The 226,133-nt window shown below is 70.0% G+C and carries 202 protein-coding genes, 4 tRNA genes and 5 pseudogenes (1 of these 211 running past the window's edge); 76 read left to right on the top strand and 135 right to left on the bottom strand.

What is annotated here, in order from left to right; translation table 11 throughout:
- Together DRV85_RS01000 and DRV85_RS00995 are read right to left on the bottom strand one after the other, a co-directional pair.
- A protein-coding gene (locus DRV85_RS01000) for a monovalent cation/H+ antiporter subunit A (RefSeq protein ID WP_113287563.1) crosses the window boundary here: on the bottom strand, positions 1-1,921 show its 5' portion. The gene continues 944 nt to the left of window position 1, outside the view; only the first 1,921 of its 2,865 coding nucleotides appear in the window; its start codon is at positions 1,919-1,921; the stop codon falls past the left edge of the window.
- 211 nt (positions 1,922-2,132) lie between these two features.
- Positions 2,133-5,573 (bottom strand): indolepyruvate ferredoxin oxidoreductase family protein, encoded by a 3,441-nt coding sequence (locus DRV85_RS00995; RefSeq protein ID WP_113287562.1) that lies wholly within the window; start codon positions 5,571-5,573, stop codon positions 2,133-2,135.
- 221 nt (positions 5,574-5,794) lie between these two features.
- Here DRV85_RS00995 and DRV85_RS00990 point away from each other — a divergent pair, with 221 nt between their 5' ends.
- The 3 genes from DRV85_RS00990 (at position 5,795) to DRV85_RS00980 (ending at position 8,077) form a co-directional block, all read left to right on the top strand.
- The gene (locus tag DRV85_RS00990) at positions 5,795-6,547 is read left to right on the top strand and encodes a GntR family transcriptional regulator (RefSeq protein ID WP_158540090.1); all 753 of its coding nucleotides are present in this window, start codon (positions 5,795-5,797) and stop codon (positions 6,545-6,547) included.
- Positions 6,544-7,326 carry an ABC transporter substrate-binding protein gene (locus tag DRV85_RS00985; RefSeq protein ID WP_113287560.1) on the top strand — a complete coding sequence of 261 codons (783 nt, stop codon included), beginning with the start codon at positions 6,544-6,546 and terminating at the stop codon, positions 7,324-7,326. Before DRV85_RS00990 ends, DRV85_RS00985 begins: the two co-directional genes overlap by 4 nt.
- A gap of 85 nt (positions 7,327-7,411) precedes the next feature.
- On the top strand, positions 7,412-8,077 hold the full coding sequence (locus DRV85_RS00980; protein WP_113287559.1) for an amino acid ABC transporter permease: 666 nt from the start codon (positions 7,412-7,414) through the stop codon (positions 8,075-8,077).
- 91 nt (positions 8,078-8,168) lie between these two features.
- On the opposite strand, the gene DRV85_RS00975 is transcribed toward DRV85_RS00980, so the two are convergent.
- The 11 genes from DRV85_RS00975 to DRV85_RS00925 all read right to left on the bottom strand — a co-directional run bounded on the left by DRV85_RS00975 (position 8,169) and on the right by DRV85_RS00925 (position 20,344).
- Positions 8,169-9,296, bottom strand: coding sequence for an aminotransferase class V-fold PLP-dependent enzyme (locus DRV85_RS00975; RefSeq protein WP_199525736.1), 1,128 nt, complete (start codon positions 9,294-9,296; stop codon positions 8,169-8,171).
- Positions 9,293-10,375 (bottom strand): cupin domain-containing protein, encoded by a 1,083-nt coding sequence (locus tag DRV85_RS00970; RefSeq protein WP_113287558.1) that lies wholly within the window; start codon positions 10,373-10,375, stop codon positions 9,293-9,295. The genes DRV85_RS00975 and DRV85_RS00970 overlap by 4 nt, the downstream gene beginning before the upstream one ends.
- A 183-nt stretch (positions 10,376-10,558) precedes the next feature.
- Positions 10,559-11,872, bottom strand: coding sequence for a TRAP transporter large permease (locus DRV85_RS00965; RefSeq protein WP_113287557.1), 1,314 nt, complete (start codon positions 11,870-11,872; stop codon positions 10,559-10,561).
- 3 nt (positions 11,873-11,875) lie between these two features.
- Positions 11,876-12,373, bottom strand: a complete 498-nt coding sequence (locus DRV85_RS00960) for a TRAP transporter small permease (RefSeq protein WP_113287556.1) — start codon at positions 12,371-12,373, stop codon at positions 11,876-11,878.
- A 48-nt stretch (positions 12,374-12,421) separates the two neighbouring features.
- Entirely contained in the window at positions 12,422-13,375 is a 954-nt protein-coding gene (dctP, locus tag DRV85_RS00955) for a TRAP transporter substrate-binding protein DctP (RefSeq protein WP_113287555.1), read from the bottom strand.
- A 135-nt stretch (positions 13,376-13,510) separates the two neighbouring features.
- Positions 13,511-14,344, bottom strand: coding sequence for an ATP-binding cassette domain-containing protein (locus tag DRV85_RS00950; RefSeq protein ID WP_233495361.1), 834 nt, complete (start codon positions 14,342-14,344; stop codon positions 13,511-13,513).
- Positions 14,341-15,225, bottom strand: coding sequence for an ABC transporter ATP-binding protein (locus tag DRV85_RS00945; RefSeq protein ID WP_113287553.1), 885 nt, complete (start codon positions 15,223-15,225; stop codon positions 14,341-14,343). Before DRV85_RS00945 ends, DRV85_RS00950 begins: the two co-directional genes overlap by 4 nt.
- Positions 15,222-16,058, bottom strand: a complete 837-nt coding sequence (locus DRV85_RS00940; protein ID WP_113287552.1) for an ABC transporter permease — start codon at positions 16,056-16,058, stop codon at positions 15,222-15,224. The genes DRV85_RS00945 and DRV85_RS00940 overlap by 4 nt, the downstream gene beginning before the upstream one ends.
- Positions 16,051-17,022 carry an ABC transporter permease gene (locus tag DRV85_RS00935; RefSeq protein ID WP_199525758.1) on the bottom strand — a complete coding sequence of 324 codons (972 nt, stop codon included), beginning with the start codon at positions 17,020-17,022 and terminating at the stop codon, positions 16,051-16,053. Before DRV85_RS00935 ends, DRV85_RS00940 begins: the two co-directional genes overlap by 8 nt.
- A gap of 82 nt (positions 17,023-17,104) precedes the next feature.
- On the bottom strand, positions 17,105-18,634 hold the full coding sequence (locus DRV85_RS00930) for an ABC transporter substrate-binding protein (protein ID WP_113287550.1): 1,530 nt from the start codon (positions 18,632-18,634) through the stop codon (positions 17,105-17,107).
- A gap of 144 nt (positions 18,635-18,778) precedes the next feature.
- Positions 18,779-20,344, bottom strand: a complete 1,566-nt coding sequence (locus tag DRV85_RS00925; protein ID WP_113287761.1) for a phytoene desaturase family protein — start codon at positions 20,342-20,344, stop codon at positions 18,779-18,781.
- Positions 20,345-20,471: 127 nt separating this feature from the next.
- Between DRV85_RS00925 and DRV85_RS00920 the strand changes: the two genes are divergently transcribed.
- The 5 genes from DRV85_RS00920 (at position 20,472) to DRV85_RS00900 (ending at position 27,191) form a co-directional block, all read left to right on the top strand.
- Positions 20,472-21,263 carry a cyclase family protein gene (locus tag DRV85_RS00920; RefSeq protein ID WP_113287549.1) on the top strand — a complete coding sequence of 264 codons (792 nt, stop codon included), beginning with the start codon at positions 20,472-20,474 and terminating at the stop codon, positions 21,261-21,263.
- 3 nt (positions 21,264-21,266) lie between these two features.
- Positions 21,267-22,835: a phytoene desaturase family protein gene (locus DRV85_RS00915; protein ID WP_113287548.1), complete on the top strand. Its 1,569-nt coding sequence runs from the start codon at positions 21,267-21,269 to the stop codon at positions 22,833-22,835.
- Positions 22,835-23,323, top strand: coding sequence for a MarR family winged helix-turn-helix transcriptional regulator (locus tag DRV85_RS00910; RefSeq protein WP_233495360.1), 489 nt, complete (start codon positions 22,835-22,837; stop codon positions 23,321-23,323). The genes DRV85_RS00915 and DRV85_RS00910 overlap by 1 nt, the downstream gene beginning before the upstream one ends.
- A 137-nt stretch (positions 23,324-23,460) precedes the next feature.
- Positions 23,461-25,614, top strand: coding sequence for a thiamine pyrophosphate-dependent enzyme (locus tag DRV85_RS00905; protein ID WP_113287547.1), 2,154 nt, complete (start codon positions 23,461-23,463; stop codon positions 25,612-25,614).
- On the top strand, positions 25,611-27,191 hold the full coding sequence (locus DRV85_RS00900; RefSeq protein ID WP_113287546.1) for an indolepyruvate oxidoreductase subunit beta family protein: 1,581 nt from the start codon (positions 25,611-25,613) through the stop codon (positions 27,189-27,191). Before DRV85_RS00905 ends, DRV85_RS00900 begins: the two co-directional genes overlap by 4 nt.
- A 90-nt stretch (positions 27,192-27,281) precedes the next feature.
- Here DRV85_RS00900 and gtdA read toward each other — a convergent pair whose 3' ends face one another.
- Together gtdA and DRV85_RS19675 are read right to left on the bottom strand one after the other, a co-directional pair.
- Positions 27,282-28,322, bottom strand: a complete 1,041-nt coding sequence (gene gtdA, locus DRV85_RS00895; protein ID WP_113287545.1) for a gentisate 1,2-dioxygenase — start codon at positions 28,320-28,322, stop codon at positions 27,282-27,284.
- Positions 28,322-31,015 carry a benzoate-CoA ligase family protein gene (locus DRV85_RS19675; protein WP_233495359.1) on the bottom strand — a complete coding sequence of 898 codons (2,694 nt, stop codon included), beginning with the start codon at positions 31,013-31,015 and terminating at the stop codon, positions 28,322-28,324. The genes gtdA and DRV85_RS19675 overlap by 1 nt, the downstream gene beginning before the upstream one ends.
- Positions 31,016-31,089: 74 nt before the next feature.
- Between DRV85_RS19675 and DRV85_RS00885 the strand changes: the two genes are divergently transcribed.
- From DRV85_RS00885 to DRV85_RS00850, 8 genes are all read left to right on the top strand, one after another.
- Positions 31,090-31,506, top strand: coding sequence for an acyl-CoA thioesterase (locus DRV85_RS00885; RefSeq protein ID WP_113287543.1), 417 nt, complete (start codon positions 31,090-31,092; stop codon positions 31,504-31,506).
- A complete protein-coding gene (locus DRV85_RS00880) occupies positions 31,506-32,294 on the top strand; it encodes an IclR family transcriptional regulator (RefSeq protein WP_113287542.1) in 789 nt (262 codons plus the stop codon). Before DRV85_RS00885 ends, DRV85_RS00880 begins: the two co-directional genes overlap by 1 nt.
- 103 nt (positions 32,295-32,397) lie before the next feature.
- The gene (locus DRV85_RS00875) at positions 32,398-32,922 is read left to right on the top strand and encodes an SRPBCC family protein (RefSeq protein WP_113287541.1); all 525 of its coding nucleotides are present in this window, start codon (positions 32,398-32,400) and stop codon (positions 32,920-32,922) included.
- Between the two features lie 41 nt (positions 32,923-32,963).
- A complete protein-coding gene (locus DRV85_RS00870) occupies positions 32,964-33,449 on the top strand; it encodes a (2Fe-2S)-binding protein (RefSeq protein ID WP_113287540.1) in 486 nt (161 codons plus the stop codon).
- Positions 33,450-33,557: 108 nt separating this feature from the next.
- Complete coding sequence (locus tag DRV85_RS00865; RefSeq protein ID WP_113287539.1) at positions 33,558-35,921, top strand: xanthine dehydrogenase family protein molybdopterin-binding subunit; 2,364 nt, start codon at positions 33,558-33,560, stop codon at positions 35,919-35,921.
- A gap of 102 nt (positions 35,922-36,023) precedes the next feature.
- Positions 36,024-36,812, top strand: coding sequence for an FAD binding domain-containing protein (locus tag DRV85_RS00860; protein WP_113287538.1), 789 nt, complete (start codon positions 36,024-36,026; stop codon positions 36,810-36,812).
- A gap of 77 nt (positions 36,813-36,889) precedes the next feature.
- Positions 36,890-37,441, top strand: coding sequence for a hypothetical protein (locus DRV85_RS00855; RefSeq protein WP_113287537.1), 552 nt, complete (start codon positions 36,890-36,892; stop codon positions 37,439-37,441).
- Between the two features lie 69 nt (positions 37,442-37,510).
- Positions 37,511-37,969, top strand: a complete 459-nt coding sequence (locus DRV85_RS00850) for an Lrp/AsnC family transcriptional regulator (protein ID WP_113287536.1) — start codon at positions 37,511-37,513, stop codon at positions 37,967-37,969.
- Positions 37,970-38,042: 73 nt separating this feature from the next.
- Here DRV85_RS00850 and DRV85_RS00845 read toward each other — a convergent pair whose 3' ends face one another.
- Positions 38,043-38,981, bottom strand: a complete 939-nt coding sequence (locus DRV85_RS00845; protein WP_113287535.1) for a glucokinase — start codon at positions 38,979-38,981, stop codon at positions 38,043-38,045.
- A 157-nt stretch (positions 38,982-39,138) separates the two neighbouring features.
- Here DRV85_RS00845 and uvrA point away from each other — a divergent pair, with 157 nt between their 5' ends.
- The gene (gene uvrA, locus DRV85_RS00840; protein ID WP_113287534.1) at positions 39,139-42,003 is read left to right on the top strand and encodes an excinuclease ABC subunit UvrA; all 2,865 of its coding nucleotides are present in this window, start codon (positions 39,139-39,141) and stop codon (positions 42,001-42,003) included.
- A 106-nt stretch (positions 42,004-42,109) separates the two neighbouring features.
- Here the strand turns inward: uvrA and DRV85_RS00835 are convergent, their stop codons facing one another.
- Positions 42,110-42,322: a YgaP family membrane protein gene (locus DRV85_RS00835; RefSeq protein WP_113287533.1), complete on the bottom strand. Its 213-nt coding sequence runs from the start codon at positions 42,320-42,322 to the stop codon at positions 42,110-42,112.
- A 79-nt stretch (positions 42,323-42,401) separates the two neighbouring features.
- On the opposite strand from DRV85_RS00835, the gene DRV85_RS00830 reads away from it, so the two are divergent.
- Positions 42,402-43,313, top strand: coding sequence for a patatin-like phospholipase family protein (locus DRV85_RS00830; RefSeq protein ID WP_113287532.1), 912 nt, complete (start codon positions 42,402-42,404; stop codon positions 43,311-43,313).
- A 21-nt stretch (positions 43,314-43,334) separates the two neighbouring features.
- Here the strand turns inward: DRV85_RS00830 and DRV85_RS00825 are convergent, their stop codons facing one another.
- The 9 genes from DRV85_RS00825 to DRV85_RS00785 all read right to left on the bottom strand — a co-directional run bounded on the left by DRV85_RS00825 (position 43,335) and on the right by DRV85_RS00785 (position 53,858).
- Positions 43,335-44,528: a thiolase family protein gene (locus DRV85_RS00825; RefSeq protein WP_113287531.1), complete on the bottom strand. Its 1,194-nt coding sequence runs from the start codon at positions 44,526-44,528 to the stop codon at positions 43,335-43,337.
- A gap of 284 nt (positions 44,529-44,812) precedes the next feature.
- Complete coding sequence (locus DRV85_RS00820) at positions 44,813-45,811, bottom strand: helix-turn-helix transcriptional regulator (RefSeq protein ID WP_113287530.1); 999 nt, start codon at positions 45,809-45,811, stop codon at positions 44,813-44,815.
- A 64-nt stretch (positions 45,812-45,875) separates the two neighbouring features.
- A complete protein-coding gene (locus tag DRV85_RS00815; RefSeq protein ID WP_113287529.1) occupies positions 45,876-48,488 on the bottom strand; it encodes an AAA family ATPase in 2,613 nt (870 codons plus the stop codon).
- A complete protein-coding gene (locus DRV85_RS00810) occupies positions 48,485-49,618 on the bottom strand; it encodes a metallophosphoesterase family protein (protein WP_113287528.1) in 1,134 nt (377 codons plus the stop codon). Before DRV85_RS00810 ends, DRV85_RS00815 begins: the two co-directional genes overlap by 4 nt.
- A gap of 178 nt (positions 49,619-49,796) precedes the next feature.
- Complete coding sequence (gene eutB / locus DRV85_RS00805; RefSeq protein ID WP_113287527.1) at positions 49,797-50,804, bottom strand: hydroxyectoine utilization dehydratase EutB; 1,008 nt, start codon at positions 50,802-50,804, stop codon at positions 49,797-49,799.
- Positions 50,801-51,613 (bottom strand): ectoine/hydroxyectoine ABC transporter ATP-binding protein EhuA, encoded by an 813-nt coding sequence (gene ehuA / locus DRV85_RS00800; protein WP_113287526.1) that lies wholly within the window; start codon positions 51,611-51,613, stop codon positions 50,801-50,803. The genes eutB and ehuA overlap by 4 nt, the downstream gene beginning before the upstream one ends.
- Complete coding sequence (ehuD, locus tag DRV85_RS00795) at positions 51,613-52,281, bottom strand: ectoine/hydroxyectoine ABC transporter permease subunit EhuD (protein WP_113287525.1); 669 nt, start codon at positions 52,279-52,281, stop codon at positions 51,613-51,615. Before ehuD ends, ehuA begins: the two co-directional genes overlap by 1 nt.
- 1 nt (position 52,282) lies before the next feature.
- The gene (gene ehuC / locus DRV85_RS00790) at positions 52,283-52,948 is read right to left on the bottom strand and encodes an ectoine/hydroxyectoine ABC transporter permease subunit EhuC (protein ID WP_113287524.1); all 666 of its coding nucleotides are present in this window, start codon (positions 52,946-52,948) and stop codon (positions 52,283-52,285) included.
- Positions 52,949-53,009: 61 nt separating this feature from the next.
- Entirely contained in the window at positions 53,010-53,858 is an 849-nt protein-coding gene (locus DRV85_RS00785) for a transporter substrate-binding domain-containing protein (protein WP_113287523.1), read from the bottom strand.
- A gap of 120 nt (positions 53,859-53,978) precedes the next feature.
- Here DRV85_RS00785 and DRV85_RS00780 point away from each other — a divergent pair, with 120 nt between their 5' ends.
- Positions 53,979-54,626 (top strand): GntR family transcriptional regulator, encoded by a 648-nt coding sequence (locus DRV85_RS00780; protein WP_113287522.1) that lies wholly within the window; start codon positions 53,979-53,981, stop codon positions 54,624-54,626.
- 45 nt (positions 54,627-54,671) lie between these two features.
- Here DRV85_RS00780 and DRV85_RS00775 read toward each other — a convergent pair whose 3' ends face one another.
- The 4 genes from DRV85_RS00775 to DRV85_RS00760 all read right to left on the bottom strand — a co-directional run bounded on the left by DRV85_RS00775 (position 54,672) and on the right by DRV85_RS00760 (position 58,009).
- On the bottom strand, positions 54,672-55,145 hold the full coding sequence (locus DRV85_RS00775; RefSeq protein WP_199525734.1) for a DUF427 domain-containing protein: 474 nt from the start codon (positions 55,143-55,145) through the stop codon (positions 54,672-54,674).
- A gap of 94 nt (positions 55,146-55,239) precedes the next feature.
- Positions 55,240-55,485 carry a phosphopantetheine-binding protein gene (locus DRV85_RS00770; protein WP_113287520.1) on the bottom strand — a complete coding sequence of 82 codons (246 nt, stop codon included), beginning with the start codon at positions 55,483-55,485 and terminating at the stop codon, positions 55,240-55,242.
- On the bottom strand, positions 55,482-57,245 hold the full coding sequence (gene acsA, locus DRV85_RS00765; RefSeq protein WP_113287519.1) for an acetate--CoA ligase: 1,764 nt from the start codon (positions 57,243-57,245) through the stop codon (positions 55,482-55,484). Before acsA ends, DRV85_RS00770 begins: the two co-directional genes overlap by 4 nt.
- Positions 57,246-57,319: 74 nt before the next feature.
- Positions 57,320-58,009, bottom strand: coding sequence for a Crp/Fnr family transcriptional regulator (locus DRV85_RS00760; RefSeq protein WP_158540089.1), 690 nt, complete (start codon positions 58,007-58,009; stop codon positions 57,320-57,322).
- A gap of 296 nt (positions 58,010-58,305) precedes the next feature.
- On the opposite strand from DRV85_RS00760, the gene DRV85_RS00755 reads away from it, so the two are divergent.
- The 10 genes from DRV85_RS00755 (at position 58,306) to DRV85_RS00710 (ending at position 65,848) form a co-directional block, all read left to right on the top strand.
- Entirely contained in the window at positions 58,306-58,770 is a 465-nt protein-coding gene (locus DRV85_RS00755) for a host attachment protein (RefSeq protein ID WP_158540088.1), read from the top strand.
- Positions 58,704-59,492: a Crp/Fnr family transcriptional regulator gene (locus tag DRV85_RS00750; protein WP_113287516.1), complete on the top strand. Its 789-nt coding sequence runs from the start codon at positions 58,704-58,706 to the stop codon at positions 59,490-59,492. Before DRV85_RS00755 ends, DRV85_RS00750 begins: the two co-directional genes overlap by 67 nt.
- A gap of 124 nt (positions 59,493-59,616) precedes the next feature.
- A complete protein-coding gene (locus tag DRV85_RS00745; protein ID WP_113287515.1) occupies positions 59,617-60,828 on the top strand; it encodes a thiamine pyrophosphate-dependent dehydrogenase E1 component subunit alpha in 1,212 nt (403 codons plus the stop codon).
- Between the two features lie 30 nt (positions 60,829-60,858).
- The gene (locus DRV85_RS00740) at positions 60,859-61,827 is read left to right on the top strand and encodes an alpha-ketoacid dehydrogenase subunit beta (protein WP_113287514.1); all 969 of its coding nucleotides are present in this window, start codon (positions 60,859-60,861) and stop codon (positions 61,825-61,827) included.
- Positions 61,814-62,116, top strand: coding sequence for a type II toxin-antitoxin system MqsA family antitoxin (locus DRV85_RS00735; RefSeq protein WP_199525732.1), 303 nt, complete (start codon positions 61,814-61,816; stop codon positions 62,114-62,116). The genes DRV85_RS00740 and DRV85_RS00735 overlap by 14 nt, the downstream gene beginning before the upstream one ends.
- A complete protein-coding gene (locus tag DRV85_RS00730; RefSeq protein ID WP_113287512.1) occupies positions 62,109-62,657 on the top strand; it encodes a hypothetical protein in 549 nt (182 codons plus the stop codon). The genes DRV85_RS00735 and DRV85_RS00730 overlap by 8 nt, the downstream gene beginning before the upstream one ends.
- Before the next feature lie 17 nt (positions 62,658-62,674).
- A complete protein-coding gene (locus DRV85_RS00725; RefSeq protein WP_147238798.1) occupies positions 62,675-63,199 on the top strand; it encodes a hypothetical protein in 525 nt (174 codons plus the stop codon).
- Positions 63,200-63,217: 18 nt separating this feature from the next.
- On the top strand, positions 63,218-64,648 hold the full coding sequence (locus DRV85_RS00720) for an MBOAT family O-acyltransferase (RefSeq protein WP_113287510.1): 1,431 nt from the start codon (positions 63,218-63,220) through the stop codon (positions 64,646-64,648).
- 9 nt (positions 64,649-64,657) lie between these two features.
- On the top strand, positions 64,658-65,629 hold the full coding sequence (locus DRV85_RS00715) for a hypothetical protein (protein ID WP_113287509.1): 972 nt from the start codon (positions 64,658-64,660) through the stop codon (positions 65,627-65,629).
- Positions 65,630-65,773: 144 nt separating this feature from the next.
- A tRNA-Gln gene (locus DRV85_RS00710) sits at positions 65,774-65,848 on the top strand.
- Between the two features lie 44 nt (positions 65,849-65,892).
- On the opposite strand, the gene DRV85_RS00705 is transcribed toward DRV85_RS00710, so the two are convergent.
- The 10 genes from DRV85_RS00705 to hisD all read right to left on the bottom strand — a co-directional run bounded on the left by DRV85_RS00705 (position 65,893) and on the right by hisD (position 72,289).
- Entirely contained in the window at positions 65,893-66,069 is a 177-nt protein-coding gene (locus tag DRV85_RS00705) for a DNA gyrase inhibitor YacG (RefSeq protein WP_113287508.1), read from the bottom strand.
- Positions 66,070-66,130: 61 nt separating this feature from the next.
- A complete protein-coding gene (locus DRV85_RS00700; RefSeq protein WP_113287507.1) occupies positions 66,131-67,141 on the bottom strand; it encodes a ribonuclease E/G in 1,011 nt (336 codons plus the stop codon).
- Positions 67,138-67,716, bottom strand: coding sequence for a Maf family protein (locus tag DRV85_RS00695; RefSeq protein ID WP_113287506.1), 579 nt, complete (start codon positions 67,714-67,716; stop codon positions 67,138-67,140). The genes DRV85_RS00700 and DRV85_RS00695 overlap by 4 nt, the downstream gene beginning before the upstream one ends.
- 3 nt (positions 67,717-67,719) lie before the next feature.
- Positions 67,720-67,938, bottom strand: coding sequence for a translation initiation factor IF-1 (infA, locus tag DRV85_RS00690; RefSeq protein ID WP_023849011.1), 219 nt, complete (start codon positions 67,936-67,938; stop codon positions 67,720-67,722).
- Between the two features lie 81 nt (positions 67,939-68,019).
- Positions 68,020-68,910 (bottom strand): carbon-nitrogen hydrolase family protein, encoded by an 891-nt coding sequence (locus DRV85_RS00685; RefSeq protein WP_113287505.1) that lies wholly within the window; start codon positions 68,908-68,910, stop codon positions 68,020-68,022.
- Between the two features lie 78 nt (positions 68,911-68,988).
- Positions 68,989-69,570, bottom strand: a complete 582-nt coding sequence (locus DRV85_RS00680; protein ID WP_113287504.1) for a GNAT family N-acetyltransferase — start codon at positions 69,568-69,570, stop codon at positions 68,989-68,991.
- Positions 69,570-69,962, bottom strand: coding sequence for a ketosteroid isomerase-related protein (locus DRV85_RS00675; RefSeq protein WP_113287503.1), 393 nt, complete (start codon positions 69,960-69,962; stop codon positions 69,570-69,572). The genes DRV85_RS00680 and DRV85_RS00675 overlap by 1 nt, the downstream gene beginning before the upstream one ends.
- Entirely contained in the window at positions 69,959-70,426 is a 468-nt protein-coding gene (locus tag DRV85_RS00670) for an arsenate-mycothiol transferase ArsC (RefSeq protein WP_199525730.1), read from the bottom strand. Before DRV85_RS00670 ends, DRV85_RS00675 begins: the two co-directional genes overlap by 4 nt.
- A gap of 4 nt (positions 70,427-70,430) precedes the next feature.
- The gene (locus DRV85_RS00665; protein WP_113287502.1) at positions 70,431-70,910 is read right to left on the bottom strand and encodes a UPF0262 family protein; all 480 of its coding nucleotides are present in this window, start codon (positions 70,908-70,910) and stop codon (positions 70,431-70,433) included.
- A gap of 77 nt (positions 70,911-70,987) precedes the next feature.
- Positions 70,988-72,289 carry a histidinol dehydrogenase gene (hisD, locus tag DRV85_RS00660; RefSeq protein ID WP_113287501.1) on the bottom strand — a complete coding sequence of 434 codons (1,302 nt, stop codon included), beginning with the start codon at positions 72,287-72,289 and terminating at the stop codon, positions 70,988-70,990.
- Positions 72,290-72,451: 162 nt separating this feature from the next.
- Here hisD and DRV85_RS00655 point away from each other — a divergent pair, with 162 nt between their 5' ends.
- Positions 72,452-72,850, top strand: coding sequence for a c-type cytochrome (locus DRV85_RS00655; RefSeq protein ID WP_113287758.1), 399 nt, complete (start codon positions 72,452-72,454; stop codon positions 72,848-72,850).
- A gap of 78 nt (positions 72,851-72,928) precedes the next feature.
- On the opposite strand, the gene DRV85_RS00650 is transcribed toward DRV85_RS00655, so the two are convergent.
- The 3 genes from DRV85_RS00650 to DRV85_RS00640 are packed head-to-tail and all read right to left on the bottom strand — an operon-like array spanning position 72,929 to position 74,877.
- Positions 72,929-73,408: a DUF2948 family protein gene (locus DRV85_RS00650; protein ID WP_113287500.1), complete on the bottom strand. Its 480-nt coding sequence runs from the start codon at positions 73,406-73,408 to the stop codon at positions 72,929-72,931.
- Positions 73,408-74,676: a UDP-N-acetylglucosamine 1-carboxyvinyltransferase gene (murA, locus tag DRV85_RS00645; protein WP_113287499.1), complete on the bottom strand. Its 1,269-nt coding sequence runs from the start codon at positions 74,674-74,676 to the stop codon at positions 73,408-73,410. Before murA ends, DRV85_RS00650 begins: the two co-directional genes overlap by 1 nt.
- Before the next feature lie 18 nt (positions 74,677-74,694).
- Positions 74,695-74,877 carry a hypothetical protein gene (locus DRV85_RS00640; protein WP_113287498.1) on the bottom strand — a complete coding sequence of 61 codons (183 nt, stop codon included), beginning with the start codon at positions 74,875-74,877 and terminating at the stop codon, positions 74,695-74,697.
- A 114-nt stretch (positions 74,878-74,991) separates the two neighbouring features.
- Between DRV85_RS00640 and DRV85_RS00635 the strand changes: the two genes are divergently transcribed.
- Positions 74,992-75,066 (top strand) — tRNA-Thr (locus DRV85_RS00635).
- Positions 75,067-75,081: 15 nt separating this feature from the next.
- Here the strand turns inward: DRV85_RS00635 and DRV85_RS00630 are convergent.
- From DRV85_RS00630 to DRV85_RS00580, 11 genes are all read right to left on the bottom strand, one after another.
- Complete coding sequence (locus tag DRV85_RS00630) at positions 75,082-75,327, bottom strand: DUF4031 domain-containing protein (protein WP_113287497.1); 246 nt, start codon at positions 75,325-75,327, stop codon at positions 75,082-75,084.
- A gap of 123 nt (positions 75,328-75,450) precedes the next feature.
- Entirely contained in the window at positions 75,451-75,630 is a 180-nt protein-coding gene (locus DRV85_RS00625) for a hypothetical protein (protein WP_113287496.1), read from the bottom strand.
- A gap of 344 nt (positions 75,631-75,974) precedes the next feature.
- Positions 75,975-76,736, bottom strand: coding sequence for an SDR family NAD(P)-dependent oxidoreductase (locus tag DRV85_RS00620; protein ID WP_113287495.1), 762 nt, complete (start codon positions 76,734-76,736; stop codon positions 75,975-75,977).
- 4 nt (positions 76,737-76,740) lie between these two features.
- Positions 76,741-77,631, bottom strand: coding sequence for a 2-oxo acid dehydrogenase subunit E2 (locus tag DRV85_RS00615; protein ID WP_113287494.1), 891 nt, complete (start codon positions 77,629-77,631; stop codon positions 76,741-76,743).
- 1 nt (position 77,632) lies between these two features.
- Positions 77,633-79,090 carry an NAD-dependent succinate-semialdehyde dehydrogenase gene (locus DRV85_RS00610; protein WP_113287493.1) on the bottom strand — a complete coding sequence of 486 codons (1,458 nt, stop codon included), beginning with the start codon at positions 79,088-79,090 and terminating at the stop codon, positions 77,633-77,635.
- A 14-nt stretch (positions 79,091-79,104) separates the two neighbouring features.
- Positions 79,105-80,469, bottom strand: coding sequence for a biotin/lipoyl-containing protein (locus DRV85_RS00605; protein ID WP_113287492.1), 1,365 nt, complete (start codon positions 80,467-80,469; stop codon positions 79,105-79,107).
- Positions 80,459-81,457 (bottom strand): alpha-ketoacid dehydrogenase subunit beta, encoded by a 999-nt coding sequence (locus tag DRV85_RS00600; RefSeq protein ID WP_113287491.1) that lies wholly within the window; start codon positions 81,455-81,457, stop codon positions 80,459-80,461. Before DRV85_RS00600 ends, DRV85_RS00605 begins: the two co-directional genes overlap by 11 nt.
- Positions 81,454-82,470 carry a thiamine pyrophosphate-dependent dehydrogenase E1 component subunit alpha gene (locus tag DRV85_RS00595; RefSeq protein ID WP_113287490.1) on the bottom strand — a complete coding sequence of 339 codons (1,017 nt, stop codon included), beginning with the start codon at positions 82,468-82,470 and terminating at the stop codon, positions 81,454-81,456. The genes DRV85_RS00600 and DRV85_RS00595 overlap by 4 nt, the downstream gene beginning before the upstream one ends.
- A 114-nt stretch (positions 82,471-82,584) precedes the next feature.
- The gene (locus tag DRV85_RS00590) at positions 82,585-83,883 is read right to left on the bottom strand and encodes a M24 family metallopeptidase (protein WP_113287489.1); all 1,299 of its coding nucleotides are present in this window, start codon (positions 83,881-83,883) and stop codon (positions 82,585-82,587) included.
- 145 nt (positions 83,884-84,028) lie between these two features.
- Entirely contained in the window at positions 84,029-84,835 is an 807-nt protein-coding gene (locus tag DRV85_RS00585; RefSeq protein WP_113287488.1) for an SDR family NAD(P)-dependent oxidoreductase, read from the bottom strand.
- Positions 84,836-84,862: 27 nt separating this feature from the next.
- On the bottom strand, positions 84,863-86,593 hold the full coding sequence (locus DRV85_RS00580) for an ABC transporter substrate-binding protein (RefSeq protein WP_233495358.1): 1,731 nt from the start codon (positions 86,591-86,593) through the stop codon (positions 84,863-84,865).
- 299 nt (positions 86,594-86,892) lie between these two features.
- Here DRV85_RS00580 and DRV85_RS00575 point away from each other — a divergent pair, with 299 nt between their 5' ends.
- The 6 genes from DRV85_RS00575 to DRV85_RS00550 all read left to right on the top strand — a co-directional run bounded on the left by DRV85_RS00575 (position 86,893) and on the right by DRV85_RS00550 (position 93,942).
- Entirely contained in the window at positions 86,893-87,849 is a 957-nt protein-coding gene (locus tag DRV85_RS00575; protein WP_113287486.1) for a sugar ABC transporter substrate-binding protein, read from the top strand.
- Positions 87,850-87,931: 82 nt separating this feature from the next.
- The gene (locus tag DRV85_RS00570) at positions 87,932-88,744 is read left to right on the top strand and encodes an SDR family NAD(P)-dependent oxidoreductase (RefSeq protein WP_113287485.1); all 813 of its coding nucleotides are present in this window, start codon (positions 87,932-87,934) and stop codon (positions 88,742-88,744) included.
- Positions 88,745-88,801: 57 nt separating this feature from the next.
- Positions 88,802-89,800 (top strand): ABC transporter permease, encoded by a 999-nt coding sequence (locus tag DRV85_RS00565; protein ID WP_113287757.1) that lies wholly within the window; start codon positions 88,802-88,804, stop codon positions 89,798-89,800.
- Positions 89,801-89,811: 11 nt separating this feature from the next.
- Positions 89,812-90,813 (top strand): ABC transporter permease, encoded by a 1,002-nt coding sequence (locus tag DRV85_RS00560; protein WP_113287484.1) that lies wholly within the window; start codon positions 89,812-89,814, stop codon positions 90,811-90,813.
- Positions 90,810-92,324 carry a sugar ABC transporter ATP-binding protein gene (locus DRV85_RS00555; RefSeq protein ID WP_113287483.1) on the top strand — a complete coding sequence of 505 codons (1,515 nt, stop codon included), beginning with the start codon at positions 90,810-90,812 and terminating at the stop codon, positions 92,322-92,324. Before DRV85_RS00560 ends, DRV85_RS00555 begins: the two co-directional genes overlap by 4 nt.
- Before the next feature lie 358 nt (positions 92,325-92,682).
- Entirely contained in the window at positions 92,683-93,942 is a 1,260-nt protein-coding gene (locus DRV85_RS00550) for a DEAD/DEAH box helicase (protein ID WP_113287482.1), read from the top strand.
- A 334-nt stretch (positions 93,943-94,276) separates the two neighbouring features.
- Here DRV85_RS00550 and DRV85_RS00545 read toward each other — a convergent pair whose 3' ends face one another.
- Positions 94,277-95,782: a ferredoxin reductase family protein gene (locus tag DRV85_RS00545; protein WP_113287481.1), complete on the bottom strand. Its 1,506-nt coding sequence runs from the start codon at positions 95,780-95,782 to the stop codon at positions 94,277-94,279.
- 114 nt (positions 95,783-95,896) lie between these two features.
- Between DRV85_RS00545 and DRV85_RS00540 the strand changes: the two genes are divergently transcribed.
- From DRV85_RS00540 to DRV85_RS00525, 4 genes are all read left to right on the top strand, one after another.
- Entirely contained in the window at positions 95,897-96,982 is a 1,086-nt protein-coding gene (locus tag DRV85_RS00540; protein WP_199525727.1) for a cytochrome c3 family protein, read from the top strand.
- Between the two features lie 174 nt (positions 96,983-97,156).
- A complete protein-coding gene (locus DRV85_RS00535) occupies positions 97,157-97,603 on the top strand; it encodes a VOC family protein (protein ID WP_113287480.1) in 447 nt (148 codons plus the stop codon).
- Positions 97,604-97,706: 103 nt separating this feature from the next.
- Positions 97,707-98,837 carry an efflux RND transporter periplasmic adaptor subunit gene (locus DRV85_RS00530; RefSeq protein ID WP_233495357.1) on the top strand — a complete coding sequence of 377 codons (1,131 nt, stop codon included), beginning with the start codon at positions 97,707-97,709 and terminating at the stop codon, positions 98,835-98,837.
- Positions 98,838-98,850: 13 nt separating this feature from the next.
- On the top strand, positions 98,851-101,949 hold the full coding sequence (locus DRV85_RS00525; protein WP_113287478.1) for an efflux RND transporter permease subunit: 3,099 nt from the start codon (positions 98,851-98,853) through the stop codon (positions 101,947-101,949).
- A 60-nt stretch (positions 101,950-102,009) separates the two neighbouring features.
- On the opposite strand, the gene metK is transcribed toward DRV85_RS00525, so the two are convergent.
- The 5 genes from metK to DRV85_RS00505 all read right to left on the bottom strand — a co-directional run bounded on the left by metK (position 102,010) and on the right by DRV85_RS00505 (position 110,102).
- Positions 102,010-103,191, bottom strand: a complete 1,182-nt coding sequence (gene metK / locus DRV85_RS00520) for a methionine adenosyltransferase (RefSeq protein WP_113287477.1) — start codon at positions 103,189-103,191, stop codon at positions 102,010-102,012.
- 43 nt (positions 103,192-103,234) lie between these two features.
- Entirely contained in the window at positions 103,235-105,886 is a 2,652-nt protein-coding gene (gene metH / locus DRV85_RS00515) for a methionine synthase (RefSeq protein ID WP_199525725.1), read from the bottom strand.
- Positions 105,883-106,935 carry a homocysteine S-methyltransferase family protein gene (locus tag DRV85_RS19765; protein ID WP_199525723.1) on the bottom strand — a complete coding sequence of 351 codons (1,053 nt, stop codon included), beginning with the start codon at positions 106,933-106,935 and terminating at the stop codon, positions 105,883-105,885. The genes metH and DRV85_RS19765 overlap by 4 nt, the downstream gene beginning before the upstream one ends.
- 142 nt (positions 106,936-107,077) lie before the next feature.
- Entirely contained in the window at positions 107,078-108,769 is a 1,692-nt protein-coding gene (locus DRV85_RS00510; protein WP_113287476.1) for a glycine/sarcosine N-methyltransferase, read from the bottom strand.
- A gap of 469 nt (positions 108,770-109,238) precedes the next feature.
- Entirely contained in the window at positions 109,239-110,102 is an 864-nt protein-coding gene (locus DRV85_RS00505) for a universal stress protein (RefSeq protein WP_113287755.1), read from the bottom strand.
- Positions 110,103-110,218: 116 nt separating this feature from the next.
- Here DRV85_RS00505 and DRV85_RS00500 point away from each other — a divergent pair, with 116 nt between their 5' ends.
- Genes DRV85_RS00500 through DRV85_RS00490 form a run of 3 tightly spaced genes read left to right on the top strand, consistent with a single transcriptional unit; the run spans position 110,219 to position 114,934 of the window.
- Positions 110,219-110,452, top strand: coding sequence for a helix-turn-helix domain-containing protein (locus DRV85_RS00500; RefSeq protein ID WP_113287475.1), 234 nt, complete (start codon positions 110,219-110,221; stop codon positions 110,450-110,452).
- A complete protein-coding gene (locus DRV85_RS00495) occupies positions 110,449-112,179 on the top strand; it encodes a cation:proton antiporter (RefSeq protein WP_113287474.1) in 1,731 nt (576 codons plus the stop codon). The genes DRV85_RS00500 and DRV85_RS00495 overlap by 4 nt, the downstream gene beginning before the upstream one ends.
- A 40-nt stretch (positions 112,180-112,219) precedes the next feature.
- Entirely contained in the window at positions 112,220-114,934 is a 2,715-nt protein-coding gene (locus tag DRV85_RS00490; protein WP_113287473.1) for a cation-transporting P-type ATPase, read from the top strand.
- A gap of 84 nt (positions 114,935-115,018) precedes the next feature.
- Here DRV85_RS00490 and DRV85_RS00485 read toward each other — a convergent pair whose 3' ends face one another.
- Positions 115,019-116,989, bottom strand: a complete 1,971-nt coding sequence (locus DRV85_RS00485) for an acetoacetate--CoA ligase (RefSeq protein ID WP_113287472.1) — start codon at positions 116,987-116,989, stop codon at positions 115,019-115,021.
- An 80-nt stretch (positions 116,990-117,069) separates the two neighbouring features.
- Positions 117,070-117,825 (bottom strand): hypothetical protein, encoded by a 756-nt coding sequence (locus DRV85_RS00480; RefSeq protein ID WP_113287471.1) that lies wholly within the window; start codon positions 117,823-117,825, stop codon positions 117,070-117,072.
- Between the two features lie 217 nt (positions 117,826-118,042).
- Here DRV85_RS00480 and DRV85_RS00475 point away from each other — a divergent pair, with 217 nt between their 5' ends.
- The 3 genes from DRV85_RS00475 to proS all read left to right on the top strand — a co-directional run bounded on the left by DRV85_RS00475 (position 118,043) and on the right by proS (position 121,764).
- Entirely contained in the window at positions 118,043-119,383 is a 1,341-nt protein-coding gene (locus DRV85_RS00475; RefSeq protein WP_113287470.1) for a glycine cleavage T C-terminal barrel domain-containing protein, read from the top strand.
- A gap of 6 nt (positions 119,384-119,389) precedes the next feature.
- Complete coding sequence (locus tag DRV85_RS00470; protein ID WP_113287469.1) at positions 119,390-120,310, top strand: methylenetetrahydrofolate reductase; 921 nt, start codon at positions 119,390-119,392, stop codon at positions 120,308-120,310.
- Positions 120,311-120,429: 119 nt separating this feature from the next.
- Positions 120,430-121,764, top strand: coding sequence for a proline--tRNA ligase (proS, locus tag DRV85_RS00465; protein ID WP_113287468.1), 1,335 nt, complete (start codon positions 120,430-120,432; stop codon positions 121,762-121,764).
- Between the two features lie 151 nt (positions 121,765-121,915).
- On the opposite strand, the gene DRV85_RS00460 is transcribed toward proS, so the two are convergent.
- Complete coding sequence (locus DRV85_RS00460) at positions 121,916-124,945, bottom strand: hypothetical protein (RefSeq protein WP_113287467.1); 3,030 nt, start codon at positions 124,943-124,945, stop codon at positions 121,916-121,918.
- Between the two features lie 170 nt (positions 124,946-125,115).
- On the opposite strand from DRV85_RS00460, the gene DRV85_RS00455 reads away from it, so the two are divergent.
- A complete protein-coding gene (locus DRV85_RS00455; RefSeq protein ID WP_113287466.1) occupies positions 125,116-125,826 on the top strand; it encodes an SIMPL domain-containing protein in 711 nt (236 codons plus the stop codon).
- Between the two features lie 189 nt (positions 125,827-126,015).
- Here the strand turns inward: DRV85_RS00455 and DRV85_RS00450 are convergent, their stop codons facing one another.
- The 5 genes from DRV85_RS00450 to DRV85_RS00435 all read right to left on the bottom strand — a co-directional run bounded on the left by DRV85_RS00450 (position 126,016) and on the right by DRV85_RS00435 (position 130,321).
- Positions 126,016-127,308 (bottom strand): O-acetylhomoserine aminocarboxypropyltransferase/cysteine synthase family protein, encoded by a 1,293-nt coding sequence (locus tag DRV85_RS00450; protein ID WP_113287465.1) that lies wholly within the window; start codon positions 127,306-127,308, stop codon positions 126,016-126,018.
- Between the two features lie 449 nt (positions 127,309-127,757).
- Positions 127,758-127,928, bottom strand: coding sequence for a hypothetical protein (locus DRV85_RS19325; protein WP_199525718.1), 171 nt, complete (start codon positions 127,926-127,928; stop codon positions 127,758-127,760).
- A gap of 139 nt (positions 127,929-128,067) precedes the next feature.
- A tRNA-Val gene (locus DRV85_RS00445) sits at positions 128,068-128,143 on the bottom strand.
- Between the two features lie 233 nt (positions 128,144-128,376).
- The gene (locus DRV85_RS00440; RefSeq protein ID WP_113287464.1) at positions 128,377-129,864 is read right to left on the bottom strand and encodes a flavin-containing monooxygenase; all 1,488 of its coding nucleotides are present in this window, start codon (positions 129,862-129,864) and stop codon (positions 128,377-128,379) included.
- A 16-nt stretch (positions 129,865-129,880) separates the two neighbouring features.
- A complete protein-coding gene (locus DRV85_RS00435) occupies positions 129,881-130,321 on the bottom strand; it encodes a cupin domain-containing protein (RefSeq protein ID WP_113287463.1) in 441 nt (146 codons plus the stop codon).
- Between the two features lie 147 nt (positions 130,322-130,468).
- On the opposite strand from DRV85_RS00435, the gene DRV85_RS00430 reads away from it, so the two are divergent.
- The 4 genes from DRV85_RS00430 to DRV85_RS19670 all read left to right on the top strand — a co-directional run bounded on the left by DRV85_RS00430 (position 130,469) and on the right by DRV85_RS19670 (position 133,351).
- Positions 130,469-131,461 (top strand): AraC family transcriptional regulator, encoded by a 993-nt coding sequence (locus tag DRV85_RS00430; protein WP_113287462.1) that lies wholly within the window; start codon positions 130,469-130,471, stop codon positions 131,459-131,461.
- Between the two features lie 66 nt (positions 131,462-131,527).
- On the top strand, positions 131,528-132,361 hold the full coding sequence (locus DRV85_RS00425) for a bifunctional allantoicase/(S)-ureidoglycine aminohydrolase (RefSeq protein WP_113287461.1): 834 nt from the start codon (positions 131,528-131,530) through the stop codon (positions 132,359-132,361).
- A 185-nt stretch (positions 132,362-132,546) separates the two neighbouring features.
- The gene (locus DRV85_RS00420) at positions 132,547-133,008 is read left to right on the top strand and encodes an integrase arm-type DNA-binding domain-containing protein (protein ID WP_113287460.1); all 462 of its coding nucleotides are present in this window, start codon (positions 132,547-132,549) and stop codon (positions 133,006-133,008) included.
- A 211-nt stretch (positions 133,009-133,219) separates the two neighbouring features.
- The gene (locus DRV85_RS19670) at positions 133,220-133,351 is read left to right on the top strand and encodes a hypothetical protein (RefSeq protein ID WP_275401705.1); all 132 of its coding nucleotides are present in this window, start codon (positions 133,220-133,222) and stop codon (positions 133,349-133,351) included.
- A 391-nt stretch (positions 133,352-133,742) separates the two neighbouring features.
- Here DRV85_RS19670 and DRV85_RS00415 read toward each other — a convergent pair whose 3' ends face one another.
- Entirely contained in the window at positions 133,743-134,279 is a 537-nt protein-coding gene (locus DRV85_RS00415) for a hypothetical protein (protein ID WP_113287459.1), read from the bottom strand.
- Between the two features lie 7 nt (positions 134,280-134,286).
- Positions 134,287-135,084: an SDR family NAD(P)-dependent oxidoreductase gene (locus tag DRV85_RS00410; RefSeq protein WP_147238797.1), complete on the bottom strand. Its 798-nt coding sequence runs from the start codon at positions 135,082-135,084 to the stop codon at positions 134,287-134,289.
- Positions 135,085-135,677: 593 nt separating this feature from the next.
- On the opposite strand from DRV85_RS00410, the gene DRV85_RS00405 reads away from it, so the two are divergent.
- Positions 135,678-136,121 (top strand): helix-turn-helix domain-containing protein, encoded by a 444-nt coding sequence (locus DRV85_RS00405; protein WP_113287457.1) that lies wholly within the window; start codon positions 135,678-135,680, stop codon positions 136,119-136,121.
- A gap of 28 nt (positions 136,122-136,149) precedes the next feature.
- Here the strand turns inward: DRV85_RS00405 and DRV85_RS00400 are convergent, their stop codons facing one another.
- The 3 genes from DRV85_RS00400 to DRV85_RS00390 form a co-directional block, all read right to left on the bottom strand.
- Entirely contained in the window at positions 136,150-136,707 is a 558-nt protein-coding gene (locus tag DRV85_RS00400; protein ID WP_113287456.1) for a helix-turn-helix domain-containing protein, read from the bottom strand.
- A gap of 168 nt (positions 136,708-136,875) precedes the next feature.
- The gene (locus DRV85_RS00395) at positions 136,876-137,931 is read right to left on the bottom strand and encodes an SDR family NAD(P)-dependent oxidoreductase (RefSeq protein ID WP_113287455.1); all 1,056 of its coding nucleotides are present in this window, start codon (positions 137,929-137,931) and stop codon (positions 136,876-136,878) included.
- A gap of 23 nt (positions 137,932-137,954) precedes the next feature.
- On the bottom strand, positions 137,955-139,688 hold the full coding sequence (locus tag DRV85_RS00390; RefSeq protein WP_113287454.1) for an alginate export family protein: 1,734 nt from the start codon (positions 139,686-139,688) through the stop codon (positions 137,955-137,957).
- 306 nt (positions 139,689-139,994) lie between these two features.
- Between DRV85_RS00390 and DRV85_RS19760 the strand changes: the two are divergent.
- The 3 genes and pseudogenes from DRV85_RS19760 to DRV85_RS00375 form a co-directional block, all read left to right on the top strand.
- Positions 139,995-140,162 (top strand): annotated as a pseudogene (locus tag DRV85_RS19760) (DUF2252 family protein); the annotation flags it as partial.
- A 317-nt stretch (positions 140,163-140,479) separates the two neighbouring features.
- Positions 140,480-140,791, top strand: a complete 312-nt coding sequence (locus DRV85_RS19120) for an ElaB/YgaM/YqjD family protein (RefSeq protein WP_158540086.1) — start codon at positions 140,480-140,482, stop codon at positions 140,789-140,791.
- A gap of 7 nt (positions 140,792-140,798) precedes the next feature.
- Positions 140,799-141,209: a phage holin family protein gene (locus tag DRV85_RS00375; protein ID WP_113287451.1), complete on the top strand. Its 411-nt coding sequence runs from the start codon at positions 140,799-140,801 to the stop codon at positions 141,207-141,209.
- Positions 141,210-141,219: 10 nt separating this feature from the next.
- Here the strand turns inward: DRV85_RS00375 and DRV85_RS19665 are convergent.
- Positions 141,220-142,136, bottom strand: a pseudogene (locus DRV85_RS19665) (HAD-IC family P-type ATPase).
- Between the two features lie 50 nt (positions 142,137-142,186).
- Here DRV85_RS19665 and DRV85_RS19725 point away from each other — a divergent pair.
- Positions 142,187-142,351 carry a hypothetical protein gene (locus DRV85_RS19725; protein WP_338066943.1) on the top strand — a complete coding sequence of 55 codons (165 nt, stop codon included), beginning with the start codon at positions 142,187-142,189 and terminating at the stop codon, positions 142,349-142,351.
- Here DRV85_RS19725 and DRV85_RS19810 read toward each other — a convergent pair.
- Positions 142,351-142,908: pseudogene (locus DRV85_RS19810) on the bottom strand (cation-translocating P-type ATPase); the annotation flags it as partial. The gene DRV85_RS19725 and the pseudogene DRV85_RS19810 overlap by 1 nt on opposite strands.
- On the opposite strand from DRV85_RS19810, the gene DRV85_RS19655 reads away from it, so the two are divergent.
- Positions 142,871-143,029, top strand: coding sequence for a hypothetical protein (locus DRV85_RS19655; protein WP_275401704.1), 159 nt, complete (start codon positions 142,871-142,873; stop codon positions 143,027-143,029). The pseudogene DRV85_RS19810 and the gene DRV85_RS19655 overlap by 38 nt on opposite strands.
- On the opposite strand, the gene DRV85_RS19650 is transcribed toward DRV85_RS19655, so the two are convergent.
- Both DRV85_RS19650 and DRV85_RS19645 read right to left on the bottom strand, forming a co-directional pair.
- Positions 143,026-143,373, bottom strand: a complete 348-nt coding sequence (locus DRV85_RS19650; protein WP_275401703.1) for a P-type ATPase actuator domain-containing protein — start codon at positions 143,371-143,373, stop codon at positions 143,026-143,028. The genes DRV85_RS19655 and DRV85_RS19650 overlap by 4 nt on opposite strands.
- 68 nt (positions 143,374-143,441) lie before the next feature.
- Positions 143,442-143,969 (bottom strand): annotated as a pseudogene (locus DRV85_RS19645) (cation-transporting P-type ATPase); the annotation flags it as partial.
- A 180-nt stretch (positions 143,970-144,149) separates the two neighbouring features.
- Between DRV85_RS19645 and DRV85_RS00365 the strand changes: the two are divergent.
- On the top strand, positions 144,150-145,271 hold the full coding sequence (locus DRV85_RS00365) for an AI-2E family transporter (RefSeq protein WP_158540085.1): 1,122 nt from the start codon (positions 144,150-144,152) through the stop codon (positions 145,269-145,271).
- Positions 145,272-145,385: 114 nt separating this feature from the next.
- On the opposite strand, the gene DRV85_RS00360 is transcribed toward DRV85_RS00365, so the two are convergent.
- On the bottom strand, positions 145,386-145,874 hold the full coding sequence (locus DRV85_RS00360) for a hypothetical protein (protein WP_147238796.1): 489 nt from the start codon (positions 145,872-145,874) through the stop codon (positions 145,386-145,388).
- The gene (locus DRV85_RS00355; protein ID WP_233495356.1) at positions 145,871-147,268 is read right to left on the bottom strand and encodes a mechanosensitive ion channel family protein; all 1,398 of its coding nucleotides are present in this window, start codon (positions 147,266-147,268) and stop codon (positions 145,871-145,873) included. The genes DRV85_RS00360 and DRV85_RS00355 overlap by 4 nt, the downstream gene beginning before the upstream one ends.
- A 293-nt stretch (positions 147,269-147,561) precedes the next feature.
- Here DRV85_RS00355 and DRV85_RS00350 point away from each other — a divergent pair, with 293 nt between their 5' ends.
- Entirely contained in the window at positions 147,562-149,235 is a 1,674-nt protein-coding gene (locus DRV85_RS00350) for an alpha/beta hydrolase (protein WP_113287448.1), read from the top strand.
- Between the two features lie 69 nt (positions 149,236-149,304).
- Here DRV85_RS00350 and DRV85_RS19315 read toward each other — a convergent pair whose 3' ends face one another.
- Positions 149,305-149,490, bottom strand: coding sequence for a hypothetical protein (locus DRV85_RS19315; RefSeq protein WP_199525769.1), 186 nt, complete (start codon positions 149,488-149,490; stop codon positions 149,305-149,307).
- Between the two features lie 16 nt (positions 149,491-149,506).
- Between DRV85_RS19315 and DRV85_RS00345 the strand changes: the two are divergent.
- Positions 149,507-149,971: pseudogene (locus DRV85_RS00345) on the top strand (transposase); the annotation flags it as partial.
- Between the two features lie 190 nt (positions 149,972-150,161).
- Here DRV85_RS00345 and DRV85_RS00340 read toward each other — a convergent pair.
- The 3 genes from DRV85_RS00340 to argH are packed head-to-tail and all read right to left on the bottom strand — an operon-like array spanning position 150,162 to position 152,009.
- On the bottom strand, positions 150,162-150,470 hold the full coding sequence (locus DRV85_RS00340; RefSeq protein WP_113287753.1) for a DUF2834 domain-containing protein: 309 nt from the start codon (positions 150,468-150,470) through the stop codon (positions 150,162-150,164).
- A gap of 10 nt (positions 150,471-150,480) precedes the next feature.
- Positions 150,481-150,621: an argininosuccinate lyase gene (locus DRV85_RS00335; protein WP_113287447.1), complete on the bottom strand. Its 141-nt coding sequence runs from the start codon at positions 150,619-150,621 to the stop codon at positions 150,481-150,483.
- A complete protein-coding gene (gene argH / locus DRV85_RS00330; protein ID WP_113287446.1) occupies positions 150,618-152,009 on the bottom strand; it encodes an argininosuccinate lyase in 1,392 nt (463 codons plus the stop codon). The genes DRV85_RS00335 and argH overlap by 4 nt, the downstream gene beginning before the upstream one ends.
- Before the next feature lie 21 nt (positions 152,010-152,030).
- Between argH and DRV85_RS00325 the strand changes: the two genes are divergently transcribed.
- Together DRV85_RS00325 and DRV85_RS18950 are read left to right on the top strand one after the other, a co-directional pair.
- On the top strand, positions 152,031-152,594 hold the full coding sequence (locus DRV85_RS00325; RefSeq protein ID WP_113287445.1) for a TlpA family protein disulfide reductase: 564 nt from the start codon (positions 152,031-152,033) through the stop codon (positions 152,592-152,594).
- A 101-nt stretch (positions 152,595-152,695) separates the two neighbouring features.
- The gene (locus DRV85_RS18950; protein ID WP_147238795.1) at positions 152,696-153,094 is read left to right on the top strand and encodes a hypothetical protein; all 399 of its coding nucleotides are present in this window, start codon (positions 152,696-152,698) and stop codon (positions 153,092-153,094) included.
- Here DRV85_RS18950 and DRV85_RS00320 read toward each other — a convergent pair.
- Positions 153,081-154,136, bottom strand: coding sequence for a cytochrome-c peroxidase (locus DRV85_RS00320; RefSeq protein ID WP_113287444.1), 1,056 nt, complete (start codon positions 154,134-154,136; stop codon positions 153,081-153,083). The two genes, DRV85_RS18950 and DRV85_RS00320, sit on opposite strands and share 14 nt — an antisense overlap.
- Positions 154,137-154,335: 199 nt before the next feature.
- Here DRV85_RS00320 and DRV85_RS00315 point away from each other — a divergent pair, with 199 nt between their 5' ends.
- From DRV85_RS00315 to DRV85_RS00305, 3 genes are all read left to right on the top strand, one after another.
- Positions 154,336-154,728 (top strand): hypothetical protein, encoded by a 393-nt coding sequence (locus DRV85_RS00315; protein ID WP_113287443.1) that lies wholly within the window; start codon positions 154,336-154,338, stop codon positions 154,726-154,728.
- On the top strand, positions 154,725-155,663 hold the full coding sequence (locus DRV85_RS00310) for a sterol desaturase family protein (RefSeq protein ID WP_113287442.1): 939 nt from the start codon (positions 154,725-154,727) through the stop codon (positions 155,661-155,663). The genes DRV85_RS00315 and DRV85_RS00310 overlap by 4 nt, the downstream gene beginning before the upstream one ends.
- A 178-nt stretch (positions 155,664-155,841) precedes the next feature.
- Positions 155,842-157,092, top strand: coding sequence for a Coenzyme F420 hydrogenase/dehydrogenase, beta subunit C-terminal domain (locus tag DRV85_RS00305; protein WP_113287441.1), 1,251 nt, complete (start codon positions 155,842-155,844; stop codon positions 157,090-157,092).
- A gap of 73 nt (positions 157,093-157,165) precedes the next feature.
- Here the strand turns inward: DRV85_RS00305 and recN are convergent, their stop codons facing one another.
- From recN to ftsW, 13 genes are all read right to left on the bottom strand, one after another.
- A complete protein-coding gene (gene recN, locus DRV85_RS00300) occupies positions 157,166-158,818 on the bottom strand; it encodes a DNA repair protein RecN (protein ID WP_113287440.1) in 1,653 nt (550 codons plus the stop codon).
- Positions 158,819-158,844: 26 nt separating this feature from the next.
- Positions 158,845-159,690 (bottom strand): outer membrane protein assembly factor BamD, encoded by an 846-nt coding sequence (locus DRV85_RS00295; RefSeq protein WP_113287439.1) that lies wholly within the window; start codon positions 159,688-159,690, stop codon positions 158,845-158,847.
- Between the two features lie 139 nt (positions 159,691-159,829).
- Positions 159,830-160,750 carry a UDP-3-O-acyl-N-acetylglucosamine deacetylase gene (gene lpxC / locus DRV85_RS00290; RefSeq protein WP_113287438.1) on the bottom strand — a complete coding sequence of 307 codons (921 nt, stop codon included), beginning with the start codon at positions 160,748-160,750 and terminating at the stop codon, positions 159,830-159,832.
- A gap of 222 nt (positions 160,751-160,972) precedes the next feature.
- Positions 160,973-162,589, bottom strand: a complete 1,617-nt coding sequence (gene ftsZ, locus DRV85_RS00285; RefSeq protein WP_113287437.1) for a cell division protein FtsZ — start codon at positions 162,587-162,589, stop codon at positions 160,973-160,975.
- A 176-nt stretch (positions 162,590-162,765) separates the two neighbouring features.
- The gene (gene ftsA / locus DRV85_RS00280; RefSeq protein WP_113287436.1) at positions 162,766-164,100 is read right to left on the bottom strand and encodes a cell division protein FtsA; all 1,335 of its coding nucleotides are present in this window, start codon (positions 164,098-164,100) and stop codon (positions 162,766-162,768) included.
- 6 nt (positions 164,101-164,106) lie between these two features.
- Positions 164,107-164,994 carry a cell division protein FtsQ/DivIB gene (locus DRV85_RS00275; protein ID WP_113287435.1) on the bottom strand — a complete coding sequence of 296 codons (888 nt, stop codon included), beginning with the start codon at positions 164,992-164,994 and terminating at the stop codon, positions 164,107-164,109.
- Positions 164,982-165,917, bottom strand: coding sequence for a D-alanine--D-alanine ligase (locus tag DRV85_RS00270; protein ID WP_113287434.1), 936 nt, complete (start codon positions 165,915-165,917; stop codon positions 164,982-164,984). Before DRV85_RS00270 ends, DRV85_RS00275 begins: the two co-directional genes overlap by 13 nt.
- 113 nt (positions 165,918-166,030) lie before the next feature.
- Positions 166,031-166,987 carry a UDP-N-acetylmuramate dehydrogenase gene (gene murB, locus DRV85_RS00265; RefSeq protein WP_113287433.1) on the bottom strand — a complete coding sequence of 319 codons (957 nt, stop codon included), beginning with the start codon at positions 166,985-166,987 and terminating at the stop codon, positions 166,031-166,033.
- Entirely contained in the window at positions 166,974-167,228 is a 255-nt protein-coding gene (locus tag DRV85_RS00260; protein WP_113287432.1) for a DUF2484 family protein, read from the bottom strand. The genes murB and DRV85_RS00260 overlap by 14 nt, the downstream gene beginning before the upstream one ends.
- Positions 167,225-168,415, bottom strand: coding sequence for an APC family permease (locus tag DRV85_RS00255; protein ID WP_113287431.1), 1,191 nt, complete (start codon positions 168,413-168,415; stop codon positions 167,225-167,227). The genes DRV85_RS00260 and DRV85_RS00255 overlap by 4 nt, the downstream gene beginning before the upstream one ends.
- Before the next feature lie 13 nt (positions 168,416-168,428).
- Positions 168,429-169,835, bottom strand: a complete 1,407-nt coding sequence (gene murC / locus DRV85_RS00250) for a UDP-N-acetylmuramate--L-alanine ligase (protein ID WP_113287430.1) — start codon at positions 169,833-169,835, stop codon at positions 168,429-168,431.
- The gene (murG, locus tag DRV85_RS00245; RefSeq protein ID WP_233495355.1) at positions 169,832-170,947 is read right to left on the bottom strand and encodes an undecaprenyldiphospho-muramoylpentapeptide beta-N-acetylglucosaminyltransferase; all 1,116 of its coding nucleotides are present in this window, start codon (positions 170,945-170,947) and stop codon (positions 169,832-169,834) included. The genes murC and murG overlap by 4 nt, the downstream gene beginning before the upstream one ends.
- Complete coding sequence (gene ftsW / locus DRV85_RS00240; RefSeq protein ID WP_113287429.1) at positions 170,944-172,110, bottom strand: putative lipid II flippase FtsW; 1,167 nt, start codon at positions 172,108-172,110, stop codon at positions 170,944-170,946. The genes murG and ftsW overlap by 4 nt, the downstream gene beginning before the upstream one ends.
- A 217-nt stretch (positions 172,111-172,327) precedes the next feature.
- On the opposite strand from ftsW, the gene DRV85_RS00235 reads away from it, so the two are divergent.
- Complete coding sequence (locus DRV85_RS00235; RefSeq protein WP_113287428.1) at positions 172,328-173,020, top strand: hypothetical protein; 693 nt, start codon at positions 172,328-172,330, stop codon at positions 173,018-173,020.
- Here DRV85_RS00235 and murD read toward each other — a convergent pair.
- The 14 genes from murD to efp form a co-directional block, all read right to left on the bottom strand.
- Positions 173,011-174,417: a UDP-N-acetylmuramoyl-L-alanine--D-glutamate ligase gene (gene murD / locus DRV85_RS00230; protein WP_113287427.1), complete on the bottom strand. Its 1,407-nt coding sequence runs from the start codon at positions 174,415-174,417 to the stop codon at positions 173,011-173,013. The two genes, DRV85_RS00235 and murD, sit on opposite strands and share 10 nt — an antisense overlap.
- A gap of 145 nt (positions 174,418-174,562) precedes the next feature.
- Entirely contained in the window at positions 174,563-175,645 is a 1,083-nt protein-coding gene (gene mraY, locus DRV85_RS00225) for a phospho-N-acetylmuramoyl-pentapeptide-transferase (protein WP_113287426.1), read from the bottom strand.
- On the bottom strand, positions 175,646-177,094 hold the full coding sequence (locus DRV85_RS00220) for a UDP-N-acetylmuramoyl-tripeptide--D-alanyl-D-alanine ligase (protein ID WP_113287425.1): 1,449 nt from the start codon (positions 177,092-177,094) through the stop codon (positions 175,646-175,648).
- Positions 177,091-178,572 carry a UDP-N-acetylmuramoyl-L-alanyl-D-glutamate--2,6-diaminopimelate ligase gene (locus tag DRV85_RS00215; protein WP_113287424.1) on the bottom strand — a complete coding sequence of 494 codons (1,482 nt, stop codon included), beginning with the start codon at positions 178,570-178,572 and terminating at the stop codon, positions 177,091-177,093. Before DRV85_RS00215 ends, DRV85_RS00220 begins: the two co-directional genes overlap by 4 nt.
- 80 nt (positions 178,573-178,652) lie before the next feature.
- The gene (locus tag DRV85_RS00210; protein WP_113287423.1) at positions 178,653-180,437 is read right to left on the bottom strand and encodes a peptidoglycan D,D-transpeptidase FtsI family protein; all 1,785 of its coding nucleotides are present in this window, start codon (positions 180,435-180,437) and stop codon (positions 178,653-178,655) included.
- Complete coding sequence (ftsL, locus tag DRV85_RS00205) at positions 180,434-180,784, bottom strand: cell division protein FtsL (protein ID WP_113287422.1); 351 nt, start codon at positions 180,782-180,784, stop codon at positions 180,434-180,436. Before ftsL ends, DRV85_RS00210 begins: the two co-directional genes overlap by 4 nt.
- A 4-nt stretch (positions 180,785-180,788) precedes the next feature.
- Positions 180,789-181,760, bottom strand: coding sequence for a 16S rRNA (cytosine(1402)-N(4))-methyltransferase RsmH (gene rsmH, locus DRV85_RS00200; protein ID WP_113287421.1), 972 nt, complete (start codon positions 181,758-181,760; stop codon positions 180,789-180,791).
- Between the two features lie 3 nt (positions 181,761-181,763).
- Entirely contained in the window at positions 181,764-182,270 is a 507-nt protein-coding gene (locus tag DRV85_RS00195) for a division/cell wall cluster transcriptional repressor MraZ (protein WP_199525715.1), read from the bottom strand.
- Between the two features lie 1,198 nt (positions 182,271-183,468).
- On the bottom strand, positions 183,469-185,790 hold the full coding sequence (locus DRV85_RS00190; RefSeq protein ID WP_113287419.1) for an ATP-dependent helicase: 2,322 nt from the start codon (positions 185,788-185,790) through the stop codon (positions 183,469-183,471).
- Between the two features lie 64 nt (positions 185,791-185,854).
- The gene (locus DRV85_RS00185; protein ID WP_113287418.1) at positions 185,855-187,627 is read right to left on the bottom strand and encodes an SLC13 family permease; all 1,773 of its coding nucleotides are present in this window, start codon (positions 187,625-187,627) and stop codon (positions 185,855-185,857) included.
- Between the two features lie 24 nt (positions 187,628-187,651).
- Positions 187,652-188,587 carry a DMT family transporter gene (locus DRV85_RS00180; protein ID WP_113287417.1) on the bottom strand — a complete coding sequence of 312 codons (936 nt, stop codon included), beginning with the start codon at positions 188,585-188,587 and terminating at the stop codon, positions 187,652-187,654.
- A complete protein-coding gene (locus DRV85_RS00175) occupies positions 188,584-189,396 on the bottom strand; it encodes a TIGR00282 family metallophosphoesterase (protein WP_113287416.1) in 813 nt (270 codons plus the stop codon). Before DRV85_RS00175 ends, DRV85_RS00180 begins: the two co-directional genes overlap by 4 nt.
- Positions 189,397-189,472: 76 nt before the next feature.
- Complete coding sequence (locus tag DRV85_RS00170; RefSeq protein ID WP_113287415.1) at positions 189,473-190,246, bottom strand: DeoR/GlpR family DNA-binding transcription regulator; 774 nt, start codon at positions 190,244-190,246, stop codon at positions 189,473-189,475.
- Positions 190,247-190,270: 24 nt separating this feature from the next.
- Positions 190,271-190,834 (bottom strand): elongation factor P, encoded by a 564-nt coding sequence (efp, locus tag DRV85_RS00165; RefSeq protein ID WP_113287414.1) that lies wholly within the window; start codon positions 190,832-190,834, stop codon positions 190,271-190,273.
- A 212-nt stretch (positions 190,835-191,046) separates the two neighbouring features.
- Here efp and DRV85_RS00160 point away from each other — a divergent pair, with 212 nt between their 5' ends.
- Positions 191,047-191,379: a DUF6280 family protein gene (locus DRV85_RS00160; RefSeq protein WP_113287413.1), complete on the top strand. Its 333-nt coding sequence runs from the start codon at positions 191,047-191,049 to the stop codon at positions 191,377-191,379.
- 93 nt (positions 191,380-191,472) lie between these two features.
- On the opposite strand, the gene DRV85_RS00155 is transcribed toward DRV85_RS00160, so the two are convergent.
- The 3 genes from DRV85_RS00155 to DRV85_RS00145 all read right to left on the bottom strand — a co-directional run bounded on the left by DRV85_RS00155 (position 191,473) and on the right by DRV85_RS00145 (position 194,803).
- A complete protein-coding gene (locus DRV85_RS00155) occupies positions 191,473-192,558 on the bottom strand; it encodes a hypothetical protein (protein ID WP_113287412.1) in 1,086 nt (361 codons plus the stop codon).
- 89 nt (positions 192,559-192,647) lie between these two features.
- Positions 192,648-194,078 carry a TolC family outer membrane protein gene (locus DRV85_RS00150; RefSeq protein WP_233495354.1) on the bottom strand — a complete coding sequence of 477 codons (1,431 nt, stop codon included), beginning with the start codon at positions 194,076-194,078 and terminating at the stop codon, positions 192,648-192,650.
- Positions 194,079-194,149: 71 nt separating this feature from the next.
- A complete protein-coding gene (locus DRV85_RS00145; protein WP_113287411.1) occupies positions 194,150-194,803 on the bottom strand; it encodes a protein-L-isoaspartate O-methyltransferase family protein in 654 nt (217 codons plus the stop codon).
- Positions 194,804-194,943: 140 nt separating this feature from the next.
- On the opposite strand from DRV85_RS00145, the gene DRV85_RS00140 reads away from it, so the two are divergent.
- Positions 194,944-195,017 (top strand) — tRNA-Cys (locus DRV85_RS00140).
- A 160-nt stretch (positions 195,018-195,177) separates the two neighbouring features.
- Here DRV85_RS00140 and DRV85_RS00135 read toward each other — a convergent pair.
- Positions 195,178-196,674 carry a caspase family protein gene (locus tag DRV85_RS00135; protein ID WP_113287410.1) on the bottom strand — a complete coding sequence of 499 codons (1,497 nt, stop codon included), beginning with the start codon at positions 196,672-196,674 and terminating at the stop codon, positions 195,178-195,180.
- 102 nt (positions 196,675-196,776) lie between these two features.
- Entirely contained in the window at positions 196,777-197,664 is an 888-nt protein-coding gene (locus tag DRV85_RS00130; protein ID WP_113287409.1) for a M15 family metallopeptidase, read from the bottom strand.
- Positions 197,665-197,804: 140 nt separating this feature from the next.
- Between DRV85_RS00130 and DRV85_RS00125 the strand changes: the two genes are divergently transcribed.
- Positions 197,805-198,362, top strand: a complete 558-nt coding sequence (locus DRV85_RS00125; RefSeq protein ID WP_233495353.1) for an OmpA family protein — start codon at positions 197,805-197,807, stop codon at positions 198,360-198,362.
- 34 nt (positions 198,363-198,396) lie between these two features.
- Positions 198,397-200,592, top strand: coding sequence for a serine/threonine-protein kinase (locus DRV85_RS00120; RefSeq protein ID WP_113287407.1), 2,196 nt, complete (start codon positions 198,397-198,399; stop codon positions 200,590-200,592).
- A 12-nt stretch (positions 200,593-200,604) separates the two neighbouring features.
- Here the strand turns inward: DRV85_RS00120 and DRV85_RS00115 are convergent, their stop codons facing one another.
- From DRV85_RS00115 to tssA, 19 genes are all read right to left on the bottom strand, one after another.
- Positions 200,605-201,318: a PP2C family protein-serine/threonine phosphatase gene (locus DRV85_RS00115; protein ID WP_113287406.1), complete on the bottom strand. Its 714-nt coding sequence runs from the start codon at positions 201,316-201,318 to the stop codon at positions 200,605-200,607.
- Positions 201,315-201,998 carry a type VI secretion system-associated protein TagF gene (gene tagF / locus DRV85_RS00110; RefSeq protein WP_113287405.1) on the bottom strand — a complete coding sequence of 228 codons (684 nt, stop codon included), beginning with the start codon at positions 201,996-201,998 and terminating at the stop codon, positions 201,315-201,317. Before tagF ends, DRV85_RS00115 begins: the two co-directional genes overlap by 4 nt.
- 3 nt (positions 201,999-202,001) lie before the next feature.
- On the bottom strand, positions 202,002-205,595 hold the full coding sequence (tssM, locus tag DRV85_RS00105) for a type VI secretion system membrane subunit TssM (RefSeq protein WP_338066941.1): 3,594 nt from the start codon (positions 205,593-205,595) through the stop codon (positions 202,002-202,004).
- On the bottom strand, positions 205,595-207,025 hold the full coding sequence (gene icmH / locus DRV85_RS00100) for a type IVB secretion system protein IcmH/DotU (protein ID WP_113287403.1): 1,431 nt from the start codon (positions 207,023-207,025) through the stop codon (positions 205,595-205,597). Before icmH ends, tssM begins: the two co-directional genes overlap by 1 nt.
- A gap of 18 nt (positions 207,026-207,043) precedes the next feature.
- Entirely contained in the window at positions 207,044-208,384 is a 1,341-nt protein-coding gene (gene tssK / locus DRV85_RS00095; RefSeq protein ID WP_113287402.1) for a type VI secretion system baseplate subunit TssK, read from the bottom strand.
- A gap of 33 nt (positions 208,385-208,417) precedes the next feature.
- The gene (tagH, locus tag DRV85_RS00090; RefSeq protein WP_113287401.1) at positions 208,418-209,827 is read right to left on the bottom strand and encodes a type VI secretion system-associated FHA domain protein TagH; all 1,410 of its coding nucleotides are present in this window, start codon (positions 209,825-209,827) and stop codon (positions 208,418-208,420) included.
- Between the two features lie 6 nt (positions 209,828-209,833).
- Positions 209,834-210,139 carry a PAAR domain-containing protein gene (locus DRV85_RS00085; RefSeq protein WP_113287400.1) on the bottom strand — a complete coding sequence of 102 codons (306 nt, stop codon included), beginning with the start codon at positions 210,137-210,139 and terminating at the stop codon, positions 209,834-209,836.
- On the bottom strand, positions 210,136-210,273 hold the full coding sequence (locus DRV85_RS19115) for a hypothetical protein (RefSeq protein WP_158540084.1): 138 nt from the start codon (positions 210,271-210,273) through the stop codon (positions 210,136-210,138). The genes DRV85_RS00085 and DRV85_RS19115 overlap by 4 nt, the downstream gene beginning before the upstream one ends.
- Complete coding sequence (locus tag DRV85_RS00080; RefSeq protein WP_113287399.1) at positions 210,270-210,899, bottom strand: DUF6931 family protein; 630 nt, start codon at positions 210,897-210,899, stop codon at positions 210,270-210,272. The genes DRV85_RS19115 and DRV85_RS00080 overlap by 4 nt, the downstream gene beginning before the upstream one ends.
- 11 nt (positions 210,900-210,910) lie before the next feature.
- A complete protein-coding gene (locus tag DRV85_RS00075) occupies positions 210,911-213,037 on the bottom strand; it encodes a type VI secretion system Vgr family protein (RefSeq protein WP_113287398.1) in 2,127 nt (708 codons plus the stop codon).
- A 77-nt stretch (positions 213,038-213,114) separates the two neighbouring features.
- On the bottom strand, positions 213,115-215,826 hold the full coding sequence (gene tssH / locus DRV85_RS00070; RefSeq protein ID WP_113287397.1) for a type VI secretion system ATPase TssH: 2,712 nt from the start codon (positions 215,824-215,826) through the stop codon (positions 213,115-213,117).
- Positions 215,827-215,859: 33 nt separating this feature from the next.
- Complete coding sequence (tssG, locus tag DRV85_RS00065; protein ID WP_113287396.1) at positions 215,860-216,897, bottom strand: type VI secretion system baseplate subunit TssG; 1,038 nt, start codon at positions 216,895-216,897, stop codon at positions 215,860-215,862.
- Positions 216,861-218,741, bottom strand: coding sequence for a type VI secretion system baseplate subunit TssF (tssF, locus tag DRV85_RS00060; RefSeq protein WP_113287395.1), 1,881 nt, complete (start codon positions 218,739-218,741; stop codon positions 216,861-216,863). Before tssF ends, tssG begins: the two co-directional genes overlap by 37 nt.
- 6 nt (positions 218,742-218,747) lie before the next feature.
- Positions 218,748-219,245 (bottom strand): type VI secretion system baseplate subunit TssE, encoded by a 498-nt coding sequence (gene tssE / locus DRV85_RS00055; RefSeq protein ID WP_113287750.1) that lies wholly within the window; start codon positions 219,243-219,245, stop codon positions 218,748-218,750.
- Positions 219,238-220,077: a type VI secretion system accessory protein TagJ gene (locus DRV85_RS00050; RefSeq protein ID WP_113287394.1), complete on the bottom strand. Its 840-nt coding sequence runs from the start codon at positions 220,075-220,077 to the stop codon at positions 219,238-219,240. The genes tssE and DRV85_RS00050 overlap by 8 nt, the downstream gene beginning before the upstream one ends.
- 79 nt (positions 220,078-220,156) lie before the next feature.
- Complete coding sequence (locus DRV85_RS00045; protein ID WP_113287393.1) at positions 220,157-220,639, bottom strand: Hcp family type VI secretion system effector; 483 nt, start codon at positions 220,637-220,639, stop codon at positions 220,157-220,159.
- 85 nt (positions 220,640-220,724) lie between these two features.
- Entirely contained in the window at positions 220,725-222,221 is a 1,497-nt protein-coding gene (tssC, locus tag DRV85_RS00040; RefSeq protein WP_113287392.1) for a type VI secretion system contractile sheath large subunit, read from the bottom strand.
- A gap of 3 nt (positions 222,222-222,224) precedes the next feature.
- Entirely contained in the window at positions 222,225-222,740 is a 516-nt protein-coding gene (gene tssB / locus DRV85_RS00035) for a type VI secretion system contractile sheath small subunit (RefSeq protein ID WP_113287391.1), read from the bottom strand.
- A 59-nt stretch (positions 222,741-222,799) separates the two neighbouring features.
- Positions 222,800-223,816: a type VI secretion system protein TssA gene (gene tssA, locus DRV85_RS00030; RefSeq protein ID WP_113287390.1), complete on the bottom strand. Its 1,017-nt coding sequence runs from the start codon at positions 223,814-223,816 to the stop codon at positions 222,800-222,802.
- A 172-nt stretch (positions 223,817-223,988) separates the two neighbouring features.
- Between tssA and DRV85_RS00025 the strand changes: the two genes are divergently transcribed.
- From DRV85_RS00025 to DRV85_RS00005, 5 genes are all read left to right on the top strand, one after another.
- Positions 223,989-224,426, top strand: a complete 438-nt coding sequence (locus DRV85_RS00025; RefSeq protein WP_338066939.1) for a hypothetical protein — start codon at positions 223,989-223,991, stop codon at positions 224,424-224,426.
- Positions 224,427-224,429: 3 nt separating this feature from the next.
- Positions 224,430-225,050 carry a MotA/TolQ/ExbB proton channel family protein gene (locus DRV85_RS00020; RefSeq protein WP_113287388.1) on the top strand — a complete coding sequence of 207 codons (621 nt, stop codon included), beginning with the start codon at positions 224,430-224,432 and terminating at the stop codon, positions 225,048-225,050.
- A 22-nt stretch (positions 225,051-225,072) separates the two neighbouring features.
- Positions 225,073-225,492, top strand: coding sequence for an ExbD/TolR family protein (locus tag DRV85_RS00015; protein ID WP_113287387.1), 420 nt, complete (start codon positions 225,073-225,075; stop codon positions 225,490-225,492).
- A 5-nt stretch (positions 225,493-225,497) separates the two neighbouring features.
- Positions 225,498-225,896, top strand: coding sequence for an ExbD/TolR family protein (locus DRV85_RS00010; RefSeq protein ID WP_113287749.1), 399 nt, complete (start codon positions 225,498-225,500; stop codon positions 225,894-225,896).
- Positions 225,893-226,133 (top strand): hypothetical protein (locus DRV85_RS00005; RefSeq protein WP_199525714.1); only part of this gene is annotated, 241 nt, incomplete at its 3' end. The genes DRV85_RS00010 and DRV85_RS00005, both read left to right, overlap by 4 nt.

Below are 226,133 nucleotides of genomic sequence, written 5' to 3'. Positions count from 1 at the left end.
CCACCGTCAGCCCCACGACGCCGATCAGGACCAGCGCCAGCAGCCGGTTGCGATGGAAGGCGACGAGGCAGAGCGTCGCGCCCACAAGCAGCACGGTGGCGATCAGCGGGACGATGGCGATCGGCAGGGTCGCGCGGCTGGGCGCGCCGATCTCGCCGGTGCTCCAGGCGATCGCGCCGGCGAGGGTCACGGTCACCACGAAGATCGCCGAGAAGCGCGTGAGCGAGCCGTCGTGCAGCCCGTCGGTCAGCCCGCGCGCCGCGCGCGTCGCAGCACCGACGATCGCGTCGAAGATCGCCTTGGCCGCCGGCGGCCCGGCGCGCAGCCAGCCCGCCTCGAGCGCGCGGTGGCTGGCCAGCAGCAGCGCGCCGCCGAGGATCGCCGCGATGGACATGAAGAGCGCGGCGTTCACGCCGTGCCAGAGTTTGAGGTGCGTGTCCTGCGGCGCGCCCGTGACCGCGCCCGCGACGACGTTGACGAAGGGCTCCACAACGAAGGGCGCCACGCCGATGCCCACCACGATCGCGGCCAGAAGCGCGGGCCCCGCCCACATGCCGAAGCCGGGATCGTGCGGCCTGGCCGGGTAGTCGTCGCGCACGGGCCCCATGAAGACGTGCCAGATGTAGCGGAAGGAATAGGCCACTGAGAAGAGCGCGCCGAAGGTGGCCAGCGCCGGCACCAGCCAGGGATTGCCCGCCCAGGCGGCATAGGTCGTCTCCTTCAGCATCATCTCCTTGGAGATGAAGCCGTTGAGCGGCGGTATGCCGGCCATGCTGAGCGCCGTGATCGTGGCGATCACGAAGGTGACGGGCATCAGGTGGCGGAGGCCGCCCAGCCGCTTGATGTCGCGGGTATGCGCCTCGTGGTCGACGATGCCGGCGGTCATGAAGAGCGCGGCCTTGAAACTCGCGTGGTTGATGATGTGGAAGACCGCCACCAGCGCCGCCGCCTCGGTCCCGAAGCCCAGCAGCATGGTGATCAGGCCGAGGTGGCTGACGGTGGAGAAGGCCAGCAGCCCCTTCAGGTCGTCCTTGAAGAGCGCGATGACCGCCGCGATCACCATGGTGATCAGCCCGGTCGTGGCCACGATGTAGAACCACTCGGGCGTGCCCGAGAGCACCGGCCAGAGCCGCGCCATCAGGAAGAGCCCCGCCTTCACCATGGTGGCCGAATGCAGATAGGCCGAGACCGGCGTGGGCGCGGCCATCGCGTGCGGCAGCCAGAAGTGGAACGGGAACTGCGCCGACTTGGTGAAGCAGCCCAGCAGGATGAGCAGCAGCGCCGGCAGATACCAGTCGGAGGCCTGGATCGCGTCCTTGTGCTGCAGGATCACGGAGATGTCGTAGCTGCCCGCGATCTCGCCCAGGATCAGCATGCCCCCGATCATGGCGAGCCCGCCCATGCCGGTGACGGCGAGCGCCATGCGCGCGCCCTGCCGGCCCTCGGGCAGGTGGTTCCAGTAGCCGATGAGCAGGAAGGAACTGAGCGAGGTCAGCTCCCAGAAGATCAGCAGAAGCAGGATGTTGTCCGAGAGCACGATCCCCACCATCGCGCCCTGGAAGAGCAGCAGATAGGTGAAGAACTGCCCCATGGGATCGTTCTTCGACAGGTAGAAGCGGGCGTAGAGGATGATCAGCAGCCCGATGCCGAGGATCAGCCCGGCAAAGAGCAGCCCCAGCCCGTCGAGGAAGAAGTTGGCGTCGAGCCCCAGCCCCGGCAGCCAGTCGAGCCGCCAGTGATAGACCTCGCCCGCCATCACGCCGGGCGCGTGCAGCAGCAGCATCAGCAGCGCGAGCGCCGTCGGGAACAGCGTGAACCAGGTGCAGGTGTCGCGGCCCGCGCGGATCACGATGCCGGGCAGCAGCGCGCCCAGAAACGGCAGCGCGACGATGAGCGGCAGCATATCGCTCGTGGCTTCCATGCCCGGTCTCTCGCCCCCTGTCTCTCCCCGTGGCCGCCCGCCGCTCTGCCTCATGCGGCGGGGGTTCGTCCAGCTATAGGTCGGACCTGCGCGACATGCAAAACATGCCGCACCGGGCGCGAGGCCGGGATGCGGGGCAGGACCGTTGCGCGCCTAAGAAAAGGCCCGCGGCCGCGCCGTCAAGGGTTTGTCGGACGCTAACGCTCGGAAATCACGCCGCGGCCGGCTGCCGCGGCTGTGCGGCGTCCAGAAGCCGGGCGATTTCAGCTTTCACGCGCTGCGCGGCCTCTTCCTTGACCGGGCCGTAGCCGCGGATCTCCATCGGCGCCTCGAGGATGCGCGCCCAGCGGTCGGCGGTCTCGGGCGTGGCCTCGGCCGCCGCGCGGTCCATCAGTCCCTCGTACCAGCCGATCAGCGCGCGCTCCATCCTGCGCTCCGCGGTGTAGCCGAAGGGATCGGCCCAGGTGCCGCGCAGCCGCTTCATCGGCGCGAGCACGCGGTAGGCGTGGCGCATCCAGGGGCCGAACTGGCGCTTGCGCGGGCGGCCGCGGCCGTCCTTGCCGGGCAGCATCGGGGGCGCGAGGTGGTAGTGCACCTTTCCGCCCTCGAACTCGCGCGCGATCCGCTCCTCGAAGCTGCGGTCGAGATGCAGGCGCGCGACCTCGTATTCATCCTTGTAGGCCATGAGCTTGAAGAGTGATCTTGCAGCGATCGCCGTCAGCCGCTCGGCGATCTCGCCGGGCAGTTTCGCGCGGAAGTCGGCCAGTCGCCTGCGGTAGCGGTCGGCATATGCCGTGTCCTGATAGCCGGTCAGGAACTCGGCGCGGTGGTCGATGATCTCGTCGGCGGTCTTCGCGGCGGGCTTCGGCGGGTCGAGCCGGTCGGCCAGGATCTCCGGCTTGTCCGCCATGATCCGGCCATAGGCGAAGGCGGCGTGGTTGGCTTCCACCGCCACGCCGTTCAATTCGATGGCGCGCGAGAGCGCCTCGAAGCCCACGGGGATCAGCCCCATCTGCCAGGCGAAGCCCAGCATCATGACGTTGGCATAGACCGTGTCGCCCATCAGCTTCTCCGCCGCGCGGTTGGCGTCGAAGCCGGACAGGTTATCGGCCCCAACGGCCTGCGCGATGGCCGTCTCGCGGGCGGGGATCTCCAGCGAGGCGTCGCGCTTGCGCACGATATCGCCCGTGGGCATGGCGGCGGTGTTGAGCGCCACGCGCGTGCCGGGGCGGTAGGTGGCCGAGGCCTTGGGCGAGGAGGACACCACCACGTCGCAGCCGATCACCGCCTCTGCGCTGCGCTGGTCGATGCGCACCTGATGGATCGCGTCCGGATGAGGGGCGAGGCGGATGTAGCTGAGAACGGGGCCGAATTTCTGCGCGAAGCCTGTGAAGTCCAGCACGCTCGCGCCCTTGGTCTCCAGATGCGCGGCCATGGTGATCAGCGCGCCCACCGTGACCACGCCGGTGCCGCCCACGCCGGTGACGAGCAGGTCGTAAGGCGCTGCGAGGTCCGGCAGGTCGGGCGCGGGAAGATCGGCGGTCAGCGCCATCGGATCCAGCCCCGCGCCCTGCTTCTTGCGCCGTGTCGCGCCCTCGACCGTCACGAAGGAGGGGCAGAAGCCATTGAGGCAGCTGAAGTCCTTGTTGCAGGTGGACTGGTTGATCTGCCGCTTGCGGCCGAATTCGGTCTCCAGCGGCTCGACGGAGAGGCAGTTCGATTCCACCGAGCAGTCGCCGCAGCCCTCGCAGACCAGCTCGTTGATCATCACGAAGCGCTTGGGATCCTCCAGCGTGCCGCGCTTGCGGCGGCGGCGCTTCTCGGTCGCGCACATCTGTTCATAGATCAGGATGCTGACGCCAGGCACCTCGCGCAGCTCGCGCTGCACGGCGTCGAGCTCGCGCCGGTGATGGATGGTGACGCCCTTGGGAAAGTCGGAGTGGTCGAACTTTTCCGGCGCGTCGGAGACCAGCGCGATGCGCTCCACCCCTTCGGCGCGCGACGAATGCGCGATGGCCTGCACGCTCACGGGGCCGTCCACCGGCTGTCCGCCGGTCATGGCGACGGCGTCGTTGTAGAGGATCTTGAAGGTGATGTTGGCGCCCGCGGCGATCGCCTGCCGGATCGCCATGCTGCCCGAATGGTACCAGGTGCCCTCGCCAAGGTTCTGGAACACATGGCCTTTCCCGGTGAAGCGCGAGCTTGCCGCCCAGTTCACGCCCTCGCCGCCCATCTGGATGAGCGAGGTGGTCTCGCGGTCCATCCAGCTGGCCATGAAGTGGCAGCCGATGCCGGCCAGTGCTTTCGAGCCCTCGGGCACCTTGGTCGAGGTGTTGTGCGGGCAGCCCGAGCAGAAGTAGGGCGTGCGCGTCGCGCCCTCGACCTGCAGCAGTTGCGGCGGGGTGTCGGTGAGCTCGTGCGCCTTGCGTGTGAAGGTATCGCCGCCAAAGATGCCGTCGAGCCGCTTCGCGATGATCGGCAGCAGCATCCGGGGCGACAGCTCGCCGGTCCAGGGGATGAGGCGCTCGAGGTTCTCGTCGTTCTTGCCGACCATGCGGGCGGGCTTGTCGCCCGGCCAGTCGTAGAAATACTCCTTGAGCTGGCTTTCGATGATGCCGCGCTTTTCCTCGACGACGACGACCTCTTCCTTGCCGCGCACGAAGTCGAGCGCGCCGCGCGGCTCCAGCGGCCAGACCATGCCGACCTTGTAGATGTCGATGCCCAGCCGGCGGCATTCGCCCTCGCCCAGGCCCAGCAGGCGCAGCGCCTCCATCAGGTCGAGATGCCCCTTGCCGGTGGTGACGAAGCCGAAGCGCGCGTTCTCGACCCCATAGATCGCGCGGTCGATCGGGTTGGCGCGGGCGAAGGCCCAGACGGCGTGCTTCTTGGCAACCATCCGCTCCTCGATCTGGGGCCCCGGCAGGTCCGGCCAGCGGTAGTGCAGCCCGGTCGCCGGCGGCTCGAAGTCGGGCGTGGCGAATTCTCGGTCGCGCGGCAGCTCGACGGACATGCCCGATTCGACCGTCTCGGAGATCGCCTTGAAGCCGACCCACATGCCCGAAAACCGTGACAGGGCATAGCCGTATTCGCCGAAGCTGAGGTATTCGGCGACGTTGGCGGGGTTCAGCGTGGGCATGAACCAGGTCATGAAGGCCACGTCGGACTGATGCGGCATGGACGACGAGACGCAGCCGTGATCGTCGCCGGCCACCACCAGCACGCCGCCGTGCGGGGAGGAGCCATAGGCGTTTCCGTGCTTGAGCGCATCGCCCGCGCGGTCGAGGCCCGGCCCCTTGCCGTACCACATGGCGAAGACGCCCTGCACCTCGGCGCCCGGTTCGGTCTCGACCTGCTGGGAGCCCAGCACGGCGGTCGCCGCCAGATCCTCGTTCACCGCGGGCAGGAACTCGATCCGCTCCTGCTTCAACCGCTCCTGCGATTTCCAGAGCTCCAGGTCGAGCCCGCCCAGCGGCGAGCCGCGGTAGCCCGAGACGAAGCCGCCCGTGTCGAGCCCCGCCTCGCGGTCGCGGCGGGCCTGGTCGAAGAGCACGCGGGTCAGCGCCTGCGTGCCGGTCAGGAACACGCGGCCTTCGGGCAGGGTGTAGCGGTCGGCGAGGCGGTAGTCGGTGAGGCGGAGCTGGGGAACGGTCATGGCGGCCTCCTTTCGCTGGAATGCGGAATGATAGCAGGACACCGCGAAAGGCGGTTTCTCTCTTCGCGCTGGAGGGCGGTATGCGGAAACCGGATTTCGACCATGGCTTTTCCAGCGGAAGGATATTGCATCCGCAGAGCGGGGGATGCTCCCGACAGAAAGCGGCGCGAGACGCGCAGATCAAACTAGATCGCACCGATTTTATACAATATCGTGACGCCATGCTGGCGAATAACGAGCCTCGCACACCCTACGACCGGCTGCGGCAGGATATCCTGAACGGGGTGTTCGCGCCGGGCGATCCGCTGCGTCTGTCGGCCCTCTCGGCGCGCTACAAGGTCTCGGCCACGCCGCTGCGCGAAGCGCTGTCGCGGCTGGAGGAGAAGCGGCTCGTCGAGGCCAGCCGCAACAAGGGCTGGCGGGTCGCGGCGGTCTCGCTCGGCCAGCTCGAGGATATCGCCGCCGCGCGCCGCGCGCTCGAACGCGCCCTGCTGGCCGATTCGATCCGGCGGGGCGACGTGGCCTGGGAGGCCGAGCTCGTCGCGGCGCATCACCGGCTCGCGCAGACCCCGCCGCCGGAGAGCCCGCATGCGGACGCGCGCCGCGCCGGCTGGATCGCGGCGCACGACGGCTTTCACCGCGCGCTGCTGGCGGCGGCGCTCTCGGACCGGCTGCGCGGCTTCTGGGCCGAGACGCTGGACCAGCTGCAGCGCTACCACGACGCGCTGCTCTACCGGCCCGGCACGCTCGGCCGGCAGCACCGTCCGCCGGGGCCGGAGGACTTCGCCCGTCTGCTCGCCGAGGTGCACTCGGTGGAGCATCACGGGCTGCTCAAGGAGGCTGCGCTCTCGCGGGACGTCGAGAGCGCGCTGCGGCTGCTCGACGAGCATGTCGGCCACACGCTGGCGGTGTACCGTTCCGTCGCCGGCGTTCCCGAGGGAACGGACCACCAACAGGAGAGGACCACAGAATGACGCGCAAACTCATCGCCGCGCTTGCGGCCGCGGCGGCCTTCGCCGCGGGCCCCGCGCTCGCCCAGACCCTGGAAGTCGGCGCCTATCCGTCGAATCCGCCCTGGGAGTTCAAGAACGAGCAGAGCGAATTCGAGGGCTTCGAGGTCGATCTGGTCAAGGAGATCGCCGAACGCCTCGGCGTCGAGGTGAACATCCAGGACTACGGCTTCCAGGCGCTCTTCGCCGCGACCAGCTCGGGCCGGATCGACATGGCGATCTCGACCATCACCATCACCAATGACCGGCTGCAGAACCAGGCCTTCACGCAGGGCTACTACGACAGCGACCTCGGTCTCGTGACGGGCACCGAGGGGGTCGAGACGCTCGAGGATCTCGAGGGCCGGCCGGTGGGCGCGATCGCCGCCTCCACGGGCGAGAAGTGGATCGGCGAGAATTCCGGGCAATACGGCTTCGGCGACTACCGCAGCTATACCACCCAGCAGGCGCTGCTGCTCGACGTGGCCAACGGCCGCGTCGCGGGCGGAATCGGCGACATCCTGGGCTTCGAGTTCGCCGCCGAGCAGATGCCGCAGATCCGCGTGGCCCAGCGCATCGTGACCGGCGAGACCTTCGGCATCATGCTGCCCAAGGGCTCGGAATGGCTGGAGCCGGTGAACGAGGCGATCACCGAGATCAAGCAGGACGGCACCATGGCCGAGCTCTATCGCAAGTGGCTCGAGGCCGAACCGGCCGAAGGCACCTCGACCGTGACCGTTCTGCCGATCCCGCAGGCGGAATAATCACGACCCGACGCGCCCGGAGCGGCGCGGGCGGCGGGGCACGGCCCTGCCGCCCTTTTCATGACAGGCAGGGAGCGCGCGCACCATGGATTTCGTCGAGACCTTTCTGAACTGGGAGGTGTTCCAGCGCACCTTCCCGATGCTCTGGAAGGGCGTGTGGAACACGCTGGCGCTGGCAGGCGTGATCCTGACGCTGGGGGCGGTCTGGGGCGTCATCGTCTGCCTGATCCGGCTTTACGCGCCCAAGCCCTTTCGGGTGCTGGCGATCATCTACATCGACCTCTTCCGCGCGATCCCGATTCTCGTGCTGCTGGTGCTGGTCTATTTCGCGCTGCCCTTCATCGGCATCCGGCTGAACTCCTTCACCGCCGCGGCGCTCGCGCTGTCGCTCGTCTTCTCCTCCTTCACGGCGGAGGTGTTCCGCGCGGGCATCCAGGCGATCCCGAAAGGGCAACTCGAGGCGGCCGAGGCGCTGGGTCTGCCCTTTCGCGTGACGATCTGGAAGGTGATCCTGCCGCAGGCGCTCAGGATCGCGATCCCGCCGCATACCTCGAACTCGGTGGCGATCGCCAAGGACACCTCGCTCGCCTCGGTGGTGGCGATGCCGGACCTGCTCAAGCAGGCCACCGACGCGCAGGCGCTGACCGCCAACCCCACGCCGCTCATCGTCGCGGCGATCATGTATCTCATCGTGCTGCTGCCGGCCGTGCGGCTGGTGAGCTACCTCGAGCGGCGGTTCTCGAACGCCTGAGCGGGAGGAGGGGGGCGCTGCCCCCCTCGGCCCGTTCCGGGCCTCACCCCCCGGGATACTTGACCCAAGAAGAAGGACCTTTCGCCCTTGCTCAGGCGGCAAGCAGCGTTGTCAGGGCCTCCTCCAGGCGCGCGACGCCGGCCCCGGTCGTGACCGCGCCGGCGGAGAGGCGCAGGACGGGCCCGCGGGTGTCGGCGATCACGCCGCGGGCGCGCAGGCCCTGCACCAGCGTGCCGGGATCGACGTGGCCGGGCAGGCGCAGCATGACGCTGCCGCCGCGGCGCGATGCGTCCTCGGGCGAGGCGAGGGGCAGGCCGTGGCGGCGGGCGACCTCGATGACCTCTTCGTTGAGCGCGCAGGTCTGTGCGCAGAGCCGCGCTCGGTCCTGGGCCGCGTGCCAGCGCAGGGCGGGCAGGGCGGCGAGGGCGGAGACGATCGAGGGCGTGCCGTGGTCGAAACGGCGCGCGTCGGGCGCGTAGGAAAAGCGTGCGATGTCCCAGTTGAAGGGGTCGGGCTGGCTGAACCAGCCGCGCAGTTCCGGTTGCGCCTCGGCGATATGTTCCTGCGCCATCCACAGCGCGCCTGCGCCGGGCGGGCCGCAGAGCCACTTGAGCGAGGTCGAGACGGCGAAATCGGGGCGCGTCTCGCCCGCGGGGAAGGGCAGGAGGCCTGCCGCCTGCGTGAAGTCGAGGCCGATGAGGCTGCCCCGCTCGCGGCCATGGGCTGTGAGCCTGGGCAGGTCGCAGGCGTAGGAGGCGGTCGAGGTCACCTGCGTGAGAATCGCGACGCCCACCTGGGCGTCCCAGGCGGCGAGGACATCCTCGTCGCGGACCCAGCTTTCGCCCTCGCGCAGCGGCACGGTGACCAGCTCGAAGCCCAGCCGCGGCGCGAGGCCCGCGAGCAGGAAATGCACCGACGGGAAGCAGTCCGCCGCGATCAGCAGCTTGCGGCCCTTGAGGTGGCGCTCGGGCAGGCCGGTGAGCGCGGCGTGGAAGCCCTGGGTGACGTTCTCGACGGCGGTGATCTCCGCGGCCTCGACGCCGAGCAACTGCGCCCAGAGCGCGAGATATTCGGCGCGCCCCTCCAGCATCCGGCCCCATTGATCGTTGTCGCAGGCGGCCCAGAGCGCGGCGAACTCCGTCATGGCGGCGGCGAGCTCGGCCTCCTTGCCCGGATACTGGCCGATGGAGTGGTAGTAGAAGTAGCCCTCGCAGCTCACGTCCGCACCTCGACCTGGCCCGGCAGCGTGACCTCGAGCAGCTCGATGTCGGGGGAGGGGTCAGCGTAGCGGGTGCGGTAGCCCGGCGGGATCACGAAGGCGTCGCCGGCGGTGAGATCGAAGGGATCGCGCCCCTCGCCCTCGAGCCGCATGGTGCCCTCCAGCACGAAGGTGAAGTGGATGTCGGCGTCATGCGCGGCCCAGTCGGTCTTGCCCGCGCCGCGGCGCAGGACCTGAACGCCGGCCACGCCTTGCGTGTTGTCGGCGATCGTCGTGTCGCGGGCGATGAAGCCGGGCAGGCGGTGGGGCTGCCAGACCGCATCGGCGGCGCGGTTGTGGACGAACTTCTGCCCCTGCCATTCGCGGTCGGGGCGCACCTGCGCGGTGGGAAGCTGCATGTCGTGGTCGATCTCGGTGATGTGCAGCGCGGGCACGCCGATCTCGATCACCTCGATGCCGTCGGAGGCCTCGAGCACGCGGTGCCGGATCTCGGGCGGCTGGATGAAGCAGTCGCCGGGCGTCAGGCGCCGGGGGCCGCCCTGGTCCTCGTAGAGCACGTCGACCCAGCCCCGGTAGCAGTAGATCAGCTGGAAGCCGACCTTGTGGTAATGCACCATGTCCGGAACGGGCCCGCCGTCGGGGATGCGGATGTGGCTGGCGATGATCGAGCCGCCCAGCCGGTCGGGGATCAGGTCGCGGTACTGCATGCCCGCGCGGCCGACGATCCAGGGCGCCTGATCGGCGAGGCGGCGGACCACGAAGCTGTGCTGCGTGGGCGGTAGGACCAGGGGCGGGTTCTTCTCGGCGACCTCGATGCGGGTCCCGTTGGGGGCGGTGAGTTCGCGCGCGCCGCCCGCCACCGCGTCGGGGTCGTCCGCGAGAAGCCGGATGGTGCCCGGCGGCTCTGTCGCGTCCCGCTCGATCCTGAGCCGCAGCCCGTGGCCCGAGACGACGGCCACCTGCGGATCGTCGGCCGGGTAGATCATGTCGAGCCGCATGCCCAGCCGCTCGGTGAAGAAGGGCAGGTCGTCGCGCAGCTCCTGGGTGGGCAGGCGGACCTCGGCGATGATCTCGGACATGCAGCCTCCCCGGATCGTAGGTGGTCTTGCGGATCGTATACGATCGGGCTGGGGGTGCAATGGCGAAAACCGCGCGGGAGGCGCTGGCGACGAAAGGGGGGGCTGTCTGCCCCCCTCTGGCCCGTTCCGGGCCATTCACCTCCCAAGGGTATTTCCGGCAAGAGGAAGGCGCGGGCGATCGGCCTATCGCAGCAGCGAGGGCAGCCAGGTGGCGATGGCGGGCTGCCAGACGATGGCGGCGAGGACGGCGAGCTTGATCGCGACGAAGGGCAGGATGGCGGCGTAGATCGTCTTCATCCCGATCTCGGGCGGCGCCACGCCGCGCATCACGAAGAGCAGCAGGCCGAAGGGCGGCGTGAGCAGGCCGATCTCCATGGTCAGCAGGTAGATCACGCCGAGGATCAGCGGGTCGATCCCCGCGGCCTGGCTCAGCGGCACGAAGATCGGCACGGTGACCATCAGCATGCTGACCTGGTCGATGAAGCAGCCGAGCAGGAGCAGCAGCAGGATCATGCCGAGGAGCACCTGCAGCGTGGTGAGCTCGTAGCCCTCGATCAGCCGGATGAGCCCGCCGGTCGCGCCGGAGAAGCTGAGCACCTGCGCGAAGGTCTGCGAGAGCGCGATGATGAAGAGGATCATCACCGACAGCTTCGTGGTCTCGATGAGCGCCCGCCCGATCCGCTCCCAGGTCAGCGCGCGGTAGGCCGCGCCCACCGCGAGCGCTGCGACCGATCCCAGCGCGGCGCTTTCGGTGGGCGTGGCGAAGCCCAGCAGCAGGCTGCCGATCACCACCGCGAAGAGCGCCGAAAGCGGCACGACGTAGACGAGGAAGGGACGCCAGCGCTCGGCCGCGGACATCTCGGGCAGCGGTTCGGTCGGGGCGACGGAGGGCGTTATCAGCGCGCGCAGCACGATCCAGCCCACGAAGGCCGCCGAGAGGATCAGCGCCGGGAGAACGCCCGCGACCAGCAGCCCGGCGATGGAGATGCCCGCGAGGCTGCCCACCAGCACCGCGAGCGCCGAGGGCGGGATCAGCATGGCGATCGCGCCGGAGGCCATGATCGGGCCCATCGCCATGCCGGGCGAATAGCCCTTTTTCAGCATGGTGGGCAGCAGGGTGGAGCCCAGCATCGCGGTGTTGGCGATGGTGGAGCCCGAGAGCGCGGCGAAGATCGTGCCGCCGAAGACGGTGACCACCGAGAGGCGGCCGGGGATGCGGGTGACGACCCGTTCGACCGCGTCGATGGCGCGGTGGGCGATGCCGGTCTGGAACAGGATCTCGCCCATCAGGATGAAGAGCGGGATGGGCGCGAGCTGGAAGTTCGAGAGGCTGTCGGCGGCATTGCGGGCGAGCTGCATGGCGCCTCGCTCGCCGCCCAGCACCTCCCAGGCGCCGATCAGCGTGACGGTCAGAAAGGCGAAGGCGACCGGCAGCCCCATCAGCAGGAGCGCGCCCAGCCCGCCCATCATGAGCGCGAGGAAGAGCGGCCAGTCCATGCCTCAGAGCCCGCCCGAGCGTGCGCCGAGCGGCGGGTGGATCGCCTGGCGGAGGAACTCCAGGCAGATGAGGGCGAAGCCCAGGGGGGCCGCCGAAAGCGCCCACCATTCTGGCACCACGAAGGAGGTTCGGATCATCGATCCGCGCGCGGCGGAGGCCAGGGCCGCCTCGACGGCATACCACAGGAAGACTGCCGAGACGGCGAAGCCGATCAGCGCCGTGAGGCGGGCGAGGGGGCGCGCGGTGGCCGTGGGCAGCGCCGCGGTCACGAGATCGACGGTGACATGGGCGTTTTTCGCCAGCACCCAGGGAGCGGCGAGAAAGGTGGCGGCCAGCAGCCCGTATTCCACCACGTCGAGCAGGCCGAAGATCGTGGTGCCTGCCGTGTTGCGCAGGATGACGTTGAGCGTGATGGCGAGCGCGGTCGCGCCGAAGATCGCCGCAGCGATCCAGGCGCAGGCGCGCAGAAGCGCGTCGAAGCTCTTGGTCAGAAAGCTCATTCTCGCTCCAGTGGAAGGGAGCGCGGCCGGGCCGCGCCCCCCGGGGGATCACTCGACGAGGCAGGCCTTGAGCTCGGCGGCCGTCTCGGCGTCGATGTCCTCGATGGCGGCCCAGCCGGCGCTTTGCGCAGTCTCGAGCCACGCCTCGGCGGTCTCGCCGGTGAAGGCGATCACCTCGATGCCGGCCTCTTCCTGCGCCGCGGCCTCGGCCTCGTTGATCGCGATGTTCTCGGCGTTCTTCGCCTCGATCCAGGCGGCGGCCTCTTCCAGCACGCCCTTCGCCTCGTCGGAGAGGGCGTTCCAGGTGTCGAGGTTGACGAGGAAGTTCACGTCCACCTGGTAGAAGCCCGGATCGACGCGATATTCGGTCTGCTCGTCCCAGCCGAGGTCGAGCACCCCCTGGATCGGCCAGCCGTAGCCGTCGATCGCGCCGCGTTCGAGCGCGGTATAGACCTCGCCCGGCGCGGTGCGCACGGCGGTGGCGCCCAGCGCCTCGAACATCGCGCGATAGACCGGCGTGGTGCGCAGCGTCAGGCCCGAGAGGTCGGGGCCGTCGATGGGCTCGGTCGTGTAGAGGTGGAACTGGATGTTGTCGCCCGTGCGGGCGAGATACTTCACGTTCATCTGCGCCTGGTGGAGCCCGTCGATCAGCTCGTAGCAGCCGTTTTCGCGCTGGTCCTGGATGGTGTTGGTGGCCAGGTGCAGCGCGTCGCCCAGCGGCAGCAGGTTGGTGTAGAAGGCGGTGGTGTTGTTGGCGATGTCCACCACGCCCGCCGAGACGGCGTTGCCGAGCTCGAAGGTGGGCACGGCCTCGGGGCCGCCCACGTAGTCGATCTGCACGACGCCTTCGCCGGTCTCGTTCACGCGCTCCACGAAGGCCTCGAAGGGGCGCGAGAAGGTGGTGCCGGTGGCGAAGGCGGTGACACCGCGCAGCGTCACCTCCTCGGCCGCGGCGGGCAGGGCGAGCGCGAGCGTCAGCGCGGTGGTTGCAAGATATTTCATGTCAGCCTCCCTTGGCTTGCAGGATTCTTGTCGTTGCGCGACGAATCGCCGCGGTCGTGTCGGGCTTGGGTATCGCGCCAACGGGGCGAACCGCAAACGGTTTTGCCCCGCGCGGCGCGCGGCGAGGGGTGCACTTTACTGCACATCGCCGGCCTCCCGTGGGCGATCGTGCAGCCAGGAGTCGTCGATCTCGGGCAGCGGGATCGCGGACTTGAGCTCTGCGGTGTAGGGGTGCTGCGGCGCTGCGAAAACCTGCGCCGTCTCGCCCGCTTCGACGATCTCGCCCGCCTTCATCACGATCACGCGCTGGCAGAGGCGGCGGATCACCGACAGGTCGTGGCTGATGAAGGCCATGGTCAGGTTCATGTCTGCCACCAACTCCTCGAGCAGCGCGATGATCTGCGCCTGCGTCGAGACGTCGAGGCCCGAGACGATCTCGTCGGCGAGGATGAAGCGCGGGCCGAGCGCGATGCCGCGCGCGATGCCCACGCGCTGGCGCTGTCCGCCCGAGAGCTGATGCGGGTAGCGGTCGGCGAAACGCCGGCCGAGCTGCACCCTGTCGAGCGCGTCGAGCGCGCGGGCGTCCGCGTTCTCGACCCCGTTGACCCGCAGGGGGCCCGCGATGATGTCGCGGATGCGGTGGCGGGGGTTCAGGCTCGACATCGGATCCTGAAAGATCATCTGCAGGTCGCGCCGGAAGGGGCGCAGCGCCTGCGGCCCAAGATGCGTGATGTCGGTGCCGGCGAAGGTCACGCTGCCCCCGGTGGGCTCCAGCAGGCGGATCAGGCAGCGGCCCAGCGTGGATTTGCCCGAGCCGCTTTCGCCGACGATTCCCGTGACCTGCCCCTCTGGCAGGTCGAGGTCCAGGCCGCGCAGGATGTGCACGCGCGGCGCGGGGCCGAAGAGCGGCTTTTCGTTCAGGTTGGGAAGCGACAGGTGCAGGCCGCGCACCTCGAAGAGCGGTGTCACGCGTGCGCCTCCCATGCTTCGTCGTCCGCCGCGATCTCGCGCGCGAGGCCGTCGAGCACGCTCTGCGGCACGGGCAGCAGCGACTCCTCGGGACGGTCGTAGCGCGGCGTGGCGTTGATGAGGGCGTCCGCGTAAGGGTGGGGCGGCGTCTGGGCGAAGAAACGCTCCACCCCGCCTTGGGCGACGACCTTGCCCTGATAGAGGACCGAGAGCGACTGACAGATCTTGGCCACCACGCCCATGTCGTGCGTCACGAACAACAGCGCGGTGCCGTGCCGCTCCTGCATCTCGGCGATCAGCCGCAGGATCTGGCGCTGCACGGTGACGTCCAGCGCGGTGGTGCATTCGTCGGCGATGATCAGCTCCGGCTCGGCGGCGAAGGCCGCGGCGATCAGGACGCGCTGCCGCATGCCGCCCGAAAGCTCGTGCGGATAGGCGCGCAGCACGCGGGCGGGATCGCGGATCGCCACCTCCTCCAGCAGTTCGGCGGCGCGCGCATCTGCCTTCGCACGCTCCCAGCCCAGGATGTGGATCAGCCGGTCGGTGATCTGCCCGCCGATGCGCCGGCAGGGGTTGAGCGCAGTGAGCGGATCCTGCGGGATGATCGCCACCCGCTCGCCCACCAGCTTGCGCCGCCCGCCGGGCGAAAGCGCGGCAAGGTCGGTGCCATGCAGGCGGATGGTGCCCGAGTGCACCCGCACGGCCGGCGGCAGCAGGCCCGCGATGGCCTTGCCGATCATGCTCTTGCCGGCGCCGCTCTCGCCCACGAGACCGTGCACCTCGCCGGCGGCGACCGACAGCGAGACATCCCGCAGGATGCGCGGGCCCGAGCGGCCCAGGCGGGCGTTCAGCCCCTCGATCGAGAGCACGGGCGCGGTCATCGCAGCACCGGGTCCAGGCGGTCCTTCAGCCCCTCGCCGAACTGGCTGAAGCTGAGGACGGTGAGAAAGAGCGCGATCATCGGAAAGACCAGCACCCACCAGGCGAAGTGGATCTGCGTGCGCCCCTCGGCGATCATGCCGCCCCAGGTCGGGTCGTCGGTGGCGATCGAGAGGTTCACGAAGCTCAGGATCGCCTCGACGATCACGGCGATGCCCATCTCGAGGCTGAGCAGCACCCCGATGGTGGGCAGCACGTTGGGCAGCACCTCGCGGGCGAGAATCCCGGCGCGAGACCGGCCCACGACCAGCGCGCTGTCGACGTAGTCCATCCGCGTCTGTCCCATCGTCTCGGCCCGGATCACGCGGGCGAAGCGGGTCCAGTCGATCACTGCGATGGCGATAATGACGGAATGCAGCCCGGTGCCCAGCACGGCGACCAGCAGGATGGCGAAGAGCACCGGCGGAAAGCTCATCCAGATGTCCACGATCCGGCCGATCACCCTGTCGGTCCAGCCGCCGAAATAGCCCGCCGCCAGCCCCAGGGCCGAGCCGATCAGGCAGGCTGCGCCCCCGGCGAGGATCGCCACGATCAGTGCGATCTGTGCCCCGAAGATCATGCGGCTGAGCACGTCGCGGCCCAGGGAATCGGTGCCCAGCCAGTAGCCGGGCTCGGAGCCCTCGATCCAGAAGGGCGGCAGGCGTTCGAGGAAGAGGTCCTGTGCCAGCGGGTCGTGCGGCGCGATCCAGGGCGCGAAGAGCGCGGCGGCGACGACCAGCAGCAACCAGCCGCCCGAGAGCCAGAGGCGAAGCGGCGTGCGCGCGGTCTCAGCCATTGCGCAGCCTCGGGTTCAGCGTGGCGTAGAGCAGATCGACCGCGAGGTTGATCAGGATGAAGAGCACGGCGAAGACGAGCACGATTCCCTGGATGAGCGGCAGGTCGCGGTTGATGACGGCGTCGATGGCGAGGTTGCCGAGCCCCTCGTAGGAAAAGAGCTTTTCCACGATCACCGTGCCGCCGATGAGAAAGGTGAACTGCACGCCCGCCAGCGTGAGCGTGGGCAGGATGGCGTTGCGCAGCGCCTCGCGCCAGATCACCGCGAATTCGGAAAACCCCTTGGCGCGGGCGAGCATCACGTAGTCGAGGCCCATCACCTCCTTGAGCGACTGCTTGAGCACCTGCGCGATCACCGCCGAGAGCGGCAGCGCCAGCGCGAGCGCCGGCAGGGCCATGTGGCGCAGCAGGTTGCCGGTGACGGCGAAGTCGAACCGCAGGATCGACTCCAGCAGCAGGAAATTGGTCACGTAGTCGGGATTCAGTTGCGGATTGATCCGGCCCGAGACGGGAAAGAGCGGGATCGCCACGGCGAAGAGCAGGATGAAGATCAGCCCCCAGAGGAAATCCGGGATCGAGAGCGTCATGCCGTTCCAGAGATCCACCGCCGCCTCCGCCCGGCGCCCGCGCCGCCGGGTGCCGAGCACCGCGAGCAGAAGCCCGAGCGCGCAGGCGATCACCAGCGCCATGGTCGCGAGCTCGAGCGTCGCGGGGAGCCGGCCCAGCACGATGGTCAGCACGTCCTGCCGAAGCGAGATGGAGGTGCCGAAGTCGCCCTGCACCACGCCGCCCAGCCAGATGAAGAACTGCTCGACGACCGTCTTGTCGAGCCCGTAGAGCCCCCGCAGCCGCTCGATGTCGGCCTCGCTCGCGCCCGGCGGCAGCATCATGGCGATCGGATCGCCGGGCGCCACGCGGATCACGACGAAGACGACGACGGCCACGCCGAAGAGCGTGACGATCATGCTCGCCAAGCGGATGGAGAACGACTTGAGACTCATGGGACGAAGGGCAGGGGGCCGGCGCTGACGCCGGCCCCCGAACGCGTCATGCGCGGGTCATGCGATGCGGATGCAGGGCCCCCGAGACATGCGGGGTCACCTCGATCTCGGCCGAGTGGATGATCGGCTGCACGTACTGGATGAGCGGGATCACCAGCCCGTCCTCGGCGATCTTGCGGTCCACGGCCTTCCAGCCCTCGATCCGCTTCTGCTCGTCCGGCTCGCCCCAGAGCGGGCCGATCATGTCGATCAGCTCCTGCCCGTCCCAGACCGAGTGCGGCGTGGGGCCGAACATCGCGTGCCCGGTCGAGGTGGAGGGATCGCCGATCGCGTTGCCCCAGTTGTAGAAGGCCGCCGGCGCGAGCTGGTCGGCCGCGCGCAGCTCGAAGTGCTTGGCGATCTCGTAGACCTCGATCTCGGCCTCGATGCCCACGCGGCGCCACAGGCCGACGATCGCCTGGATCATCTCGTAATCCTTGGGCTTGAAGCCGCGGGTGGTCTGGATGGTGAAGCGCACCGGGTTGTCGGGGCCGTAGCCCGATTTCGCCAGCAGCTCCTTCGCCAGTTCCGGGTCGTAGTCGACCTGGATCGAGGGGTCATAGGCCACGTATTGCGGCGTCTGCAGCGTGTCGATCGGCACGCCGTAGCCCGAGAGCAGCCGGTCCACGATGAGCTGCTTGTCGATGGCGTGATGCATCGCGCGGCGCACGTTCTCGTCCAGCATCGGCTCGACGTCGTTGATGAAGATCATCGCGATGTCGGAGACCGGCGTCGTCACGCCCTCGAGGCCCGGCTTCTGCTTCAGCCGGTCGTATTCCTCGTAAGGAATCTCGAGCGTGACGTGGCTTGCGCCCGATTCCACCTCGGCCACGCGCGAGGAGGCGTCGGTGACGAACTTGATGGTGACCGTCTCGAACTCGGGCGCGCCGCCCCAGTAGTCGGGGTTGGCCTTGAGCCGGACGAAGGCGTTGCGCTCGAAGCGCTCGACCATATAGGGGCCGGTGCCGATCGGCGCGGCCTCGAAGCCCTCGGGCCCGACCTCCTCCATGTAGTGCTTGGGCAGCACGTAGCCCGTGAGGAAGCCCATCCACTTGATCAGCGTCGGGTCGAACTGCTTGACGTCGGCCGTCACGACGTTGCCGTCGATGCGGAAGTTGCCGATCGTGGACCAGATGAACTGGATCGGATTGCCCGTTTCGGGGTTGCCTGCGCGTTCGAGCGACCAGACCACGTCCTCAGGGGTGAACTCGGTGCCGTCGTGCCACTTCACGCCCTCGCGGACGGTGAGCTTCACCTGGCTGTAGTCGTCGGTCCAGCCCCAGTCCGTGAGCAGCCCCTCGGTGAGGCTCAGGTCGGGTTTCTGGCCGATGTACTGATCGAAGACCGACTGATAGATCCCCTGGATCGTCGGGTTCACCGCCGAGGGGCCGACCGTCGGGTCCCAGCTGGGCAGGTTCACGTTGTAGGCGATGGTGAGATCCTGAACCTGCGCCGAGGCGCGGATCGGCAGCCCCGCCACCGACAGGCCGAGGCCCGTCGCGCCATAGCCAAGAAGGGCGCGTCTCGTGAGAGTCATGGTGTTACCTCCGGTGTTGTCGGGCGCCGCTGCGGCGCTCCGTCGTTATCTTCGCCTGTTGTTGGGGCGGCGCCTGCCGCCCGGTCGCCTTCGCGACGGATGATTGCTTTAGGCTTGAAACTTGTCAATGCATATATCTGTGCATCACCTCCCCGCGAGTTTCTCGGCCAGCATGGTGCCCGAGCCGGCGCCGGTGCCGCCGCCCGGCCATGTCGAGGCGCCGACGTGATGTAGCTTCGGCACCGGCGTGGACCAGTCGGCCCGCCCCGGCACGGGCCGGAACAGGAAGTTCTGATAGGGGTGGTGCGAGCCCGCGATCTGGTCGCCGCCCACGAGGTTGGGGTTCCCGGATTCGAGCTCGGCGGGCGACATCACGCATTGCCCGAGGATCCGGGCGCGCAGCCCCGGCGCGTAGCGCTCGAGGATGTCCAGCACCCGGTCGGTCATCGGTTCCTTCGCCGCCTCCCAGTCCGTGGCGTCGATGGCGCCCGCCGCGTCGCCGCGGATCGTGCCCGGCACCATGCGCACCTGGACCCAGAGCGTGTGCTTGCCCTCGGGCGCGCGACTGGGGTCGGCGGTGCCCGGCTGTCCCACGACAAGCACCGGTTCGCGCGGCAGAAGGCCGTTCACCGCCTGGGTGTAGGTCTCCGACATCTGTTGCAGCGAAGGGGCGAGGTGGACATACATGAAGCGCTTGAGTTCCGCGCCGGCGGCCCAGTCGGGCAGGCCGTCGAGTGCCAGATGGAGCATCATGGTGCCCGGCGCGTGCCGGAAGCGCTGCATGCGCGCGTCGTAGCCCGCCTCGCCGCTGCCGCGCGGCAAGAGGCGCATCAGCCCGCGCGGCGCCAGATTCGCGATCACCGCCCCGCCGGCGCGCTCCACCCGGCCATCGGCCAGCCGCACGCCGGAGGCCACGCCGCTTTCCACAAGAATTTCCGTGACTTCCGCGCCGGTCTCGATGCGTCCGCCGCGCGCCTCGATCATGCCGCGCAGGGCGCGCGTCACGGTATCCGCGCCGCCCTTTCCGATCACCATGCCGAAGCTCTGGTTCGCCATCGCCTCGAGATAGGGAAAGACCGCGCCGCCCGATTGGTCCGGCGGAAAGTCCAGATGCATGCCCCAGGCCGCGCACATCGCCTGCACGCGCGGGCTTTCGAAGTTCTCCTCCAGAAAGGTGCGCGGCGAGGTGAACATCAGCCGCGCCAGTTTCAGCAGAAAGGCCGAATCCCGCTTGCGCCAGATGCGGAAGGCGGTCCTTGCCAGCGAGGCGGGCGTCATCGGACTGCCCAGGACCGAGAAGATATGCGGCGCGTCCTCTGCGAACTCTCCCAGCATCGCCTGCCAGCGGGCGGCATCCGCCGCGCTCTCGCCCGCGATCCGCGCCGAGGTCAGGGCCGGATCGGTCGAGACGCCGAGCCATCTGCCGTCCGGGAAAGCCGTGGCGAAGCAGTCGCTTACGGGCACGAACTCCAGCCCGTGGCGGGCCAGATCCTCGCCAAAGCGTGCGTGAAAGCCGGAGCCTGCGAAGAGCGACAGGTTGAGTGCCCCCCAGTCGTGGCGAAAGCCCGGCTGCGTCAGCTCGGCCGTGCGCACCGCGCCGCCGATCTCCTCGTTGCGCTCGAAGACCGTGACGCCCCAGCCCTTGGCGGCCAGCGCCGCCGCCGCGGTGAGCCCGTTGATGCCTGCGCCGATCACGATGGCGTCCGCCATGCCGTCCCCCTCGCTGTCGTTGTGCCCGGACAAGACATTTGCATACGCATATTTTCTTGTCTACGCTCCGCCCCGTTCGCGCGGGGGCCGCCCCGCGCTCCATCAGGGAGATGAGGGGAGAGTGAGCATGTCGGCAGCGGATACCGTGAAGGATCTGGGCGCGAAGCTTCTGACGGGCGAGATCGAGGTGGTGGATTGTTCGGGCAAACTCGGACCCGACACCCCGATCCTCAAGCTTCCACCCGATTTCGCCAAGAACACGCCCAAGGTCGAGATCCACAAGATCAGCGAATACGACGAGGACGGCCCGTTCTTCGCCTGGAACTGGATGGTGCTGGGCGAGCATTCGGGCACCCATTTCGACGCGCCGCACCACTGGATCACCGGCAAGGACTACGCCGACGGCTATACCGACTCGCTCGACATCCAGCGCGTCGTGGCGCCGGTCAACGTGATCGACTGCTCGAAGGAGGCGGCGAAGGATCCCGATTTCCTGCTCACCGACGCGCATGTGAAGGCCTGGGAGAAGGAGCACGGCGAGATCGGCGAGGGAGAATGGGTCGTCATGCGCACCGACTGGGACTCCCGCGCCGACGACGAGGACAAGTTCCTCAACGCCGACGAGAACGGACCGCATTCGCCCGGGCCGACGCCGGAATGCATCGAGTATCTGCTGTCGAAGAAGATCGTCGGCTGGGGCACGCAGTGCATCGGCACCGACGCGGGCCAGGCCGGCGGCATGGAGCCGCCGTTCCCCGCGCACAACTTCCTGCACCGCGACAACTGCTTCGGTCTGGCGAGCCTCGCCAATCTCGACAAGCTGCCGCCGAAGGGCGCGGTGCTGATCGCCGCGCCGCTCAAGATCGAGCACGGCACCGGCAGCCCGATCCGCGCCCTGGCCCTCGTGCCGAAGGGCTGAGGCATGGAGCGCCCGGACGCGATCATCGTCGGCTCCGGCATCAACGCGCTGGTCTGCGCGGCGATGCTGGGCAAGCGCGGCAAGCGCGTGCTCGTGCTTGAGCGCAACGGCGAGATCGGCGGCTGCATCCGCACCGAGGCGCTGACCGCGCCGGGCTTTCTCCATGACGTGATGGCGACCACCTGGGTGCTTTTCCTCGCCGGGCCCGCGCATGGCGCGCTCGGCGAGGATCTGGCACGTCACGGAGTCGCCTTCACCGATCCGCAGCATCCGACCGGGGTGCTGCGGCCCGACGGCTCGGCGGCCGTTCTGACCCGCGACCGCGACGCCAACATCGCGATGTTCGAGGCGCTGGCCGAAGGCGACGGTGACGCCTTCGCCCGCGGCGTGGGCGAGGTGGAGGCGAACGCGGGGCTGATGTTCCCGTTGCTGGGCCAGCAGCTCTGGGGCAGGCAGACGGCGACCCTGCTGGGCAAGGAGGCCCTGGCGCGCCGGCCGCGCGGGCTCGCCGCCTTCTTCGGCGAGGCGCTGGCGCCGGCGCGCGGCTGGCTCGAGGCCGACTTCCGCTCTGAGACCGCGCGGGCGCTCTTCGCGCCCTGGGTGCTGCACACGGGACTTGGGCCCGAATCCACCTACTCCGGCATGATGGCGAAGGTCATCGCCTTCAGCCTCGAGGCGCTCGGCGCGCCGATCGTGAAGGGCGGCGCGCAGAAGCTGCTGGACGCCTTCCGCGCGATCATCCTCGAGCAGGGCGGCGAGATCCGCACGGAGGCCGACGTCGCCCGCATCGACGTCGAGGCGGGGGAGGTGGCCGGCGTTACCCTGGCCGACGGCGAACGCATCTTCTCGCGCCGCGTGATCGCCTCGGTCACGCCGACGCAGCTCTACTTCCGGCTGCTGGAGCGACCGCCCGCCCAGGCCGTCGAGGCCACGCGCAGGTATCGCTACGGCAAGGGCAACTTCCAGCTCCACTACGCCCTCGACCGCCCGCCGCAATGGAAGACGGAAGGCCTGTCGGAGGTGGCGCTGCTGCATCTGACCGACGGCATCGACGCCGTGTCGAAGGCCACCAACGAGGCCGAGCGCGGAATGCTGCCCGAGCGGCCCACGATCTGCGTGGGCCAGCCCAGCGCGCTCGATCCCTCGCGCGCGCCCGCGGGCAAGGCGGTGCTGTGGCTGCAGATGCCCGAGGCGCCGCGGCGCATCAAGGGCGACGCGGCCGGCGAGATCGCCGCGCCCGCGGACGGCAAATGGACCGAGGCCGTGCGCGAAGCCTATGCCGACCGGATCGAGGCGATCCTGGCAGCCCACATCGACGGCTTCGGCGAGAGCGTCATCGCGCGCTCGGCGCAGAGCCCGGCGGACATCGAGGCGCTCAACATGAACCTCGTGGGCGGCGATCCCTACGGCGGGGCCTGCACGCTCGACCAGTTCTTTCTCTGGCGGCCCTTCAAGAGCAGCGTCAATCACCGCACCGCGATCCCGGGCCTCTGGCACATCGGGGCCTCCACCCATCCCGGTCCGGGTCTGGGCGGCGCCTCCGGCTTTCTGGCGGCGGAGGCGATCGGCTGATGGCCGACGGGGAAATGCAGGACGACCTCCCGAAGCCCGACGAGACGCTGGGCGAGATGGGGCTCTATTCCTTCGCGCCCTACCTGATGAATCGGATCATGGGACGCTACAACGCCGACCTGCAGGGCGATCTGCGCGCACTCGGCCTGAGCACCGCCAAGATGCGCACGCTGGCGGTGCTGGCGGTGGTGCCGGGGCTCACGATCAACGAGCTGTCCGTCTATGCCGTCACCGAGCAGTCGACGATGAGCCGCACGCTCGAATCACTCGAACAGGCCGGACTGGTCCGGCGCGCGGGGCGGGCCACCGACGGCCGCGTGCGCGAGATCTATCTGACCGAGGCGGGGCGTGCCGAGTTCGATCGCGCCTGGCCGGCCATGTATGCAGGCTACCGGCGGATGTTCGCCGGCATCCCGGGCGAAGAGCGGCGGGCCTTCGTCGCCACGCTGCAGAAGATCCTGCGCAACGTGCGCAGGCACGAGATCTGAAAGGCTCTGCCGATGCATTTGCAGGCATGAAGCGGGATTGACCCGGCTGCACGCACGCATGGATCGCAGAGAGTCTTTCCAAACAATATGCAAACGGATATAGTTTCCGCCGCGAACAGGACCGAAGGGAGGCACGGATGGCCGAGAGATCCTTCAAGAAGGAGGTCGAGCAGCTTCGCATCGGCGCGGGAGAGACCTTCCGGGGCGAAGGCATTCTCGGGATCACCAAGGCGCTGCTCGAGAACGGCGTGGGCTATGTCGGCGGATACCAGGGGGCGCCGATCAGCCACCTGATGGACGTGCTGGCCGACGCCGAGGAGCTGATGGCCGAACTCGGCATCCGCTTCGAGGCGAATGCCAACGAGGCCTCCGCCGCCGCGATGCTCGCGGCCTCGGTGCACTATCCGATCCGGGGTGCCGTGACCTTCAAGGCGCCGGTGGGCACCAACGTGGCCTCCGACGCGCTGGCGAACCTCGCCTCTGGCGGCGTGACCGGCGGTGCGCTCATCATCGTGGGCGAGGATTACGGCGAGGGCTCCTCCATCATGCAGGAGCGCAGCCATCCTTACGCGATGAAGTCGCAGATCTGGCTGCTGGACCCGCGGCCCAACCTGCCCTCGATCACCCAGGCGGTGCGCCACGGATTCGAGCTGTCCGAGGCGTCGAACACGCCCGTCATGCTGATGGTGCGCATCCGCTCCTGCCACGTCCACGGCGCCTTCGAGGCGAAGGACAACGTGCCGCCGCCGCTCACGGTGAAGGAGGCGCTGTCGAACCCGCAGCGCCGCACCGACCGCATCGTGCTGCCGCCTTATTCCTACATCCATGAACAGGAGAAGGTGAACGAGCGTCTGCCCAATGCGCTCGCCTACATCCGCGAGCACGGGCTCAACGAGTTTTTCGGGCCGAAGCACGGAAAAGTGGGCATCGCCATGCAGGGCGGCATGTACAACGGCGTCGTCCGCGCGCTGCAGCGCCTTGGCCTCGCCGACCTGCACGGCGAATCCGACATCCCGCTCTACGTGATGAACGTGGGCTATCCCATCGTCGAGGACGAGTTCCTCGAGTTCTGCGAGGGCAAGGAGTCCGTCCTCGTCGTGGAAGAGGGCGCGCCCGACTACATCGAGCAGGCGCTGCGCGCCGCGCTGCACAAGGCCGGCAAGCCCACGCAGCTCATGGGCAAGGGGCCCTTCCCGATGGCGGGCGAGCTGACCGGCCGGGTGATGTTCGAGGGCATCGAGGGCTTCCTGCGCGAGGTCGCGCCCGAGATGCTGCGCGCCCAGAACCGCGCGCCCAACGAGCCGCAGGAGGGGCAGGAGATCCCCGACCTGTCGAAAACCGTGCCGGTCCGCCCGCCCGGCTTCTGCACCGGCTGCCCGGAGCGCCCGATCTTCGCCGCGATGAAACTCGTGGAGGAGGAGAAGGGCAAGCACCAGATCTCGGCCGACATCGGCTGTCACCTCTTCTCGATCAACGCGCCCTTCGAGATCGGCGGCACGACGATGGGCTACGGCCTTGGTCCCGCTTCCAACGGCGCCTTCGACGGCGGCGGCGAGAAGCGACCCATCGCGATCGTGGGCGACGGCGGCTTCTGGCACAACGGTCTGACCTCGGGCATCGGCAACCAGGTGTTCAACAAGTCCGACGGCGTGACCATCGTGGTGGACAACTACTATTCCGCCGCGACCGGCGGGCAGGACATCCTGTCGTCCCGCGCCGACAACCCCACCAAGGACACCCAGCACCCGATCACCAAGGCGGTCGAGGGGATGGGCGTCAAATGGGTGCGCCAGATCGACCGCACCTATGACGTGAACAAGATGCGCGACACGCTGAAGGAGGCGCTGGAGACCGACACGGAGGGACCGAAGGTCATCGTCGCCTCCTCCGAGTGCATGCTCAATCGCCAGCGCCGCGAGCGCCCCCTGCGCGCCAAGGCGATCAAGGAGGGCCGCCGCGTCGAACGGCCCAAGTTCGGCGTGGACGAGGACGTCTGCACCGGCGATCACGCCTGCATGCGGCTCTCGGGCTGTCCGTCGCTGACGCTCAAGATGCCGGACGATCCGCTGCGCGACGATCCCATCGCGCATATCGACCAGTCCTGCGTCGGCTGCGGCAACTGCGGCGAGGTGGCGGATGCCGCCGTACTCTGCCCCTCCTTCTACGAGGCGCGCATCGTGCACAACCCCGGTGGGCTGGAGCGCTGGCTCGACCGCATGCGGAAATCGGTCATCGGCTGGTTCCAGTCCCGCCGCGCCGCGAAGCGGCTGGTGTGGGAGGAGCCGGCATGAACCAGGCCGCACCGATCCTCGAGACGGGCAGCCGCGACGCGCGGCTCGACCAGATCGTCAAGCTCGCGGTCATGGCCGTGGGCGGGCAGGGCGGCGGCGTGCTCAACGGCTGGATCGTCCGGCTGGCCGAGCGCAACGGCTACGTCGCCCAGGCAACCAGCGTGGCGGGCGTGGCCCAGCGCACCGGCGCCACGATCTACTACGTCGAGATGATGCCCGACACCGGCAAGCAGCCGGTCTTCGCGCTGGCCCCCGCCGAGGGCGACGTGGACATCCTGATCGCCGCCGAGATGATGGAGGCGGGGCGCGCGATCATGCGCGGCTTCGTCACGCCGGACCGGACGCTGCTGATCGCCTCCACCCACCGCGCGCTCGCCGTGTCGGAAAAGATCGTGCCCGGCAGCGGCATCGCCGATGCCGCAGAGGTGCGCCGCGCGGCGGAGAAGGCCGCGAAGGATTTCATCGCCTTCGACATGGACAGGATGGCCGAAGAGGCGGGCACGGTGATCTCGGCCTCGCTCTTCGGCGCGCTCGCGGGCTCCGGGGCGCTGCCCTTTGACGTCGAGAGCTACCGCGAGACGATCCGCGAATCGGGCCGCGGCGTGGAGGCCAGCCTGCGCGCCTTCGAGGCCGCGCGCGAGGCGGCCGAGGCCCGCCGGCAGGAGACCGAGCCGGCCGAGGCGCCGAAGCCGCCGGAGGCGAAGGTCGCGGGGCCGAAAGCATTGGTCGGGGAATGGGAGCGGCTTGTCGCCCGCGCCGACGCGCTGCCCGGGGAAGAGGCGCAGCGGCTCGCGCGCGCGGGGCTGAAGAAGGTCGTGGACTACCAGGATCTGGCCTATGGCGCGGCCTACATGGACCGGGTCGAGGCGGCCGCGGCGCGCGACGCGCGCGCAGGCGGCGCCGAGCAGGGCCATGCCTTCACCGCCAACGCCGCGAAATACCTCGCCAATGCGATGGCTTACGACGACATCATCCGCGTGGCGGACCTCAAGACGCGCGCGCCGCGCACCGCCCGCATCGACAAGGAGATGCGCAAGGGCGACGAGCACCTGATCCGGGTGACGGAATACGTCCACCCCGGCGCGGCCGAGTTCGTGAGCCTGATGCCCGCGGGGCTGGGCCGCTGGGTCGAGGCGCGCCCGAAGGTCTGGCGCGGGATCGACCGGCTGGTGAACCGCGGCCGGCGCATCCGCTCCGACCGCGTGCTGGGCTTCCTGATGTTCTACACGCTGGGCGGGCTGCGCCGCTGGCGCCGGCGCCTGCTGCGCCATCAGGTCGAAGAGGCGCACTGGACCGAGTGGCTGGAGGCGGCCGAGGCGCGGCTGCCGCGTGACTACGCGCTCGCGGTCGAGACGCTGAAGGCGCGGCGGTTGATCAAGGGCTACTCCGACACCCACAAGCGGGGCCTCAACAAGTACGACAAGGTGATGAGCGGCATCGCGCTGGTCGAGGGGCGCGAGGACGCCGCCGACTGGGCGAACCGTCTGATCCAGGCGGCGCTGAAGGATCCCGAGGGCAAGGCGCTCGAGGACGCGCTGCAGACGGTGCGCAGTTTCACCACCGCCGGCGCGGCCTGAGAGGGGCTCGGTCGCGCCCGTGCGGGCGCTCCTCGCCTGGCCGGTCGCCCGCGCGGCGCGAAGAGGCCCGCAAGGGCCGATGAGCGCCCCTCAGGCGTTGCCCCGCCGCTCGCGGAAGAAGCCCAGCTTCTCCTGCACCGGGCGGTCGGAGAAGGAAAAGATGACCGCCTCCGCGTCCACCTCGTGCACCACGGGCCACCAGGAGGGCGCGACGAAGATGTCCTTGGGCCCCCATTCGATCACCTCCTCGCCCACGCGGGTGCGGCCCTTGCCCTCGACGACGGTGAAGACGGTGCCGTCGGTCGAGCGGTAGGGTGCCGTCGTGCCCCTGGGCAGAAGCTGGATGCAGGTGCCGATGGTGGTCATCGCCCAGCCGCCGTCGAGCGGGTTGGTATAGCGCAGCTTCCAGCCGTGGCAGGGGTCGAAGGGGTGGCTGCGCTTCATCGTCTCCAGTGTCTCGCGGGCCTCTTCATAGGGGTAGTTGAAGATGGGCGAGATCATGCCGCCGCGCGGCGCGTCCACCGGCATCAGGTTGTGGCCGTATTCGGCGTAGCTCTGACCAGGTTCGCGAGTGATGTCCTGTGCGTCCTCGCCCAGCATCTCGGCGAAGGAGACGTCGAGGTGGTTGACCAGCGGGATGTCGAGCCCGTCGAGCCAGAACATCGGCGCGTCGGTCTCGTTGCCGTGGTCGTGCCAGGCCATCGGCGGGGTGATGACGAAGTCGCCGGGCCGCATCACCGTCTTCTCGCCGCCCACGGCCGTATGCGCGCCCGAGCCCTCGAGCACGAAGCGCAGCGCCGACTGCGTGTGCCGGTGCGCGGGCGCCACCTCGCCCGGCAGGACGAGTTGCACGCCGGCGTAGAGGCAGGTGGTGGTCTTCGACTGGCCGCGCAGCCCCGGGTTCTCGAGGATCAGCACGCGGCGCTCGGCCTCCTTCGCGGTGATGAGGCCGCCAGCCTCGATCATCGCCGCGCGGATGTCGTCGAAGCGCCAGCCGTAGGGCCGCGCAGGTGAGCGGGGCTCGGGCGTGACCAGATCGCCCAGCACCGACCAGAGCGGCGTCATGTTCTTCTTGTCGATCCGGTCGTAGAAGGCGCGGCGCTCGGGCGTCTCTTCGGGGGCTTTCTCCATCAGGCGGCTCCTTTCTGTCCTGCGGCGGCAAGGGCCTGGCGGTCGATCTTGCCGGTGCCGGTCTTGGGCAGCGCGGAGGTGAACTCCACGATGCGGGGATACTTGTAGGGCTGCAGGCGGGCCTTGACGAAGGCCCTGAGCGCCTCGGCGTCCTCCGCCGCGCCGGGGCTCAGCGCCACCACCGCGCGCAGCGTGACGCGCCGGTCCGGCAGTTCGTGGGCCAGCACGCAGCATTCATGCACCTCCGGGTGCTCGTTGAGGCAGCGCTCCACCTCCAGCGGCCAGACCCATTGGCCCGAGACCTTCACCAGATCGTCGGCCCGGCCCTGGAAGTAGTAGAAGCCGTCCCGCTCCACGAAGCGGTCGCCCGTGTGGATCCAGTCTCCCCGCATGGTCTCGGCGGTCTTGTCGGGGCGGTTCCAGTAGAGCGGCGCGGAGGAATGGCCGCGGACCTCCATCACGCCTTCCTCTCCCGGTCCGGCCTCGGTGCCGTCGGGCGTGACGAGGCGCACCTCATAACCCGGAACGGGCGCGCCCGCCGAGCCGGGCCGCTGGTCGTCATGGCGGTTCGACAGGTAGATGTGCAGCAGTTCGGTCGAGCCCAGGCCTTCGGTCGGGCCGTGGCCGGCGAGCGCGCGCCAGCGGCCCGCGATCTCCTCCGACAGGGTTTCCGCCGCAGAGACCGAGCGCCGCAGCGAGGAAAGGTCGCGGCGCTCCACCCCCTCGGCGCGGGCGAGCGCGGTGTAGAGCGTGGGCAGTCCGAAGAAGACCGTCGGGCGCCAGGTCTCGATCGCGTCGAGGATGCGCTGCGGATCGGGCCGGCCGGGCAGCAGCAGCGTCGTCGCGCCCACCGAGAAGGGGAAGGTGACGGAGTTCCCGAAGCCGTAGGCGAAGAACATCTTCGGGACGGAGAAGGCCACGTCTTTTTCTGTCAGGCCAAGGACATGGCGGCCATAGCTCATCTCGGAATACGCCATGTCATGGTGCAGGTGGACGATGCCCTTGGGCCGCCCGGTCGAGCCCGAGGAATACATCCAGAAGGCCATATCGTCGGGGCCGGTGTCCGCCGCCTCGAGCGTGTCGGGCTGGCCGTCGAGGAAATCCGTCTCGTCCTCGCCCACGACCACCAGCCGCTCCAGCCCCGTGCCGGCGCGCGCGCCCTCGGCCATATCCCGCAGCTCCGTCTCGCAGAGCGCGAGCCGCGCGCCGGTGTCCTTCAGAAACCAGGCCAGCAGGTCCGGGGTGGTCTGGGTGTTCAAGAGCACCGGCACGAAGCCCGCCCGCACCGCGCCGAAGAAGGCGGCGACATAGGCCGGGCTGTCGTCCAGCAGCATCGGGATGCGGTCGCCTTGTGCCAGCCCCGCCGCGCGGAAGGCGTTGCCCCAGCGCGCGGCCTGGGCGATGAGCTCCGCATAGCTCAGCGTCCCGGCGGGGCCGGTGACGGCGGGCTTCTCGGGGTTGCGGGCGAGATTCTGCCACAGCACGTCGGAGCAGTTCGGATGCGCCGCCTTGTCGAAGCCGATCGCCCGCGCGCCCGGCGCGTCGTCGGGCACGGGGTCCGCGAGCCGCGCCTGCGCCTCGTAACGCGCCATGAAGCCCGGGGCGATGCGGCGCAACTTCTCCGCGTCCACGCGGCCCGAGCGCGTGATGTAGCTCATCGCGAAATCCATCGGCTTCAGGCTCATGTGCCGGTCGAAGCTCTCGTACCACCGGGCGGAGGTGTTGGCGGCGTCCACGATCTTCTTGGCCACCGGCTGGCGCGCGGTCTGCCAGTCCTCCAGCGCCTGCGGCAGCGTCTCGGCCGCTTCGATGGCGCCGATCAGCGCGATGGCATCCTCCATGGCCAGCCGCGTGCCCGAGCCGATCGAGAAATGCGCGGTGTGCGCCGCGTCGCCCAGGATCACGCGGTTGTCAGAGGCCCAGCGGCGGCACCACAGGCGCGGAAACTGCCGCCAGTGCGAGCGGTTCGTGAGCAGCGGCGCGCCGTCCAGCACCTCGGCGAAGATCTCCGCGCATGCCGCGGCGCTCTCCTCTTCGGTCATCTCGCCGAAGCCATGCGCGGCGTAGCTCTCCGCCGTCGTCTCGACGATGAAGGTGCTCATGTCGGCCGCGTAGCGGTAGTGATGCGCGTTGAGCGCGCCCTTGTCCGTGGCCACGAAGCTCTGTGTCAGGGTGTCGAAGGCGCGCGGCGTGCCGAACCAGGCGAAGCGGTTGCCGAAGTGCTCCAGCGTGGGGCGGAACGCCTCGGGGTCGGAGCTCCGCACAAGCGAATTGAGCCCGTCGGCACCCACGATCAGGTCGGCCTGAAGCTCCTCCAGCGACTGCACCTCATGGCCGAAGCGCAGCTCCACCCCCTCGGCCTCGGCGCGTTCGGTCAGAAGCTCGATCAGCTCCAGCCGCCCGATGGCCGAAAAGCCCACGCCGTCCAGCACGACCCGGCCCTCGGGATGGTTGAGGGTCATGTCCCGCCAGGTCTCCATGCGCGGGGTGATGAGGTCATAGGTCTCGGGATCGTCGGCGCGCAGGAAGTCGAGGGCGCGGTCCGAGAACACCACGCCGAAGCCAAAAGTGGCGCCGCGGCGGTTGCGCTCGGTCACGCGGACCGCCACATCGCCCAGCCGCCGCCGCGCAAGGATCGCTGTGTAGAGCCCGGCAGGGCCGCCGCCCAGAACCTCGATCCGATCCAGCCGCATGACCCCTCCCTGTCTCGACATGGATTTCGCGGCAGGATAGGTTTATTTCCACAATACGCAACAGGTATCGCATCATGGAAAATACGCCGCCGGATCACCGGCTGACCCTGCCCGTCACCTTCGGCGACTGCGATCCGGCGGGCATCGTCTTCTACCCCAACTTCTTCCGCTGGTTCGATCGCTGCTTTCACGACTTCATGTTCGTGCGCGCGGGCGGGCACGCGGCGCTTTGCGCGCAGCTGGGCTCGGCGGGCATCGGGCTGATGGAGGCGGATGCGAAGTTCCGCGCGCCGGTGCGCGAGAACCAGACGCTGGAGCTCGAGATGCGCGCCACCGCCTGGCACGAGAAGGCGGTGCGGCTCGATTACGCGGCCTATCTCGGCGACCGTCTGGCGCTGACCGGCCACGAACTGCGCGGCGTCTTCGTGATGCGCGACGGCCGGATGGGCGCGGGCGAGGTCGCGCCGCTTCGCGCGGCGCTGGGACTCTGATGGCCGGCGTGCAGTCCCTCGAGGCCGCGCTGCGGCTGCTTTCTGCGCTGGCCGCCAAGGGCGGACCCGCGGCGCTCTCCGAGCTCGCGCGGGACTGCGGCATGCAGGCGTCGAAGGCGCATCGCTACCTCGCCTCGTTCCAGGCGGCGGGGCTGGTGGCGCAGGCGGGCCGCTCGGGCAAATACGACCTCGGGCCCGAGGCGCTGACGCTGGGGCTCGCCGCGCTGGCGCGGCACGATTTCGTGAACCGGGCCGCCGACGCGCTGCCCGATCTCTGCGCCGAAACGGGGATGACCGTGCTGCTCGCGGTCTGGGGCACGCAGGGCGCGACCGTGGTGCGGTGGGAACGCGCGGCCGCGCCGCTGGTCACCTCCATGGGGCTGGGCACGGCGCTGCCGCTGCTCACCTCCGCAACGGGCCGGGTGTTTCTCGGCTGGGCGCCGCCTGCCGTGGTCGCCGCGCAGCGCGAGACCGAGCGCGCGCGCATCGCCGAGGCGCCGGATCTCGCCGCGGATTTCCGCCCGACGCCGGAAGGGATCGCCGCGCTGGCCGAGACCGTCCGCGCGCAGGGATATGCGGCGGTGGACGGCCGCTTCATCCCTGGGCTCGTCGCGGCGGCGGCTCCGATTCTGGACTGGCAGGGGCAGGCGCAGGCGGCCGTGACCCTGGTCGGGACCGACCGCACCGCCATCGCGCCGGGCGCGCCCGAACTGGCGGCGCTGCGACGCTTCTGCGCCGCGCAATCGGTCGCTTCGGAATGCTGCAGCGCAGCGAATGAAAAGGGCTGACGCGGCAGAAATTTCTGCGCTACCACTTGCGAAGATGCCGGGCGGCACGCCACGCACGCAGCCAGGGCGGCGGGCGAGCGGCCGAACAGGGAGAGAACTGACCATGCACATGAGCGGCACGCGGGACATCCGCGCCGATCGCGAAACCGTCTGGGCGGCCCTCCTCGACGCGGAGGTGCTCAAGGCCTCGGTCCCCGGGTGCCAGGAGCTCGACGGAACGGCGGAAGAGGGGTTTCACGCGACCGTGACCCAGAAGGTCGGCCCGGTGAAGGCGACCTTCAAGGGCACGGTCACGCTCTCCGAGATGAAGGAGCCCGAAAGCCTGCACCTCGCCGGAGAGGGCAAGGGCGGCGCGGCGGGCTTCGCCAAGGGCGGCGCGGACGTGACGCTGGAGGAGACCGAGGAGGGCACGCGGCTGACCTACGATGTCGACGCGAAGGTGGGCGGCAAGCTCGCGCAGCTCGGCTCGCGCGTGATCGACGGATTCGCCAAGAAGATGGCGGACCAGTTCTTCGAACGCTTCCAGGAGGCGGTCGAGGGGCCGAGCGACCCCGAGGAGGCGCCCGAGGCGGAAGCCACGGGCGGCAAGAAGGGCTGGTTCAAGCGATTGGTGAAGCGCGACGCCTGAGGGCGCGCGCGACACGGATATCTGACGATAGGGAGGACTGGATGACCAAGGTCAGCATGACGGTGAACGGCGAGGCGGCCGAGGGCGAGGTCGAGGGCCGCACGCTGCTGGTGGAGTTCCTGCGCGAGGAGCTGGGGCTCACCGGCACGCATGTGGGCTGCGACACCTCGCAATGCGGGGCCTGCGTTGTGCATGTGGACGGCAAGGACGTGAAGGCCTGCACCATCTTCGCGCTCGAAGCCGAGGGCGCGGAGGTGCGCACCATCGAGGGGATGGCCAATCCCGACGGCTCGCTCAACGTGATCCAGCAGGCATTTCAGGATCACCACGGGCTGCAGTGCGGCTTCTGCACGCCGGGCATGGTGATGTCGGCGGCGGCGCTGCTGGCCGAGAACCCCAAGCCCAGCGAGCACGAGATCCGCGACTACCTCGAGGGCAACATCTGCCGCTGCACCGGGTATCACAACATCGTCAAGGCGATCATGGCGGCCTCGGGGCAGGATGTGAGCCGTATCGCCGCGGAATGATCCCGGCGCCGCGCCGGGCAGCGACCGGCGCGACATGGGTATTTGCGGACCATTGAAAGAGGCAGGGTCGCGAAGAGGGGCGCGGCCCACCCAGGGAGGACGACAGACATGCCGAAGGATCATGGCATAGGCGCCGCCAGCAAGCGGCGCGAGGACGTGCGGTTCCTGACGGGAACCGGGAACTACACCGACGACATCAACCTGCCCAGGCAGCTTTACGTGCATTTCCTGCGCTCGGACATCGCGCACGGGGAGATACGGCACATCGACACCTCCACGGCCGAGGGGATGCCGGGGGTGAAGCGCGTCTTTACCGGCAAGGACTTCGAGGGGGTGGGCGGGCTGCCCTGCGGCTGGCAGGTGACGGACCGGCACGGCGCGCCCATGCAGGAGCCCGCGCATCCGGTGATCGCGCAGGGCAAGGTGCGCCACGTGGGCGAGATCCTGGCCGCGGTCGTGGCCGACAGCCGCGAGCGCGCGCGCGACGCGGCGGAGGCGATCGAGTTCGACATCGCCGAGCTTCCGGCGGTGGTGGACATGAAGGCGGCGCTGGCCTCCGACGCGCCGAAAGTGCACGAGGATCTCACGAGCAACCTCTGCTACGACTGGGGCTTCGTCGAGGACAACCGCGACAAGGTGGATGAGGCGATCCGCACCGCGGCGCATGTCACCACGCTGGAACTCGTCAACAACCGGCTGGTCGCCAACCCGATGGAGCCGCGCGTGGCGGTGGGCGACTATCACCGCGCCACCGACGAATCGACGCTCTACACCACCAGCCAGAACCCGCATGTCATCCGCCTGCTCATGGGGGCCTTCGTCCTCGGCATCCCCGAGCACAAGCTGCGCGTGGTGGCGCCCGACGTGGGCGGCGGCTTCGGCTCGAAGATCTTCCACTATGCCGAGGAGGCCTTCGTCACCTTCGCCGCGCGGCAGCTGGGGCGGCCGGTAAAATGGACCTCGACCCGGTCCGAGGCCTTCATGTCGGACGCGCACGGGCGCGATCACGTCACGAAGATCGAACTGGCGCTCGACGCGGACCACAACTTCACCGCGATCCGGACCGAGACCCACGCCAACATGGGCGCCTATCTCTCGACCTTCGCGCCCTCGGTGCCCACCTGGCTCCACGGCACGCTGATGGCGGGCAACTACCGCACGCCCGCGATCTACGTGAACGTGAAGGCGGTCTTCACCAACACGGTGCCGGTCGACGCCTACCGCGGCGCGGGCCGGCCCGAGGCGACCTATCAACTCGAGCGCGTGATCGACAAGGCGGCGCGCGAACTGGGCGTCGATCCGGTGGAGCTGCGGCGCAAGAACTTCGTCACCGAGTTTCCCTATGCCACGCCGGTCGCCGTGGAATACGACACCGGCGACTACAACGCGACGATGGACAAGCTGGCCGAGATCGCGGATTTCGCGGGCTTCGAGGCGCGCCGCAAGGAGAGCGAGGCACGCGGAAAGCTGCGCGGGCTCGGCGTGAACTGCTACATCGAGGCCTGCGGCATCGCGCCCTCGAACCTGGTGGGCCAGCTCGGCGCGCGGGCGGGGCTTTACGATGCCGCGACCGTGCGGGTGAACGCCACCGGGTCGATCAGCGTGATGGTCGGCGCGCACAGCCACGGGCAGGGGCACGAGACCTCCTTCCCGCAGGTGATCGCCGAGATGCTGGGCATCGACGAGAGCCAGGTCGATATCGTGCATGGCGACACCTCGAAGATCCCCTTCGGCATGGGTACCTACGGCTCGCGCTCCATCGCGGTCTGCGGCTCGGCCATGGTGCGCGCGACCGAGAAGGTGATCGCCAAGGCGAAGAAGATCGCGGCGCACCTGCTGGAGGCCTCCGAGGCCGACATCGAGCTCAAGGATGGCCAGTTCACCGTGGCGGGCACCGACAAGTCGGTGGCCTGGGGCGACGTGACGCTGGCGGCCTACGTTCCGCACAACTACCCGCTCGAGGATATCGAGCCGGGGCTGGAGGAGACGGCCTTCTACGACCCGGCCAACTTCACCTTCCCGGCCGGCGCCTATGCCTGCGAGGTCGAGGTCGACCCCGAGACCGGCAAGGTCACGATCGAGCGCTTCGCCGCAGCCGACGATTTCGGCAACGTCATCAACCCGATGATCGTGGACGGGCAGGTGCACGGCGGGCTCGCGCAGGGGATCGGGCAGGCGCTGCTCGAGAACTGCGCCTACGACGCGAATGGGCAGCTCGTCTCGGCCAGCTACATGGACTATGCCATGCCGCGCGCCGACGACGTGCCCTTCTACGCGGTCGATCATTCCTGCCAGACGCCCTGCACGCACAATCCGCTGGGCGTGAAGGGCTGCGGCGAAGCCGGCGCCATCGGCTCGCCGCCCTCGGTCGTGAACGCGGTGATCGACGCGCTGCACTCGGGCGGCCACAAGGTGGCGCATATCGACATGCCGCTGACGCCCTCGCGCGTCTGGGCGGCGATGCAGGGCTGAGAACACCCGCGGCGGCGCGCGCCCGCGCCGCCGCGACGGGGTATTTGGGGACCATTGAAAGGGGGCAGGGCGCGTGGCGCCGCCCTTGGGAGGACCGGAAAGATGTATGCATTCGATTTCGTGCGCCCGAAGAGCCTGAACGAGGCGGTGGAGGCGCTGCAGCCGGAAGAGGCGATGGCGCTGGGGGGCGGGCAGACCCTGATTCCCACGCTGAAGCAGCGGCTGGCCAGCCCCTCGAAACTCGTGAGCCTGAAGGGCGTCGAGGAGATCCGCGGCATCTGCCGCGACGATCAGGGCCGGGTCTGCATCGGCGGCGGCACGACGCACGCCGAGGTGGCGGCCGGCGTGCCGGAGTATCCCGCGCTGGCCGCGCTTGCCGCCAACATCGGCGACCCGGCGGTGCGCAACCGCGGCACCATCGGCGGCAGCCTCGCCAACAACGACCCCTCCGCCTGCTACCCGGCGGCGGCGCTCGCCTCTGGCGCCACGATCGTCACCAACACCCGGGAGATCGCCGCCGACGACTACTTCGAGGGGATGTTCATGACCGCGCTCGAAGAGGGCGAGATCATCACCGAGGTGCGCTTTCCCGTGCCGCAGGCCGCCAACTACCAGAAGTTCGAGCAGCCGGCCTCGCGCTTCGCGCTCGTGGGCGTGTTCGTGGCGAAGTTCGAGGACGGGGTGCGCGTCGCCGTGACCGGCGCCTCGGAAGAGGGCGTCTTCCGCTGGACCGAGGCGGAGGAAGCGCTGTCGTCGAACTTCTCGCCCGACGCGGTGCAGGGGCTTTCGGTGCCCGCCGAGGGCATGATCGGCGATCTGCACGGCTCGCCCGAGTATCGCGCGCATCTGGTGGGCGTGATGACCCGCCGGGCGGTCGCGGCGGCGGGCTGAGCCCGCCGCTTGCGCCGGATCAATGCGCGGCGGCACGCCGCCGCGTCTCCTTGCCCCGGTCAGCGCAAGGAGGGTCCATGACAACCGTCATCAAGGTGCCCGAAGCCGTCGGGGTGTTCGACAGCTTCGAGGCGTTGCAGGCTGCGATATACGATCTGATGATCGCAGGGTTCAGCCGCTGGGACATCAGCCTGCTGGGCGGCCAGAAGGCTCTCGAGGCGAAGCTCGGCGAACGCTTCTGGCACGCCGAGGATCTGGAAGACGACCCCGAGGCGCCGCGCGCCCATTTCGTCGAGGAGGAGGCGATCGGGGAACTCGAGGGCGGCATCGCCGGCGGCTTCTTCTTTCTCGGCTCCTACATCGCCATGGCGGCGCTGCTGATGCCGGCCAGCACGCTCGCGGCCTCCATCGCCGCCATCGCCATCGGCGGCGGGCCGGCCGCCGTGCTTGGTGCGCTGCTCGCGCGACGGGTGCACAAGCATCACCGCGACTATTACGCAGAGCAGATCAGACACGGCGGCCTGCTGCTCTGGGTCCGCGTGGCGGACAAGGAGAAGGAGCGCCGCGCCGTCGAGATCATGCAGGGGCACTCGGGACGGGACGTGCACGTCCACGACTGGAGCGAGTAGGGGCTTTCTGGCGTCGTCCCTTTTTCCTAGGCTTCCCTCCGGACCCGGAGCGGGGAAGGGGACGGCCACATGCAACTCGAGCCGCAGGACATCCGTCTGCTCGCCGCGCTGCAGCGCGACAGCCGGCTTTCCACGGCGGAGCTCGCCGAGGTGGCGGGGATGTCGCCCTCGGCCGCCTGGCGGCGGGTGAAACGGCTGGAGTCCGAGGGCGTGATCCGCGCCTGGCGCGCCGAGGCCGACCCCCGCGCCTGCGGGCTGACCTTCCAGGCCATCGTGCACGTCCAGCTCACCCGGCACGAGCCGGACACGCTGGATCGCTTCATCCGGGCGATGAAGTCGCGCGAGGAGGTGATGGACTGCTTCGCCACCACCGGCGAGGCCGACTATCACCTGCGCGTGCTCTGCGCCGACATCGACGCCTACAACCGCTTTCTCGAGGAGTTCCTCTTTCGCGTCCCGGGCGTGGCCAGCGCGCGCACCAACGTCGTGCTGCGCGAGGTCAAGCGGAGCGCGACGCTGCCTCTTTAGAGCGTGTTGCGTTCAAGCGGAAACGTTTCGGCGACGGGCTGGTGACTCCGATCCGCCACAACACGCTCGAGATCTAGAGCGCGGCGCAGAGCTGCGCGCAGCCCAGCACGGCCGCCGCGTCGTCGGCGATGACCCGCACGGGGATCGTCTCGGTCAGCGGATCGGCGCGGAAGGCGTCCGCAAAGCCGTTGCGCAGCAGATGCGGGGCCACGGCGCGGGCGAGCCCGCCCGCGAGCCAGACGCCGCCGAGCGCCAGATGCGCCAGGGCGAGATCCCGCGCGAACTGCCCGAGCAGCCGCGCGTGAAGCGCGACCGCGGCCTGCGCCTGCGCTTCGCCGGCCGCGCAGGCGGTCAGCACCTCCTGCGGGCTGGGCCTGCCGTGCCCGCCCGCGAATCCCCAGAGCTGCGTGAGCCCGCGACCGGACAGCGCCTCTTCGACCGTGGCGGCGCCCACATGCGCGCGCAGCCACCCGGCGAGTCGCAGCGTCTCGGCGTCATGCGCGGGCAGGCCCATGTTGCCGGCCTCCGACGGGGGCACGAGCGGCAGGGAGGCCTCGGGGCGCGGATGGGCCGCGGCGCAGTTCACGCCGGTGCCCAGCCCGATCACCAGCCGCGCCGCGCCCGGCTGCGGTCGCCCGTCGAGCAGGGGATCCTGCGCCGCCTCGCTCAGCCGGTCGAGCGCCAGCGCCTGCGCCTGCAGGTCGTTGAGCAGCCGGACGCGCGCGAGCCCCAACCCGCGCGCGAGCGCCTCCGCCTGGATCTCCCAGCCGCGGTTGCGCATCCAAGCCGTCTCCCCCCGCAGCGGGCCCGCCACCGCGAGGCAGGCCATCCCGGGACGCGCGTCCAGGTGGCGCAGGTAGTCCGCGAGCATCGCCTCCGCGCTGTCGTGGCCGGCGGTGAGGTAGCGTGCGGCCGATCCCGGCAGCGGAATGCCGCCGCGCGCCAGCGCGAGCCGCGCCGTGGTGGCGCCGATATCGCCCACGAGGGCGAGCGCGTCCGAGCCGTCTGTCATGATCCTGTCCCGCCTCGCGCGACGCTAGCCGCCGGCAGCGCCGCGGTCAAAGCCTGCCGCAGGCGCGCCACAGGCAGTGTTCATCTTTCGTTCACATTTTTGGATTGGCGAAGGCCCTCCGCTCCACTATCTCTGTCTTCAGTTCAGGGGGTGTCCGATGGCCGAGCTCAAGTCCATCCAGGTGCGCGGTGCGCGCGAGCACAATCTCAAGGGCGTCGATGTCGACATCCCCCGCGACAGGCTCGTCGTCATCACCGGGCTGTCGGGCTCGGGCAAGTCGAGCCTCGCCTTCGACACGATCTATGCCGAGGGGCAGCGCCGCTACGTCGAATCGCTCTCGGCCTACGCGCGGCAGTTCCTCGACATGATGGAAAAGCCCGACGTGGACCACATCGCGGGCCTCAGTCCCGCGATCTCGATCGAGCAGAAGACGACCAGCAAGAACCCGCGCTCCACCGTCGGCACGGTCACCGAAATCTACGACTATCTCCGCCTGCTTTTCGCGCGCGCGGGCACCCCCTACAGCCCGGCCACCGGCCAGCCCATCGAGGCGCAGCAGGTGCAGGACATGGTGGACGCCGTGATGCGCATGGAGGAGGGCACGCGCGCCTACCTGCTCGCGCCCATCGTGCGCGACCGCAAGGGCGAGTACCGCAAGGAGATGCTGGAACTCCGCAAGCAGGGCTTCCAGCGGGTGAAGGTGGACGGCGCCTTCCACGAGCTCGACGAGCCGCCGACGCTCGACAAGAAATACCGCCACGACATCGACGTTGTCGTGGACCGCATCGTGGTGCGCGAGGGGATGGAGACGCGGCTGGCCGACAGTTTCCGCACCGCGCTTGACCTCGCCAACGGGATCGCCGTGCTCGAGACCGCCCCGCGCGAGGGCGAGGGCGAGCCCGAGCGCATCACCTTCTCCGAGAATTTCGCCTGCCCGGTCTCGGGCTTCACCATCCCCGAGATCGAGCCGCGGCTGTTTTCCTTCAACGCGCCCTTCGGGGCCTGCCCCTCCTGCGGCGGGCTGGGGGTCGAGCTTTTCTTCGATCCCGCGCTGGTGGTGCCCGACGCGGCGCTGCGGATCGGCGACGGCGCCATCGCGCCCTGGCGGAAGGGCAAGTCGCCCTATTTCACGCAGACCATCGAGTCGCTCGCCCGCCACTACGAGTTCGACCGCAACGCGCGGTGGAAGGATCTGCCGGCGCATGTCCAGCAGGTGTTCCTCTACGGCTCGGGCGAGGACGAGATCCTCTTCCGCTACGACGAGGGCGGGCGCGTCTATCAGGTCACCCGCAGCTTCGAGGGCGTGATCCCCAACATGCAGCGGCGCTACCGCGAGACCGACAGCGCCTGGGTGCGCGAGGAGTTCGAGCGCTACCAGAACAACCGGCCCTGCCACGCCTGCGGCGGCCACCGCCTGCGCGACGAGGCGCTGGCGGTGAAGATCGGCGGGCTGCACATCGGCGAGGTCGTGCAGAAATCCATCCGCGACGCCTACGCCTGGATCGAGGCGGTGCCCGAGCACCTGAGCCAGCAGAAGAACGAGATCGCCCGCGCCATCCTCAAGGAGATCCGCGAGCGGCTGGGGTTCCTCAACAACGTCGGGCTGGAATACCTGACCCTCTCGCGCGCCGCCGGCACGCTCTCGGGCGGCGAGAGCCAGCGCATCCGGCTGGCCTCGCAGATCGGCTCGGGGCTGACGGGCGTGCTCTACGTGCTCGACGAGCCCTCCATCGGCCTGCACCAGCGTGACAACGACCGCCTGCTCGGCACGCTCAAGAACCTGCGCGACCAGGGCAACACGGTGATCGTCGTGGAGCACGACGAGGAGGCGATCCGCGAGGCCGACTTCGTGCTCGACATCGGCCCCGGCGCGGGCGTGCACGGCGGGCGGATCGTGGCGCAGGGCACGCCCGAGGAGATCGCCGCCGACCCGGCCTCGGTGACGGGGCAGTATCTCTCGGGCAGCCGCGAGATCCCTGTGCCGGCGGTCCGCCGCGCGGGCAACGGCAAGGCCCTCACCGTCGTCAACGCCCACGGCAACAACCTCAAGGACGTCACCGTGGACCTGCCACTGGGCAAGTTCGTCTGCGTCACCGGCGTCTCGGGCGGCGGCAAGTCCACGCTGACCATCGAGACGCTCTTCAAGACCGCCTCGATGAAGCTCAACGGGGCGCGGCAGGTGCCGGCGCCCTGCGAGACGATCCGGGGCCTGGAGCATCTCGACAAGGTCATCGACATCGACCAGCGCCCGATCGGGCGCACGCCGCGCTCGAACCCGGCCACCTACACGGGCGCCTTCACGCCCATCCGCGACTGGTTCGCCGGCCTGCCCGAGGCCAAGGCGCGCGGCTACAAGCCGGGGCGCTTCAGCTTCAACGTGAAGGGCGGGCGCTGCGAGGCCTGCCAGGGCGACGGGGTCATCAAGATCGAGATGCACTTCCTGCCCGACGTCTATGTCACCTGCGAAACCTGCAAGGGCGCGCGCTACAACCGCGAGACGCTGGAGATCAAATACAAGGGCAAGTCCATCGCCGACGTGCTCGACATGACCGTCGAGGACGCGCAGGCGTTCTTCAAGGCGGTGCCCGCCATCCGCGAGAAGATGGATGCGCTCTGCGAGGTGGGGCTCGGCTACATCAAGGTCGGCCAGCAGGCCACGACCCTCTCGGGCGGCGAGGCGCAGCGCGTCAAGCTCTCGCGCGAACTGGCCAGGCGCGCGACGGGCCGCACCCTCTACATCCTCGACGAGCCGACGACCGGCCTGCATTTCGAGGACGTCAGGAAACTCCTCGAAGTGCTGCACTCGCTTGTGGAGGCCGGCAACACCGTCGTGGTGATCGAGCACAACCTCGACGTCATCAAGACCGCCGACCACATCATCGACATCGGCCCCGAGGGGGGCGACGGCGGCGGCGAGATCGTCGCCGAGGGCACGCCCGAAGAGATCGCCCGCGTCGAACGCAGCCACACCGGCCGCTACCTCCGCCCGATGCTCGACGCGCGCAAGGTGGCGGCGGAGTAGCGCCCGTCTGGCGAAACCCGGGCGCCGCAGCGTCCGTCCCTTCTTCTTGGGTCAAATATCCCACGGGGGTGCGGGGGTGTGAAACCCCCGCGGTGCGGCGTCGGCCTCAGGCACGGGCGCTGCCGTCGTCGCGCGTGGACCAGCCGAGCAGGCGATAGGCCGGACACCAGCCCAGCAGACCCGACAGCGCCGGGATCGCGCCCAGCCAGAAGGCCCAGCGCCAGCCCGCCTCGGGCATCAGCCAGAAGCCGGAAATCAGCGCGAGGCCGATCACCACGCGCAGCACGCGATCCAGCATGCCGATGTTTGTATCGAACATGACACACCTCCTTCGCATCAGGTTTCCGACGCGCTAGGAGTTGGGAGCGGCACTCAAGGTTTCAAGAGGCAAGAGCGGCATGAGCGGACGGCAGAAGCGCAAGCTTGGACTGGCTCTCGGCTCGGGCGGCGCGCGGGGCTGGGCGCATATCGGCGCGATCCGCGCGCTCGAGGAGATCGGCGTGGAGCCCGACGTGATCGCCGGCTGCTCGATGGGCGCCGTGGTGGGCGCGGCCTGGGCGGCCGGCAAGCTCGACGCGCTGGAAGAGTTCGCGCGGAACATGACGCGCGCGGCCTTTCTCGCGCATTTCGATCTGCGGCTCACGGGGGGCGGGCTGGTGCGCGGCCGCGCGATCATGGAGGCGCTCGAGGAGATGGGGCTGCCCGACCGTTTCGAGAAGCTCGACCGCCCCTTCATCGCCGTGGCGACCGACATGAGCACCGGCCACGAGGTCTGGATGCAGGACGGCTCGCTGCTCGACGCGGTGCGCGGCTCGATCGCGATCCCCGGCTTCTTCGCGCCGCATCACGTCGAGGGCCGCTGGCTGCTCGACGGCGGCGTGATCAACCCGGTGCCCTCCTCGGCCTGCCGCGCGCTCGGCGCCGATATCACGATCGCGATCAACCCCAACGGGCGCGACGACGGACGGATCTGGGCGCCGGACGCCGCCTCGGAGGGCTTCTTCGACCGGCTGGGAGAGGCCGGCCTGATCGCCCAGCTGCCGCCTGCCTTGCGCGAGTTCTGGACGACGCGGGAGCCCAGGCCCGAGCCGCCCAACTATTTCGAGGTGGTCTCGGCGGCCATCGACATCCTCACCGAGTATCTGCGCAAGACCCGCGCGGCCAGCGACCCGCCGCATTTCGCCCTCGAGCTCGACCTGCGGCACATCACCTTCATCGAGATGTTCCGCGCGGCCGAGGCGATCGAGGCCGGCCGCGACGTCGTGATGGAGCACCGCGAACCGCTCGAGCAGCTCCTCGCCGATCTCTGAGCCGCCGCCCGGGGACGCCGGTCAGCCGACCCGGACCACGCAGGCCATCGCCGTGTCGCCGGCCGCGCAGCCCTGGAAGAGCCCGTAGCCGCCGCCCTTCAGCACCAGTTCCTCGATCAGTTCGATGATCCCCCGCAGCGCCGTGGGCCCCTGCGGATGGCCCCAGACGAGCGAGCACCCGTAGTTGTTCATCTGCGTGTAGGGGTCGATGTTGAAGCTGCGCGCGAAGGCGATGTCGTTGACGACGAAGGGGTTGTGGCTCTTGATCGCGGCGATGTCGCCGATCGACAGTGCCGCGCGCTCGAGCGCCTGGCGCGCGGCCGGGACGGGGGCGGCCGGCATGTAGCCGGGCTCTTCGCGGGCCTGTCCGAAGCTCACCAGCTCGATCTTCACCTCCGGGTCGGCGGACAGCTCCCGCGCGCGGGCCTCGGAGGTCACGATCGCGCCGGCGGCGCCGTCGGCCGGGTGGGTCTGGCCGCCGAAGGTGACGGTGCCGCCCTCCAGCACCGGCTTGAGCTTGCCGAGTTTTTCTTCCGAGGTGGGCGTCACCCCCTCGTCGCCCTCGAGCGTCACCATCTTGCCGCGCCCCGCGGCCGCAGGCGCTTCGAAGGGCAGCTCCATGTAGCGCTTCTGGAAGGCCCGGTCGTCGGCCAGCGCGTCGGCATATTGCTCGTAGCGGCGCAGCACGAGGGCGTGCTGTTCCTCGGTCGGGATGCCGAGGCGCGCGGCGACGTTCTCGGCAGTCTGCAGCATCGAGTTCTTCGCGAAAGGATCGCGGCCGAAGTTGTCGAGCACCCAGTCCTCCGACTTGCCCGTGCCCCCGGGGCCGGCGGGCGCGGGGTAATAGACGTGGGGGCCGTTCGACACGCGGTCGGTCGCGAGCGTCAGCACGGCGCCCGCGCCCGCGGCGACCTCGCCCGCGGCATGCGCCAGCAGCCGCGTGCCGGTGGCGCAGGCCTGGGTGATCGTGGGGCCGGCCAGCCGCTCGGCGCCCAGCGTCCCGGCGAGCCAGGGAAAGCCGTAGAAGCTCATGTGCTGCGGCACCGTCAGGCCCAGCGCGCCCGCGTCCAGCTCGGCCGGGTCCACGCCGATGCGCGCGAGCGCCCGCTCGGCGGCGATCCGGGCGAGCTCTAAGGCGTGGAGATGCGCGAGGCTGCCCTGCCAGCGGGCGAAAGGGGTGCTCCAGTAGGCCTTGTAGGGAATGAATGCGGGCATGGCGCTCTCCTGTTGCGGACCGGCGCAGTCATGCCCGACCGGCGCGGCCGGGACAATCCGCTTCCGCCGCGCGATGCCGGCTGACATTCCGGCGCCACGCCTGCTGATCCCCTTTGCCGCGCGGGGACGCGCGCGTCGGTTCCCGAGGCCTTCCTGACGACAACGGCCCGCACACGCCGGGCTGTTCTCCGGAGCGGATGCCCTCCGTGGCCGCGTCGACGCGGCACGGGGAGATCCACTCCGTGCGCGGCGCGCTTCTCAGGTAATTCCTGCGGTGGCAGGGCTCAGGGCAGGGCGGGAAAGTCGCCGCGCCGGTGCCCCTCGACCATCCGCCGCAGCGCCTCGGGCGCCACCACCTCTACCGCGTCGCCCCACTGATAGAGGTGCCAGGCCATCTCGAGGTGCCCTGACGCCCGAAAGCGCAGCGTGAGCGACCCGTCGGGCTCCTCGGTCATCTCCTGGTCGGGGTGAAAGAGGAACTCGCGTGCCACCTCGGCCGCGCGCGGGGCGAAGCGCCAGACGACCTCGCCGTATTCCGCCTCGGCATGGAAGGAGCCGAAGGCGCGCGCCGCATGCCCGGCGAGGTCGAAGTCGGGATCGCGGGGGAAGGCGCCCGGCTCCAGCCGCGCAGCGCCGATCCGGTCGAGGCGATAGTGCCGCATCCGCCCGTCGCCCCCCGTCTCGCGCCCGACGAGGTAGCGCCGGGTGCCGAGGAGCAGCCCGTAGGGCTCGACGAGGCGTTCGCGGGGGACGGCGTCGCGCGCGCCGGCATAGGTCAGCGTCAGCCGCTGCGGTGCCTTCAGCGCCTCGGCGATCACGCCGAGCAGGTCGCTGCGCACCCGAACGCGCGGCCCGGGCCGCGAGGCGAAGCCCTGCGCCTCGAGCAGGGCCTCGGCATCGGCCTCGACGCGCCGGGCGTGCGGCCCGGGCATCGCGGCGAGCAGACGGTCGCGCAGCCGCGCGAGCGCCTCGGCGTCGCGCGCCGCGCCGTCGCGCTCGGCCCGGCGGATCGACATCTCGAGCGCCGTGAGCTCCGCCTCCCGCAGCCCCTGCGCGAAGATCATCCGCGCCTCTGTCGGGTCGAGCTTCCAGCGCTTGCGCCGCTCCGCGTCGGTCCGCGTGCGCACGCCGCGGAAGGTGTCCTCGAGCGCGCGGGTCATGCGCTGCGCCGTGCGCCGGTCCACCTCGAAGGTCTCCGCGATCTCGTCGAGCGAGACACCGCCGTAGCGCGCGCCGGCCATCTCCGCGAGGCGAAGCAGATCGGTGGCCTTCCGGAAGCTCACGCCCCCCTCCCTGCGGATGGTCTCCGGCGGAAGGAGAGCACGATTCGCGCGGGCCTTGCGAGAGTCACGCCGCTTCGTCGGGGCGCTCGAGCCGCAGTACCCGGCCGCCGAGATCGCGGAAGGCGCGCTGCCGGCAGGTCAGCACGAGAACCTGAAGATCGCCCGCCTGGCGGTGCAGCGCGTCGAACATCCGCTCGATCCGGTCGTCGTCGGTGAAGACCAGCGCATCGTCGAGGATCAGCGGCGCGTGGCGTCCCTCTTTCGCGAGCAGCCGCGCGAAGGCGAGCCGCACCAGAAGCGCGACCTGTTCCTGCGTGCCGCCCGAGAGGATCTCGATCGGCTCTTCCTGGCCTGCGCGGACCAGCGCCGTGGGCAGCAGCGTGTCCTGCCCCCAGACGAGTTCGGCCTCCGGCCAGAGCAGGTTCAGCAACGGCCGCAGCTCGGCGGCGACCGGCGCGAAATAGCGGTCGCGCGCCTCGGCCTGCGCGTCCTCCAGCGCCTGCTTGAGGCGCTGCAGCGCGGCCACCTCGCGCTGGATGCGGGCCAGGTCGGCCTCGGCCGCCTCGCGCCGCTCGACCGTCTCGGCGAGCCGTTCCTCCACCGCTTCGCCGGAGCCATGCGCGATGCGCTCGTCGAGCGCGGCGATCTCAGGCCGCAGACGGGCGACCGTCTCGCGTGCCGTGTCGACGACGGCGCGGGCGCGGGCGAGCGCCGCCTCGGCCGCGGCCAGATCGGGGGCTTCGCGGACGCTCTGCGCGTGCACCGCCTCCGCCGCCTCGAGGGCGTCGCGCGCCCTGGCGAAGCGTTCGGACAGGGCGGCCTCGTCCCGCTCCTCGAGCCGGGCCAGCGCGGCCTCGGCGCGCTCGGCCCGTTCGGCCGCGGCCTCGGCCACGGCTTCGGCGCTGGCGCGGCGGCTGCGCGCCTCCGAGGCGGCGGCCTCGGCCGCGTCGCGTCGGCTTTCGGCCGTGGCCCGCTCGGCCCGCGCGGTCGCCAGCACCTGTTCGGTCTCGCAGAGGTCCGGGGCCTCCGCCTCGGCCTCCGCCGGCGCTTCGGGAATGGCAGCGAGGGCGGCGCGGAGCGGCTCGAGCCCTTCCGGCGCGGCGGTCTCGAGCCTTGCGCGCGCCTCGCCCGCCCGGCGCTCCGCCTCGGCGCGCGCGGCGGCCTGCGCGCGGGCCTCCTGCATCGAGGCGAGCCCTGCATCGCGCAGGGCCTCCGAAAGCGCCTGCTCGGCGGCCTCGACGCTGTCGGACTCCCGCGGGCCGGCCCCCGGCCGGACCGTCAAGGTGCCGAGGCCGCGCAGCGAGAGCTCCGCGCCGTCGGGGATCGGCACCTGGACGCCGTCGGGCAGGGCCGTGCCGGCGTGGGTGACGCTGCCGTCGGCGCCGGGCGCATAGGCCATGACGAGTTGCGGGGCCGTCTGCGCGCGCAGCGCGCGCGCCGTGCGCAACGCCGAATCGAGCGCCTCGAGGTCGCGCAGCGCCGCGGCGTCGGGGCCGTGCCGCGCGGCGGCCTGGGCCGTCTCCAGCGCCTCGCGGGCCGCTTCGGCCCGCTCGAGACGGGCTTCGAGATCGGCCCGGCGCCGCGCGCCGTCGCGCGCGGTCTGCCGGCGTTGCGCCGCGACATGCGCGGCCTCGGCCGTGGCGAAGGCCTCGCCCGCCTGCGAGAGCGCCTTTCGGGCCGCGTCAAGCTCCGCCTCGGCGCCGGCGGCGGCCTCGCGGGCCTCGGCCTGCTTGCGCGCGGCCGCCTGCGCCGCCTCGGCCGCCGCGGCGCGTTCCGCCAGCGCGGCGCGCAGGGTCTCGAGACGCGCGGCGAGTTCCCGGACCTCTAGACGGGCGGCCTGCAGCTTGCGTTCGGCCGTCTCGACCCGCTCGGCGTGGCGCTCGGCCGCGGCGTGCGCCGCCTGCGCCTGCTCGAGCCGCGCCGCCCGCTCGGCTGCATTGTCTGGATCCTCGATCTCGGCGAGTTCCCGGCGCTTGCGCCGGCGCGCTTCGAGCGCGTCCTGCAGCGCGCGGGCGGTCGCGCGCAGCTCGGCCTCCTCCGCTGCGAGCTCCGCCACGCGGTCCTCGGCGGACTTCCACGGCCCGCCCTTCTTCGGCTTGCCGCCGGCGGTGCAGTAGATCTCCAGCTCGTCTGCGCAGCGCGCGAGCGCCGCGTCCATCCGTCGGCCGCCGGTCATGGCCTCCACTTCCTCGGTAACGGAGGACAGCAGGTCGCGCCGGGCCGCCAGGGCGGCCTCCTGTTCCTTGCGCGTGCCTTCTGCGAGGCCGGTCAGCCCCTGGCGCACCCACAGCAGCCCCGCGGGCCCGCCACCCTCGCCCCCCATCAGCCGGGCGATCCAATCCTCGGCGGCGTCCGCCTGCGCGACCAGGCGGTCGCCCTGCTCGACGCGCGCGAAAGGCTTGGAAAACCAACGTTTCGACAGCGTGAAGCGGCCCTCGTCGATCTCGATATCGACGCTGATTTCCGGCGCGCCCCCGGCGTGCGGGCGCAGGGCGCGCAGCTCCTCGGCCTTGGAGCCGTGGGCGCGGAAGAAGAGCGCCTGAAGCGCGTCGAAAAGCGTGGACTTGCCGTGCTCGTTGGGCTCCGAGAGCACGTTGAGCCCGTCGCCGATGCCGTCGAGGCGCACGGGATCGGTGAAGCGGCGGACGTTCTCGAGCCGGATGCTGCGCAGTTTCATCCCCGGCCCTCCTTCACGATGGCGTAGAGACGGGCGAGCGCCTGTGCGGCGATCTCGCGCTGCTCTGGCGGCAGCTCCTCGTCGGCGGCCTCGTCGCGCAGGCGGTCGGCGGCAAGGCGCAGCGCGCCCGCGCGGTCGATATCGTCGAGATCCGCCGCCTCGAAGTCGGTCGCCAGCGCCTCGGTGGTCAGCCGGAAGAGCGCGAATTCGGGCCCCACGCGCTCGGCCGCGCGGCCGAGCTCGGTCTGGGCGGCGAGGCTGGCCCGACCGATCGCCTCGATCGCCAGCAGGATCTCGCGGCGTCCGCTCGCAGGCAGCAGCGCCTCCAGCGCCGCGGCGGCATCCTGCCCGGGTGTCAGGCGCAGCGACTCGCGCGCCCAGAGGAAGGTGCCGGTCTCGATCTCGGCGACCTCGGGCGGCGCGCCCGGCCCGGCGAGGCTGACCGCGAGGCAGACGCCGCGCCGGTCGTGGCGGAAGCGGTCCTGCTCGGGGCTTCCCGAGTAGTGCACCCGCGGGCCGACCGCGAGCCGCCCGTGCCAGTCGCCCAGCGCGAGATAGTCGAGCCGCGCGCTGCGGTCGCGGTCGGGCGGGATGGTCGCGCCGGTGTCGTCGAAGTCCGTAACGCCGCCATGCGCGAGGCCGATGCGCAGCGCGCCGGTCCCGCTGGGCATGGTCGCGAGCGCCTCGGTGGGGTCCGTGCCGCCGGAGCGGTAAGCGACGGGGCAGGGCAGGAGGGTGGCCTCCGGCGTCAGATCGACCGGCGCCGCATCGACGAGCGCGTGAACGTTGCCCGGCGCATCCCTGCCGATCGTGTCCCAGAGCGGCTCGGCCTCGCGCAGGTTGTCGTGGTTGCCCGGCAGCAGCCACCAGCGCAGATCGTGGTGCTCGCCCATCGCCGCGAGCGCCTGGCGCAGGACCGGGTGGGAGGGCGTCGCGCTGTCGAAGGTATCGCCGGCGAGCAGGATGTCGGCGGCGCCGTGGGCGCGCGCGGCCTCGGCGAGACGGGAAATCGCGGCATGGCGCGCCTCCATCAGCCGGCCGCGCAGGTTGCCGTCCGGCGTGTCGGGCAGGTTGGCGTAGCGGCGGCCGAGGTGGAGATCGGATGTATGGATGAAACGGAAGGCGGTCATTCGGTCCCCTGACTTGCGACTTATCGGTGCCGGCGCGGCACGCGTTGTCGCCTCATCCTGGCGCCAGGGGGTGACAGAAGCTGTCGCATGGAGGGCATCTGAGAAACGGTCGCGGTCCGCATGATGGAACGTATTGCGAACATGGGGTCCCGCGTCAAGTCCGGGCCGTGCCGGCATGTCAAGCGCGCCAGGGCCTTGCTTTCACCACGCGCGCGCCCAGGGTCACGTCCTGTCCCGTCACCACGCGGGTGAAGACCTCCATGTCCAGGTTCCGCCCGGTGACGATGGTGGCCACGGGCCCGTCGAGGGTCGGCAGGCGACCCGACAGCACGGCGGCGAGGCCCACGACGCAGGCGCCCTCGGCCACGATCCGGTCCTCCCAGTAAAGCGCCTGCATGCCGCGATAGATCTCCTCCTCGGTGACGAGGAGCGTCTCGTCCAGCAGGTCGCGGCAGAGCGGGAAGGAGAGGCGGTTCCCGAGCCCGATGCCGCCGCCCAGGGAATCGGCCAGGCTTTCGACCTCCTCGACTTCGACAGGGCGGCCCGCGCGGATCGAGTGATACATCGCCGCGCCCCGGTCCATCGAGATGCCGACGACGCGGATCGCGGGATCGATCGCCTTGGCCGCGACCGCGACGCCCGCGGCCAGCCCGCCGCCCGACAGCGGCACGAGGATCGTGCGGATGTCGGGCCGCGCCTCGAGCATCTCGAGCCCGATGGTGCCCTGTCCCGCGATCACTGCCGGGTCGTCGAAGGGCGAGATCTCCGCGAGCCCTTCCTCGGCCGCCAGGCGCCGGCTCTCGGCCAGCGCCGCGTCCTGGCTGCGGCCGGTGATGCGCACCTCGGCGCCCAGCGCGCGGATGCCGTCCACCTTGGCCTGCGGGACGAGTTCGGACATGCAGATCACCGCCCGCATGCCGCGCGCCCGCGCACCGTAAGCCACGCCTCTGCCGTGGTTTCCGGTCGAGCAGCAGGTGACGCCCGCCGTGCCCTCCGGCAGCCGCGCGATGGCGTTGAGCGCGCCGCGCAGCTTGAAGGCGCCGATGGGCTGCATGTTCTCGAGCTTGAGCAGGAAATCCTGGCCCGCGCGGTCGGACATGAAGGGCGAGGGGACGAGCGGCGTGCCGTCCGCCACGCCCCGGATCGCGCGCCGCGCCTCGAGGATATCGGCCAGCGTCACGGTCATCCCGCCGACTTCACCGCCGAGAGGAATTGCTGCGTGCGCTCCTTCTGCGGATTGCCGAAGAGCTCCTCCGGCGTTCCCTGTTCCTCGATCCGGCCGCCGTAGAAGAAGCAGACGCGGTCGGAGATGTCGGCGGCGAAGCCCATCTGGTGGGTAACCATCAGCATCGTGAGCCGATGTTCATGGACGAGCTTGCGGATCACCTCCGTCACCTCGCCGATCACCTCCGGGTCGAGCGCCGACGTCACCTCGTCGAAGAGCATGACCTTCGGCCGCATCGCCAGCGCGCGGGCGATGGCGACGCGCTGTTGCTGGCCGCCGGAGAGGCGGGAGGGGTGCTCGTCCTTCTTTTCGATCATGCCGACCATCTCGAGCAGCTCCTCCGCGCGCTCGCGCGCGTCCTGCCTGGACAGGCCGAGCACCTGCACGGGCCCCTCCATGCAGTTCTGGATCGCGGTCATGTGCGGAAAGAGGTTGAAATGCTGAAAGCACATGCCGATCGGTTCGCGCGCGCGGCGCAGGTAGCGCTCGGAGGCGGGCACCAGCCGCCCCTTCTTTTCCATGTGCGAGATCGGCGCCCCGTCGACGTAGATCACGCCCTCCTGGATGCGTTCGAGCATCAGGATGCGCAGCACGGTTGTCTTGCCCGAGCCGGAGGGGCCGATCACGGTGACCATCTCGCCCTCGGCCACGTCGAGGCAGAAGTCCTCGAGCACCACCAGATCGCCGTAGCGCTTGGTGACGTGGTCGAAGCGCACCATCGGCGCGTCCGGCCCCTCGAGCCGGAGGGGAAAGCGCGACAGATCCTCCATCAGCTCAGCCCCAGCTTGCGCCGCACCCAGGCCTCGAAGCTGCGGACCATCGCCGCCGCCGGAAGCGAGATGCACAGGAAGATGATGCCGACCATCGTGTAGGGCTCCAGATAGCGGTAGTTCTCCGACCCGATCGCGTTGGCGGTGTGCATGAGCTCGGCCACGCCGATCACGCTGAGCATCGGCGTGTCCTTGAAGATGCCCACGAGGTAGTTGCCCATGCCCGCCAGCGAGGGCGGGAGCGCCTGCGGGATGATGATGCGGAAATAGGTGTCGCGGGTCGAGAGGGACAGCGCCGCCGCGGCCTCCCATTGCCCCTTGGGCACGCTCTCGATCCCGCCGCGATAGACCTCGGAGAGATAGGCCGAGTAGTGCAGCCCGATGGCGATCATGCCTGCCGTCCAGGGGGAAAGCGTCACGCCGAACTGCGGGCCCACGAAGAAGACGAAGAAGATCTGCAGCACCAGCGGCGTGGAGCGGATGAACTCCACGGCCTCGCGCACGCCCAGGGTGAGCGCGCGGAAGGGCGTGCGCTGCGCGAGCGCGAAGGCGAGGCCCAGAAAGACCGCGATGACGTAGCCCGCGCCGGCCGCGATCAGCGTGTTGAGCGTGGCCTCCAGCAGCCGCGGCAGGATCTCCAGCGTGAAGGCCCAGTCCCAGTCGAACATCTCAGGCCCTCCCCATCTTGCGCCGCATCACGAGCTCCAGCCAGCGCATGAAGGGCGTGATCAGGAAGCGCGAGAAGACGTAGTAGATGATGAGCGCGGTGCCGAAGGTCTGCGCGGAGAGGTAGGTGGCGCTGTTGACCTGGCGCGCCTCGAACATCAGGTCCGCGACCGAGATCAGCGCGACGAGCGCCGTGCCCTTGAGCAGTTCGATCAGCAGGTTGCCCCAGGCGGGCAGCATGTTGAGCAGCGCCTGCGGCAGGATGATCCGCCACATGCGTCGCGCGGGCGACATCGACAGCGAATAGGCGGCCTCCCACTGGCCCTTCGGCACGGCGAGTATGCCGCCGCGCACCAGCTCGGCCCCGTAGGCGCCGAGGTTCATGCCCACGGCGACGAAGCCGGCGGTGAACTTCTCGAGCGTCACGCCGAAGAGCGGCAGCACGAAGAAGATCCAGTAGAGCTGCACCAGCAGCGAGGTGCCCCGGAAGATCTCGATGTAGACGACCGACACGCCCTTGAGGAGCCAGTTGTCCGAGAGCTTCATCAGCCCCATGACCAGCGCCACGGCGATGGCCAGCGCCGTGGCGAGGAAGAACTGCGCCGCCGTGACGAGCGTGCCGTCGAGTAGCCGTGGCCCGTGTTCGGCGAGGAATTCCGTGTAGCTCATGCCCTGTCCCGGCGGCGCGCGCGGCCGGCCGGCAGGGGCCCGCCGGCCGCAGGTGCCGCGATCAGCGGTTCTCGCAGACCCACTCGGTGGTCACGTCGTCGCCGGGCAACTGGGCCTCGGTGTAGCCGTATTCCTCGACCGCGGCCAGCATCTCCTCCGAGCCGAGATAGTCGTTCATCGCCGCGTTGAACTGCTCGAGGAAGTCCTGATCCGAGGGGCGGAAGGCGATGCCCACCCAGTTGAGCGTATCCTCGGGCATCTGGCCGGGATCCGTCACGCTGACTGCGCCGTCCGACTGCTCGGCGAGGTTGCGCGCGGTGAAATAGGTCACGCCGCCCGCGTCCGCGCGGCCCGCGCGCACCGCGGCCAGGATCTCGGTGGGCCCCGGCACCGTCATGATGTTGCTCTCGGGGATGCCCTCGTCCTTGGCGACCTCGACGATGTTGAAGCCCGCGCCGGTGACGAGGGTGGCGTCCTTCTCGAGGATGTCCTGGTAGTTCTGGATGTCCATCGGGTTGCCCTCGGCCACGATGAAGGCGTCGCCGAAGACCCCCATCGGATCCGAGAAGGCCACGTTCTCGCAGCGGCTCTCGAGGATGTACATGCCGCCGGTGATGATGTCGAAGCGGTTGGCCTTCAGCCCGGGAATCAGACCGCCCCAGTCGGTCACCACGGGCTCGATGTTGTCGTATCCCATGTTCTCGAGCACGCCGAGCGCGAAGGCGTTGACGAAGCCCAGCGGCTGGTTGCCCTCGCCGGGATAGGCCCAGGGCACCTCGTTGGCGAAGCCGATGCGGATGGACTCGCCCGCCTCGATCCGGTCCATGAGCGGCCCGGCCGCCGCGGCGATCGGCGAAACGGCGAAAAGCGCGGCCGCCGAAACGGCGAGCTTGAGGATGGTGCGTCGCATGGTGTCTCCTCCGTGCTGGATGGTCGTGTGGTCCCTCCCGCGACATGTATACATCACCGGGCCGTGAACGGCAGAGTCAAGCGGTTTCGCCGCGACGGCCCGGCGCCATGAGGAGGCGAGATGCGCACGCATGCGATCTACGAGGTTCTGCGCGACCGGATCTGCTGGCTTGACTATCCGCCCGGCACGCGGCTGGGCGAGGTCGAGCTGGCCGCAGAGTTCGGCGTCAGCCGCACGCCGATTCGCTCGGTTCTGGCAAGGCTCGAGGCCGAGGGGCTGGTCGATGTCCGCCGCGGCGTCGGCTCCATGGTCACCGAGATCGACCTGCCCACGCTCATGCAGACGCTGGAGCTGCGACAGGAGCTGACGATGGTGGTCGCTCGCCTGACTCCCGGCACCGGGATCGGCGGGATCCTGCCGGAACTGCAAGCGATTCTGGGCGATACGGACAAGGTCGCGGATGCAGCAGGCTTCGCCCGGCTCAACGCCCGCTATTTCGAGGCGATGCTGGGCCTGACCGAAAACCGGCCCTTCCGCGAGGTCGCGCGGCGGCTCTACTACATGACAGCGCGGCTCTGGGTGCATGCCAGCGCGCGGCTGGATCTGGCCGACGAACTCGCGCACTTCCGACAGGAGCTGGGCGAGGTGATCGCGGCGCTGGAGCGTGGCGATCTCGAGGCGGTTGGCCATGTGCGCTGGCTTCACCTCGCCGCGAGCGCCGAACGGCTCAGGCTCCGGTCGTCCGAGGCCCCGCGCCAGGTGTCCTGACGGCGCGCCACGGGGGATGTGCACAACTGCGCTTGCCCGCGCGCTCTACCAGTGGCGGGTGCCGGGCGCGCCCTTGGGCGTGCCCTCCAGGTTCGGCGTCACCCAGCCGCCGTAGAAATCGCCGGGCTGCGGCAGAACCCGCGCGTCGCCGACGAAACAGGCCTCCATCAGGCCCGCGTAGACGGCGACGTGCCCGGCGATGGCGCCGAAGGCGGGCGTCGGCGCCTCGTAGCTCCAGGCCGCGCGCGGCGCCGTGACGCCGCCGCAGATCACGTCGAAATAGCGCGCCTGTCCCTTCCACTCGCAAAGGCTGCGTCCGCGCGCGGGCCGGAGTTCGGCGCGCACGTCGGCGCGCGGGATGTAGTAGGTCGGCGCGTGATGCGTCTCGAGCACGCGGAAGCCGCGGGTGGTCTCGGCCGCCACCTCGCCGCCCAGGCGCACCAGCAGACGCTGCGGCACGGGCTCGAGCGCGGGCGGGCGGGGATAGTCGTGGACGTTCTCTTCGGGCAGGTCGTTCATGCCGGGCAAGGTAGGCCGCGCGACGGCGCCGGCCATGCCCTTGGTGCGCGTGGCAGCACTCGGCGGCAAGGAGGGGCCGTCGCCGGATCGAGCGTCAGGCCAGCCGGCGGGCGAGATAGTCCGCGGCCTTCGAGGGCGTCTCGAGCTCGCGGTAGTCCGCCTCCGGTATCTCGACGCCCAGCCGCTTGTGCAGCGACGCGACGAGACCCACGATGTCCATGGAGTCGAGATCGAGGTCGTCCTGCAGGTGGTCCTCCGCGCCGACCGAGCCCGCCTCCAGATCGGGGGCGATGCGGGTCAACTCCTCGATGAAGAGGCTCTGCAGCTCGTCTCGGGTCATGGGGCGGGGCTCCTTGCTGGGGTGTCTTCGGTCTCGAGCGTCGAGGTGTCGCCCTCGGGCAGGCCCAGCTCGCGGGCCTTGAGCAGCCGCCGCATGATCTTGCCCGAGCGCGTCTTGGGCAGGCTGTCGCGGAAGACGATCTCGCGCGGGGCGACGGCCGGCCCCAGGCGCTTGCGCGCGTGGCCGCGGATGTCGCGCTCCAGCTCGGCAGAGGGCGAATGGCCGGGATTGAGCGCGACATAGGCCTGGACGATCTCGCCGGCGGTTTCGTCCGGCAGGCCGATCACCGCCGCCTCGGCGACGGCCGGATGCTCGATCAGCGCGCTCTCCACCTCGAAGGGGCCGATCAGGTGGCCGGCGGACTTGATCAGATCGTCGGCGCGGCCGACGAACCAGAAGTAGCCGTCCGCGTCGCGGATCGCGAGGTCGCCCGACAGATACCAGCCGTCCGCGAAGGCCTTGCGATAGCGCGCCTCCTCGCCCAGGTAGCCGCGCATCATCGAGGGCCACCCCGGCCGCAGCGCCAGCTCGCCCGGCTCGCCCGCAGCGCAGGGGCGCAGGCTGCCGTCGTCCTGGCGGTCCACCACGCCCGCCTCGATCCCCGGCATCGGCCGGCCCATGGACCCCGGGCGGATGTCCATCGCCGCGGTGTTGGCGATCATGATCGCGCCGGTCTCGGTCTGCCACCAGGTGTCGTGGAAGGGCATGCCGAAGACCTTCTGTCCCCAGACCACGCCCTCGGGGTTGAGCGGCTCGCCGACGCTGGCGATGTGACGCAGCTGCGGAAAGCTGCGCCCCTCCACCGCTTCGGGGCCTGCGCGCATCAGCCGGCGGATCGCGGTGGGCGCGGTGTACCAGACCTCGATCTTCTCGCCGGCGAGGATGTCGAGCCAGCGCTCGGTGTCGAACTCCGCCTCGTCCACGATCATCGTGGCGCCGTTCACCAGCGGCGAGATCAGCCCGTAGGAGGTGCCCGTGACCCAGCCGGGGTCGGCCGTGCACCAGTAGGTGACGCCGGGGACCAGCTCCAGCGCGTAGCGCCCGGTGACCGCATGGGCGACCACGGCCTGATGAACATGCAGCACACCCTTGGGCCGTCCCGTGGTGCCGGAGGTGAAATGGATCAGCGCCACATCCTCGGGGTCGGTGAGCGCGCAGCCCTCCACGGGCTCGGCCGCGGCCATCTCCGCCGTCCAGGACAGGCACCCCTCTGGCGCGTCGTCGTCCACCACGATCACGGTCTTGAGCGAGGGGATCTCTGCGCGCCAGTCCGCCACCTTGCGGCGATAGAGCGCGGCGGTCGTCACCAGAACGTCGGCCTCGCCGATCTCCATCCGCATGCGGATCGGCTCCGGGCCGAAGGCGGCGAAGAGCGGGGTGACCGTGAGCCCGGCCTTCAGCGCGCCGAGCGCGGCGACGTAGAGCTCCGGCACGCGCCCGGCCAGCAGGTAGAGCCGCGCGCCCGGCGCGACCCCGTGGCGGCGCAGGACGCCGGCGAAACGCGCGGTCTCCTGCGCCAGATCGCCGTAGGTGAGATCGCGCCGCGCACCGTCCCGCCCGAGCCAGCGCAGGGCCACGCGATCGCGCGCCGCGCCTGCGGCGTGCCGGTCCACCGCCTCGTGCGCGATGTTGAGTCCGCCCTCCGGCAGCCCGTCGAGCATCTCGCCCGCCTGCTCCCAGGTGAAGCTCTCGCGCGCGGCTTCGGACAGCTGCGCCGCCTGCCGTTCTTCATCCGTCTTGCGTATCGTCTCGAAATCCATGGTCCCCTCCCGCGACCGCAGGGTGGACCGGCCCTCGGGCCATGGTCATTGACGGCGTGCAACGGCGGCCTGTCTCAGCGCGGGCCTTCGCCGGATGCGAGCGCCCGATGAACGTCCAGCTGGCTGACGCTCTGGCCGGAAATGCGGTCGAGCGCTTCGAAATCGACGATGAGAAAACGATAGGGCGTGACGATCCGGATATGCCCCTTGTCGTGCAGCGCGTGGAACGCGCGGCTGACCGCCTCGGGCCGGGTGCCCAGGAAGAGCGCGAGATCCTGCCGCTTGATCGGCAGGTCGATGAGCGTGCCGCCGGGCTGCTCCTCTTCTTCCGCGAGAAAGGCCCAGCGGCGGTGCAGGAAGACAAGAAAGCCCGCGACCTTCTCGACGGTGCGGTGATTGGCCACCAGCCCCAGCCACTCTCGCGCGCTGTCGAGTTCGTTGAGCAGCCCCAGGATCACGAGCTTTTCGAGCTCGGGCCAGTGTTCCATCAAGGCCTCGAACTCGGCCTTGGGGAAGAGGCAGATTTCGCAATCGGTGGCCGCTTCGATCGAGAAGGGGAAATCGCCGTCGAAGACGCGGCCGAAGATGTCGCCGGCCACGAGCAGGCCGACGATCTGCTGCTGACCGTCCACGAGCGTCTTGGACATGCGCAGCACGCCCTTCATCACGCAGCCCACGACATTGGCCGACTTGCCTATGTCGATCAGCGTCGCGTTCCGTTCGAGGTTACGGCGGCGGGAAATCGCCGAAAGCTTGTCGAGCAACTCCGCAGGCAACACCCGAAATGGCGGCATCTCCGCCAGGGGGCAGGGCGCATTCGCGCTCCGGCCCGTGCTGGAGCCAGACTTGGCAGTCAAAACAGTAACCTCCCAAAGCCGGGAGTCTCATGGGCGCCCTACCTGGTACGCAGGCACACTCAAACCACCCGGACGCCGACGGAAAAATACATCTGTCCGCATGAATATTCTCCGCGATCGTTGTGAATTGTCAATGACGCGACGTCGGGAATCGGCATCGCTTGGGTCCGGGTGTCTGCCTCAATGGCGGGAGGAGCATGGGGATGCCGGGCGCGCCGACATGGGCGATCGTCGCGAATCGTGCCACCGCGCGGATCCTGCGGGGTCTGGAAGCGCCGGACACGAACGGGCCGCCGCCCGGCGAATTGGTGCATCGGGCGCGCTCCGCGAGACTGGCCGCGCATCTGAGCGAGGCCTCGGCGCATCCGCCCAGCCGCGCCGAGACCGGCGCGATGGCCTCGGACCTGCGCGACTTCGCCGATGAGATCGCGCATCTGCTCGATGTCCACCGTCTCGCCGGAGACTTCGATCGTGTCGCGGTCTGGGGCCCCCGCGCGGTGCTGTATTCGATTCTGGCTGCAATGTCGGCGCCGTTGCGGGCTGCCGTGTTCCTCACCGGAGAGCGCGATCTGACGGCGCTTTCGGACATCGCTCTGCGCAGATGCGTCCGCGACGAGATCGCGGCCGCCGAGGCCGGACTGCCGGCGACCAACCACGGGAGAGCATGATGACGGATCGGACCTTCATTCACGGGGGGCCGTGCAGCGGCTGCTCGCTCGGCGCCGGGTCGGCGTGTCACCTCGCCGCCCTGCCAAGGCTCCGCCAGCGCGTGCTGCCGGCGGATACCGTCCTGTTCCATCAGGGTGACCGCCCCCGCCAGCTCGGGATCCTCCGATCGGGTTACATGCGCATTGTCAGGCTGAACGCGGATGGCCGGCGCATGGGGCTCGATTTCGCGGTGCCCGGCGACCTGCTGGGCGGTCTGCCGGGGCACCGGATCGACTACACGGTGGAGAGCGCGACGGACGCCGAAGTCTGCCTCGCCGATGGCGCGGGGCTCGAGCAGGGGATGCGCGCCGCGCCTGCCCTGCGCCGGCAGGTTCTGCGCGGGCTGGCGGATCAGCTCCTGCGCGTGCAGGAGCAGATCTGGCTGCGCGGGCGCCTCACGAGCCGCGAGCGCATCATCGCCTTTCTCGTCAGGGCGACCGCCTCGATGCCGGCGGACCTTCGGCCCGACGGAAGCGTGATCGTCGAGGTGGTCCTGCCCCGGCGCGACTGGGCGGATCTGACGGATACGGCGGTCGAGACCGTGAGCCGGACCATGACGGCGCTGGCCGCGCAGGGCGAGCTCCAGAACCTGGGGCAGGGCCGCTACCGGATCGCGAACCTCGCGCGCCTGGCCGACCTCGCGCGGCTCGACACGACGGAGATTCCGGGGCACGCCGCATGACCCGGCCCGGGCGATGCGCGCGGTCAATGTCGCGCGCCGAATCCCGGGGCATCCTGTGAATGACGGGCGAGGAGGGCCCGTCGCAGGACCGCGCGGGCAGCCGCGTGAGACCGGGAGGAGATCCATGGAACGTGACGTGACGACTCCGCCGCGGGAGACGGAGGACCAACTTGCGTCCCCCTCGCGCCGCGGGTTTCTGCAGCTCGCCGCCGCGACCGGCGCGGCGGTCTCTGTGGGCCGAAGCGCCAGGGCGCTGACCGAACTGCCCTATCCGGCAGGCGATCTGAGCGACGAGAAGCTCGTCGAGATGTATCGCACCATCCTGCGCATCCGGTGGCACGAGCGGACGCAGGCCGACCAGATGCTCACCAACCCCGACTACCGGGGCTATAACCATTTCTACGCGGGGCAGGAGGCGGTGGCGACCGGCGTCTGCGCGAACCTGCGCAACTCCGGCCCGCGCGACCAGCTCGACCTCGTCTATTCGTCGCACCGGCCCTCCGGGCACGCGATCGCCAAGGGCGTGGACATCCCCAGTATGGTGGCCGAGATGGACTTCCGCGCCACCGGCATGAACGGCGGCTACGCCGCCGAGATGCATATCGCCGACCCGGACGTGGGCTTCGCCGGCGCCGACGGCATGATCGGCCCCGCGCCGGTGGTGGCCTCCGGCTCGGCCTTCGCCTTCCGCGCGCGCGGCTCGGATCAGGTGGCGGTGGTCTTTGCGGGCGACGGCAACTACGCCGCGCCGCATTTCCATTCGACGCTCAACAACGCGAAGCTGCTCGACCTGCCGCTGATCTACGTCTGCGAGAACAACCTCTATCACCAGTACGCGCACTATTCGCTCTCCTGCCCGCACGAGGACATCGCCTCGGCCGCCGCGGCCTACGGCATCCCGGCGGTCACGGTGGACGGGCAGAACGTGGTCGAGGTCTACAACGCCGCGCGCGAGGCGGTGGACCGTGCCCGCGGGGGCGGAGGGCCGACCTTCATCGAGGCCAAGACCTACCGTTACTACAACCACTGGGGCGCGCCCGGGGCGAAGGCCGGCGAGCTCGGCGCCTTCGGCTACGACCCGCTGGCGATCACCCACTTCCGGCCCGAGAAGGAGCTGCGCGCCTGGATGCAGCGCGACCCCGTGGACATCGCGCGCAAGATCCTCGTCGACTGGGGCGTGGTGGACTCCGCGCGCGCCGCCGAGATCGAGGAGGAGGTCAAGGCCGAGATTGCCGAGGCCTTCGAGTGGGGGCTCTCGCAGCCGCTCTGCAACCCGGAGGACGGCCTCAAGCACGTCTTCGCCGAGGGCACCGTGCCCGCGCGCCAGTTCGGCTGACGCACGGCGCCTGATCGAGAGGATAGAGACATGGCACAGAAAAGCTGGATGTATTCGGTGCTGGAGGCCGTCCAGCACGAGATGCGCGAAGACCCGGCGATGACCTGGATCTTCGAGCTCACCCCGCCGGTGGCCTCCAACCCCGGCAAGCCGGTGATCAACCTCGAGACGGAGTTCGGCCGCAAGCGCGTGGTCAACACCGGCATCGACGAGAACTGGATGGCCTCGGCCGTGGTCGGCGCGGGCCTCGCGGGTTCCAAGGCGGCCACCTACATTCCCTATCAGGGCGCCTGCATGCCCTTCGAGGTGATCCAGAACGTGGCCAGCAAGCTGCGGCACAAGACCGGCGGCCGGGCCTCGGTGCCGGTGGTCTGGATCATCGAGATGACGGGCCAGACGCCGGGCTTCGCGCAGCAGCACTCCTGCTACGAGGAGGACAGCTACTACATGCATATCCCCGGCGTGCGCACGGTGATCCCCTCCACGCCTTATGACGCGAAGGGGATGATGCACGCGGCGATCCGCTCCCCGGACCCGGTGGTCTATCTCTACCCCGCGGGCCTGCGCACGCTCACCGAGGAGGTGCCGGACGAGGCCTACGAGGTGCCGCTCGACAAGGCCGCGGTGCGGATGGAGGGCAGCGACCTGACCATCGTGAGCTCCGGCGCCGGCATGCCGGGCGTGCTCGAGGCCGCCGAGACGCTCACCGGCGAGGGGGCGAGCGTCGAGGTCATCGACCTGCGCGCGCTCAACCAGATGGACACCGAGACCATCGTGAATTCCGTCGCCAAGACCAAGCGGCTGCTGACGGTGGATCAGTCCTACTACACCCTCTGCCCGGGCGCCGAGGTGATCGCCCGCGCGGTGGAGAACGTCGACGGCGTCAAGGTCAAGCGCGTGGCCTTCCCCGATGCGCCGCCGCCGGCCTCGCCCGAGATGTTCCTCTGGATGCGCCCGGGCCCCGAGAATGTCGTGGAGGCCGCCCGTGCGCTCCTCTGAGGCTCTGGTGCAGGACGAGACCGAGACCATCGGCTGCGAGCTCTGCGGTGCGGCTGCGCTCGAGGCGAGCCGCGTCCAACTCGCGCTCTGGGAGGAGGAGCGTCTTGTCGTCGTGGAAGATGTCCCCGCGCTCGTCTGCCGTGGCTGCGGCGAGCGTTTCTACGACGACGAGACGGCGATGCGTCTCGACATGCTGCGCGGCACGGGGTTCCCCCCCGGCCGCGCAGCAAGTGAAATGGCGGTCGAGGTGTTCCGCCTGCCTGACCTCGGGCCGCGGCGCGATGGCTGAGGGCAGGGCGTCGGCGCTCCTCGGGGCGCTGCTCCTGGCCGGGGCGGCGCTCGCGCAGGGCGACGCGTTCGACTTCATGCCGCCCGGCGGGCGCGAGATCCTCGCCTCGCTCGCCGGGGGCGACGCGAACGCCTTGGCCGAGATCGCCGGGCGCGAGCACGACCGCGATGGATGGGCCGAATGGACGCGCGCGCAGGCGCCGGATCTGGAGGCGGCGCAGGTCGAGACCTTCGCGGCCTATGCCGCGCTCAACCTGCCGGCGGGCGAGGACGTGCTGGCGGAGGTCGCGGACTCGGGCGGCGCGTCCGCGCTGCCGCCCGACGGCAAGGATCTCGCGGTGCAGCAGTGCCAGTTCTGCCACTCCATGTTCTCGGGCTACCTGATGCACGACCGCGACGAGGCCGGGTGGCTGAGCACCTTCAAGGCGCCGTTCCACCTCGAGATCCCGATGAACGAGACCGAGCGGGCCACCTTCGCGGCCTACTCGGCGATCAACATGCCGATGAAGATGCAGGACGTGCCGCCCGAACTGCGGTTCTGAGCGACGGGAGACATGCGATGAGACCACTTTGGGTGGCGGCCGGCGTGGCCGCGCTCGCAGGCCTTGCGGTGGCACAGGAGGACGACGTCTTCGACTTCGTCCCGGACGGCGGGCGCACGATCCTCGAGCGGATGCAGTCGGACGGGATTCCCGACGGGCTGGCCGCGGCGATAAGGGCCGAGGCGGCGCCGGCCGAGGACTGGAAGCCGCGGCTCGAAGAGGCCGGCCTCGATCAATGGGACGCGGCCACGCTCGCCGAATACCTCGAGGCCTACGCGCCGATGGACCCGGCCGGCGATCTGCCGCGCGACGGCCGCGACCTCGCGCTCGCGCTCTGCCAGTCCTGCCACATCATCACGGTGACGGTCACGCAGGACCGCACGCGCGAGGCATGGCTCGGCACCTTCAACTCGCCCAGCCACGTCGAAATCGACATGACCGAGACGGAACGCAACCTGCTGGCCGACTACCTTGTGCTGAACGCCGGCATTCCGTTCGACCAGATACCGCCGGAACTGCGCGCCGGGGGCGCCTCGTACTGAGGCGGGCAGGAGCGGGTTATGCTGTTCAACTCGCTCGACTACCTGCTCTTCCTCCCGGCGGTCGCGATCCTCTTTCACCTGGTGCCCGCGCCCGCGCGACTGCCGGTGATCCTGACCGCGAGCCTTCTGTTCTACGCCAGCTACGGCCTCGACCACCTGCTCGCGCTGGGCGGCGTCGCCGCGATCACGCTCGCCTGCGGGCGCTGGCTGCTGCGGCCCGACGCGGCGCTGCGGCATACCGCCTTCTGGGGCGGCACGCTGGCGATCCTGGGGCTGATGTATCTGCTCAAGTATCACGATCCGGTGGCCGGGGCCTTTCCGCCGATCCCGGTGACCGGCTTCTCGGCGCCGGCCGGGTTCTCCTTCTACGCCTTCACGGCCATCGCGCTTCTGGCCGACCGCTACCGCCAGCCGGTCGAGAGCCGCGCAACCGCCGGGGCGGATCTGCTGTTTCTCGCCTGGTTTCCGAAGATCCTCGCCGGCCCGATCGAGCGGATCAGGCCGTTCAACGCCGAGCTGCAGAGCGTGCCGCGCCTCGATCCCGCGCTTCTGGCCTCGGGCGGCCAGCTCATCCTCTGGGGACTGGTCAAGAAGGTCGTGGTGGCCGACAATCTCGCGCCCTTCGTGGATCGCACCTACGCGATCCCGGAATACGCGGTGCCGATGGAGTTGATCCTGGCCACCTATTTCTTCGCCTTCCAGATCTACTGCGACTTCTCCGGCTACACCGACATCGCGCGCGGCAGCTCGCGGCTTTTCGGGATCGAACTGCACGAAAACTTCCGCCGCTCCTATTTCGCCACCTCGATCGGCGAATTCTGGTCCCGGCGCTGGCACATATCGCTGTCCGACTGGTTCCGCGACTTCGTCTATTACCCGGTGATCCACGAGAGCACCTCGACCCTGCGGATGTATGCCGGGCTGATGCTGGTCTTTCTGGTCAGCGGCCTCTGGCACGCGGGCCTGGGCTACGGCTTCGGCTGGGGCTTCATCGTCTGGGGGGCGCTCAACGGGCTCTATCTGTGGGGCGAGCGAGGGCTCAGGCCCTGGCGCCGCCGCCTCGGCCGCCGCTGGAAGGGAAGCTGGAAGGGCAGGGTGCACGGCCTGCTCGCGGGGCTTGTGGTCTTTCATCTGGTCCTGGTGAGCTGGGTGTTCTTCCGCGCCGCGGACATCGACGTGGCGCTCACCGTGCTCTCGCGCATCGGCACCGCGCTGCCGGAGCTTCCCGCCCTAATCGGCAATTTCCCCTTCACGCCCGAGCACGGGTTTCTGGTCGCGCTGATCGTGGGCCTGCTGGTGATCGAGGCCCTGCAGGAGATGCCCGCGATCTGGCAGAGGATCCAGGCCGCGCCGCGCGCGCTGCGCTGGGCGGGATGGTATGCGGCGGCCTTCGCGCTGGTCCTGCTGGGCCGCTGGCAGGCGGAGGCCTTCGTCTACATGCAGTTCTAGGGGAGCGGGATGACGACGCAGAGCACCGAGGCGCGCGCGGGGCCGGGATGGCGCCAGGCGGCGCTTTTCGCGGGGCTGTTCCTGGCCCTCTATGCCGCGCTCGCCGCGCTGGCCGAGGTCCGTGTCGGGCGCGGGGCGGAAGAGAGCGCCTTCCAGAAGCTGCTCGCCGCGCGCGGCGCGCAGGCCGACTGGATCGTGCTGGGCGCGAGCCACGCGCTGCCGCTGGCCTACGGCGACGTGCCCGGACGGCTCGCCGAACAGACGGGCGCGCGCATGCTCGTGCTGGCCGAACTGGGCGCGGGGCCGGTCTATGCCCGCTTCGTGGCCCGCCAGGCGCTGCGCGACGTGCGTCCCGCCCGCCTTCTCTACGTGCTCGATCCCTTCGCCTTTCAGGCGCGCGAATGGAACGCCGGCCGCGTCGAGGACCGCACCCTGCTGCGCACCACGCCGCTGCGGATCTCCACGGCGCGACTTATGGCCGGTATGGTGGCGCGCGAGGGTGTCGATCCACGCGCGTTGGCTGACTATCTCGCCGGATTCTCCAAGCTCAATCCGCCGCGCCGCTTCGCCACCGACGGCTGGCAGGGCGCGGCGGCCTTCGACCGCGTCGCGCGGCCCTCGCGCCACGCGGTGCAGAGCCGAATCGACTACCTCTACCCCGAGGGGAGCGGTCCCGCGCAGGCCGACCCCGCGCTCGAGGCCTTCGCCGCGCTGATCGACGAGGCGCAGGCGGCGGGCGTGGAGGTGGTGGCGGTGCGCCTGCCGCTGCCGGAGCACTTCCGCGACGCGCTGCCGGCCTCCACCACGGTGCTCGACGCGGCGCGGCGGATCATGGCGGCGCGGGAGGTGCCGTTTCACGATCTCTCCGCGGAGCTCGACGACCCCGCGCTCTATTTCGACACCGACCACCTCAACCGAACAGGCGTCGAGCGCCTCTATGTCGAGCATCTGCGCGCCATCCTGACCGCCGCGCCGCAGTAGACGCGGCGCGTCCGATCGCGCGGCTCTCACGCCCGCAGCGGCGGCGCCGCCGCGGCGGGGGAGCGGAGGGCGCCGCGCCCCCCCTTTTCCGGCACCCGAGGGCTTGCACCCTGCCCGAGGGAGCGCTATGCACCGCCCCACCGCTGGGGTGTAGCCAAGTGGTAAGGCAGCGGTTTTTGGTACCGTGTACCGTAGGTTCGAATCCTACCACCCCAGCCATGAGATCTCCGATCGTCGACGCCGGTTGCAGGCGGCCGGAACGGTCAGTCGTCGTCGGGCTGCCGGGCTTCCGATGCGGGTTCGTCGTCTTCGTCGAGCGGCGGGCCGGGGAAGGCGTAGCCGCCGCCCAGCCAGCGCGCGAGGTCGACGTCGGCGCAGCGGCGCGAGCAGAAGGGCCGGTATTTCGGGTCGGTCGGTTTCTTGCAGATCGGGCAGGGCATGCGGTCTCCGGTCGCGCGTGCGCCGAGGCTGCGTCCCTCGCGTCGCGCTGGCAACCCCGAGTCAGAGGCTCAGGGGCGGGCGGGCGCGCGTGCGCTGCAGCTCGATGTGACCCAGCGCGGTCCAGCCCAGCAGCGCGGTCTCGACAGGGTCGGCGCGCAGCGCGGCCTTGAGCGCGCCCTCGATCTGCTTGCGGTCGCGCTTGGGGCTGGGGGCGGGGTCCACCACGACCTGACCGCCGAGACCGCGCAGGCGCAGCGCCCTGGGCAGCGCCCTGGCCATGGCCAGATTGGCCTTGAGCGCCGCGGCGGGCGAGGTATCGGTGCCGGTGTCCACATCGACCGAAACCAGCGCGCGCGTGGGTTCCACGCTCATGCGCGCACCGCCTGCGAGCGGCGTCACCGGGTCGGACAGCGCCGCGATCTCGTCTAGAACGTCGAGCCGCTCGAAGGCGTCAGCGCCATGCGCCACCTCGGCCGGTTCGGTCCAGTCGCGCCAGGCGAGCGCGTGCGGCCCGTCCCCTTCGAGCAGGAGCGCGGGCGCGGCGCCCCCGTCCCCGAGGATCTGCGTGAGCGCCGCGGCGAGGGCGCGCAGTTCATCGACGACAGCATCCTCGTCGGCCGAGGCCGCGGCGGAGCGCAGGATGACTCCCGTCCCCGACGGCGCGACTCCCTCGGCGAGCGCGGCGAGGGCCGCGCGGCGGTCGGGGTCGCGGATGCGGCGGCTGGGGTTCACGCCGGGCGCGCCGGGCGTGAGCACGGCGAACCGGCCCTTGAGGGCGAGGCGCGAGGTGACCGGCGGGGCCTTGCCCGGCTCGGCATAGCCGGTGATCTGCACGAGCAGCGGTGCGTTCGTGCGCACACCCTTGGTCTGGCGCAGGAAGACGCGGCCCTCGGGCGTGCTGAGGAAAAGCCCCCCCTGGCCTTTCATCGGGCGGTCGGGGCGGGCGCGGTAGATGGTGCCGGGCCGCGGCGCGTCGGTGTCCACGATCAGGTCGTCGAGCCGCCCGTCCACCATCAGCGCCGCCGCCTCGCGGCCGCGCCATTCGCCCAGAACGACCCTCCGCCCCTTCACGCGCGGCGCTCCCAGAGCGGCCAGCCCGCGGCCTGCAGAAGCGCTGCGGTTTCAGCCAGGGGCAGGCCCATGACGCCCGAGTAGCTGCCCTGCATCCAGGGGATGAAGGCCTCTGCCAGCCCCTGGATCGCGTAGCCGCCGGCCTTGCCCTGCCATTCGCCGCTGTCGAGATAGGCGGCGATCTCGGGCTCGGAGAGTCGCTTCATCTTCACTGCGCTTTCCACCTGTCGTTCCCAGAGCGCGTCGCTGCGCCGAAGCGCGACGGCGGTGACGACCCGGTGGCGCCGGCCCGAGAGCAGCTCGAGGAAGGCGCGGGCCTCGCCCGCGTCGGCCGGTTTGCCGAGGATGCGGCGGCCCGCGGCCACGGTGGTATCGGCGGTGAGGACGAGATCCTGCGGTCCCGCCTCGATCGCCGCCGCCTTCTCCCGCGCCATCCGCGCGGTGTAGGGGCGGGGGAGTTCTCCCTTGCGGGGCGTTTCGTCGATGTCGGCGGGGCGCACCTCGTCGGGCGCGACGCCGAGCCGCGCGAGCAACTCCTGCCGGCGCGGGCTCGCGGAGCCCAGAACGAGCCGCAAGGCTTACTTGAAGCGGTAGTTGATCCGACCCTTGGTCAGATCGTAGGGGGTCATTTCGACCTGAACCCGGTCGCCCGCGAGGACGCGAATGCGGTTCTTCCGCATCTTTCCTGCCGTATGCGCGATGATTTCATGGCCGTTGTCCAGCTCGACCCTGAATGTCGCGTTCGGCAGGAGCTCCTTCACGACACCGGGAAATTCGAGCGTATCTTCCTTGGCCATGTTGTCTCCTGTCCTTACCGTCCGCGCAGCCCGCGGACGCCGTGTAAATGAGGGCAAACGCCGTGCTTTTCAAGTCGCGAATCACCCGAGCGCGACTCGCGTGACCTCGCCGATACGCGGCGGCTGTTCCTGCCAGTGCGTCATGTTGAGCACCACCCCGTCGGCGCGGACATGGGCGATCGCGGCGGGGTCGACCTCGGCGCAGGTCCAGCCCGGGCGGTCGAGCTCCCCCACCGCCAGCACGCCGTCCTCGGGAAAGCCCGTGTCCGGCGGGCCGAAGACGCCGCCTGCGCCGGAGTTCGTGTCCACCGCGTAGGACCAGGCGGCATCGCCGACCGTCGAGGACATCACCGCGACGCACTGCTGCTCGAGCGCGCGCGCCATGGCGCCGATGCGCACCCGCCAGTAGCCGCGCCGCTTCTCGGTGCAGGAGGGCACGAGGAGGATCTCGGCGCCGGCCTCGACCAGCGCGCGGGCGAAGAGGGGATATTCAGCGTCGTAGCAGATCAGCACGCCGATCTTTCCGAGCGCCGTGTCGAAGAGCGTGAGCGGCCCGCCGGGGGCGATCGACCATTCCTCGCGCTCGAAGCGGGTCATGATCTGCTTGTCCTGATGGCCCGAGGCGCCCGAGGGCGCGAAGAAATGCGCGCGGTTCACCGGCCGCGGCCCGAGCGCGGGGTCGAAGACCGGCGCGGAGGCGCCGAGGATGTGCACGCCGTGCTCCGCGGCGAGCCGGGCGTGCAGCGCATTGGCCTCGGGCACCCGGTCGGAGACCGCATGCGCCGAGCGTTCGAGATCCGCGGCCGCATCCGATCCGGCGAGGGTCGAAAGCTCCATAGCGCCGTATTCGGGAAAGACCAGCAGCTCCGCCCCGGCCTCGGCGGCCTCGCTCACCCATCGGGCGAGCTTGTCTTCGTAAGCCGTCCACGACTCGAGAAAATCCATCGGGTAGGCGGCGGTGGCGATCTTCATCTCACGTCTCCTTGGGTCGCGCCGGGCAAGCGGCTTGCAAGCCGCTTGCAAGCCCGTTCCAACGGGCTTGCTCCCGGCTCAGAGGTCGCGCATCCAGAACTGGAGCGGCTTTTCCGTCTTCTCCGCCCGGTCCACGTCCTTCCATGCGAAATGCGCGACCACGCCGGGCAGTTTCTCATAGCCGCGCCTGCGCCAGAAGGCGTCGAGCGGGCGATGGTCCGCCGGGCGCAGCGGATGATCCTCCGGCCGCACGACCCCGCAGAAGCAGCAGCGCGCGAAGCCCAGGCGCCGTGCGTGCTCCTCTCGCAGGTCGAAGAAGCGGTGTCCGATCCCGCGCCCGCGATACTCGGGCAGGAGGACGGATTCGGCGCAGTAGAAAAGCGTCGAGAGGTCGAGGCTGCTCTCCGCGAAGGCCGCCGCGAAATCCTCGGCGTGGTCCTGCATCGGCGTGCCGGTCGCAGCCCCCACCAGCCGGTCGCCGTCGAAGGCGCCCACGAGGATGGCGTTCGCGCTCTCGCGGTAGGGCTCGAGATACTTGCGCTCGTAGTCGAAGTTACCGTCGTAGAGGTATGGAAAGGCGCGGAAAACCTCTATGCGCAACCGTGCTACATCGTCGAGCGCGGCCTCCAGCGCCTCTCCCGTCAGCGCCTCCACCCGCATCACGCGACCTGCCGGATCCAGTCGGCGAGATTGTAGTAGGTGACCACCCGCGTGATCCGCCCGTCCCGAAGCGAGAAGAACGAGCCCGCCGGCAGCCGGTAGGTCTGGCCGTGCGCCTCCGGCAGGCCCTCGTCGGTCGCCAGATACCGGCCCTCGACCACATATTCCGCCGCGGCGCGCGTGCCGTCCTCGGCCTCGAAGATCACCATCTCGGTCAGCCGCTCCGCGTAGCAGTGGCTCATGTGCGCGCAGAACTCGGCGAAGGCGGTCTTGCCCACCCGCACGCGGCCCTCGTTGACGTGGTGTTCCACGTCCGGGTCGAGACAACCCAGCATCGCGGGCACGTCGCCCGCGTTGAAGGCCTCGAAATAGCGCCTGACGGTCTCGCTCATGCTCTCGCATCCTCCGTGGGGGGGCCGAAAGTCTCGATCAGCCGCGCCGCGATCTGGTCGCGGCTCTGGCGGTAGGCGGCGAGCTTGGTCTCGCGGGTGTCGCCGATGCCGGTGGGGTCCATGATCGGCCAGTAGATCACCTCGAGGTGAAAATAGCGCGTGAGGTCCAGCGCCTTATGCCTGCTCGCGGGCGAGAGCGCCACCACCAGGTCGAAGGACGACAGGTCGTCGCCCCATTGTTGCATCTCGTCGAAGCTGCGCACGCGGTGGCGCGAGAGTTCCACCCCGATCTCGGCGCAGACGGCGATGGCGAAGCCGTCGATGTCCATGTCCGAGATCACGCCGGCCGACTGCACGTAGGTCTCGAAGCCGTAGAACTTCTTCATGATGCCTTCCGCCATGGGCGAGCGGACGGCGTTGTGATCGCAGCAGAAGAGGACCGACTGGGGCAGGTCCCGCACCACCGGATCAGCCCCCCCAGTGCAGCACGCAGATCAGGGTGAAGAGCCGGCGCGCGGTGTCCTCGTCCACCTCGGCCTTGCCCTCGAGCCGCTCCATCAGGATGCGCGAGCCCTCGTTGTGGATGCCGCGGCGGGCCATGTCGATGGTCTCGATCTGGCTGGGGGGCAGCTTCTTGACCGCGTCGAAGTAGCTTTCGCAGATCTGGAAATAGTCCTTCACCACCTGCCGGAAGGGGCTGAGCGAGAGGTGGAACTCGGCCGCCTTCTCGCCATTCTCGGTGGCGATGTCGAAGACCAGCCGCTTCTCGCGGATCGCGAGATGGACGCGGTAGGGCCCGGCGGGCGCCGTGCGGCCATCGCGCGCGGGCAGGGAGAAGCTGTTGTCCTCCAGCAGGTCGAACATCGCCACCTTCCGCTCCTGCTCGATCTCGGGCGTGGGCGGCGGCAGGTTCGAATCGTCGAGTGCGATGTGGCTGATGCGGGACATGGGGCCGTCTGGCGTCTTTCTTGCGTCGTCCGCCCTGACTAGCCCGCCCGCGCGGGGCGCACAATGCGCAGCGACCCTCAGTCGTTCAGCTTCGCCAGCCGCGCCGCCACCGACAGCCCGTGCGCCTCGAGGCTTTCGGCGCGGGCGAGCCGTTCGGCCGCCGGGCCGATGGCGCGCAGCGCCTGCGGGCTCATGCGCGCGGTGGTCGTGCGCTTGAGGAAGTCGAGCACCGAGAGGCCGGAGGAAAAGCGCGCCGAGCGGGCCGTGGGCAGCACGTGGTTGGGGCCGCCCACGTAGTCGCCGATCGCTTCCGGCGTCCACTGGCCGAGAAAGATCGCGCCGGCATGGGTGATCCGGTCGGCGAGCGCCTCGGGGTCGGCCACGCAGAGTTCCAGATGCTCGGGCGCGATTCGGTCGGCGAGCGCCGCGGCTTCCCCGAGATCGCGCACCGTGATCACCGCGCCGAAGTCGCGCCAGCTCGCCGCGGCGATCGCGCGCCGCTCCAGCGTCTCGAGCCGTGCCTCGACAGCCTGCGAGACCGCGCGGGCGAAGCCCGCGTCCGGCGTGATCAGGATCGCCTGCGCGCTCTCGTCGTGCTCGGCCTGGCTGAGCAGGTCGAGCGCGATCCAGTCCGGGTCGTTGTCGCCGTCGGCGATCACCAGGATCTCCGACGGCCCCGCGATCATGTCGATGCCGACGCGGCCGAAGACCTGCCGCTTTGCGGCGGCGACATAGGCGTTGCCGGGGCCGGTGATCTTGTCCACCGCGGGGATCGTCGCGGTGCCATAGGCGAAGGCCGCGATCGCCTGCGCGCCACCCACGCGATAGATCTCGTCCACCCCCGCGATGCGCGCGGCCATCATGACCAGCGGGTTTGCCTGCCCGTCCGGGGTGGGCACCGCGACGGCAAGCCGCGGCACGCCCGCCACCCGCGCGGGAATCGCGTTCATCAGCAGCGACGAGGGATAGGAGGCGAGGCCGCCGGGCACGTAGAGCCCCGCCGCCGAGACCGGGCGCCACCGCCAGCCCAGCGTCGCGCCTTCGGGGTCGGTCCATTCGGCGTCCTCGGGCATCTGTCGCGTGTGATAGGCGCGGATGCGTTCGGCCGCCTGCTCGAGCGCGTCCCGGTCCGCCTCGGCGACCTGGGCGCAGAGCGCATCGACCTCCGCTTCGGAGAAGGCGAGCGTGTCGGGCGCAAGCTCGAGCCGGTCGAAACGCGCGGTCAGCTCGATCAGCGCCGCATCCCCGCGGGCGCGCACGTCGGCGAGGATCGCGGCGACCGCGGCATCGACGTCGGCGCTCTCCTCGCGCTTCGCGCCGAGCAGGGCGGCGAAGCCCGCGTCGAACTCCGGGTCTTTCGTGTCGAGGAACTGCGGCACCGGCGTCTCCCTTGCGTGCGGCGGGTCATAGCCAGCCGGCGCGGCGGTCTCAACCCCGGCGGAGGTGCGGCCGTTGTGCGCGGTCAACGCGCCCGCCGCGTGCCCGCGTCAGACTGACGGCGAGGGGCGATTTTTCCGCCCTGCAACATGGAGGCTTTCCTGATGAAATCCAGAGCCCTGATCGCGGCCGCCCTGGCGGCCTGTCTGCCCGCCGCGGCCGCCGTCGCGCAGGATGACCCCGGCGCGCGCGAATACATGAGCTCCTGCGCCAGCTGCCACGGCGAGAACGGCAAGGGCGAGGGGCCGCTCGCCGAGCTGATGACCGTGGCGGTGCCTGATCTCACGCAGCTCTCGGCACAAAACGACGGTGCCTTTCCGATGCTCCAGGTCATTCAGGTGATCGACGGCCGCAGCGGGATCCGCGGTCACGGCTATCCGATGCCGGTCTGGGGCAGCCGCTACAAGGCCGAGGCGATGGGCGCGGGCGAGTATTCGGCCGAAATCGTCACGCGGGGGCGCGTCCTTTCGCTGGCGCTATATCTGGAGGCCATGCAGGAGTGACGCGGCAGGGGCCGGGCGCGGACCAGGCCAGGCGTCCCCGACCGGCGTCGTGACGGCGGCGCGCGGTTTCCCGGCCCGTCAGACGCCGTGATCGGGCGCCTTGCCGGAGGGGGCGGCGTAGGGGCGCGTGACGTCCTTGAGGCGGGCCTCAAGCGCCTCGACGTCGAGCCGGATCGCGCCGTCGCCCGAGAGCACCAGCGTCAGCGCCCCCGGTCCCTCGGGCGGCCCCTCGTAGTCGAGCGCCAGCAGCGCGAGCACCGTGTCCGCGTCGCGCCGGTCGATGCCGAGGCTCGAGACGCGCCCGACGTTCTCGACGACCAGCATCGCGCGGGTGCGCTCGTAGGGCCGCCCGCGCGCCTCGGCGGCGGCGCGATCCTCCCAGCGGAAGCGGTTGACCAGCAGCGCAAAGCGCCGCCGCTTCGCGTCCCAGCGCATCTCGGTGGCCGGAAAGACCGCGTCCTGAAGCAGCGCCGAGAGCACCTCGAGATCCTCGGTGTCCAGCGCGGCGAGGTTGAGCGGGCGCTCGCGGCCGTCCTCGAAGCGCGCGTCCTCCGTCATCAGGCGGCCACCCTCTCGATCTTCGCGCCGATGCCCGAGAGCTTCTCCTCGACGCGCTCGTAGCCGCGGTCGAGGTGATAGACGCGGTTGACCTGCGTCTCGCCCTGCGCGGCCAGAGCGGCGAGGATCAGCGACACGCTCGCGCGCAGATCCGTCGCCATGACCGGCGCGCCCTTGAGCCGCTCCACACCGGTGACGGTGGCGGTGCCGCCCTGCACGTCGATGCGCGCGCCCATCCGCATCAGTTCCGGCGCATGCATGAAACGGTTCTCGAAGATCCGCTCCTCAAGCACGCTCACCCCGTCGGCGAGGCAGAGCAGCGCCATCATCTGCGCCTGAAGATCGGTGGGAAACCCGGGATAGGGCGCCGTGGCGACATCGACGGCGCGGATCCGGCCGTTGCCGCGCGAGACCGCGACGCCACTCGCGGTTTCGCGGACGGTGATGCCGGCCTCGTCGAGTTTTTCCGCGAAGCTCGGCAGAAGCTCGAGCCCGCCGCCCAGGCATTCCACCTCGCCGCCGCAGATCGCCGGCGCCAGCATGTAGGTGCCCAGCTCGATCCGGTCGGCCACCACCTTGTGCGTGGCGCCCGAGAGGCGCTCGACCCCCTGCACCTCGATCCGCTCCGTGCCTTCGCCCGCGATCTGCGCCCCCATGGTGCGCAGGCACCGGGCGAGATCGACGATCTCGGGCTCGCGGGCGGCATTCTCGATCACGGTGGTCCCGCGCGCGAGCGTCGCGGCCATCAGCGCGTTCTCGGTCGCGCCGACCGAGACGAAGGGGAAGGCGATGCGCCCGCCCCGGAGCCCGCCGGCGGGCGCACGCGCGTGAACGTAGCCCTCGCGCAGCTCCATCTCGGCGCCCAGCGCCTCGAGCGCGCGCAGGTGCAGATCGACGGGCCGCGCCCCGATCGCGCAGCCGCCGGGCAGCGAGACTTCCGCCTCGCCCAGCCGCGCGAGCAGCGGCCCGAGCACGAGGATCGAGGCGCGCATCTTCCGCACGATGTCGTAATGGGCGAGATGCCCCGTCAGATCGTGCGAGGAGAGCGCGAGCACCTGTCCGCCCTGCAGCGGCACGACCTCGGCGCCCAGCGACTGCAGCAGCGCGCCCATCGTGCGGATGTCGGAGAGCCGCGGCGCGTTGGTGAGCGTGAGCGGTTCCTCGCTCAGCAGCGTGGCGGGCATGAGCGCCAGACAGGCGTTCTTGGCCCCTGCGATGGGCACGCGGCCCTTGAGCGGGCCGTTGCCCGTCACGACGATGGAATCCATGGCTTTGTCGCCCTCGCTCTACTGCTCCTTGCCGGCCGGGGTGTCCTCCCCGGTCCTGCCTTCTTTCTCCGGCCCGCCGGAGCGCGCCCGGGCCTGTGCCTTGCGCCGCGCGAGGTTGGCCCTGAGCGCCGCGCCCAGCCGCGCCTTGCGGTCCGTTCCGGGCTGACCGCGAGCCTTTTCGTCGTCCGATCCGCGGGTCATGTCTCTGTCTACCGCACGCGGGAAAAGGCGTCCAGATTGCGCTTGCGCGGGCGGCGCGAAGCGTCTAACACGCGCCCCACGCAGACCGGTGGCCGAACCGGCCGCGGTGCAAGGGCTGCCGTAGCTCAGGGGTAGAGCACTCCCTTGGTAAGGGAGAGGCCGAGAGTTCGAATCTCTCCGGCAGCACCAGAAAAAAACAAGCACTTAGCCAGAAGCGTCGAGCCGCTGAGTGCCGTTTCGCGGCGGTTTTGGGGCAGAACCTGCGAGCCGGACCCGCTCCGCGGGGTAGTCCCTCCGGTCGCGGAGCTTCCTTGCCAGCTCCCGCATGGTGATCTCCTGCGCCCCTGCCGCCACAGCCTTCCTGCGGCAGCTCAGGCTCACGTCGAAGTGCTCCAGCCGGGTTCCCGGCTTCTGGAGCCAGCGACAGGAGAGCCCGAGCCTGTCGGCCAAGAGCCATGACGGCCCCCCTGGTTCACAAGAAACTCGGTGGTCCCCGGCAAGCCATGGCGAGCGCAAGACCCTTGCGAGGCCGTCCGGGGACAACCTGCCGCCATTCCGGACTGGCGGGTTCGATCAGGCGCGTCGGTCGAAGGACTCGAGCGCGGCCTCGTGCCAATCGGGATGATGGTGCCAGTAGGTGCTCTTGATCGTGGAGGTCGAGGTCGAGAAGTAGCCGGCGACCTGCCAGATCGGGACACCCCGCTGCATCATCCAGGTGATGGCGGTGTGCTTGAGGGTGTTGGGGGGTGACATCGGATAAATCCATCTCGACGCCCTTCTGGGCGGCCATCTCCTGGGTGGCCGGGGCGGCCACATCGACCGCGTGCTCCTCGCGTAGAGCGTCAGGCACATCGAGATGCTCAGGTCTTGCGGCTGCGTGGGACCACTCGGTCGGGTCTTTCTCTCGATGTAGGCCGCGAGGGCTGCTTCAGCATCTGCGCGCCCGCATTCGGCGCTCGGATACCTCTCACCAACGGAGTTCCTGACCAAAACCACCGCGCCGGTGCTTGAGACACTTGCGGTCTCGGCGCCGCCGCTCGACACGCAAACTCGACCGGAAGATTCGGGATCGCCCCGGCCCTGATCGTGGGGGAAGGTCACCGGGCCAGCCAGCCGCCGTCCACCGCGAGCACGGCGCCATGCACGAAGCCCGCGGCCTCGCTTACGAGGAAGAGGACGGGCCCGGCGATGTCCTCGGGCCTGCCCCAGCGTCCGGCGGGCACCCGCTCCAGAAGGGCGCGGCTGCGCTCGGCGTCCGCCTGCAAGGCGGCCGTGTTGTCGGTGGCGACATACCCCGGCGCGACGGCGTTCACGTTGACGCCATGCGCCGCCCACTCGTTCGCGAAGCTGCGCGCGAGCTGCGCGACGCCGGCCTTGCTGGCCGCGTAGCCGGGCACGAGGATGCCGCCCTGGAAGCTCAGCACGGAGCCCACGAACACGATCTTGCCGGCGCCGCGCGCGACCATGCCGCGGCCGATCTCGCGCGTCAGCACGAAGGGCGCGGTCAGGTTCGTGGCGATCGCCGCGTCCCAGTCCGCGTCCGCGTGCTCGGCAGCAGGCGCGCGCCGGATCGTGCCGGCGTTGTTGACGAGGATGTCCACCGCCGGGTGGTCCCGCGCCAGCGTGTCGCAGAGCACCGTCAGCGCCGCGCGGTCGGAAAGGTCGCAGGGCAGGGCGGTGAAGCGGCGCCCCTCGGCGCGCACCTCCCGGGCCACGTCGTCGTCCTCCGAGACGGAGGCGCTGACGCCCAGAATGTCCGCGCCGGAGCGCGCGAGCGCCACGGCGATCGCCCGCCCGATGCCGCGCCGGCAGCCGGTGACGAGGGCGGTCTTTCCGGAGAGATCGGGATGAATGTCCATGGGGCTACACCAGCATGCGGCGCGGATCGGCGAGGTAGCCGGCATGGGCGGCGAGGAACCGCGCCGCGTCGGCGCCGTTGATGACGCGGTGATCGTAGCTGAGATCGAGCGGCGCCATGGGCACGGGCCGGAACGCCTCGCCGTCCCAGAGGGGCACCACCTCGGTGCGCGTGATGCCGAGGATCGCAAGCTCGGGAGGGTTCACGATGGGGGTGAAGGCGGTGCCGCCGATGCCGCCCAGGTTCGAGATCGTCATCGACGCGCCGCCCATCTCGTCGGGGCGGATCTTGCGGGCCTGCGCACGCGCGGCGAGGTCTCCGATCTCCGCCGCGATGCGCAGGAGCCCCTTGCGGTCGGCGTCGCGGATCACCGGCACCATGAGCCCGTGGGCCGTGTCCACGGCGATGCCCACATGCACGTAATCCTTCAGGATCAGCGTCTCGCCGTCGGCGGACAGCGAGGCGTTGAAGCGCTCGAAGTCGCGCAGGCAGCGCGCCAGCGCCTTGACGTGGAAGGCGAGCGTGGTGAGCCGGACGCCCTCGGCGCGCGCCTCCTCCCTGACCCGGGCGCGGAACGCCTCGACGCCGGTGAGGTCCGCCCGGTCGTGATGGGTGACGGCGGGGATGAGGGCCTGCGCCGCGGCGAGGTTCTGGGCGGCGACGCGGGCGAAGCGGCTCATGGGCGCCTCGCGCACCGGTCCCCAGGCGGCGTGGTCCACCTCCCAGTGGCTCGTGTCAGCCGCGGGGGCGCCCGCGGCCGGGCCGGCGGGGGCGGCGCCTGTGATATCCTCCTGCCCGATCGTCTCGCGGCCGAGATCGCGGGCGAGGGCGGCAAGGTCCACGCCCCGCTCGGCGGCGCGCTTGCGGACGGAGGGGCTGGCGATCACGTCGGCCATCTCACCACTCCGCCGAGATGTACTGGGTTTCCATGAACTCGTGCATCCCCTCATGGCCGCCCTCGCGCCCGAGGCCGGACTGCTTCGTGCCGCCGAAGGGCGCCGCCGGGTCCGAGACGAGACCCCGGTTGAGCCCCACCATGCCGTAGTCGAGCCGCTCGCAGACCTGGAGGCCACGCCGGAAGTCGCCCGAGAACACGTAGGCCACGAGGCCATATTCCGTGTCGTTGGCGCGCCGGATCACGTCCTCGGTGTCGGTGAAGGTCTGCATCGCGACGACCGGGCCGAAGATCTCGTCCCTTACGCAGTCGGCCGTCTCGGGGACATCCGTCAGCACCGTGGGCGGGTAGTAGAAGCCCTTCCCGCCGGGAAGCTGCCCGCCGAGGCGCAGCCTGGCGCCCTTGGCGACGGCGTCCTCGACGAAGGCGTGCACCTTGTCGCGCGTGTCGGCGTTGACGAGGGGGCCCACGTCCACGCCCTCCTCCCGCCCGTCGCCGAGTTTCAGCGCGCCCATCGCCTCGGTCATCCTCCGCGCGAACGCCTCGGCCACCGCCTCGTGGACGTAGAAGCGGTTCGCCGCGGTGCAGGCTTCGCCGAGGTTGCGCATCTTGGCGAGCATCGCGCCCTCGACCGCCTGGTCGAGATCGGCGTCCTCGAACACGATGAGCGGGGCGTTGCCGCCGAGTTCCATCGCGGGCTTAAGGACCTGGTCCGCCGCGCCGTGCAGCAGCTTGCGGCCCACCTGCGTCGAGCCGGTGAAGGAGATCACGCGCACCCGCGGGTCGTGCATCAGGTGATCCACGAGCGCGCCGCTCCGGCGCGAGGGGAGCACGTTGACGAGGCCCTTGGGCACGCCCGCCTCCTCGAGAAGCGGCATGAGCGCGAGCATGGTGAGCGGCGTCTCGGAGGCCGGCTTGATGATCACGGGGCAGCCCGCCGCGAGGGCGGGGGCGATCTTTCGCGTGCCCATCGCCGCCGGATAGTTCCAGGGCGTGACCAGCACGGCGATGCCCGCGGGCTTGTGTTGCACCACGATCCGCGCGCCGGTCGAGGGGCCGCGGGTGACGAGCCCGTCGGCGCGCACGGCTTCCTCGGCGAACCAGCGGAAGAACTCGGCGGCATAGGCGGCCTCGCCCATCGCGTCGGCACGCGCCTTGCCGTTCTCCAGCGTGATGAGGCGGGCGAAATCCTCAAGCTGCGCGGTCATCAGCTCCCACGCCCGGCGCAGCACCTCGGCGCGCTCGCGCGACGTGCGGCCCGCCCAGTCGGCGAAGGCAGCCTCGGCCGCGTCGAGCGCCGCGTCGGCATCCGCCGTCGTGGCCGAGGCGACGGAGGCGAGCACGGTCTCGTCGGCGGGGTTGATCACGTCGAAGCGCGCGCCCTCGGCGCCCGGGCGCCAGTCGCCGCCGATGTAGAGGTCGGTGGGCAGGGTCTCGAAGATCCGGTCGAGCTTGGTCATTGGGGTCTCCCGTGTCAGAGCAGGTGCCGCAGCGGCTCGGAGAGCCGGCCGGCGAGGCCCGCGACGAGGGCGAGCGCGGCCTCCTCCGGCAGCGCGGCGGCGTCATGGGCCAGATGCAGGGCGAGCGTGTCGCCCCTGCGGGTGACTGTGAGCCGGGGAACATGCGCGGCGGCCGGTTTCACGGCGGTGAGCGCGGTGCCCGTCAGGTCGCGGAGGATGAGCGCCGGCGGAGCCTCCGACGGCGCGGGCGCGGCCGAGAGCGGCGCGAGGTCCGGATCGTCCATCGCGGCAGGCGCGCCGAGCGCCCCTGCTGCGATCGTCAGCTTTCCTTCCGCGCCGCGCGCGGCGCGCATCGCCCCGGCCGCGAAGGCCGCGAGCAGGCGCGGCCCGTCCGGGGGCGTGTCCGTCACCGAGGCGAGCCAGGCTTGGAAGTCGTCGTAGGCGGCGGCGTCGATCTCGGCCGAGATCACCCCGACCTCGCCGCCCGCCGCCGCCGCGGCGGGCGCGGCGGATTTCGGCAGGGCGCGGAGCGTCTCCAGGTCCGCGACGTGGAAGGGCTGGGGGTATCCCGCCGCCGCGAGACGGGCGAGGTCCAGCCCCTCTTCGGCGGCGAGCCTGCGCGCCTTCGGCGAGGCGAGGATGCGCCCCGCCGGGGCGGTGGCTGTCGAAACCTCCGCAGGCCGGGGCGCGGGGATGGGTGGGCGCTCGGCGGTCTTGTCCGGCTCCGGCCGGGCCGGGGCGGCTTCCGGCCGCGCCGGGGTGGGCGCGGCGGCCATCGCGCGGCGGACCGGGGTCGCCGGCGCCTCTGCCGAAATCACCGCGATGACCTGTCCGACGGGCACGTCGTCGCGCTCTTCCGCGAGGATCGCGGCGAGATAGCCCGCCCGGTCGGCCTCCACCTCCATCGTGGCCTTGTCGGTCTCCACCTCGAGGAGCGCGTCGCCCTCGGCCACCGCCTCGCCCGGCTCCTTGTGCCAGGCAACGACGATCCCGGAGTCCTGCGCCATGCCGAGCGCCGGCATGATGACCTGGTGCCCCTCGGGCAGCGCCGCCTCGCCGTCGGGCTCGGCGGCCTCGGCGGCGGCATCCGGCGCGTCGCCCGCACGCGCGGCCGGGGCAGGGGCCTCGTCCGCGCCGTCCGCCGTCTCGGCGATGAGCGCCACGATCCGGCCCACGGGAACCGTCTCGCCCTCCGCCGCGCGCACGTCGGCGAGGAAGCCGTCATGGGCGGCCTCCACCTCCATCGTGGCCTTGTCGGTCTCCACCTCCATCAGCGCGTCGCCGGCCTTCACGGCGTCGCCCGGGCTTTTCAGCCAGGCGACGATGAGCCCGGAGTCCTGCGCCATGCCGAGCGCCGGCATGATCACTTCATGCGGCATCGGCCAGCTCTCCCCTGACGGCGGCGCGGGCCCGCTCGGCGACCGCGTCCGGCGTGGGCACGGTCAGATCCTCGAGGGCGGGGCTGAACGGCACGGGCACGTCCATCGCGCCCATCCGCTGGACGGGATAATCGAGATGGTAGAACGCCTTTTCCGAGATGCGGCTGGCGATCTCGCCCGTCACCCCGAAATTCCTGTGGCCCTCGTCGATGATGATCGCGCGGGAGGTCTTCTTCACGCTCTCCACGATGGTCGCCTCGTCGAAGGGCACCAGGGTGCGGGGATCGATCACCTCGGCGGAGATGCCTTCGGAGGCGAGCGTCTCCGCGGCCTGCCGCGCCACCTGCACCATGGAGGAGGTGGCGACCAAGGTGATGTCGCGCCCCTCGCGCAGCACCGCCGCCTCGCCGAAGGGGATGAGATACGCCTCCTCCGGGACGGCCGCCTTGTCCTGGTACATCAGCTTGTCCTCGAAGATGACGACCGGGTTGTCGTCCCGGATGGCCGTCTTCAGGAGACCCTTCGCCTCGTAGGCCGAGGAGGGCATCGCCACCTTGAGGCCCGGGATATGCGCCACCAGCGCATGCAGCGACTGCGAGTGCTGGGCGGCCGAGCGCCGCGTGGCGCCGAGATTGGTGCGCAGCACCATCGGCACCTTCAGTTTGCCGCCCGACATGTAATGGGTCTTGGCCGCCTGATTGCAGAGCTGGTCCATCACCAGGTAGAGGAAATCCCCGAACATCAGGTCCACGATCGGGCGCGAGCCGGTCATCGCCGCGCCCACCGCCATGCCGACGAAGCCGGGCTCCGAGATGGGCGTGTCGATCACCCGGTCCGGCCCGAACTCGTCCACAAGCCCGGCCAGGACCTTGAAGGGGGTGCCGGCCTCGGCCACGTCCTCGCCCATCAGGAAGACGGTCGGGTCGCGGCGCATCTCCTCGGCGATGGCCTCGTTCACGGCCTTGGCAAGCGTGATCTCGCGGGTCATGTCCGCTCTCCGTCGATGTAGGGCAGGGCGTGTTCGACGCCGGCGAAGACATGCATGTCCACTTCGCCCGCGTCGGGGTATTTCGCGTCGAGCGCGTAGGCGACGGCGGCCTCGGCCTCCGCGCGGATCTCGTCGTTGATCGCGACGAGTTCCTCGGCCGTCAGGATCCCTTCCGACTCCAGCCATTTGCCGAAATTGACGATCGGATCGCGGCGCTCCTTCCACGCCGCCTCCTCGTCCTTCGAGCGATAGTAGTCGCGGTTGATGTCGCCCACGTGGTGGCCGTGGTAGCGGTAGGTGTCGAGCTCGACGAAGAACGGCCCCTCGCCGCGGCGGGCACGCTCCACGAGCTTGCGCGCCAGATCGTTCACGGCGAGCACGTCCTGTCCGTCCACCTTGTGCGCCTCGATCCCGAACGCCTCGGCGCGCGCGGTGAGCGAACCCGCCGCGATCTCCTCGGTCTTCGTGTATTCGGAGTAGCCGTTGTTCTCGCAGGCGTAGATCACCGGCAGCCGCCAGAGCGCGGCCATGTTCATCACCTCGTACCAGAGCCCCTGCGCCGTGGCCCCGTCGCCGAAGAAGCAGACCGTCACGAAATCGCGGCCGAGGCGCTTCGCGCTGAGCGCGGCCCCCGTGGCGATCCCCATGGAGCCGCCGACGATCGCGTTGGCGCCGAGGTTCCCGTGCGCCTGGTCGGCGATGTGCATGGAGCCGCCCTTGCCGCGGCAATAGCCCTCCTCGCGGCCGAGAAGCTCGCAGAACATCTCGAGGAAACTCGCGCCCTTGGCGACGCAATGGCCGTGCCCGCGATGCGTCGAGGTGATCCGGTCCTCGTCGGTCAGCGCCTCGCAGATGCCCACGGCCACCGCTTCCTGGCCGGAATACATGTGGGTGAGCCCCGGCATCTTCGCCGAGAGATAGAGCTGGTTGGCGTTGTCCTCGAAGGCGCGGATGCGCACCATCTGCCGGTACATCCGCACATAGTCCTCGGTGTTGGTCCTCGCCTTGGTCATCTGTCCTCCCGCGCGGGCCACGCCGCGGTGCTGTCGTCGTCCTGGTGAAAAGCGGTGCGTGAGATCACGCACCCTACGCCCGCCCCGGCCGTAGGGTGCGTGCTTGCACGCACCTCAATACCGGTTGGCGATGGGAAGCTCCTCGGCCGGGAAGAGCGATATGACCTCCACCCCGGTGTCCGTGACCACCACCTCCTCCTCGATCCGCGCGGCGGAGTAGCCATCCGCCGCCGGGCAATAGGTCTCGAGCGCGAAGACCATGCCGGTCTGGATCTCCATCGGGTGCTCGAGGCTGACGGCCCGGCTGATGATCGGTCGCTCGTGCAGCGCGAGGCCGAGGCCGTGTCCGAACTGCAGCCCGAAGGCTGCGTCCTCGGAGGGAAAGCCGAACGCCTCCGCCTTGGGCCAGACGGCGGCGACCTTGTCGGTGGTGACGCCCGGCTTGATCATCTCGATGGAGGCGTCGATCCATTCCCGCGCCTTCACGTAGGCGTCGTGCTGTGCGGGGGTGGCGCGGCCGATGTTGAAGGTCCGGTAATAGCAGGTCCGGTAGCCCTGGTAGGACTGGAGAATGTCGAAAAAGGCCTGGTCGCCGGGGCGGAAGTAGCGGTCGGTGAAGTTGTGCGGATGCGGGTTGCAGCGCTCGCCCGAGATCGCGTTGATCGCCTCGACGTCGTCGGAGCCCATCTCGTAGAGCATCTTGTTCGAGAGCGCGACGATGTCGTTCTCGCGGATGCCGGGTTTCAGTTCCTCGTAGATCATGTGGTAGACGCCATCGACCATGGAGGCGGCCTGCGTCAGAAGCTGGATCTCGTCCCAGTTCTTGATCTCGCGCGCGGCGAGCATGATCTGCTGGCCGTCCACGACATGCAGGCCCTCCTCCTGCAGCGCGTGGAACATCGCCGTCTCGGCGTAGTCCACGCCCACCGGCATGTCGGCCATGCCGGCATCCTTGATGAGCTGGGCGATCTGACGCGCGTACTTCCGCATCAGCCCGAACTCGGGCGGGATGGTGCCGCGCATCCCCACCACCCCGGCGAGGCAGTGGTCGGGTTCCAGCCAGTCGGAATACTTCTGGTGATGCACGGCGGCCGATCCGAAATCCCAGACGTAAGGAGACTCGTCGCCCGTCAGCAGGCAGAAGCGGCACATCTTGTCCCGTTCCCACTCGCCGATCTTGGTGGCCGAGACGTAGCGGATGTTGTTCACGTCGAAGAGCAGAAGGGTGCCCGCGTTCGACGCCTCGAGCGCCTGGCGCGTCCGGGCGAGGCGGTAGCGGCGGAGCCGGTCATGGTCGATCCGGCGCTCGAAATCCACCGACATGTGGCCCGGAGCGGGAAGACGTCCCTCCCAGCGCCAGTTGGGTTCGAGGTCCTGCGGCGTCAGCACGTTGGGCTTCAGGGCGAGGTTCATCGGGTATCCTCCGTAGGGTGCGTGCTTGCCACGCACCGTCATGCGGGTTTTCGCGGCGTAGGGTGCGTGCTTGCCACGCATCTTGGGTCGGTCGGTCGGAGGGGCGGCCGGTGCGTGCCGAGCACGCACCCTACGCCCGCGGCCGTCACTGGATGCACCAGCCGCCGTCGATGTGGATCATCTGGCCGGTCATGTAGTCGCTGTCGGGCGAGGCGAGGAACGCGGCCGTCCCCCGCACGTCGTCGGGGTAGGAGACGCGCTTGATCTGAAGCTGATCGCGCACGATGTCCTCGTAGGCCTGCCCCTCGCGCTCCTTGAAGCCGATGTCGATCAGGTCCTTGTCGAGCTGCTCCCAGAGCGGCGTGACCACGACGCCCGGCGCGTAGCCGTTCACGGTGATGTTGTGCTCGGCCAGCGCAACCGCACCGCAATGGGTGAGCGCGAGGCAGCCGTATTTCGAGGTGCAGTAGACCGTCACGTCCACCAGCGGCTTGCGGCTGGCGATGCTGCCCACGTTGATGATCTTGTAGGGGTAGTCCCGCTTGCCCTGGTCGATCATCTGGCGCGCGGTCTCCTGCATGCCGAGCCACATCGCCTTGGTGTTGACGTTCATGATCATGTCCCAGTTGTCTTCGTCGATATCCATGAAGAACCGGGGCTTGTTGAGGCCGGCGTTGAAGAGGCCCACGTTGATCTCGCCGAAGGCGTCCACGGTGGCGGCGACGGCGGCGGCGTTGTCCTCGCGCCGGGTGACGTCCATCTTCACCGCGATCGCCTGGCCGTTGCCGCGGGCGTTGATCTCCCCGGCCACCTTCTCCGCCTCGTCGATGTCGATGTCGCCGATGCAGACATTGGCGCCCTGCTCGGCGAAATGCCGGGCGTTGGCCGCGCCCATGCCCTTCGCGGCGCCGGTGATCAGGATGTTCTTGCCCTTGAGGCGTTCGGGGTCCATGTCGCTCCTCCCTCGGTCCCTGGTGTCTCAGAACAGCGCGTCGGCCCGGGACTGGGCCGCGCGCAGCGTCTCGCGCGGGGATTTCAGGCCCCGCAGCATGTCGTGGAATTCCTCGCCGCAGATGCGGATGATGTCGCTGATCCGGGGGATCGGCGGGCGCGGCCAGAACTGGAGCTCGTCGCGCCAGGACATCGCCTCCACCGCCTCGAAGATCGTCGAGATGCGCCGCACCTCGGGGTCGGCGCCAACCGAGTAGCGCGGGTTGGTGCGGCTGCCGTTCAGCACGAAGAGCTTCTGCGCCTCGGGCGAGGTGAAGACGGTGAGCGCCTCGGCGGCCGCCTCGCGGCGCTCGGGCGCGAGATTGGCGGGAATGCCGAGCGCGTAGCCGCCCACTGGCGCGACCGAGCTGCCGCCCGGGCCGGGCGGATGCGGCAGGTAGCCCGTCTGCCCGCAGGCGGGCGAGGACGGGTCGAGCTCGAAATAGGGCGCCAGCAGCGTGTAGCCGTAGGCCATGGCGACGGAGCCCGCCGCGTAGGGGCGGATGCGCTCGTACCACGACATCGAAAGGATGTCGGGCGGCGAATAGCCGAGAAGCTCGCGCAGGAACTCGGCGGCGGCGAGCCCCGCCTCGGTGTCGATGGTCGGGCGGTGGGTGCCGCCGGCGAGGTCGGCGCAGTCGAAGCCGCCCGAGATCGGCGCGAGGTCCAGCACCGGCTGGCCGAAATCCGCGAGCGTCATCAGGACGGTGTGGCCGAGCGCCGTGCCGCGCGCAGCGTTCCAGGCGATCCCGTGGACGCCGCGGCCCGGGTCGTGCAGCGCGCGCGCCGCGTCGAGCAGCGCCTCGGTGGTCGTCGGCGGCTCCAGCCCCGCCTGCGCGAACATGTCCTTGCGGTAGAAGAGCAGCTCCGGCGTGGTCTGCGCCGGCACGCCATAGGGCCGGCCGCCCCAGTGGGTGGCCGCCCAGCCGGCGGTGTGGAAGTCGGCCGGGTCGAGGCGCGCCACGTCCATCACCGCGTCGAGCGGCATCAGCACGCCCTTCTCGACGAATTCGCCGATCCAGGGCAGGTCGACGGCGACGATGTCGTAGCGGCTGGTGCTGCGCTCGGCGTTCTTGAGCGCCTCGTCGCGCAGCCGGTCGATCGAGAAGGCGCGCTGGTGGATCGAGAGCCCGATGGACTGCTCGAACTGGCGCTTGAGATTGTCCATGACCATGAAGGTCGGGTCGCCGTGGGCCAGCACCCGCAGCCCGCCGGCAAGGCGCAGCGGCTCGCTGCGCGCCCCGAGCGCGGGCACCGCATGGGCCACGCGGTAGGAGCCGCCGAAATAGTAGTCGTCCGTGGCGGGATCGCGCGCGCCGAGGCCGAGCCGGGCTTCGGTGAGCCGGCGCAGCCGGTCGGCGAGCTGCGTCCAGGCCTCCAGCAGGGCGGGGCTCGGGTGCAGCGAGAAGGTCTTGCCGCTCGCCGTGCGGGCGCGCTGCTCGATGAGTCCCGCCTCAAGCATCGCGCGCAGCCGGCGGGTGCCCGTGGCGTAGGGCACGTTGCTCGCGCCGATGATCGAGGTTGGCGTGACCGTCCGGCCCTCGAAGTGGCAGCGCAGCAGGTAGAGCGCCATGCGCAGATGCGGGTCCGTCGAGACGAGCTCGATCGTGCCCTCCACCTCCTCGCAGAGATCCTCCATGTAGCCGATCAGGCGCAAGGCGTCGCCCTTGGCCGCGGGCATCGCGGCCGAATGCGGGTCAAGCTTGCCGATCTTGCTCATTCCGAAGGTCGCCTTGGGCGGGCGCGGCGCGTCGGCGCCGGCGGTTTCGTTCGATCTGGATTTTCTCGATTGCGCCATACTGGGCCCTCGCAACATGTTCATTCCGGACAGGGCGTGATATCGCCACTGTATCCAAAATGGATATCTGTTGCTCCATTGTGGACAAGTTATGGGCATCGCGGCAGAGCCCGAGGGCGCAAGGTCAGCGATGTTCGCCGCCAGGGACCGCGGCGATTCCCCCGCCCGGAGGAGGGTGCGGGGCCAGAACAGATTGCAGACGAACCGGGAGGAGAATCCGAATGAAACTGCGCAGCATGCTTGCCGCCACCACCGCCGCCGGCCTCGGCCTCGCCGGGGCGGCGACCGCCCAGGAATACCGGATCGGCATCACGCAGAACAACGTGGGCGTCGACAGCTACCAGACCACCTACGAGAAGGCCTTCATCGCAGCCGCGGAAGCGAACGACATGGTCGAGACCGTGGTGCTCGACGCGGGCGGCGACGTGGCCCGCCAGATCGCGCAGATGGAGGATCTCATCCAGCAGGAGGTGGACGCCATCATCATCTGGCCGACGAACGGCGAAGCGGTGATCCCGGCGGTGCGCAAGGCGTTCCAGGCCGACATCCCGGTGATCGTCACGAACTCCAACATCGCCAAGCAGGGCTTCGACTTCGTGGCGTCCTTCTCGGGTCCCGACAACATCACCCAGGGCGCGCGCTCGGCAGAGATCATGTGCGACCGCTTCAAGGAGATGGGCATCGAGGACGAGGCGCAGATCGTCCAGATCTCTGGCCAGCCGGGCTACACCACCGCGATCGAGCGCGCCAAGGGCTTCGAGGACCGTCTGCCCGAGGTCTGCCCGAACGTGACCCTTATGGAGACGCAGCCGGGCGACTGGAACCGCGAAAAGAGCCAGCAGGTGATGGAGGCCTTCCTCGTCAAGTACGACGACATCGACGGCGTCTATGCCGGCGACGACAACATGGGCGTGGGCGCGCTGAACGCGGCCAAGGCCGCGGGCCGCGCCGGGGACATCGTCTTCGTCGGCGCGACGAACTTCGCGGTGGGCTACGAGGCGATGGCCAACGGCGACTACTGGGGGTCGATCTACCAGTCGCCCGTGGACGACGCCGAAGCCGCGCTCCAGACCGCGATCGACGTGCTCGAAGGCAAGGACGTGCCGTTCCTGAACTACTTCGACACGCCGAAGATCACCCAGGAGAACATGGGCGACTTCTCCAAGCCCGTCTTCTGAGCGAACCTCCCCGGGCGGTCGCGGGGCTCCGGCGCCGCGGCCGCTTCCGGCAAGGCTGGGACACTTCGTGCGGGAGGTCGGCATGGGACGCGTATCGGGGCGGGTCTGCCTGGTGACGGGCGCGGCTCGCGGGATCGGGCGGGCCATCGGCGAGGCGCTGCTCGCGGAAGGCGCGCAGGTCTGCTTCGCCGATCTCGACGGCGAGGGCGCGGCGCAGGTCGCCGAGGCGGCCAACGCGCGCCTCAACGGCAATGCCGGCAACGCCATGGCGGTCGGGCTCGACGTGCGCGACCGCGCCTCGGTGCGCAACGCGGTCTCGCAGGTGGTGGAGCGCTACGGCCGGCTCGACGTGAAGTTCAACAACGCGGGCGTCAACAAGCCCATGAACTTCATGGACGTGACCGAGGAGAACTGGAACTTCATCATGGGCGTGAACGGTCTCGGCTGCCTGATCGGCATGCAGGAGGCGGCCCGCCAGATGATCGCGCAGGGCAAGGGTCCCGACGGGATCGCGGGCAAGATCGTCAACACTGCCTCGATTGCCAGCCGCCAGGGCTTCGACAACGTGGCGCCCTACTGCGCCTCGAAGTGGGCGGTGGTCTCGCTCACGCAATCGGGGGCGCGGGACCTCGCGCGCCATGGTATCACCGTGACGGGCTTCGCGCCCGGCGTGGTGGCCACCGAGATGTGGGACCAGGTGGACCGTGACCTGATGGAGATCGGCGCCGCAGAGCGGCCCGGGCAGGCGATGGAGGAGTTCGCCGCCGACATCCTGAAGGGCCGCGTCGCGACGCCCGCCGACATCACCGGCACGACGACGTTCCTCGCCGCGCGCGAGAGCGACTACATGACCGGGCAGGTCGTCATGATCGACGGGGGCATGACCCTCGTCTGACGCCGCTGCCCGACGGCGCCCGCAAGGGCTTGGGAGGAGACAGCCATGAGCGAGGCCATGCAGAGCCGGCCCGCCGCGCGGACCGGCGGCCTGACAGGGGCGAAGGTGGGCACATTCCTCGCCCGCCAGGGAATCCTGATCGCCTTCGTCCTTTTCATGGTCGGGTTCACCGTCGCCAACGAGCGGTTCCTCGAGCCCGACAACATTCTCGGCGTCATCCGGTCCTCGGCGATTCTGGGGGTCATGGCGCTCGGGGTCACCTTCGTGGTGATCAGCGGCAACCTCGATCTCTCGGTGGGCTCGCTCATGAGCTTCTCGACGATCGTGGTGCTCGACCTGCACGACAAGCTCGGGCCGGCGCTGGCGATCCCGGCGATGTTCGCCATGACGCTGGCGATCGGGGCGGTGATCGGCTTCCTCGTGGGCTATCTGCGGCTCAATTCGCTGATCGTCACGCTGGGCATGCTCTCGGCCATTCACGGCCTCACGCTCACCTATTCCGGCGGCCAGAACATGGACATCGCCGACAAGGAGGGCACCTGGTTCTCGGTCTTCGGCCAGGGCGAGGCGCTCGGCATCCCCGTGCCGATCCTGATCTTCGCGGCGCTCGCCGCCCTTCTGGGCATCGTGCTGGCCAAGACGCCCTTCGGGCGGAAGGTCTACGCCGTGGGCGGGAACGGCACCGCCGCCACCTTCTCGGGCATCCGGCGGGCAAGGGTCGTCTTCTCCTGCTACCTGGTCTCGGCCTTCTGCGTGGCCACGGCGGGGCTCATCCAGGCCAGCCGCTCCATGGGCTCGCAGAACACCGTCGGGCAGGGGATGGAACTCGAGGTGCTCGCCGCCGTCATCCTGGGGGGCGCCTCGCTGATGGGCGGCTCGGGCACGATCTTCAAGACGGTGATCGGCGTGCTGATCCTCGGCTTCATCCAGAACGGGCTGCTGCTGATCGGGCTCGAGTTCTACGTCCAGTACGTCGTGACCTGGATCATCATCATCCTCGCGGTCTGGCTCGACGTCGCGGCCAAGCGCGGCCGCCTGCTGTCGCCCATCGCGTGAAGGAGCGGACCATGGCACCGGGACAACTGAGCACCTTCCTGAAGCGCGGGGCGATCTGGGGCTTCATCGTCCTCGAGCTGATCTTCTTCTCCATCGCCGGAGAGTTCATGTCGCTTTCCGAGAAGGCGTTCATGAACTGGGACAACATGCTGCTTCTGCTGAAGCAGTCGGCGCCGCTGGGCATCATCGCCATGGGCATGACGCTCATCATGGTGAACGGGAACATCGACCTGAGCGTGGGCGCCACCTTCGCGCTGGCCGCGATCGTGCTGCTGGACAGCATGACCTGGCCCTTCATGGCGGCGATGGGCGACTGGGCGATCCCCTTCGCCTGGATGTTCGCGCTGCTCACCGGCGTGGCGCTCGGCGCGATCAACGGCTTCATCGTCTGGAAGACGGGCGTGGACGCCTTCATCGTGACGCTGGGCGCCATGCTCGGCTTCCGCGGGCTCGTCTTCATGTACAACGGCGAGCAGCCGACCTCGCACCTCAACTGGACGCTGGTGGACTTCGCCGAGGCGCAGTTTCTCGGGCTGCACACGGCGACGTGGTTCCTGCTCCTGGTGACGGCCGCGATGTGGTGGCTGATGAACCGCACCGTCCACGGCCGTAACGCCTACGCCATCGGCGACAACCGCGAGGCGGCGGTCAACGCGGGCATCCGCGTGGGCCCGCACATCATGATCAACTTCATGATCATCGGCTTCCTGGCGGCCCTCTCTGCGGTGGTCTTCTACTCCGAGTCCGGCTCCGTGAACCCCAACGACGGCACGCTCTACGAGCTCTGGGTGATCACGGCGGTGGTGCTCGGCGGCACCAAGCTCACCGGCGGGTCGGGCTCGATCATCTCCACCTTCGGGGGCGTGCTCGCGATCCAGATCCTGCGCAAGGGCCTCGGCCACATCGGCGCGGACACCGAGACGGTCAACCTCGTGATCGGCCTCATCCTGATCGCGGTGCTGTTCCTCGACCGTCAGCTGAACGTGAGGGGCAAGGAGGCCCTGCGGGTATGACCGACAAGACACCGGCGCTCCGGCTCGAGAACATCGTCAAGACCTTCCCGGGCGTGCGCGCGCTCGACGGGGTGTCCTTCGAGGTCTTGCCCGGCGAGGTCCATGCGCTCATGGGCGAGAACGGGGCGGGAAAGTCGACGCTGATGAAGGTGCTGGGCGGCATCCACCAGCCCAACGAGGGCCGCATCCTCGTGGGCGAGGAGCCGGTCGTGATGGCCAACCCTCTGGACGCCAAGGCCAAGGGGATCGTCTTCATCCACCAGGAGCTGAGCCTCGCCGAGGAACTCACCGTGGCCGAGAACATCTATCTCGGCGAGCTGCCGCGCAAGTCCTTCGGCCGCGTGGACTGGAAGACGCTCCACGCCCGGACCGACGAGATCCTCGCGCAGCTTAAGGTGGGCTTCGACGCGCGCACCGTGGTCGGCACGCTGTCCATCGCGAACCAGCAGATGGTGGAGATCGCCCGCGCGCTGACGGTGGACGCCAAGGCGGTGATCTTCGACGAGCCGACCGCTTCGCTCACCGACGCCGAGAAGGTGGTGCTCTTCGAGGTGATCGAGGATCTCAAGCGGCAGGGCGTGGGCATCATCTACATCTCCCACCGCATGGAGGAGATCTTCCGCATCACCGACCGCATCTCGGTTCTCCGCGACGGGCAGTATCGCGGCACGCTGGTGACGGCGGAGACCGACGAGGACGAGGTGACGCAGCTGATGATCGGCCGCTCGCTCGACCTGTCGCGCAACGAGAGCCATGCCGAGCTTGGCGACGTCGCGGTGGAAGTGCGGGGCCTTTCCTGCGGCGATCTCTACCGGGACGTGAGCTTCGAGATCCGCCGCGGCGAGGTGGTGGGCTTCTACGGGCTGGTGGGCGCCGGCCGCACCGAAATCGCCGAGACGCTCTTCGGCCTGCGCGAACCCTCCTTCGGGCAGATCCTGCTCGACGGTGAGGAGGTCCGGCTGCATTCGCCCGCCGACGCCATCGCCCGCGGCATCAGCCTCGTGCCGGAGGACCGCAAGGGGCAGGGGCTGGTGCTCGGCATGAACTGTCGGGACAACATGACCCTGCCGCAGGTGGACGACCTGAAGGCCGGGCCCTTCGTGGCCGAAGGCGCGGAGGTCGCGATCTTCGACCAGTACCGCGACCGGCTCGACATCCGCACGCCGGGCTGGCGCCAGCTCGTCGGGAACCTGTCCGGCGGCAACCAGCAGAAGATCGTGATCGGCAAGTGGCTGTCGATGCATCCGACCCTTCTCATCGTGGACGAGCCGACGCGCGGGATCGACGTGGGCTCCAAGTCGGAGATCCACAAGCTGGTCCGCGATCTTGCGGCGCAGGGCTACGCGGTGATGGTCATCTCCTCGGAGATGCCGGAGGTGCTGCACGTCTCGGACCGGATCGTGGCGATGTATCACGGCGAACTGATCCGCAGCTTCACCTCGGACGAGGTGACCGAGGACAACCTGATCCAGGCGATCTCGGGGATCCGGCCGGACGAAAAGGCCGCGTGATGCGGGCCGGTTTCGCCGGGGACGGATGGAGACGCCCATGGCGCGGAACCTCGCGCGCCCCGACGGCGGGATCACGCAACCGGCGCGGATCGGACTGCGCCGCTTGACAATGCACCGCCGAAAGGTCATCTGACCCGTGCGCTGCGCTGCCGCGTGAGCATGCCGCGCCCCGCCCGAGGGGCCATCAGCGCGCAAAGACTTCAGTTTCCCCATCACGCAGGGTGCCTGACGCGATGCCTGGAAGGCGCGGGAGAGGCCCGTTCCCTCGAAGGTTCCGCGAACCCTCGCCGGCCGCGCCTTTGCGGCCCCTCATCGGCCGCGCCGGCTCGCTGTCCGGTCGCGGTGCAAAGGATACGATTTGTTCGATTTCGACATGCTCGGCCTCGCGCCGGAACTCGACACCGCGCTGACGCGCGCGGGATTCACGCAGCCCACCCCGATCCAGACCCGGGCGATCCCGCTGGCGATGGAGGGGCACGACATCCTCGGCCTCGCCCAGACCGGCACGGGCAAGACGCTCGCCTTCGGCCTGCCGATCGTCCACCACCTGCTGGGCGCGCCCGGCAAGCCGCAGCCCGGGACAGCGAAGGCGCTGATCCTCGCGCCGACGCGGGAACTGGCGAACCAGATCGCCGAGAGCCTGCGTCAGCTGACGGACGGCACCCGGCTGCGGGTCGCCACCGTCGTGGGCGGCCAGTCGATCGGCAGGCAGATCAACCTGCTCTCCCGCGGGACCGACATCCTCGTGGCCACCCCCGGACGGCTCATCGACCTGATGGAACGCCGGGCGGTGGATCTGGGCCAGGTGCGCCATCTCGTGCTGGACGAGGCCGACCAGATGCTGGACCTCGGCTTCATCCACGCGCTTCGCAAGATCGCGCCCCGCCTCGGCACGCCGCGCCAGACGATGCTCTTTTCGGCCACCATGCCCAAGCAGATGGAGGAGCTCTCGCGCGCCTACCTGACCGACCCGCGCCGCGTGCAGGTGGCGCCGCCGGGCAAGGCCGCCGACAAGATCGCGCAGTCCGTGCACTTCCTGCCCAAGGCCGAGAAGCCGGCGCGGCTGCGCGAGATCCTCTCGCGCGATCTGGATGCGCTGACGCTCGTCTTCGCGCGCACGAAGCACGGGGCCGAGAAGCTGATGAAGGGGCTCGTGGCCGACGGCTTCAACGCTGCCTCGATCCACGGCAACAAGAGCCAGGGCCAGCGCGACCGGGCCATCCGCGCGTTCCGCGCGGGCGAGATCACGACGCTCGTGGCCACCGACGTCGCCGCGCGCGGCATCGACGTGCCCGGCGTTGCCTATGTGATCAACTACGATCTGCCCGAGGTGCCCGACAACTACGTGCACCGCATCGGGCGCACCGCCCGGGCCGGGCGCGAGGGCGAGGCGATCGCCTTCTGCGCGCCCGACGAGGCGGAGCTCCTCCATGAGATCCAGAAGCTCATGAAGACCGAGATCCCGGTCGCGAGCGGAACGAGCCCGCTCCGCATCGAAGGTGGCAAGGCCGGACGGCGCGAGGGGTCGGCTCCGCGTCGGCCGCGCGGCGGCGGCAACGGCGGAGCCGCGACGCAGGCGCCGAAACGGCGGCGGCCGCGCCGGCGCCGGGCGGCCTGACGGAGGCGGCGCGCGACGCCGCTCACCGGGCCGCGCAGGGCCTCGCATCGCCGGAAGCAGCCTAGTTCGTGGCGCTGCCGGCGGCCGCGTCCGCGCCTTCACGTTCCGTTACATCCCCGGGGCTGGCCGTTGACACGTCTTCGCCGCGCGGCCGACGACCGGACGTGACGCCGCGACCGGAGATCCAACGGTCGGGCCGTCGCGCGTTGCGAGGTTGCGGCCGATCTGCGGGGGCAGGTCCGGACGTGGAGACATGCTCGCAGAGCATACCGACCCGGGATGCAGGCCCGCCTGTCCCTCCCGGCCGGCCTCGATGCAAGGCCGGATGGGGCGGTCACGCGGCCATCGCCACGAAGGCCGCGACGCCCAGCGCGAGCGCTGCGCCGAGCCCCAGAAACCGCCGCATCCTCCGGTGGTCCTGCCGGGACCGCCCGCCGGCGTAGTCGAAACGTTCGTAGATCACGCACTCCATCGGCACGCCGAGCTCGAGCAGGGTATCGCAGACGGCCGTGACCATCGGGCCCGGCCCGCAGATCATCGCCACGCACTGCTCTGGGTCCAGCCCCTCGAGCAGCCGCGAGAGCCTGGAGCGGTCGAGCAGGCCGGTTTCGCCGCGCCAGCCGGGACCGCCCTCCTCGACGACGAGCAGGGAGTCGAGATCGAGCCTTTCGCCGTGCCCGGCGATCTCGTCGAGACAGCCCATGTTCGCCGGCCGCCCTGCTGCGTAGCCGAGGCGGACGGGCCGCGGGTCGCGCCGCGCCGCGAGGTCGCGCAGAAGCCCCATGATCGGCGCGATGCCCGCGCCGGCCGCCAGGAGCAGCACGCCGTCGCCGCGGTGCGCCTCGAGCGTGAAGTCGCCATACGGGCCGTCGATCCCGACGGGCGTGCCGGGCGCGAGCGTGCCGACGGTGTCGGTGAAATCCCCCGCTTCCTTGACGATGAGCGACACGCCCGGCCGCAATGGGCTGTCAGCGATGGAGAAGGGGTGATCGAAGAGCGGAAAGCGCCGTCCACCCACCGTCATCCAGACGAACTGTCCTGCGGCGTAGGGCAGGGCGGGCGTGCCCTCGACCGGCTGGATGTCCATCTCCCAGAGACGGTCGGCGAGGGTCGTGACCGAGGCGAGCCGCCAGGGCCGACGGTGCAGGCGCAGCCAGCGCCAACCGTAGAGCGTGGCGAGCGCCGCCAGGGCCGCCGCGCCGACGGCCCACCAGTAGAGCTCTACCGGCCCCTCGGCGCTGAACCGGCCGACATGCACGGCGTGGTGCAGCCCGCCGCCCAGCGCGACGATCGCGAGCAGGAGATGGCTCGCGCGCCACAGCTCGTAAGGCCAGGGCAGCCGCTCGCGCAGGTCGGCCAGAAGAACGACAGCCAGCAGCGCCGCAAGGGCCACCACGCCGCTGCGATAGTGCGGCAGCGTGAGATAGGCGACCATACGCTCCATGGCGAGCGCCGGGTCATCGAGCCAGGTCGGCACCACATAGGCGACCGGATGCAGGAGCAGCGCCAGCAGCACCCACCAGGCCGCCACCTTGTGAAAGGCCATGATCCGGTCGATGCCCAGCGCGCCGGTGAACGCCTCAAAGCGACCGGAGGTGACGAACTGCACCGCCATGGCAGCCAGCGCCGCGATACCCAGGCCCGCCGCGGCGAGTTCCCAGGCATGCGCGGGCGCGACGGGACGGAGAAAGCTCAGCGCGAGAGGCGCGAGACAGACGCCCGGGTAGAGCGCCGCCAGCCACGCGGCCGAGATCCTGATCCGCGCGCCCCGGCGCCCGGCAGACGCCTCTCGCGTCGTGGCCGCGCCTTCGATTTCGGCAGGGGTCTGCGGAGCGGTCATGATGCTTCCTGTTGATACATTTGGCGCGTGCCAGGCGCGACGCGATGTTACAGAATACGGTTACAGTCGTATGATCGACTCCAGGCTGGCTAGCATGCAGAAGGAGGAAGGCCCATGCTCCCGCTCCGCGCGCCGCGCGCACTCGTCGCCGCAGTCGCGGCGCTGCCGCATTTCTCGCCGGCGCTTGCCCAGGATTTCAGCCTGGAAGCGATCACGGAAGCCTGGCTCGACGGGCCGCACGGGAATTACAGCTCGCCTTCCTTCACCTACTGGAACGACGAGGGCGAGGTACCGGCCGCCTGCGCCGCCTGCCACTCCGAGACCGGGATGCTCGACTATCTGGGCGTGGACGGAAGCCCGGCGCTGTCGGTGGAGCACCCGGGCACGATCAACACGGTGATCGGCTGCGCCTCCTGCCACACCGCGGCGGGCCACGCCCTCGACGCGGTGCGCTTTCCGTCGGGCGTGACGCAGTCGGGGCTGGGGGGCAACGCGACCTGCTACGTCTGCCACCAGGGCAGGTATTCGGGCGATGCCGTGGCCCAGGCCGTCGCGGAGATCGAGGAGGACGCCGTGTCGGCCGACCTGTCCTTCATCAACGTCCACTACGGCCTCGCTGCGGCGGTCACGCACGGCGCGGACGTTCGCGGCGGCTATGAATACGCGGGCCGCGACTACGCCGGCACCTTCGCCCATGTGCCGAGCGCGCAGACCTGCCTCGACTGCCATCAGGCGCATGACGCCGAGGTCGCGGCGGAGGGCTGCCTGAGCTGCCATCAGGGGGTGGACGATCTGCGCGCGATCCGGATGCGCCACGCCGATTTCGACGGCGACGGCTCGACGGCGGGCGGTATCCATGCCGAGATCATGGGTCTGCATGCGCAGCTCGAGGCAGCGATCCGCACCTACGCGCAGGAGGTGATCGGCACGCCCATCGCCTACGCGCCCGGCAGCTTCCCGTACTTCTTCACCGACTCGGACGGAGACGGGCAGATCGCCGAGGCCGAGGCGGTCTTTCCCAATCGATACACGACCTGGACGCCCCGCCTGCTGAAGGCCGCCTACAACTACCAGTTCGTGGCCTTGGATCCGGGCGCCTACACGCACAACCCCGCCTATGCGCTGCAGTTGCTCCACGACAGTCTCGCGAGCCTGTCGGACCGCGTCGAGATCGACATGGACGCCCTCGAGCGGCGCTGAGCACCGGCCTCCGACGGGACGGTGCGTGGTGGAGGAATGGCCCGCATGAGAATGAAATCCCTCGCCTTTCCGGCGTTCTTGACGTGAGTGCCGGTTCCGGTTCATCCTTCGCCTTCCGAAGCCGAGGGCCGGGTTCCCGAGGCACCACCACGCCGCCGAAGGAGGCGGGACGCGATGCCAGCGGACAGTGAAGAGGGCGGCAGGGCCCGGATGGTCGGGATCAACCACGTCGCGATCGAGGTGGGCGATGTCGAGGCGGCGCTGGATTTTCTCGGCCGCATCTTCGAGATCCGGCTGCGCGGGCGGGGCGAGGGCCGCGCCTTCGTGGACATGGGCGACCAGTTCCTCGCCCTGAGCGAGCCGGGCCCGGTCGAGACCGACACGCACCGTCATTTCGGGCTCGTCGTGGACGACCGCGAGGCCGTCATGGCCGCGGCCGATCAGCTTGGCGCGGCGGTCGGGCGCAACCGCTTCCGGGATCCCTGGGGCAACATCTTCGAGATCGTGGCCTATTCGGACGTGCAGTTTTCCAAGACCGGCGCCGTGCTCGAGGGCATGGGACTCGATCTCGACAAGGGCGAAGACGCCCGGCGCCAACTGCGCGAGAAGGGGCTGGGCTGACGCGGCGCTCTCGGGGCCGTGACCGCGCGGCTGTGACATTTCGCGCGGCGCGCTATATGCTTTCCGGCACCGCCGGAGGCTCTCGCCGAGAATGTTTCGACAATTGCTCCTCTCCGCTCTGGTGATCGCCGGCACGCTGGCGCTGTGGATCGCCTATGTGCCGTCCTGGCTGCCGTTTCTCGACCGGATCGGCGTGCTGGACCTCGTGGGGATCGAACATGTCGAGGCCGATGAGCAGGGCGGCGGCGGCTGGGGCGGCGGCGGGCCGGCGACGGTCGTCGCCGAGCCGGTGACGGAAGGCCGCATCGACGATCGCGTCGCGGCGATCGGCGACGGCCGGGCGCGGCGCGGCGTGGATGTGCGCTCGGACGCGACGGGGCAGGTGGTCGAGATCGGCTTCGCGCCCGGCGGGCGCGTCGAGGAGGGTGGCCTGATCGTCCGGCTCGACGACGAGGCGGAGCGCATCGCGCTCGAGCGGGCCGAGCTGATGCTCGCGGACGCGCGCGAGGATGTCGAGCGCCTCGAGCGTCTGGCCGGCACCGGATCGGTGACCGAGGTGCGGCTCCGCGAGGCCGAGCTCGCGCTGCGGCAGGCGGAACTTGCGCTGCGGCAAGCGGAATACGATCTTTCCCAGCGCACGATACGCGCACCGATCGCCGGCTGGACCGGGGTGCCCGACATCGAGGAGGGCGATCGCGTCACCAGCGGAGACGTGCTGGTCACGATCACCGACCGGTCCGAGATCCTGATCGACTTCCGCGTGCCCGAGCGCGTCGCGAGCCGGATCGAGGCGGGCATGCCGCTGGAGGCACGGGCGCTCGCGCTGCCGGGACGGACGCTCGAAGGCGAGGTGCATGCGGTGGACGCGACCGTGGACCGCGCGAGCCGGACGCTGCGCGTGCAGGGCCGTCTGCCGAACGAGGCGGACCTGCTGCGCGCCGGCATGGCCTTCGAGGTGGCGCTCTCCTTTCCGGGCGAGACGCTCCCGGCGGTCGATCCGCTGGCGGTGCAGTGGTCGGGCGATGGGGCCTACGTCTGGACCGTGCGCGACGGCGCGGCGGTGCGCGTTCCCGTCGCCATCCGCCAGCGCAACGCGGAGTCGGTGCTGGTCGAGGGCGAACTGGAGATCGGCGAGATGGTCGTGACCGAGGGGGTGCAGAACCTGCGGCCGGGCGCCGAGGTGCGCATCGCCGAGCCGCGCGCGGCGCTCGAGGCAGGGGCGCGGCCGCTGTGAGAGAGGCGGCCCGATGATGGAGGACGCCACCCGGACGGCGGAGGGGGGCACCGCGCTCTTCGTGCGCCGCCCGATCCTCGCCTATGTCCTCAGTGCGCTGATCGTGCTGGCGGGGCTCGCCGCGCTCTTCGGCGCCGAGATCCGCGAGCTGCCCAACGTGGACCGCCCGGTGGTCACCGTCACCACGGAATTCCCCGGCGCCTCGCCCGAGACCATCGACCAGGAGGTGACGGGCCGGATCGAGGGTGCGGTCGGCCGCGTCGCGGGCATCCGCTCGATCTCGTCCAATTCGCGCTTCGGGCGCAGTCGCGTGACACTCGAGTTCAACGAGAGCGTGGACATCGACGTGGCCGCGACCGATGTCCGCGATGCCGTGGCCCGCATCTCGGGACAGTTGCCGGACGAGGCCGAGGATCCCGAGATCGTCAAGGCCGACGCCGACGCGCAGCCGGTCGTGCGCGTGGCGGTGACCTCGGCCACCCGATCGCCGCAGGAACTCACGCAGATCGTGCAGGAGCGGGTCGAGGACCGGCTGATCTCGATCGAGGGCGTGGCCGACCTGCAGGTCTACGGCGACCGCGCGCCGATCTTCCGCGTCGATGTCGATCTCGCGGAACTGGCCAGCCGCGGTCTCACGCTGGCCGACATGCGGCGCGCATTGGCCGATGCGGGCTTCAACGCGCCGGCCGGCGATCTGGCGGGCGAGCGGCAGTCGATCAACGTGCGCACCACCGCGATGCTGGCCGCGCCTTCGGATTTCGAGGACCTGCAGCTCGCCCCGCATGTGCGGGTGCGCGACGTGGCGACCGTGACGCTGGGCCCCGCGCCCAACGAGACCGTGCTGCGCGCGAACGGCGAGACCGGCGTGGGCATTGGCGTCATCCGGCAGGCGGGCAGCAACACGCTGGAGATCTCGGCCGCGGTGCACGACACGGTGGCCCGGCTCGACGCCACGCTGCCCGAGGACGTTGCGATCTTCGTCACCTCCGACGACGCGGTCTTCATCAACGGCGCGATCCGGGAGGTGCTCAAGACGCTGGCGGCGGCCACGCTGATCGTGGTGCTGGTGATCTATGTCTTCCTGCGCGACGCGCGCGCGACGCTGATCCCGGCGATCACCATGCCCGTCGCGCTGATCGGCACGCTCGCCGCGATCTGGATCGTCGGCTTCTCGGTCAATATCCTGACGCTGCTCGCGCTGGTGCTCGCCACCGGCCTCGTCGTGGACGACGCGATCGTGGTGCTCGAGAACATCGTGCGCCGCCGAGCCGAGGGGATGGGGCCGCGGGCCGCGGCCGTGCTGGGCGCGCGGCAGGTGTTCTTCGCCGTCGTCACGACCACGGCCACGCTGGCGGCGGTCTTCGTGCCGCTCAGTTTCCTGCCGGGGCAGGCGGGCGGGCTTTTCCGCGAGTTCGGATTCACGCTGGCGATGGCGGTGGCGATCTCGTCGGTGGTGGCGCTCACCCTCTGCCCGGTGCTGGCGAGCCGGCTGCTCAGGGCCGACACGCGCGCGCGCCGCGGGCCGGTCGCCTGGGGGGGCGGGGTGCTGGCCGCGCTCTACGCGCGCAGCCTGCGCTGGGCGCTCTCGGTGCCTTTCGTGATCCTGCTCGCCGCCGGGCTTTTCGCGGCCACCGCCGTCTTCGTGGCCGAGGGAATCCGGCAGGAGCTGACCCCGCGCGAGGATCGCGCGGTGGCGCTGCTGAGCGTGCGCGCGCCGCAGGGGGTCGCGCTCGACTACACCATGGGCAAGATGCGCGAGATCGAGGCGGCGATGGCGCCGCTGCAGGAGTCGGGCGAGATCGTCAACGTCTTCTCCATCGCGGGCTTCGGCGCCGACAACCGCGGCTTCATGGTCTTTTCGCTCTCGGAATGGGCCGAGCGCGCGCGCAGTCAGGACGAGATCGTGGGCGACATCAACGGCGCGCTCAGGCAGATCATCGGCGTGCGCGCCTTCGCCATCCAGCCCAATTCGCTGGGCATCCGCGGCGCGGGACGGGGGCTGCGCTTCGCCATCACCGGCGACAGCTACGACCAGCTCGCAGAGCTCTCCGAGGCGCTGGTGGCGCGGATGCAGCAGGAGCCGGCCTTCGGCAGCGTGCGGCTCGACTACGAGACCACGCAGCCGCAGCTCTTCGTCGAGATCGACCGCACGCGGGCCTCGGATCTGGGCATCGACATCACCGGCCTGGGCGAGGCGCTGCGCGCGGTGCTCAACGGGCGCACCGTGGGTTCGGTCTTCGTCGAGGACGAGAGTTTCGACGTGCAGATGCTCTCGACGACGAGTCCGGTGAACGACCCCGGCGACCTGCAGAATATCTTCGTGCGCTCGGGCTCGGGGCAGATGGTGCCGATGTCGAGTTTCGTGCGGCTCGAGGAACGTGCCGTCGCGCCGGAACTCGAACGCGAGAACCAGCAGCGCTCGGTCGAGATCACCGCCTCGCTGACGCCCGAGCTGGCGCTCGGCGACGCGCTCGCGCGGGTCGAGACGCTGGCGGGCGACCTCATGGCCGAGGAAAACCGGATCGTGCCGCTGGCCGAGGCCGCGACGCTTGATCAGACGAATGCCGGCATCGTGATGGTCTTCGCCTTCGCCATCGCGGTGGTGTTCCTGGTGCTCTCGGCCCAGTTCGAAAGCTTCATTTCGGCGGTCGTCGTGATGGCGACGGTGCCGATCGGGCTGGCCTGCGCGGCCTTCGCGCTGCTTTTCACGGGGCAGAGCCTGAACGTCTATTCCCAGATCGGTCTGGTCATGCTGATCGGCATCATGGCCAAGAACGGTATCCTGATCGTCGAGTTCGCCAACCAGCTCCGCGACCGCGGAGCCGAGGTGCGCGACGCGATCCAGGACGCGGCCACCATCCGCCTGCGGCCGGTGATGATGACGATGACCTCGACCGTGCTGGGCGGCGTCCCGCTGATCCTGTCGGCGGGCGCGGGGGCCGAGGCGCGCGAGGCGCTGGGCTGGGTGATCGTGGGCGGCCTGGGCCTCGCCACCGTCTCCACGCTCTACCTCACGCCGGTGGCCTACCTCCTGCTCGCGCGCTTCTCGAAGCCGCGCGCCGAGGAGACGCGGCGGCTGACACGCGAACTCGAGGAGGCGCTGGCCGGCTGACGCGAAAACGGCGCCGCGCGGAAGGCGGCGCCGTTCGGTCCCGGCATCGCCGGCAGCGGCTTACTCCGCCGCGACGGAATGTCCGAACTCGCGCGCGAGGTCCGCGGCCAGGTCGGTGCGCTCCCAGGCGAAGCCGCCGTCCTCCTGCGCGGCGCGGCCGAAGTGGCCGTAAGCCGCGGTGCGGGCGTAGATCGGGTTGAGCAGGTCGAGCCGCTCGCGGATGCCGCGCGGGGTCAGGCGCACCATCTCGCGCAGTTTGCTGCCCAGCTCGGCCTCGCCCACCTTGCCGGTGCCGAAGGTCTCGACATAGACGGCCACCGGCTCGGGCACGCCGATCGCGTAGGCGAGCTGGATCTGGCAGCGCTCGGCGAGGCCGGCCGCCACCACGTTCTTGGCCAGGTAGCGCGCGGCATAGGCGGCCGAGCGGTCCACCTTGGTCGGATCCTTGCCCGAGAAGGCGCCGCCGCCGTGCGGCGCGGCTCCGCCGTAGGTGTCCACGATGATCTTGCGGCCGGTGAGGCCCGCGTCGCCCTCCGGACCGCCCAGCACGAAGCGCCCTGTCGGGTTCACCAGCAGCCGGTCGGCCGGCACCTGCCAGCCCTCGGGCAGCGCGGCGGCAAGATAGCCCTCGACCAGCTCGCGCACGCGCTCCTGGGTCACGTCCTCGTCATGCTGGGTGGAGACCACCACCGCGTCGATGCCCACGGGCTTGCCGCCCTCGTACTTCAGCGTCACCTGGCTCTTGGCGTCGGGGCCGAATTCGGGGCGGCGGCCCGCCTTCCGGTCCTCGGCCATGAGCCGCAGGATGCGGTGGGCGAACTGGATCGGCGCCGGCATCAGCTCGTCCGTCTCGCGGCAGGCGTAGCCGAACATGATGCCCTGGTCGCCGGCGCCTTCCTCGCCCTTGTCGCCCTCGTCCACGCCCTGCGCGATGTCGCCCGACTGCGCGTGCAGCCGGTTGACGATCTCGACATCCTTCCAGTCGAATCCCAGCTGCGAATAGCCGATGTCGCGGATCGCCTCGCGCACCAGCTCCTCGACCGAGCGCAGCACCGAGTCGGGGCCGCGCACCTCGCCGGCGACGGTGACGTGGTTGGTCGTGGCCAGCGCCTCGACCGCGACGCGCGAATCCGGCGCCTCGCGCAGGTAGGCGTCGAGGATCGTGTCCGAGATCCGGTCGCAGACCTTGTCGGGGTGCCCCTCGGACACGGATTCGCTGGTGAAGAGCCAGGTATCGGCCATCGGTCGTCTCCCTGTGGTGGTTCGGGTGTCGGGGCGGTCGCGCTCAGGCGGATTTCCTGAGCGGCGCCGCGCCGGGCGTGTAGGCGAGGTTCGGCGCGAGCCACCCCTCCGCCTCTTCGAGGGTCATGCCCTTGCGGGCGGCGTAGTCCTCGACCTGATCGCGCCCGATGCGGCCGACGCCGAAATAGGCCGCCTCCGGATGCGCGAAGTAGAAGCCGGAGACCGCCGCGGCGGGCCACATCGCGCAGGATTCAGTGAGCGTGAGCCCCGCGCGCCGCTCGGCTTCGAGCAGATCGAAAAGCCCGCGCTTCTCGCTGTGGTCGGGACAGGCCGGATACCCCGGCGCGGGACGGATGCCGCGATACGCCTCGCGGATCAGCTGCGCGTTGGCCAGCCGCTCGTCGGGGGCGTAGCCCCAGATCTCGCGCCGCACGCGCTCGTGCATCGCCTCTGCCAGTGCCTCGGCCAGGCGGTCGGCGAGGGACTGCACGAGGATCGCGTTGTAATCGTCGCCCGCGCGCTTGTAGTCGTCCGCGATCGCGTGCACCTCCGCGCCCGAGGTCACGGCGAAGCCGCCGAGCCAGTCGGGAGTCCCCGCCGGCATGACGAAGTCCGACAGGCACATGTTCGCCCGCCCGCCGCGCTTCTCGGTCTGCTGGCGCAGCATGTGGACGCGGGCGCGCTCCCGGGCGCGGTCCTCGTCCTCCCAGATCACGATGTCGTCGCCGTCACGGTTCGCCGGCCAGATCGCCAGCGCCGCGCGCGGCGTGAACCAGCCCTCGGCCGCGATCCGGTCGAGCATCGCCTGTGCCTGGCCGTAGAGCTCGCGCGCGGTCTCGCCCTTCTCGGGGTCGTCGAGGATCTTCGGGAAGGTCTGCCGCATCTCCCAGGTCCAGAAGAAGGGCGACCAGTCGATGTAGCCGCGCAGCTCTTCGATACTGGGGGGCGTGACGTCGATCAGCCCGGTCTCCGCGGGCGGCTCGGGGGTGTGATCGCCCGGATCGAAGGCGTTGGCCCGCGCGGCGACCAGCGGCACGGTCGGGCGCTCGCGCGCGCCTGCGCTGCCGCCGGCGATGCCCTGATACTCCTCGGCGACCTCGGCCAGGAACTGCGGCTTGCGCTCCTTCGACAGCAGGCGCGAAACCACGCCGACCGCCTTCGAGGCGTCGTCGACATGCACCACGCCGTGCTCGTATTCCGGCATGATCTTGATCGCCGTGTGCTTCTTCGAGGTGGTCGCGCCGCCGATGAGCAGCGGGATATCGAGCCCCTGCCGCTTCATTTCCGAGGCGACCTCGACCATCCGGTCGAGCGACGGTGTGATGAGTCCCGACAGGCCGATCACGTCGACCTTCTCTTCCCTGGCCCTGGCGATGATGTCCTCGGTGGGCACCATCACGCCCATGTCCACGACATCGTAGTTGTTGCAGGCGAGCACGACGCCCACGATGTTCTTGCCGATGTCGTGCACGTCGCCCTTAACCGTGGCCATCAGGATCTTGCCCTTGGCCGAGGTGTCGCCGGCGGCCTTCTTCTCGGCCTCCATGAAAGGAATGAGGTGGCCCACCGCGGTCTTCATCACGCGGGCCGATTTCACCACCTGCGGCAGGAACATCTTGCCCTCGCCGAAGAGCTCGCCCACCACGTTCATGCCGTCCATGAGCGGGCCCTCGATGACCTCGAGCGGGCGCTCGGCCTTCTGCCGCGCCTCCTCGGTGTCGTCGATGACGTGATCGGTGATGCCGTGGATGAGCGCGTGGGAGAGCCGCTCCTCGACGGGCGCCTCGCGCCACTTCGGGTCGGATTTCTTCTGCGCCTCGCCGGAATTGCGGTAGTCGTCCGCGATCGCCAGCAGCCGGTCGGTGGCGTCGTCGCGGCGGTTGAGCAGCACGTCCTCGACGCGCTGCTTCAGCTCGTCGGGGATGTCGTCATAGACGGTGATCTGCCCGGCGTTCAGGATCGCCATGTCGAGGCCGGCGCGGATCCCGTGGTAGAGGAAGGCCGAATGCATCGCCTCGCGCACCGGATCGTTGCCGCGGAAGCTGAAGGAGACGTTGGACAGCCCGCCCGAGACCAGCGCGTGCGGCAGCCGTTCCTTGATCATGCGCGTCGCCTCGAAGAAGGCCACGGCGTAGTCGTTGTGCTCCTCGATGCCGGTGGCGACGGCGAAGATGTTGGGGTCGAAGATGATCTCCCACGGGTCGAAGCCCGCCTTTTCCGTCAGCAGCCTGTAGGCGCGCTCGGAGATGGCGAACTTGTGCTCGGCGGTCTCGGCCTGACCGTCCTCGTCGAAGGCCATGACCACGACCGCCGCGCCGAACCGGCGCACCGTGCGGGCCTGTTCGAGAAACTCCGCCTCGCCCTCCTTGAGCGAGATCGAGTTGACGACCGAGCGGCCCTGCACGCACTTGAGCCCTTCCTCGATCACCTCGAACTTGGAGCTGTCGATCATCACCGGCACGCGGCTGATGTCGGGCTCCGCCGAGATCAGGTTGAGGAAGCTGCGCATGGCGGCGGCCGAATCGAGCAGCCCCTCGTCCATGTTCACGTCGATGATCTGCGCGCCGTTCTCGACCTGTTGCCGCGCGACCTCGACCGCCTCGTCGAAGCGGTCCTCCATGATCAGCTTCTTGAACCTGGCAGAGCCGGTGACGTTGGTGCGTTCGCCGATGTTGATGAAGCTGCCCGTGCTCATGCCGCGGCCCCCTGACCCTTTTCGAAGAGTTCCAGCCCCGAAAGCCGCAGCCTCTCGGCGCGCTCGGGGATCCTGCGCGGCGCCTTGCCCTCGACCGCCTGCGTGATGGCGCGGATGTGCTCCGGCGTGGTGCCGCAGCAGCCGCCCACGATGTTGACGAGGCCCGCCTCGGCCCATTCGCCGAGGTGCGACGCCGTCTCCTCCGGCGTCTCGTCGTAGCCGCCCATCTCGTTCGGCAGCCCCGCGTTCGGATAGGCCGAGACGCGCGTGTCCGCGATGTCGGAGAGCGCGCGGACATGCGGGCGCATCTCGCCCGCGCCGAGCGCGCAGTTCAGCCCGACCGAGAAGGGCCGCGCGTGGCTCACGCTCGCCCAGAAAGCCTCGGGCGTCTGGCCCGTGAGTGTGCGCCCCGAACGGTCGGTGATCGTGCCCGATATCATCAGCGGCGGCACCTCCATCTCCTCGGAGAGCAGGTCGATGGCGTAGAGCGCGGCCTTGGCGTTCAGCGTGTCGAAGATCGTCTCGACCAGCAGCAGATCCACGCCCCCCTCGATCAGCGCGCGCGCGGCCTCGCCGTAGGCATGGGCCAGCTCGTCGAAGGTGATGTTGCGGAAGCCCGGGTCGTTCACGTCGGGGCTGATCGAGGCGGTGCGGTTCGTGGGCCCCAGCGCACCGGCCACCCAGCGCGGGCGCTCGGGCGTCGAGGCCGCCGTGGCCGCCTCGCGCGCCAGCCGCGCGGCCTCGCGGTTCATCTCGCCCACCAGATCCTCCATGGCGTAGTCGGCCTGGCTGATGCGGTTGGCCGAGAAGGTGTTGGTGCAGACGATGTCGGCGCCCGCGTCCAGAAAGGCGGTATGGATGCCGCGGATCATCTCCGGCGCGGTCAGGCACAGAAGCTCGTTGTTGCCACCCACGTCCTGCGGCCAGTCGGCGAAGCGCTCGCCGCGATAAGTCGCCTCGTCCGGCTTTTCGGCCTGGATCATGGTACCCATCGCCCCGTCGAGGACGAGGATGCGCTCGGCGGCGTGACGCTCGATTTCTGAGGGCATTGCGCTCTCCCTTTGACCTGGCCTTGCGGTTATGTCGGCCCGCTATACCTAGGCGCGCGCGGCGCGCGGAGCATGCGAGAACGAGTCATGAAGAATATGCGCGCGATTTGCGGGGGCGGCGGACCGCCCCCCGAAGGTCGCGTCACGCGGGCTTGCGAAAGACCTGGATGCCCCAGGCGAGCTGACCCTGATCGGCCGCCTTCACCCAGTTCTCGAGGCCCACGGCCATCTTGTCGAGGTAGTCCGCCGAGGCCCCGCTCTCGCGCAGCTTGTCGTAGTTGGCGAGCATGTCCTCGCGCACGCGGGCGTAGTGCGTGCGCAGATTGTGGGTCAGATCCTCTTGCTCGACCGTCTGGAAGCCGAGCGCCTCGGCCGCTTCGCGGTAGAAGCGGAAGGAGCCGAGCGAGGTGAGCTGGAGCCGGTCGTAGACGGGCTGGAGCGCGACCGGGTCGGCGTCGTCAGCCTGCATCGGGTCGGTGAAGACGAAGAGCCCGCCGGGTTTCAGCACGCGCCAGACCTCGCCGAGCACCGTCTGGCGCTGGTCGGAGTGCAGGATCGCGTCCTGGCTCCAGACGACGTCGTAGCTTGCGGCGGGCTCGGGGATGTCCTCGAAGACGCCGTGCACGACGCGGATCGTGTCGGAGAAACCCTGCGTGCGGTTGCGGTGGCGGTTCGTGTCGTTCTGCACCTCGGAGATGTTGAGGCAGGTCGCCTGCCCGCCACGCTGGCCGATCAGGCGGCGCATCGCGCCGCCGTAGCCCGCGCCGATGTCGAGCACGCGCGTCTCGCGCGAGAACTCCGGCAGCTTGGCGATCATGCGGTCGACCGTGACGTCGGAGGCTTCCTTGATGTCCTTGGTCTGCTCGTAGCAGCCAACGTGCAGATCCTGCCCGCCCCAGACGGTCGAGTAGAAGGCGTCGGCGCTTTCGCTGTCGTAGTAGTCCTCGGCGACGTCGCGGACGTCCGTCTCACCCGCCTCGCGGGCGCCGCCGCCCCAGCGCGCGACGTGCAGCGTCGATTTCTCGGCGACGTGGATGAAGAAATCCGGCTCGTCCTCTGCATAGGTTTCCTGGAAATCGCCGTAGGTGCGCACCCGGGCGAAACCGGCTTCCGTCAGCAGGCGGCGCACGTAGTTCTTTCGGATCGGGCACATGTTGAGCGTGTATTCGGACCCGTCCGGGAAGGAATACTTCATCCGGCAGAGTCCCTCGTCCACGTGCTCGGGCTCGGCGGTGACGCGGTCGCCACAGTAGTAATACTTGTGCTTCGTCGTGAAGCCGTGATCCAGCATCGCATCGTAGTTGCGCTGATCGAGGATCAGGATGCCGTCGTGCTTGAGCGCAGCATAGAACTCGGCGAGTGCGCGACGGCGGTCATGCTCGTCGTGAAGGTGGGTGAAGGAATTGCCGAGGCAGATGATCGCGTCGTACTTGCCGTGAATGTCGCGGTTGAGCCAGCGCCAGTCGGCCTGCACCGTCTTGAGGATCAGACCGCGTGCCTGACCGTTCTGGAAGGCCTTGGCCACCATCGCCGCCGAGCCGTCGGCGGTGGTGACGTTGAACCCCGCCTCGGTCAGGCGCACCGAGTGAAAGCCCGTGCCTGCAGCCACGTCGAGCACCGTCTCCTTGCCGCGGGCGCGCAGGATGTCGATGAAGAACTGCCCCTCGCTCTCGGCGCGGCCGCGCCAGTCGATGAGCTCGTCCCACTTCTCGACGAAGGACATGACGTATTCGCCGCGGTAGAGGTCGGTCTCTCGGTCGGCGAGGGGATCCTCGCCATAGGCCTGTTCTGCGAGGTCCAGCTCGAAATTCCGATCCGTGGCTGCGTCGGCCATGCAAAGCTCCCTGTGCGTCCGGCGTCACGAAGGTCCGCGCATCCGCGAAGGCGGACACGTGACGCGTGATGGTCCTGTTTCATGCACCTGTCCCGCCTCGGCGGGAGGCGCGCACGCGAGTGCGCAGCGCAGGCCGGTCGTCCTCATCGGGCGCTCCTGGGCGCGGGACCGGCTGCAGGTGCAGCGTGATCTTTGGCGGCAACCGCGGTGTGGTGTCGCGGCCCGGCCTGTGGCGCCCAGTCATAACGGCGATTTGCGACGGTTCAACGTTTTTTTGCGACATGTCGCGCCGCGGCCGGCTAAAACGTTGACATTGCGGAAGCCTTAGTCAGCCGGCGCGCGCCGCGGTGCGGCGAAGCCGGGCCGCCGCGGCGCCGGTGCGGGAAGGGGATCGCTGAAGACGGAAAGGACATGCGCCCGATGCCGGCAGCCGCCCGGAGGCGAGCGCGCGGGATCCGTCCAGGTCAGGTCAGTCGTGGCGCGACGGCGGAATTGCGAGCACGTCGATGCGCGCGGTCCGCAGCACCGCCTCGGTCACGCTGCCGATCAGCAGCTTGGCCATCCCGGTGCGGCCGTGGGTGGACAGCACGACCAGATCCGCCTGCGCCTCCTGCGCGGCGGCGAGGATCTCGTGATGCGCAGCGCTCGATTCGTGGCGCAGCCTCCGGTGGGGGTCGCCCAGCTCGGCCGCGGCGAGGAACTGCGCGAGCTGCGCGGCCGCCTTGTCGCGCTCCTCGGCGAGATAGCGCTCGCGCTCCGGCACGGACATGGCGCTGCTCAGCGCGAGATGCAGGGCCGGCGCGTCGAAGACATGCAGGATCGTGTTGCGCAGCCCGGCCCCGAGCCCGAGATCGGCGAAGCGGCGGAGCGCGTCGCGCGAGGCCTCGGAGAGATCGGTGGTCTGAAGGACATGCGTATAGGGACCGACGGGCGGGGCGTTGACCATCAGCACCGGCCGGTCGGCCGAGCGGATCGTGCGCTCCGCCGTCGTGCCCACGAAGACGTCGCGCAGCACCTGGCGACGGTGCGAGCCGATCACGACGAGGTCGGGCGCATGCGCCTGGACCGCCTCCAGGATGCCCACGAAGGGCAGGGCGAGGATCACCTGCGTCTCGCAGGAGACGCCGTCCACGTCGCGCAGGGTGCTCCCGAGCCTGCGCAGGAGCGTCTCGGCCTGGGCGCGCTCGGTCTCGACGATGTCGGGGGGCTGGTCGTCGTCGACGACATGCACGACCACGAGACGCGCGCCGACCTGCCGCGCCAGCAGCGTCGCGCGCCGCAGCGCCCGGTCCGAGCGCGCGGAGAAATCGGTCGCCAGCAGGATCGTCTTCATCGCGCTCTCCCGCGCGCTCCGGTGCTGCCCGGTGCGCAAGTTCCCTTGATCGAGATCATCCATACTTCATTGTCTTGCTGTATGTTAAGCGAAACGGCACCAAAGAACGGGAAACCATGCCACGGGACCAATACCAGACCGTCAGGGAAGTGGCGGACCGGCTCAGGGTGAGCGAGGCGACCGTGCGCCACTGGGTCAGGGACGGCGCGCTGCGCGCGATCGACATCGGCAAGGGCTGGCGGATCGCCGATCGGGATCTGGAAGAGTTCCTGCGCCGGCAGGAGACACGGGCGCGCACCGAGGCGCCCGCCGACGGAGCGCAGGCGTCCTGTGACGGTCGCCACGCATGATCGATGCGCTCATCCACCATTCCGCCTTCGCCGAGGTCGCGGTGCTGCTGGTCATGGCCGCGGCCATCGGGCTCTTCGGCATCCTGCTGCGTCAGCCGCTGATCGTGAGTTTCATCGCGGTGGGGCTGATCGCGGGGCCCTCGGCGCTCGACGTCGTGCGTTCGGACGCGCAGATCGACCTGCTCTCGGAGCTGGGAATCGCCGTCCTGCTGTTCCTGGTGGGCATCAAGCTCGACGTGAAGCTCATCCGCTCGCTGGGGCAGGTGGCGCTGCTCACCGGGCTGGGGCAGGTGGCCTTCACCTCCTTCTTCGGCTATCTGATCGGGCTCGCGCTCGGGCTCGGTCACGTCACGAGCCTCTATGTCGCGGTCGCGCTCACCTTCTCCTCGACGATCATCATCGTGAAGCTGCTCTCGGACAAGCGCGAGATCGACGCGCTGCACGGGCAGATCGCGCTCGGGTTCCTGATCGTGCAGGATCTGGTCGTCGTTCTGGCCATGATCGTGCTCTCGGCCATCGGCATCGGGGCGGCGGCCGAAGGCGGGCACGGCGGCGGTTCTGTGCTTTCGGTGCTGGCCTCGGGGCTCGCGCTGGTGGGGCTGGTCGTGCTCTTCGTCCGCTACGTGGCCGATCCGCTGACCGAGCGGCTCGCGCAGGCGCCCGAGCTTCTGGTGATCTTCGCGATCGCCATGGCCGCGATGTTCGCGGCGGTGGGCGATCTCGTCGGCCTCGGCAAGGAGGTGGGCGGGCTTCTGGCCGGCGTCGCGCTCGCCTCCACGCCCTATCGCGAGACCATCGCGGCGCGGCTCGCGCCGCTCCGGGACTTCTTGCTGCTGTTCTTCTTCATCGCCCTGGGCGCGACGCTGGATCTGTCGCTGCTGGGCGCGCATGTCGCCGGGGCGCTCGTCTTCTCGCTCTTCGTGCTGATCGGCAACCCGCTGATCGTGCTGGCGATCATGGGGGCGATGGGCTACCGCAAGCGGACGGGCTTCCTCGCCGGTCTCACGGTGGCGCAGATCAGCGAGTTCTCGCTGATCTTCGTGGCGATGGGCGTCTCGCTCGGCCACCTGCAGCAGGACGCGCTGGGGCTGGTGACGATGGTGGGGCTCGTGACCATCGCGGCCTCGACCTACATGATCACCTACTCGCATCAGCTCTACGCGCTCTTCGAGCCGCTGCTGGGCGCGTTCGAGCGGCGCGGCACGCCGCGCGAGCCCTCTGATGCGGCGGACCAGAGCGCCGACGGGCACAAGGTCATCGTCTTCGGCCTCGGCCGCTTCGGCACCGCGATCGGGCTGCGGCTGAGGCGACGGGGCATACGGGTGCTGGGGGTGGATTTCAGCCCTTTCGCGGTGCGGCGCTGGCGCGAGCTCGGGCTCGAGACGCGGTTCGGCGATGCCTCCGATCCCGAGTTCGTCGCCGACCTGCCGCTGTCGCGGGCGGAATGGCTCGTCGTCACCGTGCCGGTGCACGCCACGGGACTGAGCCATGAGGACATCCGCATGACGCTGGTCCAGATCGCCCGCGGCGCGGGCTTCCGCGGCCGGGTCGCCGTCACCTCGCATCAGACTCGGGAGACCGGGGATCTCTTCGCCGCCGGGGCGGACATGGTGCTCGAGCCCTTCCAGGACGCGGCGGACCGGGCCGTTGAACTTCTCTGCGGCGCGGAGGAAGAAGAACGCACCGAGATTCCCGTGCTCGAGTCGGAAGACAGACAGGCATCCTGAGCCCCCGGGCGGCGCCGCCCGCACCGCAGAGAGGACCGCAATGCCGGACGAGAGCCGAACGCCGTTTCACGCGCGGCCGCAGGACGAGGTGCTGCGGACGCTCGACTCGGTGCCGCAGGGACTCGGCGCGGAGGAGGCCGCGCGGCGGCAGGCACGCCACGGCCCCAACCGCCTGCCCGAGCCGCCGAAGCCCAGCGCCTTGCGGCGCTTCCTGAAGCAGTTCGACAATCTCCTGATCTACGTGCTGCTCGCCTCCGCCGGGGTCACCGCGGCGCTTCAGCATTGGGTCGACACCGGCGTGATCCTCGCCGTGGTGGTGGTCAACGCGGTGATCGGCTTCGTCCAGGAAGGCCGTGCGGAACAGGCGATGGCGGCGATCCGGGGGATGCTCGCGCCGCGCACGGCGGTGCTGCGCGACGGGCGGCGCGTGTCCCTCGACGCCGCCGAACTCGTGCCGGGCGACGTGGTGCTGGTCGAGGCCGGCGACCGGGTGCCGGCCGACATCCGGCTGATCGCCGCGTGCAACCTCAAGGCCGAGGAGGCGATCCTGACGGGCGAGTCGGTGCCCGTCGAGAAGGCGGTCGCGCCCGTGGCCGAGCAGGCGGCGCTGGGCGATCGCACCTCGATGCTGTTCTCCGGCACGCTGGTCGCGGCCGGCGCGGGGCGCGGCGTCGTGACCGCGACCGGCGCCGAGACCCAGATCGGCCGGATCAGCGGGATGCTCTCGCAGGTGCAGACGCTGACCACGCCGCTCGTGGCCCAGATGGACCGCTTCGCCAAATGGCTGTCGGTCTTCATCCTCATCGTCGCGGCTGCACTGCTGGCCTACGGCTATTACGTCGGGCATCTGCCCTTCTCCGAGCTCTTCATGGCGGTCGTCGGCCTCTCGGTCGCCGCGATCCCCGAGGGGCTGCCGGCCGTGCTGACCATCACGCTCGCGGTGGGCGTGCAGGCCATGGCCCGGCGCAACGCGATCGTCCGCCGCCTGCCGGCGATCGAGACGCTCGGCTCGGTCTCGGTGATCTGCACCGACAAGACCGGCACGCTCACCCGCAACGAGATGATGGCGGCGAGCCTCGCCACCGCGGACCACGTCTATGCCGTGGAGGGCGACGGCTACGCCCCCGAGGGCGCCATCCGCCTCGCCGAGGCCGAGGCCGACCCTGCCGAGCACGCGATTCTGGCGGAGTTCGCCCGCGCGGCGGGCCTTTGCAACGACGCCGTGCTGCAGGGCGCCGAGGACGGCTGGCGCGTCGAGGGCGACCCGATGGAGGGCGCGCTCAAGGCGCTCGCCGGCAAGATCACGCGTGCCGGGCCCGAGCCCTTCGCGTTCTGGGCGCGGATCGACGAGATCCCCTTCGACGCCGCGCATCGCTACATGGCCGTGCTGCACCGCGACGAGGCGGGGCAGGCGTGTGTCCACGTCAAGGGTGCGCCCGAGACGGTGCTCGCGCTCTGCGCCGACCAGCGCGCCGCCGACGGCGGGACCGCGCCGCTCGATCCGGACTACTGGCACGACATGGTCGAGCGGCTGGCGGCGGAGGGCGAGCGCGTCATCGCGCTGGCGACGCGGAGCATGCCCCCCGACCAGGCCGATCTGGACGCCGGGGATCTCGAGGGCAAGCTCACGCTGATCGGGCTGGTGGGCCTGATCGACCCGCCGCGCCCAGAGGCGATCGAGGCGGTGGCCGAGTGTCACGCCGCCGGCATCCGGGTGAAGATGATCACCGGCGATCACGCGGCGACGGCGCGCGCCATCGCCGGCCAGATCGGCCTGCAGAACACCCAACGCGTGCTGACCGGCGCCGATGTCGTGGCGATGGACGACGCCGATCTCGCCGCGACGGTGGTGGAGACCGACATCTTCGCCCGCACCTCGCCGGGCGACAAGCTCCGGCTCGTCACCGCGCTGCAGGCGCACGGGCTGACCGTGGCGATGACCGGGGACGGCGTGAACGACGCCCCCGCGCTCAAGCGTGCCGACGCTGGCATCGCCATGGGCCGCAAGGGCAGCGAGGCGGCGAAGGAAGCGGCCGAACTGGTGCTCGCCGACGACAACTTCGCCTCGATCGCCGCGGCGGTGCGCGAGGGGCGGACCGTCTACGACAACATCGCCAAGGTCATCAGCTGGACTCTGCCCACCAACGCGGGCGAGGCGCTGACCATCGTCATCGCGCTCTTCCTGGGGATGGCGCTGCCGATCACGCCGGTGCAGATCCTATGGGTCAACCTCGTCACCGCCATCACGCTCGGCCTCGCGCTGGCCTTCGAACCCACCGAGAGCGGCACGATGCGCCGCCCGCCGCGGCCGCGCGACGCGCCGCTGCTTTCGGGCCGGCTGGTGTGGCAGATCGTGCTGGTCTCGGCCCTCTTCCTCGCGGCCGTCTTCGGCATCTACGCCTATGCCGTCGACAAGGGATACGCGCTGCCGCTCGCCCAGACCATGGCGCTCAACATGCTGGTGGTGCTCGAGATCTTCTATCTCTTCTACATCCGCAACCTGCACGGCAGTTCCTTCCGCTGGCAGGCGGTGCGGGGCACGCGGGTCGTCTGGATCTGCGTGACCGGCGTGGTGGCCGCGCAGTTCGCCCTGACCTATGCGCCGCCGCTGCAGGCGGTGTTCGGCACGGCGCCCGTGCCGCTGGCCGACGGAGTCCTGATCGTCGTCGTGGGCGCCGTCTTCCTCGCGCTTGTGGAGACGGAAAAGCAGATGCGGCTGGCCTTCGCCGCCAGTGCGCCCGACCGGCGGGCCTGAGACGCGCCGCCGCCCCTGCGTCCCCGGTCACGCCGGCATCCGGAGCCTCGCGGCGTTCGCGAGTCTTCGGAAGGTGTCCGCCCGCTATGCCGGCGCGCGAGTCTGCCGGCCCATCCCGGCGGCATAGGCCGTGAAAGCGTCGAAGCTGTCCGGATTGGCCATCGAGTCGCGATTGACGACGGTGGCGGGATCGGCGCCCAGGAGCAGCTTCTTCACCGGCACTTCCAGCTTCTTGCCCGAGAGCGTGCGCGGGATCTCGGCCATCTGGACGATGTCGTCGGGCACAAAGCGCGGCCCCACCGCGCCGCGTATCTCTGCCCGGATCCGGTCGCGCAGCGCCTCGTCCAGCTCGAGACCCTCGCGCAGCACCACGAAGAGCGGCATGAAGCTTTCGCGCCCAAGAAACTCGAGATCCACCACAAGGCTGTCCAGCACCTCGTCGAGCGCCTCGACGGGCCGGTAGATCTCGGCGCTGCCCAGGCGCAGGCCCCGGCGGTTGATCGTCGCGTCCGAGCGGCCGTAGATCACCGCGCCGCCCTCGGGCGTGATCTCGATCCAGTCGCCGTGCCGCCAGACGCCCGGGTAGGTGGCGAAGTAGCTGTCGTGCAGGCGCGCGCCGTCCTCGTCGCCCCAGAAGCAGAGCGGCATGGAGGGCAGCGGCTCGGTGCAGACGAGCTCGCCCACCTCGCCGATGAGCTCCCGGCCCGCCTCGTCCCAGGCGCGGCAGGCGTTGCCCAGCGCGCGGCACTGCATCTCGCCCGCCCGCACGGGCAGCATCGGGTTGCCGCAGACGAAGGCGCCGGCGAAATCGGTGCCGCCGCTGACCGGCGCGAGCCAGATGTCCGGTTTCACCCTGGAATAGATCCAGTCGTAGCCGTCCTCGCTGAGCGGCGAGCCGGTCGAGCCCAGGGCCTTCAGCGCCGAGAGGTCCAGCGCCTCGCCCGGCGCGACGCCGGCCTTCTGGCAGGCCATGAAGAAGGCCGCACCCGCCCCGAAATAGGTCAGCCGTTCGGCCGCCACCATGCGCCAGGCTTCCAGCAGATCGGGGTGGTTCGCCGCCCCGTCGAAGAGCGCGACCGTCGCGCCGCGCGCCAGCGGGCCGACCTGAAGGTTCCACATGATCCAGCCCGAGGAGGTGAGCCAGGCGAAGCGGCTGTCCGGACCGATGTCCTGATGCAGCGACTGCTTCGCCTGCTCGAGCAGGATGCCGCCGTGTCCGTGCACGATGGGCTTGGGGTTCCCGGTGGTGCCCGAGGAATAGACGATCCAGAGCGGGTGATCGAAGGGCAGCTCCGCCACCTCGGGCACATCCGATGCGCCGGAGGTGTCCCAGGGGTGCCAGCCCGCGGGCACAGCGCCGAGGGCAGGGACCATCGCCCGGTGGGCGAGGCCGGGCAGCGCGCCGGCGATCTCCTCCAGCATGTCGCTGCGCTCGATGCGCCGGCCGGCGTGGATGTAGCCGTCCTGTCCGATCAGCACCCTGGGCGCGATCTGGCGGAAGCGGTCGAGGATCGCGGTGGGCCCCATGTCGGGCGCGCAGAGCGACCAGATCGCGCCGAGCGAGGCGGTGGCGAGCAGCGCGATGAGCGCCTCGGGCGTGTTGGGAAGGATGGCCGCGACACGGTCGCCGCGGCCCACGCCCATCGCGCGCAGCGCGGCCTGAGCGGCGCCCACCCGGTCGCGCAGCCGGGCCCAGCTGATCTCCTCCCGCCCGAAGGTTTCGGAGTGCAGGATCAGCGCGGTCGCCTCGGGCCGGGTCCCGGAGTGGCGCAGGATCTGCGCGGCGAGATTCGTCGTCGCCCCGGGAAACCACTCCGCGCCCGGCATCCTCCGCTCGGCCAGCACCCGGGTCTGCCCGTGGACGGGCAGGTCGAAGAAGGCGACGATCGAGCTCCAGAAGCCGGCGAGGTCGTCGATGGACCAGCGCCAGAGCGCGTCGTAGTCCTCGAAGCGCAGCCCGCGCTCGGTCTCGAGCCAGCGGATGTAGCGCGCCATGTGCGTGGCCTGCGCCTGCTCCGGCGTGGGGCTCCAGAGGATGCGCCGCTCGTCCGACATGCTGTCTCTCCTCCCTTGGCGCGCACAGTTCCACGCGGCGGCGCGGCCCGCAAGCAGGGTCGTCCCGCGGCCCTTGGCGATCAGGCGCCGCGCGCGGGCGAGAGGAGCCCCCGAAGCGTCAGCGCCGCCATCCCGGCCGCGCCGGCGGCCGCAAGGCCCGCGACCGCCCAATGCGTGCCCGCGTTGGCGACCACGACGCCGACGAGCGCCCAGATCACCGCCGCACCGTAAAACGGCGCCCGGGGACGCCTGAGCTGCACAGCCGCGGCCATCGCGAGCGCACCCAGCAGGCAGAGGACCGCCCATCCGTTGGCGCCCGGCCCAAGGCCGAAGCCCGCGCCCAGCAGCCCGATCGAGACCCAGGAGGCCGCGGTCAGCCAGCCTGCGTAGAGCGCCACCGGCGCGCGCAGCAGCCAGCGGTCGCGCTCGGGCGTGCGCAAGAGCGCGAGCAGCGCCAGAACCAGCATCGCCCAGATGAGCACGGTGGCCCAAACCGCGCTCGTCTGCGCCACCGCGAGCCAGCTCGCGCCGATCGCGAGGCTGCCGAGAAGCGGCCAGCGCGGCGCGTCCCAGTCCGGGCTCTCGGCGCGCGCCAGCAGCCCGAAGCCCGCCGAGACGAGAAGCCAAAGATAGATCGGCCCCCAGATCGCGAAGGCGTAGCCCGCGGGCTGCACGGGCGGGTCGCTCTGCGGCACCGGGAAGAGGTCGGGGTCGAATCCCTGGAACGGCACGGCGAGCGGCGCCGCGGCGAACACCAGCGCCGCCGCCGCCACGAGCGCGGCCTTCATGCGGCGACGGTCCCGGTCGTCGTCGGGTGACTGCGGTGGGCTGCTCATGGGGCGCGGACTCCGCCGATGAGGTGTCGCGCCCTGCCTACGCGATGGTGGCGGGTTTTTCCATTGCGGCGCGCGACCGCAGCGTTTGCGTGCCGTCGGCCGGTCTGCCATGCTTCGCATGGGGCATCGGGACAGTCGGGTTGACGGAGGTCAATGCCCCGCGCCTCTCGGGGCGCGAGGCTGACCGACGCGGAGAGTCGAGAGCGGAGGTGCCCGGATGCAGGATCGAGGCGACGACAGACCGTCCCCGCATCGCCCCCATCCCAATGTCGCCGAGGTCGATCAGTCGGATCGCCTGGTGCCCGTCAATCTGCGTCAGTCCGGGCCGACGCCTGTGCAGATGCTGATCTCCACCCGGGTGCGCAAGTCGCCCTTCTGGCATCTCTCGATCGAGGCCGGCTGCTGGCGCGCCACGGTCTACAATCGGATGTATCACCCGCGGGGCTACATCCGGCCCGAGGACGGCGGCGCCATGGCCGAATACGACGCGCTGGTGAACCGCGTGACGCTGTGGAACGTGGCCGTGGAGCGCCAGATCCGGGTGCGCGGGCCCGAGGCGGAGGCCTTCGTCAACCGTGTCATCACGCGCGACGCGACGAAGATCGCGCCGATGCACGGCAAATACGTGATCCTGTGCAACGCGCGCGGCGGCATCCTCAACGACCCCGTCCTCCTGCGGCTCGACCACGACGAGTTCTGGTTCTCGGCCTCGGACAGCGATCTGCTGCTCTGGCTGCAGGGCGTCAACGTGGGGCTCGGCTACGACGTGGACATCGCCGAGCTCGATGTCTCGCCCCTGCAGGTGCAGGGGCCCTATTCGGAAGAGTTCATGGCCGACCTCTTCGGCGCGGAAATCCACGACATGCCCTATTACGGCCTGCTCGAGACCGAGCTCGCCGGCTGTCCGGTGGTGGTGAGCCAGACCGGGTTCTCCGGCGAGAAGGGCTACGAGATCTTCGTGCGCGACTCCACGCTCAACGCCGAGATCGTCTGGTATGCGCTGCGCGGGCAGGGGGCACGCTACGGTCTGCGGGTGATTGCGCCCGCCCACCACCGCCGGATCGCCGCGGGCATCCTGTCCTGGGGTCAGGACATGGATGTCGAGACCTCTCCCTTCCAGGTCAATCTCGCCTATCAGGTGCCCCGCAAGAAGGAGGCCGACTATATCGGGCGCGCCGCGCTCGAGGCGCAGCGCACCGAGATCGACGGGGGGCGCTACCCCTTCCGGCTGAAGCTCGTGGGGTTGTCGATGGGCGGCGCGCCGGTCACCGACTACGCGCCGGATTTCTGGCTGATCGCCACGCCGGAGCGCAAGCGCGTGGGGTATGTCACCTCGCCGTGGTGGTCGCCGGAGCTCGGCCACAACATCGCGCTGGGATACGTGCCCTGGGCGCTTTCGGCGATCGGCACGAAGCTCAAGGTCGAGCTGCCCGAGGCCTACACCGACGTCTCCGGCCAGCCCGTCGACGCCGAGGTGGTCGAGGTGCCCTTCCGCCCCTCGGCCCACCCGAGCGCCCGCGAGCGGGCCAGGGCGCAGGGCCGCGACTGGTCGGTCTGAGCCGTCTTGCGCGCCGAGACCATACCCGCCGCGGCGCTCGTGGAGCAGCCGACCGACGCGCTGCTGCGCCGGCTGGTCGAGTCGCGCGGGGCCGTTCCGCTGAGCTTCGAGTTCTTCCCGCCCCGGTCGGAGGCCCGGCGCGATGCGCTGCGCGAGACGGTCGACCGGCTCGCGCCCGTGGCGAGCGAGGGCTTTTCGGTCACCATGGGCGCGGGCGGCACGACGCGCACCGGCACGCATGACACCGCCGTCGAGGTGGCCCGCCGGACAGGCCGGCCGGTGATGGCGCATCTGACAGCGCTGGGCCTCTCGCGCGAGGAGGCGCTGGAGGCCGCCGACCGGCTCTGGCGATCCGGGGTGCGACGCGTGCTCGCGCTGCGCGGCGACCGGCCGCGTGCCGTGCAGGGGCCGCTGCCGCCCGGGTTCGCCCACGCCACGGATCTGGTGGCCGCGCTGCGCGCCCGGCACGACTGGACGATCGCCGTCGCCGCCTATCCCGAGAAGCACCCCGAGGCAGGATCGCTCGACGAGGACATCGGGCATCTGAAGGAAAAGCTCGACGCCGGCGCCAGCGTCGCCTTCTGTCAGTTCGTGCTCGACCCCGCGGCCTACGGCCGGTTTCTCGAGGCCTGCGCGCGGCGCGGGATCGAGGCGCCGATCGTGCCGGGACTCATGCCGCTCGACGGCTGGACGCGGCTGCGCGGCTTCGCGCGGGCCAACGGCACGACGGTGCCGGACTGGCTCGAGCGGCTCTTCCGCCAGGGCGAGGAGACGCCCGAGCTGATGCCGGCGCTCGCCGCGACGGCGACTCTGGAACAGGCGCGCCGGCTCATCGCCTACGGGGCGCCCGCGCTGCATGTCTACAGCATGAACCGCTGGCCGCTTCCCCTGGCGCTGGCCCGCCTGCTGGGGCATTCGGAAAGCTGACGCCACGCCCCGCGGCCCTGCGCGCAGGGCGTGGCGCGCGCCGACCGCCATCCGCTTGCCACGCTGCGCCCGCTCGCCTACACCGCGCCACCAGTGCATGACCGAGAGAGGCCGCTCCGATGCGACTGTCGCGCTATTTCCTGCCCGTTCTCAAGGAAACGCCCGCCGACGCCCAGATCGCCAGCCACCGCCTGATGCTGCGCGCCGGCATGATCAAGCAGGCCTCGGCCGGCATCTATTCCTGGCTGCCGCTGGGCTACAGGGTGCTGCGCAACATCGAAGCCATCGTGCACGAGGAGCAGCAGCGCGCGGGCCATATCCCGATGCTCATGCCCACATTGCAGTCCGCCGAACTCTGGCGCGAAAGCGGGCGCTACGACGCCTACGGCCCGGAGATGCTGCGCATCCGCGACCGGCACGACCGCGACATGCTCTACGGCCCCACCAACGAGGAGCTGATCACGGACATCTTCCGCTCGCACGTGTCGAGCTACCGCGAGCTGCCGCTCACGCTCTACCACATCCAGTGGAAGTTCCGCGACGAGATCCGCCCGCGCTTCGGCGTGATGCGGGGGCGCGAGTTCTACATGAAGGACGGCTACAACTTCGACATAGACCGCGCGGCGGCGATCCACGCCTACAACCGCCATTTCGTGAGCTACCTGCGCACCTACGAGCGCATGGGGCTGCAGGCGATCCCGATGCGCGCGGAATCGGGGCCGATCGGCGGCGACGACACGCACGAGTTCCTCGTGCTCGCCGACACGGGCGAGTCGGAGGTCTTTTACGACGCGGCCGTGACCGAGATCCGCATGGGCGACCGGGACATCGACTACGACAGCCGGGCGGACTGCCAGGCGGTCGTCGACGAATACACCGCGCTCTACGCGCGCACCGACGATACCCATGACGCGGGCGTCTTCGCCGAGGTGCCCGAAGACCGCCGCCGGCACGGGCGCGGCATCGAGGTAGGCCAGATCTTCTACTTCGGCACGAAGTATTCCGAACCGATGGGCGCGATGGTCAGCGACCCCGAGGGCAACCGCGTGCCGGTGCACATGGGCAGCCACGGGATCGGGGTCTCGCGCCTCGTCGGCGCGATCATCGAGGCCAGCCACGACGAGCGCGGCATCATCTGGCCGGAGGGGGTGACGCCCTTCCACTGCGGTATCGTCAACCTGCGGCAGGGCGACGCGGCGACCGACGCGGCCTGCGAAGCCCTCTATGCTGCGCTTGCAGCCAAGGGGCTCGACCCGCTTTACGACGACACCGAGGACCGCGCCGGCGCCAAGTTCGCCACGATGGACCTGATCGGTCTGCCCTGGCGGATCACCGTGGGGCCGCGCGGGCTGGCGCAGGGCAAGGTGGAAGTCACTTCCCGGCGCACCGGCGAGAGCGAGGAGATGTCGCCCGAGGCGGCGGCGGATCGGATCGGCGCGATCTACGGCGTGTAGCGGGACGCTCCTCCGGCCCGCCGGGCCGTCGTCGCTTCGGGCACCGCGCCTGCGCCGCCGGAAGCGCGACGCAGGCCAGGCGACGCGACATCCGGAACGCGCGGTGCGGCGCGAAGACGCCCGGCAGGGCGGATGAGTGGCGGAGGATGCCTCAGCCCTGCGGCATCCGCAGCACCAGGTTGCGGCCGTTCTTGACGTAGCGCAGCTGGTCCTCGCCGATCGCGCTGATCCGCCCGCCGTCGAGACGGTCGCCCACCTCGACCTTCTGGTAGCGCCCGTTCGACAGCCGCACCAGCGCGCGGCGGTTGGAAGGGTCGCCGTAGACGCCGATCAGGTTCACCCGGCGCAGGTTGATCGCGTTGGGCTCGGTCGCTGCACGCGCCACCGAGGCGTTGGACGGGATCGAGGGCTGCACGTTCTGCGGCGCGCTGCGCGCGGCGGCGGGCGCCGGGGCCTCCGGCGCGCGGGCCACCATCCGATCGAAACCGCCGGGCCGCGCCGCCGGCGCGAGCGAGGCGCGCACCGCCTGCGGCGTGCCCGCGCCCGGATCGATGGCCTGCGGACCGGCGTCGGCCGGCGCCGCGTCGGTCTGCGCGGCACGCGCGGCGGCGCCGTCCGGCGTGGTGGCCGCGAGGATCGCCGCGTTGGTCGCGGCCTCCACGGTCTCTTGCGCAGCCGTCTCCGCGTCGCCCTCCAGGCCCTCGCGCAGGGCGTCCGGCCGGGGCAGGGGGCGATAGCCGGCCAGTTCGTCGTCCGGCCCCTGCACCAGACCGGTATCGTCGGGCGCGTCTTCGGGCGAGAGGTCGGGTGCGGGCCGGGCGACGGGGCGGAAGCCGGCCAGCGCCGCGCGCCGCTCCGCCTCTTCGGCCGCGGCGGCCGCCGCCTCGGCGTCCTCCTGCCGCGCCTGCACGCCCGCGCGGGACGGCGGCACCACGGGCGGCTGCCCGGCGAAGACGCGCACGCCCTGCGGCGTCAGCGCGCCCTCTGGACGGGCGATCACCAGGCCGCGTTCGTCGAGGTCGAAGACGCTGCCCGGCGGCGGGGGCGAGACCGGCGCCTCGGGCGCCTGTTCCGAGGTCGTGCGCGGTGCGCTCAGCGCCACGGCGTCGGGCTGCGGCACCGTGCCGTCGACCGAGGCGATATGAAGATCCTCAATCCCCTCGAAGGGTTCGGGTTCGGGCCGCTCGGGCGCCATCTGCCAGATGCCCGTGGCCGCATAGCGCGCGGCGGCCTCGTCGGGGCTGAGCGCGCGTGTCGAGGGCGCGCGATCCTCCGGCTCGGGCAGGGGCGCGGGCCCGGCGTCGACCGGTGCCGGTTGCGGCGCAGGCGCCTCGGGCGCGGCGGCGACGGGTTCCGGTTGCGCTTCAGGCGCGTCGGGCGCAGCCGGATCCCGATCCGGCCCGGTCGCCGGCCCGACTCCGGCTTCGGCATCGGCGCCGGCATCGGTTTCGGGGCCGGGATCGAGAGGCACGGCGGCGATCGCCTCCTCCTCCTGCCGATCCGGGAACAGTCGCGCGAGATTGTCGCCCCCGACCATCGCGGTCCAGGCGCCGATTCCCAGCAGCAGAAGCAGAACCGCCGAGGTGAGCAGGAGGCCGACCGGACGCCCTCTGCGGTCCGTATCGGCCATCCGGCGCTCGCCGAAGCGGGTGAGACGCGCCGCCTCGTCGTCGGGGGCCGGGCCCGCGGGGCGGGGCGGCACCGGCGCGCGCAGCCTGTCCGCCGAGTCCCGGCGCGGCCCGATCTCGCCCTTCCCGGCCGTCGGTGCCGGCGTCTCCCTGCCTCCGCGCCCGAGCAGACCGTCCAGGCGACGGGCGGGCGCCGATTGGTCCGGCGCCGTCCCCGCTGCATCCGCGTCTGCCGCGCCCGCGTCGAAGCCCGCGATGCGCCGCAGGATCATGTCGCGTCGCGCCAAGGCCTCCGGCGTGGGTGTCCCCGGTGCCCGCGGCGGCGTGATCTTCTGATGCGTCTTGTCCTGCGCTTCGGGAGCCGCGGCTGCGACGCCAAGGATCGGCAGTTCCGGTTTCGCAGGCGTTTCAGACCCTTCCGGTGTGGAGGGAGCGGCTGCCGCAAGCGTGTCGGGGCGCCCGCCCTCCGCAGCGCCCTTGTCGGATGGAACCGCGCGCTCGGCGGCCGGCGCGTCGGTCAAGCTTGCGGCTGCCGTTTCTTTGGTCTGCGGTTCCGCGGCCTGCGCCTCGGCCTCTGGCGGCGGCTCGGCGCCCGGCGCCCGTGACTCCGAGGCCGGGGGACCCTCGTCCTCCGCCTCGTGCGCCGCACGGCGCGCGCTCAGCGGCGGCTCGCGGCGGGCCCGAACCGAACTGAAGGCCGGCGCGACCGGCGCAGACGACAGCCTTGGCGCGGCGGGCTTTTCCGTTTCGTCCGACGCAGCCCGCGCGCTGCGGAAGCTGGGCATCGGCGGTTGCGCGGGATCGCCCGCGTCGCCCACCGCCTCGCCGGCACCGCCCGGGCGTGCCTGGTCCGCGTCGTCGCGCACAGGCGCCGATGCGGCGTCGTCCCCGCCGCCCTCTTCGACAGGGGTATCCCGCGCCGCATCTTCCGGCTCGGCGACGGGCGCGCCGGAGGAGGCGCTTTCTGCTCCGTCGTCCTCGAATGGCTCCAGAGCCGGCGGCGGCGCGTCACCGACCACGCGCAAGGGGATGGCGTCGCGTTCCACCCGTGCGCCGTGCGGGAGAAACTCGTCGGCCGAGGCCGTTTCGCCGAAGAACACTTCGGCCGAAAACCCCCGTCTTGCCGGCGCGGCCACGAAGCTCACCGGGTTGAAGCGGTGTTCGAGCGCGAAGGCCTCCGCCTCTTCGAGCGTCTCGCGCGCGACGGCGGCCACCTGCGTCGTCGTGCCGTCCACCGCCCAGTCATAGACCAGGTCCTCGACAGCGTAGGGCGTCGCGCCGTCCAGCGCGTCGCGGATCATCCGCGCGCGCATTCGATCGTCCGCCTCGCCGGTCTCGAGCTCGAGATAGCGGATCTGCTCGTCGGGGATCACCAGCTTGGACAGAAAGCCGCCCGGCCGCAGCCCAAGCGCCGCGCGCCGCAGGTCGGCGAGTTCGGCGTCGAGATCCTCGACGTCGAGCGAGACGGCGCCGACGCGCAGCCATCCCTCCGGCCCACGAAGCGAAAGGCCGATCCCGTCGAAGGACAGCGAAAGCGCGAAATCCGGTTTCATCGCGACGTCATTAGCATTTTCACCGGGGCGAGGTGTAGCCCCAATGCACCACCCGCCGGCGAAGTGTCGCCGGTGCGCTACCCGCCCTGGACCGGGCATGACGGTCGCAGGGTTGCGGATCGCGGCCGCGCAGGCGAGACTCGGGCTTCGTCAGTTCGCCGAGGTTCGTCATGTCCCCCAGGATCGTCCGTCTCCCCGCCCTGTGCCTCTCCCTCGCCCTGGGCGCGCTGCCCGCGGCTGCGCAGGACGAGCGCGTCATCTCCGTCAACGGGCGCGGCGAGGTGGCCGCCGCCCCCGACATGGCGGTGATCAGTCTGGGCGTCGTCGAGGAGGCCGCGACCGCGGGCGACGCCATGCGCGCGGCGAACGCGGCCGCGGGCGCCGTGCTGTCGCGGCTCGAAGCGCTGGACATCGCGGCGCGCGACATCCAGACGAGCGAGCTGCGTCTCACCCCGGTCTGGGTAGGGCCCGATCCCGAGCGCGATCTGGAACGGCGGATCACCGGCTTTCAGGCGTCCAATCACCTCACGGTGCGGCTGCGCGATCTCTCGACCTTGGGCGAGGTTCTCGACGCGGTGGTGGCGGAGGGCGCGAACCGGTTCTCCGGCCTGCGGTTCACAGTGGCCGAGCCAGACGAGCTGATGGAGAAGGCCCGCCGCGCCGCGGTGGCCGACGCCACGGCCAAGGCACGCACGCTGGCCGAGGCGGCCGGAGAGCCGCTGGGCCGCGTGCAGCGGATCACCGAACACGGCGGCGGCGCGCCTCGGCCCATGATGATGGAGGCCGCGCGTTCGGACGCGGGCGGCGTGCCGGTCGCACCGGGCGAAATCGAGATGACCGTGGAGGTCACGATCGACTTCGCCATCGCCGAGGTGGAGTGAGCCAAGCGGTCGGACGGGGCACGCTGGCGAGAGCGTGTTGCGGCGGATCGGATTCATCTGCCCGTCGCCGAACCGTTTCCGTTTGAACGCAAAACGCCCCAGGCTGAACGGCGACATCGGGACGCCCGGAGCGCCCGAAAGGAACGCTCCGGGGGGCACCCGACGGCGTGGTGTCCTGACCGGCCGGGATCAGCCCCCGGCGGCGGCGAGCCCCTGCTCGAGATCCGCGATCAGGTCGTCGGCGTCCTCGATCCCGATGGAGATGCGCACCACGTCCGGGCTCGCTCCGGCCGCGACCTGCTGCTCTTGCGTGAGCTGGCGATGCGTGGTCGAGGCCGAGTGGATGATGAGCGACCGCGTGTCGCCCAGGTTCGCGACATGGGAGAAGAGCTCGAGGCTGTCCACCAGCTTGACGCAGGCGTCGTAGCCGCCCTTGAGCGCCACGGTGAAGAGCCCGCCCGCGCCCTTCGGGCAGATCCGCGCCACCCGGTCATGCCAGGGCGACGACTCGAGCCCCGCGTAGGTGACTTCCTTCACCGCCGGGTGCTTTTCCAGCCAGCCCGCCACCTTCTCGGCGTTCTCGCAGTGCTTCTGCATGCGCAGGGACAGCGTCTCGATGCCCATCAGCGTGTAGTGCGCGGCCTGCGGGTTGAGCGTCATGCCGAGGTCGCGCAGCCCGACGGCGATGCCGTGGAAGGTGAAGGCGAGCGGCCCGAAGGTCTCGTGGAACCTGAGCCCGTGATAGGCGGGCTCCGGCTCGCTCAGCGAGGGGAACTTGTCGGACGCCGACCAGTCGAACCTGCCCGAGTCCACGATCACGCCGCCCGTGACCGTGCCGTTGCCGGTCAGGAACTTGGTCATCGAATGCACGACGAGCGTCGCGCCATGCTCGATCGGGCGGCAGAGGTAGGGCGTGGCGGAGGTGTTGTCCACGATCAGCGGCAGGCCCGCGGCATCGGCGATCTTGGCGATCTCGTCGAGGTCGGTGATGTAGCCGCCGGGGTTGGCGATCGACTCGCAGAAGACGGCGCGCGTGTCCTCGTCGATGGCCGCGCGCACGGCGTCGAAATCGTCGAAATCCACGAACTTCGCCGACCAGCCGAAGCGCTTGATCGTCTGGCTGAACTGCGTGACCGAGCCGCCGTAGAGGCGGGTGGAGACGACGATGTTCCGCCCCGGCCCCATCAGCGGGAAAAGCGCCATGATCTGCGCCGCGTGCCCCGACGAGCAGCAGACCGCGCCCGCGCCGCCCTCCAGCGTCGCCATCCGCTCCTGCAGCACCGCGACCGTCGGGTTGGTCAGGCGGGAGTAGATGTAGCCCACTTCCTGCAGGTTGAAGAGCGCCGCGGCATGGTCCGCGTCGCGGAAGACATAGGCCGTGGTCTGGTAAACGGGCGTCTGCCGCGCGCCGGTGGCCGGGTCCGGGCGGCTCCCGGCGTGGATCTGCAGCGTGTCGAATCCGTAGGCGGGTCCGTCGGACATGTCCCTCTCCCTTCCGTGACTGCCTCTTGGGCAGGCATGGTGTAGGGCCTTTGCAGGCCGTGCTCAATCGCGCGTCGGGGGGCGGGCGCGAAAAGGAGGGCGTCCTGGTCGCGGCCGCGTGCCGGGACCGCCCGTTTCCGCGCGCCGTGCTTCGGGACATGCCCGTTCCCCGATGGACCGGGGCGGCCGGACCGCCGTTCGCGCTGCGAACCGGCGGCACTTCCCGCCGCCTCCCGGCCGGGGCGCCCTGCATCTCGGTTCAGCGCCGCCAGAGACGGCCCCGCGCGGCACGCATTGCGCCCAGCGGCGTTCCGGGCGTGTCCACGACCAGTCAGCCGGTCTTCCCGGGAATGCCGGCCACCGACTTCACCGAGATCCGGTGGGCCCGCGCGATCAGCGCCGCCGTCTTGCCTGGGCCGCCCTTGCGGTTGGCCACGAGCAGGGTGCGCTCAGCCCTGCTCGGTCTCGTGGCGCGCGACGAAATCCCGGATGAAGAGCCGAATCTCGCGCGCGGCGGAGCTGTCCATCTCGTCGCAAAGCGAGATGAAGCGATCCCGCTCCTCCTTCGCGATGCGGATGACGAGCTGGCCGTCCTTCTTGGTCTTCTTCTTCTTGGGCATCGGTCGGTGCGGTGGTGGCGTTCCGGAACGGATAGCAACTGTATATACACCGGGCAAGCCTTTGCGGGTCGACAGGGCCGTCTCGCTTCAGGGCCTTGCAGGCTGCAGGGAACGCTGCCGGTCTCGTCCCGATCCGGATTGGTGGGCGGTGACGGGCTCGAACCGCCGACATCTTCGGTGTAAACGAAGCGCTCTACCAGCTGAGCTAACCGCCCACGGGCTATGGCTTTACGCATTGCAGCGCGCTCTGGCAAGGTCGCGCGCAACGGGTGCCATCGCCGGGGTGCTGCGGGCGGGTGCCCGCCTCGCCATACGCGTTCCCGCAGTCGGGAGCCTGCGCACGTCGCCGTGCCGGGGCGACCGTCGCGCTGGCGCCGCAAGAGAATGACGCCCGCTGCCCGTCGGCGCGTCGCGCCGGGCAGCGGGCGGATCGCGCCGCGCGCTCCCCTCAGGCGGCGCGATACTCCGGCGTGGTGGCCAGGAAACGGCCGTAGGCGTCCGCGTCCGGATAGCTGAACATCTCGACCACCGGGTTGGCGCGTTTCCACTGCGTCGCGCCCATGTCCTGCATCAGCTCGTCGAAGTGCCGGAAATGGAAGGGCGCCGAGCAGAGCCCGCCGTAGACCCGGGCGGCCGGGCGCTCCTTGCGGCGCCATTCGAGATTGGCCTCGATATCGGCCTCCATCTCCTCGCGCGTGGGCTGGCGGGCGAGCTGGCCGTCCATGTAGCGCACCAGCCAGTTGGCGATCAGCTCCGCCGAAAGCGTGGTGCAGAAGCTGGAGTTGAAGCCGACGAAGCCCATGTCGGGCAGGTCGGGGTTCACCGACAGGCGATAGACCCGATACTGGCCGTCCGGCTCGATCAGCTTCTTGCGGTATTCCTCGGGCAGGTAGGGCACCCCCAGTTTCCAGCCCACGGCGAGCACGGCCACGTCGCAGGGCACCGTCTCTCCGGTGGTCAGCCGCACGCCGCCGTCCTCATAGGCCTCGAAGGTGCCGATGACGGGTCTGATCTTCCCCTCGTTCATGTACTCGAAGAAGCCCGGCGTCACGATCGGCAGCGAGCAGGAGGCCTCCTTCTCGATCGGCGTCTTGGGCACCATGTTGTGCTTCTTCAGCCCGAGCTGGAGCTTGAGCAGCGTCTCGAGCCCGCGGAAGTTGGCCCAGACGAGCGGCTTGGTCACCGCCGCCACGGCCTTCGCCGCCGGCCCGCGGCCCCAGCCGTTGAACTGCATCTCCTGCGCGCGCATGTAGAGCAGCCGCTTGAAGTTGATTCCGCCCACGAAATAGGGGATGCGCCAGACGTTCTCGCGGTAGACGAGCGTGACGGATTTCGCGCCGTTCCTCGCCGCGTTCACGGCGATGTCGGTGCCCGACTTCGAGGCGCCCAGCACCACGACATCCTTTCCTTCCGCGATCGAGGGGTCGGTGTATTCGGACGAATGCATGACCCGCCCGCCCTGCGCGACGAAGGCGTCCTGCCCGGGGTGGGTCAGGATGTTCTTTTCCGAGAACTGACCGGTGCAGACGGCGACGAAGTCGAAATCCTCGCTCCACTCCTGCCCGCCCGCACGCAGCGTGAGCGTCCAGCCCGGTTCGCCGTCCGCCCGCCGCTCCATCGCGGCGACCTCGGTATTCAGCCGGAAGAGCCGGGGCAGGGCGTGCTTTTCGGCGTAGGCGTGCAGATAGGCGTGCACCTGCGGCCCCTTCGGCCATTCCGGGTAGTCCGCCGGCATGGGCATGTCGGTGTAGCGGTAGAGGTCCTTCGGCGACTGGGTCTGCACGTCCGGGTAGGAGCGCGAGAGCTCCCAGACCCCGCCGAAGTCGTGGCTGCGCTCGAACCCGCAGACGCGGTGCCCCTTGGCGTCGAAGGCCCTGGCGGCGGCGAGGCCGCTGATCCCGCCGCCGATGACCGCGACTTTCTTGCGTTTCACCATTGCGTGGCCCTCCCGGTCACGCCGCGTCCGGCGGCGGCAGGAAATCGACCTCGTGCTCGGCCGAGATGCGCACGAGTTCGTCGGGGTCGGTCACGCCGTCGAGCTTGGTGAAGAGATCGAAGAGCTTGCGCGAGGGCGCCACGCCGAAGACGCAGGTCGCGTCCTTGCCGGACCGGTTGAAGATGCCGTGCGCGATGCCCATCGGCATGCGGATCGTGTCGCCAGGCCCCGCCTTGTGCACGTCGCCGCCGAACTCGACCTCGAGGTGGCCCTCCAGCATCACGATCCATTCGTCCTGCGTGGGGTGGATGTGCGGCGGCACGAAGGTGCCGTCCGGGATATGCGCATGCCAGATGAAGGCGTTGGGGCTCAGAAGCTTGGGCGTGTAGGTGTGGCCGACGACGTTCCAGCTCTTGCCTTCGAGGCCCTCGGCGGCCGGAGTGATTCCCTGTTGCATCGTGTTTCCCTCCTGATGTGGGGGCGTCCGCGGCGCCCGCCGCAAGTATCGCAGGCCCTCGCGCGGGGCGTTATCCGGAAAGCGAATCCCTCTTGGGCAAAAGCTTCAAGCTTGAAATATGCGCGGCCTGCGGTAGAGTGCCGCGCCATGACGCAGGGGCATGTCGGGTCTGCGCCGTTGCTGCAGGCCCATCCGATCCTTCAGACCACCGATCTGTGCGAGGCGCGCGATGTCGTCGGCCGCGCCTTCTGCGATCACCGCCTCGACCTGCGCCGGCGCGGCGCACGCCTCGATGCGCGGCACAACCACGTGGGCGGGCGTCACGTCTCGCTCAACGCCTTGGGCTATGGCGCCGAGGTCGAGATCGACCCCGGAGAGCTCGGCCGGTTCTACCTTCTTCAGATCCCGCTCGAAGGCAGTGCCCGCGTCGCGCACCGCGGCGAGGAGGTGGACGCCTCCGCCCGGCGCGGGACGATCCTCAACCCCGACCGCGAGACGCGCATGATCTGGTCGGAGGACTGCCGCAAGCTGCTGCTGCAGGTCGACCGGGCGCATCTGGAACGCGTGGCCGAAGAGCTGCTCGGCGGCCCGCTGCCCGGCCCAGTGCGCTTCGCCCCGGCCGTCGACCTCGAAAGCCCGGCGGGCCGCGAATTGCGCGCCCGCGTGCTCGCCGCGGCGCGGGCGGTGGACCGCGGCGATCTCTGGTGCGGGCGCGCGGGCCTGCGCGAGGGGCGGGCCGAGCGGGACCTGGCCGAAAGCCTGCTGACGCTGCAGCCCAGCAACATCTCGCACGCCTTCTGGCGGCGCGAGCGTCCGATGCTGCCGCGCGACCTGCGCCGCGCGGTCGAGTTCATGCACGCACATTACCCCGAGCCCTTGCGCCTCGACACGATCGCCGCGCACTGCGGCCTCTGCCCGCGCGCGCTGCAGATCGGTTTCCGCAAGGCCTTCGGCCTCAGCCCGATGCAGTATCTGCGGCAGGTGCGGCTCGACGCCGCGCATTACCGCCTCAGCCGCCGCCGCGATCCCGAGCGGGTGGGCGACGTGGCCCATGCCTGCGGCTTCTCGCATCTGGGACGCTTCGCGCAGGACTATCGCGCGCGCTTCGGGGAGACTCCGGGACGCGCACGCGCGGTCTGAGCGCAGGGTCTTGCAGCGCGCGCCCGGTGGCGCGACAGTCCGGACGCGTATCACGAGAGGCGATCGATGACCCGCAGCTACCCCGCGCCGCCGGGCGGGCACCCCCCGCAGGAAGATCTGCTGACAGGCCGCGCGGTCTTCACCGAGGCCTATGCCGTCATCCCCGCCGGCGTGCAGCGCGACATCGTCGCCAGCCGCCTGCCGCACTGGGAGGGCACGCGCCTGTGGGTTCTGGCGCGGCCGATGAGCGGCTTCTCCGAGACCTTCGCGCATTACCTGATGGAGGTGGCGCCCGGCGGCGGCTCCGACCGCCCCGAAAGCGACCCGCGCGCCGAAGCGGGGCTCTTCGTCACCCACGGCGCGGCAAGGCTGCGCATCGGCGAGGAGACCCGCGACCTCGGTCCCGGCCATTTCGCCTATGTGCCGCCGGGCCTTCGCTGGTCCCTGCACGCCGGGGGAGAGACGCCCCTGCGCGTCCACTGGATCCGCAAGGCCTGGGTGCCGGTGGACGGACTCGCGCCGCCCGATCCCGTCGTCGCCGAGGCAGCGGGGATCCCCCCCGATCCGATGCCGGGCACCGAGGGGCGTTGGGCCACCACCCGCTTCATGGACCCCGACGACCTGCGTCACGACATGCATGTGACGATCGTGACGCTCCAGCCGGGCGCCGCGATCCCGTTTCTCGAAACCCATGTCATGGAGCACGGCCTCTTCGTGCTCGAGGGCAAGGGCGTCTACCGCCTGAACCGCGACTGGGTCGAGGTCGAGGCGGGCGACTACATGTGGCTGCGCGCCTTCTGCCCCCAGGCCTGCTACGCCGGCGGCCCGGGGCCCTTCCGCTACCTGCTCTACAAGGACGTGAACCGCCACGCGCCGCTCGGCCCGGTCGTGCCGGGCTGACCCCGCCCGGTCCTTCCTCTTGCCCCAAATACCCCGCCGGAGGCGTATCCTTCCGTATCACAGGCTCCAAAGGGAGCCCAGCCGGCTTTGGTCCTGCTTTGAAGTCAGCCGGTTAGGGTCTCACGGCCGCTCGGGAGGGTCCGGGCGGTCGCAGCACGGAGCGTGGATTGGAAGAAGGATACGGAATGGTCAAGTCGAACAGCCTGCGGCTCGCCCGGCTCAGGTTCTTGGCTTCGGGCAAGCACGGCGACGGGCGCGGTCTCTGGTTGCACAAGCGCCGGGATGGCGCGCAGTGGGTCTATCGCTTCACGCTCTACGGGCGGACGCGCGAGATGGGGCTCGGCGCGCTCCGCGACGTCGGGCTGGCGGAGGCCCGCGAAGCCGCCGAGACGGCGCGCCGCCTCGTGGCGCAGGAGATCGATCCGATCAAGGCGCGCCGCCGCGCCCGCGCGCGGGCGCGCCGACGCGACGGCCGGTCGACGATCCGCCCACGGTCCGCCTTCGCGGGCGCCCGCGTCAGTCGCGCGCGCCAGAGGACCGGCATCAGCTCGAGCACGTCGAGGGCGGCGCGCCGCACCAGGGCGGAGCGGTCCGCCTGCCTGGCGTTGCGGCTGCTCAAGGCACCAGTCCGTGCCTTCGACAGATAGGCCGCGTAGGGATCCGAACGCGGGTGCCTCCGCGCGAGTTCGGTCACGCGCTGCTCGTACTTGTCCCAGGTGCCGCTCGCCACGAGATCGGCGCAGGGTGTCACGCTCGCCGCGAGGCGGGCGAGTTGGTAGGCGGCGACGCTGTCGTCGAGCGTAAGCGCCGGCTGGCGGGGGCCTGATCGGTCATCTCGGGCCTCCCGCGCAACGGGACATGGGTGTCCTCCTGGACCCGGGCAGCGATCTCATCATCATCGCGGCGGCGCGCGACGAACATGTCGAATGGGGCCGGATGGCCGTAGTGATCACCCTCTCCAGAGGGGTGAGGACGGTTGACCCGCCCTGACGACGATGACGCGGACCGAGCTGCGACCGGTTTCCCGGCACATGGGCGGGCGAGAGCCTCCCCGGGGCACGGGCGCGGCCCGTCACGATGCGAAATCGCGCCCTCCGCCGGGCTGCCGAGGGCTTCGGACAAAGGTCCCGTCAGGGAGGGGCATGCGGCGAAGGCCGCACGAATGCCTGGTGCTGCTTCTGCGTGCAATCACGCAAGCCCGCCGTTCGGGCCTTGGTCCGCCTCACCTTCGACCGCCAACGTGCGGCGCGCCTCAATGCCCGAGCGGGGACAGAAGCATGACCCCAAGAGGGAACCACGATCGGCCGCACTTGACGAGCCCGCCCCGATTACAGAAGCCGATCCATAACCGTCAGGAATTGCGGCGGCTCGGGTAACACCCTCAATGGATAACGAATTTCATGAGGGCCAGGAGCAGTCCGATACTTCCCGCAAAGCCCGCGCCCAGGATGGTCGAAAGCACGGCCCTTTCGAGCACCCAGCCCACACGCGCGCCCAGCGTCAGGAGGAAAAGCACGCAGCTTGCCTGCGACAGGATCAGGGCGAGCTCTATAGAGATCACCCCGAAGCCGGCCGCCATGAACAGGGCGGTCGAGATATTGGCCGTCACGAGGACCGGACGGCTATGCGCCCATGCTTTGCGCCACGAGGTCCGGGTGATCTTTTCACCGCTGTCGAGGGCCCGGGACAACAGTTCGGAAAACGCCTTGGCGAGAGTCACGGCGAGTGTCGAGCCGAAGAGGACGGCGGCTGTCTCGAGCGGTTGCTCGGAATGGTCCCCAACGGCCATGAGCACGCTCAGGACGGTGATCGATCCGTAGATGATGCCGAGTGCCGCCCGGTCCAGACGTTGCAGGCTTGTTTCCGCATCGGGCTCCACCGGCGCGCCGGCGACGGTCTTTCCGGGAGCCTTGTCCATGAGACCCTCAGAATGCAGTCAGTCCGCCATCGGCGATCACGATGGCACCGGTCATCGCCGAGGCTGCGTCGGACAGAAGAAAGCAGGCGACCTCCGCCTGTTCCTCGGCGGTCATGGTCCGTGCGAGGGGAGCCTGCATCTTCGACGGAATCGCCTGCGACGGGTTGCCTCCGTGAAACCGCGCCACATCGTCCATGGCACGGTCGAGCATCGGGGTCTCGGTCGCGCCAGGACCCTGATAGTTCACGCGGACGCCGCGAGGACCCCACGCGACGGCCAAGGACTTCACCATGCCGACTGCCGCGTGCTTGCTCGTGGCATAGGGCAGCATGCTGCCGACGCCGGTGATCCCCGACATCGAGCCGTTGACCAGGATCGCACCGCCCCGCCCCTGGGCGAGCATCTGCGTCCCGGCGTCCCGGCAGCACGCGAAGGCGCCCTTCACGTTCACGGCGAGAATACGCTCCAGAAGATCGTCGTCCACGTCTTCGGGCAGCATCGGCGGATGCGAGATGCCCGCGTTGACGAAGGCGAGGTCGAGCGCGCCGAAACGCTCCACGGTCGTGGCGACCATGGTGCGCACCTCGTCCGAACTGGTGACATCGCAGGTCGTCCAGGCGCAGGTCCCGCCGGCCTCGGTGATCTCCGCTGCGACCCGTTCGAGGCCCTCGCCATCGGGGGAGGCGATCATGACCTTCGCGCCCCGCGATGCCGCGAGGCGTGCGGTGGCAGCACCCATGCCCTGGCTGCCGCCCGTGATCAGCATCGAGCGACCACCCAACATCAGACGGTCGTCACCTGCCAACGACCACCTCCATCTTCACCGTCGCGGGCGCTACGGCTTCTTTCCGAGGCACCTGCCGCACATTCACACGAGAGTCTCCCGGAACGTCTCGCCTGTTCGGTTCTTGCGTTAGACGCAGGTGCCGGATCTGGGCCGGGTCGCGCCCATTAGCGTGCCGATGGCCGCACCGACCGGTGTCGCCGCCCCGCGGGCGGGACCTTCGGCGAAGGCCTGGCCGGCGGCTGCCCCCACTGGTCCCCGTCTCGGTGTTGGCCTCGCGGCTGTCGAAACAGGCGGCGGCAAGGCCGACACAGGCCGGCAGGGCAATCGCAGGTCTGGTCTTGCTGAGCATGACGTCTCTTTCAACGAAGATACCGGTTCCCGTCCAGCATCGGCATGTCTGGTCCCTACCCGCCGGCGCATGCCGCGAGCATATGCACCTTAGCGTGGCATTTTCCGCCGTTACGAGATCACACCTGCTCATCTTGGGCACCGTGGGTCCGGTACACCATGTGTCGGCCCAAGCAGAATGCGGGACCTGCTCACAGTGGTCGCCATGATTGCTCGACCGCGCAGCAGCCTTTGGTATGTAGAAAGCCGTACGGAGGATCGGCATGCGGGACACTGGAGGGCAGGCTGCGAAGGGCATGGCCCGATTGGCGGCATCGTCTCCCGCAGACGAGTTACACTCGGATCACCTGGAAATCCGGGCAATCGATTCCATCGCGACGACGCTCGCGGATCTCGGGCAGGCGTTCGGCGGGGATATGAAAGCGGTCACGATACTCCTGCTCCTCGCAAGGGCGGCGCGCGGGACCGAAGCTGCCGTCGGCATGACACAATCGGAGATCGCAGCTCGCAGCGGCATCCCGCGGGAAACCGTCCGCCGCAAGCTTGTGGCGATGGAGAGGCCGGGCTGGATCGTCCGGCACGAGTCCCTGTGGTACCTGAACATGACTCTGGGTGAGACCAAGAGCGGCGACGCCTGGGTGGCGATCAAGCGTCGGTACGTCGACCGCGCAGCGGCCTTTGTGGATGAGGTCGCGTCACGCGGCTGAACCGGCGCATCGGAAGCGCCGGCCCCGGTCAGGCGCGCTTGCCGCTGGCCGATGCGCCGGTTTCATGCGCCTCTTGTCCGGCCGCTGTGACGATCTTCTCCAGGTCCGTGAACAATCGCGCGAAGCGCAGGATCGCGCGCGCGTCGAGATCGGACAGATCCCGTCTTGCCGCAGTCTCTCCATCTGAACTCGACAGGCGATAGATGCAATCCGGGTTGCGGACGATCCAGCCGCGCTCTTCCAGCACCTCGAGCTTGCGGCGGACGGTCTGGCGGGGGATGCCGGTGACATCGGAGATCCGCGTGGCGCTGGTGCCCAGCCGTTCGGGAGGCAGGTGCGCCGGGTCGAGATAGGACCCGTCAGGCGCCTTCAACGCGTTGAGCCAGACCTGACCGATGACCGCAAGAACAAGTGACGACTGGAGGTCGCCCTTGAAGGTGCGGCTCACGTCGGAAAGATGCTCGATCAGGAACTGGACGACCCTGTACTGGTATTCGGGATAGTGCGCCTCGAGAATCGTGGCGACGTCTCCCTCCCGGCGCGCGCGGTTGGCAAGCTTGCTTCGCGCTGCGCCATCACCTGCCACACGTGCACCTCTACCTGACGTTACGGGAGGCTAGGCAGGCCTTCTGCGAAATCAACCCTCGCACGACAGACAACGGCCGCGCAATCTTGCGAAATCGTGTATTGCATGCCCTTGCTGCAGCGGGAGGCGGTGTGGCGGACAGCCGCCACACCGCAGAACCGTCGCGCATCAGAAGATCGTGAAGCCGCCGTCGGTGTTGTAGGTCGATCCGGTGATGTTCGAGGCTTCCTGCGACAGCAGGAAGAGCATGATCGCCACCTGCTCGGCCGAGGTCGAGCCGCGCTTGGCCTGATCGCTGTATTGCAGCAGGCTCATGCTCTTGTAGAGGCCGATGCCGGTATCGGCGTAGCCCGTCGCGCGCCGCTGGTCGATGATCTGGAAGGCGCGTTCGAACATCGGCGTGACGGTGGTGCCCATGCCGACGGAGTTCACGCGGATGCCATAGGCGGCCGCGTCGATCGCCGCAGTCTTGGTCAGCCCCTGCACCGCGTGTTTGGAAGCGACGTAAGGCACGGTGCCGCCGAAGCCGCGGATGCCGGCGACGCAGGCGACGTTGACGATGGAGCCGCCCCGGCCCTGTTCGATCATCTGACCGATCTCGTGGCGCAGCGAATAGAAAGTGCCGTAGACGTTCACCTTGATGACGCGGTCCCAGTATTCGTCGCCCGCCTCGTCGATGCGCGCCATCACGCGATCGGTCTGGTTGACGTAGTCGATGGGTTCGTCGGGGAAGAGCGCGTCCATCACGCCCGCGTTGTTGATCGCCCCGTCGAGCCCGCCGTAGGTGTCGACGGCAAGGCGCACCATCTCCGCACAGACGGAATCCTCTGCGATGTCGCCCCCGAGAAAGACGGCGTTGCCGCCCTCTGCAGTGATCTTGTCGACCACCGATGCGCCGAGGTCTTCAAGGATATCGACGCCGACCACGTTGGCGCCCTCCCGCGCAAGGCGCCGCGCGGCCACCTCTCCCATGCCGCGGGCAGAGCCGGTGACGATGACCGTCTTTCCCTCGAACCGGCCGGGGATGAAATAGTCGTCCGACACCGGCACGACGTTCTGCCGGCCCGGGATCGCCGCGTCGGCAGGATTCCAGGGCGCGGCATAGGGGCCGAAGCCGAGCGAAAGCGGTTCTGCCTCCTCCGCCTGCGCCTGCGTCAGGGTAAGGCCGCCCGCGCCGCCGGCCGCGGCGACGCCGAAGGATTTCAGAAGGTCTCTGCGAAACATGAGGAGCTCCTTGGGATGAGGGGTCAGAAGGCGTAGCGCACGAAGAGCATGGCGCTGAACCAGCCGTCGTCCGATCCGATCGCTGTCCGCGTCGCCTCGCCCGGCCAGGTGTAGGCGAGATGGCCGTGCACGTAGGTGTTCCGGCTGACGAACCACTTTGCGGTCAGTTTCGCCTCGAAGCCGTATTCGTCATCGCTGAGGAAGGTGAGCGCCGGGTTGCCGCCCACGTTGGTTCGGCTGTCGGCGTAGAAGGCCCAGAGCTGCGGCACGAGTTCGACCTTGGGCGAGGGGCGCAGCCGTGCCTGGATGCGATGCGCGATGACGTTGCTGTCCTGCACCACCTTGAAATGGTTGGCGCCCTGCACCCACTGCTCGCCCGTCCCGCCTGACAGCATCGGATCCCAGCGCTCGTAGGTCGCCGTGTCCGGATCGTCGCCGGTGAAATGTGCGTAGCGATAGCTGATCGTTGGCGACCAGCGCGCCTCCGGCCAGCTATAGCCGATCTCGGCCCAGCCCGCGCGCGCGTCCATGTCGAATTCGCTGTTGCGCTGAACCGCATATTCGCCGCCGAAGAACGGCCCGCGCCCGCCCGAGTTGGGCGCATAGGTAAAGCGCGCGTCATAGACCTGCAGGCCCTCGCGCGTCCCGGCGATGCCGCCGACCGGCGTGAAGTAGTTGAAGTTGGACTCCGGCGAGGTCACGTAGCTCACCCCGAGGTTCAGTCCCGGAGCAGGCTGCATCTCGAGGTTCGCGCCCGCGTAGACCGTCTCGCTGTCGATGACGGGCAGTTCATCGGGGTCGAGGTAGAAGACCTCGAACATCGTGGTGTTGTAGCGCAAGCGCGCGAGCGCCAGCATGTCGGCCGCCCATCGCGCATTCGCCTGCAGCGCCGCGCGCTCGTCGCCGTTGGCCGCCGTGTTCGCGAGCAGGAAGCCGTTGGCGAGCGTGAAGCGCTGCCGTCCGACCGTCAGGTTGTAGGACAGCCGGTTGCCCGCGGCGTCCGTCCGACCGCCGACAACCCCCACATAGGCATCCTCGATGCCGGTGTAGGTGCGCGCCTCGTCGGTGAAGAGCTCCTGCCCGGCCGAACCCGAGGTGATCGCGCTCAGCCCGCCGTAGAGATAGAGGTTCGGACTGATCGGCGTGATCCCGTAGACGCCGTAATGCAGATAGCTTTCCAGCCAGCTCTCGTATCCTGCGCCGGCGGGCGTGCCCTGCACCAGCGGATTACCGGCGAGCATGGCGCCGGGTTGACCATACCATGCATTGTTGTTCGCGTAGTAGAGGCCCAGAAGGTCGAGCTTGAAGCGGACGAAGGTTCCGTCCTTTTCGTAGATGGTCGGGAACTTGCCGCCGAACGCCAGCCCGCGGCCCTCCGCTGCAGCCGTCTCGCCGAGCGTGACGAGGATGTCCACCTCGAGCCCCCCGGTTCTTCCGAAAGACACATCGTAGTCGACGGAACCGACGTCGCGGATACGCCTGGCCCGCGCGATCTGGAAATCGATGCGCTGCTGCGAGAATCTGGCGCCGGGGAACAGCGCGACTGCGCTCCGGACTGCGTCCGTGACCCGCGCGTTCAGGCCGGAATCCTGGCTGGGGTTGGTGATGCGCACCTCGACCGACTCGATCCGCTGGTTGGTGTAGGGATCGGTACCGCCGACACTCTGCGCGACGGCCGTTCCCGGCTGGACGGCCGCGCCAACTAGGCCGAGAAACAGCGCAAGACCGACCAGGGCCGCATGTCCGAGTCGCCGCATGTAAGTATCTCCTGATTTGTGGGCAGAGTGTTTCCCACCGGACCGACAACCTCTACGGCGTTGGCGCTCAAACTGAGCACCCGTGCCGGGGTGGCGTGGTCATTCTGTCGACAGCCGGAATCGCGCACGCGGCCAACCGCGCCCTGAGCAGGACACACGCCCCGACCCAAAGCGTGTGGCGGTCATGTTCAGTCGATCGTTTGTCTTTCGAGCCACCTTTCCCGCCTGATCACGGGCGGAGCTTGCGGCATCGTCTGATGGCCGTCGCCGAGAGCTGGCGCTCAAAACGAGTGCCATGCCCATGCGAAGTCCGGAGATCCTGCCATGAGCAGCGGTTACTGCGGGACGGGCGATGCCCTGCCTGAGGCTGTGGCCCGGTTCGCAGTGGCCTCCGCCAGCCAGCTGCAATGGGATCACGAGGTCTTTGCTGGGGCCATCTCACGGCGCCCGTCCCTAATCATGGACAGCGCCTGAACCATGCTCCTTCGGTTTGCAGATGCGATGAGAACTTTCTTCGCTGGACTTCGTGTAGCCGCTTGCAGGCTGCATCGGGCGGAGCCGCGGGGCGTTGCCGCATCCGTCGCGCGAAGGACAGCCGCAGGCCGTGGGCTCCGCGAATACCGGGTGAACGCCGGCGGCGCGCCAGGTTCGTGCCTCCCGGTCCTTATCAGTATCCTGTCATTCCCGTATCGCCTTTTTCTCCCGCATCATGGATGCTGGACGCAACAGCTTCCCGGAGGCCGTGCCTCCGTGACGGCCGGCGGGAGCACGGAACGAGGAGGACAAGTGCCATGACCGAGCAGACCGAACGACCCGGACGCGACGATCTGGACCGTCAGTTCCAGCTGGTCCGGGACGATCTTGCCACGCTGACGCGCCTTCTGCGCGAGGTTGGCGAGGCGGAGGCGGGGGAGAAGCGGGATGCCGTGCTTGCCGAAGCCGCGGCGCTTCTGGAGAAGTCGCGCTCCGCGCTCGACGAGGGGCGGGCGCGGGCCCGGCATGCGACCGCCTCCGTCGAGGACCACATCAGGGAAAAGCCCGTGCAATCGGCGCTCATCGCGCTGGGCGTGGGGTTTCTCGTCGGCATGATGTCGCGGCGCTGAAGCGGCCATGATCGAGGATCTCGTCGGCACGCTGGTCCGGTCGCAGGTGGGCGACCTCAGAAAGCGGAAGGCCGGGACGTTGCTGGAAATAGCAGCGCTGGGCGCGGTGGGACTGGCAGTAGCGTTTCTCTTCTTCGGGCTGTTCCTGTGGCTGTCGCTGCGCATGGAGCCGTGGCTGGCCGCCCTCGTGCTGTGTCTCCTTGCGCTCACGCTCGCGCTGGGGCTCTGGGTTGCGGGGCGCGCCACCATCCGCCGCGCGGAAGAACAGCGCCAACAGGAGGCGCTCTCGGGCCTCGAGGCGCTGGAACTGCTGCTGCGGCCCGGCAAGGAGGGCGCGGACAGGCCGGAGACGGGCCCGGCGCTGGTGGGCGCGGCCCTTGCGGCGGGCCTCGTGCTCGGCCGGTCGATGAAGCGCTGAGACCTCGCGCCTAGAGCCAGCGGGCGCCGAACAGCGCCTTGATCCCCGACAACACCAGCGTCGGAAGCGCCGCGATCGCGATGCAGGCCACCAGGTCGCCGGTCGCCAGCGGCGCCCTGCCCAGCACCAGATGCCCCGCGCCGGTATCGATCGAGCCGAGCGACAAAAGCGCCGAGAGCGCCACGGCGCCCAGCAGCGTGCGGTTCTCGAACGGGTTGCGGTCGTAGAGCGTGGTGACCGTTCGGCTGTCGAAGATGTGCCAGAGCTGCGCGAACACCAGCGTGGCAAAGGCCGCGGTCTGGGCGTAGTCGACCGCGTTGCCCTGCGCCAGCGACTGCTGGAAGATCCAGTAGGTCGTGCCGCCGATGGCGAGCCCCCGCAGCAGGATGCGCGATTTCAGCCCGCCGGCGAAGATCGTCTCGGCGCGCGGGCGCGGGGGCGGTGCATGATGTCGGGCTCGGCCGGTTCCGTCCCGAGCGCAAGCGCGGGCACGCCGTCTGAGACGAGGTTCACCCACAGGATCATCAGCGGCGCCAGCGTCAGGAGCGGCGCGTCGCCCATCAGCAGGAAGGCGAACAGGATCGCCGAGACCTCTGCCACGTTGGCCGTCAGCCCCTGGCGCACGAATTTCAGCAGGTCGTCGTAGATCCGCCGGCCCTCGCGCACGGCGGTCACGATGGTGGTGAAATTGTCGTCGAGCAGGATCAGCGAGGCGCTTTCCTTCGACACCGCCGTGCCCGTGATGCCCATGGCGATGCCGATAACGGCCGAGCGCAGGGCGGGCGCGTCGTTCACGCCGTCCCCCGTCATCGCGACGACCTCGCCCCGGGCCTGGAGCGCGCGCACGATCCTCAGCTTGTGCTCGGGCGTGACGCGGGCGAAGACGGCGGCCTTCTCCACGGCCCGGACGAGATCGGCGTCGCTCATCGCCTCGACCTCGGCGCCGGTATGCACGGTCTGCTCGGCGCTCGTCCCGGATGCCGATCCGCGCGGCGATGGCCTCGGCCGTCGCGGCATGGTCGCCGGTGATCATCACCGTCCGGACCGAGGCCGACGCCGCCTCGGCGACCGCATCGGCGACCTCGGCGCGCGGCGGGTCCATGATGCCGTGGATGCCGACGATCACCACGTCGCGATCGTAATCGGCCGGGCTGTCGCCGGGATCGCCGTCGGGCACGCGCTTGTAGGCTACGGCAAGGGTGCGCAGGGCCTCGGCGCCGAAGGAGGCGATCACCGCTTCGATCTCCGCCCGCCTCCCGGCGTCGAGCGGCACCGGCGCGCCGCCCATCTCCACATGGGTCGCGCGCGCAAGGATCACGTCGGGTGCGCCCTTGGCCACCAGCACCCGGCCGATCCCGGGCACGGTCGACAGAAGGCTCATCATCTTGCGCGTGCTGTCGAACGGGAAGGCCTGCAGCGTCTCCAGCCCGTGGCGCTCCGACAGCGCCTCGCGCGTGATGCCCGCCTTGGCCGCCGCGACGAGCAGCGCGCCTTCCGTCGGGTTGCCGCGCACCGCGGGCACGCCGTCCTCGGTGGCGAGCTCCGGCTCGTTGCACCAGGCCGACAACGCGAGAAGCGCCTTCAGCGCCCCGTGCTGTCCGGCGTCCACCGGCGCGCCCTCCGCGTCGAGGTAATCGCCCGTCGGATCGAACCCGGCTCCGGTGACGGCGAAGCTCTCGCCGCCCGCCCAGACGCGCATCACCTGCATCTTGTTCTGCGTCAGCGTCCCGGTCTTGTCCGAGCAGATGACCGAGGTCGTGGCCAGCGACTCGACCGAAGCGAGCTTGCGCACCAAAGCGTTCTGCCGCGCCATGCCCTAGCTGCCGAGCGCGAGCACGATGGTGACGATCGTGGGCAGACCTTCGGGGATGGTGGAGACCGAGAGCGAGATCGCCGTGTTCAGGATCTCGGCGGCGTCCATGCCCTTGGCCAGCCCGATGCCGACGACCATCGCGACCACGGCCAGCGCCGCGCCCATGAGGACCCGCGCGAGCCCGTCGATCCGTGCCTGCAGCGGCGTATTCGGTTCCTGCGCCGCCGCCATGAGGCCGGCGATGCGGCCGACTTCCGTCTGCATGCCGGTCGCCGTGACGATGCCGATGCCCGCCCCCTTGCCGACCTGCGTGCTCGCATAGGCCATGTTGAGCCGGTCGCCGAGCGGCACGTCTCCGTCCGGGCCGGGGCGAGCGGATCGGTGTGCTTGTCCACGGGCTCGCTCTCGCCGGTCAGCGCGGCCTCCTCGACCTGAAGCTGCGCGGCCTCGAGCAGGCGGATGTCCGCGCCGACGATGTCGCCGCGCTGAAGACACAGGACGTCGCCGGGCACGAGGTCAGCCGCGGCGACGTCCTGCCATGCGCCGTCACGCCGGACGGTCGCGCGGGGCGCGGCCATCTCGGTCAGCGCGGCCATGGTCTTGGCCGCGTTCCATTCCTGCCAGAAGCTGATCGCGGCGTTGATCAGCACGATGGCGAGAATGGCCGCGGCATCGATCCAGTGACCGGTCCAGCCGGAAATACCGGCGCCGATCGTCAGGATCACCAGAAGCGGGTTGCGGAGCTGCGCCAGAAGGATCGAAAGCGCCCCGCGCGCCCTGGTTTCCTCGAGAACGTTCGGCCCGTGGCTCGCAAGGCGGGTTCGCGCGTCGCCGGCGGTCAGGCCAAGGCCCGGATCGACGCCGGCCCGGCCCGCGACATCACTGGCGGCCAGGAGATATGGCCGGTCGGAAAGCGCGTCCGCGGGCACTTGGAGTCGCTGCTCCATCCTGGCTCCGTGTGCTGAAATGCCGTGGGCGACTATCAACCGCCGGGTCGCCCTCTCAGACTGGCTTGGCGCTCAGAATGAGCGCCCGACGCGTGGTCTACGCCCCGCACTTCGCGGAAGTAGACAGCGGGCGGGCGACGGCCGCCCGAAGAAGTCTTGCGCGCGCGGGAGGAGGTCATCTTGGACAACGGCGGCAGCGCCTTGCGCGCGCACAGGCGGGATGGCGTAAGCTGGCTCGCGATCCCGGCGGCCCTGCTGACGATCGTGTTGACGCTGGTCCTGCTCGAGATCGGCCAGCAGGTTCTTTTGCCCATCCTGCTGGCGGTGATCGCGGTCTATGTGCTGATCGAGACCGAACGGTTCCTCGCGTCCCTGCCTGTCCTGAGGCACATGCCGCGCTTGATCCTGCGGCTGTGCGTTCTGATCACCTTCATCGCGCTTCTCGTTGCATTCGGTCTGGTGATCGAAGGCACGCTCGGCCAGATCGCCGAGGCGGCACCGCGCTACCAGGCGAATTTCGAATCCATGTTCACCGGTGTTGCAGTACAGCTTGGCGTCGATGGCGAAACACTGTGGCAGAGCATCGCCACCCGTGTGAGCGAGGCGGTTGATCTCGAGGTCATCGTGGGCTTCACGCTTGCCTCGGCCGGCAATTTCGGGATGCTGCTGTTCCTCGTCGCGATCTACGCGAGCTTCCTGATGGCCGAGCGCCACACCCTTCAGGAGAAGCTCTCGCGCATCTTCCGCGCGCCGGAGGATGCCGAGCGGGCGGCCCGCGTCGTGAAGGAGATCAACGACGGGATCGGCGGATATCTCGCGACGAAGACGCTGCTCAACGTGGTCGTCGGCGCCATGTCCTACGTCGTCATGCTGCTTTTCGGCGTGGATTTCGCGCTGCTCTGGGCGCTGATCATCGGGCTTCTGGGATACATCCCCTATATCGGGTCCTATGCCGGGGTGGCCTTTCCCGTGCTGCTCAGCCTCGCCCAGTTCGGGAATATCGGGACGACGCTGCTGCTGGCGGCGGCGCTGACGGTCATCCAGCTCTGGGAGGGGAACTGGTTCGAGCCGAAGGTGATCGGCAAGAAATCCAATCTCTCGCCCTTCGTGGTTCTCGTGGCGCTCGGCGCGTGGTCGGCGCTCTGGGGCGTGCCGGGGGCCATCTTCGCGGTGCCCCTGACCTCGATGATCGTCATCGTCTGCGGCGCCTTCGAGCAGACCCGCTGGGTGCCGATCCTGCTGTCTCAGGACGCCCGTCGCGTGGGGCACGCCGCTGCCGGACCCGGAGCATCGGAATCCTGACAGCCCGCCAAGCCCGCCCCCGGGCCAGGCGACGCGCGGGCCGGGCGGAGTCACTGCAGGCCGCGTGTCGGATCGTCTGCCGCCGGCCGGGCGCGGCGCGACCCGGGTGCGCGGTCACGCGGCCGGGCGGCGGTGGCGGGCGAGGAGATGGGCCGCGACGACAAGGCCGATCCAGATCAAGATCAGCAAGGGCCAGTCGATGATGGCCAGCGGCAGAATGAGTGCGCCGGCGCCGATCCCGATGAGATCCCCCGTGGTCCAGCCTTCGGAGATCAGGGACGGCAGCAGTCCCGCAAGGCTTCCCAGCATGCCGCCGACCGTCGTCGTCACGACGCCCGCAAGCGCCGACAGAAACCAGCCGCCAATGCCGCGCCGTCCGAAGGCTCCCGACAGCAGGGCCCCCGCGACCGCGCCGCCAAAGCCCATCGCAACCACATAGCCGAGGATCGGGCCCCACGGCAAAGCCGCCTCTGCCGCGCGCAGGGCGTCCTCCATGTCCTCGTACAGGAACACGACGAACAGGAGCGCGCCGGCGAGCGCCATGGCGCCGGCGACGGCTACGCGCGGGGAGCCCGGCTGCACCCTGTCGCCACCATCGTTCATGTGCCCTCCACCCGGCGGTCGGCAGTCGCCGCGTCGCCTGTCAGCAGCGCCTTCGGATCATCCGGCCGCATCGGCTGCCCACCGGCGACATGCAGGTGCATTTCCGTCTGCGGAAAGGGTATCGTGATGCCGTTGGCGTCGAAGGCCTCCTTCACGTTTCGCGTGAGGTCCCAGAACGTCGACAGGTAGTCACCGGTTTTCACCCAGGGCCGGCAAATGAAATCAACCGAACTGGCGGAGAGCTCGTTCACCCGGATGACCGGCGCCGGATCGTCGAGGACGGCGGGATAATCCGCGACGACCTGCTCGATAACCTCTTGCGCTTTCTGGATCGAGTCGTCGTAGCTGATCCCGAAGACAAGATCGATCCGCCGGATGTCGCTCGCGCTGGTGTTCGTGATGACGTCGCCCCACACCTTGCTGTTGGGGATGACGATCACCCGATTGTCCGGCGTGATGACCTTGGTGGACACGATGGAGACCGATTGCACCGTGCCGTCTACGCCTCCGAGGCTGACGAAATCGCCCTCGTCGAACGGACGGTTGATCATGATCATGAGCCCCGAGGCGAGGTTGCCCAGCGTGTCCTGCAGCGCGAAGGCAATGATGAAGGAGGCGCCGCCCACAAGCGCGAAAAGCGGCGTGATGTTCACGCCGAGGAACGCCAGAACGAGCATGAGGCCGAAGGCGAGCGTCAGCCAGTAGGCGATCATCACGAGAAACCCCTGCAGGAGCTTCGACAGGTTCGGCACGCGCGTCAGCACGCGCCGGACCCAGCCACGCGCGAAGCGCGCGGCAGCAAGCAAGGCGAAGAAGGCCACCAAGATCACGGCGATCTGGAACAAGAGCTGTCCGCCGCCGTCGCTGGAAAAGGCCCAGGCAATGACGCTGTCGGCGAATTCCTGGAAGGTCCAGCGGGAGGTCTCCTCGACGGTGACCGCGGTGATGTAGTTGCGGTATGTCGCGACCTCCGCGGGGTCTCCGCCCTTCGTCTCGAGGCTAAGGACCACGGCCCCGAGCTTGTCGAAGACTGTCGCACGCTCCTCGAGCAGGATCAGGCGTTCCGCGCGCAGGGGCTCCGCGTTTGCGGAGTCGGCGGCGCGAATCTCTATGCTCTTGTCGACGACGTCCTGGGTGGCGGCCCGCGCGTGGTCCTGCCAGGCGGCGGCGAGGGCCGACAATTGATCGACCGTCAACGGTACAAGGCGAAGCTGTAGATCGGGCAGCGAGATCGAGCGCTGGGCGAGCAGCGGCGGATAGGGCTCCGCTTCGGCCGACAGGACCTCTGACGCGACCGTGTCGCCATCCTGGGCCACGGCGGGAGCGGCGGAGATGGCCGCCATCGCACAGAGAAGCGTCGCCAGGAACACGCTCTTGGCTCGGGACAGTCTCATGCTCGGCAACCCTCCTGTAGAACAGCCGAACATACCCGACGCCCGTCGCTGGATCACCTTTCGTGTGCTCAGATTGAGCGCATAACGTTTTGCAAGGCCCGGTCGAACCGCCGATGACTGCGTTGAGCGCAGGGGATGCCGGTCCCCGCAGGCCTCGCCGGGGATGTCCGGGTCGGTCCGATGCACGAGGTTTTTTGCCGGCAGTCCGCCGTCCGGTTTCAATCCACGACGCGGGAATGGCCCGGCGCGTCACGCGGACAATCCGGAAGTCACCGTTCTGAATGGAGCGCCCAATGAAAAGAACCTTCGCCTCCCGGATTGTCGGAGAGGTCTCCATCCCAGCGCTGCTCCTGGGCCTTGTCTTCTTCGCGGCGTCCCTCACCCCGTCGCTGATCCCTCGTGGGCCCGAGGTTCAGGGGATCCTCGGAGGCCTCGTGACGGCGCTTGGCTACCTGCTGGCGCGGATCGTCGCGCTGCTTTGGCAAGCGGCCGATCTGCCGCGTCTTCCGGACCGTGCGGCGCGCGTGCTCACATGGCTGCTGGCGGCGGCGACCGTGCCGTTCTTCGTCTGGGTTCTCGCATCCAGCCTCGAATGGCAGAACGATATCCGCGACAAGATGGGGATGGCGCCAGCCGACGGTCTCCATCTGGCGATCATCCTCGCCCTGGCGGTGGCAACTTTCGCGGCAGCCTACGGGGTCGGACGGCTCGTGGCTGGGCTCTTCCGGCTCATCCGGTCATGGTTCTACCGCATCATGCCGCCCCGCCGCGCCAACGTCCTGGGCCTTCTGGCCGTCGCCCTGATCCTTCTCGTCGTCACGCGGGACGGCATTCTGGACCGCGTCGTGACGGGCCTCGACGAGAGCTACGAGGCGGCGCAGGCGCTCTTCGACCGCGCGCCGGCGCCGCCTTCCGACCCGAACCGAACGGGCTCCGCCGCCTCGCTCATCGATTGGGCCGCAATGGGTGCGCCGGGGCGCGACTTCATCACTTCGGGGCCGGATGCCGCGGCGATCTCGGCCTTCACCGGGCGGCCCGCGATGGACCCGATCCGCGTCTATGTAGGCCGCGCCAACGGGGACACACCCCAGGAACGAGCCGAGCTTGCGCTCGCCGAACTTCGCCGCCTCGGCGCCTTCGAGCGCGAGGTGCTCATCGTGGCGAGCCCGACCGGAACCGGCTGGATGGATCCCGGCGCGCACGATCCGGTCGAATACATGCACGACGGCAATATCGCGACGGTGGCCGCGCAGTATTCCTATCTCCAGTCTCCGCTGGCCCTGATCCTCGAGACCGATACCGGCCTGGAGCAGGCGGCCGCATTGCAGGATGCCGTCCACGCCTACTGGAAGACCCTGCCGCCGGACGATCGTCCGCGCCTCTATGTTCATGGCCTGAGCCTCGGCGCTTGGTCCTCGATGCATGCCACCAACATCTTCAGGCTGCTCGACGACCCGATCGACGGCGCCTTCTGGGCCGGCCCGCCGTTTCCGTCGGCCTTCTGGAACTATGTCCAGAACCAGCGTGCGCCCGGAAGCCCATGGGTTCTTCCGACAATCGGGGACGGATCCCTGGTGCGCTACGCCTCGCACGTCGCGGACGCCTCCGAGGCCCGTGCGCCCTGGGGCGGGATGCGGATCGTCTTCCTTCAGTATTCCAGCGATCCCGTGGTCTTCTACGACCCTGCCTCGCTCTGGCGCGCGCCGCCCTGGATGCGTGACCCACCGGCCGAGGACATGTCGGAGCACTTCGTCTTCATGCCGGTGGTGACGCAGTTCCAGCTTGCGCTCGACATGGCGCTTTCTTTCGGCGCGCCGCCGGGACACGGGCACGCCTACTATGCACGGGATTACATCGGGCCCTGGGTGCAGGTCACCGATCCCGAAGGATGGACCCGCTCCGACACGGACCGTCTGATGGCACATTGCGACAACGGGTTCCAGGCGGGGTGCTCCAACGGCCAGTGACCTGGCTGTCTCGCCGAAGAGGTCACTTTGGCCAACATCTGCAAAACCTCGCCCGCTGAGCGGCCTGGTTCAGGCTGGGCCGGACCAAGAAGGATGCTCCTCCGAGGCCCACGGCCGCGTCCGCGAAGAGGCGGCCGCGTCGGCGTAAAAGTTGGCGAGCGCCACAGCCCCGGCCATCGTCTCGCCCGTCACCTCCACCATGATCAAGACCCGGATCGACAGGAAGGCCACGAATATCTCGGGTTTGGGGACCACTCTCTTGGGTTTGTAAGGCGAGGATCTGCCGATCCAACGCTGCACGGTTCACAAGCACCGCAATCCGCTGGCGCACGCCCCCAAGCACAGGCACGACGAACTGATCGAAGACCACCGGGGCATTATCTACGCCGACACCGCGGCCCAAATCGAGAAGAGGCGCAGGGCGTTCCACCGCAAGTGGCGACTGAAGCGCCGGACCATCGGAGACAGTCTCGAGGACGCTGGCGACCGGCTGTTCACTTTCACCCGCCTCGATCCCGCGCAATGGAAATCCGCCCGGACCACCAACGTCATCGAGCGCCTGAACGAGGAGTTCTGCCGCCGTTTCAAGATCCAGACCTAGCTGCCCTGCGGAGAGACCGTGCCGATGCTGCTCTGGGCGCTTTTGGCCTCCGGCCAGATCCAGATGCGGAAGGTCGACGGGTGGGAAAGCCTCTCTCAGCCGTTCCAGCCGATGCCCCTTGACCCCGCAGCCTGAAACACCGATCGCGCGCATCGCCGGACGACGCCGCCGAGGAATTTCCACTGCATTCGCGACGAAACCAGCCTGGATACAGGTGTGGACAAACGCAAGTTCTTCCGCAGCAAAACCCTGCCATTGAAGAGGTTTTTCCGCTTGACGATACCCCCGCCGGAGGCCCGCCGCGGCAGCGGCGTCGGGCGGCGTCTCAGACCCCGCGCCGCGCCCGGAAATAGAGGTAGAGCGGCAGCCCGCAGCTCACCCCGATGCCGTAGATCGTGGGGATCGCCAAAAGCGAGAGCCAGTCGCGCCGCGCCACCGCGTCCACCAGGATCCACAGCGTGAGCGCGACGGCGGCGATGGTCAGGTCCCAGACGAGGCCGGAACTCGCCGCGTTGGCGTGCCAGGCGTCCACCATGCCCATGATGTCGAAGCCGTTCTCGCGGAACCAGGTCAGGAACCAGTACATCGGATGCACCGTCCCCCAGACCGCGAGCGCCGCCCAGAGATACTTCAGTCGCGCCACGTCACCACTCCCGCACGATGCCGATGCGCGCCTCGCCCGAGATCGTCACGCCCGAGGGCGCGCGCGGCTCGGGCGGCTCGGGCTCGCCGTCCACCCCGCAGGCGGCGAGAAGCGCCAGCGCCGCGATCATCCAGAGTTTCATCCCAGCCGCTCCTTCCAGGCCGCCACCTGTTCACGCACGCGATCGGGGGCAGTGCCTCCGTAGCTCTTCCGCGACGCCACCGAATTATGCACGCCGAGCACCTCGAAGACAGCCTCCGTGATCCCCGGATGCGCCGCCTGCATCTCGGCGAGCGAGAGGTCCGGCAGATCGCAGCCCCGCGCCTCGGCCGCGGCGACCAGCCGCCCCGTGACGTGATGCGCCTCGCGGAAGGGTAGCCCGAGCTCGCGCACCAGCCAGTCCGCGAGATCCGTCGCGGTGGAGAACCCGTGCCCCGCCGCCGCCTCCAGCGCGGTGCGGTTCGCGTCCATGTCGCGCACCATGCCTTCCATCGCCGCCAGCGACAGCATCAGCGAATCGGCGGCGTCGAAGACCTGTTCCTTGTCCTCCTGCATGTCCTTGGAATAGGCCAGCGGCAGGCCCTTCATCACCGTGAAGAGCGCGACCGTCGCGCCAAGGATGCGGCCGATCTTGGCGCGGATGAGCTCGGCGGCGTCGGGGTTGCGCTTCTGCGGCATGATCGACGAGCCGGTCGAGAAGCGGTCCGAGAGCCGCACGAAGCGGAACTGCGCCGAGGCCCAGATCACCAGCTCTTCGGACAGCCGCGAGAGGTGCATCGCGCAGATCGACGCGGCCGAGAGGAACTCCAGCGCGAAATCCCGGTCGCTGACGGCATCCAGCGAATTGGCCATGGGCCGGTCGAAGCCGAGCTCGCGCGCCGTCATCTCGCGGTCGATCGGAAAGCCGGTGCCGGCCAGCGCCGCGGCGCCCAGGGGGCATTCGTTGAGCCGGCGGCGCGCGTCGGCGAGGCGCCCGCGGTCGCGCCCGAACATCTCGACGTAGGCCAGCATGTGGTGGCCCCAGGTCACCGGCTGCGCGGTCTGCAGATGGGTGAAGCCCGGCATCACCCAATCCGCGCCCGCCTCGGCCTGCGCCAGGAGCGCGCGCTGGAGCGCGGCCAGCCCTGCGTCGGCCGCGTCGATCTGATCGCGGACCCAGAGGCGGAAGTCGGTCGCCACCTGGTCGTTGCGCGAGCGCGCGGTGTGGAGCCGCCCGGCGGCCTCGCCCACGATCTCCTTCAGCCGCGCCTCGACGTTCATGTGGATGTCCTCGAGCGCAGGCGAGAACTCGAACCGCCCGCCCTCGATCTCTGACAAGACCGTGAGCAGCCCTTCCCGGATCGCCTCGGCGTCGCTATGGCTCAGGATGCCTGTCGCGGCGAGCATCGCCGCATGGGCGCGCGAGCCCGCGATGTCCTGCGCCGCGAGCCGCCGGTCGAAGCTTACGGAGGCGTTGATCGCCTCCATGACGGCATCCGGCCCGGCGGCGAAGCGCCCGCCCCACATCGCGTTCGAGGTCTGGTCTGTCATGGCGTCCCGCCCGGAGGAAACATGCGGTTAGCGAAGTCCCTCGCCCTTTATACGGCCCTCGCGCTCGGCGCAAACGCCGCCGTCGCCGCCGATACATCGGCGCTCGCCGCGCTCGCCGAGGGCGACATGAAGAAGCTCGCCTGGCACGAGACGCCGCAGCCCGCCGGCACGACCGCCTTCGAGACGGTGGACGGCGGCGAGATCACGCTCGCCGACTATGCCGGCAAACATGTCGTGCTCAATTTCTGGGCCACCTGGTGCGCGCCCTGCCGCAAGGAGATGCCGCAGCTCTCCGAGCTTCAGGAGACATTCGGCGGCGAGAGCTTCGAGGTCGTCACCGTCGCCACCGGGCGCAACGCGGTGCCCGCGATGCGCAACTTCTTCGAGGAGATCGGCGTGGACAACCTGCCGCTCCACCGCGACCCGCGCCAGGCGCTCGCGCGGGAAATGGGGGTGTTCGGGTTGCCGATCACGGTCATCCTGACCCCCGAGGGCGAAGAGATCGCGCGCCTGCGGGGCGACGCGAACTGGGCCTCGGAGAGCGCGAAGGCCATCGTGGCCGCGCTGATCGGCGCCGGCGGCTGACCAACAGCCGGCGAACCCGCCCCCGTCTGGCCAAAACGTCGCAGCCCCACCACTCTGTGCCGGACCCGGATCGAGGATCCGACACGCCCAGGGAGGAAGTGATGCTTCGAACGCGAGTTGCGGCGGCGGTCGTCGCCGTGACCGCCGCGGGTCCGGCCGCTGCAGAATGCAAGCGCATCACCACCGAAAGCGACGTCCGCCAACTCGTCGCGGGAAAGGCGCTCGTCGGTCCGACAGGTTGGATACGCGCCGGCGCAGACGGTCGCATGACGGGCGAATTCGACGGGCAGCGCACCCGCGGGGCATGGGACTGGCAGCAGGGCGACTTCTGCCGAAATGTGGGGATCGTCCAACGTGAGCTCGGCACCGATTGCCAGGGTGTCGAAATCGACGGCCCGCAACCGGGGCCGAGAGGAGCCGAGGCTCCGACAGCTTCAGTGAACAACCGGTGCGCGCCGGCGGTCCGGCGCGCACCGTTCGGCGGGATCAGTTCGGCATGACCTCGCCCGTCGGACGCGGCGTCTCGGCCGTCTCGGCGGGCAGGATCGGATAGGTGATCTCGGGCACCTCGCCGGTCAGCGATCCAAGAAAGGCGGTGATCGCGTCGATATCCTCGTCGCTCAGATCCGCGCCGAGCTGCGAGCTGGCCATGATATCCACGGCGGTGCGCAGATCCCAGACGTTGCCCGAGTGGAAATAGGGCGCGGTCACGGCGATGTTGCGCAGCGGCGAGGCGCGGAAGACGTATTCGTCCGCAGCGGTCTCGGTCACGGCATAGCGGCCTTTGTCCCCCTCGGGCAGGATCTCTGCGCCCGGCCGCTCGACGAGGCCGAAGGGATAGTAGCCGTTGCCGCCGAGGTTCACGCCGTTGTGGCAGCTCGCGCAGCCGGCCTCGAGGAACGCCTCGAGACCCGCGACCTCCTGCTCGTCGAGCGCGGTGTCGACCCCGTTGAGCCAGGCGTCGAAGCGCGAGGGCGTGATCAGCGTCGCCTCGAAGGCCTCGATCGCCTTGGCGAAGTTGTCGAAGGTGACGGGGTCGTCCTCCGCGGGGAAGGACTCCTCGAACCATTCGACGTATTGCGGCATCGAGTTCAGCGTCGCCAGCACGTTTTCGGGCGTGTTCGCCATCTCGACGCCCGCCTGAACCGGTCCCTTCGCCTGCTCGGCGAGGTCGTCGGCGCGGCCGTCCCAGAACTGCGCCTCGTTGAACACCGCGTTGAACACGGTGGGCGAGTTGCGCGGCCCCTTCTGCCAGCCGTGGCCGATCGAGGTGGGCATGTTGTCGTCACCGCCGGTGCCGACGTTGTGGCACGAGTTGCAGGAGAACACGCCTGAGGCGGACATCCTCGGGTCGAAGAAGAGCGCCTTGCCCAGCTCGACCTTTTCAGGCGTCACGATGTTGTCCTCGAGCGCGGGAACGGTGGCGGGCACCGGGCTGAACATGTCGAGCGCCCAGTCACGCAGCTCGTTCTGCTGGGCCAGCGCGGGCTGCGCCGCCACGATGGCAGCGGTTCCGGCAAGCATGGCTTTCAGGGGTCTCATTCGGGCCTCCTTTTGGCTGACGCGCGTCTCTTGGGATCGCAGCATCGCGATCACGATTGCACCCGCCTTGATGTGGGTCAAAAGGTTCGGGAAAAAGCTTTAGCCTGCGAGCACTTGCCGCAGCGCGGCGATTGACGCAGCGGCGACTTGACGACCCCTCCCGCATAAGGCGCAATCCAGGCAGGAGGAGAGGTATCAGGTGCCGCTGGAAATCCTGATCGCACTCGTCGTAGGGGGCATTGCGGGAATCGCGGCGCTCACCCATGTCGCGGGGCTGTCGCGGCGCCGCACGTTCGACGCGGCCGACAAGGCGCGCACCGGCTGGCTGCGCGAGTTTCCCGACGATCGCGTGACGTCGGTCACCCTGTTGTCCGACCCGCACGCGGCGCTCGTCGAGGCCGACCTTGGGGCGGGCCTGGTCTGGGCGATGGGCGCGGATACGGTCGCGCGCAGGCTCGCCGGCGCGCGGGCGGCGCGGCGCGGCGACCGGCTGATCCTGCGCTTTCCCGACTGGGGCGCGCCGCGCCTCGCCTTGCGGGTGACGGAGGCCGAGGCGCATGCCATACTCTCCCACCTGAAGGAGGCCCCATGAGCGCGACCGTGAGCTTTCCCGACGTGGTGCAATGGGCCGTGCCCCTCTTCATTGCAGCGATCCTGGCCGAGCTCGTCTGGATCCTCTGGTCCGGCCGGGGCGGCCGCTACGAGACGCGCGACGCGGTCACCTCGCTGATCATGGGCGCAGGCAACGTGGCCTCCGGGATCCTGCTGGGCTTCATCGCCTGGGGCTTCTTCATGGCGCTCTGGGCGGTCACGCCCCTGGACCTCGGCACGAGCTGGTGGGTGATCCTGCTGTGCTTCGTGCTGGACGACCTGCGCTACTACTGGGTGCACCGCTTCGGTCACCGCATCCGCTGGGTCTGGGCCAGCCACGTCAACCACCATTCGTCCCAGCATTACAACCTGACCACGGCGCTCCGGCAGACCTGGACCGGCACCTTCACCTTCATGATGGTGGTGCGCGCGCCGCTGATCCTGATGGGCTTCCATCCGGCGATGGTGCTCTTCGTGGGCGGTCTGAACCTGATCTACCAGTTCTGGATCCATACCGAGGCGATCGGGCGGATGCCGCGGCTCTTCGAGGCGGTGATGAACACGCCCAGCCACCACCGCGTCCACCACGGCCGCAACGCCCGCTATCTCGACGCCAACTACGCCGGTGTCTTCATCGTCTGGGACAAGCTCTTCGGTACCTTCGTCCCCGAGGACGACGCGGAAAAGCCGGACTACGGCCTCGTGCAAAACCTCGGCACCTTCAACCCGATCCGGGTGGCCTTTCACGAGTGGGTGGCGCTCTTCCGCGACCTGCTGCGCCCGGGACTCACGTTGCGCCAGCGGCTGATGTACGCGTTGGGTCCGCCCGGGTGGAGCCATGATGGGTCCCGCCTGACGAGCGCCGAGATCAAGCGCCGCGCCCTGGCCCGAGAGACGGGTGCAGGGAACCGCCCCGCGCGGATGCCGGCGGAATAGCGCGGCCGGAGAATTTTCGAACGAAAATCCTCCTTTGCGTTCCGTCGCTGCGCGGCCAGGCGCGGCAGCTTGCGAATTATCGAACGAAGATTCGCCCCGCCCGATGCTGCAAGTGTCAACAGAACTTGACAGAAGATGGCGTCGCGCAACACACTCGGCTCACAGACCGGAGCCGCGCATGACCCTGCATCAGACTGATATCGCTCCCCGCGAAGGGCTGACCGCGCCGGAACCGGGCGGCGCGCCGCGGCCCGGTCTCTGCACGGACTGCGGCGTCTCGCGGATGGGCGACGGGCGCGCGTGCGGCCGGGCGTGCCAGTTCATCAAGCCGGACTATCCGGGGCTGGAAGCCCGCGTGCACGGCCGAGCCGCCGATCCCGAGCGCGGCGAAGAGGCGTTCTTCGGCGTGGCCCGCGCAATGTGGCGCGCGCGGCTCGACCCGCCCGCCCATGGGGCGCAGTGGACCGGTATCACTACCGGGCTCGCCGCCGAATTGCTGCGGGCCGGCACCGTGGACGCGGTGCTGGCCGTCGCGCCCCATCCCGACGACCGCTGGAAGCCCCTGCCGGTGATCGTCACCGACCCCGAAGAAATGGCGCGCTGTCGGGGTATGCGGATGGGCTATGCGCCCACGCTGGCCCTGCTGGAGCCCGCGCGCGCCGCCGGGCACCGGCGCATCGCGATGGTGGGTATTCCCTGCCAGGTCTATGCCCTGCGCGCGCTGGAGGAGGAGCTGGGGTTCGACCGCATCCACGTCATCGGCACGCCCTGTTCCGACAACACCACGACCGAGAACTTCCACCATTTCCTCGCCCGGCTCGACGACCGGCCCGAGACGATCAGCTACCTGGAGTTCCGCGCCGACTACCGGGTGGAGCTGCGCTTCGACGACGGGCGAAGGCCGCGCTTCATTCCCTTCCTGAAACTGCCGCTCTCGGACCTGCCGGCGGATTTCTTCCCGATGACCTGCAAGACCTGCGTGGACTACACCAACCGCCTCGCCGACGTCACGGTGGGCTACATGGCGGGCGACGGCGAGCAATGGGTGATCGCGCGCAACGCCCGGGGCGAGGAGATGCTCGCCGCCCTCGGCGACCGGCTGAAGACCGCGCCGCTCACCGACAAGGGCAGGCGCGAGGCGGCGGTGAGGGGCTTCATGGCCAACACCGAGCGCGCGGCGGGCGGCCTGCCGCTGCGCCGGATGCCCGACTGGCTGCGCCCGATCGTCGCCTGGCTTCAGCCGCGCACGGGGCCGCGCGGGCTGGAGTTCGCCCGCGCGCGGGTCGAGATGAAGGCGATCGAGACGGTGCTGCACCTGCGCCGCGCGCATCCTGCGAAGATGAAGAACATGGTGCCCGATCACGTCTGGCGCCTCGCCGCGCGTTACGGTCTCGTGCCCGCGCCGGGCGAGCGCGGCAAGGACGGCTGACCGATCCGGCGTAGGGTGCGTGCTCGCACGCACCCTCCGGTTGTGTTGGCGCAGGTGCGTGCGAGCACGCACCCTACCCTGTCAGCAGCGCCTCGGCGGCCGCCCGCGCCTCGGCGGTCACGCGGTCGCCGGCCAGCATGCGCGCGAGTTCCTCGACCCGGCCCTCCGCGTCGAGCGGAGCGACCACGGTCAGCGTCGTCTCGCCCTCCACCCGCTTCTCGACGCGCCAGTGATGCGCACCCAGGGCCGCGACCTGCGGCGAATGGGTCACGACCAGCACCTGCCCCTCGTCCGCGAGCGCCTTGAGCCGCCGGCCCACGGCGTCCGCCGTCGCGCCGCCCACGCCGCGGTCGATCTCGTCGAAGATCATCGTCACGCCACGGTCGGGCGCGGCCAGGCAGACCTTGAGCGCCAGCAGGAAGCGGCTCATTTCCCCGCCCGACGCGATGCGGTTGAGCGGACCGGCGGGGGCGCCGGGATTGGTGGCCACGGTGAATTGTACCGCATCGCGTCCCTCTGGCCCGGGCTCCGCCGCCTCGATCCGGGTGGAGAAGACGGCACGCTCCATGCGCAGGGGCGCGAGTTCCGCCGTCACGGCGGCATCGAGGCGTCTGGCGGCCGCGCGACGGGCGTCCGACAGGGCCGCGGCCGCGTCGTCGTAGTCCTGCTCCGCGGTTGCCGAGGCCGCCTCGAGCCGCGCGATCTCGCCCTCGCCCGCGTCGAGCGCCTCGAGGCGCGCGCGAAGCCTGTCGGCCAGCTCGGGCAGGTCGTCAGGCATCACCTGGTGCTTGCGGGCGAGCCCGCGGATGGCGAACAGGCGCTCCTCCGTCCGCTCGAGCTCCAGCGGGTCGAAGGAGAGCGCCTCGAGCGTGTCCTCGACCCCCGAGACCGCCTCGCCAAGCTCGGCCATCGCCCGGGACAGGGCGGCGAGGGGGGCCTCGAGCCGGCCCTCGGTGGCGTCCGAGGCGCCCTCGAGCCAGCGCAGCGCGTCGCCCATCGCACCCTCGGCGCCGTCCGATCCAAGCGCGGAGAGCGCGCGGGCCACGTCCTCGCGCACCCGCTCGGCCCCCTGCATCATGCGGCGGCGGGTATCGAGCCCGGCCTCCTCGCCCGGCTCGGGCGCGAGCTCGTCGAGCTCGCGCGCTGCATGCCGCAGGTACTCCTCCTCCGCGCGCGCTTCGGCGAGCGCCGCCTCGGCCTCGGCGAGGCGCTTGCGCGCGGCGCGGCGCTCGGCCCAGGCCGCGCGCACCGCCGCGACCTCCGCCTCCAGCCCGCCGAAGGCGTCGAGCATCGCGCGGTGCACGCGAGGGTCGAGCAGACCGCGGTCGTCCTGCTGGCCGTGCAGTTCCACCAGCGTATCGGAGAGGCGGCGCAGGATCTCACCCGAGACGCGGCGGTCGTTGACCCAGGCGGTCTTGGCGCCGCCCCGGCGGTTCACCCGGCGGATCAAGAGCCCGTCGTCCTCGGCCGAGAGCCCGGCCTCGTCGAGCACCGCGCGCGCCGCATGCCCCTCGGGCAGGGCGAATTCCGCCACGACCTCGCCTTCCTCGGCGCCCGCGCGGACGAGTTCGGCCCGACCGCGCCAGCCCAGCACGAACCCCAGGCAGTCGAGCAGAATGGACTTGCCCGCGCCCGTCTCGCCGGTGAGCACGTTCAGACCCGGCCGGAAGCGCAGATCCAGCCGGTCGATAATGAGCATGTCACGGATTTCGAGCGCGCGCAGCATGGCGCCCTAAACCCCGCCCCGGCGCCTCAAAGCCACTCGCCCCGGATCACCTGCCGGTAGATGGCCGAAAGCCAGTTGTCGCCGCGCGGCTCGGGCTTCAGACCGCGCCCGGTGAGCAGGGCGAAGCTGTCCTCGTACCACTCGCTGCCCTGATAGTTGTAGCCGAGGATCGCGCCCGCGGTCTGCGCCTCGTCGGTCAGGCCCAGCGAGAGATAGGCCTCCACCAGCCGGTGAAGCGCCTCGGGCGTGTGCGTCGTGGTCTGGAAGTCTTCCACCACGACGCGGAAGCGGTTGATCGCGGCGGCGTAGTTCTGCCGCTTGAGGTAGTAGCGCCCGACCTCCATCTCCTTGCCGGCAAGATGGTCGAAGGCGAGATCGAACTTCAGGATCGCTGACCGGGCGTATTCGCTGTCGGGATAGCGCTCGATCACGGCACGCAGCGCCTGCAGCGCCTGGAAGGTCACGCCCTGGTCGCGGCCCACGTCCTCGATCTGATCGTAATAGCTCAGTGCGAGAAGATACTGCGCATAGGGCGCGTCTTCCTCGGCCGGGTAGAAATCCAGGTACCGCTGCGCGGCCGCGCGCGCCTCGTCGTAACTCTTGTCCTGGTGCCAGGCGAAGGCCTGCATGATGAGCGCGCGCTCGGCCCATTCCGAATAGGGATAGAGGCGCTCGACCTCGGCGAAATAGTTGGCCGCGTCCTCGAACCGGCTCCGGGCGAGCTCGAATTCGCCGCGCTCGAAGATCTGCTCGGCGGTGAAGGTCTCGAGCGGCGCGTTGTTGCCGAAGACCCCCTCGCGGGTATCCTCGCCGCCGCAGCCGGCCGCCAGTGCCAGCAGCAGTCCCGCCGCCATCGCCCTCGTGCCTGTCATCCGCACTCCACCCCGTCTTGGCCGCGTCGGACACGAGGGCCCGCGCCGCTTTCGCTTGGTCGTAGCACATCTGATTGCGGGGCAAAACGCCTTTGCGCCGCCCGCGCGGGCGACCGCGGCGGCAGGGCCGCGCGCCGCGTCAGGCGACGGCAGGCATCTGCGCGAGTTCCGCGCCCACGCCCGGCAGCCGTGCGGCGCGCGCCGGGTCGCAGCTCACCATGCGCACCGCGCCGGGCGTCGTGAAAAGCTTGCGCAGCAGCATGTTGGTCAGCGCATGTCCGGCGCGGTGGCCGGTGTAGCGCCCGAAGACGGGGCCGCCCGCGAGCGCGAGATCGCCCACGGCGTCCAGCATCTTGTGCCGGACGGCTTCATCCGCCCGGCGCAGCCCGCCGGGGCTGAGCACCCGGTCGCCCTCGACCACGACGGCGTTGCGCAGCGTGCCGCCAAGCGCGAGGCCGTTGGCGCGCATCGTCGCCACGTCGGACTGGCGGCAGAAGGTGCGCGCGTCGCAGAGCTCGCGCACGAAGGCGCCGTTGGAAAGATCGAGGTCCAGTCTCTGGCGGCCGATGGCGGCATCGGGAAAGTCGATGTCGAAAGCCATCTCGAAGCTGTCGGAGGGGGCGAGCGCGGCCCAGCCCGCGTCGGTCTCCACCCGGATCTCGGACCGGATCTCGAGCGCACGCACCGGCGCCGGCAGCCGCCTGGCGCCGCGCGCGAGGATCGCCTGAACGAAGGGCGCGGAAGATCCGTCGAGGATCGGCACTTCGGGCCCGTCGATCTCGATCAGCGCGTTGTGGATGCCGGTTCCGGCCAGCGCCGCCATGACATGCTCGACCGTGGAAACCGAGAGGCCGGCACGATTGACCAGCCGCGTGCAGAGAGGCGAGACCTCGACGGCGTCCCATCGCGCCGGGATCAGCGCATCGCCGGACTCCACGTCGGTGCGGCGGAACCAGATGCCCTGCTCCGCGGCGGCCGGCCGGATCACCATGCGCGCCGCGCGGCCCGAGTGCAGGCCAACGCCGTCGAAGCGCATGTCGGATTTCACTGTCGTCTGCACGGTCTTCCCCGTCGTCCTGCTCTCATTTGTGCGGCGCCTTGCCGGCCCGCTTGGTATAGAGCCTGTTAACGCCTCGGGGCGACCGGGCTCAACTCACGCTTTGCAACGCTCTGCTACAGTTCAGGATCGGCCGGCAAGACGCTGAGGCGAAAGCCATTTCTCAAGGAAAACGGGGCCGCCGAATGGCGACCCCGTCCCGTTTCCGGTCGATCCGTTACAGGTTCAGTTGGCCTGACGGCGGAGAAAAGCCGGGATCTCGATGCGTTCCTGATCCGGATCCGCGTCGTCGTCATGGTCGTATTGCGCCGTCTGCGCGGGGCTCTGCACCGGCGGCTGCCGCCGCGGCGCGGGCTGCTTGTTGGGCGCGTCGTGGCCCGTCATCCGGTTGATGAGCGAATTGATGCCGAAGCGCGACCGCTCCGCCGGCGCATCCTCCACTTCGCGGGCGGCCTCGCCGGTGGGACGCGGCGCATGGCGCACCGCGCGTTCGAGCCGCGCACGCGCCTCGGGTGACGGCGTGCCGGGGGCCTGCGGCGCGATGAACCGCTCGAGATCCTCGTCGCCCGCGCTCTGCCGCACCGCCTCGGGCTGCGCCTGCGCCTCGGCGGGTTGGGGCCGATAGGCCGGCGGCGGGAGGTCGTCCTCGTCGAAGGGGGCAGGCTCGTCGGCCGGCGCCTCGTGCTCCTGCATGCCGGAGAAGAGCGAGGGCTCTTCCGCGGCCTCGGCCGTTTCGGCCACGGCGGGGGTCTCGTAGGCCGGCTCCGGCTCAGCGACCGGCTCGGGCTGCGGCTCATGCGCCTCGGGCTCCGCCTCGTCGCGCGAAAGCGGCCGGGACATCGGGCGGCGCGGCACGGGCACCTCGGCCTGCTCGGCGGTCACGTCGATGCCGGTGGCGACGACCGAGACGCGCATGATGCCAGCCATCTCGGTGTCGAGCGTCGAGCCCACGATGATGTTGGCGTCCGGGTCCACCTCTTCGCGGATGCGGTTGGCGGCCTCGTCGAGCTCGAAGAGCGTGAGGTCATGCGCGCCGGTGATGTTGATGAGCACGCCCTTGGCGCCGCGCAGGCTGATCTCGTCGAGAAGCGGGTTGGCGATCGCCTTCTCCGCGGCCTGGATCGCGCGATCCTCGCCCTCGGCCTCGCCGGTGCCCATCATCGCCTTGCCCATCTCGTCCATCACGGCGCGGACGTCGGCGAAGTCGAGGTTGATGAGGCCCGGCCGCACCATGAGGTCGGTCACGCCCTTCACGCCCTGGTAGAGCACGTCGTCGGCCATCGAGAAGGCTTCGGTGAAGGTCGTCTTCTCGTTGGCGAGGCGGAAGAGGTTCTGGTTGGGGATGATGATGAGCGTGTCGACCACCTTCTGAAGGTTCTCGACGCCCTCCTCGGCCTGGCGCATGCGCTTGGCGCCCTCGAACTGGAAGGGCTTGGTGACCACGCCCACCGTCAGCACGCCGAGCTCGCGGGCGGCCTGGGCGATGATCGGCGCCGCACCCGTGCCGGTGCCGCCGCCCATCCCGGCGGTGATGAAGCACATGTGCGCGCCGGCCAGGTGATCGACGATCTGCTCGATCGATTCCTCGGCGGCCTTCGCGCCGACGCTGGCGCGCGCCCCCGCGCCCAGCCCCTCCGTGACCTTGACGCCCAGCTGCACGCGATGCTCGGCGCGGGCCTGCTGAAGCGCCTGCGCGTCGGTGTTGGCCACCACGAAATCGACGCCGCCCAGCTGCTTGTCGATCATGTTGTTGACGGCGTTGCCCCCGGCTCCGCCGACTCCGAAAACCGTGATCCGGGGCTTCAGCTCTTCCTGCCCGGGCAGGGAAAGATTGAGTGTCATCGCTCTGTCCGCCTGTCGTTCTACGGCCCCTGTCGCGAGCCTTGGGTCTGCCTGTCTGGCCCGATCCTATCGGTTTGTTGCCATTTCGTCACGAAAAAAAGCGCCGAATGGCGCGAAATGTGGCGCGGCACATGGCGCTTTATGCGGGATATTGCCGACTCGTCCATATCTCGCGTTCACCAGTTGTCCCGCAACCACTTGACCGCGCGGCGCAGGCTGCGTGCCGGGTAGCGATCCACCGGGATGTCGAAATCCCACCACTCGTCCTGCGGGTGCGCCGCGAAGAGGCACAGGCCCACCGCCGCCGAGAAGCCCGGGCCGGTCACCGACTGCGGCAGGCCGTGCACCCGCATCGGGCGGCCCAGGCGCACGCGCTGGCCGAGGATTCGCGCCGCCAGCCCGTCGAGACCGGGGATCTGGCTCGCCGCTCCGGTGAGCACGATCTGCTGGCTCGGCAGATGCTCGAACCCCGCCGCGTCGAGGCGCGTCCGCACCTCCTCGAGAATCTCCTCCACCCGCGGGCGGATGATGCCGATGAGCTCGGCCCGGCTCACCGTGCGGCGGTCGTGCTCCCAGTCGCCGGTGTCGCCGCCGATCTCGATCATCTCGCGGTCGTCCATGCCGGTCGCCACCACGCCGCCGTGGAAGGTCTTGATGCGTTCGGCCACGGCCATCGGCACCGACAGGCCCATCGAGATGTCGCCGGTCACGTGATCGCCGCCCATGCGGACCGAGTCGGCATAGATCATGTGCTTCTTGATGAAGATCGATACGCCGGTGGAACCGCCGCCCATGTCGATGCAGGCCGCGCCCAGCTCCTGCTCATCCTCGACCAGCGCCGAGATTCCCGCGCAATAGGCCGACGAAGCGAGTCCCGCGAGCTCCAGATCGCAGCGCTTGATGCAGTGCGCGAGGTTCTGGACCGCCTGCGCGTCCACCGTCAGCATGTGCATGTCCGCCGCCAGCGTGTTGCCGATCTGGCCGCGCGGGTCGGAAAGCCCGGTGCGGTGGTCGAGCGCGAAGTTCACCGGCTGGGCGTGCAGAACCTCGCGCCCCTCGCCGTAGTCGGGCACGTCGCAGGCGGCGAGCACGCGGGCCACGTCGTGCTCGCTCACCGTCTGGTCCTCGAGCTCCACCTGCCCCGCCAGCCCGTAGGAGCGCGGATTGGCGCCCGAGAAACTGGCGATCACGTGATCCACCCGGATCTGCGCCATGTTCTGCGCGGTCTTGAGCACCGTGCGGATCGCGAGCTCGGTCTCCTGCATGGCCGCGATCTCGCCGAAGCGGACGCCGCGCGAGCGCGTCGTGGCCGCCCCGATCACGCGGAACCCGGCCTGCCCGGCCAGCGGCCCCACCCCGTCGGAGGCGCGGCTGCCCTCCGTGCCGTCGAAGCGCAGCACGAGGCAGGCGATCTTCGAGGTGCCGATGTCGAGGATCGCCACCACGCCGCGCTGCATCGCCGCCTTGCGCATCGCGCGCATCGCGCGCTGGGATTGATAGAGCTGGTTCATTCCGTCTCAGTCCTCTCCCCACTCGATCCGCCGGATCCGGTGCAGCTCTTCCATCGCCTGCGGGTTGAGCCGCAGCGTCGGTCGCTCCGGCAGGCGCATGTCCACCGCGGCGATGTCTCTCGAAAGCAGATCCTCGGCGCCGTCCATCGCGATCACCCGGTCGAGCGCTCGGCGCGGCTGCGCGACGGGCAGCATGATCCGCTGCCCGCGGTCGAGGACCAGGTCCCAGCGCCGCTCGCCGACCCGCACGAGCCCGCGCAGCCGGGGCCAGAGCGGCCGCGCCGCGGCGAAGAGGTCCAGCGCCTCGGCGACATGGGCGTCCGCGCCCTCGCCCGCGATCAGAGGGAGATCGGGGCGCGCGGCCCGTGACCCGAGCGGACGCACGGGATGCCCCTCGGCGTCGAGCAGCTCGAGCCCCTCGGCCCTTCGCCAGACCACTGCCGGCACCCGCTCTTGCACCTCGAGCTGAAGGATGCCGCCCGGGCGGATGCGCAGGCTCACCGACTTGACCGGATCGAGACCGGCGACCTGCGCGCGCATCGCGTCGAGGTCGAGGTCGAAGCTCGTCGCCGGCAGATCGAGCTGCAGCACCTCGCGGATGTCGGCGGCGAGATCGGGGCTCGCCCCGTCGATCGCCATGAGGTCGACGCGGAACTCCGGGCGGCTCTCGATCGCCGCCCGCATCTCGGCGATCCGCCCGGCGATCGCGTCGCGCCGCGCCTCGTCCGCCAGCCAGAGCGAGCCCGCGCCGAAGACGAGCAGGCAGGGCACGCCCGCCCGCAGCGTGAGACGGAAGAGCGGCGTGAGCATGAGCCGCTGCATCCGATAGGCCCAGCGCGAGGGCGCCGGATCGCGCCGCGGCGGTGCCCCGGCGGCTCTTCTCAGCGGCCACATGAGGCGTCCTCCACCATCCAGCGACACAGGGCGCCGAAGCTCATGCCCTGCGCGCGCGCCTGTTCCGGCGAGAGCGAGGTCGGCGTCATGCCGGGCTGGGTGTTCAGCTCGAGCACGATGAGTCCCTCGGCCCCCCTGCCCTCGTCCCAGCGGAAATCCGTGCGCGTCACCCCGCGGCAGCCGAGCGCCTCGTGGGCGCGCATCGCGTAATCGGCGCAAAGCGCCGCGATCTCGTCGGGGATCTCGGCGGGCACGACGTGCCGCGATCCGCCGGGGGCGTATTTCGCCTCGTAGTCGTACCAGCCCTCGGTGATGATGTCGGTCACGCCCAGCGCGCGGGCCCGAGCCTGCACCGGCCCCCGGCCCAGCACCGTCGTGGTCAGCTCGCGCCCCGGCGCGAATGCCTCGACCATCACCTCCCCGGGCATTTCCGGTCCGAGGCGAGGCGGCGTGTTCGCCTCGTGCTCCACGATGTAGACGCCGACCGAGGAGCCCTCGTTGTTGGGCTTGACGACATAGGGCGGCGGCAGGACGTGCCGCGCCTCGGCCTCCTCGCGCGCCACGATCCGGCTCTCGGCCACCGGCAGGCCGGCCCGCGCGAAGACCTCCTTGGAGCGCTGCTTGTCCATCGCGAGCGCCGAGGCCAGCACGCCCGAATGGGTGTAGGCCAGCCCCAGCCACTCCAGCATCCCCTGCACGCAGCCGTCCTCGCCCCAGCGGCCGTGCAGCGCGTTGAAGACGATGTCGGGGGCCGCCTCGGCCAGGCGCGCGGGCAGGTCATGGCCCGCGTCGATCTCGACCACCGCGTAGCCCTCGCCGCGCAGCGCCTCGGCGCAGCCGCGCCCGGAGGACAGAGAGACCTCACGTTCGGCCGAGAGACCGCCCATCAGAACCGCCACTGTGGGGTTTGTCCTGCCCGACATCCCCGTGCCTGCCTCGCACTGCCCCTCGGGTCTCGTGCCCGAATTGTCCTGCCACGCGCGGCGGATGCCGGCGGGGCCTCGTGTTCATGGTGTGCGGCTGACTGCCGCCTGCCTCAGTCCGGCCGGGCTTCTTCGTCGTCCCGGCCTGTCTGCGGGGCCGGTTCGCCGACCCTCATGATCTCCCACTCTAGCTCTATTCCGCTTGATTGGAAAACCCTTTTTCGGACCTCTTCGCCCAGTCCCTCGAGGTCCGCCGCCGTGGCGCCGCCGGTGTTGACGAGGAAGTTCGCGTGCTTCTCCGACATCTGCGCGCCGCCCTGCCGCGCGCCCCGCATCCCCGCGTCCTCGATCAGCTTCCAGGCCTTGAGATCATGCGTGTCGTCGGGCCTGCCGGTCGAGGAAAACCCCGCCGGGTTGCGGAAGGTGGAGCCCGCGGTGCGCGCCTTCGTGGGCTGCGTGGCGTCGCGGCGGGCAAGCTGCTCTTCCATCCGCGCGAGCAGCGCCTCCGGCTCACCCTCTGGCGCGGCAAGAACCGCCTCGGTTAGCACCCAGCCGTCGGCCAGGTCGCTCTCGCGGTAGCGGAAGTTCAGGTCGTCGGGCCTGAGGGTGATCACCTCACCTTCGCGGGTCACGGCGGTGGCCTGAAGGAGCCGGTCGGCGACATAGGTGCCGTAGCAGCCCGCGTTCATCCGCACCGCGCCGCCGATGCTGCCCGGGATCGTGCGCAGGAAGGTCAGGTCGCGCCCCGCCTCCGCCGCCCGCCGCGCGACATGAGCGTCGAGCGCGGCGGCCCCCGCGATCACCCGGTCGCCCTCCACCCGGATATGGTTGAACCCCCGCCCCAGCCGGATCACGACCCCCCTGAGCCCGCCATCCCGCACGATCAGGTTCGACCCCACCCCCATCGGAAAGACAGGCACCTCCGGGTCGAGCCCCCGCAGGAACCCCGCCAGATCGTCCAGGTCCGCCGGCTGAAACACCCACTCCGCCGGCCCGCCCACCCGAAGCCAGGTGAGCTCGGAGAGCGCCTTGGCCGGCGTCAGGCGCCCGCGAACCTCAGGAAGACGCATCTCCTCCTCCCGTCATCCGCCGAACCAGATACGCCACCGGCCAGCGCAGGACGCTCATGCCGGCGGCGAGGACCAGCAGGCCGATCCAGGGGCCGTTTTCATAGGTGACGTAGCCCACCAGCGGGATGCCGGTGGCGATCAGCACCATGGCGCGGGCGCGGTGGCGGTCGCGCGACGGGATCATCGCGGCCACGTTGGCCACAACGGCCCAGAGGCAGGCGAGGATGAGCGAGAGCGTCACAGGAGCCCCCAGAGCGTGGCCAGAAGCGCGGCGGCGGACAGGACGAGGCCGGAGGCGGGCACGAGGGCCGGCACGCGGAAGCTCGCCTCGGGCGCGCGGCGCTTGATCGCGATGAGCGCCGCGTTCACCAGAACGAAGACGCCCAGCAGGATGGCCGAGGTCGCCTCGGCCAGCACCGCGACCTCGAGCGCGAGCGCGCCGGCGATCACGCCCGCGCCCACCACCACGGTCGCCAGCACCGGCGTGCCGAAGCGCGGATGCGCGTGATGGAAGACCTTGAGCACGCGGCTGCGGCGGCCCACGCCGAAGAGCACGCGGCTGGCCATGACGATCTGCGCCAGCACACCGTTCAGCGCCGCGAAGACGGCGATGGCCGAGAGGAACTGCGCCTCTCCCCCCTTCGCCTCGGACCAGACGAGGGCGAGCGGACGCTCGGAGGCGGCGAGCGCCTCGGCCGGTACGGCGCGCGTGGCGGCCCAGGCGACGGCGCAATAGACGGCGGTGGTGAGCGCCAGCGCGGCGAGGATCGAGACCGGCAGGGTCCGGGCGGGCTCGACCGCCTCCTCGGCCATGTTCACGATGTCCTCGAAGCCGATGAAGGCGAAGAAGGCCAGCACCGCGCCCGCGCCGACCCCCGCCCAGGCGATGGCCGGCGGCGCCTCGGCGGGCGCGACGGGATCGCCGGTCGCGCCGGCCCAGATCACCAGCGCGAGCCCCACGAGCTCCAGCGCCGTGAAGAGCGCTGCCAGCGCGAGGCTCTCGAGTACGCCCAGGATCGCGACGCCCACGAGCGCTGCGCCGATGACGACGGCCGCGGCCCCTGTCGGCACGTCGAGGATCGCCGCGAGATAGCCCACGCCGCCGCGCAGCACCGCGCCGGCCGAGACGGTGCCCGCCGCGACGATGGCGAGGCCCACGAGGATCGCCAGGGCCGGCGCGTTCAGGCCCTGCGCGACATAGGCCGCCTCGCCGGCCGCCTCGGGCAGGCGCGTCGAGAACTCGGCATAGGACAGCGCCGTCGGCGCCGCGATCAAACCTGCGAGCAGGAAGGCGAGCGGCGCCCAGACGCCCGCCTCCGCCGCGACCGCGCCGACGAGGACATAGATGCCCGCACCCACCATCACACCCACGCCGTAGGCCGTCAGAAGCCCCGGCCCGATGCGCCGCCTGAGCGCGTCCTCCGTCATCAGGCCGCGCGGCTCACGCCGCCCCCTTGCGCAGCCGGTCCGGCAGCGCGCGCGCCCAGCCGCTGATCGTGCCGGCCCCAAGACAGACCACCAAGTCGCCGGGGCGCGCCGCCTCCCGCACCAGACGTTCGAGGCCCGCCTCGTCGTCGATGGCGCGCGCGTCGCGGTGGCCGTGGCGCACGAGCCCCGCCACCAGGTCGTCGCGCGTGGCCCCGGCCACGGGATCTTCCCCGGCGGCATAGACGCCGGCGATCGCGGCGATGTCGGCCTCGTGGAAGGCGCCGCAGAACTCCTCGAAGAGCGAGGAGAGGCGCGAGTAGCGGTGCGGCTGGTGCACGGCGATCACCCGGCCCTCGGTGGCCTGCCGCGCCGCGCGCAGCACCGCCGCGATCTCGACCGGGTGGTGACCGTAGTCGTCAATGATCGTCACGCCGTCCACTTCGCCCACGCGGGTGAAGCGACGGTTCACGCCCTTGAAGCCCGCCAGCGCCTCGCGGATCGCGGCGCGCGGCAGGCCCAGATGGCGCGCCACGGCGACCGCGGCCAGCGCGTTGGAGACGTTGTGCTCGCCCGGCATGGGCAGCGCGCAGCCCTCGATCGCACGCCCCTCGGCCTGCAGCGCCACGTCGAAGCGGGCCACCCCCTTGTCGTAGCGCAGGTTCACGGCGCGCACGTCGGCCTGCGCGTTGAAACCGTAGGTGAGCACCCGCCGGTCGGTGATGCGCCCCACCAGCGCCTGCACCTCCGGGTGGTCGGTGCAGCAGACGGCGAGGCCGTAGAAGGGGATGTTGCCCACGAAGTCGTCGAAGCCGCGCTTCAGCGTCTCGAAATCGTGCCAGTGATCGAGGTGCTCGGGGTCGATGTTGGTGACGACCGCGATGGTCGCGGGCAGCCGCGTGAAGGTGCCGTCGCTCTCGTCCGCCTCGACCACCATCCATTCGCCGTCGCCCGGCCGCGCGTTGGAGCCGTAGGCGTGGATGACGCCCCCGTTGATCACCGTGGGGTCCAGCCCGCCCGCGTCGAGCAGGGTGGCGACCAGCGTCGTCGTCGTGGTCTTGCCGTGGGTGCCGGCGACGGCGACGTTGGACTTGAGCCGCATGAGCTCTGCCAGCATCTCCGCCCGGCGCACCACCGGCAGGCCCATCGCGCGGGCGGCGTCGAGTTCCGGGTTTCCGGGCTTGATGGCCGAAGAGATCACGACGACCTCGGCGCGCTCGAGGTTCTCGGGGCGCTGGCCCTCGAAGACAGTGGCGCCGAGCGCCTGGAGGCGGCGGGTGATGTCGGTGCTCTTCAGGTCCGAGCCCTGCACGGCATAGCCGTGGTTGAGCAGCACCTCGGCGATGCCGGACATGCCGATCCCTCCGATGCCCACGAAGTGGATCGGTCCGATGTCGTTGGGAAGTTTCGTCGCCGCGCTCATTCCGCCCCCTGCCTGCCCAGACCCTGTGCCAGCCACTCCACCATCTGCGCAAGCCGCTCCGTGGCGTCGGGCACCGCGCAGGAGAGCGCGGCGGCCGCCATCCGCTGCGCGCCCTCGGGGTGGTCGAGCACCGCCGCGATCTGCTCGGCGAGGCTGTCCGGCGTCAGCTTCGACTCCGGGATCAGGATCGCGCCGCCGGCCTGCGTCAGCCCGCGTGCGTTCGCCGTCTGGTGATCCTCGGCCGCATGCGGATAGGGGATGAGGATCGCCGGCCGCCCGATGGCCGCGATGTCGGCGATCGAAGACGCCCCGGCGCGGCTGACGACGAGCTGCGCCTCGCTCATCCTGCGGGCCACGTCCCGGAAGAAGGGCTGCACCTCGGCATGAACGCCGTGCTCTGCATAGGCCGCCTCGACCCGCTCGAGATCCTCCTCGCGCGCCTGATGGCTCACGCGGAGATTGGCGCGCATCGCCTCCGGCAGCCGCGCGACCGCCTCCGGCACCGTGTCGGACAGCGCCCGCGCGCCCTGGCTGCCGCCGATCACCAGAAGCGACATGGGATAATCGCCCGGCGGGATATAAGGCGCGCTCGCGCGCTCGGCGACGGCGCTTCGGACCGGGTTGCCGACATGGACGCCCTCCACGCCGTCGGGCAGCGTCGTGGGCCACGTCCCGCAGGCCACGGCCTCCACCCTGCGCGCGAAAAGGCGGTTCACCCGGCCCGGCACGCCGTTCTGCTCGTGGATCAGCCGCGGGATGCGCAGCATCTCGGCCGCCGCGAGCGCCGGAATGGTCGGGTAGCCGCCGAAGCCCGCCACCACTGCCGGTCGGTCGCGCCGCATCCGGGCGCGGGCCGCGAGGACGCCCGTGGCGAGTCGGAAGGGCACGGCGATCCTGGCGAGCGCGCCGCCGCGCGCGAAGGTGGCCGAAGCGATCTCCTCGATCCGCACCGAATGGGGAAAGCCGCCGGTGTAGCGCGCGCCGCGCGCATCCGTCGTGAGCGTCACACGCCAGCCGCGCGCCAGCATCGTCTCGGCCAGGGCCTGCGCGGGGAACATGTGCCCCCCGGTGCCACCGGCGGCCATGAGCAGATGCGGCGCGGGCGCGGTCACAGCCGCCGCCCGCGCAGGATTTCGCCGATCTCGCCCTGCGGCCGCGTCCGGGTGAAGGCCAGCAGCATCCCCATTGCGATGCCCATGGCGATCAGCGAGGAGCCGCCGTAGCTCACGAAGGGCAGCGTCATGCCCTTCGCCGGCAGCAGCCGCACGGCCACGCCCATGTTGATCATCGCCTGCACCCCGAACATCGCGGCGAGTCCCGCGCCCGCAAGCCGGATGAAGGGATCGCGCTCACGCGTCAAGCGCAGCAGCGAGCGCACCACGATCCCGGCGTAGAGCGCGATCAGCACGAGCACCAGCACGAGGCCGTATTCCTCGGCCGCGACCGCGATGATGAAATCGGTGTGGGCATCCGGCAGCCACCATTTCACCTGCCCCTCGCCGACGCCCACGCCGAAGAAGCCGCCCTCGCGGATCGCATTGGTCGCGTAGCCCAGCTGCGTGGTCGGATCGACCTCCGGCGACAGGAAACCGTCGATGCGGCGCGCGAAATGCTCCGAGCTCGAATAGGCCACCGAGCCCGCGATCACCACCGCCCCCGCAATCGCGAAGAGGATCGCCAGCGGCGCGCCTGCCACGAAATAGATCACACCCCAGCCGAAGAGCACCAGCGCCGCCTGCCCGAAATCCGGCTGCAGCGCCAGCATCAGGACGATCGAGACCATCAGCGCGAAGGACCACAGCTTGCCCGGCGGGCCGCTGATCTCCTGGCTCGCCGCGATCAGCCATGCGGTGACGACCACGAAGGCGGGCTTGAGAAACTCCGACGGCTGGAGCGAGGCGAAGCCCAGCGAATACCAGCGCACCGCGCCCTTGCCGAAATCGGTGCCGAAGACCGGCAGCAGCGCCATCGCCAAGAAGGCGCCGAGAAAGCCCAGCACCGCGAACCGTCGGACCAGATGCGGACTCATCATGGACACGACGAGCATCGCCACCAGCGCCATCGCCCCGAAGGCCGCCTGACGTTCGACGTAGTGGAAATGCCCGAAGCCGTTGCGCTCGGCCAGCGGCGGGGAAGCGGCGAAGCCCAGGAGCAGCCCGATCCCGAAGAGCACCAGCACGCAGGAGATCGTCCACTTGTCCACCGTCCGCCACCAGCGCGGAAGAATGGGATCGCCGTCCCGCACGGGGACGGAACCGTAAACCATGTCGGTCATGGGCCTGCCGCTCGCTGCCTCGTTCTCGTCCCTTTTCGGGATCTGGGCGGAAGAATAGCGAAAAGCGCGGCCCCAGGCCAGCCATTCCGCGCCCTGCGCGCATCCTCGGGGACGCGGCCTCCGCAGGCACGGTCGAATGGGGCTTCTCATCCCGGACCGGGATGTCATACTTTTGTCGTCTAATTGTTACCTCGCGTTCATCTTTCCCCGTGGCCGCATGACCCTCGCCGTTCCCCGGACGCTCCTGCCCCACAATCTGCCGCGCAGCCTCAAGCTGCGCGTGCCGAACAAGGCGGCGCGCGATCTGTGGAACCGGCTGCGCTTCGGCGCGGACGCGCCCATGAGCGACGAGTGCCTGATGGTCCCCACGGCCGCGGTGCGCCTGCGCTACCTGCATCGCGGCACGGCGGAGCTGCCGCGCTTCCGTCGCCGGCACAGCGGCCTGGTGATGGGCGGCGACTGGGATCTCTCGGTGGCGCCGATCGGCGGCGAGCTCAAGGAAGCCGCCTGCCGCGCGCATTTCCTCGGCGGCGTGCCCTGGGAGGCGACCGAGCTCTTCACGAAGCTCGCCGGCGAGCTTCGCGAGAAGGGCGAGGTGGACGGCTGCCGCAGCCTCGCCGAATTGCGGGCGCGCTACGAGGTGCTCGACCGCATCTACGACGAGGCGCGGCGCACCGGCCGACTGCGCCCGCAGCGCGAGCTTAGCGGGTATTTCCGCCGCGAATACGGCGGCATCTTCGTCCATGTCGGCCGCGATGGCCGGCTCTTGCGCTCGAGCGGCGGCGCGCATCGCTTCGCCATCGCGCGGATCCTCGCGCTGCCCCGCATTCCGGTGCAGGTGGGCGTCGTCCACCCCGAGGCCGTGACGCGCGGGCTCTATCGCGCCCTGCGCGAGGGCCGTCAGCCCTGATCCAGCCGGGCGCGGACCTCCGCCACGAAATCCTCGCCGCGGCGCTCGAAATTGTCGTACTGGTCGAAGCTCGCCGCAGCCGGCGCGAGCAGCACGGTCTCGCCCGGCTGCGCGTCCTCCAGCGCGCGGGCGACGGCGCGGGCCATGGTGGTGCAGACCTCCGCCTCGACGCCCGCGAGCTTCAGCGCGAAGCCCTGCGCCTCGCGCCCGATGACATAGGCGCGCGCGACATGCCCGAGGTACGGCGCGAGCGCCTCGAGCCCGCCCTCCTTCTCGAGCCCGCCGCAGATCCAGCGGATGCGCGGAAAGGCGGCGAGCGCGCGCGCCGCCGAGGCGGCGTTGGTGGCCTTGGAGTCGTTGACCACCGTCACGCCGCCCGCCTCGGCGACGACCTGGCTGCGATGAGGGAGCCCCGCGAAGCTGTGCAGGGCCGCCTCGATCAGCTGCGGACCGAGCCCCAGCGCGCGCGCCGCACCATAGGCCGCGCAGGCGTTCTGATGGTTGTGCACGCCGGGCAGCCCCTTCACGCCGCGCAGGTCGATCGCGGCGACCTGCCGCCCGCGCCGCCATTCCGCGAGAAACCCCTTGCGCGCGAAGACGCTCCAGCCCGGCCCCGCAATCCTGCCTGCCGCCGAGACCCGGATTACCCGGTCGTCCGAGGGCGCCTCCGCCAGTTGCCCGGCGAGGAAACGACCCTCCGGCTCGTCCACGCCGATCACCGCGCGGTCCGGCCCGCCCTCGGCGAAAAGCCGCCGCTTGGCCGCGAAATAGCCGCCCAGCCCGCCGTGCCGGTCGAGATGGTCGGGCGTGAGATTGGTGAAGACCGCGACGTCCGGCGTCAGCGCGCGGGCGAGCTCCGTCTGGTAGGAGGAGAGCTCCAGCACGATCACCTCCCCCTCGCCCGGCGGGTCGAGATCGAGCACGCCCCGCCCGATGTTGCCGGCAAGCTGCGCGGGCCGCCCTGACGCGCGCAGGATGTGGTGCAGCAGCGCCGAGGTGGTGGACTTCCCGTTCGAGCCGGTGATCGCCACCACGCGCGGCGGCATGTCGAAGCGGTCCCAGGCGCCGGACCCCAGCGACGCGAAGAAGAGCCCCACGTCATTGTCCACCGGCACGCCCGCGGCCTGCGCCGCCGCCACCGCCGGGTGCGGCGCGGGATAGAGATGCGGGATGCCGGGCGACAGGATCAGCCGCGCAACCCCCTCGAAGGCGCCCGCGCGGGAGAGATCGTGCAGCGCGAAGCCCTCCGCCTCGGCCCGCGCCCGGGCCTCTGGGCTGTCGTCCCAGACCAGCGGCTCGGCCCCGCCGGCGGCGAGGCTGCGCGCGGCTGCGCGCCCCGAGCGGCCCAGACCGAGGATCGCGACCCGCTGGCCGGCGACTCCGCCGACGGGGATCATGCGCCCGGCTCCATGCCACGCCCGGCGCGGCCGCCCGGCCCCCCGCTTCTTCTTGGGTCCAAATATCCCGGGGGAGTCGCGCGCCCCGCGCGCGACGGGGGCAGCGCCCCCCGGCCGACGCCGGCCAAGAGCGCGCCCGCCCGCATCAGCGCACCTTGAGCGTGGCCAGCCCGATCACCGCGAGAATGAGCGAGATGATCCAGAAGCGGATCACGATGGTGGGCTCGGCCCAGCCCTTCTTCTCGTAGTGGTGATGAATGGGCGCCATGAGAAAGACGCGCTTGCCCGTGCGCTTGAAGTAGAGCACCTGCACGATGACCGAAAGCGCCTCGACCACGAAGAGCCCGCCGACGATCGCCAGCACGATCTCGTGCTTGGTCGCCACCGCGATGGCGCCCAGCGCCCCGCCCAGCGCGAGGCTGCCGGTGTCGCCCATGAAGACGGCCGCGGGCGGCGCGTTGTACCACAGGAAACCGAGCCCCCCGCCGATCAGCCCGGCGGTGAAGATCAGGATCTCGCCGGTGCCGGGGACGTAATGCACGTCGAGGTACTCGGTGAAGTCGACGCGGCCCACCGCATAGGCGATCACGCCGAGCGTGCCGGCGGCGATCATCGAGGGCATGATGGCGAGCCCGTCGAGCCCGTCGGTAAGGTTCACCGCGTTGGCGGCGCCGACGATCACGATCATCGCGAAGGGGATGAAAAGGATCCCCAGATTGAGCAGCGTGTCCTTGAAGATCGGAAAGGCGAGCTGGTTCGCGAGCTCCGCCGGGTGCACCTGCGCGGCCCAGACCGCCGCGACGGCGGCGATCAGGAATCCCAGGGCGAGGCGCAGCTTGCCCGGCACGCCTTGCACGTTCTGCCGCGCGACCTTGGAGTAGTCGTCGGCGAAGCCGATCGCGCCGAAGGCCAGCGTCACGAAGAGCACGATCCAGACATAAGGGTTGTCGAGGCGTGCCCAGAGCAGCGTCGAGGTGGTCAGCGCCCCCACGATCAGCAGCCCGCCCATGGTGGGCGTCCCGGCCTTCGTCGCATGCGTCTCGGGGCCGTCGGAGCGGATCGGCTGTCCCTTGCCCTGGCTGCGCCGCAACACGTTGATGAGCGGCGGGCCGAAGAGAAAGCCGAAGACCAGCGCCGTCAGGAAGGCGCCGCCGGCGCGGAAGGTGATGTAGCGGAACAGGTTGAACACGTCCCCGCCGTCGCTGAGGAGCGTGAGCCAGTAGAGCATTCAGTCGTCCCCCGAGGCGGATTGCGGGGCGGCATGCCCCAGTTTGCGCACCGCGTCAACGACCGCCGCGAGCCCGGTGGAGAGCGAGCCCTTCACCATGACCACGTCGCCTGCGTCGAGATCGCGGCGCACGGCCGCGGCCATCTCGGCCGCCGTCGCCGCGTGCCGTCCCCGGCGCTCGGGCGGCAGCGCCTCGTGCAGGCGCCGGGCGAGCGGCCCGACCGTGTGCACCACGTTCACGCGCTGCATGGCGGGATGCGCGGCCAGCGCCGCGTGCATCTCGGGCGCCTCCGGTCCCAGCTCCTTCATGTCGCCGAGATAGGCGATGCGCCGGCCGGCGGCTTTCCGTCCGACGCCGTCGCGCACGCGCGCGCCGGCGAGCACCTCGAGAGCGGCGGCCATCGAGGCGGGGTTGGCGTTGTAGGACTCGTCGATGAGTTCGATGGCAAGGTCGCTCTCGACCGCGTCGAGGCGGATCAGCTCGCGCGCGCCCCGTCCCGACACCGGCGCCCAGCGCCCCAGATCGGCGATCGCGAGCGCCCGGTCGAGGCCCAGCGCCTGCGCGGCGGCGAGCACGGCGAGCCCGTTGAGCGCGAAATGCCGCCCAGGCGCGCGCACCTTGTAGAGCAGCGGCGTGCGCCAGGCCCGCGCCTCGGCGACGGTCGTCGTGTCGCTGATCGTCGCGCGCAGAAGCCGGTGATGGTTGCGCGGGGCCTCGCCGAAGGTGATCACCCGGCCCGCGCCGGCGGCGCGCGCCGCCGCCTCGAGGATCGGCGAGACATCGAGATCGCCGTGCAGCACCGCCGTCCCGCCCGGTGCCAGGCCCTCGGCGATCGACGCCTTCTCGGCCGCGATGCCCTCGAGGCTGCCGAAGGCCTCCAGATGCGCGGGCGCCACGGTGGTCACCAGCGCCACGTCCGGCCGCGCCTGGGCGGCGAGCGGCGCGATCTCGCCGGGCGCGTTCATGCCGATCTCGATGACCGCGTAATCGGTGTCCGCGGGCATCCGCGCCAGCGTGAGCGGCACGCCCCAGTGGTTGTTGTAGCTCGCCACCGAGGCATGGGCGCGCCCCTGCCCCGCGCAGACCGTGCGCAGCATCTCCTTGGTCGAGGTCTTGCCCACCGACCCGGTGACCGCGACCACCTTCGCGCCGGTCCGCTCCCGCGCCGCCGCGCCCAGCGCCTCGAGCCCGCCCTGGACGTCCGCGACGACCAGCAGCGGCGCGTCCTCCGGGACGCCCTCCGGCACGCGCGAGACCATCGCGGCGGCCGCGCCCCTTTCCAGCGCCTGCGCCACGAAATCGTGACCGTCGCGCGCGGCGGTGAGCGCGACGAAGAGATCGCCCGGCTCCAGCGTGCGGCTGTCGATCGAAACGCCCGCCGCGGTCCAGTCGCCGGTCGCCCGGCCGCCCGTGGCCCGCGCGGCCTCCCCGGCGGTCCAGAGGCTCATGCCGTGCGCCCTTCCAGCGCGGCGACCGCGAGGCTCGCCTGCTCGGCGTCGTCGAAGGGATAGGTGACGCCCGCGATCTCCTGCCCGGTCTCGTGCCCCTTGCCCGCGATGAGCGCCGCGTCGCCGGGGCCCAGCCCGGCCACCGCGCGCAGGATCGCCTCGGCGCGGTCGCCCACTTCCCGGGCCTCCGGCGCACCGGCGAGCACCTCGGCGCGGATCGCGGCGGGATCCTCGCTGCGGGGGTTGTCGTCGGTGACGAAGACCTCGTCGGCATGCGCCCGGGCGGCCTGCCCCATGAGCGGCCGCTTGGCGCGGTCGCGGTCGCCGCCCGCGCCGATCACCGCCACCAGCCGGCCCATGACGTGCGGGCGCAGCGCGCGCAGCGCCGTGGCGATGGCGTCGGGCGTATGGGCGTAGTCGACGTAGACACCGGCGCCGTTTTCGCGCGTCGCAGCCAGCTGCATCCGACCGCGCACCGTCCGGAGCGCCGGCAGCGCTGCCATCACGCGCTCCGGCGCGTCCCCGCAGCCGATGGCGAGCCCCGCGGCCAGCGCCGCGTTCCAGGCCTGGAAATCGCCGACGAGCCCGAGACGGACCTGATAGGCCTCGCCCGCGAAGCTCAGGCGCACTTCCTGCCCCTGGGGGTCGCAGCGCTGCGCGACGATCCGCAGATCGGCCTCCGCCCCCCGGCCCACGCCGATCACGCTCTGGCCGCGGGCGCGGGCGATGGCCGCCATGTCGAAGCCGCGCTCGGCGTCGAGGTTGATGACCGCCGTCCCCTCTTCGCCCAGCACGCGGATGAAGAGCCCCGCCTTGGCGTCGAAATAGGCGTCGAGATCGGAATGATAGTCCAGGTGATCCTGACTGAAGCTGGAAAACCCAGCCGCCGCGAGCACGACGCCGTCCAGCCGCCGCTGGTCGAGCCCGTGGCTCGAGGCCTCCATCGCGGCATGCGTCACCCCCGCCGCCGCGGCCTCCGCCAGAACCCGGTGCAGCGTGATCGGCTCCGGCGTGGTGTGGCGCAGCGGCCGTTCCCAGGCGCCCTCGACTCCCGTCGTGCCCAGGTTGACCGCCCGGTGCCCCAGCGCGATCCAGATCTGGCGCAGGAAGCTCGCCACCGAGGTCTTGCCGTTGGTCCCGGTCACCGCCGCCATGACCTCCGGCTGGGCGCCGAACCAGAGCGCCGCGGCCCGCGCCAGCGCGGCGCGGGGTTCCTCGGCCACGACGAGCGCGGCGCCGGCGTCGGCCACCGCATCGCCGCAGAGGTCGGCGCCCTCCGGGTCGGTCAGCACGGCCGCCGCCCCCCGCTCCAGCGCCTGCCCCGCGAAGCGCGCGCCATGCACCCGGGTGCCCGGCAGTGCGGCGAAGAGATGCCCCGGCGCGGCCTCGCGGCTGTCGACAGAAAGGCCGGTGACGGAGACCCGCCCTCCGCCGCGGGCGGTGAGGCCCAGCTCCGACAGGCTTTTCGCCCCGCTCATCGTTCCCCGCGCCACATCCTGCCTTTCAATGGTCCGGAAATACCCATGCCCTGCCCTGACCGCGCGCGTCCCGCGCCGGGTCAGTTCGCCGTCAGCGTTACACCCTCGAGGGGCGCAGGTTCAATCTCCGGGCGCAGGCCGAGGAGCGGTGCGGCGCGCCGGATGAGCTCCGCCGCCACCGGCACCGCCGTCCAGCCTGCCGAGCGGCGCGGCTCGTCGCCCGAGGTCTCCACCGGCTCGTCGAGCGCCACGACCAGCGCATAGGCGGGATCGTCGGCCGGAAAGACGCTGGCGAAGGTGGCGATCACCTTGTCCTCGTAGTAGCCGCCCGTGCGCCGCGGCTTGTCGGCGGTGCCGGTCTTGCCGGCCACCTTGTAGCCGCGCACCTCCGCCATGCTGGCCGTGCCCTCGGTCACGACGCGCCGCAGCATGCCGAGCGCCTGGGCCGCCACCTCGGGCGACATCGCCTGCGCCTCCGGCTGCGGGGCGCGTTGCCGCAGCAGCGTGGGCACCACCTTGCGCCCGCCGTTCGCGATCGTGGCGTAGGCCGCCGCCAGATGCAGCGGCGTGACCGAGATGCCGTGCCCGTAGGAGACCGTGACCGTCGCCACGTCGCCCCAGCGCTCGGGCAGGAGCGGCCTGCCGCCCTTCGCCTCGGGCATCTCGAGGGGCACCGGCTCGGTCAGGCCCAGGCGCTCGAGAAAGGCGCGCTGGTTCTCCGCCCCGATCTCCAGCGCGAGGCGGGCGGTGCCGCGGTTGGAGCTGTGCACGACGATCCCCTCGACCGTCTGCTCGCCGTAGTTCTTGCCGCGGAACTCGCGGATCGCGAAGCCGCCGATCCGCATCGGGCCCGAGGTGTCGATCACGGTCTCCTCGTTCGCGACTCCCAGTTCGAGTGCCTGCGCCGCGGTGAAGATCTTGAAGGTCGAGCCGAGCTCGTAGACCCCCTGGACGGCGCGGTTGAAGAGCGGGCTGTCGCCCGGCTCGCCCTCGGTCGGCGGCGCGGGGCGGGAATTGGGGTCGAAGTCCGGCAGGCTCACGAGGCTGACGATCTCGCCCGTGTGCACGTCCATGAGCACCGCCGCGGCGCCCTTGGCGTTGAAGATGCGCATGGCGCCCTCCAGCACGCGCTCGGCGGCGGCCTGCACCGTCAGGTCGAGCGAGAGCGCGAGCGGCTCGCCGCCGCGCGCGGGATCGCGCAACCGCTCGTCGAAGGTCTTTTCCACGCCGGCCCGGCCGACGACCTCGGCGGCATGCACCCCCTCGCGCCCGAATCCGGCACCGCCCAGGACATGCGCCGCGATCGCGCCGTTGGGATAGAGCCGCATCTCGCGCGGGCCGAACAGAAGCCCCGGCTCGCCGATGTCGTGCACGGCCTGCTTCTGCTCGGGGCTGAGCTGGCGCTTGATCCAGAGGAACTTGCGCGCGCCGGTGAAGTCCTCGAGGAGCTCCGCCTCCTCCAGATCCGGAAAGATCCGGGCGAGTTCGCGCGCGGCGCGGGCGGGGTCGATCATGTCCTGCGGGTGGGCGTAGAGACTGTGCGTCTCCATGTTCGTCGCCAGCACCCGGCCGTGCCGGTCCACGATGTCCGCCCGCTGCGCGAGGATCGATGCGCCCGAGGCGCGCACGCGCGGCTCTTCGGGGTCGGAGGCGGCGAGGTCGGCCATCCGCGCGCCGACGACCGCGAAGGCGCAGATGAAGCCGAAGCCCAGCACCATCAGCCGGATCTCGGCGCGCTGGCGCAGCTTGTCGCGCATCTGCTCGTGCCGCAGGCGGATGTTCTCGCGCTCGATCGCGTCGGGGCTTTCGCCCTTCGCGCGGGCCTCGAGGATGCGCGCGAGCGGCCGGAGCGGACGGCGGATCATGGCCGGCCCTCCTGCTGCGAGACCTCTATGGTGTTCAGGATCGCCCCAAGGGGCGCCTCCTCCGCCGGGAAGGCCACCTGATCCACGCGGCCGAACTGTTCGGGCCGGAAAGGCAGAAGCCCGAGTTTCTCGTAGCTGATCTCCGCCAGCGCCATCAGACGGTCGGGCCGGTTGAGATAGGCCCATTCGGCGCGCAGCACCCCCAGCCGCGCCCGTGCGGCGGCGATCCGGTCTTGCAGCGCCTCGGTTTCGGCGATGGCCTGCTGCGTGCGGTAGTTCTCGCGGTACGCCCAGAAGGCCAGCCCGATCACCGCGAGCGCGGTCATGACGAAGACGATGGTCCGCATGTCCCTATCCCCCTGAAATCTCCGGCAGGCCGACCTCCGACGCGGCGATCTCGCCGGCCGGGGCGGCGGTGCGCCGCGCCACGCGCAGCCGCGCCGAGCGCGCCCGCGGGTTTGACGCGATCTCGTCCGCGTCCGGCCCCACGGGCTTTTTCGTGACGATCTCGAAGCGCGGCTCGGGCCGGACCTCTTCGGGCGCGAAGCGGCTGCCGCGGCCGCCCCGCCCCGCGCGCGCCTGCATGAACCGCTTCACGATCCGGTCCTCGATCGAGTGGAAGGTGACGACGGCGAGCGCGCCGCCGGGCGCGAGCGCCCGTTCGGCGGCCATGAGGCCGCGATGGAGCTCGCCCAGCTCGTCGTTGACCGCGATCCGCAGCGCCTGGAAGCTCCGGGTGGCCGGATGCACCTGCCCCGGCTTGGGCCGCGGCAGGCAGCGCTCGACGATCGCGGCGAGTTCCAGCGTTCGGGTGATGGGCGCCTCGGCGCGCGCCTTGACGATCGCGCGCGCGATGCGCCGGCTCGCGCGCTCCTCGCCATAGACGAACAGGATCTCGGCCAGTGCCTTCTCCGAGGCGGTGTTGACGATATCCGCAGCGGTCGGCCCCGCCTGCCCCATCCGCATGTCGAGCGGCCCGTCCTTCTGGAAGGAAAAGCCCCGTTCGGGCCGGTCGAACTGCATCGACGAAACCCCGAGGTCGAGCACCACGCCCTGCAAGCCGGTCCCGTAGCGGTCGAGCTCGGAAAAGACGCCCTGCACCAGGGTCAGTCGCTCGGCGCAAGCCGCACCCCAGTCCGCCGCCAGCGCAAGCGCCAGCGGGTCGCGATCGAGCCCGATCACATGCTCCGCGCCCGCCTCCAGCAGCCCGCGCGCATAGCCGCCCGCGCCCAGCGTGCCGTCGAGCCAGCGGCCCGTGACCGGCGCCACCAGCTCGAGCAGAGGCGCCAGCAGGACCGGGGTATGCGGCGCGTCGGCGGCCATGCGTCACCCCTCGAGGTCGGGCAGATCGTCGAGGAAGGCCAGCGGATCCTCGTCCTCGCCCATGTCGTCGAGCAGCGCATCGACCTCGGCCTGTTCGTCGGCATAGTTGCCGGGCGCCCAGATCTGGAAGTGATCGACCTCGGCGACGAAGAGCGCCTCGCCCTCGATGCCGAACTCGTTGCGCAGCGCTTCGCTGAGCACGATTCGCCCGTTGTCGTCGAGCGTCGTGTCGTAGACCTTGGTGCTGTAGAGCCTCGTGGCGCGCTTGCGCTCGTCCGAGCCGCGCGGCAGGCGCTGGATCGCCCTGGCGATGCGCTCGATCCCGGCGACCGTGAAGCACTGCAGGCGCCGGCCGCGCGGGTCGCCGTAGGCGATCGAGACGCGCGGCGCCTGGCCCGGGCTCCAGTCGGGATCGCCGGCCTGAAGCACACGCCGGAAGCCGGCCGGGATCGACACCCGGCCCTTCGCGTCCACCTTGTGGCGGCTTTCGCCCCTGAAGGTGAGACTCACTGGCTTCGCGGCCTCCGTTCTCTCGCCCCGCTCTCCCCCTGCGCCGCAACGAAAAACGGCGGATCGGGCTGCTGCCATGGCCCGATCCGCCGCCCTCGTCCCGTCGCCGGGCTGTCCGGGGTCGCAGTGTCACCTGGGGGGATGTCTGCTGCCTGCGCCCCGAAGCTCTTCGTCCTGATGAAGGGGTGTTGCCTGTATGAAACCCGCTGCCCTTTTCGGGTCTGTGCGGTGGATCGTTCTCACTGCCTCGTTCTGTCCCTCATCGTGGGTAAAGGAATGACATGGGATTTCGTGGGAAGCAACACCTTTCTATGGGATTTCGTGGGGCAAGGCACCGCTTCCAAGACCGCCGAGGCGGAGCGCAGCGCGCAGGAGCCGAGCGTGGGTGGAACTCGGGCCAGATCTTGCGCCGCCTCCGCGAACGACACCCATATCTCGGAACCACCTGTCGCATTCGGCCGATGTGGCGGAATTGCAACGCCTGCGCTGTCGATGGCCCTGGGCGCGCGCAAGAGGGGATTCGAAGGCCCCGAGTCGGCCGATCGAACGCCGAATCGTGGCCCCGCTCCACGTGGTGGCGCGGAATCCCATGGCGCAACGACAGGTCGAGACGGGCCGCCTCGAGTGCGGGTGCGCGCATTTCGCGCAACCGCGGCCAACAGGCCGGCATCCCGTTCACAGGGCGCCGCGGAAATGGTCATCACGCCCCGAGGGCGCCAAAAAATAGGTCAGCAAGGCATATGCATTTGCTGCAAAGCAGCATTGCGCAGCCGAGCATTGTGCAGCTGCAGCATTCGCCTAATTATGAAGGCAACAGCGCGGGCCAAGCCATCCGGCGGCTCTGCGCAAGAGTTCAGAAAGCCCTCTCCTCCTCCCTGGGTTTTCTGTCACTCGCGGCGGCGCCTCTCCTCCTCCCTGGCGCCGCCGCACTTTCTTCGAAGGTGTGGCCGATGGCCCGCCTCACATGGTTCGGGGCACCTTCTCCTCCCTTGGTGTCCCGTTATCAGGGCTGCAGCGCCTCTCCTCCTCCCTGGCGCTGCAGCCGAAACACGCACGGGGCGGCCGCCAGCCGTCCCGGAACGGACCGAAGCGCTCTCCTCCTCCCTGGGCGTTTCGACACAGAGAGCGGTGGCGCCTACCTCCTCCCGGGCGCCGCCGCTTTTTGCGTTTGGCCCTGCCGTGTCCGGCGGACCGGGCGTCAGAAGGGAATGTCGTCCGCCGCGGTGACGAAGCGCGCGACCACCTTCTTCGATCCCGCCTTCTCGAACTCGACCTCGAGCTTGTCGCCCTCGATCGCCGTGACGGCGCCGTAGCCGAACTTCTGGTGAAAGACCCGCTCGCCCACGGCGTAGGCGGCGACGGCCTCGAGGTCGATGACGCTGTGGCGCGACTCGCGCGGCTGGCTCACGGGCCGCTCACCAGCGCGGGCCTGCATCCGCTTCCAGCCGGGGGAGTTGTAGACATCGGCGCGCGAGGCCGCGACCTCGATGCCGCGCGGCGCGGCCGCGCCGTAGCCGCCGCCGTAAAGCCCCGGCGGCGTCAGCACCTCGACATGCTCCTCGGGCAGTTCGTCGATGAAGCGCGAGGGCAGCTGCGACTGCCACTGGCCATAGACGCGGCGGTTGCCGGCGAAGGAGATCGTGGCAAGCTCGCCCGCCCGGGTAATGCCCACGTAGGCGAGGCGGCGTTCCTCCTCGAGCCCCTTGAGGCCGGACTCGTCCATCGCGCGCTGCGAGGGAAAGAGTCCGTCCTCCCAGCCCGGCAGGAAGACGGCCGGAAACTCCAGCCCCTTGGCCGCGTGCAGCGTCATCACGCTGACCTTCTCGCCCTCGCCCTCGGCCTCGTTGTCCATGATGAGACTGACGTGCTCGAGAAAGCCGGTGAGGTTCTCGAATTCCTCCAGCGCCTTGACGAGCTCCTTGAGGTTCTCCAGCCGGCCCGGCGCCTCGGGCGACTTGTCGTTCTGCCACATCGCCGTGTAGCCGGATTCGTCGAGGATGATCTCGGCGAGCTCGACGTGGCTGATCTCCGGCTCGCCCGCCATCCGGCCCCAGCGGTCGATCCCGTCCAGAAGCTTCGCCAGTTCCGCCGCGCCCTTGCCCGAAAGCCCGCGGTCGGCCAGCAGCCGCTTCGCGCCTTCGACAAGGCTCACGCCAGCGGCACGCGCCGCCACCTGGATCTTCTGCTGCGCCTTGTCGCCGAGGCCCCGCTTCGGCGTGTTCACCACCCGCTCGAAGGCGAGGTCGTCGGCGGGCGAGACGGCGAGGCGGAAATAGGCCATCGCGTCGCGGATCTCCATCCGCTCGTAGAAGCGCGGGCCGCCGATCACGCGGTAGGGCAGCCCGATGGTGAGAAACCGGTCCTCGAAGGCGCGCATCTGGTGGCTGGCGCGCACGAGAATCGCGATCTCGTCGAGGGAGAAGGGCCGCATCCCCCGCGTGCCGCGCTGCATCGATTCGATCTCTTCGCCGATCCAGCGCGCCTCTTCCTCGCCGTCCCAGTGACCGATCAGGCGGACCTTCTCGCCCTCGTCCGCCTCGGTCCAGAGCGTCTTGCCCAGCCGGTCGCGGTTGGCCGAGATCACGCCCGAGGCGGCGGCGAGGATATGCGGGGTGGAGCGGTAGTTCTGCTCCAGCCGGATCACCTGCGCGCCCGGAAAGTCCTTTTCGAAGCGCAGGATGTTGCCCACCTCGGCCCCGCGCCAGCCATAGATCGACTGGTCGTCGTCGCCCACGCAGCAGATGTTGTGATGCCCGCCGGCGAGCAGGCGCAGCCAGAGATACTGCGCCACGTTGGTGTCCTGATACTCGTCCACCAGGATGTAGCGGAACCAGCGGCGGTACTGCTCCAGCACGTCGTCGTGGGTCTGGAAGATGGTGACCATGTGCAGCAAGAGGTCGCCGAAATCCACGGCGTTCAGCTCCTTCAGCCGCGCCTGGTAGAGCGCGTAGAGCTCCGTGCCGCGGTTGTTGAAGGCGCCGGCCTCGGCCGCGGGCACCTTGTCCGGCGTCCAGGCGCGGTTCTTCCAGTGATCGATGATCCCGGCGAGCTGGCGGGCCGGCCAGCGTTTCTCGTCGATGTTCTCGGCCTGGATGAGCTGCTTCATCAGGCGGATCTGATCGTCGGTGTCGAGGATGGTGAAGTTCGACTTCAGCCCAGCCAGTTCCGCGTGCCGGCGCAGCAGCTTCACGCAGATCGCATGGAAGGTGCCCAGCCACGGCATTCCCTCCACCGCCTCGCCCAGCAGGCGGCCGATGCGGGCCTTCATCTCGCGCGCGGCCTTGTTGGTGAAGGTCACCGCCAGGATCTCGTTCGGCCGCGCGCGCCCGGTGTTGAGCAGATGCGCGATGCGGGTGGTCAGCGCCTTGGTCTTGCCGGTGCCCGCCCCCGCGAGCATCAGCACGGGGCCGTCCAGCGCCTCGACCGCGGCGCGCTGCGCCGGGTTCAGCTCGTCGAGATAGGGGGCGGCGCGCGCCGAGACGGCGCGCTGGCTCAGGGACGGTCCGGGGGCGCTGCTCATGGCCGCAATGTAGCGCAGGCGGGCGGGCGGGGAAAGGTCATGTTCGGTTAATGTTCCGCCCCGTTCACAGCGGCCAGATCAGCGGAATGATGAGCGCCGAGAGCACGCCCATGCTGAGGTTGAGCGGAATGCCCACCTTCATGAAGTCGGTGAAGCGGTAGCCGCCCGGGCCATAGACCAGCGTGTTGGTCTGATAGCCGATGGGGGTGGCGAAACTCGCAGAGGCCGCGATCATCACCGCCACCACCAGCGGCCGGGGGTCGATCCCCATCGCCTGCGCGAGCCCGATGGCGATGGGGGTGACGACCACGGCGACGGCGTTGTTCGACACCAGTTCGGTGAGCACCGAGGTCAGCAGATAGACGGCCCAGATCACCAGGGGTCCAGGCAGACCGGCCAGCCAGGGCGCGACGGCGTCGACGATGAGCGCCACCGCGCCGGAGCTTTCCAGCGCGGCGCCCACCGCCAGCATGGCGAAGATCAGCGCCAGCAGCCGCCCCTCCACGAAGGAAAAGGCCTCGTCGGCGTCGATGCAGCGTGACAGCAGCACGACGGCCACCGCGACCACCGCCAGCAGCAGGATCGGCGCCACGCCCAGCGCGGCGAGCCCCACGATGCCCAGCAGCGCGGCCAGCGCCACCGGCGCGTGACTGCGGCGGAAGGCGCGCGCGGAGGGATGCGAGACGTCCACGAGGCCCATCTCCTGCGCCAGGCGCTTGATGTCCTCGGGCGCGCCCTCCAGCAGCAGCGTGTCGCCCACGCGCACGACGAGGTCGTCGATCTTGCGCCCGATGTTCTGGTTTCTCCGGTGCACCGCCAGCGGATAGACCCCGTAGCGCCGCCGCAGGCGCAGATCGCCCAGCCGGCGGCCCACCATCCGCGCGCCGGGGGTGATGAGCACCTCGACGGTCGTCGTCTCCTTCGCCGAGATCTGATCGACACGTTTCAGGGACTTGTTGCGCTGCAGCGAGAGGAGCTCGGTCATCTGCGTGCGCAGCACCACCCGGTCGCCCACCTGAAGCGTCACGCCCTCGAGGTTGCGGCGCAGCGACTCGTCGCCGCGGATCACGTCCACCAGCCGCACGCCCTCGCGCTTGAAGAGCTGCACGCCCAACACCTCGCGGCCGATCAGGTTCGACTCGGGCGGGATCACCGCCTCGGTGAAGAACTTCATCCGCGACCGGTCCGAGAGCAGGTCGGCCATGCTGTCCCGATCGGGCAGGAAGCGCACGGCAACGAAGCGCAGATAGATCATGCCCCAGGCGACCAGAACGATGGCAAGCGGGGTGACCTCGAAGATCGTGAAGGGCGCGAGCCCCTGCGCGCGCGCCACGCCATCCACCAGAAGATTGGTCGAAGTGCCGATCAGCGTGAGCGTGCCGCCCATCACGGCGGCGTAGGAAAGCGGGATCAGAAGCTTCGACGCCGGCACGCCCAGGCTGCGGGCGAGTTGCACGAAGACGGGGATCATCACCACCACCACCGGCGTGTTGTTCATCACCGCCGAGCCCACGACGACGAAGGTCATCAGCATCAGGATGGCGAGGCGCGGATTGGACTTGGCCCGCCGGTCCGCGAGGGTGGTGAAGGCGTCGAGCGCCCCGGTGCGCACCAAGGCCCCCACCACGAGGAACATCGCCGCGATGGTCCAGGGCGCCGGGTTCGACAGCACGCCCAGCGCCGCCTCGTAGGGCAGGACGCCGGTGACCAGAAGCACGGCGACGCCGCCGATCGCCACCACCTCGGTCGGATAGACCTCGCGCACGAAGAGCGCGAACATCGCGACCAGCACGCAGAGCGCAAGGATCGCCTCGCCCGTCTGGCCGAGCTCGAACATGCCTGTCACATCTGCCCCCGGAGGTCAGCTCCGACGGGCAGTATCCGGCAGCGGCGCGACCGGCGCAAGCACGCCCTTGGGCCGCGGCTGCACGAGGAAGAGCCCCGCCAGCATCAGCGCCAGCGCCGCCCAGACCCAGCCGGAATAGGCCTCGCCCAGCAGCAGCTTGGCCCAGAGCACCCCCCAGAGGGTGACGAGATAGGCCACCTGCGCCGCGAAGACGGCGCCTGCGTGCCCCACCAGCCAGACATAGCCCGCGTAGACCAGCGCATGGACGACGGCGATGCCCGCCACCGCCGCGTCGCGCAGTTCCCAGGGCGGGCGCGGGTCGATCCACTGTCCCGAGGATATCGCCAGAGGCGCGGCGATCAGCGTGCCGATCACCGAGGCGCCGAAGAGCGTCTGGATCGCGTCGAGCCCCTCGGTCCCGTTGCGGGCGACGTAGTTGCCCTCGAGCGCGTAGAAGAACGGCGCGACCAGCGCGAGCGGCACCCAGAGGATCATCCCCGGATCCGGCAGGCCGGATTCGGGCGCCACGATCAGCATCACGCCCATGAGCCCCGCCGCCAGACCGGCGAGCCGCAGCGCCGAGAAGCGGTCGATGCCGAGCGCCAGCGCGATCGGAAAGGCGAACATGGGCACGAGCGAGACGAGGATCGACATGACGCCTGCGGGCAGGTGCCCGACCGCCTGATAGCTCGCCGCGTTGGGCACCACCGAGCCGATCAGCGCGAGCACGGCGTAGAGCCTCAGATGCCGCGCCCCGAGCGGGAGCCCCCGCCCACGCGCGAGGCAGATTGCGCCAAGGAAGGCCGCACCGAGCGCGAGTTGCCAGAACACCATGCCGAAGTGGCGATAGCCCCCTGTCACCGCGATCTTCGCCAGCGGCTGCGTGATGCCCCAGCCCGCGCCGAGCGCCACGAGCACCGCGACGAGGCCCCAGCGCTCGGCCCGGCTCACGGGGCGGTCTCCTCCAGACGGCCGCCGAGCCGCACGGGCGTCACGCGCGTCGCCGCCCCGGTCCTGTCGTCGGTCTCGACATAGGTGCCGGCGAGCGTCGCCGCGCCTTCGGCCGGCACGAAGCGGCCCTTGCCCATCCCCGTCACGAAGCGGCGCATGGGCTCGGTCTTGTCCATGCCGATGACGGAATTGTAGTCGCCGCACATGCCCGCGTCGGACTGATACGCCGTCCCGCCGGGCAGGATCTGCGCGTCGGCCGTGGGGACATGGGTATGCGTGCCCACCACGAGGCTCGCCCGGCCGTCGCAGAAATGGCCCATCCCCATCTTCTCCGAGGTCGCCTCGCAATGCATGTCCACCAGCGCCGCCTGCACCATGCCGCCCCGCGGGTGGGCGCGCAGCACGCGGTCGATCTCCGAGAAGGGGTCGTCGAAGGGCCGGTTCATGAACACGCGGCCGAGCGCCTGCGCGACCAGCACCTTTCGGCCCTGCGTGGCCTCGAAGACGCCGTGGCCCCGCCCCGGGGCTGTGGGCGCGTAGTTCAGCGGGCGCAGGATCCGCGGTTCGCTGTCGATGTAGCTCAGCATGTCCTTCTGGTCGAAGGCGTGATCGCCCAGTGTGAGCACATCCGCGCCTGCGCCCAGCAGGAGCTTCGCATGATCGCCGGTGAGCCCCATGCCGTGGCTCGCGTTCTCGGCGTTGACCACGACGAAATCGAGCCGCCAGTCCGCGCGCAGATTCGGCAGCCGCTCCATGACCGCGGTGCGGCCCGAGCGGCCCACCACGTCGCCCAGAAACAGAATCCTCATGGGATTTGGGCCTAGGGCGCGCGGGTCGGGTCGGCAAGGGGGAAAGCGCGCCGCGCTGGCCCATGGCCCTGCGGCTTCAGCCTGCCGGATGCGGCACGCAGATCACCTCGGTCCCCGCCTCGGCGGCCCGGCGGGCGAGCGCGGGCGGCAGCGGCGCATCGGTATAGACGGCGTCGAGCTCGGTCAGCGCGCCGATCCGGGCCGGCGCGGAGCGGCGGAACTTCGATCCGTCCGCCACCAGCACGCGGCGGCGGGACTGGCGCAGCACGGTGCGGCTGACCTCGACCTCGGCGATGTCGAAATCGAGCATGTCGCCATCCCTGTCGAGCGCCGAGCAGCCGATCACCGCGATATCCACCTTGAACTCCGCGACCGCCCGGCTGGCGAGCGGGCCCACGAGCCCGCCGTCGGCGCGGCGCAGCGTACCGCCGGCCACCGCGATCTCGCAGTCGGGATTGGCGATGAGGATGTTGGCGACGTTGAGGTTGTTGGTGACCACCATCAGGTCGCGGTGCCGCAGAAGGTGGCTGGCGACCGCCTCGGTCGTCGTGCCGATGGCGAGAAAGACGGAAGCACCCTCCGGTATGGCCGCCGCGCAGGCCGCGCCGATCGCCTCCTTGGAGTCGGCGTTGAGCGCGCGGCGCTCCTCGTAGCCTATGTTGGCGATACCGGAGGGCAGCACAGCGCCGCCGTGCACGCGCTCGAGCTTTCCCGCCTCGGCCAGATCGGCGAGATCGCGCCGGATCGTCTGCACCGTCACGCCGAAGCGCCGGGCCAGCCCCTCGACCGTCACCTTGCCCTCGCGCCGGGCGATGTCGAGGATGTCGCCGTGGCGGAAGCTGCTGGACACGGCGCCGCCTCGCCCGAGCCGCGCTCAGGCGCGCTCGGCGTATTCCATCGTTTCGGTGTTGACCACGATCTCTTCGCCCTGCGCGATGAAGGGCGGGACCATGATCCGCACGCCGTTGTCGAGCACGGCCGGCTTGAAGCTGTTGGCCGCGGTCTGCCCCTTCACGACCGGCTCGGTCTCCTCGACGGTGCAGGTGACCTTCTGCGGCAGCGAGGCGTTCAGCGCCTCGTTCTCGTAGAACTCCACCTCGATGGTCATGCCGTCCTTGAGGAAGGGGCGCCGCTCGCCGAGGATCTCGGCCGGCAGCTCGATCTGCTCGAAGGTGTCGGCATCCATGAAGACCAGCATCCCGTCGTTTTCGTAGAGAAATTGCTGGTCGCGCTGTTCGAGCCGCACGCGCTCGACCTTGTCGGCGGAACGAAACCGCTCGTTGAGCTTTGACCCGTTACGAAGGTTGCGGAGCTCGACCTGGGCGAAGGCGCCGCCCTTGCCGGGCTTCACGTGGTCGACCTTCACCGCGACCCAGAGGCCGCCGTTGTGCTCGAGAACGTTGCCGGGGCGGATTTCGTTGCCGTTGATGCGGGGCATGAGACGAAACCTTGACGAATGGTTGATCGAGATGCGGCCGTTCCTATATCTCGCGCACAGTGCGCTGGCAACCCGGCGTATTTCGTGTTGCATGTGCGGCGAGCCATGCGCCAGCGGCATAACAGGCTTGCATCGACGATGTATCCGAATCGAGCCGATTAGGCCATAACCGGCCGCACGCCACATGCAAGAGCAATAACAAGGACGACGAGATGAAGGATTTCGTTGACGGCACGGCGTTCAACGCGGAGCAGGGCAACCGTGCGCGCAAGCTCTTCGCCGCCGTCGTGCTCGCCGCGCTGGACGACGCCATCGCGGACGACAAGAAGTACGGCAACGGCCCGGAGCAGATCGCCCGCTGGGCCCGGTCGCGCGACGGGCGCGAGGTGCTGAGCTGTGCCGGCATCGATCCGACCGAGCGCGTCGTGCAGGGCCTGATGGAGTTCGTCGCGCGCGGGGTGCGGACCTCGGTCGCGCTCTCGCGCGAAGAGAGCGAGCGCCGCAACGCTGCGGCTGCTGCCGGAGTGCATTCCGAAGCCGCCTGACGGGCCACCGTCCGGAACCGAAAAGGCGCGCCTGTCACGGGCGCGCTTTTTCGTTGCGGCCGGGTCGGCTGCGTCTGGCGTGCCGTCCGAGAGTCAGTCGAAGACCTGCGCCGCCAGCGCCCGGTGGATTTCCCGGCGCACGAGCTTGCGGACATTGCGCGTGATGCGCTCGCCAAGCTCACCCTGCAGCTCGGCCCGCACGATCTCGGCGACCATGTCGCGCAGCATCTCCTCGTCGAGCACCGTCTCCTCGAACTCGAGCCGGTCGCTCTCGACCCCCGCGGCGGCCGGCGACCCGCCGTCTTCGTCCGGCTCCGGCTCCTCGTCCCACTCCCGAGACAAGCTTGATTCCGGGGACGCCGCGCTCTCTCCGCCGTCGGGCTCCCAGTCGCCGCCGCTCATGCCGACCATCGCCTCGAGCTCGGCGATCTTGCTCTCGAGCGAGGCCGTGCGGCTGCCGAGGCTGCCGTCGGCGGGCGCCGCCGCTTCGGGCTCCGGTTCCGCGTCCGTGGACGCGGCAAGCTCGGTCGGGCGGTCGTCGGCGGGCGTCGCTTCAGCCTCCGCGAGGCCCGCGCGGTCGCTCAGGTCGTCCTCGCCGGGCTCGGCGGCGCTCCAGGCGGTCAGGATTTCCGGCGCGCCGTCGACCTCGGCCAGGTCCTCGATCTCCGCGCGGGCGTCCTCGCCACGCGCGCCCTGCGCGGCGCTCGTGTCCTCCGGCGCGCCGATCTCCGCCTCGTCCGCCGCCGCCAACGCGTCGTCAGCCGTATCCGGACCCTCAGGCGCGCGCTCCACGGAAGGCTCTTCGTCAGTGTCGGCCGGGTGCTCATCCTGCGCTCCGGCCGTGCCAGCCGCCGCCCCACCGGCGATGTCCCTGTCACGCCCTTCGCCGGCCGCATGCAAGGCGAGCCCTTGCAACACCGACAGCGCCGAGACCTGAGGCTCCGCGGCCGCCGCCGCGCCCTCGTCCTCGTCGTCGTCCTCGTCGAGATGCTGATCCAGATCCGCACGGGCCGCGCCATTCTGCACCCTGAGTGCAGGCGTGAGCACGAGCTTATCCCGAGCCGCCGCCGATTCCTCGGGGGCCGCGCCCGCGGAGCGATGGTCGCGCTCTTCGGACACGAGCCGACGGATTGCGGCGAGCACGTCCTCGAGTTCGGACTGGGACACGGGATCGGACATATGGTTTGTTTGCCGCTCTTGCCTCTTGCAAAGTCTAGCCGGAGCGCCGGCCCAGCACAACACGGAGCGCCGCCGGGAAGCGGGCCGCGCTAGTCCTGGCCGATCGACTCCAGAACGCGGTCGAGCGCCCTGCCCTGCGCGCTGTTCACCGCAGGCGCGGATTTCACGAGGTTGTAGTATTCGGACGGATCGTAGCGGGGCACGGACAGGTCGAGGTGATCCGCCGTCATCAGCCCAATCGCGGAGAGCAGCGAATAGGCCGCGATGTACTCGTCGGCACTGGCCGAAATCAGCGTCGCACGCGCGTCGAGGAGTTCCTGCTCGGCGTTGAGCACGTCGAGCGTGGTGCGGGCGCCGAGCCGCGCCTCCTCCCGCACGCCTTCGAAGGCCACTTCGGCCGCGCGGATCTGCCGCAAGCTCGCCTCGCGCGCGGCGCGCGCCACCTGCAGCTGCGCCCAGGCGTCGCCGGCCTGCTGCGCCAGACGGTCGCTCACGACCAGAAGATTGGCCCGCGCGGCATCCCGGTTCGCCTGCGCCTGCCGCAACAGCGCGGACAACTGGCCGCCGCGATAGATCGGCCCGCCCACGCCCAGCGACACCTGGCCGCTGTGGGTATAGTCGCGGTTCTCGAGGTCTTCGTTGACGGAGAGGCGCCCGCCCAGCGTCACGCTCGGCTTCATCGCCGCGCGGGCCACCGCCACGCGCAGTTCGGCCGCGGTCACCTGGCGCTGCGCCTCGCGCATCTCGGGGTGGTTGCGCATCGCCATCCTGCGGGCTTGCTCGACGCTCGAGACCGTCTGGGGGACGGGGCCGGGCTCCGCCAGAGCGCCGGGCCTTGTGCCGACCGCCGCCCGGAACTCCTCTTGCGCCTGCGCCAGGTTGCCCTGCGCCAGGGCCAGATTGGCGCGCGCACCGGCGAGCCGCGCCTCGGCCAGCGAGACATCCGTGCGCGTCACCTCGCCGACCTCGAAGCGATCCTCGGCCGCGCGCAGTTCGCGCGTGATGAGACGGACGTTGTTTTCCCGCAGGGCCACGTTCTCGCTTTCGCGGCGCACGGCCATGAAGGCGCGCACGGCGCGCAGCAGCACCTGCTGCTCGATCGCGACGAGCCGCTCCCGCGTCGCGAGCACAGTCTCCTTCGCCGCATCGACCTGAAGTTGCGAGCGGCCGAAATCATAGAGCAGCCACTCCAGATCCACCCCGACCGAAAGATCCGTGGATGCGAAGCTCTGCACCTGGTTGAAGGTCTGCGCCGACCGCCGCTCGCCGAACTGCCGGGTCACCTGCGTGGACCAGCTGATCACCGGGCGCAGGGCAGCCACCGCCTGCGCCACGTCCTCGTCCGCCGCCCGCAGGAGCGCGCGGTTCTGCTCGAGCAGACCGCTGTTGGCATAGGCGCGCGCCAGGGTGTCTCCCAGGGTCTGCGCCGCGGCGCGTTCTGGCGCGATCGTAGCTGCGGCGCCCGCCGCCGCGATCAGCAGGCCCGCCATGATCCGCCGCGCCGCTCTCCACTGTCCCATTCGTATCCTTTCCACCGTCACTGGCTGTGTCGCGCAGGATATCCTGGCGGGACGGCTCGGACGCCCGCCCTTCAGAAGGTGAACTCCGTCTGACGCTCGAAGCCCGGCAGAACGGGCGCGCCGGCGTTGAAGGCGAAGCGCCAGCTCAGGGCGCCGTCGATCTTGTAGCCGATGCGCATGGTGCCGAGCCGCCCGTCGTCGAACAGACAGGCGATGCGCCCGCCCTCCTTCAGTTGATCGACGAGCGCGCCGGGCAGCCGCGAGACCGCGCCCTGCACGAGAATCGCGTCGTAGGGTCCATGCCGCGCCGCGCCCTCGGCGAGCGGCCCCTGATGCAGGGCGACATTGTCGGCACCGTATTCCGCGAGCCGCGCCTGCGCCTCCTGCGCGAGCATCTCGTCCTCCTCGACCGCGACGACCGCCTCGGCGAGATGCGCCGCGACGGCCGCCGAGTAACCGTAGGCACAGCCGATATCGAGCACGAGATCGTCCGGCTGCACGTCGATGTCGTCGAGCATCTTGGCCAGCGTCCGCGGCTCGAGGATCACGCGGTCGGCGCCCAACTCGATGTTGTCGCCGACATAGGCCGCCTCGCGCTTCTCCTGGGGCACGAAAAGCTCGCGCGGGACGGCGAGCATCGCCTCGATCACGGGGAACTTGGTCACGTCGGCGGGACGAATCTGGGTGTCCACCATCGTCACGCGGCGGGCGGCGAAATCGGTCATGCTGGCCTTGTGGTGCTTGGCATCTGTCGCGCGCAATCTGCCACAAGCCCCTGCCCCCGGCAATGCGCCTCGACCGCGCCTCCGCGCGCCTGTGCTCTTGCGGCACCGCGCAAGATGAGCTATCCCCGCCGGGCTGCTGAGGCGAGTTGGCGGAGTGGTTACGCAGCGGATTGCAAATCCGTCTACACCGGTTCGATTCCGGTACTCGCCTCCAGGCCTCCCCCGATGACACCGATGACCATGGACAGAGGCCGTCTCCCGCGTGACGGTCCCTGCAGGTGCCGCTCTCGCACCTACGGAGCGGTGCGGTGCGGGCTGGGGACGCAGTTTGCTCCCGGTGCACAGGGGCGTTGCGGCGCCGGGTGCGTCACCGCTCAGCCGGCCGTCTCGCCGTAGGCGCGGCTGAGTCCGCGCTGCGTTCCGGGGCCGAAATCGCCGTCGATCGCGCCGTCGTAAAGCGCATATCGCCGCAGTTCGCGCTGCAGCGCCTTGCGTGTCTCCAGCTTGAACATCTCCGGCCGCTCACGAAGTATCTCGTAGACTTCGGAGTGGCCGGAGCGGAGCGCGCGGTAGAGATAACGCGCCGCGTCCTCGGGGCCTCGCCCCTCGATCACGCCGTCGTCGATCAGCGCGGCGACGTTGAACATCGCCTCGGGATGGCGGGCGTCGGCGGCCTTCTGGAAAAGCTCCAGCGCGCGCGGCACGTCCCGGGCCAGCCCGTGCTCGCCCTGATAGTGCAGGAATCCCAGATCGTTGAGCGCGTCCGGGAAGCCCTGCTCGGCGGCCGCGCGGTAGAGCGCGAGCGCGCGGTCGATATCCCGCTCCGTGCCGACGCCCTGTTCGAACATCCGCGCGAGCTCGAATTGCGCCTCGGCCGAGCCGGCCGCCGACGCCCGCTCGAGCAGCTCGCGCGCCTCGGCGGGGTCATGGCGCGGATCCGCCGTATTGAGATGGATGTAGGCCAGCCCGAGCATCGAGCGGGTGTCGCCCTGGCTGGCGAGCGAAGCGAGGCGTTCCTGCTGGTCGGGCTCGATGGCGGACCAGGCCACGCGGGGATCCTCCGCCGCAATACGCGCGACGCCGTTCGCGGGCCCGGCGAGGTAGAAGGGGGTGCCGGAGAGCGAGCCGTAAGTATGCGGCTCCTGCCGGTTTCCGGTCATCTCGAGCACGCGGTCGCGCACCTTGCGGAACATCAGGCTGATCTCCAGCCCCTGCTGCGGCAGGGCGTCCATGAGCGCGATGGCGAACGGGCTGTTGTCGCCGCTGCCGTCCAGCGCCTTCTCGCCGTCCTTCGCGGCGAAGGCCACGAGCGTGCCGCGGTCCGGCGACGGCGGGGCGAGGCCCGCGCCGCCGCCGCCGAGGCTGCGGACCGCCTCTGCGCGCGCCTCGGTCTCGCGCAGCGCCGCGAGATCGAGCACGTCGCCGAACGGATTGTCGCGGCACGAGTCGAGGATGACGATGCGCATCTTCCGCGCGCCGTCGACCGCGGCGAGCAGCATGTCGAGCGAAACGCTCTGGCGCTGGATGTCGCGGTTCGACTGCACGTCGGCATCGACGGGGATGAGATAGTTCTCCCCCTGCACCTCGACGCCGTGGCCCGCGAAGTAGACGAGCGCCAGATCAGCGGTTTCGGCGCGGAAGGCGAAGGCGTCGAGCGCGTCTCGGAACTCCGCGCCGCCGGCATCCAGAACGGTCGTCACCTCGAAGCCGATCCGGGTGAGCGTGTCGCCGATATCGCGCGCGTCGTTCAGCGTGTTGTCCAGATCGACCACCGTCCGATAGTCGCTCATCCCGATCACCAGCGCGACCCGGTCGGCGGCGACGGCGATCCCGGGAAGGATCAGCAGCAGGACGAATACGAGCGCGCGCATCGGACAGGCCTTCGCAGCGAGAACTTCCGCGCCTCCACTAAACCACAGGCGCCGGGCGGCCGGCAACTCTGCGGCGGTGCCACGTCACCCCCGGAGCGCCGATCAGATGCGCCCCTGTTCGCGCCATCTCTCGAGCTGCTGACGGCTCACCTCGAAATGCATCGAATCCTCGCGTCCGAAACCGGCGCCCCAGACCCAGCCCTCCTCGTGAAAGAAATCCGCGAGGATGGTGAGACCCATCTGGGTGCGCCCGTCCGCGAAAAGATCGAGCGTTCCGTCGATGTTCAGATCGACCGCCAGCCCGAAGGCGTGGGTCGAAGTGCGCCCCCGCGTGCCGCGGATCTGGCGCACGCAGAGCGACCCGGAGGAATTGATGCGATCGTAGAGGTCGGGGTCGGTCCGGCGCACCTTCTCGAAGACACGCCGCAGGCTCTCGACCGCCGGCCGCAACATGTGCACGCGGATGGGGCCGACATTCTCGAGTACGAGTTGCTCCTTGAGGGCCGGGTTGGTCATCGGCTCGCAGCGGTCGCTCAGCTGCTCGCGCGGACGTCCCAGAAAGCTCTCCAGAAACCGGGGGCCCGCCACGGTGAGGCCCTTGTTCACGTTGCGCCGGTCGGCAATCAGCACCACCTCGGCGTAGGCGTCCGCAATCGTGTTGGGCCCGGAGGGCAGAGCGCCCGAGTCGAGCGGCGGGTGCCCGCCGGGGCGCCCGTCCACCCGGTCGGTGCGGGCACGCACCTCGTCACGCAGCTGGCGCAGCTCCTCCTCCATGGTGCCCAGACGCTCCTGCAGGGCGTCGTCGCGTTCCTGCATGGCCTCGATCTGCTGGCGCAGGCGTTCGATCTCGATGCGCGCGGCGCTGTCCACCGAGGTGCCGGTCTCGGACAGCAGATCGCTGCGCGGGGGACTCAGCTGCTGATAAAGCAGCCAGACCAGCAGCGCGGCCAGCAACGCGATCGCGGCGACGATGACAGGGATGGCGCGCATCAGACCCAGAGGCAATGTCCGGTCGGCCAAAGTGTGCGCAGCGAAGCGCGCCAAGTCAATCGACGAGAGGCAGGAGAGGTTTGGCAAAGCCCCGGCAAATGGTCTATCTTCCTGCAGAGTGACCAAGGGAAAAGATGCCCATGTCCAGCCTTCACGCCTTTCATATCATCCGCGCCGCGTTCTGCGCCGCTTGCCTCGCCCTGCCGTCGGTCGTCCAGGCGCAGACGAACATGACCGAGGCCGAGATGACCGAGGCCTTCTCCAAGCAGAAGACCCGCGGCCTCGCCATCGCGCCGGTCAGCCAGGGCACGGCGGAGCAGCCCGACGCCGCGACCGAGGTCAGCCTCACGGAGCTGCCGAAGGACGAGCAGGTCAACGTCAACATCGTCTTCGACTTCGACTCCGCGGCGCTGCGCGAGGACCAGAAACCGAAGCTCGAGGCGCTCTGCAACGCCGTCGCGGCGGCGGATGTCCAGCGGTTGCGGATCATCGGGCACACGGACGCCTCCGGCTCGGCTGCGTACAACGAGCGTCTGTCCGAGCTGCGCGCGGTCGAGGTGAAGCGGTTCCTGGTGCGCGAATGCGGCATGGACGAGATGCGGCTCGAAGCCGTCGGGGTCGGCGAGCGCTTCCCCTACGACGAGGACGACCCCCGCGCGGATGTGAACCGGCGGGTCGAGTTCCAGGCGCTGGGATGACGCAGGGCGGGCGCCTCGCAGCCGGGGCGCGGCCATGAGCGCCGGAGAGGCGAAACCCGGCGACACCTTTCGTCCGGGCGACCTGCTCAACAACACCTACCGGATCGAGCGCATTCTCGGCCGGGGCGGCACATCCGAGGTCTATCGGGCGCGCAGCGAGATCTCGGGCCGTGTCGTCGCGCTCAAGGTGCTGCGCTCCGAGTTCTCCAGCAACGAGGACTATCTCGCGCTGATGACGCGCGAGGAGGACATCCGCGAGATCCGGCACGACGCGATCGTGCGCTACTTCGACAACCAGCGCACGGATTCGGGCCTCGTCTATCTGGTGATGGACTATGTCGACGGCCCCGGTCTCGACCGCAAGCTGGCGCAGGGCGGGATGTCGGCCGATGATCTTCTGACGGTCGCGCGGCGGGTGGCCGAAGGCCTGGGCGCGGCCCACGCGCGGCAGATCGTGCATCGCGACCTCTCGCCCGACAACATCATCCTGCGCGACGGCGATCCCGCCGATGCGGTCATTATCGACTTCGGCATCGCCAAGGATGCCAATCCGGGCGCAGAGACCATCGTGGGCGGTGATTTCGCGGGCAAGTTCGCCTATGCGGCGCCCGAACAGCTCGCCGGCCAGGCGGATGCGCGCTCGGACATCTATGCGTTGGGCGCGCTGCTGCTGGCGACCTACCGCGGCAAGCCGCCCGACATCGGCAACAACCTGTCGGACGTGGTGCGCATCAAGGCGGAGCCGCTGGACACCTCGGGCGTGCCGGAGCCGCTGAAGGGGCTCATCGACCGGATGACGGCACCCGATCCGGCGGATCGCTTCCAGACGACGGGCGAGGTGCTCGGAGCGCTGGCGGCCGGCGATCAGACCGACGACATCGACCCCGAACGCACGGTGATCGCGCCGCCCCGCCCGAAGACGCACCCGCCCGGCGCAGGCCGAACAGTGCCGCCGGCCGCCCCGCCGGATCGCGAGACGCCGCCCCCGCAGCCGGCCGCGACGCGCGCAGGCGACGCCGGCAGGCGACGCCGCGGCGGCCTGATCGCCGCGCTCTTCGCGCTCCTGCTGGTGGCGGGCGGCGCGCTCTGGGTGGCGACAGGGGGCGCGCCCTTCGGACCGCGCTACGCGGAGGCCACGCCCTTCACGCTGACGGCCGAGAAGACCGGCGCGGGCGAGGCGCGCGCGACGGGCTTCGTTCCCAGCCCCGACGTGCGCGATGCGCTCGCCGAGCGCATCGCGGCGCTCGGCGGCACGGCGGATCTCACGCTGGCGCGCGGCGCGATCTCCCAGACATGGGGCGCGGACCTGCTGGCCCTGATCGACCTCGTGCAGGATCTGCCCGAATGGCGGATCGAGACGCGCGACGACTTCGTGCGCCTGACCGGCCTGGCCGAGGATACCCAGCAGAAGGCGCGCCTGACCCGGCGGCTGTCGCAGGACGGGATGCCCGGCGCCCTGGACGGAGAGGTGCAGATCCTGGCGGGGCCGCGCATCCTGTCTCCGGCGCGGGTGAACGAGGTGATCACGCCGCTGGAGGACTGCGGCCCGCTCCGGCAGGTCGATCCCCCGTCGACGGGCTATCCACTGGGCGCCGAAATCGTGGTGTCCGGACAGGTCGCCTCCGCAGCCACGCGGGCGGAGCTGGGGCGCGCGCTTTCCGCTGCGGCCGGAGAGCGACGCATCGTGCCGCGCGTCACCATCCTGAATCCCGGCCTCTGCATCGTGGACCGCGCCCTGCCCCAAGTGCCCGGTGGCGACTTCGACATCGACTTCGGCTGGGGCGGCCAGCCGGGCGAGAACGTCGCCGGCCGTTATCTGGTGGGCGAGAACCCGGTCATCGACGTGACGATCCCGGCGGAGGTCACGACCGGCTACCTCTTCGTCTCTGCGCTCGACGTGTCGGGGCGCGTCTTTCACATGCTGCCCAATCTCAACCGCAAGGACAATTCGGTGGAGAGCCTGCGCGACGGCCGCGGGGGGCCGGTCGAGCTGCGCGTCGCCTATTCGCTCGACGAGGCGGAAGAGGCCGGAGGGCGCAGGCTGGCCTTCGTCGTGGACGATACCGCGCTCGGCAAGACGCGCATCCTCGTTCTGCATTCCGAGACGCCGATCTTCTCGGGGCTGCGTCCCACCATGGAGTCGGCCGAAGGCTTCGCCGAGGCGCTCGGGAACCTCGACGGCGCGATCCGCACCCTGGACAGCCGCATCCTGACCACCGCGGAACCCTGAAGCGGGCGCGACTCAGGCCACGTCCACCACGATGATCGAGATGTTGTCGGCCCCCCCGCCGCGCAAGGCGACCTGCAAAAGCGCCTCGGCCACGGTTTCCAGCGGCGCGCCGTCCGCGGTGCGGCGCAGCGTCTCGAAGCCGGCGTATTTCGTGAGCCCGTCCGAGCAGAGGATGTAGCGGTCGCCCGGCCGCGTATCGCCCTGCACCTTGTCGAGCTCCAGCGCCTCGCCCACGCCGACGGCGCGCGTGATCGCGTTGGACTGCGGGTGCAGTTCGGCCTCGTCCCAACTCATCTGCCCGGCAAGCACGAGCTGCGCCACGACCGAGTGATCCGTCGTCAGCAACTCGATCGCGCCGTCGCGCAGGCGGTAGAGCCGGCAATCGCCCGCCCACAGACCGACGAAATGCCCGTCGGTGAGCAGCAACGCGACGACGGCCGCACCGATCACCGGCACGCCGAGCCGGTGCGCCTCGTCCCGGATCGCGTCGTGCGCGCGCGCCATCGCGGCCCGCAGGGCGCTCAGCTTGTCGCGCGGCGCAAGGCCGGCGGGCAGGGTCGCCGCGGCCTCGATCACCGTCTGGCTGGCGAAATCCCCGGCGGCATGTCCGCCCATGCCGTCGGCCACGATCCAGAGCTTGCGATCCGGCAGGGCCAGCACGCTGTCCTCGTTGATCTTGCGGACGAGACCGACGTGGGTGAGCACGCTGTGACGAATCGTGGTCATGCCGTGCTCCTTTCGGCAGCCTCCGGACCGGCCCCGCCGGGGTCGAAGAGCCGATGCGCCCGGTCCGCCGCCGGAAGGCCGTCGTCGAGCAGGATCTGCGTCCCGGCCTCCCCGGTCTGGCTCCAGATACTCGGCCGCGCGCGCCGCTCGCCGGCCAGGTGCCCGGCGAGGCCCGCCAGCGCCGCGCCGTCCGGCGGCTCGTCGAGCAGCAGCGCCGCGCCCTCGCGGATCACCCGACCTGTCGCAGACAGGACCGGCGGTGCGCAGGCCCCGAGGCGCTGCGCGAGCGCATCGCGCGTCATCGTGTCCGACAGCGCGTCGAGCGCGATCTCCTCCAGTTCCTCGAAGGCGGCGGTCACGGTGAAATGCCATCGCACCGGATCCACCTTCGCCGGTATCGGTGCGACCAGCGTCAGGGGGAACATGCGCCCCACGCGATCGACCGAGGGCATGAGCACGCCCCAGACGCCGTGCGTGCCCGCCAGCCCCGGCGCGAGCGAGAAGCGCCAGATCGGCGCGGTCAGGAAGCACGCCTGCCAGCGTGCGCCGAGCCGGTCGCGGGCGGCGCGCATTCCCTCCTGCAGCCAGCGATCCCAGGGCTCGACGAAACCTGCAGGCGGCGCGATCCGCATGAAATCACCCAGTGCGGGCATCTTTCCGTAGGCGCCGACCCTGCCCATGCCTCAGAACGTCTTGGGGCAGCTGAAATTGGTCAGCGCCGGCAGCGAGAAGGGGTTGAGCACCGAGCCCGACTGGAGCTGGAAGATCGCGATGCGCCCGCCCACACGGAAGATCAGCCGCTTGCGGTCGGAGACGTTGGTATTGCGGACCTCGGCCGCGTCCAGCAGCCGGAACCAGGCCCAGGGGCCGTCGCGGCTGAGGGTGCTCTCGGAGTTGCTGGCGGGCGGCTGGAACCCGATGCGGGCGAGGCCCACCGCGCCGGGCCAGGTCACGGCGACCGGGCGCGGCTGCCCGTCGCTGTGGCTGAACTCGACCGTCTGCCCGTCGATCTCGAGCGCCACCGACCGGGCCTGCGGATCCAGCGCCTCGGGCGTGACCTGAAAGCTGATCTGCGGCGCGGTGCCCGCGGAAAAGAAGGCGTCCCGAATCTCGGCCGCGCGCTGGATCTCGGTGAGCACGGCCTGCGATATGCCAAGGTCCGTGCCGCCGACAGCCTTCCAGCTCCAGGGCCGCGTGCTGGTATCGACGTATTTCGCCAGGTTGTCGCGGTAGAAGCTGTCGATCAGCCCCCCCGGCGCGAAGAGGGTCGAGAAATCCTTGATCGAAGCGTCGGCGCGGGCGCGGGGATTGAAGGGATAGCTGTTGCCGACGACACGCTCGCACAGCGGCAGAACCTGGCTCTGCCAGGCCGAATTGATCCCTGCGCGGGTGCCGTCCGCGGCGATTCCGGCCGAGCCCACCGAGATCTGCTTGGACCAGCGCTCCATCGGTCCCGACAGACGGGCCGAGGCGGCGCGGAACCGCGCGAGCGCCGTGAGTTCCTCGTCGGTGCCCGAGGCGGTGCCGCCGGCGAAGCTCATGCGGTTGAGCTGCTGGTAGACCTCGGTCAGCGTGCCGATCATCTCGTCGAGCTGCGAGGGCGCGCCGTCCTGCTCGGCCACCAGGCGATGCAGCCACTCGAAGCGCTGCTCCACATAGGCGCCGGGCTTTTCGGCCTCTTCACCGCGGGCCGCCGCGCCGGCCGACATCGCCTCCATGAACAGGCGCGCGCGCGGGCTGAGCCGGCTCGTCACCTGACCGGAGCCCGCGATGGTGCCGCCTGCGGCCTCGGCCGCGTCGCCTCCCGGCACCTGCGTCTCGGGCTCGGCGGTGAGCCGCGTCTCGCGCGCGACGGCCTCGAGAATGTTGACGATGGGCGAGGTCGGCCCGGAGAGGATATTCGTCACCTCGACCGCGTGGCTCAGCGACTCGAGCGGGACGATGTCCAGATCACCCAGAAGCTGATCGTAGCGCTTGATGTAGTCGTTGTAATAGAGGCCCAGGACATCGCGGCTGATCGCCATCAGCGCCTGCTCGTTCTGGGCCACCTCGTTCTCGGGGCCGAGCACCCAGCTGTCGCGTTGGATGCGCTGCGCCACGCCCAGCGCCTCGTTCAGGAAGACGTCGTGGAACCCCTCGTAGGTGAAGATGCCCTCGATCCCCTCCGAGAGCGGCTTGCCCGAGGAGCGGACCATCGCCCGCGTGACGGCCGGGCCGCCGATGTCGGTAATCCGCCATTCCGGCAGATCCCTGGCGGCGGGACTGGCGAGGATGCCGTTGTAGACCCGCTGCGAGGGCTGGGTCTGCGCGAGCACGCCGCGCACGTGATCCACCATGTCCTTGTTGAGGTCTATCCGCTCCATCGGGGCGGAAAGGAGCGCGTCGAGATGGCCCGCTATATCCTCGCGCAGCTCGGCCCGGTTGGGGCCGGGATAGGCGAGCTGCGCGTCCACGGCGCTCCATTCCCGGATCAGATCGGCGTTGAGCGGCCCCGCCTGACCCAGCATGAGATAGACCTTCAGCGTCTCGAAAAGCACGTCCGGGTTGTTGACGTTGCTCTGCATCTGCTCCTCGAGGCGCAGGAGCAGCCGGGGCAGGAAATGCTGATTGAGCGCGGCGCGATAGGCCAGCCGCGCCTCGTTGGCGATCACCCGCTCCTGCGAGAGCCCCCAGCCGAGCGCGGACGGGTCGAGCCCCGCCGTGGTGACGGGCGCGCGCGCGAGATCGCGCAGGATGTTCAGCGGCTCCACCACGAGCGGCAGGTCGCTGTCGGCCACGGGATTCGACGGGATCTGTGCCACCGCCTGCTGATAGCGCGCGATCCGCTCCTCGGCCGCCTGCGCGAGCGCGCGGTTGCCGAGATAGCTGCGCGTCCAGAGCGTGCCCACCGCGATGGCGAGAAGGACGGTCGCGGCGATGGCGCCGCGCTTGATCCAGCGATACCGACGCTCGGCGCGGTCGTCGGCCGAGACGAGGCCCGCCTCGCGGAAGATCACCCCGTCGAGGAGCCGCGTCAGGAAATACGAGCGCCCGGCGCCCTGCCCCGTGCCGATCGCCTGCCGCCCGATGCCGAAGCTGCGCGCCATCCCCATCATCAGCCGGTCGATCGGCGTGCCCTCCTGCGTGCCGGAGGTGAAATAGACGCCGCGCAGCATCTGCCGGTGCTCGTAGCGGTTCTCCTGGAAGAGCTGGCTCAGGAAATCGCGCGCCAGACCGCGCAGCGACGCGACCTGCTGCGGGAAGCCGGCGATCAGGCTGCGGCGCTGCGGGTCGCTCTCGCCCTCCATGCGATCGAGCGACTGCCTGTTGAGCCGTTCCAGCAGCAGGCCGAACTCCTCGTCGAAGCCGGCGATCGGCGAGGACTCGCCGCGGCCGCCGTCCAGCGGCAGGGTGAAGCCCCAGACCTGCGCGCGCTCCTCCTTGCCGAGCTTCTCGAAGGTCTCCGAGAAGCCCGCGATCAGGTCCGCCTTGGTGAAGAGCACATAGACCGGGAACCGCACGCCCAGCGTCTCGCGCAACTCCTGCAGGCGGCGGCGCAGGGCGGCGGCGTGGGCCTTCTGGGTGATCTCGTCCTGCATCGACAGGTCCGAGAGGCTGATCGCGATGATCGCGCCGTTGATCGGCTGGCGCGGGCGATGCTTCTTCAGCAGCTTCAGAAAGCCAAGCCAGGCCGCATTGTCGGCCCGCGCGTCGCTGTCCTGCGTGCTGTAGCGGCCGGCCGTGTCCACCAGAACGGCGCCGTCGGTGAACCACCAGTCGCAGTTGCGCGTGCCGCCCACCCCGCCCACGGCGGATTTGCCCATCTCCTCGGCCAGCGGAAACTGCAGGCCGGAGTTGACGATCGCGGTCGTCTTGCCCGCGCCGGGCGGGCCGATCAGCACATACCAGGGCAGTTCGTAAAGATGCCGCCGGCCCAGGCGCGACTTGCGCAGGCTGGCGAGCGCGCGGCGCAGCTTGTCGCGCATCTCGGACAGCTCCGAGGCGACGGCGCCGTCGTCCTCCTCCTCGACCGCCGCGGGCTCTGCCGGCGTGTTGACGATGTCCTCGGCCAGCTGCGCGTCGCGCTTGCGGCCCGAGAGCAGCAGGGCCAGCACGGCCAGCAGCGCCAGGATCCACATCACGGCGAGCCCGGCGAGACGGCCCGCGACGCTCTCGAACGGGCGCGCCTCGCCGAAGCCCAGCAGCGGGCCGAAGACCCACAGGCACAGCGACAGGATCAGCGTGACGATCACAACGATGCCGATACCGGAGCCCAGCGCGCTCAGAACCCGTCTCATCATTGCGACTCCTGCCGGATCAGCACGATCTCGATGCGCCGGTTGGCCGCGCGGCCCTCTGCGGTGGCGTTGTCGGCGATCGGCTCCTTGTCGGACCGCCCTTCGGCGCGCAGGCGGTCGGGATTCTCGATCAGCCCGGCCAGCATCTTGCGCACCGTCTCGGCCCGCGCCAGCGACAGTTCCATGTTCGAGGAAAAGCGCGCCGAGCGGATCGGCGTGCTGTCGGAGTGGCCGACGACGATCACCGGCCCCTCGGTGTCCACGAGCGCGTCCGCCACCCGCTCGAGCGGGACGACGAAGCGGTCCTGCAGGCTGTCCGAGGCCGGCGCGAACATCCCGGCGCCGGTCAGGCGGACCGTCACCGTATTGGCGTCCTGATAGACCTCGACGATGCCCTGCTCGATTTCCTCGGTGAGAAACCCCGAGACCTTCTCGAGCTGCGTGATGTCGGGCTCGGGCGGGACCACCGGCGGGGCACGGCGTTCCAGCACCGCGGGGCCGGGCAGATCGAGCGCGGCGAGCCGCCCCGCCACCCGATCCGTCCCGCCCGAGAGCGCATAGGAGAGCCCCAGAAACCCGCTGCCCAGCAGCGCGGCGACAGCGCCCACGGCGATCCACACCGGCTTCCAGGCCGACAGCGCGCGATGCGGCCGGTCGATCCCCTGCCAATGCGGCGAAAGCGCGGCCTCGGGCGCGCCCCGCTGGGCCCGTATGATCCGCGCCAGACCCTCGCGCACCTCGGCGTGGCGCGCGCGGCCGTTCGGATCGACGCGCAGCCGCCCCTCGAAGCCGAGCGAGAGGCACATGAACAGAAACTCCAGCAGCTCGATGTTGCGGCCAGGGTCCTGTTCGAGGCGCGAGAGCAGGTCGTAGAAGCGGTCGCCGCCCACCGTCTCGCGGTGGAAGGTGCCGACAAGCGATTTCTGCGTCCAGATCGACTCGCCGCCCCAGGGCGTGTTCAGCACCACGTCGTCCAGCGTGGCGCAGATCGCGTAGCGCGCGATCTTGACCTTCTGGGGGTCGATCCCGGCCTTGAGCGCGCGCGCCTCGAAGGCGCGGATCTCGGCCACGACGGAATCGCGCAGGGCGGCCGGATCGGCGTGCTGCGCCCGGTTGCGGATCCGGCTGACCAGCGAAAACAGCGTGGCGGCGCAGGCATTGAGCGGGTTCATCCCGGTCATGCCGGCGTTCAGCGCAGCGGCAGCCTGCGGGTCGCCGCCCCCCGCCGCCTCCCGTGCGCCGGGCACGCCGTAGGCCTGAGCGCCCGTGCCGCCCCCTGTGTCCTCTTGCGCGGGCTCCGGATGCGCGGCGGGCGGCTGCACCGCCGCGCCCGACTGCGGCGCGATCGAGGGACGCCGCCCGCCCGGATTGGGGCGAACCACCGTCTTGTCCGAGTCCTCAGGCTCGTCGAAGGGATTTTCGTCAGCCATGATCTGCCGCCCTTTCCCTCACCCCTGACGTATGGCCCAGAGTTCCATCGAGAGTTCCGGGTAGTCACCCGACACATGCACCGCGATGCCGCCCGAGGTGGTCATCTTGCCCCAGGCGGGGTCGGCGCCGTCGAGTTCGAAATAGACCGCCGAGCTGGAATAGGGGATCTGCCGCGGCGCGACCGGCAGCGGGCGCAGCGCGATCCCCGGCAGCGCCGAGTTCACCAGTTGCCGGATCTCCTCGACCGGGCCGACCTTGGCCTGACCGGCGAAGTGTCGCCGCACCTTCTCGGTCGAGATCGACGAGCTGACCGCCAGCACGAAGTTCGACGAGCCCAGCAGCTTGCGGTCGTGGATGATGCCGACCGAAACGCCGTATTTCCGCGGCTCCAGGGGGATCGAGACGGCCGAATGCTCCAGCACGCGCGACAGGTATTCGCGCAGGCTGCGGATCAGCGGCTTGAAGGTCGCCGTCAGATCGTGGTGCTGGTAGGCAGGCAGCGAGGGCGGATGCTTCTCGGGCGCCATGAAGGTGGCCAGTTCGCCGCAGAGCGCGGCGAGGTCGTGAAAGACCCGCTCGGGGTGGACGTTCTCGATGCTGCACAGGTGCCGGATCGCCGGCAGCGCACGGTTGATCGTCATCAGCAGCAGGAAGTCCTGCACCTCGGCCGCCCCCCTGGCCTCGCCGCCCTGGCTCAGCCGGTCGGACAGGGCGCGCATCCGGTGATCGAGAAGCCCCTCGAGCTCGACGAGGAATCCCGCGAGCGGCGGCGCCGCGCGCATATCGAGGCAGCTCGGCATGAAGGCGCTGTCCAGCACCACCTCGCGGTCCGAGCGCACCTCGATGATCCGCGCCACCGGGATCGCCAGACGGTCGGCGAGATCATCCACCTCGAGCGCGAACTGCAGCCGAAGCTTGCCCACCGACAGCGTCACCGCCTTGCCGTTGCGCATCGTCGTGTCCGTCACCTCGAGCTCGGAGGGGCGCAGCCGGGCGGCGGAAAGCTCCGCGCCCGACATGTCCACCTCGGGCGCGCCCTGCCTGCGCTGGGGCACGGTGAGGTAGACCACGCAGTCGTTGGTGTTCGACGGAACCTCGAGCGCGGGCGGATGGTCGTCGGAGGCCGGCACCCGGAACACCACGCCGTCGGGCGTCAGCCCCGAACAGGCGCGCAGGGCGAACTGGCCCACCTTCAGCGCCTCCTCGTCGATCTCGAGCTCCGACACGCCCCAGGCATAGGGCGAGACGCGGCGCGCGAGCCCCGCGACGAGCGCCTCGGTATGGCGGTCCGCCTGCTGGAAATGGTGGGGCTGCAGGAACAGCCCCTCGTTCCACAGAACCTTGCTATCCCACGCCATTCGCCTGCCCCGTGCGCCTGTTCGCCTGTCCGGTCATTTCAGTTTTCTCTGCTGTTCCTCGTAGGCGCGCGCGAACTCCTTGCCGAAGAGCTCCTGGAAATCGGTCTCCGCCTGATCGGCGATCTCGGCATACATCTTCTCGTAGACCTCCCAGTAACGCGCCTTGCGGCCCTTCAGCAGCGCGCCGAGGCCGCCCGAGGTCTCGATGCGGCCCTCGAGCTCCTGCGGGGACAGGCCGCGCAGGATGCCGCGCAGCGCTGCCTCCATCCCCGACAGAACGGCGACCTCGTGCGCCTTCACGTCGCGCAGCGCCTCCTCGGCCGCCGCCACGGGGTCCAGATACCCCCGCGACCGGGGCCGGATCAGCGACTCCATCGCCTGTTCCTCGCTGATCGAGAACTTGAGCGGGTTGTTGTCGCCCGCCGCGATCATCGTCTGCGCGATGCGGAATTCCGACTTGATCGAGGTGCGCGTCATCAGCACCTCGCGCAGGCCGTTCACCATCACGCGCATGACGCGCCCCGCGCGCTCCATCGTCTCGGCGCGCGCTTCGGGCGGGATCTCCAGATCGTCGAGACCGGCGCCGCGCAGGAAGGCGCGCAGGAGTTCGGCCTCTGTCGCGGTGTCCGTCGCAGATGGCGGCGGCGGCGCGGCAGGTTCGGGCGCCCGCGCCTCCTGCGACGGTGGCGGCTCGGGCCGCGGCGGCGTCTCGCGCGGTGGCGGCGCAGGCGGCTCCGCCTCGGGCTCCGGCCCGGCGGCCGCGTCCGGCGCGCCGATGCCCGTCAGGAACTCGTCGTCCCAATCCTCGGGAATGGCCTGGGGCGCGGCCCGCGGCGACGGAATGTAATCCTCGACGGCCGGTGCGTGCTGCGACGGAGTGGGCCCCGAAGGCACGGGCTCGTCCACGTCGCGCGCGGCCTCGTCGTCGGCGTCGAGCGGCGGAAGCAGGCCGTCCTCGCCCAGTTCCGGCCGGTTGACGCCCGCCGCCCCGGTCGGCCTGGACGCCCCGCCCAGAAGCTCCTCCAGAAAGTCGCCCTCGTCCTCGCCGAGCGGATCGTCGAACGACGTGTCAGCGTCGTCATGGGCGGCCGCCGTGCCGGCGACTGTCGCCGGAGCTTCGCGCGCGACCTCGGCGATCTCGACCAGAAGCTCGTAGGGCCCGATGCTCAGGATGTCGCCGTCGCTCAGCTCGGTGGGCACACGGCCGATCGGCACCTTGCCATAGTTGAGGAAGGTTCCGTTGGTCGAAAAATCCACCACGACCACGGCGTTACCGTGCCGCTCGATCGCACAGTGCCGCTTGGACAGAAGCCGGTCGGGATCTGGGAGCGCATAGTCGTTGTCCTGCGCCCGCCCGATGGTGATCGCTCCTCCGCTCAGGCGCAACGGCTCGCCCCGTCCGGGGATCGCGCCGGTCGATTGGAAGCGCAGACGTACCTCCATCGCGGATCAGCCACCTACCAGAACGGTCGGCGCGCCCGGCCCCACGACCATCCCGCCATGCGCGGTGGGATCCATGACCAGGCGCACGACCGGCCGGCCCGTCACCATGACCGTCGCCGAGCCCTTCGCCAGCACGTCGGGCGGGCCGACGCAGGTCGCCATGTTGCCGATCGGCGCCGCCGGCAGGCCCATCACCAGCACCGTCGGCGCGCAGGGCGGCAGGACCGGGCCGCCGACGTGCGGGACCGGCGGCACGGCCGGCGTGACCATCGGACAGACATGCATGTCGGTGAGCCGGGCACATGGCATCATGGCGCGATCTCCTCTCCGGCCGCGGCGACCCGCTCCGGCGCCGGCCGCAAGCCGTTCACGAGCACATTGGTCGCACACGGCCCGGTGAACGGGCTGTCGTGCAGGTCGGCGATGTGGGCCGGCAAGACGCTCATGGCACGGTCTCCGCGCTATCGGGCGCTGCCGCCTTCGGGCGGGGCACAGTCTTGCCGTCGCCGCCGCGCGCGATGTCGAGTCCCCGGTCGAGCAGGTAGGCGAAGCCGTCCTCAAGGCCCCAGCCCTGCCGCGACAAGGCGATCATGTTGATCCCGAAGGCCGCGTTCTCGGCCGCGCCGGGGGGGGCTTCGTATTGCGCAAGCTCGCCGGGGCCCAGCGTGCCTTCCGCCGTCACGGCACAGAACGCGCAGAGCGCGGTGTCGTCGTCCGGCTCGGCCGTCTCCATCGCCGCCCGGGCGGCCGAGCGGCGTTCGTCGTCCGGCGTGAAGACCCAGGCCTCTGCCGCGGCGAGCGGCGGCGGCACATCGTCCCCCTCGATCGTGTCGCGCCCGGCGAGGCAGGCCCACCAGACCAGTTCGCGCGGCGGCAGCGCGACCGAGAGAAGACGCAGCATGTCGGCCCCGGCAAGCGGCCCCCCGATGGAGTCGAGCTCCGCCAGAACCTGCGGCACGGAGGCCGCGGCCCGGGCTGTCACGGGCGTCTTGAGCCGCGCATTGGCCATCGCCAGCCGGCGCTTCGCGGGCTCGGCCGGCAGCTTGGTCAGGTTCTCGAAACGTTGCGCCACCGCGGCCCCCCTCAGTTGATAAGCGTGACCCCGCCCTTGATGATCACCATGGCATTGCCCTTGATGTCCGTCATGGTCCCCTTGGCCTGCAGCATGGCGTCGGCCTCGATCCTGATCATTATGCCCTTGATGGTGACGCCCGACTGGTCGATCTTCACCGAGGAGGTGCCGACCTTGAGCTCGATGGACTGCATCGCTTCGTGCGTGGCCTTGCCGAGCGCGAGCTTCTGGCTGTAGTTGCCCATCTGGAGCTCTTCCTCGACATTGCCCATCTGTACTTCGTGCTTGACGTCGCCAGATTGCACGGTGCGCGTGACATTGCCCTGTTCGACCGTTTCCGTGACATTCCCGGTCACGACGCAGTCCGACTTGCCCTCGATCTTCTCGGACTTGTCGGTCTTGACGAAGAGATCCTGCGATCCCGTCTCGACCCGGAAGGTGTGATCGCCTGTCTTGACGATTTCCTTCAGGTTCCGGTGCACCGTCAGGCTCATGTCGCCGGGATCCTTGTCCAGGAAGCCGACCTCGATCGTCGCGTCGTTCTCGACGACCTGCAGATAGTCGCGCTCGGCGTGCAGGCGCACCTGCTCTGCGTCCTTCGTGTCGTCGAACACGAGTTCGTTGTAATTCTCCTTCGTCCCGCCCTTGGTGGAGCGGCTCTTGAACCCCGAAAGGTTCTTCTCGTCCGGCAGACCGTAGGGCTGCTTCTTGGCGTCGTTGTAGACCATCCCGACGACCAGGGGGCGATCCGGGTCGCCCTCTTCGTACTGAACCACCACCTCCTGCCCGATGCGCGGGATGTGGATCATGCCCCAGCCCGCACCGGCCGAAGGCGTCATCACGCGGACCCATCGCGTGCTGTTTTCGTCGGTCTTTCCAAGCCTGTCCCAGTGGAACTGCAGGCGGATCCGGCCCTGGTTGTCCGTATAGATCTCTTCGCCGGAGGGGCCGGTGACCACGGCGGTCTGAACTCCGGCGACCCTGGGAAGGGGCGTGGTGGCGGGCCGGCGGTAGGTCGTATCCGCGCGCATTGCCAGGAACGAGACGTGATAGGGGTCCTCCTCCGAGCTGGCGAGACCAAGCCGACGGGCCATGCCGGGCAACAGCTCCTCGACCGGAAGCTGTCCGAGATCCTGCAGGACGTGATGCGTCGCCTCGGTCACCATGAACTCGGCGCCGTCGTCGGCCGGATCGGGCGACTCCTCGATCTTGAAGAGGCGCCCCGTGACGATATGCGGCGCGTTCGAGCGGCCGTGCCAGTTGCGATGCGCGGCCGCCTCGGCCTCCATGCGGACACGGGCGTAGTGGTCGCCGTCGTCGGCGATGCCGTAGCGGCCCGGATAGTCGTAAAGCTCGTAACCGGCGTGGGGATGATCGCCGGTGGCGATTTCGCTTTTCGCGACGAGATCCACGGTGCTGGACTCGTAGTTGTAGTCGTCGAGGACCACCCGTCCGCTGCGGACGCGGCGCCGCACAGCCCAATGAAAGAGATGTTCGAACTGCACCCGGAGGCTGCCGTCGGCGTCGAGCGGGACGAAGCGGAGCGTGGACTCGCCGTCGATCTGCGGATGCGCCGTGGCCGCGTCGCAGAGGATCATCTGCTCCTCCGCGCCATCCGAGTCCATGTAGTAGTAGATCCCCTCTTCCTCCATCAGGCGGTGGATGAAGTCGAGCGCCGTCTCGCGGTACTGGGTGCAGTACTCGCGCGTCCGATAGGAGCCGCCCAGCCTGTCCTGCGCCGGAACGCCGGCATCGGCCAGCACCGCCTTGATGATGTCGACGGCCGTCATCTCCTGAAAGATGCGGCAGTCCGTGGTGCGCCCCAGGAACCAGGGCCACGGGCGCAGCGTGGCGCCATAGTGCATCAGCTCGCCGGGATGTGCGTCGATCAGAAAGACCTCGACGCAGAAGCCGCGAAACGCGCGCGTCGTGCCGTCGGGCGTATCGAGCACCAGATGCATCGACTTGCCCAGGAGCGCGTTCATGTCGAGATCCGCCTGGTCGGTGACGAACTCCAGTTCCGCGCCGCCCGGCCGGCCGAGGCATTCGCGTACGACCGCGCCGATGGGAACGATCTTGTGCTGGCTGACATCCCCTTCCAGCCGCACGGGAAAATTCTGGGGAACGAGATCTGCCATTGCGCCCCTGCTATTGCGTCAGCCTACTCCAGCCGCCGCGCCATCGCCAACACCCGATTGAATGCGGCGCGCGCCCGTCAGTCGTAGGCATAGGTGAACTGTCCCTCCTCGACGCCGATCTCGACGCGCGCCACGCGGCCGCCCTCCATCATCCGCCGCAGGAACTCGCCCGAGATGTCGGGCAGCATCGTGTTGGTCACGATCGCGTCGATCATGCGCCCGCCCGACTCCAGCTCCTGACAGCGCGAGACGATCGTCTCGACCACATCGTCGGAATAGGAAAAGGGCACGCCGTGGGTCTCCTCCACCCGCCGCCGGATGCGGTCGAGCTGCAGACGGGTGATCTGGCCGATCATCTCCGGCGAGAGCGGGTAGTAGGGGATCGTCACCAGACGGCCGAGCAGCGCCGCCGGAAAGACCTTGAGCAGCGGGTCGCGCAGCGCCTTGGCGATCCCGTCCGGCTCGGGCATCAGGTCGGGATCCGCGCAGAGATCCATGATGAGATCGGAGCCGACATTCGAGGTCAACAGGATCAGCGTGTTGCGGAAATCTATGCGCCGGCCCTCGCCGTCCTCCATGAAGCCCTTGTCGAAAACCTGGAAGAAGAGTTCGTGCACGTCGGGGTGGGCCTTTTCCACCTCGTCGAGCAGCACGACCGAATAGGGCTTGCGGCGCACCGCCTCGGTCAGCACGCCGCCCTCGCCGTAGCCCACGTAGCCCGGCGGCGCGCCCTTGAGGCTCGAGACGGTGTGCGCCTCCTGATACTCCGACATGTTGATCGTGATGACGTTCTGCTCGCCGCCATAGAGCACCTCGGCCAGCGCCAGCGCGGTTTCGGTCTTGCCCACGCCCGAGGTGCCGGCGAGCAGGAAGACCCCGATCGGCTTGTCCGGGTTGTCGAGGGCCGCGCGGCTGGTCTGGATGCGCTTGGCGATCATCTTCATCGCGTGGTCCTGGCCGATCACGCGCCTGGCCAGGTGATGCTCGAGATCGAGCACCGTCTGCACTTCGTCGCGCATCATGCGGCCCACCGGGATGCCGGTCCAGTCGCCCACGACGCTCGCCACCGCCTGGCTGTCCACGATCGGCAGGATCAGCGGCGATTCGCCCTGCAGCTCCGCGAGTTCGGCGTTCTTCGCCTTGAGCTCTCCCAGAAGCGCGTCGCGGTCGGCGCCGCTGAGGTGGCTCGTCTCGGCCGCCTCGGGGCTGGCGGCGTCGGGCGCGTCCACCGGCGCGCCGCCCTCGCGCAGCCGCGCACGCAGATCGAGGATCGACGAGACGACGGCCTTCTCCGCCTCCCAGCGGTCCTCGAGCCCGGCCAGACGCGCCTCCTCCTCGGCCTTCAGCTCCCGGATCGCGTGGCGCCGCTCGGACACGTCGTAGCCGGCGGTCTCGTCGCGGTCGATGATCTCCAGCTCGGTGGTCAGCGCGTCGATCCGCTTGCGGCTGTCGTCGACCTCCGCGGGCACGGCGTGCTGGCTGACCGCGACACGGGCGCAGGCGGTGTCGAGCACGCTCACCGCCTTGTCCGGAAGCTGCCGGGCGGGAATGTAGCGCGCCGACAGCGTTACCGCCGCCTCGATCCCTTCGTCGAGCACCTGCACCTTGTGGTGCGACTCGAGCATCGAGGCGATGCCGCGCATCATCACGATCGCCTTGTCGATCCCCGGCTCGTCCACCTGCACCACCTGAAAGCGGCGGGTGAGCGCGGGATCCTTCTCGATGTGCTTCTTGTATTCGGCCCAGGTCGTGGCCCCGATGGTGCGCAGCGTGCCGCGTGCGAGCGCCGGCTTGAGCAGGTTGGCCGCGTCGCCGGTGCCGGCCGCGCCGCCGGCGCCCACCAGGGTGTGCGTCTCGTCCACGAACATCACGATCGGCACGTCGCTGGCCTGCACCTCCTCGATCACCTGCTTGAGCCGGTTCTCGAACTCCCCCTTCATCGAGGCGCCGGCCTGAAGAAGGCCCACGTCGAGAACCAGCAGGCGCACGTCGCGCAGCGCGGGCGGCACGTCGCCCCGCGCGATGCGCAGGGCGAAGCCCTCGACCACCGCCGTCTTGCCCACGCCCGCCTCGCCGGTGAGAATCGGATTGTTCTGCCGGCGGCGCATGAGCACGTCCACGATCTGCCGGATCTCCTCGTCACGGCCGACGATCGGGTCGATCTCGCCGTTGCGCGCCTGTTCCGTAAGGTCCGTGCAGAACTGATCCAGCGCCTCCTGCCCGCCCAGCGCAGGAGACCGCATCGCCTGGCTCTCCTCGCCAGGCGCCGCGCCGCCGCCCGTGCGCGAGCCGTCACGCGGCGCGAGCGACTCCTCCGACGAGCCCGCGGTGATGCGGGCGTAGTTGTCGGAGAGGTCGTCCGCGCCGATCTTGCCGAACTCGCGCGAGATGTTGAGCAGGATCTGCCGCAGACCGGGCGTCTTGAGCATGCCGAGGATCAGATGCCCGGTGCGCACCTGGTTCGAGCTGTAGAGCAGCGAGCCATAGACCCAGGCCCGCTCCATCGCGTCCTGAAGATGCGAGGAGAGGTCGCTGATCGCGCTCGCGCCGCGCGGCAAAGCGTCAAGCGCGCGGGTGACGTCGGCCGAGAGGCGCGAGGGATCGATCTCGTAATGCTGCAGGATCTTCTGGACATCGCAGTTTTCGACCTGAAGAAGCTGCGCGATCCAGTGAACGATCTCGACGTAGGGGTTGCCCCGCATCTTGCAGAACACGGTGGCCGACTCGATGGACTGGTAGCCCACCTTGTTGAGCTTGCCGAACAGTGCGACACGGCTGATCTCGCTCATCGTTTCTCTCCCTCCCCTTGCTCGGGCGCGCCGTCAGGCGACAGCCGCCTCGACGTTGCCCCGCCCCGGCGCGAGGAACAGATCGGCGGCATCCTGGCCGCCCGCCCGCGTCCCGATCCAGCTCGTCTGGCCGAGCCGTGCGTCCGCGCCCAGTTGCGCCGCCGGCACCTCGTCGGCGCGCAGCACGAGGTTCACGTCCCAGTCCAGCGCGTCGCCCGCGTGGTTGCGCACGATGGCCGCCAGCCGCGCCAGATCCGGCCCGCCCGGCAGCAGGCGACGGTAGGCCTCCAGCCCGAGCGGCCCGACTCGCAGCCGGAACTTCGCCATCCGCGACCAGACCCGGCTGCCCAGGCTGGCCGAGCCGCCGAGCGTCGCGGGCGCGCCGAGCCGCCAGCGGTCGTCCGGCGCGAGCTCGAGCCACGAGCCGACGAACTGCTCGACCTCGACCCCGGCGTCGAAGAAGGACGACAGGATCGCCTCCAGCCCCTCGGCATTGGCGGGCGACCCGCCCAGCATCGCGGTGAAGTGGCGCTTGGCCATGTCCGGCATGGCGTCGCGGCGCGTCAGCGCGGGACCGGCGTAGCCCGCCAGCGCCGCCACCTGCGCATCCATGCCCTCGCCCGGGCCGCGGTCGAAGCTCGCGGCCGGCTGTCCGGTCACCCAGGCCCGGTAGAGCAGGCTCATCGGGCGGTGGGTCAGCATGTTCGCGAAGGCCACCAGCGTGCCGTCCCGCTCGTTGTGGAGACGATCGCGGACGTATTCGGTCAGATGCAGCGGCAGCGGCCCGTGCGGTCCGAAGAAACCGAAGAAGAGATTGATAAGCTGGCCCGGCCGACCGTCGGCGGCGGGACGAAAGCGCGTCAGCGTGGTGTCGGGATAGGCGAGTTCCGGCGCCTGACCGAGCCGCACGGCGTCCTGCCGCGGACGGCGTGACCGCCCCAGCCGGGCGCTGTCGGCATACTGCGCCTCGATGATGCGAAGCGCCTGAAAGACGTGGTGCCGTTCGGGAAAGCGTTCCAGCCGCGCAAGATGCGTCAGATGATCCGCCTCTTCCCGGCTCTCGGTGCCCATCGCGCGATCTCTCCGCGTTGTTGGCTGGCGATGACGGTTTCCGTGAAACTGTTGAGAGTCACGTATTTGCGGAAGAAGCTCTCCAGAACGGCGCCCAGCCGGTAGACGCTGCTGCCCTCGTAGAGCGACTCGTCGAAGGTGACGGTGATCTGCAGGCCGCGCACGGCCGTGGACATCACCCCGTCGCTCATGCGGCGCACGACCGGCCGCGTCTCGACGGCGGTGATGCCGTCGAGCTGCTTGGCGAGCGCGCGGTCCTCGGGCGGGGCGTAGAGGCCGATCAGCTCGCGCAGCGCGGCGGCCGCCGCGGCGCCGCCCTCGTCGTCGGCGATCGACAGGTAGTTGAGGCTCAGATGGCTCACCAGCCGCCACGCCGCCTCGCCCTGAGCCAGGGTCGGGCGCGGCCGGGTGGGCGAGACCGGCGTGCGGATGCGCGTGACCGGCCCGCCCGAGGGAAGGTGGAAGAGATCGTCCGCGCCCAGCGACATCAGGATCGGAAGGTCGCGGTTGGTGACGAGCGCCCGCACGGCAAGCTGCGCCAGATCGGCCGCATGCGGCGCCTGCGCCGCATCCACGAGCGAGAGATAGGTCTCGGAGCCGAGGTAGCCGGTGCGCGGGCCACGCAGGCGCTCGCGCTCGCTGCGCTCGCGCAGCTTGCGCTGGATCACGAAATAGGCGTCCTCCTCGCCGCTGCCGGCCGCGGTGAAGGCGTCGCTCGAATAGAACGGCCGGAAGACGCGCTCTTCGCTGCTGTGCTTGCTGATGCCAACGACCGAGAGAACCGAATGCACCTCGTAGTCCATGGGGGCGGTGCGGTCGACGACGACATGGTGGCGCGTGGTCTCGGGACCGACCGGCACGCGGTCGCAGCGCCGTTCGAAGAGATTGACCGCCGGCACGCAGTGCAGCTTGAACGCCTCGGCGGTGATCGACGGGGCGAGTTCGGGACGGCCGTCGCGCAGGATGATGTATATGTCGATCTCGGAGCCCTTGGCGCGGGCGATGCCCCCCTGAAGCCCGCGCAGATCCACGAAGTGGAACCGCTCGGGCATGGCGAAGTACTCCTGCAGGAGGCGGTATCCGTCAAAGCTCGCCCGCGGCAGCGGCAGAAGCGCCTCGTCGCGCTCCAGCCCGCGGGGCACGACGCCGCCCGGCACCGGAACGACCCAATCGTCGCGCCTGTCGGTGGAGCGGGTCACGACGGCGGTGGTCTCGGCGCCCAGCAGTTCCAGCAGCGCGGCCCCCGAGGCGGCCTCTCCGCCCAGAAAGAGCGTCAGCGTGTCGAGCGGCAGGGGCTCGAGCGGCAGCCCGGCGGCGCGGCGCAGGCGCAGCCGGATGGCGGCGCGTCCCGGCGCATCGCGCACCACGCCCGCCGCCACCAGCGCGCCGCGGCCGTCGATGTATTCCGCCTCGGCGATCTCCACGGGCCAGAGCGTGACATCCTGCGCCGTGCGGAAGCGGCAGGCTTTCTGCGCCCCCTCGATCACCGACGAGCGCAACTCGGTGTGCCGGGGAACCTCGAAGCCCTCGGCCAGTGCCGAGTTTTCCATGTCGGGCTGAAGCTCGGCCACCATCATCGAGGGGGTGGGGGCGAGGTAATGCGGATAGACGATTTCGAGCAACTGGCTGGTGAAGGCCGGATACTGCAGCTCCAGCTCGAGCTGGACCCGCGCGGTGAGAAACGCCGCGCCCTCCAGCAGGCGCTCCACATAGGGGTCGAGCACCTCGATGCCGTCCATGCCGAGGCGCGCGGCGATCTTGGGATAGGCCGCCGCGAACTCTGCGCCCATCTCCCGCAGATAGGCCAGCTCCGCCTCGTAATGCTTGAGAAGGCGCGTATCCATCAGCCGTCAGGCCCTGTGCTCGAGTTCGACGTGCCCGGTCGTCACGTCGATCTCGGAACGCAGGTAGAGTTCCAGCGGCATCGGCTCGGCCCACATGTCCGCCACGATGTCGAAGAGGATCGTCGCGCCGCTGCGGCTTTCCGAAGGGCGCTCCACCACGTCGAGCGTCCGAGGGTCGATCCGCGGCTCGAAACGCTCGATCGCCGTTCGGATGGTCTTCCGAATGCGCTCGACCCGCCCGACGGTCGAATAGTCCCCGGCCACCTCCGGCAGGCCATAGTTCAGAACCGAGCGCGCCGTTTGCGGAAAGGCCCGCGCGTCCAGCGCGCTGCCCATGTCGGCGGTGTTGAGCAGCCACGACAGGTCGCGGCGGATGATGTCGCGCAGCCGCCGGACATCGATCACGCGAGCCTCGCGACTCTCGGACCCCGCCCCCGGCGCGTGATCGGTGAGACGGTCCAGCAGCGAGGGCTGCAACCGCTCCGTGATCGTCTTGTCAGCCATCGGCGGCCGCCCCGTCGGGCTGTGGACCGGCATCCACGACCGGCCGAAGCTGAAGGTGGCGGAGATCCATCAGCGCGGTATCGCCCGCATCGGTCGCCAGAAGCCGCTGGCCCAGGCCGGTGAAGGTCTCCGCGCCCGCGTCCTGCCACGAGGTCGCGCGCGCGAGCTTCTCCGCGTCAGATCCCGCGGCAACCGTCGCCGGATAGCGCGTGGGGATCAGCGCGACGAATTCGCCCCCGTTCTGAAGCGTCAGCTCGACCGGCATCCAGACCGCGTCGCGCAGGTCGGCCGGCGGCTCGGCCCGGATCGACGCGACGTGATCGAAGGGCAGCCAAGTGTAGCGGCCGTTGATAATGATCTCGAGCACCGGCCCGAGCCGCATGTCGGCATCGGCGATCCAGTCGAAATCGGTGTCGTTCAGCGTGCCCGGTGTGGCGGGCGCGGCCTCGAAGGCGCGGGCGCGCAGATCGGCGGCCTCCTCGGCCTGTCCGCGGGCGAGCGCGCCCAGAGCATGGACGAGGAGCACGGTCCATTCCTGCGGCTGGCCAAAGATCAGCGGCTCCTTCTCGCCGGCGAAGACCTTTTCGCGAAACACCTCGCAGACGATCGCCTCCCGATAGGTCTGCGCCATGGTGACCGCCTCGGCGTCGAGCTGCGCACAGACCTTGAGCTGCGCGACGGCACGCTGCCAGTCGCCCAGCACGCACAGCAGCTGGAACAGGAAAATCCGCAGCCTCGCGTCCTCGGGACGGGCGCGGACCTGATCCTGCAGCGCCGAGAGCGCGCCGGCCAGATCCCCGGCCCGCAAGTGATCCGTCGCGTTCGCCGTCATGCCGCGACTCCCTTCGATCCCCCAGGGAAAGCATCGCCACGACGCGGCGCGCAACGGCGATGCGGTATTCCGAAAGCGCTCAGACCTTGACGTTCTCGCGCATGTCGTAGCCGAACGGGATCGCCGGCCCGACGCTGCCATCGGGCTTCTGCTCGTAATACTCCGTCGAGACCTTGGCGAAATTCAGCCCGAAGTTCACCGTCAGCTGCTCTTCGCCGCCCGATCCGCCGGTCGAGACGAATGTGACCAGGATGTCGGTGAACTTGTACCTGATGTACGCCACCTGCTTGCCACCGGCCTTGCGCACGATGAGCTCGCCCTCGGTGATGTGACCGCCAGTGGCGCATTTGTCCATCAGAAGCGGGGTGGACTTTTCATACCACCCGGTCACCGAAAGATCCTGGACATCGACCTTGCCTGCGCCGCCGCCGCCGCCGCGGTGGAACGTGCCGCCCTGCGACATCCCCCAGGACCATGCCAGAACATCGATCCATTCCTTGTGACTCTGGTCCTTCGACTCGCCCTTGATGCCCTTGAGCGACAGAAACATGTCTACGGCCATTTTCCCTCTCCGTTATTGTGCGCGTGCTGCATCGCGCTTGATATGACCCGCGCCAGCACCCACGGACCCTGGCGCGGAGGCTGCGTTATCCCTGCTTCTCCGACGGAAGCTTCGAGACCAGGCGGAGCGACACGGACAGCCCCTCCAGCTGGTAGTGCGGCCGCAGGAAGAACTTGGACGTGTAGTAGCCCGGATTCCCCTCGACTTCCTCGACGGTCACTTCGGCCGCGGCGAGCGGGTGCGTGGCCTTGTACTCTTCCGAGGAGGTTTCCGGACTGCCGTCGACATACTGGAGTATCCAGTTGTTCAACCAGTATTCCATGTCTTCCCGGCTCTTGTAGGAGCCGATCTTGTCGCGGACCATCTTCTTCAAATAGTGGGCGAAACGGCAGGTCGCGAAGAGATAGGGAAGCCGCGCCGCCAGATTGGCGTTGGCGGTGGCGTCGGGATCCTCGTATTCCGCCGGCTGATGCAGGGACTGCGCCCCGATGAAGGTCGCCATGTCCGAATTCTTGCGGTGGATCAGTGGCATCAGGCCCGCCTTGGCCAGTTCCGCCTCGCGCCGGTCGGCGATGGCGATTTCGGTCGGGCATTTCATGTCCACGCCGCCATCGTCCGTGGGGAAGGTATGGGTCGGCAGGTTGCCCACCGTGCCGCCCGATTCCACCCCCCGGATGCGCGAGCACCAGCCGTATTCCTTGAAGGCGCGGGTGATGTTCGTGGCCATGCCGTAGGCGGCGTTGACCCAGGCGAACTTCTCGGACTCGGCGTTGCCGGTATCCTCGACGAAGGCGAACTCCTCCACCGGGTTGCTGTCGGGGCCATAGGGCTGCCGGCCGAGGAAGCGCGGCATCGCGAGGCCCACGTACTTGCTGTCCTCGCTTTCGCGGAGGCTGCGCCACTGGGCGTATTCCGGCGTCTGGAAGATCTTGGTCAGATCGCGCGGGTTGGTGAGCTCCTGCCAGCTTTCGAACTGCATGAGCGCAGGGTCGGCGCCGGCAAGGAAGGGGGCATGCGCCGAGGCCGCGATCTTCGACATCTCGCCCAGCAGCTCGACGTCCGGGGGGCTGTGGTTGAAGTAGTAGTCGCCCACGAGACAGCCGTAGGGCTCGCCCCCGAACTGGCCGTATTCCTCTTCGTAGAGCTTCTTGAAGATCGGCGACTGATCCCAGGCCGCGCCCTTGAACTTGCGCAGCGTCTTGTGAAGCTCCTTCTTCGAGATGTTCATCACGCGGATCTTGAGCATCTCGTCCGTCTCGGTGTTGTTGACGAGATGGTGCAGCCCGCGCCAGGCGCTCTCGAGCTGCTGGTATTCCTCGTGATGGATGATGAGGTTGATCTGCTCCGAAAGCTTGCGGTCGATCTCTGCCTTGATGGCCTCGATCGAGTGCAGCACGTCCTCGGAAATCAGCGCGGTGTTCTCGAGCGCCTGCTGCGCCAGCGTCTTGACCGCCGACTCGACGGCCGTGCGCGCGGTATCGGTCCGCGGCCGGAACTCTTTCTGCAGGAGGTTCTCGAATTCGGACTCGCCGGCTTCGGCCTGCGCGGCCGACTCGGCGGCCTGGGTCGCTTCTTCGGCCATGGCTTACTCCTTCTCCTCCTGTTCGGCGCCCTCGGGCGCGGGCTGGGCGGCGAGCGTCTTGAGCAGATCGGGGTCGTTGAGCGCCTTCGAGACGAGTTCCTCCGCGCCCGGCTTGCCGTCCATGTAGGTCATCAGGTTGTTGAGCTCGTTGCGCGCGTCGAGCAGCTTCTTGAGGGGCTCCACCTTCTCGGCGATGCGGCCGGGCGAGAAATCGTCCATGCTCTCGAAGCTGATATCGACCGAGAGGTTGCCCTCCCCCGTCAGCGTGTTGGGCACCGAAAAGGCGACCCGCGGCTTCATCGCCTTCATCCTGCTGTCGAAGTTGTCCACGTCGATCTCGAGGAACTTGCGGTCCGCCACGCCGGGCTGCTCCACCTCGGACTTGCCGGCCAGATCGGCCATGACGCCCATCACGAAGGGCAGCTGCACCTTCTTCTCGGCGCCGTAGAGCTCGACGTCGTATTCGATCTGCACCCGTGGCGCGCGGTTGCGCGCGATGAACTTCTGTGAGCTTGACATCTGTTACTCCCTGTCTTTGCCAGCAGCCTGGTGGCGCGGTCGGCTGGGGCCGTTCCGGTTCAGCCCTCGCTTTCGGTTTCCGTGATCCCTCCGACGAGCGTGACGTTCTCGCGCCCGGCCGGCGCCATGTCCTCGATGATGGTGAGGAAATCGGCCCCCACGAGGCGGCGCGCCCGCTTCATCAGAAGCGGCACGGGACTCGAGGGCTCGCGGCGGGCGTAGTAGTCGGTGATCGCGTCGAGCGCGGCGAGAACGTCGCGCTGGCTCTCCAGCCGCCCCGGCACGCCGCCGCGCGCGGGCTGCGGCGCGTCGCCCCCGTCCGCGACACCGGCCTCTTCCTCCTCCGAAGCCGCCTCCGGGGAGGCTGCGCCGACATGGGTGACGATCTTGCCCAGCGTGCGCAGAAGCGGCGCGAGCTCCGGCCCTTCGCCGGGCAGACTGGTCTGAAAGACCGCGTCGATCGCCTTGGCATGGTCGAGCGCGCGGTGGGCGGCCTCGGCCAGCGACTCTCGCACGTCCTCGGGCGTGTCCTGAACGGCCGCGCCGATGCTGGAGGCGTCGGGCGCCGCCTCCCCCTCGCGCGGTTCGATCTCGCCCTCGGCGATCTCGATGTCGCGCAGCGCGAAGCGGCCGAACGCCGGGCTCTGCGTCAGCGGCGCACGGCGCAGCGCGCGGATCACCGTGTCGGCGCCGGCAAGCCCCAGAACGGCGTTCACCCGCATCGTGGGATCGTCGTCGTCCTCGGCGTCGAGCTGCGGATGACAGGTCTCCCAGTGCTCTTCGAGACAGTAGCGGATGTATCCCATGACATCGGCGAAACCGGCCAGTCCGGTGGTGTTCAGCTCGGCCTGGGCCAGATAGACCGCCGCGCGCAGATCGTGGCTGAGCGCGAGTACCTCGCGCGCCTTGGCGGCCACGGTCTGATAGTCGGGGTCTTCGGCCTCGATCACGGCGTCGCCCATCTGGCGCTCTTCTCCGGGTTGCGCCGCGATCTCCATCTCGGCGAAGACTGGCTCGTATTCGAGGTTCGGACCACTCGGGGCGTCCTCGCCGTGGGTCTTCAAAAGGTCGTCCAACTTCTACCTCGGCGGAACCGGCAGCGGCTCTGGAATCTGAATGCGTGGCAGGATGCTATCAGAAATGACTGACAAATCTACCGTTACGTAAATCCTGCGGGCGGCCCGGCGCCGGCCTTGACCGCGCGAAGGGTCGCGTGGCTTGATACGGATGCACAGGGAGGAGACAGCCGTGCGATACGCGACCAGAACGGCGATGCTCGTCGTGATCGTCGGGACCGCGCTCGCGGTCTGGGGGCCCCAGGCGCAGGCGCAGGAGCGGCCCCTGACCGTCGAGCTCAACAAGTTCGAAGCCGGGGAGGAGGGCGGCTGCCGCGCCTTCTTCCTGTTCCGCAACCGGGGCGAGCGGACCTTCGACGGCTTCGAGATGTCGCTCGCCATCCTCGACGCGAGGGGCGTGATCGACCGGCTGCTCACGATCGACGCGGCCCCCCTGCCCGCCGGCCGCACCACGCTGAAGCTCTTCGAGATACCGGAGATCGCCTGCGATTCGATCTCGGAGGTGCTGCTGCACGACATGACGGCCTGCAACGCGCAGAACGAAGGGCCGGCCGACTGCTTCGGACTGATGGAACTGGTGAGCAGAACCTCCGCGCGATTCGTCGAATAGACCATGGGGGGCCTTCTCGCCACGCTGTCCCAGGGCGGCCCGATCGTGGCGCTTCTCGCGCTGATCTCGCTCGGCTCGCTTGGCCTGATCGGGGCGAAAGCCGCGCAACTGCGCGGCGTGCTGGGCGGGCGCGAGCGGCGCGCGGCGGCGCTCGAGCTTTGGCATTCGGGAGACCGGCACGCGGCGCTGCGCGAGACCGAGGCAGGCGACAGCCCCGCCGATCGCCTGCTGCGCGAGGCCATGGCGGGCCTCAAGGAGGGTCAGCCGCGCGCCGCGCTCGACGCCCGGCTCGAGTGGCGCGGCAACGCCGAGATGGCGCGGATGTACCGACACATCCGCCTGCTCGAACTGACCGCGATGATCAGCCCGCTGCTGGGGCTGCTGGGCACGGTGCTGGGGATGATACGCGCCTTTCAGGATCTTGCGATGGCCGAGGGCGCCGCGAACGCGGCGATGCTGGCCGACGGGATCTGGCAGGCGCTGCTGACGACCGCCGCAGGGCTTCTCGTGGCGATCCCCGCGGCCGTGGCCGCAGCATTGCTCAACGCGCGCGTCGAACGCGCGGGCGAAGAGATCGAGGCCGCGGTCGGCCGGCTGATGGCGGAGGCGCCGCCGGGCCGATGACCGACCGCGCGGGAGAGGTGCGGTGCGACTGACAAGACGTGCAAGACCGCTGGCAGGCCCGTCGCTCGTGTCGATGATCGACGTGCTGATGATCATGCTGATCTTCTTCATGGTGACGTCGACCTTCCTGAATCTCCGGATGATGCCGCTCGCGCGGCCCGGCACGCAGACGGCAATGGCGCCCGAGCCGCCCTCGGAGCCCGGAGCGGCGCGCGCCACCCCGCTGCTCGTGCGGCTCGACGCGGACGGCAGCGCCCATCTGCGCGGCCGGCCGCTCGACGCGGCGGCGCTGCGCGCCGAGGTGGCCGCGGCCCCGGAGCGGCAGGTCGTGATCCTCCCGTCGGCGCGGGCGCCTCTCCAGGCGCTCGTGTCGCTGACCGAAACGCTGCGCGCGGCCGGCGTGCGCCGTCTCGCCGTCATCCGGCCGGAGGGCGCCCCGTGAAGCTCATGCGCCGCGCCCCGCGGGACACGCCGGAACCGATCATCGCGCTGATCGACGTGGTCTTCTTCCTGCTGGTCTTCTTCCTGCTGGTCGGCCGCTTCGACGCGACCGCCCCGTTCGAGGTGCTACCGGCGGAGAGCGCCGGCGGCGAGCAGATGCCGGGCGGCGGCCTCACGATCTCGGTCGCGCGTGACGGCCGTCTTGCCCTCGACGCCGAGCCGCTCGAACGGGAGGCGCTGCTCGCGCGCATCGCCGCCGAACTGGACGCTGCGCCGGCCACCCTGATCCGCCTCAATGCCCACCGCGAGGCGGAATTGCGCCATGTGCTGCCGCTGGTGTCGCGCATCGAAAGGCTGGGCGCCGGGCACGTGGTCCTGATCGTCACGCCGGGCGAGGCACCGTGAGCAAAGGTCCGGGCACGCTCTGGGCGGGCGGGCTTGCCGCCTCGGTGCTGGGCAACGCCCTGTTGCTGGCGCTGGTCGCGGCGGCGATCGCGCCCGCACCGCCGCCCGATCCGCCCCCGCCGGAGACGCGGCTGGACATCGCCGCCTACCGCGTGCCGCGCGCCGAGGCGGAAGCGCGCACGCCACCCGCGGAGCCCGGCGCCGAGGCGGAGCGCACGGCGGCGCGGCTCGGCGGGG

This window comes from Rhodosalinus halophilus, from assembly GCF_003298775.1.
Lineage (GTDB): Bacteria > Pseudomonadota > Alphaproteobacteria > Rhodobacterales > Rhodobacteraceae > Rhodosalinus > Rhodosalinus halophilus.
The sequence above is the reverse complement of the archived record's forward strand: the minus strand, read 5'-3'. Positions and strand labels throughout refer to the sequence as shown.

Coding starts and splice junctions, on each gene's coding strand:
- DRV85_RS00990 (WP_158540090.1), top strand. CDS start 5,795: ATGCTGGCGAATAACGAGCCTCGCACACCCTACGACCGGCTGCGGCAG.
- DRV85_RS00395 (WP_113287455.1), bottom strand. CDS start 137,931: ATGTTTCGCAGAGACCTTCTGAAATCCTTCGGCGTCGCCGCGGCCGGC.
- DRV85_RS19325 (WP_199525718.1), bottom strand. CDS start 127,928: ATGCCCAAGAAGAAGAAGACCAAGAAGGACGGCCAGCTCGTCATCCGC.
- DRV85_RS00680 (WP_113287504.1), bottom strand. CDS start 69,570: ATGCGGGTGGAGGCGCTGACGGGAGAGGCGCTGGAGGCCGCGCTCGAC.
- icmH (WP_113287403.1), bottom strand. CDS start 207,025: ATGGCTGACGAAAATCCCTTCGACGAGCCTGAGGACTCGGACAAGACG.
- DRV85_RS19725 (WP_338066943.1), top strand. CDS start 142,187: ATGCCGATCCGCGCGGCGATGGCCTCGGCCGTCGCGGCATGGTCGCCG.
- DRV85_RS00620 (WP_113287495.1), bottom strand. CDS start 76,736: ATGGACATTCATCCCGATCTCTCCGGAAAGACCGCCCTCGTCACCGGC.
- DRV85_RS00420 (WP_113287460.1), top strand. CDS start 132,547: ATGGTCAAGTCGAACAGCCTGCGGCTCGCCCGGCTCAGGTTCTTGGCT.
- DRV85_RS00860 (WP_113287538.1), top strand. CDS start 36,024: ATGTATGCATTCGATTTCGTGCGCCCGAAGAGCCTGAACGAGGCGGTG.
- DRV85_RS19115 (WP_158540084.1), bottom strand. CDS start 210,273: ATGAGCGTCTTGCCGGCCCACATCGCCGACCTGCACGACAGCCCGTTC.
- DRV85_RS00750 (WP_113287516.1), top strand. CDS start 58,704: ATGCGTCCGCGACGAGATCGCGGCCGCCGAGGCCGGACTGCCGGCGAC.
- DRV85_RS00135 (WP_113287410.1), bottom strand. CDS start 196,674: ATGCGCGCGCTCGTATTCGTCCTGCTGCTGATCCTTCCCGGGATCGCC.
- DRV85_RS00085 (WP_113287400.1), bottom strand. CDS start 210,139: ATGATGCCATGTGCCCGGCTCACCGACATGCATGTCTGTCCGATGGTC.
- DRV85_RS00930 (WP_113287550.1), bottom strand. CDS start 18,634: ATGACTCTCACGAGACGCGCCCTTCTTGGCTATGGCGCGACGGGCCTC.
- DRV85_RS00755 (WP_158540088.1), top strand. CDS start 58,306: ATGCCGGGCGCGCCGACATGGGCGATCGTCGCGAATCGTGCCACCGCG.
- ftsL (WP_113287422.1), bottom strand. CDS start 180,784: ATGCGGACCATCGTCTTCGTCATGACCGCGCTCGCGGTGATCGGGCTG.
- DRV85_RS00115 (WP_113287406.1), bottom strand. CDS start 201,318: ATGACCACGATTCGTCACAGCGTGCTCACCCACGTCGGTCTCGTCCGC.
- DRV85_RS00535 (WP_113287480.1), top strand. CDS start 97,157: ATGCCAGCGGACAGTGAAGAGGGCGGCAGGGCCCGGATGGTCGGGATC.
- DRV85_RS00815 (WP_113287529.1), bottom strand. CDS start 48,488: ATGAAACTGCGCAGCATCCGGCTCGAGAACGTCCGCCGCTTCACCGAT.
- DRV85_RS00190 (WP_113287419.1), bottom strand. CDS start 185,790: ATGAGCAGCGCCCCCGGACCGTCCCTGAGCCAGCGCGCCGTCTCGGCG.
- DRV85_RS00825 (WP_113287531.1), bottom strand. CDS start 44,528: ATGCCCGCATTCATTCCCTACAAGGCCTACTGGAGCACCCCTTTCGCC.
- DRV85_RS00720 (WP_113287510.1), top strand. CDS start 63,218: ATGCTGTTCAACTCGCTCGACTACCTGCTCTTCCTCCCGGCGGTCGCG.
- DRV85_RS00775 (WP_199525734.1), bottom strand. CDS start 55,145: ATGAACGACCTGCCCGAAGAGAACGTCCACGACTATCCCCGCCCGCCC.
- metH (WP_199525725.1), bottom strand. CDS start 105,886: ATGAGCACGGGCAGCTTCATCAACATCGGCGAACGCACCAACGTCACC.
- acsA (WP_113287519.1), bottom strand. CDS start 57,245: ATGGATTTCGAGACGATACGCAAGACGGATGAAGAACGGCAGGCGGCG.
- DRV85_RS00545 (WP_113287481.1), bottom strand. CDS start 95,782: ATGACCGCTCCGCAGACCCCTGCCGAAATCGAAGGCGCGGCCACGACG.
- DRV85_RS00940 (WP_113287552.1), bottom strand. CDS start 16,058: ATGGCTGAGACCGCGCGCACGCCGCTTCGCCTCTGGCTCTCGGGCGGC.
- gtdA (WP_113287545.1), bottom strand. CDS start 28,322: ATGGAGAAAGCCCCCGAAGAGACGCCCGAGCGCCGCGCCTTCTACGAC.
- DRV85_RS00500 (WP_113287475.1), top strand. CDS start 110,219: ATGCCACGGGACCAATACCAGACCGTCAGGGAAGTGGCGGACCGGCTC.
- DRV85_RS00585 (WP_113287488.1), bottom strand. CDS start 84,835: ATGGACCCCGAACGCCTCAAGGGCAAGAACATCCTGATCACCGGCGCC.
- DRV85_RS00270 (WP_113287434.1), bottom strand. CDS start 165,917: ATGTCGGGCAGGACAAACCCCACAGTGGCGGTTCTGATGGGCGGTCTC.
- uvrA (WP_113287534.1), top strand. CDS start 39,139: ATGGCCGAGCTCAAGTCCATCCAGGTGCGCGGTGCGCGCGAGCACAAT.
- tssG (WP_113287396.1), bottom strand. CDS start 216,897: ATGGGCACCGAGAGCCGGGAAGAGGCGGATCATCTGACGCATCTTGCG.
- tssB (WP_113287391.1), bottom strand. CDS start 222,740: ATGTCAAGCTCACAGAAGTTCATCGCGCGCAACCGCGCGCCACGGGTG.
- DRV85_RS00505 (WP_113287755.1), bottom strand. CDS start 110,102: ATGAAGACGATCCTGCTGGCGACCGATTTCTCCGCGCGCTCGGACCGG.
- DRV85_RS00435 (WP_113287463.1), bottom strand. CDS start 130,321: ATGCAACAGGGAATCACTCCGGCCGCCGAGGGCCTCGAAGGCAAGAGC.
- DRV85_RS00965 (WP_113287557.1), bottom strand. CDS start 11,872: ATGGACTGGCCGCTCTTCCTCGCGCTCATGATGGGCGGGCTGGGCGCG.
- DRV85_RS00355 (WP_233495356.1), bottom strand. CDS start 147,268: ATGAGACTGTCCCGAGCCAAGAGCGTGTTCCTGGCGACGCTTCTCTGT.
- rsmH (WP_113287421.1), bottom strand. CDS start 181,760: ATGGCCGCCGACGCGCCGCATACCCCGGTCCTGCTGGCGCCTCTGCTC.
- ehuD (WP_113287525.1), bottom strand. CDS start 52,281: ATGTTCGACTGGGACTGGGCCTTCACGCTGGAGATCCTGCCGCGGCTG.
- DRV85_RS00210 (WP_113287423.1), bottom strand. CDS start 180,437: ATGATCCGCCGTCCGCTCCGGCCGCTCGCGCGCATCCTCGAGGCCCGC.
- DRV85_RS00785 (WP_113287523.1), bottom strand. CDS start 53,858: ATGCGACGCACCATCCTCAAGCTCGCCGTTTCGGCGGCCGCGCTTTTC.
- DRV85_RS00625 (WP_113287496.1), bottom strand. CDS start 75,630: ATGTCACCCCCCAACACCCTCAAGCACACCGCCATCACCTGGATGATG.
- DRV85_RS00780 (WP_113287522.1), top strand. CDS start 53,979: ATGCGCACGCATGCGATCTACGAGGTTCTGCGCGACCGGATCTGCTGG.
- DRV85_RS00155 (WP_113287412.1), bottom strand. CDS start 192,558: ATGTCCGATCCCGTGTCCCAGTCCGAACTCGAGGACGTGCTCGCCGCA.
- tssH (WP_113287397.1), bottom strand. CDS start 215,826: ATGAGCGAGATCAGCCGTGTCGCACTGTTCGGCAAGCTCAACAAGGTG.
- DRV85_RS00715 (WP_113287509.1), top strand. CDS start 64,658: ATGACGACGCAGAGCACCGAGGCGCGCGCGGGGCCGGGATGGCGCCAG.
- ehuA (WP_113287526.1), bottom strand. CDS start 51,613: ATGGAGGATCTGTCGCGCTTTCCCCTCCGGCTCGAGGGGCCGGACGCG.
- DRV85_RS00810 (WP_113287528.1), bottom strand. CDS start 49,618: ATGACCGCCTTCCGTTTCATCCATACATCCGATCTCCACCTCGGCCGC.
- DRV85_RS00360 (WP_147238796.1), bottom strand. CDS start 145,874: ATGAACGATGGTGGCGACAGGGTGCAGCCGGGCTCCCCGCGCGTAGCC.
- DRV85_RS00415 (WP_113287459.1), bottom strand. CDS start 134,279: ATGGACAAGGCTCCCGGAAAGACCGTCGCCGGCGCGCCGGTGGAGCCC.
- ftsA (WP_113287436.1), bottom strand. CDS start 164,100: ATGAACCAGCTCTATCAATCCCAGCGCGCGATGCGCGCGATGCGCAAG.
- ehuC (WP_113287524.1), bottom strand. CDS start 52,948: ATGAGCTACACGGAATTCCTCGCCGAACACGGGCCACGGCTACTCGAC.
- infA (WP_023849011.1), bottom strand. CDS start 67,938: ATGGCCAAGGAAGATACGCTCGAATTTCCCGGTGTCGTGAAGGAGCTC.
- DRV85_RS00215 (WP_113287424.1), bottom strand. CDS start 178,572: ATGAGCGGGGCGAAAAGCCTGTCGGAGCTGGGCCTCACCGCCCGCGGC.
- DRV85_RS00910 (WP_233495360.1), top strand. CDS start 22,835: ATGGCCGACGGGGAAATGCAGGACGACCTCCCGAAGCCCGACGAGACG.
- DRV85_RS00220 (WP_113287425.1), bottom strand. CDS start 177,094: ATGAGCCTCTGGACCGCCGGGGAGGCCGCGCGGGCCACGGGCGGCCGG.
- DRV85_RS00310 (WP_113287442.1), top strand. CDS start 154,725: ATGAGCGCGACCGTGAGCTTTCCCGACGTGGTGCAATGGGCCGTGCCC.
- DRV85_RS00935 (WP_199525758.1), bottom strand. CDS start 17,022: ATGATCGTCACGCTCTTCGGCGTGGCCGTCGTCGTCTTCGTCGTGATC.
- DRV85_RS00675 (WP_113287503.1), bottom strand. CDS start 69,962: ATGAGCGAGACCGTCAGGCGCTATTTCGAGGCCTTCAACGCGGGCGAC.
- murA (WP_113287499.1), bottom strand. CDS start 74,676: ATGGATTCCATCGTCGTGACGGGCAACGGCCCGCTCAAGGGCCGCGTG.
- DRV85_RS00255 (WP_113287431.1), bottom strand. CDS start 168,415: ATGACGGAGGACGCGCTCAGGCGGCGCATCGGGCCGGGGCTTCTGACG.
- eutB (WP_113287527.1), bottom strand. CDS start 50,804: ATGACCGTGACGCTGGCCGATATCCTCGAGGCGCGGCGCGCGATCCGG.
- DRV85_RS00730 (WP_113287512.1), top strand. CDS start 62,109: ATGGCTGAGGGCAGGGCGTCGGCGCTCCTCGGGGCGCTGCTCCTGGCC.
- murB (WP_113287433.1), bottom strand. CDS start 166,987: ATGCGTCTTCCTGAGGTTCGCGGGCGCCTGACGCCGGCCAAGGCGCTC.
- DRV85_RS00125 (WP_233495353.1), top strand. CDS start 197,805: ATGTCCAGCCTTCACGCCTTTCATATCATCCGCGCCGCGTTCTGCGCC.
- DRV85_RS00835 (WP_113287533.1), bottom strand. CDS start 42,322: ATGTTCGATACAAACATCGGCATGCTGGATCGCGTGCTGCGCGTGGTG.
- DRV85_RS00325 (WP_113287445.1), top strand. CDS start 152,031: ATGCGGTTAGCGAAGTCCCTCGCCCTTTATACGGCCCTCGCGCTCGGC.
- DRV85_RS00020 (WP_113287388.1), top strand. CDS start 224,430: ATGGGGGGCCTTCTCGCCACGCTGTCCCAGGGCGGCCCGATCGTGGCG.
- DRV85_RS00050 (WP_113287394.1), bottom strand. CDS start 220,077: ATGACGGCGAACGCGACGGATCACTTGCGGGCCGGGGATCTGGCCGGC.
- DRV85_RS00320 (WP_113287444.1), bottom strand. CDS start 154,136: ATGAGACCCCTGAAAGCCATGCTTGCCGGAACCGCTGCCATCGTGGCG.
- DRV85_RS00120 (WP_113287407.1), top strand. CDS start 198,397: ATGAGCGCCGGAGAGGCGAAACCCGGCGACACCTTTCGTCCGGGCGAC.
- DRV85_RS00430 (WP_113287462.1), top strand. CDS start 130,469: ATGACGCAGGGGCATGTCGGGTCTGCGCCGTTGCTGCAGGCCCATCCG.
- DRV85_RS00335 (WP_113287447.1), bottom strand. CDS start 150,621: ATGAAACTCTGGATGATCGCGGCGCTGGCGCTTCTCGCCGCCTGCGGG.
- murD (WP_113287427.1), bottom strand. CDS start 174,417: ATGATCCCCGTCGGCGGAGTCGCCGGCCAGCGGGTCGCGATCCTCGGT.
- DRV85_RS00010 (WP_113287749.1), top strand. CDS start 225,498: ATGCGCCGCGCCCCGCGGGACACGCCGGAACCGATCATCGCGCTGATC.
- tagH (WP_113287401.1), bottom strand. CDS start 209,827: ATGGAGGTACGTCTGCGCTTCCAATCGACCGGCGCGATCCCCGGACGG.
- DRV85_RS00590 (WP_113287489.1), bottom strand. CDS start 83,883: ATGAACCTCGCCCTGAAGCCCAACGTGCTGACGCCGCAGGACCTCGAA.
- DRV85_RS00565 (WP_113287757.1), top strand. CDS start 88,802: ATGCAGAGCCGGCCCGCCGCGCGGACCGGCGGCCTGACAGGGGCGAAG.
- DRV85_RS00605 (WP_113287492.1), bottom strand. CDS start 80,469: ATGCCGCATGAAGTGATCATGCCGGCGCTCGGCATGGCGCAGGACTCC.
- DRV85_RS00460 (WP_113287467.1), bottom strand. CDS start 124,945: ATGAAACCGGATTTCGCGCTTTCGCTGTCCTTCGACGGGATCGGCCTT.
- DRV85_RS19675 (WP_233495359.1), bottom strand. CDS start 31,015: ATGCGGCTGGATCGGATCGAGGTTCTGGGCGGCGGCCCTGCCGGGCTC.
- DRV85_RS00685 (WP_113287505.1), bottom strand. CDS start 68,910: ATGAAGATCGCCACCGCCGCCTACCCGATGGATTTTCTCGAGTCGTGG.
- DRV85_RS00540 (WP_199525727.1), top strand. CDS start 95,897: ATGCTCCCGCTCCGCGCGCCGCGCGCACTCGTCGCCGCAGTCGCGGCG.
- DRV85_RS00490 (WP_113287473.1), top strand. CDS start 112,220: ATGCCGGACGAGAGCCGAACGCCGTTTCACGCGCGGCCGCAGGACGAG.
- DRV85_RS00185 (WP_113287418.1), bottom strand. CDS start 187,627: ATGTTCGAGCTCGGCCAGACGGGCGAGGCGATCCTTGCGCTCTGCGTG.
- DRV85_RS00475 (WP_113287470.1), top strand. CDS start 118,043: ATGCAGGATCGAGGCGACGACAGACCGTCCCCGCATCGCCCCCATCCC.
- tssM (WP_338066941.1), bottom strand. CDS start 205,595: ATGAGACGGGTTCTGAGCGCGCTGGGCTCCGGTATCGGCATCGTTGTG.
- DRV85_RS00235 (WP_113287428.1), top strand. CDS start 172,328: ATGACCCTCGCCGTTCCCCGGACGCTCCTGCCCCACAATCTGCCGCGC.
- tssC (WP_113287392.1), bottom strand. CDS start 222,221: ATGGCCGAAGAAGCGACCCAGGCCGCCGAGTCGGCCGCGCAGGCCGAA.
- DRV85_RS00485 (WP_113287472.1), bottom strand. CDS start 116,989: ATGTCGGACGAGCGGCGCATCCTCTGGAGCCCCACGCCGGAGCAGGCG.
- DRV85_RS00600 (WP_113287491.1), bottom strand. CDS start 81,457: ATGACCCGCGAGATCACGCTTGCCAAGGCCGTGAACGAGGCCATCGCC.
- DRV85_RS00905 (WP_113287547.1), top strand. CDS start 23,461: ATGGCCGAGAGATCCTTCAAGAAGGAGGTCGAGCAGCTTCGCATCGGC.
- DRV85_RS00615 (WP_113287494.1), bottom strand. CDS start 77,631: ATGGCCGACGTGATCGCCAGCCCCTCCGTCCGCAAGCGCGCCGCCGAG.
- tssE (WP_113287750.1), bottom strand. CDS start 219,245: ATGGCTGACAAGACGATCACGGAGCGGTTGCAGCCCTCGCTGCTGGAC.
- DRV85_RS00650 (WP_113287500.1), bottom strand. CDS start 73,408: ATGACGGAGGACGCGCGCTTCGAGGACGGCCGCGAGCGCCCGCTCAAC.
- DRV85_RS00920 (WP_113287549.1), top strand. CDS start 20,472: ATGTCGGCAGCGGATACCGTGAAGGATCTGGGCGCGAAGCTTCTGACG.
- DRV85_RS00830 (WP_113287532.1), top strand. CDS start 42,402: ATGAGCGGACGGCAGAAGCGCAAGCTTGGACTGGCTCTCGGCTCGGGC.
- DRV85_RS00900 (WP_113287546.1), top strand. CDS start 25,611: ATGAACCAGGCCGCACCGATCCTCGAGACGGGCAGCCGCGACGCGCGG.
- DRV85_RS00525 (WP_113287478.1), top strand. CDS start 98,851: ATGATGGAGGACGCCACCCGGACGGCGGAGGGGGGCACCGCGCTCTTC.
- DRV85_RS00480 (WP_113287471.1), bottom strand. CDS start 117,825: ATGAGCAGCCCACCGCAGTCACCCGACGACGACCGGGACCGTCGCCGC.
- metK (WP_113287477.1), bottom strand. CDS start 103,191: ATGGCCGATACCTGGCTCTTCACCAGCGAATCCGTGTCCGAGGGGCAC.
- DRV85_RS00855 (WP_113287537.1), top strand. CDS start 36,890: ATGACAACCGTCATCAAGGTGCCCGAAGCCGTCGGGGTGTTCGACAGC.
- ftsZ (WP_113287437.1), bottom strand. CDS start 162,589: ATGACACTCAATCTTTCCCTGCCCGGGCAGGAAGAGCTGAAGCCCCGG.
- DRV85_RS00865 (WP_113287539.1), top strand. CDS start 33,558: ATGCCGAAGGATCATGGCATAGGCGCCGCCAGCAAGCGGCGCGAGGAC.
- DRV85_RS00980 (WP_113287559.1), top strand. CDS start 7,412: ATGGATTTCGTCGAGACCTTTCTGAACTGGGAGGTGTTCCAGCGCACC.
- DRV85_RS00555 (WP_113287483.1), top strand. CDS start 90,810: ATGACCGACAAGACACCGGCGCTCCGGCTCGAGAACATCGTCAAGACC.
- DRV85_RS00560 (WP_113287484.1), top strand. CDS start 89,812: ATGGCACCGGGACAACTGAGCACCTTCCTGAAGCGCGGGGCGATCTGG.
- DRV85_RS00175 (WP_113287416.1), bottom strand. CDS start 189,396: ATGAGGATTCTGTTTCTGGGCGACGTGGTGGGCCGCTCGGGCCGCACC.
- DRV85_RS00145 (WP_113287411.1), bottom strand. CDS start 194,803: ATGACCGATTTCGCCGCCCGCCGCGTGACGATGGTGGACACCCAGATT.
- argH (WP_113287446.1), bottom strand. CDS start 152,009: ATGACAGACCAGACCTCGAACGCGATGTGGGGCGGGCGCTTCGCCGCC.
- DRV85_RS00985 (WP_113287560.1), top strand. CDS start 6,544: ATGACGCGCAAACTCATCGCCGCGCTTGCGGCCGCGGCGGCCTTCGCC.
- DRV85_RS00915 (WP_113287548.1), top strand. CDS start 21,267: ATGGAGCGCCCGGACGCGATCATCGTCGGCTCCGGCATCAACGCGCTG.
- proS (WP_113287468.1), top strand. CDS start 120,430: ATGCGACTGTCGCGCTATTTCCTGCCCGTTCTCAAGGAAACGCCCGCC.
- mraY (WP_113287426.1), bottom strand. CDS start 175,645: ATGCTCTACTGGCTCACGCTCCTCAGCGACGGCGGGGACGTGTTCAAC.
- DRV85_RS00640 (WP_113287498.1), bottom strand. CDS start 74,877: ATGACCCGCGGATCGGACGACGAAAAGGCTCGCGGTCAGCCCGGAACG.
- DRV85_RS00875 (WP_113287541.1), top strand. CDS start 32,398: ATGCACATGAGCGGCACGCGGGACATCCGCGCCGATCGCGAAACCGTC.
- DRV85_RS00705 (WP_113287508.1), bottom strand. CDS start 66,069: ATGCCCTGCCCGATCTGCAAGAAACCGACCGACCCGAAATACCGGCCC.
- DRV85_RS00130 (WP_113287409.1), bottom strand. CDS start 197,664: ATGCGCGCCATCCCTGTCATCGTCGCCGCGATCGCGTTGCTGGCCGCG.
- DRV85_RS00455 (WP_113287466.1), top strand. CDS start 125,116: ATGTCCCCCAGGATCGTCCGTCTCCCCGCCCTGTGCCTCTCCCTCGCC.
- recN (WP_113287440.1), bottom strand. CDS start 158,818: ATGCTGCGCGCGCTCGAAATCCGTGACATGCTCATTATCGACCGGCTG.
- DRV85_RS00295 (WP_113287439.1), bottom strand. CDS start 159,690: ATGACAGGCACGAGGGCGATGGCGGCGGGACTGCTGCTGGCACTGGCG.
- DRV85_RS00885 (WP_113287543.1), top strand. CDS start 31,090: ATGGAAAATACGCCGCCGGATCACCGGCTGACCCTGCCCGTCACCTTC.
- DRV85_RS00150 (WP_233495354.1), bottom strand. CDS start 194,078: ATGGGACAGTGGAGAGCGGCGCGGCGGATCATGGCGGGCCTGCTGATC.
- dctP (WP_113287555.1), bottom strand. CDS start 13,375: ATGAAATATCTTGCAACCACCGCGCTGACGCTCGCGCTCGCCCTGCCC.
- DRV85_RS18950 (WP_147238795.1), top strand. CDS start 152,696: ATGCTTCGAACGCGAGTTGCGGCGGCGGTCGTCGCCGTGACCGCCGCG.
- DRV85_RS00945 (WP_113287553.1), bottom strand. CDS start 15,225: ATGACCGCGCCCGTGCTCTCGATCGAGGGGCTGAACGCCCGCCTGGGC.
- DRV85_RS00995 (WP_113287562.1), bottom strand. CDS start 5,573: ATGACCGTTCCCCAGCTCCGCCTCACCGACTACCGCCTCGCCGACCGC.
- tssF (WP_113287395.1), bottom strand. CDS start 218,741: ATGGATACGCGCCTTCTCAAGCATTACGAGGCGGAGCTGGCCTATCTG.
- DRV85_RS00575 (WP_113287486.1), top strand. CDS start 86,893: ATGAAACTGCGCAGCATGCTTGCCGCCACCACCGCCGCCGGCCTCGGC.
- DRV85_RS00510 (WP_113287476.1), bottom strand. CDS start 108,769: ATGGCCGACGCAGCCACGGATCGGAATTTCGAGCTGGACCTCGCAGAA.
- DRV85_RS00350 (WP_113287448.1), top strand. CDS start 147,562: ATGAAAAGAACCTTCGCCTCCCGGATTGTCGGAGAGGTCTCCATCCCA.
- DRV85_RS00595 (WP_113287490.1), bottom strand. CDS start 82,470: ATGACCAAGGCGAGGACCAACACCGAGGACTATGTGCGGATGTACCGG.
- DRV85_RS19670 (WP_275401705.1), top strand. CDS start 133,220: ATGGGTGTCCTCCTGGACCCGGGCAGCGATCTCATCATCATCGCGGCG.
- DRV85_RS00970 (WP_113287558.1), bottom strand. CDS start 10,375: ATGTCCGAGATCATCGCCGAGGTCCGCCTGCCCACCCAGGAGCTGCGC.
- DRV85_RS00770 (WP_113287520.1), bottom strand. CDS start 55,485: ATGACCCGAGACGAGCTGCAGAGCCTCTTCATCGAGGAGTTGACCCGC.
- tssK (WP_113287402.1), bottom strand. CDS start 208,384: ATGGCGTGGGATAGCAAGGTTCTGTGGAACGAGGGGCTGTTCCTGCAG.
- DRV85_RS00580 (WP_233495358.1), bottom strand. CDS start 86,593: ATGAGCAAGATCGGCAAGCTTGACCCGCATTCGGCCGCGATGCCCGCG.
- DRV85_RS00075 (WP_113287398.1), bottom strand. CDS start 213,037: ATGGCAGATCTCGTTCCCCAGAATTTTCCCGTGCGGCTGGAAGGGGAT.
- DRV85_RS19765 (WP_199525723.1), bottom strand. CDS start 106,935: ATGCCCTCAGAAATCGAGCGTCACGCCGCCGAGCGCATCCTCGTCCTC.
- DRV85_RS00745 (WP_113287515.1), top strand. CDS start 59,617: ATGGAACGTGACGTGACGACTCCGCCGCGGGAGACGGAGGACCAACTT.
- DRV85_RS19120 (WP_158540086.1), top strand. CDS start 140,480: ATGACCGAGCAGACCGAACGACCCGGACGCGACGATCTGGACCGTCAG.
- DRV85_RS00275 (WP_113287435.1), bottom strand. CDS start 164,994: ATGTGGCCGCTGAGAAGAGCCGCCGGGGCACCGCCGCGGCGCGATCCG.
- DRV85_RS00725 (WP_147238798.1), top strand. CDS start 62,675: ATGAGACCACTTTGGGTGGCGGCCGGCGTGGCCGCGCTCGCAGGCCTT.
- DRV85_RS00665 (WP_113287502.1), bottom strand. CDS start 70,910: ATGTCCCGCATCAGCCACATCGCACTCGACGATTCGAACCTGCCGCCG.
- DRV85_RS00045 (WP_113287393.1), bottom strand. CDS start 220,639: ATGGCCGTAGACATGTTTCTGTCGCTCAAGGGCATCAAGGGCGAGTCG.
- DRV85_RS00570 (WP_113287485.1), top strand. CDS start 87,932: ATGGGACGCGTATCGGGGCGGGTCTGCCTGGTGACGGGCGCGGCTCGC.
- DRV85_RS00655 (WP_113287758.1), top strand. CDS start 72,452: ATGAAATCCAGAGCCCTGATCGCGGCCGCCCTGGCGGCCTGTCTGCCC.
- DRV85_RS00850 (WP_113287536.1), top strand. CDS start 37,511: ATGCAACTCGAGCCGCAGGACATCCGTCTGCTCGCCGCGCTGCAGCGC.
- DRV85_RS00960 (WP_113287556.1), bottom strand. CDS start 12,373: ATGAGCTTTCTGACCAAGAGCTTCGACGCGCTTCTGCGCGCCTGCGCC.
- DRV85_RS00390 (WP_113287454.1), bottom strand. CDS start 139,688: ATGCGGCGACTCGGACATGCGGCCCTGGTCGGTCTTGCGCTGTTTCTC.
- DRV85_RS00440 (WP_113287464.1), bottom strand. CDS start 129,864: ATGGTGAAACGCAAGAAAGTCGCGGTCATCGGCGGCGGGATCAGCGGC.
- DRV85_RS00305 (WP_113287441.1), top strand. CDS start 155,842: ATGACCCTGCATCAGACTGATATCGCTCCCCGCGAAGGGCTGACCGCG.
- DRV85_RS00450 (WP_113287465.1), bottom strand. CDS start 127,308: ATGTCCGACGGACCCGCCTACGGATTCGACACGCTGCAGATCCACGCC.
- DRV85_RS00610 (WP_113287493.1), bottom strand. CDS start 79,090: ATGACCAAGCTCGACCGGATCTTCGAGACCCTGCCCACCGACCTCTAC.
- DRV85_RS00160 (WP_113287413.1), top strand. CDS start 191,047: ATGAAGGATTTCGTTGACGGCACGGCGTTCAACGCGGAGCAGGGCAAC.
- DRV85_RS00880 (WP_113287542.1), top strand. CDS start 31,506: ATGGCCGGCGTGCAGTCCCTCGAGGCCGCGCTGCGGCTGCTTTCTGCG.
- DRV85_RS00405 (WP_113287457.1), top strand. CDS start 135,678: ATGCGGGACACTGGAGGGCAGGCTGCGAAGGGCATGGCCCGATTGGCG.
- DRV85_RS00495 (WP_113287474.1), top strand. CDS start 110,449: ATGATCGATGCGCTCATCCACCATTCCGCCTTCGCCGAGGTCGCGGTG.
- DRV85_RS00870 (WP_113287540.1), top strand. CDS start 32,964: ATGACCAAGGTCAGCATGACGGTGAACGGCGAGGCGGCCGAGGGCGAG.
- efp (WP_113287414.1), bottom strand. CDS start 190,834: ATGCCCCGCATCAACGGCAACGAAATCCGCCCCGGCAACGTTCTCGAG.
- DRV85_RS00925 (WP_113287761.1), bottom strand. CDS start 20,344: ATGGCGGACGCCATCGTGATCGGCGCAGGCATCAACGGGCTCACCGCG.
- murC (WP_113287430.1), bottom strand. CDS start 169,835: ATGAGCGCGGCGACGAAACTTCCCAACGACATCGGACCGATCCACTTC.
- DRV85_RS00845 (WP_113287535.1), bottom strand. CDS start 38,981: ATGACAGACGGCTCGGACGCGCTCGCCCTCGTGGGCGATATCGGCGCC.
- DRV85_RS00740 (WP_113287514.1), top strand. CDS start 60,859: ATGGCACAGAAAAGCTGGATGTATTCGGTGCTGGAGGCCGTCCAGCAC.
- DRV85_RS00425 (WP_113287461.1), top strand. CDS start 131,528: ATGACCCGCAGCTACCCCGCGCCGCCGGGCGGGCACCCCCCGCAGGAA.
- ftsW (WP_113287429.1), bottom strand. CDS start 172,110: ATGACCGACATGGTTTACGGTTCCGTCCCCGTGCGGGACGGCGATCCC.
- tagF (WP_113287405.1), bottom strand. CDS start 201,998: ATGGGCAGGGTCGGCGCCTACGGAAAGATGCCCGCACTGGGTGATTTC.
- DRV85_RS00375 (WP_113287451.1), top strand. CDS start 140,799: ATGATCGAGGATCTCGTCGGCACGCTGGTCCGGTCGCAGGTGGGCGAC.